The sequence below is a fragment of the Pontibacter sp. MBLB2868 genome (genome assembly GCF_051904785.1).
In the GTDB taxonomy this organism is placed as follows: domain Bacteria; phylum Bacteroidota; class Bacteroidia; order Cytophagales; family Hymenobacteraceae; genus Pontibacter.
The window spans coordinates 1037170-1267855 of record NZ_CP196710.1; the positions used below are offsets into that span (position 1 = coordinate 1037170).

At 44.0% G+C, this 230686-nt stretch carries 174 protein-coding genes and 1 tRNA gene (2 of these 175 running past the window's edge); 96 read left to right on the top strand and 79 right to left on the bottom strand.

Annotated elements, in window-relative coordinates; genetic code table 11:
• Positions 1–3168, bottom strand: partial view of a translocation/assembly module TamB domain-containing protein gene (locus ACSX1A_RS04615; RefSeq protein ID WP_439882446.1) — the 5' portion only. Its footprint begins 1398 nt before the window's first position; 3168 of the gene's 4566 nt are visible here — the first part of the coding sequence; its start codon is at positions 3166–3168; its stop codon lies off the left edge, out of view.
• A 3-nt stretch (positions 3169–3171) separates the two neighbouring features.
• Between ACSX1A_RS04615 and tsaD the strand changes: the two genes are divergently transcribed.
• The 6 genes from tsaD to rpsA all read left to right on the top strand — a co-directional run bounded on the left by tsaD (position 3172) and on the right by rpsA (position 9480).
• Complete coding sequence (tsaD, locus tag ACSX1A_RS04620) at positions 3172–4179, top strand: tRNA (adenosine(37)-N6)-threonylcarbamoyltransferase complex transferase subunit TsaD (protein ID WP_439882447.1); 1008 nt, start codon at positions 3172–3174, stop codon at positions 4177–4179.
• A gap of 117 nt (positions 4180–4296) precedes the next feature.
• On the top strand, positions 4297–4683 hold the full coding sequence (locus ACSX1A_RS04625; RefSeq protein ID WP_439882448.1) for a thioesterase family protein: 387 nt from the start codon (positions 4297–4299) through the stop codon (positions 4681–4683).
• Positions 4684–5151, top strand: a complete 468-nt coding sequence (gene smpB / locus ACSX1A_RS04630) for an SsrA-binding protein SmpB (protein WP_439882449.1) — start codon at positions 4684–4686, stop codon at positions 5149–5151. It abuts the gene before it with no gap.
• A 61-nt stretch (positions 5152–5212) separates the two neighbouring features.
• Positions 5213–5953 (top strand): C40 family peptidase, encoded by a 741-nt coding sequence (locus ACSX1A_RS04635; protein ID WP_439882450.1) that lies wholly within the window; start codon positions 5213–5215, stop codon positions 5951–5953.
• 78 nt (positions 5954–6031) lie between these two features.
• Positions 6032–6544: an HNH endonuclease gene (locus tag ACSX1A_RS04640; RefSeq protein WP_439882451.1), complete on the top strand. Its 513-nt coding sequence runs from the start codon at positions 6032–6034 to the stop codon at positions 6542–6544.
• A gap of 1037 nt (positions 6545–7581) precedes the next feature.
• Complete coding sequence (gene rpsA, locus ACSX1A_RS04645; protein ID WP_439882452.1) at positions 7582–9480, top strand: 30S ribosomal protein S1; 1899 nt, start codon at positions 7582–7584, stop codon at positions 9478–9480.
• Between the two features lie 214 nt (positions 9481–9694).
• On the opposite strand, the gene ACSX1A_RS04650 is transcribed toward rpsA, so the two are convergent.
• Complete coding sequence (locus ACSX1A_RS04650) at positions 9695–9958, bottom strand: hypothetical protein (RefSeq protein ID WP_439882453.1); 264 nt, start codon at positions 9956–9958, stop codon at positions 9695–9697.
• Positions 9959–10305: 347 nt separating this feature from the next.
• Between ACSX1A_RS04650 and ACSX1A_RS04655 the strand changes: the two genes are divergently transcribed.
• The 4 genes from ACSX1A_RS04655 (at position 10306) to ACSX1A_RS04670 (ending at position 15063) form a co-directional block, all read left to right on the top strand.
• Complete coding sequence (locus ACSX1A_RS04655) at positions 10306–10734, top strand: lysozyme inhibitor LprI family protein (protein WP_439882454.1); 429 nt, start codon at positions 10306–10308, stop codon at positions 10732–10734.
• Positions 10735–10903: 169 nt separating this feature from the next.
• Positions 10904–12457 carry a TlpA family protein disulfide reductase gene (locus tag ACSX1A_RS04660; RefSeq protein WP_439882455.1) on the top strand — a complete coding sequence of 518 codons (1554 nt, stop codon included), beginning with the start codon at positions 10904–10906 and terminating at the stop codon, positions 12455–12457.
• A 177-nt stretch (positions 12458–12634) separates the two neighbouring features.
• On the top strand, positions 12635–13651 hold the full coding sequence (locus tag ACSX1A_RS04665) for an alpha/beta hydrolase (RefSeq protein WP_439882456.1): 1017 nt from the start codon (positions 12635–12637) through the stop codon (positions 13649–13651).
• A 644-nt stretch (positions 13652–14295) separates the two neighbouring features.
• Positions 14296–15063 (top strand): DUF4386 domain-containing protein, encoded by a 768-nt coding sequence (locus tag ACSX1A_RS04670; RefSeq protein ID WP_439882457.1) that lies wholly within the window; start codon positions 14296–14298, stop codon positions 15061–15063.
• Here ACSX1A_RS04670 and ACSX1A_RS04675 read toward each other — a convergent pair.
• Complete coding sequence (locus tag ACSX1A_RS04675; RefSeq protein ID WP_439882458.1) at positions 15035–16594, bottom strand: IS1182 family transposase; 1560 nt, start codon at positions 16592–16594, stop codon at positions 15035–15037. The genes ACSX1A_RS04670 and ACSX1A_RS04675 overlap by 29 nt on opposite strands.
• 226 nt (positions 16595–16820) lie before the next feature.
• Here ACSX1A_RS04675 and ACSX1A_RS04680 point away from each other — a divergent pair, with 226 nt between their 5' ends.
• The 4 genes from ACSX1A_RS04680 (at position 16821) to cphA (ending at position 21703) form a co-directional block, all read left to right on the top strand.
• Positions 16821–17360: a dihydrofolate reductase family protein gene (locus ACSX1A_RS04680; protein WP_439882459.1), complete on the top strand. Its 540-nt coding sequence runs from the start codon at positions 16821–16823 to the stop codon at positions 17358–17360.
• A gap of 302 nt (positions 17361–17662) precedes the next feature.
• Positions 17663–18646: an ABC transporter ATP-binding protein gene (locus tag ACSX1A_RS04685; protein ID WP_439882460.1), complete on the top strand. Its 984-nt coding sequence runs from the start codon at positions 17663–17665 to the stop codon at positions 18644–18646.
• 41 nt (positions 18647–18687) lie between these two features.
• Positions 18688–18758 (top strand) — tRNA-Cys (locus ACSX1A_RS04690).
• 317 nt (positions 18759–19075) lie between these two features.
• Entirely contained in the window at positions 19076–21703 is a 2628-nt protein-coding gene (gene cphA / locus ACSX1A_RS04695) for a cyanophycin synthetase (protein WP_439882461.1), read from the top strand.
• 143 nt (positions 21704–21846) lie between these two features.
• On the opposite strand, the gene ACSX1A_RS04700 is transcribed toward cphA, so the two are convergent.
• Entirely contained in the window at positions 21847–22788 is a 942-nt protein-coding gene (locus tag ACSX1A_RS04700) for a hypothetical protein (RefSeq protein WP_439882462.1), read from the bottom strand.
• Positions 22789–22914: 126 nt separating this feature from the next.
• On the opposite strand from ACSX1A_RS04700, the gene ACSX1A_RS04705 reads away from it, so the two are divergent.
• From ACSX1A_RS04705 to ACSX1A_RS04715, 3 genes are all read left to right on the top strand, one after another.
• Complete coding sequence (locus ACSX1A_RS04705; RefSeq protein WP_439882463.1) at positions 22915–23496, top strand: methyltransferase; 582 nt, start codon at positions 22915–22917, stop codon at positions 23494–23496.
• Positions 23497–23546: 50 nt separating this feature from the next.
• Positions 23547–24356 carry a 3-deoxy-8-phosphooctulonate synthase gene (kdsA, locus tag ACSX1A_RS04710; protein ID WP_439882464.1) on the top strand — a complete coding sequence of 270 codons (810 nt, stop codon included), beginning with the start codon at positions 23547–23549 and terminating at the stop codon, positions 24354–24356.
• A 71-nt stretch (positions 24357–24427) separates the two neighbouring features.
• Positions 24428–25198 carry a DUF695 domain-containing protein gene (locus ACSX1A_RS04715; RefSeq protein ID WP_439882465.1) on the top strand — a complete coding sequence of 257 codons (771 nt, stop codon included), beginning with the start codon at positions 24428–24430 and terminating at the stop codon, positions 25196–25198.
• 18 nt (positions 25199–25216) lie between these two features.
• Here the strand turns inward: ACSX1A_RS04715 and ACSX1A_RS04720 are convergent, their stop codons facing one another.
• Both ACSX1A_RS04720 and apaG read right to left on the bottom strand, forming a co-directional pair.
• A complete protein-coding gene (locus ACSX1A_RS04720) occupies positions 25217–26002 on the bottom strand; it encodes an O-methyltransferase (protein ID WP_439882466.1) in 786 nt (261 codons plus the stop codon).
• A 70-nt stretch (positions 26003–26072) separates the two neighbouring features.
• On the bottom strand, positions 26073–26459 hold the full coding sequence (gene apaG, locus ACSX1A_RS04725; RefSeq protein ID WP_439882467.1) for a Co2+/Mg2+ efflux protein ApaG: 387 nt from the start codon (positions 26457–26459) through the stop codon (positions 26073–26075).
• Between the two features lie 105 nt (positions 26460–26564).
• Here apaG and ung point away from each other — a divergent pair, with 105 nt between their 5' ends.
• A complete protein-coding gene (ung, locus tag ACSX1A_RS04730) occupies positions 26565–27227 on the top strand; it encodes a uracil-DNA glycosylase (protein WP_439882468.1) in 663 nt (220 codons plus the stop codon).
• Positions 27228–27301: 74 nt separating this feature from the next.
• On the opposite strand, the gene ACSX1A_RS04735 is transcribed toward ung, so the two are convergent.
• Positions 27302–28072 carry an outer membrane lipoprotein-sorting protein gene (locus ACSX1A_RS04735; protein ID WP_439882469.1) on the bottom strand — a complete coding sequence of 257 codons (771 nt, stop codon included), beginning with the start codon at positions 28070–28072 and terminating at the stop codon, positions 27302–27304.
• 154 nt (positions 28073–28226) lie between these two features.
• On the opposite strand from ACSX1A_RS04735, the gene ACSX1A_RS04740 reads away from it, so the two are divergent.
• Positions 28227–28418, top strand: a complete 192-nt coding sequence (locus ACSX1A_RS04740; protein WP_439882470.1) for an ArsC/Spx/MgsR family protein — start codon at positions 28227–28229, stop codon at positions 28416–28418.
• A gap of 24 nt (positions 28419–28442) precedes the next feature.
• On the opposite strand, the gene ACSX1A_RS04745 is transcribed toward ACSX1A_RS04740, so the two are convergent.
• The 34 genes from ACSX1A_RS04745 to ACSX1A_RS04910 form a co-directional block, all read right to left on the bottom strand.
• Positions 28443–28829 (bottom strand): DUF1622 domain-containing protein, encoded by a 387-nt coding sequence (locus tag ACSX1A_RS04745; RefSeq protein WP_439882471.1) that lies wholly within the window; start codon positions 28827–28829, stop codon positions 28443–28445.
• A gap of 198 nt (positions 28830–29027) precedes the next feature.
• A complete protein-coding gene (lepB, locus tag ACSX1A_RS04750) occupies positions 29028–30128 on the bottom strand; it encodes a signal peptidase I (protein WP_439882472.1) in 1101 nt (366 codons plus the stop codon).
• Between the two features lie 15 nt (positions 30129–30143).
• Positions 30144–30860, bottom strand: coding sequence for a 4-hydroxy-tetrahydrodipicolinate reductase (dapB, locus tag ACSX1A_RS04755; protein ID WP_439882473.1), 717 nt, complete (start codon positions 30858–30860; stop codon positions 30144–30146).
• A gap of 2 nt (positions 30861–30862) precedes the next feature.
• Entirely contained in the window at positions 30863–31519 is a 657-nt protein-coding gene (locus ACSX1A_RS04760; RefSeq protein WP_439882474.1) for a DUF5683 domain-containing protein, read from the bottom strand.
• A 6-nt stretch (positions 31520–31525) separates the two neighbouring features.
• A complete protein-coding gene (locus ACSX1A_RS04765; RefSeq protein WP_439882475.1) occupies positions 31526–32443 on the bottom strand; it encodes a ParB/RepB/Spo0J family partition protein in 918 nt (305 codons plus the stop codon).
• A 12-nt stretch (positions 32444–32455) separates the two neighbouring features.
• Positions 32456–33238 carry a ParA family protein gene (locus tag ACSX1A_RS04770; RefSeq protein ID WP_439882476.1) on the bottom strand — a complete coding sequence of 261 codons (783 nt, stop codon included), beginning with the start codon at positions 33236–33238 and terminating at the stop codon, positions 32456–32458.
• A 7-nt stretch (positions 33239–33245) separates the two neighbouring features.
• A complete protein-coding gene (locus ACSX1A_RS04775) occupies positions 33246–33926 on the bottom strand; it encodes a metal-dependent hydrolase (RefSeq protein ID WP_439882477.1) in 681 nt (226 codons plus the stop codon).
• Between the two features lie 360 nt (positions 33927–34286).
• Positions 34287–35138 (bottom strand): YsnF/AvaK domain-containing protein, encoded by an 852-nt coding sequence (locus ACSX1A_RS04780; RefSeq protein WP_439882478.1) that lies wholly within the window; start codon positions 35136–35138, stop codon positions 34287–34289.
• A 78-nt stretch (positions 35139–35216) separates the two neighbouring features.
• The gene (locus tag ACSX1A_RS04785) at positions 35217–35654 is read right to left on the bottom strand and encodes a YsnF/AvaK domain-containing protein (protein ID WP_439882479.1); all 438 of its coding nucleotides are present in this window, start codon (positions 35652–35654) and stop codon (positions 35217–35219) included.
• A 250-nt stretch (positions 35655–35904) separates the two neighbouring features.
• On the bottom strand, positions 35905–36630 hold the full coding sequence (locus tag ACSX1A_RS04790) for a VIT1/CCC1 transporter family protein (RefSeq protein WP_439882480.1): 726 nt from the start codon (positions 36628–36630) through the stop codon (positions 35905–35907).
• Between the two features lie 102 nt (positions 36631–36732).
• Positions 36733–39192 (bottom strand): LEA type 2 family protein, encoded by a 2460-nt coding sequence (locus ACSX1A_RS04795; RefSeq protein WP_439882481.1) that lies wholly within the window; start codon positions 39190–39192, stop codon positions 36733–36735.
• Positions 39193–39246: 54 nt separating this feature from the next.
• Positions 39247–39747, bottom strand: coding sequence for a DUF6438 domain-containing protein (locus ACSX1A_RS04800; protein ID WP_439882482.1), 501 nt, complete (start codon positions 39745–39747; stop codon positions 39247–39249).
• Between the two features lie 14 nt (positions 39748–39761).
• Positions 39762–40355, bottom strand: a complete 594-nt coding sequence (locus ACSX1A_RS04805; RefSeq protein WP_439882483.1) for a hypothetical protein — start codon at positions 40353–40355, stop codon at positions 39762–39764.
• A 102-nt stretch (positions 40356–40457) separates the two neighbouring features.
• Positions 40458–42284, bottom strand: coding sequence for a membrane protein insertase YidC (yidC, locus tag ACSX1A_RS04810; protein WP_439882484.1), 1827 nt, complete (start codon positions 42282–42284; stop codon positions 40458–40460).
• A gap of 31 nt (positions 42285–42315) precedes the next feature.
• Positions 42316–43929 (bottom strand): CTP synthase, encoded by a 1614-nt coding sequence (locus tag ACSX1A_RS04815; protein ID WP_439882485.1) that lies wholly within the window; start codon positions 43927–43929, stop codon positions 42316–42318.
• A gap of 277 nt (positions 43930–44206) precedes the next feature.
• Entirely contained in the window at positions 44207–46699 is a 2493-nt protein-coding gene (locus tag ACSX1A_RS04820; RefSeq protein ID WP_439882486.1) for a zinc-dependent metalloprotease, read from the bottom strand.
• Between the two features lie 202 nt (positions 46700–46901).
• Positions 46902–47984, bottom strand: coding sequence for a DNA polymerase IV (gene dinB / locus ACSX1A_RS04825; protein WP_439882487.1), 1083 nt, complete (start codon positions 47982–47984; stop codon positions 46902–46904).
• A 214-nt stretch (positions 47985–48198) separates the two neighbouring features.
• The gene (locus ACSX1A_RS04830) at positions 48199–48471 is read right to left on the bottom strand and encodes a hypothetical protein (protein ID WP_439882488.1); all 273 of its coding nucleotides are present in this window, start codon (positions 48469–48471) and stop codon (positions 48199–48201) included.
• Between the two features lie 46 nt (positions 48472–48517).
• Positions 48518–49906: an FAD-binding oxidoreductase gene (locus ACSX1A_RS04835; protein WP_439882489.1), complete on the bottom strand. Its 1389-nt coding sequence runs from the start codon at positions 49904–49906 to the stop codon at positions 48518–48520.
• Positions 49907–50145: 239 nt separating this feature from the next.
• Positions 50146–51606: an NADH-quinone oxidoreductase subunit N gene (locus tag ACSX1A_RS04840; protein ID WP_439882490.1), complete on the bottom strand. Its 1461-nt coding sequence runs from the start codon at positions 51604–51606 to the stop codon at positions 50146–50148.
• A complete protein-coding gene (gene nuoM, locus ACSX1A_RS04845; RefSeq protein ID WP_439882491.1) occupies positions 51593–53173 on the bottom strand; it encodes an NADH-quinone oxidoreductase subunit M in 1581 nt (526 codons plus the stop codon). Before nuoM ends, ACSX1A_RS04840 begins: the two co-directional genes overlap by 14 nt.
• Entirely contained in the window at positions 53170–55056 is a 1887-nt protein-coding gene (nuoL, locus tag ACSX1A_RS04850) for an NADH-quinone oxidoreductase subunit L (protein WP_439882492.1), read from the bottom strand. Before nuoL ends, nuoM begins: the two co-directional genes overlap by 4 nt.
• Before the next feature lie 4 nt (positions 55057–55060).
• Complete coding sequence (gene nuoK / locus ACSX1A_RS04855; protein WP_439882493.1) at positions 55061–55372, bottom strand: NADH-quinone oxidoreductase subunit NuoK; 312 nt, start codon at positions 55370–55372, stop codon at positions 55061–55063.
• Positions 55369–55899 carry an NADH-quinone oxidoreductase subunit J gene (gene nuoJ / locus ACSX1A_RS04860; RefSeq protein WP_439882494.1) on the bottom strand — a complete coding sequence of 177 codons (531 nt, stop codon included), beginning with the start codon at positions 55897–55899 and terminating at the stop codon, positions 55369–55371. The genes nuoK and nuoJ overlap by 4 nt, the downstream gene beginning before the upstream one ends.
• A 4-nt stretch (positions 55900–55903) precedes the next feature.
• Positions 55904–56419: an NADH-quinone oxidoreductase subunit NuoI gene (nuoI, locus tag ACSX1A_RS04865; protein ID WP_439882495.1), complete on the bottom strand. Its 516-nt coding sequence runs from the start codon at positions 56417–56419 to the stop codon at positions 55904–55906.
• A 186-nt stretch (positions 56420–56605) separates the two neighbouring features.
• Entirely contained in the window at positions 56606–57568 is a 963-nt protein-coding gene (gene nuoH / locus ACSX1A_RS04870) for an NADH-quinone oxidoreductase subunit NuoH (protein WP_439882496.1), read from the bottom strand.
• Positions 57538–60270 carry an NADH-quinone oxidoreductase subunit NuoG gene (nuoG, locus tag ACSX1A_RS04875; protein ID WP_439882497.1) on the bottom strand — a complete coding sequence of 911 codons (2733 nt, stop codon included), beginning with the start codon at positions 60268–60270 and terminating at the stop codon, positions 57538–57540. Before nuoG ends, nuoH begins: the two co-directional genes overlap by 31 nt.
• 3 nt (positions 60271–60273) lie before the next feature.
• On the bottom strand, positions 60274–61542 hold the full coding sequence (gene nuoF, locus ACSX1A_RS04880) for an NADH-quinone oxidoreductase subunit NuoF (protein WP_439882498.1): 1269 nt from the start codon (positions 61540–61542) through the stop codon (positions 60274–60276).
• A gap of 15 nt (positions 61543–61557) precedes the next feature.
• A complete protein-coding gene (gene nuoE / locus ACSX1A_RS04885) occupies positions 61558–62022 on the bottom strand; it encodes an NADH-quinone oxidoreductase subunit NuoE (RefSeq protein WP_439882499.1) in 465 nt (154 codons plus the stop codon).
• Positions 62023–62185: 163 nt separating this feature from the next.
• On the bottom strand, positions 62186–63937 hold the full coding sequence (gene nuoC / locus ACSX1A_RS04890) for an NADH-quinone oxidoreductase subunit C/D (protein ID WP_439882500.1): 1752 nt from the start codon (positions 63935–63937) through the stop codon (positions 62186–62188).
• Positions 63938–64110: 173 nt separating this feature from the next.
• On the bottom strand, positions 64111–64749 hold the full coding sequence (locus ACSX1A_RS04895; RefSeq protein ID WP_439882501.1) for an NADH-quinone oxidoreductase subunit B: 639 nt from the start codon (positions 64747–64749) through the stop codon (positions 64111–64113).
• Between the two features lie 75 nt (positions 64750–64824).
• Entirely contained in the window at positions 64825–65259 is a 435-nt protein-coding gene (locus ACSX1A_RS04900) for an NADH-quinone oxidoreductase subunit A (protein WP_439882502.1), read from the bottom strand.
• A gap of 87 nt (positions 65260–65346) precedes the next feature.
• A complete protein-coding gene (locus ACSX1A_RS04905) occupies positions 65347–65778 on the bottom strand; it encodes a CBS domain-containing protein (protein ID WP_439882503.1) in 432 nt (143 codons plus the stop codon).
• Between the two features lie 453 nt (positions 65779–66231).
• A complete protein-coding gene (locus ACSX1A_RS04910; RefSeq protein WP_439882504.1) occupies positions 66232–71859 on the bottom strand; it encodes a PA14 domain-containing protein in 5628 nt (1875 codons plus the stop codon).
• A 566-nt stretch (positions 71860–72425) separates the two neighbouring features.
• On the opposite strand from ACSX1A_RS04910, the gene ACSX1A_RS04915 reads away from it, so the two are divergent.
• Positions 72426–73346: a mechanosensitive ion channel family protein gene (locus tag ACSX1A_RS04915; RefSeq protein ID WP_439882505.1), complete on the top strand. Its 921-nt coding sequence runs from the start codon at positions 72426–72428 to the stop codon at positions 73344–73346.
• A 6-nt stretch (positions 73347–73352) separates the two neighbouring features.
• On the opposite strand, the gene ACSX1A_RS04920 is transcribed toward ACSX1A_RS04915, so the two are convergent.
• The 3 genes from ACSX1A_RS04920 to ACSX1A_RS04930 all read right to left on the bottom strand — a co-directional run bounded on the left by ACSX1A_RS04920 (position 73353) and on the right by ACSX1A_RS04930 (position 76486).
• A complete protein-coding gene (locus ACSX1A_RS04920) occupies positions 73353–74627 on the bottom strand; it encodes an amidohydrolase family protein (RefSeq protein WP_439883535.1) in 1275 nt (424 codons plus the stop codon).
• A gap of 72 nt (positions 74628–74699) precedes the next feature.
• Entirely contained in the window at positions 74700–75449 is a 750-nt protein-coding gene (locus ACSX1A_RS04925) for a LytR/AlgR family response regulator transcription factor (protein ID WP_439882506.1), read from the bottom strand.
• Positions 75446–76486, bottom strand: coding sequence for a sensor histidine kinase (locus tag ACSX1A_RS04930; RefSeq protein WP_439882507.1), 1041 nt, complete (start codon positions 76484–76486; stop codon positions 75446–75448). The genes ACSX1A_RS04925 and ACSX1A_RS04930 overlap by 4 nt, the downstream gene beginning before the upstream one ends.
• 329 nt (positions 76487–76815) lie before the next feature.
• Between ACSX1A_RS04930 and ACSX1A_RS04935 the strand changes: the two genes are divergently transcribed.
• On the top strand, positions 76816–79251 hold the full coding sequence (locus ACSX1A_RS04935) for an outer membrane beta-barrel protein (RefSeq protein ID WP_439882508.1): 2436 nt from the start codon (positions 76816–76818) through the stop codon (positions 79249–79251).
• A 183-nt stretch (positions 79252–79434) separates the two neighbouring features.
• A complete protein-coding gene (locus ACSX1A_RS04940) occupies positions 79435–79872 on the top strand; it encodes a nucleoside deaminase (RefSeq protein WP_439882509.1) in 438 nt (145 codons plus the stop codon).
• 132 nt (positions 79873–80004) lie between these two features.
• Here the strand turns inward: ACSX1A_RS04940 and ACSX1A_RS04945 are convergent, their stop codons facing one another.
• The 3 genes from ACSX1A_RS04945 to ACSX1A_RS04955 all read right to left on the bottom strand — a co-directional run bounded on the left by ACSX1A_RS04945 (position 80005) and on the right by ACSX1A_RS04955 (position 84298).
• Positions 80005–81468 carry a M48 family metalloprotease gene (locus ACSX1A_RS04945; protein WP_439882510.1) on the bottom strand — a complete coding sequence of 488 codons (1464 nt, stop codon included), beginning with the start codon at positions 81466–81468 and terminating at the stop codon, positions 80005–80007.
• Positions 81469–81720: 252 nt separating this feature from the next.
• Positions 81721–82119 carry a response regulator gene (locus ACSX1A_RS04950; protein ID WP_439882511.1) on the bottom strand — a complete coding sequence of 133 codons (399 nt, stop codon included), beginning with the start codon at positions 82117–82119 and terminating at the stop codon, positions 81721–81723.
• Entirely contained in the window at positions 82112–84298 is a 2187-nt protein-coding gene (locus tag ACSX1A_RS04955; protein WP_439882512.1) for a PAS domain S-box protein, read from the bottom strand. Before ACSX1A_RS04955 ends, ACSX1A_RS04950 begins: the two co-directional genes overlap by 8 nt.
• 398 nt (positions 84299–84696) lie before the next feature.
• On the opposite strand from ACSX1A_RS04955, the gene ACSX1A_RS04960 reads away from it, so the two are divergent.
• Both ACSX1A_RS04960 and ACSX1A_RS04965 read left to right on the top strand, forming a co-directional pair.
• On the top strand, positions 84697–85257 hold the full coding sequence (locus ACSX1A_RS04960) for a helix-turn-helix domain-containing protein (RefSeq protein WP_439882513.1): 561 nt from the start codon (positions 84697–84699) through the stop codon (positions 85255–85257).
• Positions 85258–85259: 2 nt separating this feature from the next.
• Positions 85260–85721, top strand: coding sequence for a DUF4268 domain-containing protein (locus ACSX1A_RS04965; protein WP_439882514.1), 462 nt, complete (start codon positions 85260–85262; stop codon positions 85719–85721).
• Positions 85722–85749: 28 nt separating this feature from the next.
• Here the strand turns inward: ACSX1A_RS04965 and ACSX1A_RS04970 are convergent, their stop codons facing one another.
• The 6 genes from ACSX1A_RS04970 to ACSX1A_RS04995 are packed head-to-tail and all read right to left on the bottom strand — an operon-like array spanning position 85750 to position 91432.
• On the bottom strand, positions 85750–86940 hold the full coding sequence (locus tag ACSX1A_RS04970) for an NRAMP family divalent metal transporter (protein ID WP_439882515.1): 1191 nt from the start codon (positions 86938–86940) through the stop codon (positions 85750–85752).
• A gap of 1 nt (position 86941) precedes the next feature.
• A complete protein-coding gene (locus ACSX1A_RS04975) occupies positions 86942–87694 on the bottom strand; it encodes a LamB/YcsF family protein (RefSeq protein ID WP_439882516.1) in 753 nt (250 codons plus the stop codon).
• Between the two features lie 5 nt (positions 87695–87699).
• On the bottom strand, positions 87700–88710 hold the full coding sequence (locus ACSX1A_RS04980; protein WP_439882517.1) for a biotin-dependent carboxyltransferase family protein: 1011 nt from the start codon (positions 88708–88710) through the stop codon (positions 87700–87702).
• The gene (pxpB, locus tag ACSX1A_RS04985; RefSeq protein WP_439882518.1) at positions 88700–89425 is read right to left on the bottom strand and encodes a 5-oxoprolinase subunit PxpB; all 726 of its coding nucleotides are present in this window, start codon (positions 89423–89425) and stop codon (positions 88700–88702) included. The genes ACSX1A_RS04980 and pxpB overlap by 11 nt, the downstream gene beginning before the upstream one ends.
• A 53-nt stretch (positions 89426–89478) precedes the next feature.
• Complete coding sequence (locus ACSX1A_RS04990; protein WP_439882519.1) at positions 89479–90846, bottom strand: TonB family protein; 1368 nt, start codon at positions 90844–90846, stop codon at positions 89479–89481.
• Positions 90833–91432: an RNA polymerase sigma factor gene (locus ACSX1A_RS04995; RefSeq protein WP_439882520.1), complete on the bottom strand. Its 600-nt coding sequence runs from the start codon at positions 91430–91432 to the stop codon at positions 90833–90835. Before ACSX1A_RS04995 ends, ACSX1A_RS04990 begins: the two co-directional genes overlap by 14 nt.
• A gap of 101 nt (positions 91433–91533) precedes the next feature.
• On the opposite strand from ACSX1A_RS04995, the gene ACSX1A_RS05000 reads away from it, so the two are divergent.
• Positions 91534–93387 carry a YfbK domain-containing protein gene (locus tag ACSX1A_RS05000; RefSeq protein WP_439882521.1) on the top strand — a complete coding sequence of 618 codons (1854 nt, stop codon included), beginning with the start codon at positions 91534–91536 and terminating at the stop codon, positions 93385–93387.
• Between the two features lie 986 nt (positions 93388–94373).
• Here the strand turns inward: ACSX1A_RS05000 and ACSX1A_RS05005 are convergent.
• Both ACSX1A_RS05005 and ACSX1A_RS05010 read right to left on the bottom strand, forming a co-directional pair.
• Positions 94374–97598, bottom strand: a complete 3225-nt coding sequence (locus tag ACSX1A_RS05005; RefSeq protein ID WP_439882522.1) for a DUF7619 domain-containing protein — start codon at positions 97596–97598, stop codon at positions 94374–94376.
• A gap of 177 nt (positions 97599–97775) precedes the next feature.
• Positions 97776–98873, bottom strand: a complete 1098-nt coding sequence (locus ACSX1A_RS05010; protein WP_439882523.1) for a hypothetical protein — start codon at positions 98871–98873, stop codon at positions 97776–97778.
• Between the two features lie 205 nt (positions 98874–99078).
• Between ACSX1A_RS05010 and ACSX1A_RS05015 the strand changes: the two genes are divergently transcribed.
• Entirely contained in the window at positions 99079–99516 is a 438-nt protein-coding gene (locus ACSX1A_RS05015) for an acyl-CoA thioesterase (protein ID WP_439882524.1), read from the top strand.
• 130 nt (positions 99517–99646) lie between these two features.
• On the opposite strand, the gene ACSX1A_RS05020 is transcribed toward ACSX1A_RS05015, so the two are convergent.
• Together ACSX1A_RS05020 and ACSX1A_RS05025 are read right to left on the bottom strand one after the other, a co-directional pair.
• Entirely contained in the window at positions 99647–100555 is a 909-nt protein-coding gene (locus ACSX1A_RS05020; RefSeq protein ID WP_439882525.1) for an alpha/beta hydrolase family protein, read from the bottom strand.
• Between the two features lie 10 nt (positions 100556–100565).
• Positions 100566–101921, bottom strand: a complete 1356-nt coding sequence (locus ACSX1A_RS05025; RefSeq protein WP_439882526.1) for a M24 family metallopeptidase — start codon at positions 101919–101921, stop codon at positions 100566–100568.
• Positions 101922–102165: 244 nt separating this feature from the next.
• On the opposite strand from ACSX1A_RS05025, the gene ACSX1A_RS05030 reads away from it, so the two are divergent.
• Complete coding sequence (locus tag ACSX1A_RS05030; protein ID WP_439882527.1) at positions 102166–102450, top strand: hypothetical protein; 285 nt, start codon at positions 102166–102168, stop codon at positions 102448–102450.
• Positions 102451–102521: 71 nt separating this feature from the next.
• Here ACSX1A_RS05030 and ACSX1A_RS05035 read toward each other — a convergent pair whose 3' ends face one another.
• From ACSX1A_RS05035 to ACSX1A_RS05045, 3 genes are all read right to left on the bottom strand, one after another.
• On the bottom strand, positions 102522–103535 hold the full coding sequence (locus tag ACSX1A_RS05035) for an endonuclease/exonuclease/phosphatase family protein (RefSeq protein ID WP_439882528.1): 1014 nt from the start codon (positions 103533–103535) through the stop codon (positions 102522–102524).
• Positions 103536–103723: 188 nt separating this feature from the next.
• Entirely contained in the window at positions 103724–104056 is a 333-nt protein-coding gene (locus ACSX1A_RS05040) for a thioredoxin family protein (RefSeq protein WP_439882529.1), read from the bottom strand.
• A 225-nt stretch (positions 104057–104281) separates the two neighbouring features.
• The gene (locus ACSX1A_RS05045) at positions 104282–104506 is read right to left on the bottom strand and encodes a hypothetical protein (RefSeq protein ID WP_439882530.1); all 225 of its coding nucleotides are present in this window, start codon (positions 104504–104506) and stop codon (positions 104282–104284) included.
• 216 nt (positions 104507–104722) lie between these two features.
• Between ACSX1A_RS05045 and ACSX1A_RS05050 the strand changes: the two genes are divergently transcribed.
• The gene (locus tag ACSX1A_RS05050) at positions 104723–105154 is read left to right on the top strand and encodes a hypothetical protein (protein ID WP_439882531.1); all 432 of its coding nucleotides are present in this window, start codon (positions 104723–104725) and stop codon (positions 105152–105154) included.
• Here the strand turns inward: ACSX1A_RS05050 and ACSX1A_RS05055 are convergent.
• Together ACSX1A_RS05055 and ACSX1A_RS05060 are read right to left on the bottom strand one after the other, a co-directional pair.
• A complete protein-coding gene (locus tag ACSX1A_RS05055; protein ID WP_439882532.1) occupies positions 105146–105913 on the bottom strand; it encodes a DoxX family membrane protein in 768 nt (255 codons plus the stop codon). The genes ACSX1A_RS05050 and ACSX1A_RS05055 overlap by 9 nt on opposite strands.
• A gap of 774 nt (positions 105914–106687) precedes the next feature.
• A complete protein-coding gene (locus tag ACSX1A_RS05060; RefSeq protein WP_439882533.1) occupies positions 106688–106879 on the bottom strand; it encodes a cold-shock protein in 192 nt (63 codons plus the stop codon).
• 359 nt (positions 106880–107238) lie between these two features.
• Between ACSX1A_RS05060 and ACSX1A_RS05065 the strand changes: the two genes are divergently transcribed.
• A complete protein-coding gene (locus tag ACSX1A_RS05065; RefSeq protein WP_439882534.1) occupies positions 107239–107688 on the top strand; it encodes a hypothetical protein in 450 nt (149 codons plus the stop codon).
• 98 nt (positions 107689–107786) lie between these two features.
• Here the strand turns inward: ACSX1A_RS05065 and ACSX1A_RS05070 are convergent, their stop codons facing one another.
• Complete coding sequence (locus tag ACSX1A_RS05070; RefSeq protein ID WP_439882535.1) at positions 107787–107978, bottom strand: cold-shock protein; 192 nt, start codon at positions 107976–107978, stop codon at positions 107787–107789.
• 312 nt (positions 107979–108290) lie between these two features.
• Here ACSX1A_RS05070 and ACSX1A_RS05075 point away from each other — a divergent pair, with 312 nt between their 5' ends.
• Entirely contained in the window at positions 108291–108743 is a 453-nt protein-coding gene (locus ACSX1A_RS05075; RefSeq protein ID WP_439882536.1) for a hypothetical protein, read from the top strand.
• A gap of 269 nt (positions 108744–109012) precedes the next feature.
• On the opposite strand, the gene ACSX1A_RS05080 is transcribed toward ACSX1A_RS05075, so the two are convergent.
• Complete coding sequence (locus tag ACSX1A_RS05080) at positions 109013–109222, bottom strand: response regulator transcription factor (protein ID WP_439882537.1); 210 nt, start codon at positions 109220–109222, stop codon at positions 109013–109015.
• Between the two features lie 322 nt (positions 109223–109544).
• On the opposite strand from ACSX1A_RS05080, the gene ACSX1A_RS05085 reads away from it, so the two are divergent.
• Positions 109545–110309: a Mut7-C RNAse domain-containing protein gene (locus ACSX1A_RS05085; RefSeq protein WP_439882538.1), complete on the top strand. Its 765-nt coding sequence runs from the start codon at positions 109545–109547 to the stop codon at positions 110307–110309.
• Here ACSX1A_RS05085 and hrpB read toward each other — a convergent pair.
• The 4 genes from hrpB to ACSX1A_RS05105 all read right to left on the bottom strand — a co-directional run bounded on the left by hrpB (position 110306) and on the right by ACSX1A_RS05105 (position 115430).
• Positions 110306–112855, bottom strand: coding sequence for an ATP-dependent helicase HrpB (gene hrpB, locus ACSX1A_RS05090; protein ID WP_439882539.1), 2550 nt, complete (start codon positions 112853–112855; stop codon positions 110306–110308). The genes ACSX1A_RS05085 and hrpB overlap by 4 nt on opposite strands.
• Positions 112856–112968: 113 nt before the next feature.
• Positions 112969–113988, bottom strand: a complete 1020-nt coding sequence (locus tag ACSX1A_RS05095) for an LLM class flavin-dependent oxidoreductase (RefSeq protein ID WP_439882540.1) — start codon at positions 113986–113988, stop codon at positions 112969–112971.
• 84 nt (positions 113989–114072) lie between these two features.
• Positions 114073–114774 carry a DsbA family oxidoreductase gene (locus ACSX1A_RS05100; protein ID WP_439882541.1) on the bottom strand — a complete coding sequence of 234 codons (702 nt, stop codon included), beginning with the start codon at positions 114772–114774 and terminating at the stop codon, positions 114073–114075.
• Positions 114775–114800: 26 nt separating this feature from the next.
• The gene (locus ACSX1A_RS05105) at positions 114801–115430 is read right to left on the bottom strand and encodes a nitroreductase family protein (RefSeq protein WP_439882542.1); all 630 of its coding nucleotides are present in this window, start codon (positions 115428–115430) and stop codon (positions 114801–114803) included.
• Between the two features lie 116 nt (positions 115431–115546).
• On the opposite strand from ACSX1A_RS05105, the gene ACSX1A_RS05110 reads away from it, so the two are divergent.
• Positions 115547–115978 carry a winged helix-turn-helix transcriptional regulator gene (locus ACSX1A_RS05110; RefSeq protein WP_439882543.1) on the top strand — a complete coding sequence of 144 codons (432 nt, stop codon included), beginning with the start codon at positions 115547–115549 and terminating at the stop codon, positions 115976–115978.
• A 38-nt stretch (positions 115979–116016) separates the two neighbouring features.
• Positions 116017–116910 carry an MBL fold metallo-hydrolase gene (locus ACSX1A_RS05115; protein ID WP_439882544.1) on the top strand — a complete coding sequence of 298 codons (894 nt, stop codon included), beginning with the start codon at positions 116017–116019 and terminating at the stop codon, positions 116908–116910.
• Between the two features lie 275 nt (positions 116911–117185).
• Here the strand turns inward: ACSX1A_RS05115 and ACSX1A_RS05120 are convergent, their stop codons facing one another.
• A complete protein-coding gene (locus tag ACSX1A_RS05120; RefSeq protein ID WP_439882545.1) occupies positions 117186–117584 on the bottom strand; it encodes a hypothetical protein in 399 nt (132 codons plus the stop codon).
• Positions 117585–117888: 304 nt separating this feature from the next.
• On the opposite strand from ACSX1A_RS05120, the gene glgX reads away from it, so the two are divergent.
• The 6 genes from glgX (at position 117889) to ACSX1A_RS05150 (ending at position 130589) form a co-directional block, all read left to right on the top strand.
• On the top strand, positions 117889–120018 hold the full coding sequence (gene glgX / locus ACSX1A_RS05125) for a glycogen debranching protein GlgX (protein WP_439883536.1): 2130 nt from the start codon (positions 117889–117891) through the stop codon (positions 120016–120018).
• A gap of 185 nt (positions 120019–120203) precedes the next feature.
• Positions 120204–120743: a glycine zipper domain-containing protein gene (locus ACSX1A_RS05130; protein WP_439882546.1), complete on the top strand. Its 540-nt coding sequence runs from the start codon at positions 120204–120206 to the stop codon at positions 120741–120743.
• Between the two features lie 125 nt (positions 120744–120868).
• Entirely contained in the window at positions 120869–121327 is a 459-nt protein-coding gene (locus ACSX1A_RS05135; protein ID WP_439882547.1) for a YybH family protein, read from the top strand.
• 495 nt (positions 121328–121822) lie between these two features.
• Entirely contained in the window at positions 121823–127858 is a 6036-nt protein-coding gene (locus ACSX1A_RS05140) for an invasin domain 3-containing protein (protein ID WP_439882548.1), read from the top strand.
• 70 nt (positions 127859–127928) lie between these two features.
• On the top strand, positions 127929–128864 hold the full coding sequence (locus ACSX1A_RS05145) for a PorP/SprF family type IX secretion system membrane protein (protein WP_439882549.1): 936 nt from the start codon (positions 127929–127931) through the stop codon (positions 128862–128864).
• 3 nt (positions 128865–128867) lie between these two features.
• Positions 128868–130589, top strand: coding sequence for an SPOR domain-containing protein (locus ACSX1A_RS05150; protein WP_439882550.1), 1722 nt, complete (start codon positions 128868–128870; stop codon positions 130587–130589).
• A gap of 104 nt (positions 130590–130693) precedes the next feature.
• On the opposite strand, the gene ACSX1A_RS05155 is transcribed toward ACSX1A_RS05150, so the two are convergent.
• The 3 genes from ACSX1A_RS05155 to ACSX1A_RS05165 form a co-directional block, all read right to left on the bottom strand.
• On the bottom strand, positions 130694–131842 hold the full coding sequence (locus ACSX1A_RS05155; RefSeq protein ID WP_439882551.1) for a putative sensor domain DACNV-containing protein: 1149 nt from the start codon (positions 131840–131842) through the stop codon (positions 130694–130696).
• Between the two features lie 153 nt (positions 131843–131995).
• Positions 131996–132925 carry an alpha/beta fold hydrolase gene (locus tag ACSX1A_RS05160; protein ID WP_439882552.1) on the bottom strand — a complete coding sequence of 310 codons (930 nt, stop codon included), beginning with the start codon at positions 132923–132925 and terminating at the stop codon, positions 131996–131998.
• 133 nt (positions 132926–133058) lie between these two features.
• Positions 133059–134501, bottom strand: coding sequence for a sugar MFS transporter (locus tag ACSX1A_RS05165; protein ID WP_439882553.1), 1443 nt, complete (start codon positions 134499–134501; stop codon positions 133059–133061).
• Between the two features lie 439 nt (positions 134502–134940).
• Between ACSX1A_RS05165 and ACSX1A_RS05170 the strand changes: the two genes are divergently transcribed.
• The 12 genes from ACSX1A_RS05170 to ACSX1A_RS05225 all read left to right on the top strand — a co-directional run bounded on the left by ACSX1A_RS05170 (position 134941) and on the right by ACSX1A_RS05225 (position 159135).
• Positions 134941–137751, top strand: a complete 2811-nt coding sequence (locus ACSX1A_RS05170; RefSeq protein WP_439882554.1) for an alpha-amylase family glycosyl hydrolase — start codon at positions 134941–134943, stop codon at positions 137749–137751.
• A gap of 159 nt (positions 137752–137910) precedes the next feature.
• Positions 137911–140514, top strand: a complete 2604-nt coding sequence (locus ACSX1A_RS05175; RefSeq protein ID WP_439882555.1) for a cellulase family glycosylhydrolase — start codon at positions 137911–137913, stop codon at positions 140512–140514.
• A gap of 38 nt (positions 140515–140552) precedes the next feature.
• Positions 140553–143018 (top strand): glycoside hydrolase family 2 protein, encoded by a 2466-nt coding sequence (locus ACSX1A_RS05180; protein WP_439882556.1) that lies wholly within the window; start codon positions 140553–140555, stop codon positions 143016–143018.
• A gap of 116 nt (positions 143019–143134) precedes the next feature.
• Positions 143135–144283 (top strand): galactokinase, encoded by a 1149-nt coding sequence (locus tag ACSX1A_RS05185; protein ID WP_439882557.1) that lies wholly within the window; start codon positions 143135–143137, stop codon positions 144281–144283.
• Between the two features lie 64 nt (positions 144284–144347).
• Positions 144348–145376 (top strand): UDP-glucose--hexose-1-phosphate uridylyltransferase, encoded by a 1029-nt coding sequence (locus tag ACSX1A_RS05190; protein WP_439882558.1) that lies wholly within the window; start codon positions 144348–144350, stop codon positions 145374–145376.
• Positions 145377–145487: 111 nt separating this feature from the next.
• On the top strand, positions 145488–147065 hold the full coding sequence (locus ACSX1A_RS05195) for a sodium/sugar symporter (protein ID WP_439882559.1): 1578 nt from the start codon (positions 145488–145490) through the stop codon (positions 147063–147065).
• Between the two features lie 594 nt (positions 147066–147659).
• The gene (locus ACSX1A_RS05200) at positions 147660–150695 is read left to right on the top strand and encodes a SusC/RagA family TonB-linked outer membrane protein (RefSeq protein WP_439882560.1); all 3036 of its coding nucleotides are present in this window, start codon (positions 147660–147662) and stop codon (positions 150693–150695) included.
• Between the two features lie 16 nt (positions 150696–150711).
• Complete coding sequence (locus tag ACSX1A_RS05205) at positions 150712–152307, top strand: RagB/SusD family nutrient uptake outer membrane protein (RefSeq protein WP_439882561.1); 1596 nt, start codon at positions 150712–150714, stop codon at positions 152305–152307.
• Positions 152308–152382: 75 nt separating this feature from the next.
• Positions 152383–153483 carry a SusE domain-containing protein gene (locus ACSX1A_RS05210; RefSeq protein ID WP_439882562.1) on the top strand — a complete coding sequence of 367 codons (1101 nt, stop codon included), beginning with the start codon at positions 152383–152385 and terminating at the stop codon, positions 153481–153483.
• 145 nt (positions 153484–153628) lie between these two features.
• On the top strand, positions 153629–156100 hold the full coding sequence (locus ACSX1A_RS05215; RefSeq protein ID WP_439882563.1) for a glycoside hydrolase family 31 protein: 2472 nt from the start codon (positions 153629–153631) through the stop codon (positions 156098–156100).
• A gap of 171 nt (positions 156101–156271) precedes the next feature.
• On the top strand, positions 156272–157864 hold the full coding sequence (locus ACSX1A_RS05220; protein WP_439882564.1) for an alpha-amylase family glycosyl hydrolase: 1593 nt from the start codon (positions 156272–156274) through the stop codon (positions 157862–157864).
• A gap of 89 nt (positions 157865–157953) precedes the next feature.
• The gene (locus ACSX1A_RS05225; RefSeq protein ID WP_439882565.1) at positions 157954–159135 is read left to right on the top strand and encodes an aldose epimerase family protein; all 1182 of its coding nucleotides are present in this window, start codon (positions 157954–157956) and stop codon (positions 159133–159135) included.
• A gap of 151 nt (positions 159136–159286) precedes the next feature.
• Here ACSX1A_RS05225 and ACSX1A_RS05230 read toward each other — a convergent pair whose 3' ends face one another.
• The 4 genes from ACSX1A_RS05230 to ACSX1A_RS05245 all read right to left on the bottom strand — a co-directional run bounded on the left by ACSX1A_RS05230 (position 159287) and on the right by ACSX1A_RS05245 (position 162276).
• Positions 159287–160678 carry an undecaprenyl-phosphate glucose phosphotransferase gene (locus tag ACSX1A_RS05230; protein ID WP_439882566.1) on the bottom strand — a complete coding sequence of 464 codons (1392 nt, stop codon included), beginning with the start codon at positions 160676–160678 and terminating at the stop codon, positions 159287–159289.
• A gap of 335 nt (positions 160679–161013) precedes the next feature.
• Positions 161014–161454, bottom strand: a complete 441-nt coding sequence (locus ACSX1A_RS05235) for an XrtX-associated membrane protein (protein ID WP_439882567.1) — start codon at positions 161452–161454, stop codon at positions 161014–161016.
• A gap of 7 nt (positions 161455–161461) precedes the next feature.
• A complete protein-coding gene (gene xrtX, locus ACSX1A_RS05240) occupies positions 161462–161977 on the bottom strand; it encodes an exosortase X (RefSeq protein WP_439882568.1) in 516 nt (171 codons plus the stop codon).
• Between the two features lie 35 nt (positions 161978–162012).
• On the bottom strand, positions 162013–162276 hold the full coding sequence (locus tag ACSX1A_RS05245) for a PID-CTERM protein-sorting domain-containing protein (RefSeq protein ID WP_439882569.1): 264 nt from the start codon (positions 162274–162276) through the stop codon (positions 162013–162015).
• A 605-nt stretch (positions 162277–162881) separates the two neighbouring features.
• Here ACSX1A_RS05245 and ACSX1A_RS05250 point away from each other — a divergent pair.
• The 27 genes from ACSX1A_RS05250 to ACSX1A_RS05380 all read left to right on the top strand — a co-directional run bounded on the left by ACSX1A_RS05250 (position 162882) and on the right by ACSX1A_RS05380 (position 201761).
• Positions 162882–163934, top strand: a complete 1053-nt coding sequence (locus ACSX1A_RS05250) for a Gfo/Idh/MocA family protein (RefSeq protein ID WP_439882570.1) — start codon at positions 162882–162884, stop codon at positions 163932–163934.
• Positions 163935–163937: 3 nt separating this feature from the next.
• The gene (locus ACSX1A_RS05255) at positions 163938–164441 is read left to right on the top strand and encodes an acyltransferase (protein ID WP_439882571.1); all 504 of its coding nucleotides are present in this window, start codon (positions 163938–163940) and stop codon (positions 164439–164441) included.
• 1 nt (position 164442) lies between these two features.
• Positions 164443–165567, top strand: coding sequence for a DegT/DnrJ/EryC1/StrS family aminotransferase (locus ACSX1A_RS05260; protein WP_439882572.1), 1125 nt, complete (start codon positions 164443–164445; stop codon positions 165565–165567).
• Complete coding sequence (locus tag ACSX1A_RS05265) at positions 165560–166204, top strand: acetyltransferase (RefSeq protein ID WP_439882573.1); 645 nt, start codon at positions 165560–165562, stop codon at positions 166202–166204. The genes ACSX1A_RS05260 and ACSX1A_RS05265 overlap by 8 nt, the downstream gene beginning before the upstream one ends.
• A gap of 87 nt (positions 166205–166291) precedes the next feature.
• Positions 166292–167275, top strand: coding sequence for an NAD-dependent epimerase/dehydratase family protein (locus tag ACSX1A_RS05270; protein WP_439882574.1), 984 nt, complete (start codon positions 166292–166294; stop codon positions 167273–167275).
• Positions 167272–168420, top strand: a complete 1149-nt coding sequence (locus ACSX1A_RS05275; RefSeq protein ID WP_439882575.1) for a DegT/DnrJ/EryC1/StrS family aminotransferase — start codon at positions 167272–167274, stop codon at positions 168418–168420. The genes ACSX1A_RS05270 and ACSX1A_RS05275 overlap by 4 nt, the downstream gene beginning before the upstream one ends.
• Positions 168421–168824: 404 nt before the next feature.
• The gene (locus ACSX1A_RS05280) at positions 168825–169610 is read left to right on the top strand and encodes a polysaccharide biosynthesis/export family protein (RefSeq protein WP_439882576.1); all 786 of its coding nucleotides are present in this window, start codon (positions 168825–168827) and stop codon (positions 169608–169610) included.
• 9 nt (positions 169611–169619) lie between these two features.
• Positions 169620–171968, top strand: a complete 2349-nt coding sequence (locus tag ACSX1A_RS05285) for a GumC family protein (protein WP_439882577.1) — start codon at positions 169620–169622, stop codon at positions 171966–171968.
• Positions 171969–172009: 41 nt separating this feature from the next.
• Positions 172010–173503, top strand: coding sequence for an O-antigen translocase (locus ACSX1A_RS05290; RefSeq protein ID WP_439882578.1), 1494 nt, complete (start codon positions 172010–172012; stop codon positions 173501–173503).
• A 70-nt stretch (positions 173504–173573) separates the two neighbouring features.
• Positions 173574–175391, top strand: coding sequence for a glycosyltransferase (locus ACSX1A_RS05295; protein WP_439882579.1), 1818 nt, complete (start codon positions 173574–173576; stop codon positions 175389–175391).
• Positions 175392–175597: 206 nt separating this feature from the next.
• Positions 175598–176464: a glycosyltransferase family 2 protein gene (locus ACSX1A_RS05300; protein ID WP_439882580.1), complete on the top strand. Its 867-nt coding sequence runs from the start codon at positions 175598–175600 to the stop codon at positions 176462–176464.
• Between the two features lie 151 nt (positions 176465–176615).
• Positions 176616–177650: an exostosin domain-containing protein gene (locus tag ACSX1A_RS05305; RefSeq protein ID WP_439882581.1), complete on the top strand. Its 1035-nt coding sequence runs from the start codon at positions 176616–176618 to the stop codon at positions 177648–177650.
• Between the two features lie 428 nt (positions 177651–178078).
• Positions 178079–179203 (top strand): hypothetical protein, encoded by a 1125-nt coding sequence (locus tag ACSX1A_RS05310; protein ID WP_439882582.1) that lies wholly within the window; start codon positions 178079–178081, stop codon positions 179201–179203.
• Between the two features lie 268 nt (positions 179204–179471).
• The gene (locus tag ACSX1A_RS05315; protein ID WP_439883537.1) at positions 179472–179798 is read left to right on the top strand and encodes an acyltransferase; all 327 of its coding nucleotides are present in this window, start codon (positions 179472–179474) and stop codon (positions 179796–179798) included.
• 24 nt (positions 179799–179822) lie between these two features.
• Complete coding sequence (locus ACSX1A_RS05320; RefSeq protein WP_439882583.1) at positions 179823–181055, top strand: glycosyltransferase family 4 protein; 1233 nt, start codon at positions 179823–179825, stop codon at positions 181053–181055.
• A gap of 71 nt (positions 181056–181126) precedes the next feature.
• Positions 181127–182419 carry a hypothetical protein gene (locus tag ACSX1A_RS05325; RefSeq protein ID WP_439882584.1) on the top strand — a complete coding sequence of 431 codons (1293 nt, stop codon included), beginning with the start codon at positions 181127–181129 and terminating at the stop codon, positions 182417–182419.
• A gap of 34 nt (positions 182420–182453) precedes the next feature.
• Positions 182454–183599, top strand: coding sequence for a glycosyltransferase family 4 protein (locus tag ACSX1A_RS05330; protein ID WP_439882585.1), 1146 nt, complete (start codon positions 182454–182456; stop codon positions 183597–183599).
• A gap of 21 nt (positions 183600–183620) precedes the next feature.
• Positions 183621–184283: an acyltransferase gene (locus ACSX1A_RS05335; protein WP_439882586.1), complete on the top strand. Its 663-nt coding sequence runs from the start codon at positions 183621–183623 to the stop codon at positions 184281–184283.
• 381 nt (positions 184284–184664) lie between these two features.
• Complete coding sequence (locus ACSX1A_RS05340; RefSeq protein WP_439882587.1) at positions 184665–185555, top strand: class I SAM-dependent methyltransferase; 891 nt, start codon at positions 184665–184667, stop codon at positions 185553–185555.
• A 159-nt stretch (positions 185556–185714) separates the two neighbouring features.
• Positions 185715–186959, top strand: a complete 1245-nt coding sequence (locus ACSX1A_RS05345; RefSeq protein ID WP_439882588.1) for a glycosyltransferase — start codon at positions 185715–185717, stop codon at positions 186957–186959.
• A 198-nt stretch (positions 186960–187157) separates the two neighbouring features.
• Positions 187158–188162 (top strand): glycosyltransferase family 2 protein, encoded by a 1005-nt coding sequence (locus tag ACSX1A_RS05350; protein WP_439882589.1) that lies wholly within the window; start codon positions 187158–187160, stop codon positions 188160–188162.
• Positions 188163–188167: 5 nt separating this feature from the next.
• A complete protein-coding gene (locus tag ACSX1A_RS05355) occupies positions 188168–188743 on the top strand; it encodes a WcaF family extracellular polysaccharide biosynthesis acetyltransferase (RefSeq protein ID WP_439882590.1) in 576 nt (191 codons plus the stop codon).
• Positions 188744–188756: 13 nt separating this feature from the next.
• Positions 188757–189611 carry a glycosyltransferase family 2 protein gene (locus tag ACSX1A_RS05360; RefSeq protein ID WP_439882591.1) on the top strand — a complete coding sequence of 285 codons (855 nt, stop codon included), beginning with the start codon at positions 188757–188759 and terminating at the stop codon, positions 189609–189611.
• 1218 nt (positions 189612–190829) lie between these two features.
• Positions 190830–192140, top strand: coding sequence for a WcaI family glycosyltransferase (locus ACSX1A_RS05365; protein WP_439882592.1), 1311 nt, complete (start codon positions 190830–190832; stop codon positions 192138–192140).
• A 53-nt stretch (positions 192141–192193) separates the two neighbouring features.
• Positions 192194–192901, top strand: a complete 708-nt coding sequence (locus ACSX1A_RS05370) for an outer membrane beta-barrel protein (RefSeq protein ID WP_439882593.1) — start codon at positions 192194–192196, stop codon at positions 192899–192901.
• 570 nt (positions 192902–193471) lie between these two features.
• Positions 193472–201370 carry a DUF4082 domain-containing protein gene (locus ACSX1A_RS05375; RefSeq protein ID WP_439882594.1) on the top strand — a complete coding sequence of 2633 codons (7899 nt, stop codon included), beginning with the start codon at positions 193472–193474 and terminating at the stop codon, positions 201368–201370.
• Positions 201371–201419: 49 nt separating this feature from the next.
• Positions 201420–201761 (top strand): hypothetical protein, encoded by a 342-nt coding sequence (locus tag ACSX1A_RS05380; RefSeq protein WP_439882595.1) that lies wholly within the window; start codon positions 201420–201422, stop codon positions 201759–201761.
• 194 nt (positions 201762–201955) lie between these two features.
• Here the strand turns inward: ACSX1A_RS05380 and ACSX1A_RS05385 are convergent, their stop codons facing one another.
• Positions 201956–202849, bottom strand: a complete 894-nt coding sequence (locus ACSX1A_RS05385; RefSeq protein ID WP_439882596.1) for a class I SAM-dependent methyltransferase — start codon at positions 202847–202849, stop codon at positions 201956–201958.
• A 427-nt stretch (positions 202850–203276) separates the two neighbouring features.
• Between ACSX1A_RS05385 and ACSX1A_RS05390 the strand changes: the two genes are divergently transcribed.
• Positions 203277–203555 (top strand): hypothetical protein, encoded by a 279-nt coding sequence (locus tag ACSX1A_RS05390; protein WP_439882597.1) that lies wholly within the window; start codon positions 203277–203279, stop codon positions 203553–203555.
• Here ACSX1A_RS05390 and ACSX1A_RS05395 read toward each other — a convergent pair.
• Positions 203544–204134, bottom strand: coding sequence for an RNA polymerase sigma factor (locus tag ACSX1A_RS05395; RefSeq protein WP_439882598.1), 591 nt, complete (start codon positions 204132–204134; stop codon positions 203544–203546). The genes ACSX1A_RS05390 and ACSX1A_RS05395 overlap by 12 nt on opposite strands.
• A 266-nt stretch (positions 204135–204400) precedes the next feature.
• On the opposite strand from ACSX1A_RS05395, the gene ACSX1A_RS05400 reads away from it, so the two are divergent.
• From ACSX1A_RS05400 to ACSX1A_RS05455, 12 genes are all read left to right on the top strand, one after another.
• Positions 204401–205423: a FecR domain-containing protein gene (locus tag ACSX1A_RS05400; RefSeq protein WP_439882599.1), complete on the top strand. Its 1023-nt coding sequence runs from the start codon at positions 204401–204403 to the stop codon at positions 205421–205423.
• A gap of 78 nt (positions 205424–205501) precedes the next feature.
• The gene (locus ACSX1A_RS05405; RefSeq protein ID WP_439882600.1) at positions 205502–208846 is read left to right on the top strand and encodes a TonB-dependent receptor; all 3345 of its coding nucleotides are present in this window, start codon (positions 205502–205504) and stop codon (positions 208844–208846) included.
• Positions 208847–208861: 15 nt separating this feature from the next.
• Complete coding sequence (locus ACSX1A_RS05410; protein WP_439882601.1) at positions 208862–210337, top strand: RagB/SusD family nutrient uptake outer membrane protein; 1476 nt, start codon at positions 208862–208864, stop codon at positions 210335–210337.
• 68 nt (positions 210338–210405) lie between these two features.
• Positions 210406–212166, top strand: a complete 1761-nt coding sequence (locus tag ACSX1A_RS05415) for a glycoside hydrolase family 66 protein (protein ID WP_439882602.1) — start codon at positions 210406–210408, stop codon at positions 212164–212166.
• A 51-nt stretch (positions 212167–212217) separates the two neighbouring features.
• Positions 212218–213699 (top strand): SusF/SusE family outer membrane protein, encoded by a 1482-nt coding sequence (locus ACSX1A_RS05420; RefSeq protein WP_439882603.1) that lies wholly within the window; start codon positions 212218–212220, stop codon positions 213697–213699.
• A gap of 92 nt (positions 213700–213791) precedes the next feature.
• Positions 213792–216500, top strand: coding sequence for an alpha-L-rhamnosidase-related protein (locus ACSX1A_RS05425; RefSeq protein ID WP_439882604.1), 2709 nt, complete (start codon positions 213792–213794; stop codon positions 216498–216500).
• A gap of 555 nt (positions 216501–217055) precedes the next feature.
• Positions 217056–218255, top strand: a complete 1200-nt coding sequence (locus ACSX1A_RS05430; protein WP_439882605.1) for an anhydro-N-acetylmuramic acid kinase — start codon at positions 217056–217058, stop codon at positions 218253–218255.
• 50 nt (positions 218256–218305) lie between these two features.
• Entirely contained in the window at positions 218306–221314 is a 3009-nt protein-coding gene (locus tag ACSX1A_RS05435; RefSeq protein ID WP_439882606.1) for a SusC/RagA family TonB-linked outer membrane protein, read from the top strand.
• 27 nt (positions 221315–221341) lie between these two features.
• Complete coding sequence (locus tag ACSX1A_RS05440) at positions 221342–222658, top strand: RagB/SusD family nutrient uptake outer membrane protein (protein WP_439882607.1); 1317 nt, start codon at positions 221342–221344, stop codon at positions 222656–222658.
• Between the two features lie 251 nt (positions 222659–222909).
• Positions 222910–223065 (top strand): hypothetical protein, encoded by a 156-nt coding sequence (locus ACSX1A_RS05445; RefSeq protein WP_439882608.1) that lies wholly within the window; start codon positions 222910–222912, stop codon positions 223063–223065.
• Between the two features lie 142 nt (positions 223066–223207).
• Positions 223208–224443, top strand: a complete 1236-nt coding sequence (locus ACSX1A_RS05450; RefSeq protein ID WP_439882609.1) for an alpha/beta hydrolase — start codon at positions 223208–223210, stop codon at positions 224441–224443.
• Positions 224444–224653: 210 nt separating this feature from the next.
• A complete protein-coding gene (locus ACSX1A_RS05455) occupies positions 224654–225868 on the top strand; it encodes a CapA family protein (protein ID WP_439882610.1) in 1215 nt (404 codons plus the stop codon).
• Between the two features lie 82 nt (positions 225869–225950).
• On the opposite strand, the gene ACSX1A_RS05460 is transcribed toward ACSX1A_RS05455, so the two are convergent.
• Positions 225951–226529: a pseudouridine synthase gene (locus ACSX1A_RS05460; protein WP_439882611.1), complete on the bottom strand. Its 579-nt coding sequence runs from the start codon at positions 226527–226529 to the stop codon at positions 225951–225953.
• Between the two features lie 143 nt (positions 226530–226672).
• On the opposite strand from ACSX1A_RS05460, the gene ACSX1A_RS05465 reads away from it, so the two are divergent.
• The 5 genes from ACSX1A_RS05465 to ACSX1A_RS05485 form a co-directional block, all read left to right on the top strand.
• Positions 226673–227467 (top strand): alpha/beta fold hydrolase, encoded by a 795-nt coding sequence (locus tag ACSX1A_RS05465; protein ID WP_439882612.1) that lies wholly within the window; start codon positions 226673–226675, stop codon positions 227465–227467.
• Positions 227468–227536: 69 nt separating this feature from the next.
• Positions 227537–227974 carry a hypothetical protein gene (locus ACSX1A_RS05470; RefSeq protein ID WP_439882613.1) on the top strand — a complete coding sequence of 146 codons (438 nt, stop codon included), beginning with the start codon at positions 227537–227539 and terminating at the stop codon, positions 227972–227974.
• A 58-nt stretch (positions 227975–228032) separates the two neighbouring features.
• Positions 228033–228566 (top strand): peptide-methionine (S)-S-oxide reductase MsrA, encoded by a 534-nt coding sequence (gene msrA, locus ACSX1A_RS05475; RefSeq protein ID WP_439882614.1) that lies wholly within the window; start codon positions 228033–228035, stop codon positions 228564–228566.
• Between the two features lie 126 nt (positions 228567–228692).
• The gene (locus ACSX1A_RS05480; RefSeq protein ID WP_439882615.1) at positions 228693–230336 is read left to right on the top strand and encodes an ABC-F family ATP-binding cassette domain-containing protein; all 1644 of its coding nucleotides are present in this window, start codon (positions 228693–228695) and stop codon (positions 230334–230336) included.
• 22 nt (positions 230337–230358) lie between these two features.
• Positions 230359–230686: the beginning of a 2-hydroxyacid dehydrogenase gene (locus ACSX1A_RS05485; protein WP_439882616.1), read on the top strand. It continues 602 nt past the right edge of the window; the window shows 328 of its 930 coding nt (coding positions 1–328); its start codon is at positions 230359–230361; the stop codon falls past the right edge of the window.

A 230686-nucleotide genomic window follows, 5' to 3' on the forward strand; every position in this document is an offset into this window, starting at 1 on the left:
TCCACCTGTAACCGTGGCCTTGTTCCCGAAAATATCGCGCAGCTGTGCATTGCGGAAGCTGATGCTGTTTGGTCCGAGGTAGATCCTGTCGGAGAAATAGTAGGTGGTGTTCAGGTAATCGAACTTAAATTGGCCGTTGGTCACCATCACTGACCCTTTCAGTACAGGAGAACTTAAGTTACCCAACACCCGCACCCTGCCTTCCATGTCGCCGTCCAGGTTAGAGAGAATGCCTTTTAACACCGGCTCCACCAGTTTCAGGTTAGCCTGATCCATCACTGCCAGCAGGTCCAGCTGGTCTTCTTTTGCTTGCGGGTTGTAGTTACCCGTAACTGTCAGCACTTTTTTATTGTTCCGCTCAATGCCCAGGTCTACTATTGCCTGCTTCAGAGCGTTGTTCCAGTTTGTTTTGCCTATTACATTTCCGATGTACACATCGTCCAGGTAAAAAGAGTCAACCCGCATGGCTGCATTAAACTTTGTATCCTGGTACACATCCTGTGCTGTTACCTCGCCTGTAAGTCTGCCGGCAATTTGCATACTGATAAGCGGGTTCAGGTTATCCAGCGCAAAGTTCTCCACGTTCATTACCAGCTTGCTGTCCGGGTCTTCCGATAGTTCTCCATCGGCGCGAATTATTTGTTCGTTATTAGAAAGGGAGAAATTTTCGAATACCAGTTTCTTACCACCCTCACTTATATATAAGGTGTTGCCAGGATTAAAAGCCCATGCGTTCTGTTGCAGGGTGATGTTGGATTGATCAAAAACGATCTGTATCTGGTCCTGCAGAAAGTTCAGATCACCGGTGATAAGGGCGCGGTTCTCTTTTTCGGGCTGCCGTATGCTGGTGGCAAAATTGATGGTGCGCTCACTCCAGATGCCTTCCGCGTAAAAATTCTCGGTTTCGCCTGCACTCGGAAGCTCCTGCTTTTGGGAGGTGAACAAAACAGAGGCTAAGACATCCGGGCTTTGCTGCAGCTTTGAAGAGTTTATCTCCAGGTTGTTGCCATAGAGTTTATAATCGCTGTAAAGTACAGTGTCAATGTCGGCGTACAGTTGCAGGATAACGGTATTGCCATGCCTGAAGGAGCCCTCTACCGTAGCTGATTCTGATAAGGACATTTCAGGAAAGAACAAGTTGAGCAGCGGATCCGGCTTTTTGATCGTGATGTTATAGGTTAAAGCATATTCATCATCCGGTGACGTTGGTTTGCGTCGGTAATAGGCATCTGTCGCAGCTTCGTTGCTCTCAAAATTCAGTTTATACTCTTCTACCAGCGTCGTCAGGTCTGCTATTAAGGTGGAATAGTCAAAGTTGCCGTTCACGTTCAGGGCAAGCAGATCAGAGTTTAACTGTAGGCTGCGTTGCCCGGAGGCGATCTCAGAATTAACGGAAATGGTATCCAGCGTTATTTCTTTGCCTCGGTAACTGATATAGGCACTGTCAAGCAGGGCTGTCCCTTCAAAGGCGTCAAGCTGTAACCCTTTAAAATTCAGGTTAGCGTTTGCCCGGATAAGGAATGGCTCTGTAGTAAGCTTCAGCGCCTGCAGATCTACCTTTTGCAGGTTGGCTACCATATTGAAAGCCTGTTGCTCTTTTGCAAGGTCTACCTCACCGTTTGCAGAAAATACCAGGTTAGGATCGTTAACAGATACCTTCCCGACAAAAGTCTGCCCTTTTAATGTGCCGTTTGCTGTAATGTTCTGGTAATTGTAGTCCAATAGCTGTACCTGGTTAATGGTAGCGTCCAGCTTTACATTGGCATCCTGTAGCGTAAAGCCGGAGCCTTCAAGACGGCCACTCATTGATATCGTTTTCACTTTATCCTCTATATTGAGTAGACGGCCCAGGTTAAAGCTGTTGGTGTTCACGTAGCCGCTATAGGAGGAGCTGCGCGTATTATCATCGATCTTCAGGTTAATGTCTGACTGCAGATTGCCAAGCGCTGTGGCAAAATTACCGTTCGCTACAAAGTCATTATAAAAGCCAAGAAAGCGGCCGTCCAGTTTTACTGTTCCTAACCTTTCCGCTATTTGATAAACATCCTGTGGCAGAAACTGTTTGATATCGTCTGCATCAATTGTTGAAGGCTTCAGGCGCAGGTTGGCAAATGTCTCTTCAAAGTTTGGCAGGCCGTCGGCGCTGATGTTCCCAACAATATGTGTGTGCTGCCCATACTCCAGGTCCACATCCGTGGCTTTGAAGTCACTTACTGTACCCTTAAAATCTATAGAGTTGGCGATAAGGGTTTCATCATATTCCTTGAGGGGAGAGGCAAAAGTGGCGATGTCCTTGGAGAGCACCTTGGAGTTTTCCAGGTGCACGGTCATGGTAACGCTGTCAATAAAAGAGGTGAAGTTGCCGAAGCGTTTGTAATCAAAGCGCACATAGTCCTGCAGGTTGCTCTTGTTTACCTGCAGATCAAGGTCATCCCACTCCCAGAACGTTGGAGCGTAGGTCATGCGGGTGTCCAGGTTATGTAGCTTTGTATTGGAGCGGCTTTCTACAGCACTCAGGTCCGTGACCCTTACCCGAAGCGTATCCTCCAGGTAGATCTCATCGAACTTTCCATTTATCCTGTCGAAGGTCATATGGGAGTAGTCAATTCCGTAATCCGCACGTGGCTTCCGGAAATCATCGTAGCTAAAGCGCCCGTTCTGCAACACCAATTGTTCGAGGCTGAAGTTAAAAGGTTCCGAAGGCTTGGTAGTGTCTTTTACAAAAAGATCTCCGAGGGCATTGATGAAGTTACTGGCGTTTAAGGTATCCGTGCCCTCGTATACAACCAGGTTGGCGCGTGGCTGCTGCAGGGTAAGTGTATTTATACTTAGGGTATTTGGGTGGAAGATAGAGAAGGCGCTGATGTCTGCCTCCGCTCTGCCAATGTAAAACATCTCCTTGTTGCGGTAGTCTTTCACCAGCACATCTTCCAGAACCAGGTTGCTGAAAAAATTTATGTCCACGCGGCCAATGGTTACTTCGTGCTTCAGTTGCTTAGAGAAGTAAGCAGCCACCCGCTGCACCACCTTTGTTTGCACACCCGGAAAACGAATTGCAACAAAAACCCCTGCAAATAGCAGTAAAAGGAACAGGATAAGCCCTAAAACTATTTTTAGAATAGCTTTTCCTATAACTTTGGGGTAATTTGTTGATTGTTCTTTTTCCAAAAGATGTTTGAACCTACTATTTTAGCGATCGAATCTTCATGCGACGATACTTCTGCGGCCGTGATAAGAGGTGGCAAAGTACTGTCTAATATAGTTACTACCCAGGCTGTGCATGAGCAGTATGGGGGCGTAGTTCCGGAATTGGCTTCCAGAGCTCACCAGCAAAACATTATACCAGTAGTACATCAGGCTTTGCTTACGGCAAATGTAAGTAAAAGTGATCTAAATGCAGTCGCTTTTACACGTGGTCCCGGCCTTTTAGGAGCCCTGCTGGTCGGGAGCTCTTTTGCCAAGTCATTTGCACTTGGGCTGGGCATCCCGCTCATCGATGTAAACCACATGCAGGCGCACATCCTGGCACATTTCATTGAAGATCCTAAACCACAATTTCCGTTCCTATGTTTAACAGTTAGTGGTGGTCACACACAAATAGTGCTGGTAAAAGATCACCTGGACATGGAGATCATCGGCCAGACTACAGATGATGCAGTGGGTGAGGCCTTCGATAAAACGGCTAAAATGCTGGGGCTGCCGTATCCCGGTGGACCCATGCTGGACAAAACTGCTGCAAAAGGCAACCCGGATGCATTTAAATTTCCGGTAGGTAATATGCCGGAGTATAATTTCTCGTTTAGCGGGATCAAAACTTCGGTGCTGTATTTTTTGCGGGACCAGGTAAAAGAGAACCCGAACTTTGTTGCCGAGAACCTGGAGGATATCTGTGCCAGTGTGCAGAAGACCCTGATCAAGACCTTGCTAAAGAAGCTTGTGCTGGCAGCAAAGGACCTGGGCATTAGCGAAATTGCCATAGCAGGAGGGGTGTCGGCCAATTCAGGACTAAGGCAAACCCTGCAGGACTACGCTAAAAAGTATAACTGGAACGTATACATACCTGCCTTCCAGTACTGCACCGACAATGCCGGTATGATTGCAATGGCGGCGCACTACCAGTACCTGAAAGGCGACTTTGCCACACAGTACGTGAGCCCGGAACCCCGGCTTAAGTTTTGATCAGAACTTTCCGGATTAACGTTTACAGGTCAGGCGCTCACAAGGCAGATGCATCTTGCGGATCTTCTCGTTTTGTAGTACCTCTTCCTGAAGAGCAAAAATGTAACTTACAAGCATATGGTAAAACCCGGTGATACCCGCACGTATATCAAACATGTAACCTCAGCTGATTTTGCACGGTTTGAAGATGGCCTGGTACATGCGGTCTGCTCTACCTTCTCATTGGCGCAGGCAGCAGAATGGGCGGGTAGGTTGTTGGTGCTAGATATTAAAGCGGAAGATGAAGAAGGTGTAGGCACCAGTCTGATGATCAACCATAAAGCACCTGCTTTTGAGGGCGAGGATATTGAGATTGTGGCTGTACTGAAGAAGCACGAAAGGAATGAGGTGATATGTAGTTTTACAGCCAGAGTAGGAGATAGACTGGTAGCAGAAGGGGAGACAGGTCAGAAGATATTAAAGAAAGAAAAATTAGCCAAAGTTTTGGCGCCGAAGCAAGTATAAATGGCAAAAGATAAAGACAGGATACAGAAGCACGTAAACATTGTAAACCGTAAGGCTTCCTTCGAATACCAGTTTCTGGATAAGTATACCGCGGGCATCATGCTGAAAGGTACCGAGATCAAATCGATACGGGAAGGCAAAGTGAACATGCAGGATGGGTATTGTGTGTTTCAGCGGGAAGAACTGTGGGTGCACAACCTACATATCGCTACCTATACCGAGGGTACCCACTACAACCATGAACCAACCAGGGCCCGAAAGCTGCTCCTTAACAAGAAGGAGCTTCGCAGGCTGGAGGCAGGGACACAGGAGCAGGGCGTCACTATTATCCCTACGCGCATCTTTGTGAACGACAGGGGCTATGCTAAAGTAGAGATTGCGCTGGCAAGAGGTAAAAAGCTGTACGACAAGCGTCAGGACATCAAAGAAAAGGATGTAAAACGCGAAATGGACAGAGCAGGATTTTAAGTTCAGTTATTCAAAATTATAAAACGTGGAATACGGAATTTGTTTACTTAGCGTGGTACCCATGCGCGCTGAAACTTCTGATAAGGCAGAGATCGTGACCCAGATGCTTTTTGGGGAGTGTTATGAGGTGGTGGCCCGGGATGAGAATTGGATGCAGGTGCAATTGGTAACAGACGGTTACCGCGGCTGGATCGATTTTAAACAGCACAACCCTGTAACTGTTGAATACTACAAAGAATGGCGTAATACAACGCATCCACGAACGATGGACCTGGTGCAGGTAGTGAGTAATGCTGAAGTACGTATTCCGGTGGGCATTGGCTGCTATTTACCGTTCTTCGATGGCATGAATATACGGGTGAACGATGATAAATTTGTGTACAATGGCAGAGCTTCAAACCCTTCTGTTCCAGTTACTACAGTACAGGTAGTTAAAGTTGCTTCTAACTTTATCAAGGCACCTTACCTTTGGGGAGGTAAGTCTATATTCGGCATAGACTGTTCCGGTTTTACGCAACAGGTTTTCGGGATTTGCGGCTACCAGTTACCCCGCGATGCGTACCAGCAGGTAAACCATGGGGAGGAGGTGCACTTTGCCACACAGACCCAGCCCGGCGACCTGGCTTATTTCTCTAATGAGGAAGGGCGCATCATACATGTGGGTATTATGCTGGAAGGCAACCAGATCATGCACGCCCATGGAGAGGTGCGGATCGATACCCTGGATCATAATGGCATTTATAATGCTGCCCGCAAGAGATATTCCCACAAGCTCCGTATTATCAAGCGCATTTTTATGTAAGTAGCTGTTTTTGCTAAACTTATGCTATACGAGTGCGGTTAATTTCGTACAAGTGTAGCATAAGCACCAGAAACAGCAATGAAAGAGAAAGTACTCATCCTAAACCAAGACTTTAGTGCTATAGCTGTCTGCACTATTCCAAAGGCTTTTTTATTGGTATACCTGGATAAAGCCGAGATGATCAATAAGGCTGAAAATGCCTTCCTGCACACAATTGATACAGCCTATCCCGTTCCCTCTGTTATACGTTTGCAGCGCTATGTGCGCGTGCCCTACCATGGTATTTCGCTGAGCAGGCACAATGTACTGCGGCGGGATAACTATAGCTGCCAGTACTGCGGCGCTGTAAAGAACCTGACTCTGGACCACCTGCTGCCCCGCTCGAGGGGAGGGGAGACCAATTGGCTGAACCTGGTAACGGCATGCATGCGTTGTAACACGCGCAAAGGAGACCGGACCCCGGAAGAAGCCGGACTGAAACTGCTCCGGAAACCAGTTCGCCCAACGCTGCAATCTTTCCTTCAACTACACCTGAATACCCATAACCAGGACTGGAGTGTTTACCTCGGAAAGGCCAAACAGCTGGATTAAAGCAATACTAAAATATTTAGTTAATAGTATATATAGTGCTGTCAATCAGAATTAAGAAGTGGGTAAGATAGTGTTAGGCTTTATGTACTAAATATAACTGTTGTTTTTGCGGCTCTTTAGCGGTTGACGGGGCTGTTGAGATTGGTATCGTGTCATTTTGGCCAATCTATAGTTTTTGTGAAAGCTTATGTTTGCGTATTCTGCTATACTTTCTAGTTGCTGTTGACCCGCAGTCTTACGTTTGTCCTTTTTCATTTTTAGCTTTGGTGCCCTCCTGGCCTGGAGGCCTCGTCTTGCCGCATCGCGCTGCTTTCCTTTCCTGCCCTCGTGCCTCGGGCTGCCTCGCTCCCGCTCGTCATCGGAAACTCTCGAGGCGCTCAACACCAAGACTGGAATCAGTTTGATCGCTGCAGCCTTTGCTATGAAACAAATTTAATTCCCCTCCTCGGAGGGGCCAGGGGTGGGTTTACTCCAACCGCTAAGGACACAGCGCACTAACCTGAGCCACAGCAGTACCAGAACTCCCCAACCTAGCAAAAGCTTTGGCCTTGTGCATTGACGACGATTTTTTGTCTGAGCGTTCAGCGAGTTCAAAATCGTCTTGATTCTTTTGCTTACTTTTCTCATCAAGGAGAAAAGTAAGGCCCAGCCGGCGAGGCGAAAGCCAGCTAAGAGAAAGGAAGCTTCTTTTGCAGCAGAAAGCATGGGCTAAAGGAAAATAAAAAACCGTTTTCCTTCGGAAGGAATGGTTGGAACCGGTACTGTAAAAATCCTGTCCATCATCTTCTCCTGTAAATCCTGATTCTGATAAAAATTACCTGTTCCTTAACTTTTTAATGCCTTACACTCAATGTTTTAGTGGGTTGATTTAATTACTAAATACATTATCCGGATACTTTAGTTTTTTATTATAGATTTTCTTACTTTTGCACCTCATTCAAGTGAATGGTCCTGAAGTAGTTCAGGGAAATGTATAACCCAAACCAAATCAGCGGATTGCTCTACGCTGGTGGCTATTTTAGAGCAGAAGAAACAATATGAGTAATTCTCCAGAAAATTTCGATTGGGACAAGTTTGAGTCCCAGGGTTTCGGTTCTGGCTACAGCAAGTCTGAGAAAGCCGAAATGGAAAAAATGTATGACGACACCCTGACTACCGTACAGGAGCAGGAGGTTGTTAAAGGAACAGTTGTTGGTATCACTGATCGTGACGTGATCCTGAACATCGGTTTCAAATCTGACGGCTTAGTTGCAGTTTCAGAATTCAGAGATCTACCTGACCTGAAAGTTGGTGACGAAGTTGAAGTATTTATCGAAGACCAGGAAGACCCGAACGGTCAGCTTATCTTGTCCCGCAAGAAAGCGAAAATCGTTAGCGCCTGGGCTAAGATCTACGACGCACTTGAGAATGATAACGTTCTGGAGGGTGTTGTTAAGAGAAGAACTAAAGGTGGTCTTATCATGGATATCCATGGTGTTGAGGCTTTCTTACCAGGTTCTCAAATTGACGTGAAGCCAATCCGTGACTTCGACGTGTTTGTAGGTAAGAAGATGGAGGTGAAGGTTGTTAAGATCAACGCCGCTTTCGACAACGTGGTAGTATCGCACAAGGTACTTATCGAGAAAGACCTGGAGCAGCAGCGTGCCGCTATCCTGAACAACCTGGAAAAAGGTCAGGTTCTAGAAGGCGTTATCAAGAACATGACAAACTTCGGTGTGTTCATCGACCTTGGTGGCGTAGACGGTCTGCTTCACATTACAGATATTTCATGGGGCCGTATCAACCACCCGGAAGAAGTATTGCAGCTTGACCAGAAGTTGAACGTAGTAGTTCTTGACTTCGATGAGGACAAGAAGCGTATTTCTCTTGGTATGAAGCAGCTTACTCCGCACCCTTGGGATGCGTTGCCAGCTGAGATCGAGGTTGGTTCAAGAGTAAAAGGTAAGATCGTTAACGTGGCTGACTATGGTGCATTCCTTGAGTTAATGCCAGGTGTTGAAGGTCTTATCCACGTTTCTGAAATGTCATGGTCACAGCACCTGCGTAACCCACAAGACTTCATTAAGCAAGGCGACGAGGTTGAGGCAGTTGTATTGACGCTTGACAGAGAAGAGCGTAAAATGTCTCTTGGCATCAAGCAGCTTACTGAAGATCCTTGGACAAAAGAAGATGTATTAACGAAATATGCAGTAGGCACTAAGCACACTGGCGTTGTTCGTAACCTTACAAACTTCGGTCTGTTCTTAGAGCTTGAAGAAGGTGTTGATGGTCTGGTACACGTATCTGACCTGTCTTGGACTAAGAAGATCAAGCACCCATCTGAGTTCGTTAAAGTTGGTGAAAACCTTGATGTAGTTGTTTTAGAACTTGATGTTCCGAACAGAAGACTTGCATTAGGCCACAAGCAGCTTGAAGAGAACCCTTGGGATACTTTCGAATCTGTATTCAATGTAGGTTCAGTTCACAAAGCGTCTGTACTTGAGAAGTCTGACAGAGGTGCTGTACTTGAGTTACCATATGGTATCGAAGGTTTCGCATTCCCTAAAGGCTTAACTAAAGAAGACGGTTCTCAGGTTGAAGCTGGTGACAGCCTTGACTTCAGAGTAACTGAATTCTCTAAAGAAGATCGTAAGATCATCCTTTCTCACACTGCTACTCACTCAGAAGTAGAGTCTCCGAGAGTAGCTAAAGCTACCAAGAAGGCACAACCTGCTGGTGAGGCGAAAGCTCCAAAAGCTCCTAAAGTACAGAAAGAAGCTGATAAGTCTACTTTAGGTGACTTAGATGCACTTTCTGCCCTGAAAGAGCAAATGCTTTCTAATGAGAAAGAAGCTGGTGTTAAGAAGTTAGAGGCTGCTGCTGCTAAAAAAGCAAAAGACACTAACGAAGACGAAGCTTCGAACGAAGAATCTTCTGAAGAAGAAAACAACGCTTAAGTTTTAAGCTTGTTACATATTGAAAGGCCCCGGAGCAATCCGGGGCCTTTTTTTATTTATTTTTCTCCATGTAAGGCTGCCAGCTGACTATGATCATCTTCTCCTCGGACAACAATAGGTAGCCATAGTCATAGCAGAAGTAGTAGGTGTTGCCCTGCTTGGTTCGGTTGAGGTGGGTGAAGTGGCGGAAGTCTAAGAGCCTGCTGTTTATCTTTTAATTCAGGAACATACCTGTGTTCTGTGGTTTCCGGTGATTAGTGGCAGTTGCCTGGCAATGCGCTGAACAATAGCCTTTGTCAATCCTGCCGCAGGGGATTTGCCGCACTGCGGGCACTGTTGTTCCAGCCTGATGGGGAATCCGTGTTTTGAAACGCATAGATACGTTTGTAAACGTTGCTATGCGCTTCATGAAACGGCAACCTCTTTTTCTTTTGGGAAGCGGAACGCCCTCTGTACCAGCAAGCCAGTCCCGCCCCATTTATCTACCTCAACGCTTTAGAACATGGGAGCAAAACCTTCCTCCGCATCTGGTACAAACCTAACCCCTTCATCCGTAAACGATTATAGGAAGCTGATTGGGCAAAGGGCAGCAAAACCGCAGAGATCTACACATGTGAAGACGCATGCGCTGGATAAAATTGTGAGCCAGCTTGACAATGTATAGAAAAGCACTATATTAGCTAAAGAATATGCAATGGGAGCAAGCTTTAGAGTATACCTTATGGAATGCACCTGATAGTACAGGTGAATCTTCCTCCGCACATAGTGCAGATAAGCCGAATAGACTTCCGTTTTTACACTAGTTAGCAGCAATCAAAGTATAAGATGAATTTGAAATCAATTTTTTTACTAGGAGCATTACTATTCTTCTGTAGTTTAGCTAATGCTCAACAAAAGGAGAAGATAAACCCTATCGATAAACAGCTTAAAGCTTGTCTCGACACAAAGGAAAACCAGACAACAGCAGGAATGTGTGACTGCACGTATGAAGCGCTGGATAAATGGGATAAACAATTAAATGTGGTTTATAAAGCGCTATCATCAAAATTAAACACAACAGCTAAGACGAAATTAGTAGAGGCACAACGCCAATGGGTTAAGTTTAAGGAAAAAGAAGTAGAACTGATTGACGCAACCTATGGTAGTGCTGACGGAACAATGTGGCGTATTGTTAGAGCAAGCAAGGTTCTACAATTAACCAAAGAACGAGCAGTAGAGTTAGAGTCCTTGCTGGAAACACTAGAAAGCTTCTAGGTCTTGAAGTTGACAGTACAAGTTTAAAAATGATCTTCTGCTAACACGATACAGACTTTATACTCGGCGGTGCCTCGTCCACAGCCTGTACCAGCACCGTTGGCAAGAATAAGGAAACAACAGTAAATAAATTATAAAACTGAGAGTCAAGGATCAAATCAAGATAAATATGCCTAAAATAATAAAATCAAACCTTTTTGGTCTACTCAGCATCCTCAGCCTTTTTTTCTTGTTATCATGTAAACAGTCTGTTAGTAAGGTAACAGATACGACTGCTATAGAAGCAGGTACAACAAATATAGTGGCAGGTACAGCTACATTAACAGGCAGCATAACAAGCCCAAACGATACGAGTAAGGATAGTATTTATGTAAACGTTTATGTTCCCCATCCAATTTCGGGAGAGACTGTTTCATATAAAACGCTCGTTGATGAGTCAGGGAAGTTCTCTCTTGATGTTGAAGTTGAAACAGCTGTTTCTCTGATTGCCTTAAACACATGCTTAAATCCATACAAGACCCTGTATGTTAAATTGACAAGTGGTGGTGTTACTAATCTCGACATTGCTTATAATTCGGATTTTGAAACCGAAAATGTTGACGTTACGCCTGCTAATATGACTCAATATGATATGATAGGAGGCGTAGATGCCTATTTAAAAATGGCTGCACATAGATCGGAGAAAGCTCGGGAACACTTGTATGACAAAAGCACGGACTATTTTCTGAATTATGCCAAGACGGTTATATCAGAAAGACTTGAGATTTTAAATAAGGATACATTACTGTCAAAGGAATTGAAAGAAGTGCTGTCTAAAGATTTTCGTCTAAATATGTATATAAATCATGTCTTTGAATACGAGAAAGAGATGATTAGGAATTATGGAAACACAACTGGCGATAGAAGCAATAAGCCTGAAATACAAAAGATTGACAGATCTTATTATAGTTTCTTGAAAAATCTACATCTAAATGACCCACAATATCTGCATACTTCTGAGTTTTTAAATTTTCAAAAAGAGATTCTCCAGAATGAAGTAATAGGTCTCCCTGAGATAGCAGAAAGCGATATTCCCTCCTGGTTAGTAAGTGTGAAAGCTATTTTATCGGATTTAGTCGGATTCGACAATGGCCCATACTACGATATTTTAGCAGCCAATGCTTATGCAAGGCAGTTAAATGAAGCAGTAAGACCGCTGACCGAAAAGCAAAAAGAGTATATAGCAGCTTATTGGAAAGACGGAGAAATTGCAAAGATACTACTTCGGAAAAACCAGCAGGTTGTAGAACTAGACAAATTCAAATCAACAGCTGTTGCCATTGACATTTCATCCGTTGCGGGCGATAAGGTAATCGAAACAATTGTCGCAAGACACAAGAACAAGGTTGTTTTCATAGACCTTTGGGCAACATGGTGTGGTCCCTGCCTTAAAGCCATGAATGAATTCAGAAGTACAAAGGGTGAATTTCATGATAAGGATGTTGCATTTGTGTATTTAACAGATACGTCCTCACCTCGGGAGCGATGGGAAGAAAAAATTAAGGGAATAGGTAGTGAGCATTATTACCTGACAGACGCTCAGTGGAAATACATTATGGACCATTATGAGTTCGAAGGTGTTCCGTCATATGTACTATTTGATAAACAAGGTGTACTCATCAGTAAATTTACGGCCTTCCCTGGAAATGTCGAAGTTAAAAAGATGATAAACGGCCTGCTGTAAATCGACCAATTTGCACAATATATTCGCCACCTTACTTATACAAATAAAATTACTCTTGCCAATACAATGTTTACTAAATCCTTTCTTCGCTTCGGGTTAAGCATACACACGATCCGTTGGCTGTAACCTTGTAAAACTCACCTTTTGACAATCTAAATACTGTTTGATAGAAAAAGCATGAAAACGCTAAAAATCACTGTCATTTTAATACTGACAACAGTTCTAATTTCTGTTGGATATGTTTACGCATTGACATTCCAACCTGAAGGACGTTTGGATTGGGGGCAGGCTTTGTTTTTAAAATTGATAGGTGACAATAATGAACAGGTAAAGTCACTTAAAAAAATGACAGTTCAGGAACGTAGCCATTTCATAGATGCACTGCCTTTCGATATCACAGGTTTAACTATTGATACCCTTAGAATTACACAGGATAGCCTTACTGTATATGTTTTCAAACCACAACATTTACCTAAAAACAGCCCAGTGGTTGTTTATTTTCATGGTGGAGCATTTATTTTGCCTTGGACAAATCAGTCGGTAACTTATGCCGCACGCTTGGCTCATACCTTCAATGCCATTGTGGTTGGTGTTGATTACAGGGTATCCCCGGAACACCCCTTTCCCACACCGAATAATGATTGCTACGCATCACTGCTTTGGACAATCCAAAACATAGAAAAGTGGGAAGGCAATCCCAATCAAATCATTGTGGCTGGAGAAAGTGCAGGGGCGACGTTCGCAACAACAGTAGCAATCAAGGCCATGGAAGAAAATTTGACAAACATCAAATATCAACTTTTAGATTGCCCAGTTACCTATATGCCTTTCAAAACGGACTCTTATAAAAAGTTTAAGAGAGGGTATTTTTTAGAAGAGACTGAAATGCTTTACGGTGTAGAAAGTTATTTGCCTAATGAGGCTGACCGCACTAATTCGTTAGCGATGCCATACTATGCAGACAATTTGTCGAACCTGCCGCCCGCCTTTGTGATAACCAGCGAATTTGACCCTTTGAGGGACACTGGACGGGACTACGCTAAGAGATTAACAGCGGCAAAAGTTGCAACTATATATAAAGAGGTGAAAGGGATGCTGCATTGCATACCAGGTCCGCTTAATGAAAAAGATAGAATTGCCTTATATAAGCAAGCTGCAAAAGAATTCTCTGGTGCTATGCAAATTGAAATATAAATAACAGTCGAATAGGAAAGGCAGCAGCCAACAAAACCCTATTGTGCATAAACGCAACATAGCCAAGCTGTTAAAGTAGTATTTATCTATCCTAAATTAGAATTTACAGATACTAAAGTATGAACAGGAAGCATCTAATCCTTCAGCTATGTAAGGAGGCGTATGCTCTATCAGAGCAATGTTATTTAGAGCACTTAGCAGCTAAAGGCAGCGATGGTTGGCTGGATAAACGCAAGTATCTTTTAACTGATATTTCTCTCCACATAGTTCAAGCAGCGCTTCAAAATGAGAGGCTGATGTTGAATTGATTCGCAGATATTTATTCTCTCTACTAACTATCTGTGATGAATTTATTCCGGAAGCCAACTTAGCATCAACAGCAAATAAATTAGTAGAGTCCGCAGATTCTGTAACTTCAAAAGAAATCATCTTGAAAACTGAATCAGAAGAAGAAAAAATAACAAAGAAATACAAACGCTAACCACACCCATAAGCCAGCTATGCCGCCTGATGGCCAAGCCCGTTGGTAGTCATATAACTACCAGGGTTCAGAATAGGATGCAATGATATAAACCAGCTCATCAGAATTTTGAAGGAATAAGAGCCGTAAATAATTATGTACTTCAGTTAATTTTTGTTTAAAAATGATTTCAGATAAAAATTTAGCTAGAATAGCTGGGTTGTTTTACTTAATAGTAATTGCGACGGGTTTGTTTTCAGAGGTATTTGTCAGACAAGCTTTGAGGGTATCTGGCAATGCATTAGCTACTGCCCAAAATATACAAGCACACGAAATGTTATTTCGCTGGGGATTTGTAGCCGACCTGATAAATTTTGTTGTAGGCTTACCAAGTGTATTGATCCTATACTATTTATTTAAACGAGTAAACAAATTTTTACTACAACTTGCGCTGTTGTTTGTTGTCATTCAGACAGCAGTTATTGCTGTAAATTTATTAAATCAAATTACGCCCTTATTGCTATTGGGTAATGAAGCTTATTTAAATACGTTACCACCCAACCAACTGGCCACCCTCTCTTTATTATCTCTGAATGTACAAGCTCAAGGATATGCTATAGGCTTAGTATTCTTCGGATTTTACTGTGTAATAGTTGGTTATGTAATTTTCAAATCTCAGATGCTTCCAAAGTTACTCGGAGTGCTTTACATTATTTCAGGGTTAGGGTATCTGATCAATAGCTTCACTATGTTTCTGTCAACAGGATTTGCTAATCCTGTTTTTAATTATGTCGCTATCCCCATTTTCATTGGAGAATTATCCTTATGCTTGTGGTTATTGATCATGGGAGTTAGCAATTCAAAGAGTATTAACCAGAAGGAAAGCTCTAACCAACAAAGTATTGCCGAAAACGGCAGTTTGTCTAAAAACCTCTGCCCGTTTCTTGGTTAAAGATAGTGATTTGTAGATATATTGCACTAGAGGAAGGGATTTTTATACGTTGGCTGTAGCCCCGCCAGCAGGCCCCAAACATGGCTTTTAGGGTCCACAACACGCTTAAAGAGGCGGCATAGTAAGCCAGCAGCCGCTCCAAGCCGACGATATTAAAGATGCGGCGCAGGTTGTAGGCCATCAGCATCAGGCCCACGTCAGCCGAGGCGCGTTCCATTCCCTGCTTGGTGAGCACGTAGCTGTAGCCCCACTGCCGCTTGAGCGTGCCGAAGGGGTGCTCCACGATAGCCTGCCGGCGCTTGTAAAGATCAGGCTGTGCGGCGATGTTCCGCCGGTTTTGCTCAAAGACCGGCGTGTAGGTGTTGCGCTCGATGAGCTTGCCGTTCCTGGCTGTCGTGCAGTGGTGACGCACCGCGCACGTCTTGCAGGCCTTGGTGCGGTACTGGTGGAAGCTGGTCGGGTGAGCGCGGCTCAGGTGCTTGGTGTAGACGTGGCCGTTGGTGGTGAGCGCGTGGCCCTCGGGGCAGGTGTAGGTATCGCTTGTGTGGTCATAGGCGAAGTGCTCTACGTTATAGGCTGGGTCCGGCGCGTTGGATGCGGGCGCAGGCACGGCCACCAGTGCCGTGATGCCCAGCCCCTGGGCGGTCTCCAGCTCCGAGCCAGCATAGTAGCCCTTGTCAAAGAGGGCCGTGAAAGAGTGGTTGCGCACGATGCTCTTGGCCCGCCGAAGCATGTTGCCCATCGCCAGGCGATCGTTGTGGTTGGTCACCCGGTAGTCGAGCAAAAGGCAATGCCGGGCGTCTACCGTGGCCTGCACGTTGTAGGCCACTTCGGTGATGGTGTTTCTAATAATCAGCTGCCGGCTCTCGGCATCGGAAGTGGAGACCTGGTCCTCACCCGAGTCCTCCAGGTAGCGCAAAAGTCTCAGGTAGTGCTCGCGCCGCAGCGCGTGGCGGGCCATGGCGTCCAAAAGCGGCTCCACCTGGTTTGTCTGCGCCAGCGCCTGCTGTAAGTCCGAAAGCCTCTCTTCGATGTAAGTGAGGTGGCGGGCAATCTTGCCCCGGTTGTAGTTGTTCTTCTTGGAGTTCTGTGCCCGCAGCTTGGTGCTATCGCCGGCCAACAGCTCGCCGCCGATCAGGTCAAAGTGCTGCGCCATTTTCACGGTGGCCCGGAAGACACGGGTGATGGCCTTTGAGTTGTTCTTGCGGAAATTGGCGATGGTGTTGTGGTCAGGAGCCAGCTGGCCCAAGAGCCACATCACCTCCAGGTTGCGGCCGCACTCCCGCTCCAGGCAGCGTGAGGAGCGGATGCGGTTCAGGTATCCGTAGACCAGCAGCTTGAGGAGTATGGACGGGTGGTAAGCAGGTCGCCCGTTCTCGGGGAAGTCGGTGCGGAAGCCCAGCTTCTCCAAAGGCAGGGAATCGACGAAGGCGTCGATGAAGCGGACCTCGTTGTCCGGGGAGATCAGCTCCTGCAGGCTGGCCCCGCCACCGGGAGGCTCGTCCCGGCTATAGGCTTGCTTGAATTTCATAGCGCAAGTGGATAAGTGTCTTATCACTTAGCCACTTAGCTTGATAAAAGTTGCAGAAAGTAAGATGTTATTAGACAGTCTGACGCAGTGGGTAATAAACTCTAGGACTAGCGGCGGTAGTTCGCTATCTGGAATTGTATTGAGCGGTTGTGGCTTTAACTTCCCGCACCCGGGAATACCCATCACGTTGTGGCAATTAGAACACCACACAAAATACTGATGATATATGATTAAAAAGAACAGTGTATTTATCGCAACGAGTATAGACGGATACATTGCTGATAAAGATGGAGGACTTGATTGGTTACATTCTATCCCAAATCCTGAAAATAATGATATGGGATATGTAGAATTTAACGATCAGATCGATGCTCTTATCATGGGGCGTATTACTTTCGAAACAGTGCTTGGGTTTGATGTAGATTGGCCATATAACAAACCCGTATTCGTATTGAGCAATAAGTTAAAAGAAATACCGAAAAGTCATAAGGAGAAAGTCTTTTTAGTTAATGGAAAGATAACCGACATTTTAGCCCAAATTCACGAAAAAGGGTTTTATAGGCTTTATATTGATGGAGGAGCTACGATTCGGAGTTTTTTGAAAGAGGATTTGATAGATGAAATGATTCTGTCTGTAATTCCGGTTTTGTTAGGTGGTGGTTCACCTTTGTTTACAGAACTTCCAAAGGAACTGAAATTTGAACTGATCGGAACAAAAACATATTTGAACCAAATTGTACAGAACCATTATAAGCGGAAAAAATAATATACAAATTTCAGCAGTGGCTAAATGTCTTTCGGATTTACTGAAAAAGAAAGGTTTATTTATCTCATGAAGTCAGTAAGTTAAAACAAAATCTCCACCTCCTTTGCCCGTTACGTTGCGATTTACGCTTTGTACATTGTACATTGTACATTGTACATTGTACAAGAATCTTGAGGATTACCTGATAGCGCCGGAGTATAAACGCACTGAAGCCTAGTAAACCGTGACGACTTAGATTAATACCTCGGTCAAAAGATACTAGGCTTGTAAAACTGAAATTATTATAAAAGCACCCGTAGCTTATGCATTTTTTAGAGGTATCCGGTATCGGAATAAATGGAAAGAATAATCCGGTATTACATGATATCACCTTTACCCAACAAGCGTTTCAGAACATTGCCATTGCAGGTGAGACAGGCTCTGGTAAAAGCACTTTACTGAAAGTAATTGCCGGACTAGCGCAGCCAGATGCCGGCCATGTTTTTTTTGAGGGAGAGCAGGTAATAGGTCCGGAAGAGAAACTAGTAGCTGGCCAGGAGGGAATTGCCTACCTGTCGCAGCATTTTGAATTGCCACACTCACTGCGGGTAGAGCAAGTACTGCGCTACGCAAACACCCTGACTACAGAAGAGGCTGTGATGTTGTATGAGGTGTGCCAGATCACACATTTACTAAACCGCAAAACCAGCGAGCTGTCAGGTGGGGAAAGGCAACGAATTGCGCTGGCCAGGCTGCTGTCTACGTCGCCCAGGCTGCTGCTGCTCGATGAACCTTATTCTAACTTGGATATGGTGCATAAAGGCACCCTTAAATCGGTCATAAAGGACATTGGGGATGAACTTGACATATCCTGCATCCTGATCTCTCATGATCCGCACGATACCCTCTCGTGGGCAGATTATATCCTTGTTTTGAAAGAGGGCAGGGTAGTGCAGCAGGGGCTGCCGGAAGATATTTACAGGCTACCAGAGAATGAATATGTAGCTGGTCTGTTTGGTAAGTATAACCTGATAACGACCACTGCTTTGGCTGGTGCTGAAGGGGGAGAGGGGAACGAAGGCGACCTGATCGTTCGTCCGGAGGACCTGAAACTTGTTGCTCATGCCGGTGGTGCAATGCCTGGCATTATTCAGGATATCGTTTATTTCGGTAGTTTTTACGAGTTGGTAATAAGAGTTGCGGATAGTTCTGTAACTGTGCGTATTGAGAAAAATAACTATAAAGCAGGAGATGAAGTTTTCATTTCATTATCCGAAAACCTAAAAAAAACTGCCTTCAGAGTTTGACAAATATACTTTTCTATGTATGTTTGCACTCCCAATCACACGGTAACGTGGCCGAGTGGCTAGGCTCAGCTCTGCAAAAGCTGCTACAGCGGTTCGAATCCGCTCGTTACCTCTTATTTCTAAACCCCAACAGCTTTGCCTGTTGGGGTTTTTTGTTTTCCTCAGGTGCTTTATTTCGCTTTTACACCAATCTTTTAGTGCAAATTACCGTAATCAACTTAACTAAAAGTATAACTATTTACCTTCTAATAACCTGATTCTACTAACAACCATCATCCGTAGCAAAGAAACGTTCTTCTCTTGTGCTGGCATATTTAAACACGATGCAAAGAATCATATTCTTTCTGTAACATGCCAGGGTAGGGCTTAGAAAGCTTAAGCAACAAAAAGTAGAGAAATTTAGAATTGCACCAGCAGAATTACTTACAAATGAAAATTACAGATTTGCGTGTCATGCGCGGACCTAATTACTGGTCGATAAAGCACCCCAAAATTATTGTAATCAAACTTACGCTGGATGATTTCAGCCAGAAACTAACAAACGAAATACCCCATTTCCTGCAACGCCTGAAAAAGACCTTTCCGGGCATGAAAAGCCACCGCTCCACAGAGGGAGTAGAAGGCGGTTTCTTTAAAACCGTGGAGGAAGGCACTACGCTAGGGCATGTGGTGCAGCACGTAGCCCTGGAACTACAAACAATGGCAGGGATGGAGTGTGGCTACGGCCGTTGCTATCCGGCCCGGGAAGAGGGGCAATTGTATGTGGTGTTCTCGTACCAGGAGGAGCGAGCCGGCGAGCATGCCGCATACACTGCCGTACGAATGACGGAGGCGCTGGCCAGGGGCGAAAAAGTACGATTGTTTGATGATATCAGCCGCCTGCACCAGATCCGGGAAGACGAATACTTTGGCCCAAGCACCTATTCCATCATATCTGAAGCTGTCAGCCGTGGCATACCTTATATACGCCTCAACCGGCACTCCCTGATCCAACTGGGTTATGGCGTGTATCAAAGGCGCATCCAGGCCACTATGACCTGTAAAACGGCCTGTTTTGCCGTTGAAATAGCCGGTGATAAAAAGGCAACGAAAGACATGCTTGACGAGGCTGGTATTCCGGTTCCGAGAGGAACAACTGTATCATCGCAGGAGGATTTGAAAAAGGCTATCAACTGGCTGGGTTTTCCGCTGGTGATCAAACCACTGGATGGCAACCACGGGAAAGGGGCTACCATCAACATCATGAACCTGAAAGATGCTCAAAAGGGCTTTACAGAAGCTAAAAGGTTTTCGGAAGGCGTAATTGTGGAGCAATACATTCAGGGATTCGATTTCAGATTGCTGGTTATTAACGGAAAGTTTGTGGCAGCAGCAAAACGTACCCCGGCCATGGTGAAAGGCGATGGTAGTGCTACCGTTAAGCAGCTGATAGACAAAGAGAACAGAGATCCAAGGCGGGGTATAGGGCACGAGAAAGTGCTTACGAAAATTAAGATCGATAAACACACCCGAAACATTCTGAAAGCCCAGAACCTAACGTCTAAGTCGGTGCTGCCGGCTGGCGAAGTGCTGTACCTGAAGAGCACGGCCAATATTAGTACGGGTGGTACGGCAACTGACGTGACTGACCTCGTGGACCCTTACAATATTCTGATGGCAGAGCGTATTGCCGGCCTGATCGGGTTGGATATCTGTGGGATTGATGTGATGACCACCGACATCGCCATCCCATTGAATGAGGCCCGCGGTGCCGTGCTGGAAGTGAATGCAGCACCTGGTTTCAGAATGCACATTTCACCTACCTTTGGCCTTGCCCGCAACGTGGCCGAACCTGTTATAGACATGCTCTTTCCGCACGGTAAGTCATCACGTATCCCGATCATCGCTGTTACTGGTACCAATGGCAAAACGACCACCACACGACTCATCGCACACATGGTGAAGGCAAAAGGCTACCAGGTAGGGTATACGACCACCGACGGCATTTACATTCAGGACAAACTGTTGGAGAAAGGTGATACCACAGGCTCCTACAGTGCAGAATTTGTTTTAAAAGACCCGACAGTGAATTTTGCTGTGCTGGAATGTGCCCGGGGAGGGCTTTTGCGCTCCGGACTAGGGTTTCAGCAGTGTGACATTGGTATCGTTACTAACGTGAGCTCAGATCACCTGGGGCTGCGCGACATCCATACCCTGGATGAACTGGCGCAGGTAAAAGCTGTAATTCCGAAAAGTGTGAGTAAGGATGGTTATGCTATTCTGAACGCTGACGATGACCTGGTGTTTGCCATGGCAGATGAGGTTGATTGTAAGGTGGCTTTTTTCAGCATGGATGAGTCCAATCCGCGCATCCTGAAGCATATTGCGAAGGGCGGACTGGCAGCTGTTTTTGAGAATGGCTATATTTCGATCTTCAAAAACAGCTATAAGATCCGGATTGACCGTGTTGCGGATGTGCCACTTACATTTGGGGGCAAAGCCAAGTTTAATATACAGAATATTCTGGCCGCTGTACTGGCAGGTTATATTTCTCATTTTGAGATAGAAGATATTAAAACTGCCCTGCGCACCTTTATACCATCACCGGCTAAAACACCAGGGCGTATGAACCTGTTCAAGTTCCCTCATTTTGATGTACTGATCGATTATGCGCATAATGTTGGAGGACTAATGGCTATCGGTGAGTTTATGAATGAGCTGGATGCAACCAAGAAGATCGGCATTATTGCCGGTGTGGGAGACCGGCGCTCTGAAGACTTCTATGAAATAGGCCGTGTGGCAGGGGAGATATTTGATGAGGTGATTGTGCGCCTGGATGCGGACCTGCGCGGCAAGACAGCCGAGGAGATTGTCGGGCCGATTATGCAGGGCATTGAAGATGTGGCGCCAGATAAACCGGTAAAATTAATACCAGAGGAGATGCGCGCCATTGCCTATGCCCTGGAGCATGGCGAGCATGGTTCGTTTATTGCCATCTTTACCGAGGATGTACAGGAATCTGTTAAAATGGTGGAAAGTTTTAAAGTTATACAGGACCGAAAGATACTGGTAGAATAAAAATAACGTTACCAGATTATAATACATGTGAACGATGGACTAAAGCCCCTTCCTTAGGACTGGGGCTTTTTTTATGCCCCATGCACACCCATAAAAAAAGCCCCTGCAAGTGCAGGGGCTTCTGTAGTTAGGTTTAATCAAGGCTATTTAAGCACAAAATTGGTTTTACCGATCAAAAAGCCATCTGTGTATAGCTCAATAGTATGCTGGCCTTTTTTATATCCGGCATTTTTATCGTACAGGAAGCTTAGTTGCTGCTGTGTGTTATCAAAAACGAAATCGCGTTTGGCAGTGTAGTACATGTCCTCGCCATCGATCTGGAAAGTGCCTGAACCCATAGAAAGGTTGTAAAGGGCAGCTCCGTCTGGCTCGATCAGGCGCATGTAAACTGTTTTAGGTTCTTTGGCAGCTACATCATTCTTGGCGAGCTTAAAAACAACCCGGATCTTATCTACGCGCTTGGCACGGTACTCATTGTCGTCATCGTCTTTTTCCTTACCACGCTGGTTGATGATATGCACGTTGATATTCTGCGCTTCCAGCTTAGATGCTACCTTTACTTTCTCGCTTAAGCCCATGTTAGTTGTTTTCATGGTGCTCAGGCTATCAGCCAGACGTGTTCTGGTCGTCTTCAGGTCTGTGTTTTCGGTTACGAGCACTTCATTGTCCTCTTTTAGCCTGGCGATTTCGGTATCTTTTTCCTTCAGCTGCTTCTCAAAAGCGGAAGCTCTGTCACGGAAGCGGCGCTGGTCAGCCAGGCTATAGCTGCTCTTTCTGAAGCCACGAAGCTGTTGCAGGTCTGAACTAATCGCAGATATCTTTGCTTCCAGCGAATCATTCTCCAGGCCCATAGCCTGTAACTCCTGGCTCTGGCGTTCAAAATCCGCTTTCAGGTCCTCGTATACTTTGATCTGGTTTTCAAGCTCGCTGTTTTTAACACGGATAACTTCAGCCTGCTCTTCGGTCTTTTCTTTTTTCTGGTAGTTCATGTAGATCAGGATGCCGTTTATACTTAGCAGGACTACAAGAAGGCCCCCGATCAACAGTTTGCGGTTGCTTCTATTTTCAGGAGTGTTCACTGACATAAGGATTGAGTTTAGTTATCGTTGTTTTTATGTTTACTTGCCTTTGCGTAGTATTTGGTATTTTAGGAACTGCTATAGCGAAGACAAGTATCAAATATAAAAAAATAACACTATATACGTACTAGTATGACACAGGATTCAGCTGCCTATTGGCAGAATCGTTATGAAAAGAACCAAACAGGTTGGGATACAGGTACTATAACGCCGCCTTTGGAAGAATATTTTAAGCAGCTTTCAGATAAGGACATTCGCATCCTGATCCCTGGAAGTGGCAATGCCTATGAAGCAGAATATCTTCATGCGCATGGTTTTACTAATGTTTTTGTAGTAGATGTGGCAAAGGCCCCCCTTGAAAATTTTGCCCGGCGCGTACCTGATTTCCCCAAAGAGCATCTCCTGTTAGCCGATTTCTTTATATTGAGCGGCAAGTATGATCTGATTGTGGAGCAGACCTTTTTCTGCGCCATAGATCCTGCTCTACGCCAGGCGTATGCCCGTAAATGTGCGGAACTGTTAAAGCCCGGAGGAAAGCTGATGGGTTTGTTATTTAATACTGTTTTTGAAAACCCGGGTCCTCCTTTTGGCGGTAGTCGGGAAGAATACAGCGTATACTTTGAACCTTACTTCAACTTCCTGCACTTTGAAACAGCCTATAACTCTCTTCCGGCCAGGCAGGGGAGAGAGCTTTTTATTGAGTTAACTCTTTAAATTCTAATTATCTTTGCCATGCATAAAGATCATTAATAAAGCATTTGACCATGTTTGATATACCTAAATTAAAACACACAGATAGCGGAAATTTTTTCCTGATGGCTGGCCCATGTGCCATAGAAGGAGAAGAGATGGCCCTGCAAATAGCTGAACGCCTGACCACCATTTCGGATAAACTGCGCATTCCGCTAATTTTTAAAGGCTCTTACCGAAAAGCGAACCGCTCCCGGCTCGATAGTTTTACAGGAATTGGAGATGAAAAAGCGCTCCGTATCCTGCAGAAGGTAAGCCAGGAGTTCGGTATTCCTACTGTTACGGATATACATGAGTCGGCAGAGGCTGCGATGGCCGCCGAATATGTGGATGTATTGCAGATACCTGCTTTCCTATGCCGCCAGACAGACCTGTTGGTGGCAGCGGCAAATACTGGCAAAGTGGTAAATATCAAAAAAGGGCAGTTTTTATCCGGAGAAGCCATGCGTTTTGCCGTAAATAAAGTACGTGAGTCCGGTAACGAAAAGGTTATACTTACTGACAGAGGCAACAGCTTCGGCTATTCCGATCTGATCGTGGATTTCCGGAACATACCGGAGATGCAGGTGACAGGCGCACCCGTGGTGATGGACGTTACGCATTCATTGCAGCGCCCTAACCAGAGTTCCGGCGTAACAGGAGGGCAGCCAGCCCTGATCGAAACCATTGCCAAAGCAGCTATCGCAGTAGGGGCAGACGGCTTATTTATCGAGACGCATCCGCAGCCAAGCGTGGCAAAATCTGATGGTGCCAACATGCTGCCCCTCGATCAACTGGAGGTACTGCTCAGCAAACTTGTCCGGATCAGGGAAGCGATTCGATAATAAGATGCTTTTGCACTTCTGGCAAATGGCCTGAAGTGGTTATTAGACGCTACAAAATACAGTTCTATACTATGAACAGCGATTATCAGCAGGATTGGGATGTTTATTTCTGCTACCTGGAAGAAGCTCCTGCATTTATTAGCGTGGACCTGGGCCTCTTTGACCTGGCCCCCCTGGCAGACAAGCCATACCTGATCGAAGTGGCAGCCGGCCTGCTCACATCAAATGCCGATGGTTTTCCGGAAAATGAAGAATGGGAGAAACTGGAGGAGATAGAGGACGTGCTGGTAAACAGTTTTGAGGAGAAACTGGAAGCCACTTTTGTGGGCAAAACACTGAATAATGCACGCCGCGGATTTTACTTTTATAGCGGTGACACACTGCTTGTGGAGCAAATGATAGATGAACTGCGGCAGCAGTTCCCGGAGTATACTTTTGAGCACCAGATTCAGGAGGACCCGGACTGGGATGTATACTTTGATTACCTGTATCCTGACGAGGAAAGCTTGTTGCGCATTCAGAACAATAAGATGCTCCGTTTGCTTGAAGAGCAGGGAGATCAGGCCTATATCCCCCGGCAGATAACGTATACCCTCTATTTCAGAACTGAGCCCGACAGAGCCGCAGTAGTAGAGGAGGTTAAAGGCAACGGGTTTTCAGTGGAGGAGGAGTCAGTGTACGAAGCTGACCCGGAAGTGCCGTATAAACTGGTGCTGATGCGGGAGAGCCGAGCCGATGAAGAAACGATCTACCTGGTGACCGAAATGCTGCAGCAGCTTGCAGTGGAGCATGACGGGGAGTTTGACGGCTGGGAAACGCAGGTTGTACAGGAAAACGGGTAAAGCCTGGTTCGTAGTGACCTAGTAGTATAGTGAAAAGTGTTCTTTAGGCTGTGTGGTTCTGAAAAACACCAGGCCGATATAAAATAAGTCTACAGTTTGAAGCACCTTCGGGTGCTTCTTTATTTCCTCCCAGGCCTGCGTCATTTCCGCTGACCAGTACAGGTCATCGATCACGAAAACACTGCCTTCGTGGTGTTTTTCTAAGCAGGCATTAAAGTAACGCATGGTAGGTTCGTAGCGGTGATTCCCGTCAAAAAACACATAATCAAGCGTATCTACCTGCTGCACCAGTTGCGGGAGCGTTTCATCCAGGTTTCCGATTACTGTCTGAACCTGGTTTAGCCCCAGTTTGCAGAAGTTTTCCTGTGCTACACGGGCAATATTGGGGCATCCTTCAAAAGTATACACCGTGGCTTCTTTACAGGCCTCTGCCTGGTAACTGGTAGTGACACCCAGTGATGTGCCAAGGTCAAAAATAGTTTGCGGTTGGAAATGGTTTACCAAACGAAACAGCAGCTGACCATATTTTGCTGGTTTAGCCGAAGTTTTAGCAATCTCCTTTACCTGTCGTGTCTTTCTTTTACCTGCCAGCGGTCCTGCGCCAAAGTCAGTTACCTGTAGTTCGGTTTCGTCGTTTAACAAATCCTGGCGCAATGCCTCCACCTTATCGTAGGCAGCAAAATGGCCGTCGTGGCGGATCACGTGCTTGTTCAGGTCAAAGACAAAAGGGGAGTGTACCCCATGAAGTTTAAACGATCTTAAACAGTAAAGCAGGTAATGGGTAGCCAGGTGGAAGGGTAGCACTCGTAAATTATTTAGGGATCGATTGTTAAGAGGTAATGTAAGGCGCAGCCTCAAAAATGGTTTTTACCGATTAGTTTAAAGTATAAGGCACAATCAGGGTAAACTCCGGAATAGTGACGTCAAATTTCTTCCCGTCCACCATACGCTCCATCAGATAAGTGCCCCGCATTTTACCCAGATTTGTTTTCAGGTTACATCCGGAAACATATTCATGCGATTCACCAGGCTCCAGCACAGGCTGCTGCCCGACAACACCTTCACCTTCCACTTCCCGAACAAGCCCGGTAGCATCGTGTATATACCAGTGGCGCCGGAGGAGTTTGACAGTAAATTCAGAATTGTTCTCTATACTTATCTTATATGCAAATACATAATGCTGCTGCACAGGACTTGAGTAGTCTGGAAGGTAATTTGTGGTAACCGAAACTTTAACACCTTCTGTAGTTTTTGTATCCATGTTACAGAGTTTTTTGTATAATTAGAAACTATTTACGTTAGAGGCATTGCTATCGTAGGTACAGTTTCCCATTTTTTCACCAAACCCATTAGCCCCAACCGCTCAATGAATGTAAAGATAGAAGAAAGCTGGCAAAATGTGCTGCAAGATGAATTTGAAAAACCATATTTCAAAGATCTTGTCTCATATGTTAAAGACGAATACAATTCTCAAAAAGTTTACCCTCCCGGTAATCTGATCTTTAATGCGTTTAAAATGTGCCCGTTTGACGAGGTAAAGGTCGTAATTCTGGGCCAGGACCCTTACCACGGCCCCAACCAGGCTAATGGGCTAGCTTTTTCGGTGAGCGATGAAGTAAGGACACCCCCGTCGTTGCTAAACATATTTAAAGAGATAAAAGGGGACCTGGGCAAGGACCTGCCAGCCACAGGAAACCTTGAAAGGTGGGCGCAGCAAGGGGTATTGTTATTAAATGCCACGCTCACAGTTAGAGCTGGTAATGCTGGTTCTCATCAGAAAAAGGGATGGGAAGAGTTTACGGATGCTGTGGTAAAGAAGGTGAACGACCTGAAGGAGCATGTCGTGTTTATGCTGTGGGGAGCCTATGCACAAAAAAAAGGAGCATTTATAGATGAACAAAAGCACCTGGTGCTAAAAGCTGCACACCCTTCTCCGTTTGCAGCAGACAGAGGTTTTTTTGGAAGCAAACACTTTAGTAAAGCGAATAAGTACCTGCAGGAACATGGCAAAGAGCCCATTGACTGGTAGGACATGTCATCTGTTTAAAATCAAAGGCCGGTAAAATTGTTTTACCGGCCTTTGATTTTATAGTAGTTCAAAAGTTACCACCTGGCAGACTCAAACTGCTCAGGATCAAACCAGGAAGGTGAGCTTTTCTTTGGAAAGCGTATATTAAAGTATTCTTCCTTTAAAGTGAGTTTCCCGTCTGTTTTAAAAACGATGTCTGTAGCAACCCAATTGTTATCTATCAGCTGGTAGTTATTCATTTCCACATCCCTTGGAGTGCCTTTCGGGTTGGTTAACACACGTACAACGTAGAGCCTTTCTTTATCCACCCAGAATTGGGGAGTAGTATTATCCTGAGCGTCCGTTGTGCCAACAACGTAAGCGTCCCTGCCTTGCCATGTAGCCTGAGTCATTTTATCCAGGTTAAAGCCGAGGCTGTTCAGCTTGTTTATTGTTGTTTCAGGTTGCAGGTAATACACATCAAACAGGAGTAGTATCAAAGGGTGTATCTGTGGTACTTTGCTTTGCAACTGGTTATCATGAAACGTATACAGGGAGTCATTATTGAAAATGATACCGTTGCCGCTTTCAAAGCCATTGAATCGGATGCTCAGGTTCCCCGGCTGGCTATAAACCTCCTGCCATACTTCTTCTTTGGTTACCTGATCTTTTTCATAGAAGATAGCTTTTTGGTCAAAGGCAAAATTTGGATACCACTTTTTATGCCATCGGTTGTGCATGGCTTTAACGAGCTCATGGGCATTGGAGACTGATTTGTCTTTTTTAGGGGAGTTAAAGCCCATCAGGCTAAAGCTGGCTAAGCAAATGCATGCTAAGCAGGCACAGGTAAACAGGATCTTTTTCATAGAGTATTTGTAGATTTAGGGCGAAATTTACAAAAATGCCTCCTGATCACCATATGTGCTTGAAATTTGTGCGGCATATCTGTAATTTAAATGATAAATAGACTACTAGCATGATAAGAATTTACCATAACCCCAGGTGCAGCAAAAGCTGAACATGAAACCAGAGCAGCTGCTGCGGAAAGGGGAGCAGTTGTATAAAGACAGCTTTAAAGGCAAGCAGCTAACTGATCAAGAATGGATACAGGTAATGGTGGAACACCCGGTACTTATCGAACGGCCAATTGTGGTCAGGGATAATAAGGCAGTACTTGGCAGGCCGCCTGAAAACGTACTGAACATCATTTAATGTAGAACCAGTGCCTTTGTTAGATTAGATAGTTGATTTAGCGCCTTCCAGGTGATCTGATTTACCTTTACTAGTGTCTTGGTCCCAGGGAAACTTCCCTTCCAGTTCCACCTGCAGCGATAAGCTAAGGAAGGTACGGATCAGAACGACAAGCCCTAATGTTAGCACCCTTTCCATGGTCGGTTCTGTAACAACGGTAGCAATAATGTCGGCTGCAACCAATATTTCCAGTCCCAATAAAATTGCCTTACCTAAATCCTGTCTTAACTGTTTGTAAGTGCCCCTTTTAGCTTGTAAAACCGGAAATATAAAACGGATCAAAGCAATAGCGGCCCCAAAGGAGATGATCACAACTCCAATCCCTTCTATTATGCGGGCAATGTACTCAATATAGATTCTAATAATATCCATAGGTTGTTTCTGTGCATCAGGAGTATATGATTTGGCTCTACGCACCTGACGTGATAAGAAAACTATTGCTTAGTAACGACCTCTTCCCGAATCAGGTTTTAAGAGTTTCAGGAATAAGCTCTCTGATATTACGTATCTGCCATAAAACAAAAAGAGCCAGGCTGTTAGGCCTGGCTCTTTTATTTCATGAATTTTGACTTAGTCAATAATATTGAAGATGCGGTTCCACCTGATCTTGTTCAGGAAAGTGCCGTTAGGGTCAGTAGACATCCAGATCATAACTGCTTTCCCTACTATATGATCGGCTGGCACAAAGCCCCAGTATCTTGAGTCCAGGGAGTTGTGGCGGTTGTCACCCATCATAAAATAGTAGTTCTGCTTAAACGTGTAGCTGTTTACTTCTTTGCCGTCCAGGTATAATTTGCCATCCCGAACCTCTGCGTTGTCATTGTGCTCATACTTTAGAATCACACGTTCATAAAGAGGTAGTGTTTTTTCATTGATAGCAATCGTGGCTCCTTCCTGTGGTATGTAAAGAGGTCCGAAATTATCTTTGTTCCAGTCATACATGCTTGGTACATTCGGGAACACCTCCGGATCAGCTTTACCAGGTATCTCTTTTAGCAACATGGTTTCCTTGATGAAGTCAAGAGATGCAAGAGCTTTGGCTTTTTCAGGAGAAGTGTCTACTATATAACCTCCCTGCCAGCGGATAACGTCTGTAATATCACGGTCCAGGAAGAAATCCTGGTTAAGTATATTGTCCGTAGAAACGAAGTACTTGAACTGCATTCCTGCAGGGTTTTCCATTGCCTTTCCGTTGATGTATACCTGCATGTCGCGGATGCTCAGCGAATCGCCTGGTAAGCCAATTGCTCTTTTAATATAATTGGTACGCAGGTCAGCGGGGTGCTGCTCTTCCGGAGGGAAGTTGAATACTACTACATCACCTCTTTTTACTTCTGAGAAACCCGGTAACCTGAAAGACGGCAACTGAATAGCATCAGAGTAGGAGGGGATATTGGTACCCCAGATCGTCTGGTGCGTCAGCGGAATCTGCAGGGGTGTCATAGGTGTGCGGGGGCCATAATGCAGCTTGCTCACAAACAGGAAGTCTCCTACCAGTAGCGACTTCTCCATGGAGGGCGTCGGGATGGTATAGGCCTCGAAGGTGGCCCAGCGGATAAGGCTGGCTGCAATAACGGCGAATAAAATAGCATCACCCCATTCGCGGGCAAAGCTTTTTTTCTTCTTTGGTTCTTTGGTTACTGGTTTATTTTCCCAGAATTTAACTTTCATCTGCAATTTCTATGGTTACAGGTTAAGCATGTCTTTCATGCCGTAAACGCCCTGGCGGCCAGCAAGCCAGACTGCTGCCATCACAGCACCATCGGCAAAACCGGTTCGGCTGTGGGCAATATGGCCAAGTTCAATTTGGTCTACATCAGAGCTATAGGTTACAATATGTGTGCCTACTACATCTGGTTCGCGCTCAGAAGCAATGTTTAATTTAGTCTTTTCTTCCGGATTATCAGCAACCCAGCCTTCCAGATTTTTATAGCTGGATAATATGCCCTCTGCTGTTGTGATACCTGTGCCGCTAGGCTTATCTACTTTCTGAAGATGGTGCACCTCGCGGATAGCTACTTCATAAGCAGGGTATGCCTGCATTTTGCTGGCTATATACTCATTGAAGTGGAAGAACAGGTTGACGCCCACACTATAATTTGACGCATAAAAGAAAGCTCCTTTGTTCTCCTGGCAAAGCTTTACGGCCTCCTCATATTTATCCAGCCAGCCTGTAGAGCCAGACACAACTGGTATACCATGGGTTAAGCAGTAGGAAACGTTGGCAAAGGCAGCCTCCGGATGGGTAAATTCTATGGCTACATCTGTGTTATCAGAAGTATAGTGCTGCAGGGTATCTGCATTGGTGTGATCAATGGTCCCGATAATTTCATGACCTTTAGCCAAGGCTATCTGTTCAATGGTTTTACCCATTTTACCATAGCCGATCAAAAGAATTCTCATTTCTATTTTGTGTATAAAACAAAGGTGATACCCGGTGTATAAGCCCCTCTTTGGACTTGTGCCGGTAAAAGATCTGGCTGTATGCGTATGGAAAGGTCCTCACTTACATCAAATTCCTTTAGATGTGCATGAACATAAGCTTCCGCAATATTTAGCCCATAAGCAAGTATGGAGATCAGGATAGTGAGGTCGCGGTTACGGCGGTAAAAGTCACGGCTATAACGCAAGTTTTCTGTGCCACGCTGCGTCTGAACATTGTTGCCTTTGTATTGATAGAGACCGTAAATAAAGTTATTGATATAGACATCGCTGGAATCACGATTACGTTTATTAAGCGCCTCCCTGAAATCCTGATACTTACTATTATTATCGATCAGGAAATAGCCTAACACGCCTCCTGTTGCATAGATAATAGGTACTTTCCAGTATGCTTTATTGTATATCTGACCGGCACCGGGGATAATGGCAGAGAAAAGGGCTGCTTTTGCAGGTTTGTCCCACTTGCTCAGGAAGAATCCCTTTCCAACGTTCAGCGTATCTGAAACTGGTACGCGTAAGGAGTCCGGCCCCTCCGTTACGGTCTGCGCCAAAGTAGCCGAGGACATAACGAGTTGGAAAAGCCCCAGCAATAACAAAACAGCACCAATTCTCAGTTTCATGTAGTGTTAGTAATTTAAGATCTCTAAAATTCGGTTTAGCTCGTCAACAGATACAAACGGGATCTTGATCTCACCTTTTCCATCGTTATTAGCTTTCACCTGAATTTTGGTTCCAAACTGTGAGGTAAGTTTAGATTCAACGGTTTTAAGTTCCTGATCATACTTTCCGAACAGAAGCTTTTGTTGTGCATCCGGCTTTTTCTTGGCGTTTTGCAGGTTACGCACCAGTTCTTCTACCTTGCGTACCGAAAGCTCTTTTGCCACTACTTCCTTAAACACATCCAGCTGCTGCTCGATGGTATCAATATTGATCAGCGCGCGGGCATGCCCCATGCTGATAAGATTATCGCGAAGGGCGATCTGAATATCCGGCGGAAGCTTTAGAAGGCGTAGGTAATTGGTAACAGTCGTACGCTTTTTACCAACGCGATCGCCCAGTTCCTCCTGTTTCAGGCTACACTCGGTTAACAACCGCTGATAGGAGAGGGCTATCTCAATTGCATTCAGGTTTTCACGCTGAATGTTCTCAATTAAGGCCATCTCCAGCATTTGCTGGTCGTCTGCTTTACGGATATAAGCCGGTATAACTGTTAGGCCTGCAATCTTAGAGGCCTGGTAACGGCGTTCACCGGATATCAGCTGGTACGTATTCTGGTCTAGCTGACGAACGGTGATTGGCTGTATAATGCCTTGAATCCTTATAGACTCTGCCAACTCTTCCAGCGCATCCTGATCAAAATGGGTGCGGGGCTGGTAGGGGTTGGTCTGTATCTGATCAATAGCTATATCTGCGATGGTATTGGCTTCGTTAAGGTTGTTGGAAGATTCAGTTTTTCCGGTGTATTTGTTGCCCTCCAGGAGAGAGCCAAGGCCTCTACCGAGACCGCCTTTACGTTTAGCTGCTGTATTCTTGTTATCGGACATGTAATCGTACTGTTATTTAGCCAGCGCAACGCTGTTCTTCTCTGCAATTTCACGCGCCAGGTTCAGGTAACTTAGTGCACCCTTACTTTCTGCATCGTGTAAGAGGGCAGGTATACCAAAGCTTGGCGATTCACTCAACTTCACATTTCTAGGGATGATCGTATCGAACACCATTTGCTGGAAGTGCGTTTTCACCTCTTCCACTACCTGGTTTGAAAGGCGCAGACGAACATCATACATAGTAAGCAGGATGCCTTCAATGGCCAGTTCCGTATTCAGGCGTGACTGAATGATCTTGATCGTGTTCAGGAGCTTTCCCAAACCTTCCAGGGCGAAATACTCGCATTGTACCGGTATCACAACCGAATCAGCTGCGGTTAAGGAATTCACCGTGATCAGACCCAGCGACGGAGAGCAGTCTATGATGATATAATCATACTTGTCTTTCAGTGGCTTCAATGCTTCTCGCATTTTCTCCTCCCTGTTCGGGATGTTGATCATTTCCACTTCCGCACCCACCAGGTCGATGTGCGAAGGGATCAGGTCCAGGAACTCAATGTTTGGTGACTGAAGTATGATCTCATCCACGTTCACATCTTCCACCATACATTCGTAAATGCTGGTGGTGATGGTAGCCGGATCAAAACCAAGGCCCGATGTGGCATTTGCCTGCGGGTCTGCATCCACTAAAAGTGTTTTATATTCTAAAGCTGCTAAGCTGGCAGCCAGGTTGATAGCTGTCGTTGTCTTGCCAACACCACCTTTCTGATTCGCAACTGCGATTATTTTTCCCATTCTAAAATTATAGGTTAATTGTTTGACCTATCTCCATCAAAATAAGTTCTTTGTCAGCTATATTCGCCACTTCCTGCACCTCTTCATGATCGATCTTGATGTAAGGGAAAGTGTCGAAATGCATGCCGATCACTTTATCTACCTGCACAAAATCAGCAGCGATCATCGCCTCATGAATATCCATCGTGAAATTGTCCCCAATTGGCAGCAGGGCAAAATCAAGGTCAAACTGTTCCGGAATGAGTTTCATGTCGTAGGTAAGGGCCGTGTCGCCGGCAAAATAGAACGTGAACTCTTCGGTTTCTACCACAAAACCGGCAGCACTACCGGCATAGGTACCGTCAGGCAACGAACTGGAGTGGATGGCATTCACCATTTTTACGGTGCCAAACGGTAAGGTGACCTTACCCCCGGTATTCATCGGGTGCACGTTCTCTATTCCTTTGGCACCGTACCAGTTTGTTATCTCAAAAGTAGCTACAATTGTGCTGTTATTGTTTCGGGCTATCTGCTCAGCATCATGCACATGGTCTCCATGGCCATGCGACAACAGGATGTAGTCCGCTTTAATAGCGTCTACATTGATGTGTGATGCTAACTCGTTAGGGGAGATAAAAGGGTCGAATAAGATGCGGTTATCTCCGATCTCAAATAAAAAGCAAGACTGTCCGTAGTAAGTTATTTTCATAATCTCTTTAAGTTTAGACTTTAGATTACCTTCGCAAGATACCTGAACTTGCACAAAGATACATTTTTTTAACCACAAAGACTGAGGTGTTCCACGTCTCCATACCTTTTTTTATCCACGATTTTACTGACTTATCCACGTATGTTCCACAGTTCTTTTATATGTAACGGGTAGGGGCCGATTTCCTTGTAGTTGCCGGTCTAGATAGGACTTTGCGCAGGTAAAATAAACAGGCGTATCAGATTTAATAAAAAGTAGCTGCTAAAGCCTGGAAACAGGCAATTTTGGTATTATTAGCACAAAAAGAACGGGAGCAGCTATTAAGCTGCTCCCGTTCTTTTTGTGCTAATAGACTAACCCTTATTTTCTATCAGGACCTCTTCTGTTCAGGTCGTCGTTCTTATCTTTTGAGTTAAGTCTGTCAATGTCTACATCAGTTTTACGCTCCGTACCACGTATGGTCTCCTGGTGCTGTTCCACGTCTTTTCCGAGTCTTACCTCTTCAACCACGCGGGCTTCTTTATTTACCAGGGGCACTTCGGCGTGCTCCGTCATAGTTGTTTCGCTTTTTTTGAAAGCTGCAAGGTCTTTTTCATTTGCAGGTCGGTTAACCGGCTTTCTCTCAACGTGCACATGCTCTTCTCGCAAGCGCAGTTTTTCTTCCACCGGACGCTCAATTATGCGGCTTCTCATTCGTACGCCACCTGTTTCAACTTCTCTTTTGCCAATGTTCATTTTTTCCTCTACAACCGGAATAGAAGCACTGGAGTTTGTCCACTTACCTTTATCTGAACTGGAAATGTTTCTGTGCTGTGCAGTTCGTTCGTTTACGTCAATGGCACCACATTTATCCAGTAATTCAGCTGCTTTTTTTGCCTGTTCCTTCGAATCAGTGTGTACTGTTACAATGGAACCGTGCTTTGCGGCCTCATAATATTTGCTGGACTCTTCCCGGTTATCGAAAAGCGAATTAAAAAAATCGCTGTCTCTCTTATTGTCCGGAGTGGTATTGGCTGTTGTGTTTGTTGGCCCACCCATATTTGGGTTTGATGGGCTTGGCTGATTGCCTGCTGGCGCTCCGCCGGTTTTATCTTTAGCGCCTCTAACGGCTATATCTATATTGTTATTAGGAATGCCGCTGCGCTCTAGTTCCTGTGCTGCCATTTGTGCGTCTACGCCATAATCGAATATTCCTATTACTGTCTGTTTCATAGTTAATGTGTTTAATTTAGTCTCAAAATAAAAGCATGACTCTCATGCTTCCCTATTATAATTCGTATATAATTTCTTTTATTTTCTATCAATCTTCACTTCTTCTTTTCGAAGTGTAACTTCTTGTGGGTGATGTTCTTCTATTCTTTTTTTAGTGATGTGTAGTTCTTCGACAAGCACTAGGCGTTTCTGTATGATCACCTCTTCTTTAATAACCGGGATGATCATTGTGTCACCCTCATGCCTAACTTCGGGTGCCTTATCTATTGATATGTTCTTGGCTACGCGCTGAATATCGACCTCTTCTGATACAAAGGGCTCATCTACAGTAACCACTTCTTCGTGAATTTCCTTAGATACAGTTACTTTCCCTTTTTCGATTTCTCGTACACCAATATTCAGTTTCTCTTCAATAACAGGTATTACCCTGCTATTTTCTTCTTGCTTTAACTGCTTGCTTTGCTGCAATTTCTGTTCAAATTCTGAACTTTGTACTTTTTCTGGGTCTTTGCTCATTTATTATCTATTTTAGATATATAAATATATCTTTTACAAGAAAGAGAATACTGAATTCTTATTAAATATTACGGGAATCGAGTACTTATAGTTAAAAAAACCTGTTAAATTGAAAATATGTATAGTTCAATTAACGCTGGCTTATTTGGCAGGTCCCCCTTAAACTATAGTGAGCAGGGTTAATTCTTTAGAGAAGAAGTGGTAAAGTGAGGCAGGTTAATTTTTGCTTTTTTCCTTTACAGGGTAGCAGCTACTTTATTAGTCCTTCTAATATATCACCAACAAAGTAGGATACTCCGGCTGCAATCGTACCCAAAGCAAATGTTTCGAGCATACCCCGAATCTTATTCATGCGGTTCACATAACTTTTCAGAAAGCCGATCACCAAAAAACCAACAGATGTAAAAACAGACGTCCAAAGGAAAGGCTCCGAGATTGAGGAAGTAAAAAAGTCCCATATATAAACAGACAAAGGGATCATGCCAATCAGCAGAAATGAAATGTAGGTGACTGTACCAATGGCGAGTGGAGATTTGTGATTTTTGATCAACCCAAGCTCGTTTTTCATCATGTCATCCACCCATCTGTCCTTATCTTTTACAATAACGGCTACTACCTGTTCCAAAAGTTCACCCTCAAATCCTTTGGACCTGTAGATCTCCCTTATTTCCTGCACCTCTTCTTTGGGTTTATTCTTGATCTCCAGGTTTTCCGTCCGCTTGAATTTCTCATAACTGTCATACTCTGACCTAGTGGAAAGGTATGCACCAACTGACATGGAGAAGCCATCGGCAAGAAGGTTGGCAAAGCCCAGAATAATAATGACAGAGCTGCTTAACTCGGCACCAACTGAGCCGGCCACCACTGCAAATGTAGTGACGCAGCCATCCATGCCGCCATAAACAAACTCCCCGAGGTACTCTTGGAACCTGCTATAAAGGGAGGTATGCTGCAATTGTTCCGGGTTACGGGGCATTGGTTTTATCTCCTTCTAATTAGTTAATTACATACTTATTAGCTTGCAGTTGGTGTAACATGATCAGTTATACAGGTGGTTTAATTTTGGAGCCAAGTGCAATTACTGGGCGCTTTTCTCCTTTTTCTGAAACAGTTTCGACTTCTCCCATTTTTCAAACCTAATATAGGTATTCTGAAGTTTTGGGTTACTTGTGTTGATTATAGCATTGGAATTCAGATACAGCTTCCTTTCTTTGTTTTTACCAGCTAAGCGGGCAAACATTGCCCGAAACACTTCCCCGATACCCAGGTTCATTGGGACCTTCACCACACTTATGCCTAATGGTATATCATATGTACGGTTAATGCTGCCGCATACATCCAACAGGTCTTGTACGCATGCATTATATTCGATCGCGTTTATTTCCAACTTCTCTGTATTTGCATTTTGGACCTTTACTAAGGCGTTTACAAGGATCCCTTTGGTAAAGCTGAATCCACGTAATTTAACCTTTTGTAGCTCTGTGACCGGTAATTTAGGAGTTGGTATCTGAAAAGTGTTGGTGAAAGATACCTGTTGTTGTTCCAGCTTTGCGATCCTGTATTGTAGCGTGATCTTTTCTTTTAGAAACATGCTGTCATTTTCCTGGTGATGGATCAAATGCTCGCGCCACAGTTTATAGTTTACGGCAAGCGTTATCCAACCTGTCTGTTCCCCCTCTGCCGGAAGTTTTTTTCCTACATCTCCATTTGTAATTGCAATGGTATCGTTTTGATGCGTTAAAAGCAGCGTGAGATTATCGATGTGTATAGGTACCGGAAGCGGATTTTGCACCCGCACATTTAATTTAACCCAGGCTGTATCGTAGGCAATTGTTATATCCAGCGTATCAATTTTTGTGATCTTTGGCATCAGCTGCTGTCCACCTGTTCCTTTCTTCAGCTCCAATTCACCTTCAAATTCCAGGTTTACTTTTGTAGGGCCAATCATCTTGTTACTGCTCTGCAGGGTGGCGGATGCCTTCAAATGGTATTTCCAGTCTGTGCTCCCTTTGATGGCTCTTTTTAACAGCTGATTTACATCGTCCGCAGATAAATGGACCGGAACCTCCACAAGTGCATTCTGCTGGTTTATCCTGATTGGCTCCTGCGTGTTACCAGTCAACAAGATGCCTTCACTTAGATTTAATTTATACTCCAGGTTTTTAATCTGAAGATCGGGCAGGTTAGAGCTTTCAACCTGCAGCTTTAAGGTAAGCTGAGCTCCTTTTTCAGGATCCAGTTCTTTAACCTCAAGTCCAGCCACTTTTATACCCGCCTGCCCTGGGACAGGAGCCTGTATTTCACGTTGCAGCGTGATCTGCTGCCTTTTAGCCCCAGGCAGGTTATAAATAAGTTTCAATTCAATTTGTAAAGGGATTTTATCCTGCCCCTGTACTTTTTTCATCAGGTTCTTATAGGCGCTTTCGTCTACCAGCAGTTGCAGGCCCAGGGACTGGTCCCCGGATTTAGGAAGTGTTTTTTCTATGTTTTGCTTTCCGGTAGCAATTACTTTACCCTGATACCGGACATAATAGGCAGCACTGTCAATGTAAAATGGGATAGGGGCCGGATTATGAACAACCAGATCTGCCTGTAACCTGGTCTGTTCCTCATCCGAATCTATCGTTAGTCGTTTGATCCGTTTTATGGTTGGTAGGTAGTTCTTACCTGTACCCATTTTACTTACATCCAGTTCCCCTGCTTTTTCCACTACAAGTTTAAAGGAGTCGAAAAGAGGGTGATCACTCTGTATATTTGCCTCTAGTCGGGCGTCGTACTTCCATGATTCATCTCCGGAAAGCTTCTTTTTGATCAGGGAGATAGCATCCGAAGTATTCAGTTGCAGGGGCACTTCCAATAGTTTATTTCCCTTTTGGAGGCTGAATGTAGAATCAACTTCGCCGGCGATAGTTAGCGTATCACCAATCTGCACGTTATACTGAAGGTTATTTATTTTCAGGCCCGGCAGGTTCTTATTACTGGAGTTAATCTTTAGTAATAATGAGTAACCAGAGTCAGGGCTAAAGCTCCTGACTACAATGTCTTGTAGTTCCAGGGCAGGCGATTTTGCTACCGGAGCATTAAAATGGCGGTTTATCGTAATACTTTTAGGGCTGATGAGGGGCAAGTCAAAATATACGTTCATGGCTATATCAAGCCGTATACTATCTTTGCCCTGCTGTTCCTGAAGGTGCTTTCTATACCTTTCAAAATCCAGTTTAAGCTGGAAATCCAGGGTCTCGTCGTCTAAAGCCGGGAGGGTTTGTGTGGTTGTCATCTTGCCCCAACCCAATGTATCGCCTTCGTCAGTTATGTTATACCGTACGCTGTCTATGGTTATTGGCAGCGGTATCCTGTTTATGACCTTAACACCTGCTTTAACCTGGGCTGTATCTTTTCCTAATTCAAGTTTCAGATATTCAACCCCTGCTACTTTAGGGAAATATTTTTTAGTTAAGATATAGTAAGCAACAGCACCAAGTAGTGCCAGGAGGATAATCGAGACAATAAGTATCCAGCTGGTTTTTTTATTAGACATGTAGTAGTTTCCCTTTTTTTGCTGTAAACGCAAATCAGAGGGACAAGGGTTATACTATGGCTGTTGTGCCTCTTTCCCTACTAACTCTAATAGTTTATCATTCAGGTTCTTTTGAAAGGTGACCAATGCTTCCGGGCCTCCTTTCTGGTGCTTTATCCGCTTCACCTGCTTTCCGTTCTGGTAAAAGGTAAGATAGGTAGTCGGGATGTCTGTCCACTGTGAACCATAGGAAGTCTGTAGGCTAGTATAGTCAAGCTTTTCTATCGCTTTTTTTAGCTCATTCATTTCCTTTTCAGTAAAGCACATCTGTACCGTATCTGAGACTGGCACATTGTCCCAGCCTACGAAGGTGACCATACCGTTTTCCATCACAGTTGCTTCGTAGGCTGGGCAAGGGCCATAGCATGGTGTTTTTTGAATTTGAAGGAGAGGAGGGGCTGCCGCATTCTTACCACTGGTCTGGCAATTGCTGTTAACTTTGCACCCTAGTATGCACAGCAACAACAAAAACAGCGGTGTTATTATCTTTAGTTGATTTAATATGTTTAGTAGCATGTTGCTTATAAGTACTAAAGGCTCGGATGCTTTAACTTTTTAAATTTACCTTCTTCAAAAACGTAGGCTTCCGGAGTGCAGTAATTACATTCTTTGTAATTGATGGTAGAATCGGGTGGGTTGATTATGAAAAGGCGGCTGTTGGCACTGTATTTTGCGCCTATGCTGCTTTGCAGCTTATCGAGTACTTTCCCGTTTTCCCTGCTTACCACATAGTGTACCTGGCAAGCAGTGCCGCATCCGACTGTTACTACGGTATATTTCCCTGCAAAATTGATCCCATTCTTCATCCCTTCCTGAAGTGCAGTACGGAAAGTGCGGGCATCGGTGTGGCTATTTTCGTCCAGGGGGGCTAGCCGCCCGCGGTAGATGTTTGTTACGTTATAATCCCCGCTCTTGTGATAGTCTTCCATCGTGATCCTGTAGCGATCATACAATTCAGGGTTTTCGTTTCCGGATACAGGCATTTTAACCGGCCTTTTCTCCAGCTGTTTTTCCAGTTTAGGGTGGGTGTCTGCTATCTTGCCCTGATCTTCGGTATCTTGCCGGCAGCTGAAGAACGCCATCGGCAATAAGAGCAGGCATGGTTTTATAATAGTGCGCATCATAGTGTTAAGTTTATACCCCTACATACGATTGCAGCTAAAGTATAGCCAAAAAAAAGCCTTTCCGGTAAGGGAAAGGCTTTTTTTTGGCTATTAAGGAACAGCTTATTTTTTAGCTTTACGCTGTTGCTGCTGCTTATCCTGTGCCTGGCGCATGGCTTCCTGCATACGTTCTGTAAAGGAAGGTCCGCCTGTTTTTTTCTTTTCTTTTATCTTGTGCTTGTTAGCCTCCAGTTTCGCTCTTACTTTTCCTTCATCCACAAACCTGCGAATAGCGGTCTGCTGGCCAAATGTTACGATGTTTGATACGAAGTAGTAAAAAGAAAGACCGGCAGGGAAGGAGTTCAGTACGAACATGAAGATTACAGGCATTAAGTAGCTATAATACTTCATTGGGCCCTGCATGGTATTTACCTGGTTGTTAGACCAAGTGTAAAGTATGGTAGAGGCTGTCATCAGCAAAGTAAACATACTTACGTGGTCGCCATAGAACGGAATTGTGAATGGCAGTTTGGCAAATACATCATACGTCGAAAGGTCAGTAGCCCATAGGAATGCCTCCTGGCGCAGCTCAATGGAGTTCGGGAAAAAGTTGAACATCGCAAAGAGTATCGGTATCTGCAGCACCATCGGAATACAACCACTCAAAGGGTTAACACCCATTTCCTGGTATAGCTTCATGGTTTCCATCTGCGTCTTCTGCATGTCGCCATCGTTACGCTCCTTAATAGCGTCGATCTCAGGCTTTAGAACCTTCATCTTCGCCATCGATACATAAGACTTGTATGTAAGCGGGAAAAGGATGGTTTTGATGTAGAGCACCAGCAGGATAATGATGATACCATAGCTGGAAATATAGTTCTCTAGGAAGTCAAATGCCGGAATGATCAGCCATTTGTTCACATAAGAGAAAATTCCCCAACCAAGATCCAGGTTTCTGTCGAAATCGTTGCCGATATGCTTCAGGATCTTGTAATCATTTGGTCCGAAATAGAACATGAACTCACCTTTACCTGAGGTCACATCCTGCGTAGGGATCAGAATCTGGGAAGAGAAAGTCTTTACTACAGATGAATCGGCAAGGTCTACGGAAGATTCCAGCTTGGCACCGGCAAACTGATTGCCGGCAATAATGCCGGCCGTAAAGAAGTTCTGCTTATTTGCCACCCATTTCATGGGCTCCTCAACTGTCACGGTCTCTGCTTTATCAGAGATAGACATCTTTTCGTAACCATCCTCAACAGTAGCATAATTGATCGTTGACTTAGCTCTGTTCTGCTTCAGGTCACGCTCCAGCTGCTTTAATTTATCATTCCAGGTGAAGGTAATGGTATTGCCGCTGATCTCTTTATCAAGCCCTTCAAAGTCAAGCTTGTACCCCATCATGAAGTTCTCATCATACAGGGTATACACTTGCTCTATGTACTGGCCGTTACCTAAGTTGGCTCTGAAAGAAACGGTTTTACCTGATTTTTCATCAGTGCTAACGTTCTTAACCTCAGATGGCGTAAAGTATAAATCAGAAAGTTGTACCTTCTTTCCGTCCTGAGTTGTGAATGTCACATCCGTTTTGCTACTCTCACTATCAAACAAGATCAGAGGCTCGCCCTGGTATGTTTTATAGTTCTTCAGCAATACTTCCTTAACCTGGCCACCTTTAGAAGAAAAAGTAACACGGATGTTCTGGTTTTCTACGGTTGTAGTGCTGGCCTCACCGGTTGCAGCAGCGCCAAAAGCACCCAGAGCCGTTGCTCTGCGAGCCTGCGTCAGTGAGTCATCTTCAGCAACTACAGCAGTTTGTACTTGCTCTACCTTGGCTTTTTCCTGAACTGCCACTTGTGCTTTATTCTTATCCTCTCCTGTAAAAAAGAAAGAGTAAGCCAACAATAGCACGGCAATCAATCCAAAACCAATTGCTTGATTTCTATCCATTTACTAAAATTTGAATTGTTTTTTATTGAGCTTATTTAGATTTTCTGTAATTGTTAGCCGCTTTCACAAATTTTACGAAAAGCGGGTGGGGGTTCAGCACGGTACTCTTCAGTTCCGGGTGATACTGGGCTGCCACAAACCACGGGTGGTTCTGCAACTCAATGATCTCTACCAGTCCAGTGTCCGGATTTATGCCCGTTGCCATCATTCCTGCCTGTTCAAAATCAGCTAAATACTTGTTATTGAACTCGTAACGGTGACGATGGCGCTCCGAAATCTTAGACTTTCCATAAATAGAATAAGCCTTAGAACCCTTTTTTAGTTCACAAGTATAGGCACCTAATCGCATAGTTCCACCCATCTGCTTAATTTGTTTTTGATCTTCCATCATATCTATGATCGGATGTGGGGTGTCAGCGTCCATTTCTGTGGAGGCAGCACCCTCTAAACCAAGCACATTGCGTGCAAATTCTACGGCAGCACACTGCATGCCCAGGCAGATGCCCATAAAAGGAATATTATTTTCGCGCACAAACCGGATAGCCTCCAGCTTACCTTTGAAGCCACGCTCCCCAAAACCAGGGGCAACCAGTACGCCATCCATTTCCTGCAGCAATCCAGCTACGTTCTCATCCGTGATGTTTTCCGACTGGAACCACTTGATGTTTACTTTGCACTCATTCGCAGAGCCAGCATGAACAAACGACTCTATAATAGACTTATAAGCGTCCGGAAGCTCCACATACTTACCTACCAGGGCAATGTTTACCTCTGAGGTTGGGTTTTTCAACTTGCCCAGGAAGTCTTTCCAGCTTGTAAGGTTTGGCTCTTCCTTGTGCGGAAGCTTTAATTTACTGATCACACGCTCATCCAGCTTCTCCTTGCGCATCAGCAAAGGCACATCGTAGATCGTATCCGCATCCAAAGACTCGATAACGGAGTTTATTTTCACGTTGCAGAACAAAGCGATCTTCTTGCGCAGGTCCGAAGGAATTGGGTATTCCGAGCGGCAAACCAGAATATCCGGCTGCACGCCAGCTTCCGATAGGTCACGCACAGAATGCTGTGTCGGCTTTGTCTTTAATTCACCGGCAGCTTTCAGGTAAGGCACCAGTGTTAAATGGATCACACATGATTCATTCACTCCAAGCTCCCAACGTAGCTGACGCACTGCCTCGATAAAAGGCAATGACTCAATGTCACCTACACAGCCACCAATCTCCGTTATCACTATATCATATTCACCAGACTCACCCAGCAGCAACATCCGCCGCTTTATTTCATCTGTAATGTGAGGTATCACCTGCACTGTTTTGCCCAGGTAAGCTCCTTCACGCTCCTGCATGATCACATTATAATAAATGCGACCAGTAGTTACGTTGTTGGCCTGTGAAGTTGGTACATTCAGGAAACGCTCGTAATGACCCAGATCAAGATCTGTTTCAGCGCCATCTTCCGTTACATAGCACTCGCCGTGCTCGTAAGGGTTCAATGTACCTGGGTCGATGTTGATGTAAGGGTCAAATTTCTGAATAGTTACAGAGAAGCCTCTTGCCTGCAGCAACTTAGCAAGAGATGCGGAAATAATACCTTTTCCTAGGGAAGACGTTACGCCACCTGTAACGAAGATGTATTTAGTAGCCATAAGTTTGGGTTAAGCTTATGGGCTACAAAGGTACTGTAATTATTTGATTTTCCTGACACGAGCTTAAGAGATGTGCTCCCGCCATAGGATATCTTTCTAAAAATTCAAGGTGAATCTTTTGCAATTAAGCTCCATTAGGCCATTGTGCAGCAAGTATAAGCGGCTTACCTGTTACGGCTGCACATACTTTCAGAGGAAAAATAAAATTAGCGGTACATAAAAAAAGCGCCCCAGCCTTTTTGGCTGGGGCGCTTTTTAAAAATGGTAAAGCAAAAGCTTAGCTTTTAGGATTCAGAATAGTGTCGATGCGTACCAGTGCATCCTGCAGGTGGTACTTTGTCATGGTATCCTTTGCTTTAGGCAACGATGCCCTTATCTGGCTTTGCAGCGCGATAAGCTCCCCACGAACTACCGGACGTATATCAGACTGCGATACATCTACCTGCGTGCTGCCTCGGCCCGAGCGGCCAGAAGTATTTGCATTTTTCTCCTGGTCTGTCATCAGGTAAGCCATGCGCTCCAGGTAACCCCGCTGTAAGTTTCTGCGGTACGTATCGATTGCTTTGCCTGTGTTCACTTCAGACCAGATACCGCCACGCAGGTCAGCCATCATCTCCAGCAAGGTATACGTGTTGCTGCCTTCAGATGCCTGCGCCTCAATCAGTCGTGCCATACGGCCCGCATCCAGCACATTGTTCAGGATGTTCACCTGAGCAGAACGTACCCGCTCCACAGTACCGGCAGACTCTATCTTGCGCAGGATGTTATCGTCCAGCATCCAGGTAGGTGTAGAAAAACCTTGCTCATTCAGGAATTTAAGCGCACGCTTCTGCTTTTCCTTCGGAACATAAGAGTATACATCGCCTTTTTGGTCGTAGGTCTTGTAGTTCTCATATACACCACCAATGTTAGCTGTTACGTGGCCCATGTAGCGGTTCCACTGCCCAAGCACCTGGCCATAAAGTTCCTGAAGGTCATCGTAATCCTTATTCTCTTTCTTTGTCCACTCGATCAGGTTCGGCATCACACGCTTTAAGTTCGCGATGCCGTAGCTGCTCGCTAACATGGCATCATCCCCTAAATCCTCTGTCTGTGACGATGGATCAATCGGGTTGCCCTGCTGACGGCCGAAGCGGTACATCGGGTCATTTTCATGTGCACGTATCCAGGCTGCCAGTTTCTCGTCGTTGTCGCGGCCGTTTTTCTCCGGGAAGTAAGTATAGCCCCATTTCACAGCATGCTTATCATACACACCGATCCCTGGCATCAATGCCACACCTTTGTCCTCGGGCTGCGCTACATAATTAAAGCGGGCATAGTCCATGATAGAAGGGGCGGTACCCATTTTCTTTGTAAACTCCGGATCACGCAGTTTCGCAACAGGATAAGCAGCGCTTGAACCCATGTTGTGAGGTAAGCCCAACGTATGGCCTACTTCGTGCGAAGACACGAATCGGATCAGTTCTCCCATAACTTCATCCTTAAGCTGTACACCACGGGCATCCGGGTTAATGGCAGCTGTCTGGATAAAATACCAGTTGCGCAGCAGGTTCATTACGTTGTGGTACCAGCCGATGTGGCTCTCCAGGATCTCTCCTGAACGTGGATCATGTACGTTTGGTCCGTAGGCATTCTGCGTTTCAGAGGAGAAGTAGCGGATAACTGAATAACGGGCGTCTTCGGTGCTGAATTCCGGATCCTCTTCAAATGAAGGCGGATCTTTGGCGACAATAGCATTTTTGAAACCGGCAGCTTCGAAGGCCTTGTTCCAGTCTGCTACTCCCTGTTTCAGGTAAGGGCGCCACTTCATAGGGGTAGCCGGGTCGATGTAATATACGATCTGCTTTTTAGGCTCTACCAGTTCGCCGCGAGCGTAGGCCGCCTCATCTTTGGGCTCCAGTCTCCAGCGCACAATGTAACTGCGTTTTGCCGCACGCTGCTCCTCAGTACCGTAATCAGTCTGGCTTACCGTGAAAAAGCCAACGCGCTGATCGAAGGTACGGGCAGGCATTGGTTGTTTAGGCAGGAGCAGCATGGAGTGGTTAAGCTCCAGCGTAATAGTTCCTGTACTGGCGTTAGCCGGTGCGTCAGTAGCTTCGTATGTCATCAGCGAGCGTGCTTCCACGTTTAACGGAAAGCTCTTGATTCCTTCGATAAAGGTGCGCTTGTCATCCAGTTTACGAACCTTATACTGCTCACGTCTTCTCTTATCCAAGCCAAGTGAAGTAACATCTTTAGAGAACAGATCTGTAACGTCCACGACCTGTGTACCCGGTCCGAAAGCTTTAATATCGAAAGCCTGAATGATAGGAGCCAGGTTAGAGTTTTGCACTGAATTGTAGATCTCCAGCGAGTCTGAGGCTACGTTTTCATAAGAAATAACGCGGAGCAGAATATTATTACCTACCCGCTCCCAGCGCAACATCTGCGTGTTCAGCTCTTCGCCACCGTAGCCAATATTCGTGGCTGTTTTCGCGATCCGGCTAACCATCAGCATGTCACGGTTCAGGAGTGTGTCCGGAATCTCATAAAAGTACTTTTCATCTATCTTATGTACTTTAAAGAGACCTTCGTCCGTCACAGCTTTTGAGGTGATCACTTCGCTGTAAGGCTTTGGCTTACCATCATCCTTTTTAGGTGCGGGAGTAGCTGCTACTTCCTGTTTGGCTTTTTTCTTTTTCTTACTCTTCTGGGCATAAGCCGGTGGTGCCATGGTTGCACCAGCTAGCAGTAATGCCACCAAAGGAGCAAAACGTAAATTTTTACTCATAATTTAGAGATTGGGTGATTAGATAGGTTTAGTTAATAGAATAGAATGTTTCTTAAATATAAGCATGATTGTTTAAGCATCAACTTATGATGCAGCTTTTGTTAAGACAGTATTAGAGGGGGATGGTTTAGTGTGAAAAAAGAAAAACTTGAAAACTGCTAACAAGAGAGCAATCGGCTCATAAAGACCAGGCAGTGTAAAACTAGAAATCTAAAGTCAGCTGGTAACCTTCCTGCAGGCGGTCATGTTGGTAAAGCAAACTGCTAACAGCAACACCTAACAGGCGTACAGGGTGCTGGGGGAGGTGTGGTGTGCGCAGCAGTTCCCGGACAATGGTATAAATCGCATCTGCACTGCTGAACTCACCTAAAAAAGTTTTGCTGCGGGTATTTTGCGTGAAATCGAAGTACTTGATCTTTAGGGTAACAGTTTTGGCAGTAGCTTTTAGTCGCTCCATATCATGCGAAACTTCCTGGCAAAGTTTGTCTATCTGGAGCAGCATATCATGCTCTTCGATGAGGTCTACATCAAATGTGCGTTCTGAGCCAATGGATTTTCGGATACGGTGTGGCTGTACATCACGATCATCCTGGGCGCGGGCAATGCGGTAATAGTAATGCCCTACTTTCCCAAAATTCCGAACCAGTTCATCTTCCGGCCTTTCCCGTAGATCGGCCCCGGTCAAGATGCCCATACTTTGCATTTTGGCAGCCGTTACTTTTCCGATTCCATGAAATTTTTCGATGGCCAGCCCAGCCACAAGTTGTTCTGCTTTGTCTGGTGTGATGAGCGTAAAGCCGTTCGGTTTGTTGTAGTCAGAGGCTATTTTTGCCAGAAACTTATTGTAAGATACACCAGCAGAAGCCGTTAGGCCTGTCTCTTCGAATATTCGCTTCCTGATCTCCTGGGCGATGATAGTGGCAGAGGGCATACCAATTTTGTTTTCTGTCACATCCAGATATGCCTCATCCAGCGACAGCGGCTCCACCAGGTCTGTGTAGGAGTGGAAAATCTCCCGGATCTGTCTTGATACAGCACTGTATACTTCGAATCGTGCTTTAACAAAGATCAGGTGCGGGCATCGTTGCGCCGCAATTTTAGAAGCCAGGGCAGAGTGTACGCCATACTTACGGGCCTCATAACTTGCGGCAGCCACCACACCTCTTGCCCTGGAGCCACCCACGGCCACTGGTTTACCACGCAGTTCCGGGTTATCACGCTGTTCCACCGACGCAAAAAAGGCGTCCATGTCAACATGTATGATCTTTCGGATGGGGGGTGTCAATTAAATAATACTTTTCTTCCTGCTTCTCAACCTGAACTATGACTGGCTTATTTGTATAAAACAGGCTACTGAGAAATAACAAAATAATTGGCTCAACATCTTTGGGAGAAGCTTTATTAAGAATAACAAAGATACACAGGCAGAGACAATTTCTATAAATAAATGGAAGTAGGAAGTTCCCACACAAACTTAAAGAGAAAAAGTGTAATGATTATCAGGACACTTCTTCCAGTATCCTGATCTCTGGGGTGCCCACTATTCCTGCACCTTTCATGGCTTCTTTCAGGTCTTCGGATTCTATAAACTCCTGCGCCTTATGGTCGTTTTTAGCTTCAAATAAAATGACTACTTCGTTGTGGTTATACTTGTTCTGTAGCAAGTATACTTCCTGAAGGTCAGCTTTATCACGTGCACTTTTGTGGTTATCATAAGCCGTTTTCCATTTGTCAAAGTTATCTACTTCGTGTCTGATTAATAAGTAAGGCATATCATTTAGATTATTTTTATTCAATTTGATTTAAAATGGGTGAGGGTCAGGCTGTAGCCAAGGGTTTTATATTCTGGTTCATCCTGAACAGGTTGTCCGGGTCGTACTTATACTTGATCCGGGCCAGCTTATCATAGTTTCCCCGATAAGTGTCTTTGATGCGTTCTTCACCCTCATCCATCAGGAAGTTGACATAAGCACCACCTGCTGCGTATGGATGGATCGCATCGTGATAGGCCCGGGCCCATTCTATGATCTTATCCTTATTCTTCGGATCCGGATCAACACCTATTATCACCTGAGACCAGTTTGCTTCCCGGAAAGCCCAGGCAGTGGCATCTTCTTTTACCTTGTGGGCAGCGCCATTTATTGGGTACAGGTGAATACCGGAGAGCAGTGTCGGTATTTTTCTGGCAAAGGCTATGTGCTGGTCAATTGCCTCGTCGGGTATCTCTGTTATAAAATCCCCTTTCATATACCACTGGTGACCCGGCGGAAACAACGGGTCGAACATGCCCTGCAATGCTGGGTGCGGAATTGGCCCTACCAGATCAATAGCAGGTTTAGGGACAAGATTCCTGATCGGCTCAAACACCTTTTCTGCCTTATCCATGTCTCCGCTATAGCACCAAATAATACCTCCCATCTTTTTATTATGGTAAGCTTCCGGAAATGGTTCGCCAGGTGGCACCTGTAGGAATGCAAAAAAACCATAAAGGTCTTCCGGTGCATCCAGCATGAAATCGCGGTACCACTGCATGACAGGTTTAACCTGGTCCAGTTCCCAAAGCATAGGACCTGCATAATCCATACTTACCGGATGTGCTTGAAATAAAAAGGACGTGACCACTCCAAAATTTCCACCACCACCCCTGATCGCCCAGAAAAGATCCTCGTGCTTATCCTCGCTGGCGGTAACAAAGCTGCCATCTGCCAATACCATGTCAGCCTCCAGCAGGTTATCAATGGAGAGGCCATACTTACGGGTAAGGTAGCCGCTGCCTCCACCAAGTGTCAGCCCACCAATGCCAGTGGTGGAGATCACCCCGCAGGGCACAGCCAAACCGAAGGCATGAGTCGCATGATCGAGAGCACCTAGCGTGCAGCCGCCCTCAACACGTACTGTTTTATCATCCTTGTTTACTCTGATGCCGTTCATGTGGGTAAGGTCAATTACCAGCCCATCGTCGCAGACACTTAATCCGGGGGCACTATGGCCACCTGCTTTTACGGCTAGCACCAGGTTGTTATCACGGGCATAATTAACAGCAAGTATTACGTCGGCCACATCTTCGCACCGGGCAATAAGCCGTGGGTGTTTATCGATCATGCTGTTATAAATCTTTCGTGCTTCATCATAGCCAGCATTTCCTGGCTGTAACAGTTCACCCAGTAAGGCAGCTTTAAAATCCTGTATTGATGTTTCTGTTGTCATGGCTTTTTCCTTAAAGTTTAAGGGTGCACCATGGTGTGAAAGCGACAAGTTGGGTGATGGGCGTTGTGTTTTATTGCAATGGTGCAACCAACTCCTGATAGAATGATATTAGTATTATATATACGGGTATTCAAAATCAAAGAAGCCGCGGTTCCTGATTAGTTGGTGGCTATACAGGAACCGCGGCTTAATACCGCTCTTAAGTAAGTAAAATTAAATATCAGGTATTTATAGTTGTTTTATGGAATTGGAGCATCCAGCGAAATGATCAGGCCCTGGATCATATTCATTAGCCCGGTAGGATATACCCCCACGTATACCAGCAGTAGCGCCAGAATGGCAATGGTAGCGCCGCTAACCATATATGCGGAGGGGTGCAGTGCCTGCCGTTCCCTGCCGGCATTGGTCTGCTGAAACATAACCGCTATGATCTTGATATAGTAGTAAAGACCGATCACGCTGTTAAGTGCGAGCATGATAACCAAAAGCCATAGCTCGGTGCGCACACCAGCAGCAAGTAAGTAAAACTTGCCCACAAAACCGGCTGTTAACGGGATTCCTGCCAGTGATAGCAGCATGGCAGTAAATGCGGCAGCTGTCCAGGGGCGGCGCCAGAGCAGGCCACGGTAATCCTCCAGTAGTTCCGCATCACGCTCTTCATCCGAGAGTAGTGTAATAACACCAAATGCCCCAAGGCTGGTAATAAAATAAGCGACCAGGTAGAAGGTCACGGCCTCCACGCCGAGTTCGTTTCCGGCTATAAAGGCTACCAACAGATACCCCAGGTGCGCAATTGATGAGTAGGCCAGAATGCGTTTGACGTTTTTTTGCATCAGTGCCAGAATGTTGCCTGCAAACATGCTGGCAATAGCTATGACCGTGAAAATTAAGACTAAGGAAGGGTAGTTGAAACCATCTGTTTGTAAAAAAAACCGGATAAGTATAGCCATCATTCCTCCTTTAGAGATCGTGGCTATAAAGGCAGTGACGGGAGCTGGTGCTCCTTCGTACACATCCGGGGTCCACATATGAAACGGTACGATGCCCAGTTTAAAACCTGCCCCAACGATCATCATGCCAAATCCGGTGAGCAGGATGAGCGGCATCTCATCAAGGCGTAAGACCGATAAATAAAGCCCTATTTCATAAAAACCCATAGAGCCTGCCATTGCATAAACCAGCGCCATCCCGAACAGGAGAAACGCCGAAGACATGGCCGCCATGATCAGGTATTTTATACCAGCCTCGTCTGAACGCTCTCTTGTGCGCAGGTAAGCGATAAGCCCGTAAAGTGCCACGCTAAGTACTTCCAAACCTAAAAATAAGCCGGTGAAGTGCTTGCTTATAACCAGAACGCACGCACCCAGGGTTGCCAGTAGGTGCAGAATGTAATACTCTTCCTTGCGTTCCTCACGCTGCTCAAAGTATGCATAAGAGAGCATGCACACCACTAAAGATGCCAAAAGTATAAGGCCGATATAAAGCAGTGCGAAACCATCGATCACGAACATCGGGCTGATATGGTAGACCGCATTATCCCATAGTTCAAAAAGGGAAGCGAAGGCAGCTACAAGTGAAACCAACGTGATGATGTAGATCAGTTTGTGGTTCCGCTGCACAGCGATCACAAGCATCGTTACAAGCGATGCCACGACCAGGATCAGCAGGGGCATCAGGTGAAGAAAGTCATCGAATATCATAAGTACCTCCTATGGTTTGTTGTGGGCCTGTAGTGTCTGTAAGAAGCACCTGCAGGGCGTGTTGCTTTGGTATAGCAGGATTGTCAGCTCCGGGTACTTTATAGGCCTGCAGTTGTTGGTCAATCGTAGGTTTGGCTGTATCCAGGATCGGTTGCGGATAGAGGCCGAGCCAGAGAAGCAGAAGCACCATCGGTACTGTTATGAGCATTTCCTTCCAGGTAAGGTCTGGCACTAATACACCGGATCTGTTAAGCCCGAAGAATACTTTTTTCATGATGCGCAGTGAATACGCTGTGGCCATGACAAGCCCAATGGTGGCAAATACAGTAAGCCAGTTATTTGCCTGCCAACTACCCAATAGCGTCAGAAATTCTGCTATAAAGTTTCCGAGGCCGGGCAGGCCCAGTGAGCCCATGACAAATACCATCGCGATAACTCCCATTTTAGGAGCTGCGGCCCAGAAACCACCCATTTTTTCGATATCACGGGTATGGATGCGGTGGTAAAGGAAGCCGGCAAGTACGAAGAGGGCACCCGTGCTTAAACCATGGGTGATCATCTGCATGACCACGCCCTGCAGTGCCAGTTCGTTGAAGGCGAAAACCCCAAGTATGACAAAGCCCATATGGCTTACACTGGTATAAGCTACCAGCCGTTTCAGATCGGTTTGGGAATAGGCCACTACGGCACCGTAGAGGATACCAATTACGCCGAGCAACATGGCCCACGGAGCGAAGACCTGAGCTGCTTCCGGAAACAGCGGTAATACAAAACGCAGCAATCCATACGCGCCTGTTTTAAGCAGCAGGCCAGCCAGCACCACGCTGCCTGCCGTTGGAGCTTGTGAGTGGGCATCGGGTAACCAGGAGTGGAAAGGCACTACCGGTAGTTTTACCAGGAACGCAGCGAGGAATCCCAGCATCAGCCACATACCGATAACAGGGGAGAAAGTGGTGCCAAGCAGATCAAAATAGCTGAAAGTATAAACTCCTGTTTGGTTGCCATGTATAAAGTATAGGCTAAGTATAGCTAACAGCATCAGCAGACCACTGGCCTGTGTAAAAATGAAGAACTTATAAGCTGCGTAGGTGCGGTTCTCATGCCCCCAGATGCCGATCAGGAAATACATCGGTATCAGCATTACCTCCCAGAAAAAGTAAAACAGAAAGAGGTCCATGGTCAGGAATACACCTGTGATACCAGCCAATACCCATAGCAGGTTAAAATGGAAAAAGCCGACTTTGTTGTAGATCTCGTTCCAGGATACAAGTATGGCCACTGCCCCAAGCAGGAAGGTGAGCAGCAACATGAGCAGACTTAATCCGTCCAGTGCCAGATCAAAGCCGATACCCCATTGCGGCACCCAGTCAATGTTCAGCTGCGTGATCCAGGGCGAGCCCAGGGCAGCGCCTGCAGCGCTCATCCGCCAAAGGTTAAGTGTAATAAACAGGTCAGCCAGGGTGGCTGTTAGGGCTATCCAACGGGAAAGAGCCTCGCTCCATTTTCCCACAATCCAGGCCAGTACACCGCCGGCCATCAGTATCACGATCAACCAGAGTAAGATCATAGCAGCAGACTTAAAGTTAGTATCAGGAAAGCACCTACCAGTATTCCCATCATGTAGGTGCGCAGCATGCCTGTCTGGGTTCGGGCAAACAGGTGGTGCAGCTTTTGTGTGACGGCAGTAATTCCAGTGTAAAACAGGTCTATAGCGTCGCCCTTGTTCACCTTAGAAAAGAACACATAAGGCTGCACGAATAAAGTATGATACAGTGCATCGAAGCCCCAACCGGAATACCAGAAGTCGCGCAAAGCCATTGCTGTTTTGTTTCGGGTAAGGTTATGCGCCAGGTGTGGTTTTTTGAGGAAGTAGAGGTAAGCGATGTAGATGCCGCTCAGCGCCACAGCTGCTGCAATTAACTGGAACATCCACTCCATGGCAGCGAGCTTTTCATTGATCAACACAACCGGCAGTACAGGCGCGAGGTAATCTGAGAACAACGTCATGTGTATGAAATTGTGCGGCAGTTCTATAAAACCACCTGCCAGCGAAAGTATAGCCAACACTACAAGTGGTAGTTTCATCCAGAAGCCCGGCATGTGGCTGATGGGAGTCTTACTCTCGCCAAAGAAGGTGATAAAGACCATCCTGAAAGTATAAATTGATGTTACAAAGGCACCCAGTAAAGCAGCTAAGTAGAACCAGATGCTGCCTCTTTCCCCTGCTAAACCAAGCCACAGGATCTGGTCTTTGCTGTAAAAACCTGCTGTGATAAGCGGTACGGCAGCCAGCGAGGCAGAGCCGATCAGGAAGGTCCAGAACACTACCGGCATTTTCTTGCGTAGTCCGCCCATGAGTGTCATGTCGTGTTCGTGGTGCAGGGCCATGATCACAGCTCCCGCCCCCAGGAAAAGGAGGGCTTTAAAGAAAGCGTGGATCATGAAATGAAACACTGCCGCAGACCATGCCCCAACGCCCAATGCCAGGAACATGTACCCGATCTGGCTGATGGTAGAGTAGGCAAGTACCCGTTTGAGGTCGTTTTGTGTTAGTGCTGTAAATCCGGCAATGAGCAGGGTAGCGCCCCCAATTATGGCTACCACTAATTGTGCAGTTGGAGCCAGTTCAAAGAGCACATACGTTCTGGAGATAAGGTAAACACCTGCCGTTACCATGGTAGCCGCATGTATCAGCGCACTAACCGGCGACGGACCCGCCATGGCATCCGGCAACCAGGTTTGCAGCGGTAACTGGGCTGATTTTCCCACGGCGCCACCTACTAAAAGTAAGGCTACCAACACGGCAATCTGTGACCCGACCGGCCAGGCCTGCGGTGCTGCTATAAGTATTTCCTGTATGTTTAGCGTACCGAAGTGCTGGAACAGAAGAAACAGACCGATCGCCATGGCCGTATCGCCTACGCGCGTAATGATAAATGCTTTTCGGGCGGCATATCCGTTGGCGGGCTCTTTATACCAGAAACCGATGAGAAGATAGGAGCAGAGCCCTACACCTTCCCAGCCCAGGTATAAAAGCAGCAGGTTATCGGCCAGCACCAGCACCAGCATAGATCCCACAAACAGGTTCATGCTGGCAAAAAAGCGGGAGTAGTCAGCATCATCGTGCATGAACTCGGCAGAATACAGGTGGATCAGGAATCCTACGAAGGTGATGACAAAGATAAAAACCAGCGAGAGAGCATCTAAATGAAAGGCAATGCCAGGATTAAAGGCATCTACCTGAAACCACTGCCATACCTGCTGGTGAAAAAACACTACCCCGGAACCTAGAAACCGGATACCCAGCAGTATTGTAAGTAGCGCGGCGATACCCACACTACCGGCCCCGATCACAGGAACCAGCTGCTTCGGCATCTTCAGGCCAAAGAGGATCAGCAGGAGTGCACCTGTAAAAGGCAGGGCGGGAATTAACCAGATCAGATTTTCCATAGTTTTAACCTTTCATAATGCTTGCTGCATCGCTGTCAAGAGTTTTCAGGTTGTGGTACAACTGCAGTATCAGCGCCAGACCAACCGATACTTCGGCAGCTGCCATGGTGAGTATAAAAATGAACATTACCTGTCCGTCAGGCTGCGCCCAGCGCATACCTGCCACAATAAAGGCAAGTCCGGCGGCATTGAGCATGATCTCAACAGATACCAGCATGAAGATGATGTTGCGGCGGATAAGTACACCGACCATACCCAGTGTGAAGAGGATGGCTGCTAGCAGCAATCCGGCTTCGAGTGAGACACTTTCTATCATGAGGCGCTCCTCCTTTCCAGGAAACGGTGCGTAACTTTCTTTTTCTGACGACCCAGGTGGTAGGCTCCAACGATTCCTGCCATCAGCAGCATACCACATAGCTGTACGCCAAGTATGTAAGGCCCGAAAAGCGCCAGCCCTACTAACCTGGCATCTACCGGTAAAGTGGCAGTAGCGGGTACTTCAAGTCCAACAAAAATAATGATCAGTTCTGCCAGCAGCACCGCCGAAAGTAGGGCAGGTCCTATCCAGATAGAGGGTTTGAGCCATTCTTTTTCCTGGCGGGTGGCATCTTCGCTCAGGTTGAGCATCATGATCACAAAAATGATCAGCACTACTATGGCTCCGGCGTAGATAATGATCTCCAGGGCAGCCATAAATGGAGCGCCGAGTGTAAAAAAGACCACAGCAATAGCCAGAAAAGAAACCACCAGGTAAAGCAAGGCATGGATCATGTTATAACTGGTGATAACCATAAGCGTAGCAAGTATGGCTACAGCGCCGGCGATGTAAAATATCAGTTCCATATTTTTAAGGCATTATGCTTTTGATGTCTACTGGAGGAGTTTCGTTTTCAGCTTCTCCTTTGTCTTTCCCGCCGATGGCCATACCCGCTACCTTGTAGTAGTTGTAGCCATGGTACTTACCCTGCCCGTTTATAAGCAGGTCCTTTTTTTCGTACACGAGGTTCTGGCGGATGTACTCACCCATTTCAAAGTCGGGGATGAGTTGAATGGCGTAGGTCGGGCAGGCTTCTTCGCAGTAGCCACAGAAGATGCAGCGCGAGAAATTGATGCGGAAAAAATCAGGATAGCGCCTGCCGGTCTCGTCTTCAGTTGCTTGCAGTGAGATGCAGTCTACGGGACATGCGGCAGCACACAAATTACAGGCTACGCAGCGTTCGCCTCCGTCCGGGTCGCGGGTAAGTACAATTCTGCCGCGCCACCTGGTAGGCAAAATAGCTTTCTCTTCCGGGTAAAGTATGGTGTCACGCTTATGGAAAGCATGCAAAAACGTGAGCCACATGGTACGCAGTAAACTAAACATATTCCTGCTCCTTTCTTTTTATAGCAATCATTATAGTGCGTTATCATTTGTCCCCTGAGGGATAATCTCTAGCCTATCACTCCTTCTGTCATCTCGACGATCAGAGAGATCTTTTTAGAACTCTATCCAGATTTCTCGCGGTGCTCGAAACGACAACTTTAAGTCACTCGCCCACTTATTAAAAGCCTACTCCGCCAGCCACAGCAGCACACCACCGGTAACCAGCAAATTGAGTAGTGTAAGGGGTAGTAATATCTTCCAGCCATACTCCATCAGCTGATCATACCTGGGGCGTGGCAATGAAGCCCGCAGCAGAATGAAGATGCAGATGAAGACAAAGGTTTTAAGAATGAACCATACCAGTGGCGGCAGAAAATCAGGACCTAACCAGCCACCAAAGTATAAGGTCACCAACATGCTTGAAATAAGAGTGATGCCCAAGTATTCGCCAATAAAGAACATCCCGAATTTCATCCCGGAATACTCTGAGTGGAAACCCGCGCTAAGTTCACTTTCAGCCTCCGGAATGTCGAGTGGCAGGCGGTGCGTTTCTGCGATGCCCGCTATAAAAAAGATCACAAAACCGAGTATCTGGGGCACAACGAACCAAAGGCCTTGCTGCGCCAGCACAATTTCTGACAGGTTGAAGGAGCCGCTCATCAAGACGACCCCCATCAACGCAAGTCCCATAAATACCTCATAAGAGATCATTTGTGCAGCTCCGCGCATGGCTCCTAACAGCGAGTATTTGTTGTTAGAGGCCCAGCCTCCCAATATAATACTGTAGGCACCCATCGACGACATTGCCAGGAAAAACAGAATACCTACATTCAGGTCGGCCACTACCACTCCGGGGGCAAACGGCACTACTGCAAATCCCATGAGTACAGATACAAGCACTACAGTTGGCGCGATAACAAACACAGGTTTATCTGCGAATGGAGGGATCCAGTCCTGCTTAAAGAATAATTTCAGGGAGTCGGCCAGGATAATGAGCAGGCCAAAAGGACCTGCCCTGTTCGGGCCATACCGGTCCTGCCAGAGTGCCAGCATGCGGCGCTCCAGCCAGATGAGAAACGCGGCAACGTTCAGAAGCACAAATAATGTGACCCCAATGATCAGGAGATGGTTTGTGGTTGCTTCTTCCATATCAGATCTTTATTTAAAATAGCCCAGCCTGGCAATTCAGCATAAGATATTCCCGGTAGCCCCACAGGTAAACCGGCGGCACCTCTCGAAATGGTCATGCTCGTTTTTATTGGCAAGCGATAAACTTCCTCTCCAATCTTAAATGCCAGATGCTGCCCTTCCTGCAGTTGCAGTTCATGGGCATCGGCCAGGTTAATGAGTACATAGGGTTCAGGGGCTAACTGCGCAACAGCAGGTGCATGTGCACTTAGCTCTTCTGTACCGAAAGTATGGTACAGGGGCACCATGAACAGGTGGCCATCCAGCGGCTGAAAATGTTCCGGGGCTTCTGTGAATGCGTTTCCAATACTAGTTCCGGATAGTTCTATCAGCCTGACGCCCGGATCTCCTCCGGTGAGCGGCCCTCCGATTTCAATCTGGTATTTATTGATCGCCTGCTGCGAGTTCCAGCCGGGTGACCAGAAAAAAGGAATGATCGAAGAAGGGGCCTGACCCCGATAGCCTTCCATGGTAAAAGAAAGCGGTGAATCAGGGTCTTCCTGCGGTTTTGGCTCACTTACATTAAGTCCGGCATTCATGCTGGTGCGTCCGCTGAAACGGTGTGATTCCCGAGGTATCTTTTGTCCTGCAATTCTGAAGTCAGCTGAAGGGGTAACCCGCTCAATTCCTTTTAAAGAGGAGTTTGCCACAACTATCGCAGGCAGGAGGTCATCAAATGTGGACCAGCCGCGCATGTGCTCATGTTTCACGGCATCACCTAATTGCATGAGCCAGCGCCAGCTTTCCTGTATATCTTCAGAAGTGGGATATACCTGGTAAAAACGCTGCGCTCTGCCTTCATTATTAACTAACGTGCCATCTGATTCAGCAAAGGTTCCGGACGATAGCAGTACGTTGGCTCTTTCGGTAGTAGGGGTGTGCAGGTGGTCCAGCACGATCAGGTGCCTGCACTTGTCAAAGAACCTGGAAACCATGTCAGAACAACTTCTCCGGTAAAGATCATTTTCCAGTATAATGGCGGTATCGGCCTCGCCTTGCTCCATCACTGCGAATGCAGACTCCAGCCGGTGACCTCCCAGCATATCCAAACCAAGGCTGTTACACTCCGGTGCCGTCAGCATTATACCTGCCTCTTTGCCGCTTTTCTGCAAAGCGCCGGCTATGTTGGCGGCTGCCTTAATAATGCTTTCGCGTCCGCCGTGCGTACCTGAGATGATGGCCGGACGCTTTGCAGACATCAGCGCCTCCGCTATTTGCCTTGCCAGCATTTCTTCCCTGTCGCCCAGATTATTCACTACAGCGGGTTCTCCGGAAATTATATTTGCTACCGCAAATCCAAGGCGGGCAATTTCTGCCGGGGTAGCGTTAAACGTTTCTGTAGCCACCTCATCCAGTTTGGTCGGGTTGAAAGTGGCGATGAAAAGCGGGCCTTTCTTATCCTGTACCAGCTCACGGGCAGCTGCATCCTGCCATAGCGGTAGTTTTAGCGCAGTTACTGCCTCCAGGGGTTCCTGCCTCACCGCCTGCCTTATGGCCAGCGCCAGCATGGGGGCAGTATTGGTCAGATCTTCCCCAAGTATAAATACTGCATCACACTTCTCTACTTCCTTAAGTGAGAGGATATGTGCCTTTGTTTCCCGGAGCACACGCATGTTAAATTCCACCAGGTCGTGATCCGGTTCTGATATGCCGAGGTAAAAGTTATCTGCACCCACCAGGGTTTTCAGTGCGAAGTTAGATTCTATGGAGGCACGTGGAGAACCTATGCCAATCGTTTTGCCACTGGTTAGGATGGCGGCAGCTTCCTGCAGGGCACGCTCTTTTGTGGTAGCTTCTGGCAATTGGCTACGCACCAAAGGTTTCCGTACCCTGGCAGCACTGTTCACAAATTCATAACCGAACCGCCCCCGATCGCAGAGGAAGTAGCCATTCACTTCTCCGTTGTAGCGGGTGGTAATATTCCGTAAGGTGCCGTAGCGCTCGCCGGCAATGGTGTTGCACCCAAGGCTACAGTGATGGCAGATAGATGGTGCAGAAGTCAGGTCCCATTTGCGGGTATAATGCTGTTTCAGAGTTTTATCAGTGAACACACCGGTAGGGCATACTTCTGCCAGGTTGCCACTAAACTCACTTTCCAGCACGCCCTCCTCTTGCCTTCCAAAGTATAAGTGATCATGCGCCCCGAACACGTCCAGGTCTTTTCCGCCGGCATAGTCCTTATAGTAGCGCACGCAGCGGTAGCACTGTATGCAACGGTTCATCTCATGGTTCAAGAAAGGCCCCAGGTACTGGTTGCGGTATGTACGCTTACTGAAGCTGTACTTCCTGTAGTTGTGGCCGGTCATTACTGTCATGTCCTGCAGGTGGCAGGAACCACCCTCGTCACACACGGCACAATCGTGCGGGTGGTTGATCATGAGCCAGCCGATCACATTGTTCCGGAAATCTTTAGCATGCTGGTTCTGGATGGACAAGCGCAGTCCGTCCCGTACCTGCTCCATGCACGACATCATCAGCTTACCGGTTTTATCGTTCTCATCTTTGTAGATGGTCACAGCGCATTGGCGGCAGGCCCCCACAGAACCCATTGCCGGATGCCAGCAGAAGTAGGGGAGGTCCTCTTTCAGGCTGAGGCAGGTTTCGAGCAGGTTCTTGCCCTCTTTTACCTCATAGGGTTTATCGTCTATGTATATCGTTACCATATGTTACCTCCATGGGCATTTATGTTCGGTGATGTGTCGTTCAAAATCAGCTCTGAAATATTTTAAGGCGCTTTGGAGAGGCTCCATTGCACCGGGGGCGAGGGCACAGAAAGTATTTCCGGGGCCAAGGAACTGGGTGTGAAAATCAAGTATGTTCATATCTTCCGGTTTACCTTCGCCCCGTTCCAGGGCCAGCAGGATCTTCTCTACCCACGGCAGCCCTTCGCGGCAAGGGGTACAGAAACCGCAGGATTCCTGCGCAAAAAAGTGCTGCAGGTTAAGGACAAAACCAACAGGACAGGTCTTGTCGTCGAGCACGATCATTGTGCCGGTGCCCATCCTGCTGCCAGCTTTGGTAACTGAAGGGTAATCCATTTTTACATCGAGGTGCTCTTCTACCAGAAAGTCAGTGGAAGCACCTCCGGGAAGGAGTCCTCTGAACTTCACTCCGTCTTTCATGCCCCCGGCATATTCTTCCAGTAACTCCCGCACCGTAACACCCATCGGCAACTCCCAGGTACCTGGCCGCTTCACTTTACCGCTTACACCATAGAGCTTAGTACCCGAATCCTCGCTTTTACTGATCCCTTTAAACCAGTCTGCTCCATTATTTACAATATGGGGGAGGCAGCACAGCGTTTCAACATTGTTGACGATAGTCGGCCTGCCATAAAGCCCGCTTACCTGCGGGAAAGGAGGCTTAGCCCTGGGGTTGGCTCGTTTCCCTTCAAGGGCATTGATCAGGGCAGTTTCCTCACCGCAGATATAGCGCCCGACACCCGTGTGCAGGTGCATTTCAAGGTGAAAGTCTGAGCCCAGGATGTTTTTACCCAGGTAGCCGGCATCATAAGCTTCCTGAATTGCTTTGGTTATTTCATGGGCTGCCAGTTTGTAAGCCCACCGTAGAAATACATAGGAGGTGTCGGCTTGTATAGCATAGGCCGCCACGATCATACCTTCTATCAACTGGTGCGGATTTCCTTCGAGCAGTAGCCTGTCTTTGAACGTACCCGGCTCCATCTCATCTGCGTTGGCAATAAGGTATTTTGGCCCTGATACGTCCATCGGCACAAAACTCCACTTCATACCCGTACTGAATCCGGCACCGCCACGGCCTTTCAGGTTAGAGGCTTTTACCAGCTCGGTTACTTCAGCCGGAGTCATCTGCTTGAGCGCTTTCCGAACGGACTGATAACCGCCTGCCTGCTCATACTCTTTTAAGCTGAGGGGTTTTCTGCCGGCTACGATATGTTGGGTAAGTGGAGTTTCCATGGTGCCAATCCTTTATCAGGCGTATTTTTCCAGTAACTCATCGAGTTTATCCAGTGTGATGTCCTGGTACAGGTCATCGTCTATCATCAGTGCCGGGGCATGATCGCAGCAGCCAAGGCAAACGTTGGGAAGTATGGTGAAGCGCCCGTCAGGTGTTGTTTGCCCATACTGGATGCCTAATTTCAGGGTGAGGCCTTCTTTTATGTTTTCATAGCCCATTACCCAACAACTGATGCTGTCGCACACCAGTATCACATGCCTGCCCACGGGTTGCCTGAAAATCAGGTTGTAGAACGTTGCCACACTATCGAGTTCTGCTGCCGACATATCCATGTATTCTGCTACAGCTTTTAAAACATCATCCGATACCCAGCCACGATGCTTCTGCACCACCTTAAGTGCCTCCACGCAGGCCGCTTTCCGTAACGGAACTAGCGAAATCTCATGTTCGATTTTCTGTATTTCCTCTGTTGTAAGCATAGTTAAGTCACCAGTATCAGAGCCTGACATAAGACTTTTAAACTACTACCGAGTATGTTCCGGCCCTGTAGCGTAAAAGCCTGTTTATATTGGTGGTACACGTGGCGCGTACTCCAGTACTGCGCCAACATGCACCATGTTATTCATTCACTTATTGTATGTACTACCTGTCCACATCTGCCAGCACATAGTCCATTGCCCCAAGTATAGAGAGCATATCAGCTACCGTGTAGCCTTTGCTGATATAGGGTAGCATTTGCATGTGCGGGAAAGAGGGAGTCCGGATCCTGACCCGGTAAGGAGAGGTGTTCCCGTCACTGGTCAGGTAATATCCGTTTGCACCTTTCGTGGCCTCAATGCAACTCATGGCTTCCCCGGGTGGTATCACAGGTCCCCAACTCACCCCCAAAAAGTGGGTGATCAGGGTTTCAATATCATGCATGGTATGTTTTTTGAGCGGAGGAGTAGTGAGCGGATGGTCAGCTTTATAAGGACCCTCCGGCATATTTTTCAGGCATTGTTCTATGATACGCAGGCTTTGCCGCATTTCTGCAACCCGCACCACAGCCCTGTCATAACAGTCGCCGTTGGATGCAGTCGGAATATCAAAGTCGAACATTTCGTATCCGGAATAGGGACGCTTTTTGCGGAAGTCCCACTCCATGCCGCAGGCTCTCAACCCCGGGCCGGTAACGCCCCATTCAATAGCTTCGTCCAAGGTAAAGATGCCAATACCCACCGTACGTGCTTTAAACAGGCTGTTCTTCATGACCATGCTGTCGTATTCCTTCAGCCGTTTCGGGAAGTAGTTAAGGAAATCCTGTACCAGTTTTTCCCAGCCAATAGGCAGATCCTGCGCTACACCACCTATCCGGAACCAGTTCGGGTGCATGCGTCCGCCGCAAACCGCCTCAATGATACTGAACACGCGCTCCCTGTCTGAGAACATGTAAAATACAGGGGAAAGCTGCCCCAGGTCCTGGGCGAAGGTGCCGTACCAAACCAGGTGACTCGCTATCCGGAAGAGTTCACAGAGCATTACCCGGATCACTTTCACCCGTTCAGGCACTTCTATCCCGGCAAGCTTCTCAACTGATAGAAGATAGGCCAGGTTATTCATCACACCGCCCAGGTAATCCACTCTGTCAGTGTAAGGTATGTATGTATGCCATGACTGGCGTTCCCCCATTTTTTCAGCTCCCCGGTGATGAAAGCCAATGTCAGGAATGGCATCTACGATGTCTTCTCCATCCAGCTGCAGAATGATGCGGAGCACGCCGTGCGTACCAGGGTGCTGCGGCCCAATATTGAGAAACATGAAATCACTGTCCTCGCTTTGCCGTTCCAGTCCCCATTCTTCAGGCTTAAACTGAAGAGCCGATTGTTCGAGGTCCACTTTATCATCATAAAGCTGGAAAGGCCCCATTTCAGTGGCGCGTGCGGGGTGTTCTTTCCGAAGAGGGTGTCCTACCCAGGTTCTGGGCATCAGAATGCGGGACAAATGTGGGTGGCCTTCGAATTTGATACCGAACATATCGTATACCTCACGCTCATACCAGTTGGCATTCATCCAGATACTGGTAATACTCGGAGCAGTAGGAAATTCATCTGTCATGGCTACTTTCAGGCGTATAAACTCATTCCGCTCAAAAGAGAAAAGGTGGTATACTAATGTGAAGGTAGAGGTAGGGTGGTGGTTGCTTTTTTTACTTCGTGTCCTTTCATCTATGGCAGCCAGGTCGTAAAGCATCCGGAAAGGTTTGGTAGTTGCCGACTTCAGGAAAGTCAGAACCTCTTTCAGTTTGTCGCAGGATAGCCACAGGGTGAGAATCTCGTCCGTTGTAGTTTGCTGTGTAAACGTGTCTTCGCCGAACCTTGTCTGCAGTTCAAGCAATGTGCCGCTGTTATTTTCCATAAGGAGGAATGAAAAATTTAAACTTAAAACTATCCTTAACTCATCTGTACTACCTTAATTTAACTTTGTGCCAAATACAATCTTTTATTCCATCATGCTGCTTTGCAGCATGAACCGCCTCTGTCGCCAGTAATTCGGGCTTATCACCCTTTATATTTTATAATTTGATATCCCTAAACTTCATCCGGGGAACGGAATTCCGTCATTGAGTCCCATCTTTCTCTTTTTCGGGCTTTCACCTCAGTTTTATCGGCCCTAATCACGCCTTGTTCACCTATCGTCCAGCTCAGGGGTCTTTTTTCTTTTCCTACTCCCTCAGCCAGAAGCATCAGGCCTTCCATAAAAGCGTCTGGACGGGGAGGGCAGCCGGGTACGTAGACATCCACCGGTAAAAACTTATCTACTCCCTGCACCACGCTGTAGATATCATACATGCCACCTGAGTTAGCACATGATCCCATGGAAATCACCCATTTAGGTTCCATCATCTGCTCGTGTAAGCGCTTTATGATCGGGGCCATTTTAATGAATACAGTACCGGCGATGATCATAACATCTGCCTCCCGCGGAGTACCACGAATAACCTCCGCACCAAAGCGGGCCACATCATACTTTGGCGTCATACTGGTGGCCATCTCTACAAAGCAGCAGGACAAACCAAAGTGAAAGGGCCACATTGAGTTCCGGCGTCCCCAGGCAACCAGGTCCTGTACAGTGCTCAGCATGATACTCTGCTGTACAGCCTCCTCGTATGAGCCGGTCCCTTTTATTGTGTTTGCTGGTGCATCGGGTTTACTTAGCCACCATTTCATAGGCTTTAAATAAAGAGTTGTGTGTTTGAATTGAGTTGGCGTTTTGCCTCTATAAAATCTTTTTTTTGGTATTATTTAGTCATCTGAGGGGTTTTGTAACATTCGTTTGTATGCTTTAAGGATCTTTTTCCCGTCTGGCCCGAAGTCCAGTGCACCATTTCGCCATTCATAGACCAGCACCACCACCAACAGCATGATAAACACAAGTACACCTATGTAGCCGTACCAGCCCAATTCACGAAAAGCAATGGCCCAGGAAAGTATAAAAACGGTTTCAACATCGAAGATCACGAACAGCATTGCCACCAGGTAGAACTGTGAGGAGAAGCGTAAACGGGCAGAACCGGCCCCTAAAATACCCCCTTCATAAGGCTGACCTGTGGCCCGTTCGTTTGTTCGCTGCCCCAGCACGTAAGACAAGCCAAGGATCAATACAACCAGGCTTAATACAATGGCGCCATACACAAGCAGGGGCCACAGAAGCACACCATTTTCATTTGAAGCATACATAGACACTCCGCCTCCGGGCGAATAGAATTCGTTGATACAACAAAAAATTAGGTATTCACTTTCGGTGCTGCGTAACCCACTTGGTTATCAGGTACCGGAAATGTAATGCTCGAGATTCTCGATAATGAATTTTTGTTCGTCGATTATGTATTTTACAATGTCGCCTATGGAGATAAGGCCGACAAGTTCTCCGTTTTCAAAAACAGGTAAGTGTCTGATGTATTTGGTCGTCATAAGGGCCATACATTCTTCCATGGTGTTGTCGGGGTTCACAGATGGCGGACGCTCACTCATGATCTCTTTGATCTGTGTCTCCTTAGAGGCTTTCCCTTTCAGGATGACCTTTCTGGCGTAATCCCGCTCAGTAAAAATTCCAACAAATTTGCCTTCGTCAACAACTAGTAAAGCGCCTATGTTATTCTCGACCATCTTTTCAAGGGCACTGAAAACTGTGTCGTTTGGGTTAACAGAGAAAATCTTGTTTTCTTTTTGTTGAAGTATGTTTCTAACTGTTCCCATTTCAACCTCCTGTAAATGAATTGATAATGAATTTTTGAATATTTTTTATATACGGAGCTTTTGAAAAAAGGTCAAAAAAATAGTAGAAATATCCTTTTATTAAGTAAAATACTCATTGTTGCCTGTTTAACAACGCTTTAGGCTGATTCACAATAGTTTAAATCCTAGCCAGCCCAGGTGAAAAGAACACCTACTTGATAATTTTAGTGAGGAATGGGTTTTAAAATTCGTAGTGTCAACAGCTTGTTTTTAAACTGTTATGAGTTACCAATTTATAGTTACGATTACTGTTACAGCAGGCGCACCACCCCGGACTGCACTTTTATAGCAAGATCATTTTAACCGATAGCATACCTGAAATAACAAGAGTCACAGAACCTAGCTACACATAGCTGCTGCCGGAGCACTTTGCTATGTGTAGCCTAATTTTGTGACTCCTGAATCAGGTAAATATCAATCCCTGATAACCTTAATACTTTTCAGATTATCGTGGCTGTCTTGTATCCGCAGGAAGTATATTCCTTTGGTAAGTGCCTGATTTACCACTAAGCGTAGGGTACCGTTTTCAGAATTAAGACCGGTAACTTTTTCGAATAATTTCCTGCCTGTCAGGTCATAGAGTACAATACTTTTTAGCTCGGTCTCCGGTGGCACCAATAGCGTAATTTCCTGTTTAAAAGGGTTAGGATATACTGTTATTTCATCCGGCTGGCTTGTACTTTCATACTGAGCCAGGGCTTGTATTGTTGAGGCTTGTAAAAAAGGAGAAAGCCTGTTGCCCGGAACCGGTCTTTCCAGCGTTCCATCTGGTAATTGCCACCTAACAGCCAGGTTGTCGCCCCCATTCTCTTCTTTATGCAATGCTTCGATGTAGTATTTCTGGCCTGCCTGCAGCGTAATTTTAATGGATTGCTGCGTGCCGTACTTGGTCCACTCACGCGGGTTGGTCCAGCCGTTGTACATGTAAGCGATGCGCTGCCTGGAGCTAACAGCATCAGAAGTACCCAGCCATAGCTCAACATCATTGTCACCGGCAATCCAGAAGGTGTACTGTCCGGTAGCCGGTGCGGTAATATAGCCTCTCACACGCGTGCCATAATTATCAGCGATGTTCGTTGGGGCCTCAAACGTACTAAGTTCATTTCTACTTGTAGGAGTGGAGGTAAGAGGTATCGAAGAAATGCCATACCCTGTTAAACCGGCCCAGTACTCCCTCGTAATTTTACCAGTTGTGGTTGGGGGAGATGTTGAAGGGGTAAAGGTTGCTTTAATTGATTTGTTGCTATCCATTACTAAAGACAATGGATTAGCAGTGCTTGAAATACTGCCGCTCCATCCTGCAAAAACATAGCCTGAAGCAGGAGTGGCAGTACACTGTACTACCATGCCACTGGCGTAACTTCCCCCGGATGAAGACACAGTGCCTGAACCTTCCACAGATACCGATAGCACATAAGTAGTTGGGAGCGGGGCCGTACCTCCCTTGTATGGAGAGAGCCTGTTACCGGGTATCGGTCTTTCCATGGTTGCATCGGGCAACTGCCAGCCCACGGCCAGGTTATCCCCGCCAGCTTCTTCCTTGTGCAGGGCCTCGATATAGTAGCGCTTGCCGGCCTGCAGGCTCACCTTTACCGACTGCTGCGTGCTGTACTTGGTCCACTCGCGCGGATTGGTCCAGCCATTGACGAAGGCCAGCTTCACTTTGGCTGCCGGGTCTTCGGAGGTGCTCAGGTAGAGGTCGGCGTTGTTGTCGGCGGCAATCCAGAAGGTGTACTGGCCGCTTACCGGCGCTGTCACATAGCCGCGCATGCGGGTGCCATAGTTGTCAGCAATGTTGGAAGGTGCCTCAAAAAGGGTTGGCTCGCTCACGCTGCTCGGGGTGGTGTTTACCGGGATGGAGGTTACTCCATAACCAGAGACATTGGACCAGAACTCCCGCGAAATTTTACCGGTTACTGTAGGAGGTGGTGGAGTACCAGATTCCGTAAAAGTAGCTGTTACGTTCTTGTTTGCATCCATCACCAGCGTAACCGGATTGGCAGTGCCTGTTACTGAACCGCTCCAGCCACTGAAAACAAACCCGGTAGCAGCGGTGGCGGTTAATGTCACAGATGTTCCCTCCTGATACGTTCCGCCTGCCGGAGAAACTGAACCTGAGCCAACAGTAGTGACAGTTAGTGTGTGTGAAATAACAGGTGGCGGTGTCGTGCCGGTTATGATCTTTTGAATAGCACCCATCCATTTCTGGGCCATTTTCTCCTCACCACTGGCATTCGGGTGTACACCATCATAGGTATCCGCTCCTTTACTAGGGTCAAAGCCGGTTGTCTGATCAACGAGTATCACAGGCGAGGTGGTGGTATTTAGCTCTGAAACCAGTTTCGGAATCTCAATATTTAACAGGTTTATATTTTCAGCTGCCTGTGGCCCCACAATCTGGAGGTCCGCCGGGATTATCTTTGCCAGAAGTAGGGCGACTTTAGGATTATCCTGTCGTAACAATCTTATAACTTCCCTTATTTCGCCGATCGTCTCGCTAACTGACTGGTTATAGAACATATCATTGGTGCCAAGGTGAAGCAGGGCAATATCTGGGGTATAGCTGCTGAGCCAGGTAGCTAATTTGTCAGTTGACCCTGTAGTATAACCGTTAAGCAGTTGATCTACCTTCCAGCCCCAGTGACCTTCATGGTCCTGATCAAAAATCTTGTTGTTATAGTTTGGCCACGATGGGTTTCCGTTGTAGTTGCTGTTCTGGGAGCCGACCATGTTAAAATTGTAATTGGCATCAATAAGTTTCTTCCAGAGCGGGTATCTGTAACTCTGTGAAGTGTTGGAGCCCTGCGTTATAGAGTTTCCTAAGGTAAGGATCTGGTAGGTTTTTGTGGTTGATGCAGTTACGAGAATAGTAACAGGTGCCGAAGTAGTTGTAGCACCGGAATTGTCAGTAGCTTTTGCTGTTAAAGTATAGCTAGCGGCAGTGTTTGGTGTCCAGCTTAGGCTGTATGGGTTACTGGTATCCTGGCCCACTTTTACACCATTAGCAAAGAACTCAACATTTGTCACCTGCCCATCCGTATCTGAAGCAGTTGCTGTAACAGTTAGCCCTTGTCCTAACAAAAAGCTGGCATTGTTGGCCGGGCTACTGATACTTACTACCGGGGCTTTGTTGTCTGCTGGTGGCTGAGAAATAACGAACGGAGAGAGCCTGTTACCTGGAATCGGTCTTTCCATGGTTGCATCGGGCAACTGCCAGCCCACGGCCAGGTTATCCCCGCCAGCTTCTTCCTTGTGCAGGGCCTCGATATAGTAGCGCTTGCCGGCCTGCAGGCTCACCTTTACCGACTGCTGCGTGCCGTACTTGGTCCACTCGCGCGGGTTGGTCCAGCCATTGACGAAGGCCAGCTTCACTTTGGCTGCCGGGTCTTCGGAGGTGCTCAGGTAGAGGTCAGCATTGTTGTCGGCGGCAATCCAGAAGGTGTACTGCCCGCTTACCGGCGCTGTCACATAGCCGCGCATGCGGGTGCCATAGTTGTCAGCAATGTTGGAAGGTGCCTCAAAAAGAGTTGGCTCGCTCACGCTGCTCGGGGTGGTGTTTATCGGGATGGAGGTTACTCCATAACCAGAGACATTGGACCAGAACTCCCGCGAAATTTTGCCGGTTACTGTGCCACCGCCTGCTCCCGTTACAGTTATAGATACGGGGTCAGAAGCAACAACGTGGTTGTCTTTGTCGGTGCCAATGGCTTTTAGTGAGTAGGTCCCTCCCGGGGCGTTATACCAGGTAGCTGCATATGGCGCTGCTGTAGATTCTGCAATTTTAGTTGTTCCCTGATAATACTCGACTTTCGCCCATTCTCTGGCAACTTCAAGAAAGCTCACACTTAGATTTATCGCACTACCAGCTGTAAATGTCTGCCCTTCAGTAGGGGATGTAAGGGCGATTGGTTTTGTAATTATACCGGAGCAGTCCGGGTAAAGATCCACAAAGTCAGTAGCAGACAAACCACCGGGATCTGTAACTTTAAGTGAAATCCTGTAAAAATAGGTTTCTCCGTCGCAACCGATCGGGGTGATGGTAGTTGTGGTGGTAGGGTTTGTGTCTATTGGTTCAGGGTGGGTATGTGTGTTGTGGTGCAATGTTGTCTGCCATTCATATGAAAGGGCAGTAGTTGCACTCTCCTGGTCCTTAACATCAGCAGCTAACGTATACACCTTATTTTCTGACATAGGGTATTTGGTGCCATCCGGAGGACTTGTTATGTTTACAAGAGGTGGTGTGTTGTTAACTGATATGTTTAACGTTGCAGTGGCAGATGCCCCACCTGCATCCGTAACTTTTAGTGTTACTTTAAACACCACGTTGCCTGTCACCGAGAAGGTATGGCTCGGATTAGCTTGCACAGCATGTGTGGAGCCATCTCCGAAGTCCCAGTCATAGGTCAATGGTTTGCCTTCAGGATCAGTTGAGTTACTCCCTGTGAACTGTACTGTCAGTGGGCTTTTACCATATAGTTTGTCTGCGGTTGCTACTGCTTTTGGTGGACTGTTGGTGGCATTATAGCTTACCTTGCGCAACTGGTAGGCATAGTTGATATAGTATAGACCACCTGATACAGGATTTGAAGCCATCGCAACGACATGAGCATCCTTATTAATAAAATCAGCTACAGACTGCGGAGCATCAGCGGCATCAAATTTTGAACTCCTGATCCATCCATCAACATAATCGCCAAAGAAATAGGTGTTTTTGTATGATGCCGGAAAATCATCACCAGTGTACCAGATGCCTCCTGTAACAGAGCTTCCTGTAAACTGTGGGCCACTTACCGGTGAGGATGCGGATCCCAATAAGGCTACATCGGCATCTTCGCCGGTAAAAATCCCTGTACGAGAGGCAGTGCCTTTTTCTTTGTGCCACCAATCAAATGCGGGCCTCTGGTGCACAAACTTCTTGTAGGTATCAGGTATGGAGGTATTAAAATAATCGCAGGGGTTGCCAAAATAGGGTGGGAGTGTTTTCTTGGGTTGCTGAATCAGATTTCCGTAATAAAAATATTGTTGCGTACAGCCATTCTGGCCATACAGGGGGTTTTGTGGATCATAATTGTCCGGGACCTGCACATGGTAATACCATTCCTGTTGCGTTAAACCTTCATAAATAGGCCAGCCAAAGTTGGTCCCCGCCTTTTTTACCACATCTATTTCCTCCCAATTATACCAGCCCACATCACCGGCATAAATAATTCCCGGAAATCCAGCGCCTCCAGTTCCTGGCTTTATAGTAAACCGGAACACATTTCTGAACCCGAGAGCCCATACTCTGGAGGCTGGAGAACGAGGTGCTGAAGAATTATAGAATGGGTTAGATGGCAGCCCGTTACCTGTTGCCGGGTCAACCCGCAGTATTTTGCCATTTATGCAGTTAACTTGCTGTGCACGAAAAGCACCTATATTTTCTTTACTGGTTATGATGCCATCCTGTATCGCTTGTGGAATATAAGTGTCATTTGGGTTGGCAGGGTCGTACCCTTTATCCACGTAGCCAGCTGAGGCACCGTCACCGATGGAAAGGAGCAACGAACCGTCCTCCCCAAACTTCAAATCTCCAACCCCGTGCCCGGTATAAAGTATAGGCAGGCCTGTGCTCTTTGTTTCACCTATCAATATTTTTCTGCTTGCCGGGTCAACAGTATGTTTATTGTCTGATGTCCGGGCAGTGTAGCGTGTCAGGCGGCCAATAGTGGCATTAAAATATTCATTGGCATTAGGGTTGTAACTTCCCGTGCCGTAGTATAAAAGGTGATGGCGGTCTACTACATACAGCACATATACATAGCCATTCTTGTCAAAGTCTGGGTCCAGTGCAAAGCCTAGCATGCCGTGATCTTTCCAGTCTCCAACTTCTTCGCTTATATTGAGGAAAGGTGTTGCGAGTTTCTGGCCATTTTCTACAAGCCATACTTTACCTCCCTTTTCCCAAACAAACATACTGTTTCCGTCTTTTGAAAACGTAAGACCAACAGCTGCATTCCAGTTTTCACCTATCTGTGTGTCTGAAAATCCAGTTGGCTGCCCCAAAGACGGTTGGCTGCTGAGCAAGAAAATGATCAATAAACTAACAGGAACTTGTAAGCTATATTTGAATCGGCTGCTGCAGGTTTTAATGTAAAAACGGAGCAACGTACAAACAGCTCTCAGGGTAAAGTTATGAGGCATGTGTCAGGTATTAAGTATTAAAAAAATAAGAAAAAGTGCTACGGCAACTACTACTAATGCTTAGTTCAGGAGAAGGGCGAAATGGACTCCAGGTCAATACTTAAATAAGTGTACTGATCAGGGTATGGTAGGGTAGCAAGAGTAACTGTATGAAAATTTAACAGTTAATTATAAAAAAATAATTTTTTAATACACATTTTTACGACTTAGAATTGAGCTAGTTGCTATAAAAGCCCATAATATTACTCTTCAGAAGTATACTTCTACTTTAAGTTTGAACTGTTTCTCACTACCTGTTAATATGTATATATTAAAGCTGCTGATGGCAACCGGTATGGCTTGATCAGAAACGAATGTTTCCTGTTAGAATTAATACAAAAACATCCTGCAGATGCCAAACCTCGTAAGGCACAAGCAAAGCAGGATTTATGCGTAAAATAACTAATTGGTTAGAGTCATTCACGGGAGTTAGCTCAGAGTTTTACCAACATCTGCTTGTAACACTGGCTGTTGTGCTGGGGTTGTGGCTTATGAGCACGCTGGTGTTAAGCATTGCTTTTAAACGCGAGAAAGATATCCGTAAGCGGTATCAGTGGCGAAAGTTTACGAACTATATCATAACAGGCATCGGCATTATACTGCTTGTCAATGTCTGGTTTGGAGGTCTCAGGTCCATTGCGACTTTTTTAGGCTTGCTTTCCGCTGGTCTGGTGCTGGCCCTCCGCGAACCTGTGCTTAACATGGCCGGGTGGTTGTTTATTATTTGGAAACGGCCTTTCCGTATAGGTGACAGAGTGCAGGTGGGTGATATTATTGGCGATGTGATCGATATCAGGTTGTTTCAGTTCTCCGTGAACGAGATCAGGGGGTGGGTAAATGCCGACCAGGCTACCGGACGTGTGGTCAATATCCCGAACGGACGCTTGTTTACAGACCCGCAGGCGAACTATAACTATGGCTTTCCTTTTATATGGAACGAGGTAACAGTGGTTGTTACCTTCGAAAGTAACTGGCACAGGGCAAAGGCCATTCTTACGGAAATAGTCGACAAGCATGACGAAAAGTTATCAGAACAGGCCATGCAACAGGTAAAGCGGCAGTCGCAAAGGCATCTTATATTTTATGACGACTTCAGTCCCAGCCTTTTTACTGATGTTCAGGAAAATGGCATCCGGCTAACCATGCGCTACATGTGCAGTGTATTAAGGCGCAGGAAAAGCACGAATGACATTTGGGAAGATGTACTCACCGCTTTTGCCAGCACCGATGATGTGCGATTTGCATACCCAACCACACGTTTTTACCAGGCTAATGAAGGCCAGAAAATGCAGGGATATGATGTGCCTTGACAGCTTTTACTGCTTGTACACTTTTCCGTCCTTCATTACCATCTGTACCTTTCTCACCTGTGCGATATCTTCTGTAGGATTTCCGGCTACGGCAACCAGGTCAGCGAGCAAACCCGGTTTAATCCTGCCTATTTTATCGGCTACTTTAAACACATCGGCATTAACCGAAGTGGCGGCACGCAATACGTTCAGTGGTTTCATTCCATAATCAACCATCATTTCCATTTCACGGGCATTGTCACCGTGCGGAAAGACACCTACGTCACCACCCATGCAAATGGTAACACCTGCATCCATGGCAGCGGCAAAGCTTTTACGCTTTTCACGGATACGTTCTGGCTCTGGCCCGCTTCCTTTTTCCCAGCCATTGTATTGCGATATGGCATCTCCGGCGGCGAGGGTAGGGCAGAGGGCTACGTTATTCTTTTTCATGAGGCGGTATATTTCCGGTGTCGCGTTGTCGCCGTGCTCTATCGTGGATACACCTGCCATAATGGCCCTGCGCATTCCCTCTTCCGTTGCGGCATGGGCCACTACAGGTCTGCCACCGCTGTTGGCAATTTCAACAATTTTCTTCAGTTCATCTGTCGTAAAAGTAGGTTTTGCGGCTCCATTTAACCCCCACCGGTAGTCAGCATACACCTTGATCACATCTGCCCCTTTCCCAATCTGTGTCCTGACTTCTTTTGTTAATTCTTCCATGCCATCTGCCTCAGCTGCTCCAACCGGTGACTCAATATCATAACTCAGCACCTTGGGGCCATAACTACCCGACGCTACAATTGCCCTGGTCGCGATGATCATGCGTGGCCCCGGAATTACTCCTTTTTCAATGGCCTGTTTTAATCCTACATCATCATACCCGGCACCTTCCGTACCCAGATCTCGCACTGTGGTAAAGCCTGCCATCAGTGTCTGGCGTGCATGGTTTGTTGCACGGGCTACGCGCTCAGCTCTTGACTCTTTTAATACCTGGTCGTTCCAGGGTGTTTCGTTGTAAGGGTGAAGCAGCAGGTGGCTGTGTCCTTCTATCATACCGGGCATGAGCGTAGTACCTTTCAGATCCATCACTTTTGCTGAGGCAGGTACGTTTTTCAGGTCGCCAACACTTTCTATCTTGTTGTTATGCACCAGTACCTGCCATCCTTCATGCATGGATTCGCCATCAAACACCCTATCCGGTTTTAAAACAAAGTATGTATCCGGGGTAAGGGTCTGGGCAAAACTTAACTGGGTTAAAAGGGTGCAAATTAGTATGAGGATGCTCGGAGTATAGCGCATGCTGGGGTTAACTAATGTGTTTAAGTCCTTAATTTTAATTCCTGTGGCCATTTTGTAAAGCGTGAAGCTTTACTACATATCCAGCCATTCTTTGAAGTGTGGAGCCCTGCTGCTGCTCACAATCTGTTCGGATTCGATATGTGGGTTGAGGAGCAGCTCCAAACGCCCTTTAAAGTATGGCCTTACTTCTTTTACGGCATCAATATGTACCATCAGATGGCGGTTAGCCCTGAAGAAATTAGCGCCGTCGAGTTGCTCCTCTAACTGATCCAGGGTGTTGTTAATAATGAAACGTTTGCCATCGAATGTGTAAAGAAAAACGACGCCCTCTTCAGCCAGGAAATAAGCTACTTCCTGTGTAGGTATAGCCTTAATTGATTGGCCATTCTTTACCAGGAACCGCGATTTGCGCTGCGGTGCCTGAACCATTTTTTGTATACCCTTCAGGCCTTCCGCAATGTGCTGCTTTTTAAGGTCCTCATGCTTTTTGATGGCATGGGCAACTTCAGTAGGTTTCAGGGGTTTTAGGAGGTAATCAACGCTGTTTACTTTAAATGCTTCAATGGCATACTGGTTGTAAGCCGTGGTAAACACAACAGGTGCATGTACCTCAACTTGTCTGAATATCTCGAAGCTGTTGCCATCTGAGAGGTGAATGTCGCAGAAGATGAGGTCCGGGGCCTGGTGCAAGGTCAGCCACTTCACCGCTTCCTCTACAGAGCCAAGTGTGGCAACAATTTCCGCTTCCGGACGAATGCCGCCGATCATAGCCTTTAGCGCATCCGCAGCTAATTGTTCATCTTCAATGATCACTATCTTCATACTGCGTCTACTTGTAGTAAGGGTAATTTTACTATAAACTCCTCAGCCGTTTGCTCCACCTGCACCTGCTTATCCGATAGGTATTTATACCTGTTGATGATGTTCTGCAAACCTACTTTGGTAGAATTCACCTCATCAAGGCGCGGCTGCAGATTATTGCGCACGATCAATGCGTCACCGTCTGATACTATGCTGATAAACAAGGGTTTTTGTGCGGTGTGCCCGTTGTGCTTTACGGCGTTCTCGATCAGCATTTGCAGGGAAGTAGGAGGGAGCTCCAGGTGCTCTTTGTCAGGAGCAACATTGATTTCAAAACGTACATTGTCGCCAAAGCGGGTTTTGAGCAAATAAATATATGCCTCTATCAGTTTCAGTTCCTCACGCAGCGGTACCAACTGGTGCGAACTGCTGTCGAGTATGGCCCGGTATACTTCTGAGAGCTGACCAATAAACTGTGCTGCTATGTTAGGATCTTTGTAAACAAGCGAACTGAGTACATTCAGGCTGTTAAACAGGAAATGAGGATTTACCTGGGCTTTTAAGGCCTCTAATTGTGCCCTGAAATTTTCTTTTTGTAACTGCTCCGCCCTTAAGAACTGCTCCTGCAGTTGCTTATTGCTTCGTTGGCGCTCCACAAAGTAGTAAAAGAACAGCGAGACGATGGTACCAATCACAAAGCCTAACCGCACACGCTCGGCCTGCAGTCTAAAACCTTTTACGAAGGTTAAATAGGGCAGGAGCATAAGAATAAAAGTTAGTACAATCGTTACCAGAATAACCGTTGCCCCCTCTACAAATGGTTTAAACCAGCTGTTTATACTTGCTCCATAGCCCTTGCTATAAAATTTGGAGATGTAATTGTGTGTCCAGAAAAGGGCAAGCAGGAATATGATCAGGAGAGAAAGCTCCGTGAGAAAGCTAGTTTGAAAGTACCAGATCGTGCCTTGATGAATGAACACCATCACGTAAAAGAACAGCACCGAAGTAAGGATTGCAATCCCGATCTTTTTTAAGATTAGTGCTGATTTCTGGAACATGTTTAACTGATAAAATAACCGGAACAGCCACCTTTAAGGCCAATGGGTAAAATACTTGTCTAATTAAAGCCATTTGCCATCAAAAAGCAAACACAGTGGCTTATCTCAGAACTATTACTAAGTATAAAGCGCTGCTACTTCGGTTTGCTTATTGCTGTTTCACCACCTTTTTTACCCATTTCATATTCCTGCTGTTTGTGTTCATTTGGTTCATATCCCATTTCATTCAGTCTATGTCCCGGTTCATCGGGAACAGGTTTCAACGGAGCTATCTATCCTACATCTTTGATTCAACAAAATGATTTCAGGACAAATAAAACTTAAAGAAAATGAAAAATCTACAACACATCCTCTTCCTGCTGCTGATTACAACTGTAACACATGCAGGCTTTGCACAAGTAAATGGTTTCCTTAGTGGTACTGTTAAAGATGAGCAGGGGCAGCCTGTTGGTTTTGCCAACGTGGCGCTTTTAGAAGCCTCCAGTTCCAACATTATCAACGGCACCATCGCTGATGCCGAAGGTAAGTTCCAGATCAAATCTCCAGCAAAGGGAACGTACATACTTAGAGTAAATTTCCTGGGTTATGCACAGCAGGATTCCCAGCCGTTTGAAGTGAACGGCGAAAATTCCTCAAAGGATTTTTCTGGCATCACTTTAAAAGCAGATGCCAAGCTGCTGCAGGAGGTGGAGATACAGGCCATGCGCCCAACGGTGGTGACGTATGCTGATAAGATGGTGGTAAACGTGGAAAACACAGCCATGGCAGGGGGTAGCTCTGCTTACGAAGTACTGGCAAAATCACCTGGTGTCTGGATAGATCAGAACGGTGACCTGAAGCTGAATGGTAAAGCCGGTGTGAAGGTCATGATCAATAACAAGCTTGTTTACCTGAGCGGCAAAGAACTGCAGAACCTGCTTCAGAACGTATCCGGTGAAAACATCAAAGACCTGGAGATCATTACAAATCCATCTGCCAAATATGATGCAGAAGGTTCATCAGGAATCATCAACATCAACCTGAAGAAGAACAAAGACACTGGCTTGAACGGAAGTTTGCATGCAGGCTACCAGCACAATGTATTAAATGGTTATACTGCAGGTGCTGAAGTAAATTATAAAAAAGGCCCCTGGAATTCTTTTGCCAGCCTGGATTTTGCTGAGCGTACCAACTTCAGGATCAATAAAATGCAGCGCAACTTCCGAGGTCAGGAAAACAGCCAGCTGAACCAAAACATGAGAGAGGAAGGAACCCGTACCGTGCCTGCGCTGCGCCTGGGAACAGACTATGATCTGAACGAACGCCACAGCATTGGTTTTTTGGCTGACGTGTCCATTTACAATACCGAAGACAACATCCGAACGCTGGCCAAATTAGTTGACGTCAATCCGGAGAACAACATCGCCATCGATGCTCTGAACAACGGAACTTCTGATAACCAGAACGCTACCCTGAACCTGCACTACCTGGGCAAACTGGACACGCTCGGAACAACCTTCTCTGCTGACCTGGATTATGTGCGCCTGTACAGCCAGAATGATGCTACTTTCCTGAACCAGGTGGATAGCCTTGGCAGACCTTCTGGCATTTCAATAGAACGATTGATGTATGATAACCCCACCAACTACGACATCTACTCTGCAAAAGCTGATTTTACAAAGTCTGTTGGTAAAGCAGGTAAACTGGACTTAGGTACAAAGGCAAGCCGGGTTGTTTCTGATAATGAACTGAAGTTTTATGAAGAGACAGATGGTGCGATGCAGCTGGATGGTAAAAGAAGCAACCACTTTATTTACGAGGAGAAGATCGTGGCAGCATACGCTTCTTACTCCACAACGATCGGTGAAAAACTGAGTTTGAAAGCCGGCCTGCGTGCCGAGCAGACATTTGCAAAAGGTAACTCTGTAACCATGGATCAGACAACGGAACGAGATTACCTGAACCTTTTCCCGAGCCTGTTTGTGCAGCAAACTGTAAGTGATAATTACCAGGTGAGCTACTCTTACAGCCGCCGCATAAACAGACCGCAATACAGCGCCCTGAATCCCTTTATTTTCTACCTTGATCCTTATTCATGGGTGGTTGGTAATCCAAACTTAAAGCCACAGTACACCAACTCATTTAGCGTTACCCAAACTATTAAGCAGCGCTACAACGTGGTGCTGGACTATGCGGTAACAAAAGATTTTATCGGAGAGATTCCAGAGCAGAATGCTGAAGATAAGACTACTTACTTCCAGCAGCAGAACGTGGATAATATGAAGAGCCTGACTGCAACATTTATAGCCCCGGTTCAAGTGTCTTCTAAGTGGCAGATGAACAACAATGCTACCGTACTTTACCAGAAGTTTTCTGAAGAGATGGATCAGCAGCTGCTGTCCAATGACCAGGTATCTTTTATCATACAGTCGAACCACAATGTGCAGTTGCCAAAAGAGATACGCCTGGAGCTAAACGCAGGCTACCAGGGACCAATTGCTTATGGCTTATACCATATCAATGCCAACTGGGGAGTAGATGCAGGTTTGAAGCGCTCTTTCATGAATGATAAACTGGACCTGAGCCTGAGCGTGACTGATATCTTCAAGACAAAGAAAATAAATGGTAGCACCAACATTAACGGCAATGTGATTGCATCTGACCAGTACAGAGGCACACAAGGATTCAAGATCAACCTTCGTTACCGTTTCAGCAAAGGCAGCGAGTTTAAGTCTGGCAAGAAAAGTATAAACCTGGACGAGGTGAACAGAACCGGCCGTAACTAATCTCCATTGACAGGATAAAGAAATTAAGTTCTGATTTTGTCCTGAATCAGAAGAGGCGCTTGCCCTGGTGGTAAGTGCCTCATTTTTTATGTACCTTATGGTAATTGAAACAGTTTTTAACGTACTTCATCAGAAGTATGACTAACAGACTAAGATCAAACAGTTAAAATTTGAAGGTTAAGTATGGATGAGTTTTTACAGGCAGCCCTGGAGGAGGCCAAAAAAGGATACGCTGAAGGAGGTATACCCATTGGTTCTGTGCTGGTGCACAATGGCAAAATTATAGGCCGCGGACATAATAAGCGGATTCAGGAGGGAAGCGTGGTACTGCATGGCGAAATGGATGCGCTGGAAAATGCTGGACGCCAACCTGCATCAGTGTACCGCGAATGCACCATCTACACCACGCTGTCGCCTTGTGCCATGTGCTCGGGTACTATTTTGCTCTATGGCATCCCTAAAGTTGTTATCGGCGAAAACAAGACATTTATGGGAGAAGAGGATCTGCTTCGATCGAAAGGAGTGGAGGTAGAAGTGGCAGACAACGAGGAATGCTACCAGCTGATGCAGCAGTTTATAAAAGAGAAGCCGGAGTTATGGAATGAAGATATCGGGGTGTAGGTACAGCCGGTTATCATTCAGTTATTGGAATAGAGTGTTCAGCTATTAGCATTTACCCATACCTGCCACGGCATAAAAAGAAACGGCTGCTATTTATCATAGCAGCCGTTTCTTTTTGATGATATGGTATACTTATTTCCTCTCGACAATTTTAATCAGCGTTCCCTGCGTAACCCGATCCTGTAGGTTCATGCCGTTCAGAATAGCATGTTCTTCCAGTTTGTCGTTTTTAACATTATAGGCCTGTAGGGCGTTGGCAAGCGTATTGGTTTGTTTTACAGGTCTGACCTGGATGCGTTCAGGCTGTCGATTCAGTTTTTCAGGATCCGTTAATGTACTGAAGCTCTTCATGGAGTTTAAAAACAGTTGCGCATAGTTGTTAAAATTGGTTGTAGTGCTTATGCCCATCATGCTGTAAATATTGCCTCCATACTGGATCAGGTAGGTGAGAGTACGGATAGCTGCCTGTTGTTGCTGCTGCTGTTGCTGGTCTGGTTGCTGATCTGCTACAATAGCCAGGGCCGGCAAGCCATTTACGGTTACACTATTCGACTCTATTGGCTGGAGTTTATACTTCTCCATCAACTGTTGTGCTGCTTCCTGCAAACTAGCCCCGGGTGCGATCGTGAAGGTCATCATAGCTTTACCTTCTTTATCCGCCATACTTACCTGCTGCGGTGTGTTTTGGAATGCCCAGTTAGTGGGAGTCTGAAACTTGAATTTGAGTACCGGATGGTAAAAAACATTGTTCTCCAGAAAGCCTTGTTTTGGATCTTCGCCAAAGATCATCCCATCCACCATTTTCAGATAGCTGTTTCTGGCAACTTCAGGATTGGTAAGGCTTAGTTTCTGTTTCCATTCTTTGGCAAGCTTTGATACAACTACCTGCCGATCTGCAGGGGAAGGGTGTGTAGACAGAAAAGTAGGTACAGGCTCTGCACCTGCTTCTTCACTTGTTCGTTGCAGGGTCTGAAAAAACTCAGCCATTTCCTCCGCATCGTAACCAATTTTTGAGGAGTATTCGACACCTAACCTGTCAGCCTCACGCTCTGCATCACGACCAAATTTCAAGAAAAGAAGTCCTACCCCTTGTTGAGCGATATCTGCAAATTGTGCAAACTCTGGTGAAACCACCATCCCCACGATAAGGCCCAGCTGAGCCAGCATAGCCTTACTTTGTTGTTGTGCAGAATGACGTGCCGCCACGTGGCCGATTTCGTGCCCCAACACACCGGCAAATTCTGCTTCGTTGTTAAAGTAGGCCATTATTCCGCGAGTAAAATATACGTAACCTCCAGGTACAGCAAAAGCATTGATCACAGGTGAGTCAACAATCCTGAAAGAGTATTTTAAATTGTTACGGTGAGAGATCGCTGCCATCTTCTGGCCTTTTTCATCAATGAAGCGCTGTAGGGCAGGATCTTCGTAAAGGCCAAAATGGGCTACAATTTCGGGGTCTGCCTGGGCGCCCATGGCTATCTCCTGATCTTCAGACATGAGGATAACTTCCTTTTTACCTGTAACAGGGTTCGTAGAGCAACTGTTAAATACAGTTAGTACTCCTGCCATCAGGCAGGCAATCATATATTTTCTCATAGTAAAGTTCGGTTTAGTGCGTATGCTTCAGATAATTTTGTTCAAATCTTAGAAAAGCTATATTACACCTAGCAACGGTAGCTAAAGGTATAAGTTGCGGTAAAGCAGGCGCAGAGGACAATTTGAGCAGGGTTTGCACAAAATCAGTGCAATAAGAAAGGCCTGTTAATCAGAGACTGTAGCCAGTAAAAAAACAGGGATGCAGGAGGTTATAACGATAAGAACAAACAGGAGACAAACATACACTGCCTGTTAAAGAAGCCCACGTATTTTATCCAGAGAGTCGTCTTCAAGAGGCTTTTGTAAAAAGCCGGCTACCAATTTATAATTCTCTGCCCTCTTCAGCTCCTGGGCGTCTACAGATGAAGTAAGAATGAAGATCCTGCACTTGCCCGCAAGTTGGGTTTCGTAAGTTGAAAGCGCATCAAGCAATTCCCAGCCACTCATGAAAGGCATGTTAAGGTCCAGGAAAATGATGTCAGGGAGGTTGTGCAGCTCTTTATTTTCTATGCTATGAATAAGAAAGTCGAGTGCCTCCTGTGCAGCTATAAATCCTCTGTACTCTTTGGCGAAGTGTTCCACATCAAGCATCGTTTCCGTCAGGAAAACGCTGATCTCATCATCATCAATGATATATACTTTGTTAAACATGTTTTGCACCTAACAGTAATTTGAATTTTGTACCAACATTCGGTTTGCTTTCAACCTCAATTTTACCACCAATAGCTTCTACCTGTGTTTTTACCAGGAACAAACCAACACCCTTTCCATGTGTGTTCGGGTGGAAGCGCTTGTAAAGTTTAAAGAGCTGGTTCTCCACTATATGCATATCCATGCCCAATCCATTATCGCACACTGTAAACACATAGCCGCGGCGGTCTTTAGCAACTGAGATGGATAATATCAGTGGTCTTTCGGTGTGTTTATACTTAATGGCGTTTGAAACCAGATTTAGGAGAATACTATAGAGATAGGCTCTGTTAGAGAGCATTTCAAAAGTATTGTCTATATCTAAATGAACAGTTGCTTGCTGCTCAATTAGCTCACCACTGAAGCCATCCAATACTTCCTGGGTAATATTTTGCAGGTTTACTAATTCGCGCGGCAATGATTTATCGGCATCCCTCACACTCAGAATGGTATTGATATCCTTGATGACTCCATCAAGTTGAGTAATAGAAGTATAAAGTTTATCGAGTGCAGTATCGAATTGTGGGGTGTCTTTATTAAGCCTTTTCACCAGGCCAGACAGGCCTAGCGCGTTAGCCACAGGCGCGCGCAGGTTATGCGACACCATATATGTAAATAATTGCAGGTTCAGGTTGTGCTTATAAAGATCATCGGTCAGCTTTATCTGCTCAGTTTCAGACTTTTTCTTTTCTGTGATATCTGTTTGAATCGCAACGAAGTTAAGCAGTTCGCCAGCTGAATCAAGAATCGGAGAAACATCTATTTTGACCCAATACTTTTCACGGTTCTTACGGTAGTTAATAACCTCGGCAGTAAAGTATTTCTTGCTTTTATATCCTTCCGTTATAAGTCTGGATGTTGCCGAATCAGTTTCTTCTCCCTGCAAAAAAGAAGATGGAATTTTGCCGGTTACTTCCTCTTTACTATAGCCAGTAAGCCGGGTAAAACCATCATTTACCCATTCCACACGCCCTTCAGCGTCCAAAATTACTACTCCGTTTATTGTTTTACTTGCTACCAGTGAGAGCTTTTCCAGTTCTCGCTGTATGGCCACCTGCGCAGTAGAATCAACGAAATGTACTGCAATGCCTCCGTCGGAGGGGAAAATACTGAAGCTAAGTGTTAGGTTGTTATTGAGTACATAGTTATCCTTAATGTACTGTGTAACCTTTGTCTCTGCTACCTCGTGGCACTTTTTGTAAAACCTGGAAGTAACAATATCAGGAAATATTTCCCAGATTACGTGCCCTTTGAAATACGCTTCGGGTTTGCCTATGAACGTACAAAAAGCCGCATTTACGAAAGTGAAGCGCCAGTTTTCGTCTAATGCAAAGAATGGCTCGGTTATACTTTCAACAATGTTGCTGAGCTGTTTTGTTTGCTCTTTTATAAGCCGATGTGCTATTTTTAATTCTGTTATATCTTTAGCAATACCCTGTACAGCTTCTACAGCGCCTTTAATGTACACCGGCATTAAGGAAATACTCAAGATACGTTTCTTGCCATCAGCATCCAGAATTCGGATTTCGTTGGAAAAGGACTCACCAGATAACGTTAGTTTAAAGGCTGCCTTGGCTATGTCTACTTCATCTTCCCGTATGATATTCAGAAAGTGAGTGTTCAGCACTTTTTCCCTCGTATATCCGGTAATGGCTGTAAAGTTTTTATTGATCGTTTTGAAATAGCCTTGTTTATCAATGGAGAATACGGCATCCGGGTGTTCCTGAAATAGTGATTTGTAGTACGCCTGGTGCAGGTCTTTCTCCTCCTCTGCCTCAACTGTTTCAGTAATATCCCTTGAATTAGTTATTATACCGGCTATGTTTGGATCGGAGAGGAGGTTAGTAGCTGTGCAGTCAAGCCAGCGCCAAGTTCCATCTTTCTTTTTAAACCTGATCTTGGGTACAGTGAGCCTCTCCAGGGTGTGTATCTGTTGCAAAGCAGTAAGAGCATGGCAATGGTCTTCGGCATGAATGAATTCAAAAACACTTTTGCCAACTATCTCATCAGGCATAAACCCTAAAATAGGGGTAACAGAGTCACCTACAAATTTGAAAACACCATTTTGGTCAAGCACCGAAAGCAGGTCAGTGCTATTGCTGAGTAGATGCCTATAGAATGTTGGTGAAAGAAGACTCATAAATAAAATGATAAATTGAGTGCGGTATAAGCTTGTTCCTTTTCTGAAACAGATACGCTGTTACCCAAGAAAAGCAAACCGGAGATACTGTAATTGGTTATTTCTGCACTCATACTCAAAAAAAATTATCCGAATTTACACAATGTTCTGTATAGTATAGCATCTGCCTCAAAAAAACATGTGCAATTTTGTGCATAACCATTTAGTACAGAGATAATTATTGAAAAAGTACAAATAGTTTGTGGGAACGTAGGTTTTTCACTTAGTTGGAGTAGTTTGTACTAATTGTTAATTTCCCGTTGAATTTAAATGGAGTATTTAATAAGCAGATATTGTTTAGTAAGTAATCAAGCAAACGGGATTCTATGGAAAGCACTACTAAATTATTTATAAAAAATATGGTATGCGACCGCTGTAAAAAAGTGGTCGCTGAAGAGTTGGAAGCGCTGGGATACAAAGTGTTGCATATTAGTTTAGGAGAGGCAGAAATAGCATCTTCAGGCAATGAGGTTGACATGGATACTGTGCGGCAGGTTATGACGGATAATGGTTTTGAGCTGCTCGATAACAGGAAATCAAAGCTTATAGAGCAGATCAAAGTGGCCATAATTGAACTGGTGCACCGGCAAGGGGAGGCTGACCTTCATATTAACACTTCCGATTACTTATCTGAAAAGATCGGTGCGGATTACCATCATCTGAGCGCTCTCTTTTCTTCCTTTGAAGGAATCACGATTGAGAAGTACCTGATCCTGCAGCGCATTGAGCGGGTTAAAGAACTGCTGGTCTATAATGAGCTAAGCCTGAAGGAGATTGCGCACCTGTTAGGTTATAGTAGTGTGGCGCACCTCTCGAACCAGTTTAAAAAGGTTACGGGCCTTACACCAACTCACTTTAAAGAGATAAAAGAAGATAAGCGTAAAACAATTGACAAGGTGCACGACGGAGCTAAGTTATAAGCATGTATACCAGAGAACAAGCATCACAATTAAGGCAAGCCTTCTGGACAGCTTTCGGGCAGTACCTGGCCCCACATCCCTCATCAGATGGCCTTAAAATTAATTGGGTGAACCATAAGACCGGTTTAAAAGATGTGTATTTCAGAATGCAGGCAGATAAGAAAACTGCATCCATTGCCATTGAATTAACACATCCTGATCCTGAGATTCAGGAGTTATACTTTGAGCAATTTTTAGAATTGAAACCTTTGCTGCACGAATACCTTGGCGAAGAGTGGGAATGGGAGCTACATACAACCGATGCCTTTGGGAAAAGCATCAGCAGAATTTACAAAGATCTTATTGGTGTCAGCGTTTTTAAAAAGGATGACTGGCCCGCACTTATTTCATTCTTTAAACCGCGTATTATTGCTCTTGATGATTTCTGGAGCGGTGCCCAGTACAGTTTTGATGCCTTGAGATAGTTTGCATCAGGAAATACAGAAACCCAGCTTATTCAAATAGTGCGGGCAATTGGTGTATTAATGTGTAACCGCCAAGCCAGGCCATGATCGCAACTACAATGACACCAAAAATAGTGAGCACCAGCGGATGCCTGTAATCACCTACTACTTTTTTATTATAAGCTGCGATCAGCATGGTTCCCAACGTAACAGGCAGGATCAAACCGTTTAGTGCTCCCGCCAGGATAAGCAGGTGCACGGGCTTTCCGATGGTAACAAATATTGCTGTTGATATAAGTATGAACAGGATAATGGCCCAATTCTCATACTTTTCTACGTTACTATGAAAAGATTTTAAGAAGGATACAGAAGTATATGCAGAGCCTACCACAGAGGTAACAGCTGCTGACAGCATAACTATTCCAAAAAGTTTATAACCTACATCACCGGCTGCCAACTGAAAAACGCTGGCGGGCGGGTTGCTTTCGTCCAATAAGAGCCCCTTGCTAACTACACCAAAAGCTGCCAGAAAAAGGAATATCCGGATCACTGAGGCAATGGTTATGCCTGATACGGCGCTACTGGTAACTTGTGGCAAAGCTTCTTTCCCTTTGATGCCGGCATCCAGCAAGCGGTGCCCACCTGCAAAGGTGATATAGCCTCCAACTGTGCCTCCTACAAGGGTAATGATCGCAGTGATATCAATAGCGTCTGGCAGGAACGTTTTTACAGCCGCTTCGGCAAGGGGAGGGGCAGAGGTAACCGCAACATAGACCATCAACACGATCATCAGAAAACCCATGAGTTGTGCAAACCGGTCCATAACCTTTTTTGCCTCCCGCACCAGGAAAATAGCTATAGCGATGGCTGCGCCTATGATCGCACCGGTTTCCGGTGTGATACCAAATAGCACGTTAAAGCCAAGCCCGGCACCGCCAACATTCCCGATGTTAAAAGCAAAGCCACCCAACACGATCAGAATTGAAATAAAGAAACCCAGCCCCGGCAATACTTTATTAGCAATATCCTGTGCCCTGTTCTCTGATACGGCAATAACGCGCCAAACATTAAGCTGCGCACCAATATCCAGGATGATGGAACAAAGTATAACAAAGCCGAAGCTTGCCCCTAGTGCCTGGGTATATACGGTGGTCTGTGTCAGAAACCCGGGACCAACTGCCGAGGTAGCCATTAAAAAAGCTGCGCCCAGCAGTACACCCCAATTCTTATGTTTCAGCATACTAAAAAGCCTGAACGGTTATATTTTCCTGAGTAAGTGTTTGGGAGATAAAACGGGCAAAGTCAAGGGCATGCGCACCATCCCCGTGTATACAAATCGTATCTGCCTGAATAGTAATTTCTGTGCCCTGCATGGTAACTACTTTTCCCTCTTTTACCATTTTAATGACTTGTTGGGCAGCCTTGTGTTTATCTGTAATAAGCGCACCGGGTTGTGACCTGGGAGTCAGTGTGCCGTCCGCTTGATACGTTCTGTCTGCAAATACCTCCTGTGCTGTTTTTAAATTTAGTTGCTGCGCTGCTTCGATCATTTTGCTGCCAGCCAGGCCATATAAAACAGTATCCGGACAAACTTTAAGGATTGCCTCAGCAATGGCTTCGGCGATGTCTGCGTTTACAGCTGCCATGTTGTAGAGTGCACCGTGCGGCTTAACATGGTGTAGTGAGCTACCCGCTGCTTGTATAAATGCTTGTAAGGCACCGATCTGGTATACCGTCATGGCGTAAACCTCCTGTGGCGTTACAGCCATCTCCCTGCGTCCGAACCCAACCAAGTCAGGTAAACCGGGGTGCGCGCCAATGGCAACAGCTTTATGAGCAGCCAACGCTACGGTGCGCTGCATTACAAGCGGATCGCCGGCATGGAAACCGCAGGCAATGTTGGCTGAAGTAACATGATCCAGAATGGCCTCGTCGTTACCGATTCGATACGCTCCGAAACTCTCGCCCAGATCGCAGTTCAGGTCTACGTGCATTATACTCAGGTATGGTTCATTTTTAAACTCAGGGCACTTTTAAGCTGCCTCATGTTCAGCTCCTGTTGCAGGTAAAGTTCGTGTGCTTCTTTCAGGTCTACCTCCTTAAAGCGAATTGTTTTACCTGCCTGTACCTGTGCTAATTTAGGAATATCTGCTGAGATAACCTGCGCTATGCGTGGATAGCCTCCGGTAGTCTGGTGGTCAGCCATTAAAATGATTGGATTGCCTTGTGGAGGTACCTGAACGGTACCTATGGTTACAGCACTGGAAAGTAATTCTGCCGCTTCTGTTAACTTTAGCGGTGAACCAACCAGGGCGTAACCCATACGATCTGAATTAGCGCTAACCTGGTACTTGTCGTTCCAGAAATAATCTTTGCTGCTCTCGGAAAACAATTCATACTCCAGGCCTTGTAATACACGTATAGTTACATCGCTCTGGTAGAGGGAATGTTGTTGTGGATCTATGGACCAATTAGCCTGCGTAAACCAGTGCCCTACTGCGGAAGCTTGCAATTCGGCGGCCATAGGATACGCTTCTCTCTTAAAACCAACACAAGTGAGATGATCATTGGCCTGTAACGCCCTTCCTTTATAGCCGCCGATCCCGGCCTTTAAATAAGTAGACTTGCTGCCCATAACACACGGGATTTTTAAGCCGCCGGCAACGGATATATACGTGCGACACCCTACTGTAGCAGGACCTAATTGCAGCGTGCTACCCGCCCTCACAAGTACCGGGCGCCACATTTTTACACGTTCTCCATGGATGGATGGAGCCATATCAGCACCTGTTATCGCAATAATCTGTTCCTGCTCAAAGTGCAGGGTAGGGCCAATGAGGGTGGCTTCTAAGGCAGCTTCACTTTCAGGGTTTCCTACCAATAAATTAGCTGCACGCAAAGCGAAAGAGTCCATGGCGCCGCTCACGATCACACCTTCCTTTTGATGGCCGCACCTGCCCAAGTCCTGAACCGTGGTCAGTAGCCCTGGCTTTATTACTTTAATGCTCATGTTTTACCTGCCTTTCATATTCTTCCGGGGTAACAGGCACAAACCGGATGAGATCGCCGGTTTTCAAGAGGGCCGGCGGTTCCCGTTCCGGATCAAACAGGGATACAGCAGTACGGCCAATCAATTGCCAGCCTCCGGGTGTATCCAGGGGATATATACCTGTTTGATTTCCAGCTATGCCTACGGAGCCCTTGGGTATGGATGCCCTTGGATGATCTTTTCGCGGTGTTGCCAGTTTTTTGGAGAGCCCACCCAGGTATGGGAAGCCCGGAGCAAAACCAATCATATGAACCAGGTAAGTACCTTTTGTATGCAGGGCAACCACTTCTTTTGGTTTCATCTTATGGTACTTCGCCACATACTCCAGGTCAGGGCCATACTGTCCACCATAACAAACCGGAATCTGAATCACATCTGTTTTGGAAGCTTTTTTAACTTTAACCTTCCTAAGCACATGCTGTAATAGCTCAACAATCTTATCATAAGGGTCCAGGTTGCCTTGTTCGCTCAACAACCAGGGGTCATAGTAGAATGTAATGGTGGTGTAGGCAGGAACATATTCTGTAATCCCGGTTACGCTATGGGTGTCAAAATAATTGCTGATAGACCTGATCAGGGCATGCGTTTCTGTAGAAATATGATCATCGAACTGCAGCACCATAGCGCTGTCTCCGAGCGGACACAGTTGAAAAGGGAGCAGTTCTTTCTGTTTCATAATTTATTTATCTGAAGCAGCACAGTGCTAACAAGTGTATACTATTCCTGGCCCTAAGGGTTAAAGTGCACGGTAATGCTCACCTCCTGTGCTACGGGTTTTCCTTGTTGCATAGCTGCCTTCCACCCAGGCCCTTCTCTAACCAACCTGATTGCTTCCTTGTCGCAGGAGGCACAAAGGCTTTGTCCTATTCTGATGTTCTGCAAATCACCCGAAGGAGCTACTGTTGCCAAAACCACCACACGTCCTTTTATAGCATCAGCAGAATAACGAATATTTTGCCTGAGGTATTTTCTGTAGGCGCTTTTACGCACTCCTGGTTTTGCAGAAACCATTTCTCCCCCCCTGTATTCGGAAGTTTTAGTATCAGTCACCACCACCACTTCACTTAGCGAGTTGTGTTTTTCTGAAAGGTTTACAGTAAGGTTGTTTGCATTGGCACTAATAGCTTTTTCTTCGCGGTTAAAACCAATGTAATTAAATACCAGTGTCGTTTCTTTTTTAGGGAGTTTTAAGGTGAAATTCCCCTTCGCATCCGTGGCTACTCCGGTTGCAGTGCCTTTTACCTGAACAGCAACGCCTGGTAAGGGTTGTCCCGCTGCCGAGAGTACTGTGCCGTGCAACTCCCTCATAGCAACATAATTTGCTTCTCTGAGTTTTACACCTGCCAGTTTACCTTCCAGTGCTTTGGAAACAGAATTTGAATCTTGCGCAAAGGCCATCTTTTGCCTGAGCGCTATTACTTTTGGCTTTGCGGCACTGGTATCAGCAGCATCTTTAGCAAAAAAAGGGGAGACCTTAACTTCTGTAGCCGCTTCGTGCAGGGTTTCATTTTCTTGCAGCGCAACCTGATCTGCAATGGCTTTTTTCTGCACTTGTGGCAATTCGGGAACGGCGGCAGGTAATACTTTCTGCTGTGGTAACGTTATGCTGTGAGTTGGTTTTACAGTGTCAGGCACAGCCTCAGCCATTGTCTCTAGAGGTGTTACGGCAGGGGCTTCAGTTAAATCCATGGATTTTCGGATTTCCTGATCTGTTTCGGCGGCTACTAAACCTCCTTTTTGATGTGTTACCTCCCGATAGTTATAGTATAGCACGAGTACCATAGAACACATCACCAGTATGATAGCTGCTGCCACCCGCCAGTCGATCATGAAAAGAGGTAATGCTTTATGCTTGCTTTTGTTCCGGGTCTTTGAAGTTACAAACTGGTTAATATGCCGAACAGCGGCCTTCGTTTTAGGTATGTCAGATAATATCATCCCCTCCACTACATCCGCACATAGTTCACAGTCCAGCAAATGCTCCTCAAGCTGGTGCTGCAACGCTTTAGGCAGAGCTTCCTGCTGGTACTGTCGTAGCAGGTCCGTGGAAGGATGATCTTCCTTTTCCCAAAGAATTTGAGTCTTATCTCTGCTCATGGTGTTTCTCCATGTATAGTTTCAGGTTTCGTTTGCCGTTCTGGATATAACTTTTCACTTTGTTCAATTCACAGGCTGTAAGTTCTGCTATCTCTTTATAGCTTTTTTGCTCCAGGTAAAATAACGTAATACACTTTTGTTGTTCAGGAGGCAGCTCCTGCAAAGCCAGTCGCAAAACCTGTTCCGTTTTCTCCGTCAGTTCTCCTTCAGTAAGATGCATGGGCTCGTGGTATTCCATAAGCTCAGGAGCGAATTCGGGCAGTGGCACATGCGGCTTTCTGCTGTTTGCCCGTAGCTGCATGAGGCAATGGTTTTTAGCTGTTACGTATATCCAGCTTTTAAAATTTGAAATCTTATGCTTCCGCGCTGCTTCGGTGAGGTATTCAAATAACTGCATGGTGGCATCTTTGCTGTCATCCTCATCTTTCAGATACTTGAGGCACACCAGGTACACCATCTCCGAATGACGTTGAAACAATTCGCCTAAGTGGCCTATTTCTCCTGTTTCCCTGTACAGGCGCAGCAGCTCCTGGTCGTCCGGGGGCGGCTTATCGTTTGTAAACAGTTTCAGGAAAAATGGCAGCATGAGTTTCTACTTGTCTGCTTAAAGAACGAGAAAATTTTTCAGAATTCTTTATGGAATCTTTTGGGTCCTGGCATCCTGTAGGAAACAAAATTTAGGGAACTATGAAAAAACAACTCTACCTGCTGCTTGTCCTATTAGTAATCGGACTGCAGGCAAATGCCCAAGGGCGCATGATCACCGGAACTGTTACTGATAAAGCAGATGGAAGTGCACTGCCGGGCGTTTCCGTTCTTCTTAAAGGATCCACAACGGGCACCAGTACCGATCAGTACGGCAAGTATAGCATCAGCGTACCCAATGATAAGTCCATACTTGTGTTCAACTTCATCGGGTATAATACACAGGAAGTGAAGGTTGGCAGTAAGCAGCAGATTAACGTTGCGATGGAGGTGAATACACAGACATTGGAGGAAGTAGTGGTAACAGGGTATGGTGTTAGAGGTCTGGCAGGTAAGGTTGCAGGGGTGAGGATACGAGGCAATAGCTCACTGAGCTATGCAAATATGGAGGTAATGGCTCCGCCGCATAACACTGAGAACTACAGCTACATAAAAGAAAGTACCTTTCTGAATGCTAAGAAAACACCGCTCTCTACATTCTCTATTGACGTGGACAATGCCTCTTACAGTAATGTTCGCCGGTTCCTGAACCAGGGACAGAAGCCGCCGGTAGATGCAGTACGCATTGAAGAGATGATCAATTACTTCACTTACGATTACCCGCAACCAACAGGAAATGCCCCCTTTTCTGTTACCACAGAACTATCGGAATGCCCCTGGAACAAAGACAATCAGCTGCTACATATTGGGCTGCAGGGTAAGGATATTCCAACAGATAATCTTCCGCCTGCTAACCTGGTGTTCCTGATCGATGTTTCGGGTTCTATGAGTTCACCAGATAAGCTACCCCTTGTAAAGACAGGGTTTAAATTGCTTGTAGATCAGCTGCGTCCGCAGGACAGAGTTGCAATTGTGGTGTATGCAGGAGCAGCAGGTTTAGTGCTTCCTTCTACCACCGGAAAAGATAAGCCCCTGATAATGCAGGCAATTGAAAACCTGGAAGCTGGAGGCTCCACAGCAGGGGGAGCAGGTATAAATCTGGCTTATAAAGTGGCGGAAGAAAACTTTTCGGAAGATGGAAATAACCGTGTTATACTTGCCTCTGACGGAGACTTTAACGTGGGAGTTAGTAGTGACAGCGAACTACAGCGCCTAATAGAGAAGAAGCGTGAGTCTGGCGTTTACCTGACTGTGTTAGGTTTTGGCACCGGTAACCTGAAAGACTCCCGCATGGAACAACTGGCGGATAAAGGCAATGGCAATTATGCTTATGTAGACAATATTCTGGAAGCAAAGAAAGTGTTTGTGAATGAGTTTGGTGGCACCCTGTTTACCATTGCCAAAGACGTGAAGCTGCAACTGGAGTTCAACCCGGCTAAAGTGAAAGCTTATCGCCTGATCGGCTATGAGAACCGGGCACTTGCCGATGAAGATTTTAACGATGACAAGAAAGATGCCGGAGACATGGGTGCAGGACACACGGTAACTGCACTTTATGAGATTGTACCTGCAAAGTCTAAATCAGGTACTAAAACAGGCAAGGTGGATGACCTGAAATATCAGCGCACGGAACTAGACCCTAAAGCTTCTGCGACTAATGAAATACTTACCCTAAAGCTGCGCTACAAAGAGCCTAAAGGTATGGTGAGTAAACTGATCACCAGTACAGTATCTGACGAGGCTGTTGCTGCCAACAAAACCTCAGATAATTTCCGGTTCTCTGCTGCCGTTGCGGCTTGTGGTATGCTGCTGCGCGATTCAGAATTTAAAGGTACCGCTACATATCCGATGGTGCTGGAATTAGCTGAGGGTGCCAGGGGCAAGGATAAGGAAGGATATAGGATTGAATTTATAAACCTTGTGAAGTCGATGAGTTTGTTGAGTGATAGGAGGTAGTATTTACCTCACCCTGCCTTCTTTTACATAGGTTTTTGGTTGTTCTAACAAGAGGTATAACAGGTTTGTTTCTGCTGAGTTAGCAGTAGGAATGAACCTGTTTTTATTGCTCAATGCAACGGATTCATAATTTTGCTTATGTAGTTTAACTCACCCGCCTTTCATCTCGAACACAGTGAGAGATATCTACAGAACTCTGAAAGAGCTTGCTAATTGTTCTAGCTGAAGCTGATCCTCAGTCTTAGGTTGGTCCTTTTCCATTGCTTATTTTAGTGCGCTCCAGCCCGCGAGGGCACGTCCTCGGGCATCGCGCTGCTTTCGCTTCCTTTGCTACCCTTCGGTCGCAATGCCTCGCTCTCGCTCGTCACCGGAACCTCTCGAGGCGCTCAACCCAAGGACTGGGATCAGTTCGATAGCCACGGCTGACGGCGCTTGAACCAAGTACCCCTTAGAAGCTAATCTTGCAGGGGAAAACAGTCAACTGTTTTTCTTTAGTTGCATAGCGCCAGTTTGAGTGCAGCGGTAAAGGTGATAAGGCATGATAGCCAGTTTGTAATTAGCTGACTGTCATTTTTATAGTTCCGGGAGTTACAAACTGGCCTCATGTACAGCCACAAGTTACGCTAACGCTAAACTTGCGGCATGTGTGGAGTCAGTTCGATAGCCGTCGTCCCTGCTATTTGTAAGGACAGAGCAGGAGTAAGAAATGAAAAGTCCCCCTTCGAAGTCGAAGATCCCGAACTTGTTTCGGGAGTGGGTAGGGGGATGATGGCACCTGCGAATAATTCCCCTCCTCGGAGGGGCTAGGGGTGGGTTCACACCAATGTTAGAGCACCAGAGCATCTACCTGGCCCACAGCAGTAGCAGTATTCCCAGCCCTAGACGAGAGAACGTGAGTTCGAAGCTCTGAGTGCCTGGGGTGGTTAGTCCTGGCACTACAGAGAATCCTGCTTATCCCCTAATCCGGCAAATCCCGATTCTGACAATTACAGCACATTAAGCTTCTTCAGAATCAAGCCCCGGTCTGTTTGAATGCGTAGGATGTACATACCAGCTTTCGCTTTGGTGATGTCCACCTCCAGGTTCTCAGGACGAGGGCTTGAAACAGGTTGTGTATGAATCAGTCTACCCACCGAAGTATAGACCTGTACCGATTGTATATCAAAATCTGCGTGCACGAATCGGATCGTAAAATGGCCGGTGCTGGGATTAGGGTATACTTCAATGGCTTCTTCGGCTGATAGCTCCTCCACTACAAAGTCGGTTGTGCTGACAGAGTACCCACCTATGCCTGCTACTTTCACTTTACCTGTGCTTGCTCCTCGTGGAATACGAATAGTGAACTTGTCCGAAGCGGAGCTTAGCAATTGCACCTTATCGCCGTTAAGCGTTAGGGTGTCCTGAATACCAATGGCTAAAAAATTCTCACCCACCAGCGTTACCTCTGTGCCCACTGGTCCGCTGGCCGGACTGAAAGAGAAAAGTACAGGTGCCGGGATCACTTCAAAAGGCTTCGGAGTAGTTGCCTTACCTCCTGGAGTTTCCACAGCTACGTTTGCAATGGAAACTCCTGCAGGAACACGTACTTTCAGTTGTGTAGCAGATGATTCCAGCACCTGGGCCTGGACCTTCTCGAATAGCACAATGTTACGTAACGCCTCGGATGCGAAGTTTTCACCGCTTATTGTGATGGTAGCACCCACTTTATCCAGGTAACTGCTCAGTCCGGAAATAACTGGTTGGTGCCATACTACAAATTGCTTGGTGCTGTTTACCTCACCACCTTTTGTAATGATCTCAAATTTACCTGAAACAGCACCTTGCGGGACCTTTACCACTGCAGTAGTGCCTGTAGCGCTGATGATCTCGCAGGTTTCAGATCCAAGGCTTATACTTTGCAGCCAATCTGTAGTAAGGCTATTGCCTTCTATAGTTACAGTGCTACCTACAATACCTTCTATCGGGCTAAACTCGCGTACTACCGGTGGTTGGTATACTTCAAAAGATTCAGGTGCCTGTGCGCCTCCGTCAGGGGTAATTACTTTCAGGTTGCCCGTTGTTGCGCTTGCTGGTACCAGCACCTTCAACTCGGTGGCCGAGGCTGAAACGACAGTAGCCAGTGTACCATTAAAGTATACTTTGTTCTGCTCGGGAGTGCTGCTAAAGTTCTTACCAGCAAGTATGATCTCTTCACCAAACTTACCTGCCGCAGGTGTGAAGTCTGTAATGGAAGGGGAGGCGATAATTTGATCTGCGTCCAAACGTACTTCCTCGTTTACCACAGGAGGCATGTCGAAAATGCGGTTCAGGGTTGTATTGGTGCGAACAGGAGAGTTGAAGTCGAAGAAGATGTCGGCAAAGTTTTCCACGGTTGTTTTCTCAGGCAGGTCTGCCTTTGGCTTTATGCTGAACTGGATAAAGCCATGGCTGCCCGGTTCGTTGCTGGTGCTGTCGGGCAACATGATGTTATCGAAAGTCCAGGTAAGCACAGGTTTGCCTTTGCCACTTACATCAAAGCGATAAGGATGGGAGGCTGAGCCCATCTGCAGCGTGCTTAGATCCAGGTTCTCGGAGAGTGTATCCACCAACACTACGCGGTAAGCCACATCAGTACCGGTGTTCTGAAAGCGGATCTTATACTTCAGCGCTGCATTCATAGGGGTATAGTTCTCTTCAGTCAGGCCGATGGGAGATACAAGTTTGTCATTGGGGTCATAGGAGTCAGTAATCGGAAGGCATTCTACAGATACTTTGGCCTCCTCGTCATCAGTTGGCATAGCGTTTACAAAACCAGTACTGAAGGGTACTGGTGCGGGCGTGTTCGTGTTTTGGCATGCTTCTACAGTAACGCTAGCTTGTTTGTTCTCGCCGTTGCCATCAGGTTGATCAGCTTCCAAACGAACAGTTTTGCCGCCAGTTGGTATCCATAGCACGAGGCTGTCGCCGGTTGCGAGGCGGTAAGTTTCTATAGTAGCCAATTGTCCGTCCAGGTAAATCCGGAAGAGCTCACCGGTATCCATACTTAACTGTCCTATGTTCTTGAGAGCGAAGCGTACATACCCGGTTTCAGGATTACACTTACCGGTTATTATTGTAGTGGCTGCAGGAGGTAGGGGTTTGCTATCTGTGATCCACACTTTGGTGCAGACGGTGAGGCCGCGAATACCTTCATCACCGCATTTTACCTTGTCCTGAATGGTGATCACACTGTTCTGGCCGGCTGCCACAGTTCCTACATCAAATACATAGGTGCCATCAGCCAAACGGGTGTAAGGTTTATCCGCTGAAAGAAACTCTATTTGCTCCGGCAGCTGCACATGTACTTTGGCGTTTTCTGCAGGGGCAAAGCCAGAGTTACTATACGTTACTTTGGTCGTGCTCTCGAAGCAACGGCGACGCCGGGTGGAGGAGATGCTGGTGGAGAGGTAGGGGGAGAGGGTGACTTTTGCCCCAAAGTTGTTAGATAATAATAAATTCCCTGTGTTGCTAAATTGTACTGGGAGAGGATCATTTCCAATGGCACAGCTCTGATCAATAAGTACTCCTGTTCTATTCGTCTCATTAATAATAGGAGCTACATTATAACTTCCTGCTTCCACCAAAAGCTGATAATTCCCCGCTTTATCTGTGATGGCGTAAAAAGGACCCGGCTCAGCTTTTATGAGTATTTTCGATATTCCAATTTCACTCGCATCTGCTATACAATTTGCATTGAAATCGGCATAAACCTTTCCATGTACATAGTTGTATTCAGATACAATGTTCGTCTCATAAATATCTATTTTATCTAAGAAAGGATCAGCTGTAATTAGATACTTTCCATCCTGACTAAAAGCTAAACTATTTGTTTTAACTGGTAACTGATACTGTGGTGTTCCTTTGATGCTATAGTAAACAGGCTTTATGGTGTAATTACTAGAGAGTAAAACATTACCAAAGGCATCCGCGGCAATACTAGATCGTACATATTTATTCTCCTCATTTAATGCATATGTACCATATTCTTCTAAAAATAAACCATCGGGTGAAAGCTTTTGAATTCTTTTACCATTGATGTCAGTAACATATACAAAGCCACTTGCATCCAAAGCTACATCATTGGGTTTCCAAAGTTTCCCTTTCTCTTTTCCTGCTTCTTTTATTTGGTATAAAATCTTTCCGTCGGAATTATACTTAGTTAGGGCATTGGTATTATGGCTAGTCACATACATGTTCTCCTCATCATCAATAGCTATTCCTGCAGAAACATAGCTGCTGCTAGACCAGTTATCAGACCATGCATTATAGCTTTCTATATTTGAATAAGATTTTAAGAAAACACCTTCTGAATTATATTTAAGAATACTAGCAAAAGTAATCCCAGCACTTATTATATAAATATTCCCCCTTTAGTCGCTAGCCAAACCTTTTGGTACATACAAATTATTAATGGAAGAAATGAGTTTACCGTCCAATCCTAATTTAAGAACGCGTTTTTTCACCTCGTCCAGAATCAGAATATTATTCTCATGATCAAAAGCTACCTCATAAGGGTGCCGTATGTCACCTAACTTGTACAGGAGAATTGAATTTTGATTATAGGCATAAAATAAACTCCCGTGGTCATTGGACCCTCCAAGCAAAACGTTGTTTTGTTGGTCAAACTCTATGTTGAAGTGAATTGCTTTAGTCCAATTATTTGTTCCTTCCTCCACATTTATTCTATGCTTATATTCACCGTCAGGTGTATATACATCAACATTATGAAAAGACCTGTTTGTAAAATAGATATCTCCATTTTTGTCAACCGCCATGTTTGCAATACTAACTTTATTTTTAATGGGGTCAGTACTCAGATCTTTAAGATGGTTGCCATTATTGTCATATTTATTTAGCAACATGTACCATCCATTAGTATTTTTGACTTCCTCTAAAATGTAAAAGTTACCATGAGTGTCAAGTGTGATATGGCTTATTCCTGTATCGTCATTTGGAGCTTCGAGTTTAGGGATGTCAATGGTTCTGATAAGGTTGCCTTCTGTATTGTATACTTGAATCAATCGATTAAACCCATACACATACAAATTATCCTCCGCATCAAAAGAAATTTCCCAAGGTAAAAACACTTTATCAGGCTCCGGGAAACTATCTACTATGTCGAATGTGATAATCAATTTACCCGCTGAATCATGCTTCTCAATTCGTCTTTTATTCAAGTTCAGGAGGTAAAAATTCTTTTCATTGTCCACCGCAATATCAGTTGGAGCATCTATATAAGAGTTTATATACTCACTTTGGTCGATGTGGAAATTATTTATGAGTTTTCCGTCTTTAAATTTTGATATTTTAGAAGCTTGCAAAATATATAAATACCCGTCATTATCCACAGTAATCTTTCTGATGCCTAGCTCTGGTACTATACTAGATTTAAATTGAAATAAGGGCTCTTGAGCATAAAGAAAGTTGGCAGATAATAAAAAAAGAAGAATGAGTAAAGCTGTTCTCATAAGCAGATCATGTAATTTCAGGTAAGGCTTGTCTGGTAAGTATATAACAACCCATAAATGTATAAATTAAACTATAAATATGTAAGTATATCTATATAAATGTGAACAGGCAGCACTCTATTGCTGTTATGTTGCAACATCAAGTGTTATCTTTGGGTACAAGGCAGCGGCAGATGCCAATGCTTAACCGAAACAAAAAACACGAATGGATTATACTTACACAGGCAAAGTGATGTGGTCGCACCTGGATGCGAACATGCACATGCGCCACTCTGCTTATGCCGATTTTGCCGCACAGGCGCGTATTGAAGTACTGGATAAACTGGGGCTCGACCTTAGGGTGTTTCAAAAGCTGCATATAGGGCCGATCCTGTTCAGAGAAGAAACCATTTACCTGCGCGAGGTGGGCATCAACGAAAACCTGTCGGTAACAACACTACTGGTAAAGAGCAGGCCTGATGGCTCCAGGTGGTCTATAAGGCACGAGCTGTTTAAAGGGGATGGCGTGAAAGCGGCTGTAGTGAACGTAGATGGTGCCTGGATAGACACGCAAAAGAGAAAGCTAGCCACGCTTCCAGATGAACTGGCAGAACAGTTTAACCATATCCCAAAGAGCTACGACTTTGAGGAGGTGGCAGGATAACTGTTTTATTACTGTATTGCCGCTTTTACAGTTTGTAGTTTAAAAGCAAACCACCTTTCAGAAGTAGCTTATTCAAGGCATGATCATTTAGCTGCACTGGCTCGGAGCTGTAGCCAGTGCAGCTAAATGATCAATTCTTTTTAACTGGTAAAAGCTCTCTAACTGTTTTCATTATTGTAATCCATGCTTCAGTTTGAGGAGCAACCAGATCAAAATGTCCGGCATTTTCAACCAGTATCATTCGGGCATCGTCATCTTTATTTTGAGCGGCTTTTGTGTATTGCTGACTTTGTGACACGGGCACGATCGGGTCTAGATCACCCTGAATCAACCTTTGCGGTACCTGCAACGGAAGCAGCTTTATAGGGGATGCTGCTGCATATTTGGCCGGTAAATCTTCAGGCATTCCGCCCATTAGTTGGGGTACGGCTGCATTACAGCTCCCTTTATCCAGACTGTACGATTCCAGGTCTGGAATGCCTGCAAGTGAAACCACTCCTTTCAGCTTTAGGGGCCTCCTGGTATATAGCTCGCTGCCGGGCGATAAATTTTTGCGGGCTGCTAACCAGAGCGCTAAATGACCACCAGCTGAGTGGCCCATAACAATTACTTTTCTGGCATTTACGGGGTACATTTTTGCAAGCTCCCGTACATAGTCTGTTCCTTTGGCCACATCCAGGAATGTTCCCGGAAATCCTCCTCCAACATCGCCCACACGCCTGAATTCGATGTTCCAGGTGGCATATCCGGCTTTGGTCAGGGCCTCGCTGACATGCGACATGTATTCTGAATTATAAGCAGAAAGCCAGCACCCGCCGTGAATCACTACTATTACCGGAAAAGGGCCCTTGCCTTCGGGGAGTCGCAATGCACCGTACTGGAGTGAATCCGGTCCATATTTTATGAGATGTCCCGTGCCGGGCTGTGGCATGGCAGCAATTTCCTGCCAGCTTACCAGCTTTGGCTTCGGATCATTCTGGGCAGATAATGTACCCAAGAAGGTAAGGGAAAGTAGGAGCGTAGTATAAATTGACTTCATGAATTCTCGTTTAGAGCTTTTTTCTTTTTGAGGTGGATGGTATCAGAAGTAACTCTTTCTGCCTTCCATCTATATAATAGATCCCATTTGGGGTGAATACAGCTTGTTCTTCCAGCATTACCCTTATTTCTTTATTATTCCACTCAGGTAGTATAACTTTTGCATTCAGTTCTATGGCATAAGCAGTGTTATAGCGCAACGGGTAGTCGCCGGAGCCCGAAACTCCCTGCTGCTGGTCCCACATACCAATAGCCGGGCCAGCACCATGCCCGTGATAGCCGATAGGGTGGGTGTAAATAGTGGCGTTAATTTTGTCTTTTGTTGCATTCGCCAGGGCTTCTTTTAAAACCTGGTTGCCGGTTTTATTTTCAGAGAAAGTATTCGTAAGTATATCCTGAAGCTTGTTACCAGTGGCCAATGCTTTCCTCAGGTATACAGGAGCCTGGGTTTCATTGGGTTTTAACACATAGGCCAACTGCTGTACATCTGTGTTCAGCCCCAGATAAGTTATTCCGAGATCTACATGCAGCAGGTCACCGGCTTGGATCACCTCTTCGTTCGGACGCGTAGAAAATTCCCTTTGGGAGTCTCCTGCACCCGGATTTGCCCGCTGTATGTCTACCGTCGGGTGAAACCAGGCTTTTAGCTTGAGTTCGGCAATGCGTTCGCGGTACCACCACACAATGTCTTCGGTAGTGGTAACGCCGGGTACTATTACGTTATCTGAAAAGCCTTCCGCAATAATATCATGGCCCAGCTTACTTATCTGCTCGTATAATTGTAGTTCACGGTTCGTTCTGATCTGCAGCCAATCAACTGCCAGTTGTTCAGCAGGTACAATTGCTTTTTTCTGATCAGCGGATAGGTAAAACATCAGGCTGTCGTATTCAGCTTTTGTAATGCCGTCAGCGTGTGCAAAAACAGGAGAGTAGTTTAAGCCAATACGTTTCGGTTCTCGCTCTGCGATCAAAGTAGCCAGTCGTTTCCATTGGTTCGGTTCTTTCTCAGGCTCCCAGGCGCCTTTCATCAATTTACCTATATCATAGCGTGCAACAGCTAATTTTTCAACCTCTTTCTCAGGTCCTTTGTCTGTAAATAGCAGAATAGTTCTGCGGCGTGCACCGAGCCAGGTTGCAGGCAGCATGGTTTTGGCTACAGGGTCTTCGTTATACTCCCGGGCAATGATCAGCCAAATATCTATGTTATGGCGTCGCATAATTGCAGGTAACACATTCTCTAGCCGTTCTTCGAGCAGGGCGTCTTCCAATATAGCCCTTTCACGCAGCGGCAGAATACTAGTGGTTGCTTGTTGGGCAACAGCAAGTGCAGGGACAGAAAAAAGCAGGAACAGGAACAGTTTTTTCATCAGTTTAAATGGTATGAGCTATAGCTAATGGAATTCTGTTTTTATCAAAGATAGGAATATTGCGGGCGGATGAAAGTAAAATACGGTCGGTTAAACTCCGGCAAACACTGTAGATGCAAAATTAATCGCTGTAAACTTTAATGTTTTAGTTATAGAAATAGAAGTAGTGCTATGAGAATTGCACTTAAAGAACTACTAACTGTTTATCACCGTAAGTAAAAATATATAAAATAGAAATATGTTAATGACAACTACTACCAAATCAATATTATCCGCAACATTAGTTATACTTTTCCCTTTGATAACCGGATGTTCAGTTTTCGACGGAGGCAACAACTTTTCAGATAACCCTGAAATAGCAGCGCAACAAAGACGTGTAAATGAACTGGAACGTGAGTACCAGGAGTCAAAGCGCTTTGCAGAGGAAGCTGATCAACGTGAAAAAGCTGCTAAGAATATGCTCAAAGCCGCTGAACATGAACTGAAGGCGTTAGAAGAACAAGCAAAAAGAAGGAGCGAGAATCAATAAGCTTACAGTTACTCGAACCTGGCATGCTGTATCAGTTTAGATTGTTAGTGCTCCAGGGTTTTCATGATTTATCATTGTGCTCCTGCATCAATCAGTACCAGTTCGGCTAAGATCGGGAAGTGGTCGGAACCGTACTTTGAAAGCCTTTTAAGATCTACAACACGAAAATTATTCGAGGCAAACACATGATCCAGTGGCCATCTGAGTATAAGGGACTTCGCGTCGAATGAGTTATACAGTCCTCTGCCAATGCGTATGTCACCAAGCTTACTTTCTCTGCCAAACATGCGGGAGGTTCTGGACCAGGCCACGTCATTGAAGTCGCCTGCTACAATAGTAGGCATATCGCTCTTTGCCACCATTTTACCTACTTTTACAAGTGCTACCTCATCTCCGCCAACATTGTCAGGATATTTGCTTGGCTTGGGGGGTACGGGGTGCATCGCGTGCAGGATAAATCTCTTGCCATTGGGTAACTCAACTGTAGTATGTATAGAGGGCACTGTTTTGTGTTGCAGGAATTCAATTCTCGTATTCTTAAGTGGAAACTTGGAATAGAGCAACATGCCATAAGTATTTTCGAGCGGATAGAAGCTGGTATAAGGATACTGCTGCTGCAGCGGTGTGAGTTGCTCTTGCCACCAATTGTTAGTTTCCATGGCCACGATAATATCCGGATCCGATCGTTTCACAATATCCAGAAACTCCTCTGCTTGTCTGTTCTTCATCCAAACGTTAGCTAGCAGCAGCTTAAAACGTGCATCAGCATTTTGATCTGACTGTTCAACGGATTTAACAACTTTACCTGCCAGCTGCGTGTAAGGTAGAACAAAAGTGCATTGGATTATGATGGCAGAAACAAGACCTGTTAAAAATAAGATAGATGGATACTTCCAGCTACGGTTTATGAATACAAAAAGTGTAAGGCAACCAAAGAGCCCGACCAGCACTTGTACCCTCGGGAAATCCAGTATTTTCAGGAACCAGAAATGTATATTATAAATAAGAGAGAGCAGTGTAACAAGTATCAGTAGCGTGCCTAAAATTACTGCGGCGTAGAATAATGTCTTTTTCGTTTTTCCCATGTAGCATCTTGTACGGGACATAGAAAAAGTGAGTTATTAAAGTATGGCTTATGGTAAACACCTGCTTGTTGTGCTATAGGTAAACTCGCAACTTGAATTTGCCCGCAGCCCCGGAAGTCTATTAGAAAGTGGCAGTAGCAATTAGCTGTAAGGAGTTAAAGAGAGAAGCTGGCAAACAAAGATCATAATTAAAGATTGTAGCCGATCAACTGATCCAGTATAAAGCGTAGCTCATCTTCATCTTTAATGAGGCGGCAGTTTCGTAAGGTGCTTTTTTTGTACGTTGCTACAAAAGGAGTTCCAGTTAGTTTTACCTGGTTACTTGAAACAGGATTCTCATCTGCATCAATTATAAGAAAAAGGACGTCTTTATAAGATGGAGCATTTGCCATTTTCTCAAAAACAGGGGTCATTTCATGGCAAACCGGGCACTCGTCTGAAACAAATTCCGCAATCACATAATCGTATTTGTAAGTTAGGAAGCGTAAATCTTTATCAGTAGCTATCTGTGGAGATCTCATAGTTATGTTTAGAATTCTCTAATGATAACATACCAGAAGTATTTCAGTTCATTACACTACAAATACCTGTTTTTTTAAGTTGAAGCAGCGTATCAATACTTCTTTATGAAAGGTTTAATTGTTGATTTGAGCATTAGCTATAACAAACATCGCCTGCCCTCAAAGTAGGGGACAGGCAATGTTTGTTATCAGAAACGCTATCGGAGTAGACGTTTGTTCATTATTTTAATCTATATCTTCGTCAATGTCCGCGTCAACTGTTTTGGTACGGGTGGTAGTATCGTACTCTACTACTGTTTCAGTAACTTCATATTCAGTTGGTACAGAGTCACGGTCCACAACTACTTTATCATCATTTACTTCTTCTTCTGTAACTTCACTGTTGTTGTCGCATGCGCCAAGGCTGAATGTTCCAAGTAGGATCGCACTTGCAAAAATTATCTTTTTCATAGTATTATTCTTTTTTTTTGATCAATCTACACAATCAGCGTAATTGCCAATTGTACTTTACTCTTATTACTACGAGTGTTGTTCCTGAAAAGGTATTAAGCTGTAATGATTAAGGCTGGTTTATTGGGTCATCGACTCGTTTCTAAACTTAATAATATAAAGCTTTAACATTTGGTATGTTCAGCGTATACAATACTATAACCTAGCTTATAGAACATGCCAGCCGGTTTACTTCAAAAATTGGAATTAGCAACGGTATTGGATAAACCTTATGTTACTATCCGGTATTGTTCACACACTAAATTCATTTGGAATGAATGGCGGGGAGTTATACCAAGTTCTCAGCTTCGGGATGCAATGATATTTGCCAGCAAGTTTGCCCTGGATAATAAGGTGGAGTATATTTTAGCGGATTTTACAAAACTGTGCGCTCCCTCTTTAGAAGATCAGTTATGGATAGCAAAGCAGGCGGGGAATTTACTAAAGGATAGTAAATTAAAGAAAGTGGCTAACGTTATGCCAACAGATTTCTTTCAGCAGATTGCTATAGAAAACATCTATGAGAAAGCATCAGAAATTCCTCAACCCTGTGAGACGAGAGCTTTTCTGTTTGAAAGTGATGCAGTAGCTTGGTTATTCTCAACTTAAGGCAGCTGAAGCAGGAGGGTTGATGACCTTTTTTTGACTACCTGTATACAATCTGATAGCCAAAAGAAGTGCTTCGGCTAGTAACGTGATACCTAAAATCCATTCAGCATTCGGAATAATTTTACCCAATGTAATAACTACCATGGCCACAAAAGGTAGTACTAAAAGAAGGACATCCAACTTTTTGTGCACACAACTCCTTAAAATGGTGAGGGCAAAAAGCAGGAATGCAATGAGTGCAAATATATTTGTAAGCAAAACATTATACGAAGCTGCTAGCAAGGTAAGCAGGCCGAAGCCAACACCGAGTAAGCTAAACACATTTTGCCCGATCCGGTCTGTAAAAACAGGAACTATAGCATAAGGTTGGTTCGGTTTTATCAGGAAGAGAAACTTACGATACTCCAGGCCTATTAGCAGTAGGTTAAGTAATAGGAATGCGCTGTTAACAAAAGGTGTTCCTACCCATTTCTGAGAGACTGTAACTGCCAGTATTGCCAGGTTCATTGGCACAAGCATAATGGCACCAAGCAAGCTGAACCGCTGAGAAAACAACAATATGCCACATACTATTTGGCTCACCGCTACTACCTGCGCAAACAGCCCTAGTCCATACTGAGCCAGTCGTTCCTCAAGCCACGGCGGACCAATTATCTGCCCGAAGTTGCCGTGTGTCAATTTACAGACGCCCGCTGAAAAAAAGATGTATCCCAAAAATAACCGGATAAGGATTGTGAGTAAATCTTTATTCTTCAGCATAGTTTTAATGTTTAGTTATGGAGCGAATGTTTTGTATAACCAAATAAATTTAAAGGTCTGATATTTAAAAATATTTTAGACTAACTCCACTGAAAAACCGCTTAACAAGGGATATACGCGTTAAAATCATATTCTTTTGAAATTAATTCTAGTTACTAACATATGTAAAAACAGGTTTGATAGAATTTACTCAGCAGATAGATTATAAGCTAAAAGTTTATGAATAAGTCTCATGAAGTATGAGTTGAATAAGTCTCATGAAGTATGAGTTCGGGTAGGGGCAAAAAAAAACAGAAGGACATCCGCCAAGAAGCCCTTCTGTTATATTGAAAAGTTAGTGAGATACTTTAAAGTAGAAACTTTTCAACTTTTAGCCATTTGTATATACGGTAGCTGTTGTTGAAGTGTTGTGAAATATTGAAAAAAATGTCCAATTATTTTTTTTTGCGTTCTTCATAGGAAAATATCTACATATGTTTATTAACTAAGTTGTTACACAGATATAAAGGGAAAAACTATGCGAGGAGAGGAGCAAAAGCTGACTGAAAGAGTGCAATACAATTAACGTAATATGTTAATAAATAAGCAGCTGGAATCAGGAGTTATAATAATTGCTGCAAGCTAGTGCTACTTCAGATTGCTCTAAGAGCAGTAAGTTTAATAAAATGAGAGGGAAATTTAATACGTTATAGCCAGTTAATTACCAGGAGGGGCTATAAAAACAGAAAGCCTTGCACATGTGCAAGGCTTTCTGTTAATGACTTTATGTTAAAACTAAGCGCGCTTAACGTTAACCGCATTTAGTCCTCTTCTGCCTTCTTGTAAGTCAAAAGTAACTTCGTCATTTTCTCTGATCTCGTGTACTAGTCCAGATACGTGTACGAAATACTCTTGATCTGAATCTGCTTCTTTAATGAATCCGAATCCTTTAGAATCATTGAAGAATTTTACTGTTCCTTTGTTCATTTTGATATAATTGTTATGCACTTATGACGTTTGTCGATGCAAAAGTGTTCATTTTATTTTAAATCTGACTCATATATTTTTGCCTTTTGGAGTAGATTAACTCTAAAAATGCCTTGAGGCTGTGTGAGAGCACTAAATTATTTCATTTATTTTTTAGCACAACCCCTTTTTTTACTCCAAATACGATCAATGTGCAGCCTGATAGCTGCAATTTTTTTTAATATCCACTTTTATCTTCATTCCATTGCGAGAGATTAAAGGTGGATTGGCATCAAAAAACGAATCGTTTACAAAAACATTTTATAATTATAAGCTGTTATAATTGCAATATGCGTAAATGAGATATATACCTATACGTGATGGGTATAAATACGGAGATATACTATATGTTCAGGGAAAAACTTAATATCACAATAGATCTGGAGCACAGGATACTCTGCACAGAGTGGCTACGAGGGATGAACAGGCAGCAGTACAGGAGGGGGTTAAGAAGTGTGCGGAAACTGATTTCAGAGAATAACCTGAAGTTCTGGCTTGTGTGTACCAACGAAGCTTTATCTCCCAATGTAGCAGACCAGAAATGGGTAGCTACCCGTTTCTTTTCCTTGCTTTTGAAGACTCCTTTAAAGAAAATCGCTTTTGTTTTACCATCAGATCATTTTATCTACATGCTTGCAGAGAGTTTAATTAAAAAACTGTACAGGCTTTATGGAGATAAAATAGAGTTAGAAGCTTTTAGTAGGACAGAGCATGCCAGGCATTGGTTATTTACTAGTGATGAGGCTGAACACGCATTTGCAGCCTCCTAAATAATGTTTGTCAGAAGTAAGAAACAATGTGAAAGGTGTAAAAACAAAGAAGCCTGACGATTTCGTCAGGCTTCTTTGTTTGATGGATTTATCTATAATTAAGCGCGCTTAACGTTAACCGCGTTTAATCCTTTTCTTCCCTCTTGTAACTCAAATGTTACTCTGTCGTTCTCTCTGATCTCATCAATCAAGCCTGATACGTGTACAAAGTACTCCTGATTTGAATTTTCATCTTTAATAAATCCGAATCCTTTAGACTCATTGAAGAATTTTACTGTTCCGTTATTCATAATATTTAATTGTTATGTTCTGATGACGCTTAAAAGGGTAAAATTGTTCCTTTTATTTTACAAAAATAAGAATTTAAATGAGAAAAGCAGGTTTCCAGTTAAATAAGCTTAAAAATAATTCTTTTATTTTTCTGAAGTGCCCCTAAGGTGCCCAAAGCCAACAATTTACATTTTCTTTTATAAATGTAAGTGGCTTAACAGGTAAATTTACTCTCCCTTGTATTACCTCGACTTTTATTTTACGTTTATTTATAGGTCTATTTTATAGCAAGGTGCTAAATATTACCACCGGCATATGAATTAATTTCAGAAATGATGACTCCCGAAAGTAGCTTTTTAGTTCTTAGTATACTTAAACCACAGAAACTGATCTTTACCAAAATTCTAAGGCCAGTAAATCATGAGGAATATAAAAGTGCAATGTTGGAAGTTTACGGCAAACTTCAACAGTTTGGCCTGGAATATTGGGTAATGGACTCTACCAGTAGCAACTTTACCATGCTGGACCAGAAGTGGTCTGTCGAGCATCTCGGATTACTGTTGCAGGATACTAAGATTAGAAAAGTAGCCATGGTACGAGACCGTGACGCGATCCTGCAGGTTATTGCCGAGTCAATGCGCGCGAAGGTATACCGGATATTTGGCAAGGATAAAGAACTGGAGCATTTTGAGACCCTTGAAGAAGCGCTGCATTACCTTGTACCAGGCACTGATGCAGGCTTACTGGTTGCCGAGATTGAGCACAATAAAAGTGACCAGCCCTGATAAAAAATAGATTTGGTTGGCGGTATATAAAAAAAATCCTGCTTCAGGATTTTCGCTGTATTAATATAGTATATTAAGTCCCACTTCACATATACTTTCAACCTGTAAAGATAAGGAGGTGTACGACAGCTGACATTTCTGCTCCCTTATTATTTGCTGATCATTTTTATCAGGCTCGATAGCAGCATGGATGAATGTGCAACCGGTGACAGTGATTCAAGAAACCTTTTGAACATGAGAGTAGGTCTTTAATTGTTGCTCTATATATACTAGATTAGAATTCCGTGCCTGTAAGCCCATGAAATTAACTCATAGGAGTGTTCCAACTCTAGTTTTTGCTTCATTTGATGCAAAGTTACCTCCACTGTTTGCTCACTCCATTTGAACTTCTTACCTATTTGTTGATAGTTGTAGCCTTCTGCAAGTAATGCGATCACTTTGCATTCTGTGTTACTTAAGGGGCGTAGTTTTCGAATCATATATTTTTGGAATAAACGGGTGACACATTTAGTTTTATTCTAATATACGTTTACAATATCAGGAGAATAAGTGTGTAAGCCAATACCCACTTTTGGTGATTTTTTGTATAAATAGTGTTTTTTATACGAATTTGATTACATCCTTAGCCAGTATTTATCCATAAAAAATCGTTTATTCAGTTAACAGGAGTATATAATACTGTTGAGTTGGTTCTGTAACACAGGTTACAAATATGAGTAGCAGCTGGTGTACTCTTTCTTATGCAGCTCCCTTGGCAGCTTAAGTAGACTCGTAAACAGTAATATTGAAAAACTTTTGTCTATGCGACATACTGCATTTTTTCAGTTCCACGAAAGCTTACTTGATTTTTTTAAGTCTTCTGAGAGACAAGGAGAGATAATTTATATTTTTAATGATCAACCAGCGGTGAAAGATGCCATTGAGGCAATTGGAGTTCCGCATCCAGAAGTTCAACTGATTTTACTCAACGGTAAACCTGTTGATTTTCTGCACCCATTACGTGAGGCTGACAGGGTGGAGGTGTATCCTTTTTTTTCTCCTGAACGGGCGAGTCCTCCTGATAATCCCCTCAAAAATGACATTCCATTACCTGCACGTTTTGTACTCGATGTTCACTTAGGCTCTCTAACCAGGTCATTACGTATGCTTGGTTTCGACTGCTACTACGAACGTGATCTGTCGGATAAGGAAATTGCCCGTATTTCTTTACAAGAACATCGTATTGTGCTGACACGTGATATAGGTTTACTAAAGCAAAAATCAGTTATCCATGGCTATTGGCTAAGATCACAGGTAACTGAGGAGCAGCTCAATGAAGTAATGGTTCGCTTTTCCCTTGCCGAAATGATCAATCCGCTTACGCGATGCCTGGTTTGTAATGGAGTAGTCAGGCAGGTCAGAAAAGAGGATGTGCTTTTAAGTTTACCCCCTAAAACGAGGTTATACTTTAATGAATTTTACGAGTGCCCTTCCTGCGCAAAGGTCTACTGGAAAGGGTCTCATTATGATAAAATGCAGCAGTTTATAGCAGACTTGAAGCAGAAACATACTTCTTCAGACCACTAGCTTTTTGGCTTTCGTTTTATACCTCTTACAGCCGTAGCGGTTAACGGATCTTCGGGCCAGTGATGTTTAGGATAGCGCCCACGCAAGTCTTTCCGGACCTCAAAGTATCCGTTAGACCAAAAGCTGCGGAGGTCACGGGTAACTTGAACGGGACGGGAGGCAGGGGAAAGTAAGTGTAGCAATAATGGCGTTTTACCTCCTCCAATGCAAGGTGTATCCAACAATCCGAAGACCTCCTGAAGTCGTACAGGCATCACAGGGGCTTCTGGGTTCAAATAATCCAGGGCGATCCGTGAGCCACTTGGTACTTCCAGGTGTGTAGGGGCTAACCTGTCCATTTGCTGGCGTTGTTCCCAGGAAAGCTCCGAGAGCAGGATCTCCTGCAGGTCAAGTTTTGCGACCTGGTCCAGGCTCTTTAAACCATACATATGGGGCTTGAGCCATACTTCCAGATCATGTGTTAATACTTCATCTGATAAATTAGGCCAAGCTGTATTATCCAGAAGGTGCAGGTATGCCAGGCGCTGACGGGTACGTAGAGCGTCAGCCGACCAGGACAGCCGTTCAATGCCTTTCTCCTGTAATGCCTGGAGCAATGCTTCTGCTATTTGTCCCGGATCAGGGGTATGAATAGGCTTCTCATCTAAAAGTAGTGCCCCCAAACGAGTATATTGACGCGCTAAAACCCGGCCAGTTGTGTCATCAAAACGAATTTCCTCCACCTCTTCCGCTTGCTGGTAAAAGTGCTCGATCACATCTTCTTTCGTAAGCGGAGCTGTAAGCAATACCCGTTGCTGCTTTCCAAGTTCAAGATGTGCGATGCCGTAAAATTGTGCTTCGCTAAATAGTTCGGTTGGCAGAGCTGCCCTATGTCCTGTTATAAGCCGAACCCGTCCAGAGTTCTCACGTTGAGCCAGGCGGTCCGGGTATGCGAATGCGGTAAGTAAACCGGCTAACTCCGGAACGATCTGTTTGTCTGATTCCCTGACGCGCTGCCTTAGATTCTGAGCCTGTTCCCGCACCCTGCGCAGAGTGTTCTCATCAATGGAGTAACCTGGTATTCCTGGCCTTTTACCTGCCACTATCTCCAGGCGTAGCCGGAGGTCCGGCTGCTCATTTCCCCACGTCATCTGAATGGGTTTTAATATATCTTTCTCGGATAATAGTGCTGCCAGGGCACAGGCTGTAGACCCGCAACCGATGGCCTGCCCGCGCACAACCAGGTGTCCTAAGCGGGGTGGCAAGCCAAGTGGAGCAAGTGCCTTACCATGTGCTGTTGGCTTTCCGGTTTTATCGATGGCCTCCAGGCGAGTCAGAAGATCTTTAGCCAGACTTAGCGCAGCAGTGGGAGGGGTATCTAACCATGAAAGAGAGGTAACATCTGTTACACCCCAGATAGCAAGTTCCAGGGCCAGGCCTGTCAGGTCTGCTTCACAAATTTCCGGTTGCTGGCGCTCAGGTAACTGTAGCTGGTCTGCTGCGGACCATAAACGGTAGCAAGTTCCGGGGGCCAATCGCCCTGCACGGCCCCGGCGCTGGTCAGCAGCAGCTTTTGAGACCGGAACAGTTGCCAGGGTAGTAAGCCCGTTTCGGGGTACAAACTCTGGTACACGGGCAAATCCTCCATCCACTACAATACGCACACCTTCTATTGTAAGGCTTGTATCGGCAATACTAGTAGCTAGCACAACTTTCCGGCGACCTGCCGGAGCAGGCTCAATAGCAGCCACTTGTTTTGAAAGTGGCAGGTCTCCGTGCAGTAGGTGAAGCTCCGTGTTTGCAGAAATCCTGCCAGTCAGCTTATCGGCAACATCTCTTATTTCTCTCATGCCTGGCAAGAAAACCAGAACGTCTCCCTCAGGGTGCTGTTCCAGGGCACGTAAAATAGCCTTTGGCACTAAGTTTAAGAGACGTTGGGCGGGTCTGCTACCTGCTGAAGCTACTTCTGTATGCGTTAAATAATGGGTTTCAACAGGATATAACCTGCCTGCGCTGCGAATTACAGGTGCTTTTAGCCATTCTCCAACTACGGTGGCATCAAGTGTGGCGCTCATAACCAACAGGCGGAGATCGGGGCGAAGAACAGACTGAGCATCCAGCGCCAGTGCCAAACCCAGGTCTGCCTGCAGGCTTCGTTCATGAAACTCATCAAATATTACTGCTGCAATCCCCTCCAGAGCAGGGTCTTCCTGCAGCAGTCGGGTCAGGATCCCTTCCGTTACAACCTCAATCTTTGTTTGTGCTGACACCTCATGCTCCATCCGTATCCAGTAACCAACTGTCTGCCCAAGAGGCTCACCCAGTAAATCTGCTATACGTTGAGCAGCTGCCCTTGTAGCCAGGCGACGGGGTTCCAATACCAGTATCTTCCCATTCTTTCGCCAGCCAGCCTGCAGAAGAGCAAGAGGGACCAGGGTGGTTTTACCTGCACCAGGTGGTGCTTCCAACACAGCGCGTGAATTGGTTTCCAAAGCAGACAGCAGTTCGGGTAGCGCTTCCGTTACCGGCAACTTAGGTAGATCAGGTATAATAGCAGTTGGTGACATTAGCCCAAAGTTCTGCAATCCGGATGAGAAATTAGAATGGAAGCAGGAGGTTTCTCTATTTTGAGCATTAGCGGACAAAATTTAAAAATATTTCACCCCCTTTTTACCATAGATTATGACTGACGCCTGCACATTTCTCCCAGAATCTCATAAGAATGTACTCTTGCCTTATGATCATAAATATGTGATGTCACCATCAGTTCATCTGCCTGAGTTATACTTATAAACTCTTCCAGGCCTGTCTTTACCGTTTCTGGGCTACCAATAAAAGCATAGCGCAACATCTGCTGTACGGCATATTTTTCTGAAGCATCCCAAAGACTTTCCAGATCGTCAGTAGGTGGTTGCATTTGCCTGGCAGTGCCCCTGATCACATTTAAAAATGAAGTATAGAGTGTCGTCGCCAGGCGCCTGGCCTCATCATCCGTGTCAGCAGCCACTACATTTACGCCTACCATGGCATAAGGCTCTTGAAGGTATTCGGATGGTTTGAAATTCTCGCGATACAGTTTTAAGGCAAAGTGGAGGCTTTGTGGTGCAAAATGGCTGGCAAAGGCAAAGGGCAAACCAAGTATGGCAGCCAGTTGTGCACTGTAGGTACTGGAGCCCAACAACCAGACTGGTATGTTTAGTCCCTCACCGGGCACTGCTTTAACCTTAGTTTGTTCTTTGGGATTCAGATAATGCATCAGTTCTGCCAGGTTCTCCGGGAAATCGGTATCTGCCGCCCTCTGGTCACGGCGCAGGGCCATGGCTGTCATTTGATCAGTACCTGGTGCACGTCCCAGTCCGAGGTCAATTCTGCCCGGATACAGCGATTCCAGAGTGCCAAATTGTTCGGCAACAATTAAAGGCGCGTGGTTAGGAAGCATAACCCCACCAGATCCAACTCTGATCCGTGATGTGCCTCCTGCTATGTAGCCAATAAGTACTGCAGTAGCTGAACTGGCAATGCCCGGCATGTTATGGTGTTCGGCCAGCCAATACCTGTTAAAACCAAAGCGCTCTACTTGCTGCGCGAGGTCAAGGCTATTTTTAAAAGAATCGGCAGCTGTTTTGCCTTGCAGTATTGGCACAAGATCTAAAACAGACACAGCAGTATCGGCTAATTTCTTTATAGATGCATTATCCATTATTCTTAAATTTTATAAAGTCCACTAAATGCAAACCGGGAACAACTATCTAAGCTGTTCCCGGTTTGTGATTTTCCTGAAGAATTAGCAGCCTGCGTCAATATCGCAACTGCCTCCTTCGGATTTTATTTCCTGCAGGGCAGGGGCTATTTGCTTAAAAGCGTTCAGAAATGCTTCAGAAGGTTGAGCGCCATTAACCAGGTACTGATCATTGATGATGAACGCCGGAACTCCTGTGATGCCGGCAGCCTGTGCGAAGCTTTCCATTTCACGAACTTCCTTTCGACCTTCATCACCTTCAAAGAATCCTTCGAGGCGTTCAGCGGGAATTCCGTTCTCCACCCCAATCGCTTTTAGTATGTCGGTATCGTTCATGTTCTTATTATCTGTGAAATAACTTTTGAACAAGGCATTTGCCACAGCTTCCTGCACACCACACTCTCCGGCAAGCCATATCAGGCGATGTCCGTTAAAAGTATTGTTAACCCTCATGTCAGGAGTAAAATTGAACTCAATTCCCTCTTCAGCACCGTTTGAAGTCATCTGTTTATCCATTTCTCCAAGCTTTGGAAGAATAGACTCGCCATAGTTTTTCAGAAAATATTCTTTCCTGGTCCAGCCATTCTCGGGTACGCTGGCATTTAATTCAAATGCTTTAAAACTGATATCGAAGTCGTAGGTATTCTCAACAGCATCCATCGCTTTTTTTAAGCGTTGTTCACCAATATAGCACCAGGGGCAGTTGATGTCGGAAACAATATCTATCTTGATTTTTTGCTTATTCATACGTTGTTAAATTTAAGTGTTGCCTGCTACTTTACCAGAAACAGTTTATCCTTTTCTCTTCGGACTTTAGGCAGAGAAGCTAGCCAGTCTTTTTCTGCATCCCGATATCCGAGTGGCATCATCGTAACACTTCTAAGTCCTTTCTCCTTCAGGTGCAGGAGCTCATCAAGTGCCTGGCTATCGAATCCTTCCATAGGAGTTGCATCTACTTCTTCTGCAGCGGCAGCTATCAGGCCGGTACCAAAGGCAATATACGCTTGCCTGGCAGCCCAGTTAAAATTTTGCTCTTTTGAATTCTTTTCAGTGGTGTTCAGAAGAGTAGCTTTAAAATCTGCTAATTTTTCTTCTGGCATGTTTCTCACAGATGCAGTATGGCTGATGTAGGTATCGATGTGTTCGGGTGTAATATCATCCCATGCAGCGAATACAAGCAGGTGAGAACATTCTGCTATCTGTGGCTGGTTGTAAGCAATAGGCTGTATCTTCTTTTTAAGTTCTTCATCCTCGATAACCAAAATTGTATAAGGTTGCAGTCCCATAGACGATGGCGCAAGACGGATAGCCTCTAATATTGTATTTATTTTTTCTGAAGGCACTTTCTGGCCGTTCATTCTCTTGGACGCATAGCGCCACTTCAGTGATTGTATTAGATTCATATGTGGTAAACATTGTAAAGTTTAGTAACGTTTCATTACTAGGTTACTAAAAGTAACTCAAAAATATTTATTAACTTTGACAGAACCAAGAAGGCACCAGGAAGGAACTCAGGAACATGGAAGTAACTAAAGTTGAGGATCAGCACCTTAAGATTCAGGAAAAAATAGAAAAAGTACTTACTGCAAAGCAGGAACAGGAGCAATGTTGCCCTGTAAAAGATATTCTGGCTCGGTTCGGTGATAAGTGGTCTATTTACACCATCCTGATGCTGGGAAGGCATGAAAAATTAAGATTTAATGAACTGAAAGGTCTTATTTCTGGTATTTCTCAACGCATGCTTACTGTAACCCTTCGCGCATTAGAAGAGGATGGTTTGGTCAATCGAACACTTTACCCTGAAATTCCGCCACGTGTGGAGTACGTGCTTACACCTTTAGGGCAAAGCCTGTTGCTGCAGTTGCTGGAGCTGGCTGACTGGGCAAAGCTGAACATTGATCAGATTCTGGCGGCAAGAGTGCGCTATGGTAAAAAAGAGGGTGCTAAGTAAAGGTATACCAACGGCATCATTAAGTCTAATTAAATCAAATGCACCTATATTTTACATCATTAAATTCAGGGAGTAACGGGAACTGCTATTATATCGGGAACGACAGGGAAGCGGTGCTTGTGGATGTGGGCCTTTCCTGTCGGGAAACAGAAAAGCGCATGAAGCGCCTCGGCCTTTCCATGCGCAAAGTGAAAGCTGTTTTTATCTCTCATGAGCACTCCGATCATATTAAGGGAGTGCCTGTATTAGCCAGAAAATACCAGCTCCCTGTTTACATAACAGCAGGTACCCTGCACAATGCACGCATGGATTTTAGCGGTGTCCGTACGTTGCCCTTTCAGGCGGAACAGCCTGTTCAGGTTGGAGACCTAACAGTTATGCCTTTCGAAAAACTGCACGATGCTTATGACCCCCATAGTTTTGTTATTGCATTTAAAGATGTGAAAGTAGGTGTATTTACTGACCTGGGTGCTCCCTGCAAGAACCTGATCAGGCACTTTGGGCAATGCCATGCAGCATTCCTGGAAGCAAATTATGACGAGGACCTCCTGGAGCGTGGAAGTTACCCATACTATTTAAAGAAGAGGATCAGTGGAGGAAGGGGCCATCTTTCCAACCGGCAGGCGCTGGCGCTTTTCTCGGCTTATAAACCTGCTTTTATGAGTCACTTGTTGCTTGCACACCTTTCTAAAGATAACAATTGCCCGAACCTTGTTAAGCAACTTTTCACTGCACAAGCAGAAAAAACAGAAGTGGAAGTGGCCTCACGTTACATAGAAACAAGAGTGTATAGCATCAATTGTAGTGGCGTGCTGCATGAGATGGCAGCGTTAGGCGGGGAAGTAGACATGGCCAAATACGACACAGCACTGAAAGCGCACCAGGAGCCACCAATAAGTATACTTGGAAAACAGCTGCAGCTTTTTGAATAAAATAAGAAAATCCACCCCTATCAGGGATGGATTTTGCTCGGAGTGAATTAACTAACCAATATATATCTGAAGTAGCTTTATTTTTTATCTGGGGACGGACATAAGAAAATATAGGTGCGTCTGAAATCGTCGGGAATAATAACCATGATAGTAGCTTGCGCAGCATAAAGCATGGCATGCTAATAAATGTATAGCAGCAGGTGGAGCAGCAAAAAATACCAGGTAGACTTATATGCTAATTAAGCGTGCAGCTGATTGGCTGCAAAAAAGGTTGTTCAGGGGCCTTTAGTAAGGCAGGAGTGTCTACCACAGTCTCCTTTAGAAAAGGGAGCTTCGCCAGGCATAACATTTTTTACCTGCTGTGGCGGATATAGGTATCCGAGCACTGTCTGGAAGAACGGTACTAATGAATTTTTCTTTAACTGCAGAATAGCGTCCACGTCAACAGCGGCATCCTCATCCGGAGCAACAGCAAATGGAGCCATCTCATCATTATCAGAGCTTTGGATAATATTCTGGGAAGGAGGCGTTGCCGCCTGGGTAGCAATAGGAAAACAAAAACCTAGCGCACAGCAAAGCAACACAGCCAGCAGTGTGTAAAGTTTGTTGTTCAGAAGAATACCCGGTATTATCACGCAGCAAAGGAATGCAGTTATGCCCTTTAAAACAATCAATTCCGGAATAATATTTTATTCGTCTGATTCAATATATATTGTTGAGTTAAAGAGGCGCTTAATAGCTGTAGATAACGCAGTTTTAGTTAATGCAAGAACTACGAATTAAGCCGGGCACATGCTGTAAGTTTTCCTCCTGCACACAGTGCAATTTTTCTTATTGAGTATCATGTGCCCGATCCTTCAGGGCTATCCCTTTTGTCTTTATCAAAACTCCAGTAAACCTTAAACCGTTCTTGGGATAATAAGTATAATACTGGTGCTCAGTTCGGATGCACTCCTATAATTATACAATTTAATTATGATGAACTTGAAAGTAGAACCCGGCAGTCCTTTTCCGTTAGGGGCCACCTGGGACGGTAAAGGAACAAATTTCGCCTTAACAGCTATAAATGCTACAGGGGTGGAGCTGTGCCTTTTTTCTGATGTTGATGCTAAAAAAGAGTCAGTTAAAATAAAACTAACAGAACGTTCTCACCAGGTATGGCATGTGTACCTGCGTGATATAAAACCTGGACAGCTCTATGGATATAGGGTTGATGGTCCGTACAGACCGTTGGAGGGACATCGGTTTAACAAGTATAAACTTTTAATTGATCCTTATGCCAAAGCAATAGCAGGAACAATTAACTGGCACGACTCCCTTTTCGGCTATAAGTTAGGGCACCCTGACAAAGACCTGAGTTTTAGTAAGCAGGATAGTGCGCCATTTTTGCCTAAGTCTGTCGTGATTGACCCTGCATTTGATTGGGAAGACGATAAGAGACCTAAAACACCCTATTTTAAATCAATTATATATGAGGCCCATGTAAAAGGATTTACGCAGCTTCACCCTGAAATTCCAAAGAACATAAGAGGGACGTATGCTGCCCTTGCGCATCCTGTAACTCTGGATTACCTTAAAAAGCTAGGCATAACAGCTATAGAGCTTATGCCTGTACATCACTTCGTTACAGACCGCCACCTGGATGAGCAGGACCTAACCAATTACTGGGGCTATAACAGTATTGGTTTCTTTGCACCCGATGTGAGGTATTCCAGCTCCGGTGTTTTAGGTGAACAAGTGATTGAGTTCAAAAAGATGGTAAAGGCGCTCCACCAAGTTGGAATTGAGGTGATTCTGGATGTGGTATATAACCATACAGCTGAAGGTAACCAAATGGGGCCAACGCTTTCCTTCAGAGGAATCGATAACGCTTCTTATTACAGGTTAACGGACAACTGCCGGTATTACATGGACTATACAGGTACAGGTAATACCTTAAATACGATGCAACCAAATGTCCTCAGGCTTATTATGGATAGCCTGCGTTACTGGATAGAGGAAATGCATATTGATGGCTTCCGCTTTGATCTTGCATCGGCTTTGGCAAGGGAACTACACGAAGTTGATCGGCTTAGTGCATTTTTTGATATCATTTACCAGGACCCAATCATTTCACAAGTAAAGTTGATTGCTGAACCCTGGGATGTGGGTGAAGGAGGATACCAGGTAGGCGGATTTCCATCGGGCTGGACAGAGTGGAATGGCAAGTACCGGGATTGTATCCGGGATTACTGGCGCGGATCAGAGAGCATGCTGGCTGAATTTGCTGAACGCTTCACTGGTAGTTCAGACCTGTACCAGGACAACCTGCGAAGGCCAACAGCCTCTATTAACTTTGTAACAGCTCACGACGGTTTTACCCTTAACGACCTGGTTTCTTATAACGAAAAGCATAACAGGGCCAATGGTGAAGATAACAACGATGGAGAAAACCATAACCGCTCCTGGAACTGTGGGGTGGAGGGGCCCACAGATGATCTGGAAATTCTGGAACTTCGCAAACGTCAGAAGCGCAATTTCCTGACCACCTTGTTCCTGTCGCAGGGGGTGCCGATGCTTTTAGCCGGTGATGAGTTGGGGCGTACCCAGTTAGGTAACAACAACGCATATTGCCAGGACAATGAAATATCCTGGGTAGACTGGCAGCAGATTGATGAAGATTTGCTGGAATTTACCAGGAGACTGATACATCTGGCTAAATCTCACCCGGTGTTTGGGCGAAAGAGGTGGTTTCAGGGCCTCCCCATTAAAGGAGTAGGTGTAGAGGATATAGCCTGGTTTTTACCGGAAGGCACTGAAATGCCGGATGAAAACTGGGATCATGACTATGCGAAGTCTCTTGGCGTTTTCCTGAACGGGCGAGATATTCACTCGATGGGCACACGTGAGGTAGTGGGAGATGATAGTTTCTATATCATATTCAATGCCCACTATGAGGCCCTTAATTATAAACTCCCACCTAAAAAGTATGGAACTGAGTGGTCAAAAATACTTGATACCGCTGAAAGTCATATTTATAAGAGAGGGGCAAAATACGGAGCTGGCGAGTCAATAAAAATTGAAAATCGCTCGGTGGTTGTTCTCATTCATCCAAACACAAGCGCATGAAATAACTGATCTGATTTAAATTTTTTAAAATTTATAAAATATTGATATACAGTTTGGTGTAGTGATTTTGTGTTGTTTTTTGAGGTGCAAAGAATGCCTTTCTGTTATTAAAAATAATTTTCTGGCATAGTAGTTGAAACTCAATTCTCAAAACAAACAAAGTCTTTCATTTAAAGAAATGGGTTATGAAAAAGATAAGTTTTATCCTTAGTTTGATCTTAGTTGTATCTTTTGCTTTTAACAATTCAGCAAATGCACAGAAAAAGTGGAGCCCACAGGCAAAAGGTGCCGTAATTGGTACTGCTACAGGTGCTGCCGCAGGTGCTGTGATACATAAGCGCAACCGTGTAATTGGTGGTGTTGTAGGTGGTGTAGTAGGTGGCGCAGCCGGTTATGGTATAGGTAAACATATAGATAATAAGCAGAAAGAAAAAGAAGCAGAGAGAATAGCAGCTATCAACAGGGCAGAAGCTAACAGAGCAGCCTCTGAAAGAGCTGCAGCTCAGAGAGCGGCAACTTCTAACAGAACTGTTGCAAGTAGAAGCTCAGCTGTAACGGAGCAGCCAAAGCAGGTTGAAGCAAACGACTATCCTGTTGGCATGGCTTATACAAATTATTCCGGATCACAGGATCCTATTATGAGCATTACCCTTTTACCTAATCAGGATTATGGAGATCCTACAAAACCATACTATACTTCAGAATATAGAAGAAAGAGTTGGTAATTAATTCCCGAACGTTGAAACGAGAAAGGCCCGGGTTTTATCCCGGGCTTTTCTTGTTAATCAATGAGGAATGTTTTACCGTACTCGGAAATTTAAAATCGGATATTTATTTAACTTATAAAGTCATGAGAAATGTAATTTTAATACTTGCATTTGCTGCCATCTTTACCTCTTGTGTTGATAAAAAAGAATCAGTAAACATCCAGGAGCTAAACCAGCAGTTTATTAACGCCTGGAATGCCAGGGATGCAGATAAAGTTGTTTCTTTACTTGGTGAGGACGTACATTTTCTACAGGGTGAGATTCACTTTCAGGGAAAATCGGAAGTTGCCGACAAGTGGGTACGTTCTACAATGGGTACCATAACTGATCTGAAAACAAACGTTGTTAGTTCAGGTACAGGGGAAGACATTGCTTATGAAGCAGGTACTTTTTCTGTAGATGTATTGCCTGCTGGCCCTGATCAGCCAGGTGGGGTAGGAGAAGGTAATTTTATGTTGCTTTGGAAAAAAGGAGCAGAAGGCGAATGGAAACTTCATTATGCTCAACTTGAAGATCTACCAGTGCAGGCAAAAAATATGTAATAGATACCTAGTATAAAAGCAGTGAAGCCAGCTTAAATTTTTAAGCTGGCTTCACTGCTTTTATACTTATCTGATTCTTCTCTTTATAAAATAAGTCATACTAGTGAAAACAGATATGCAGTGTTTTTTTAAGTGATTGTTCGCCTCTATAATACCTTGTAAACAACCAGTTTTAGTATAACAACAGGAGTTAGACAAAAAAAAGTCTTTGCTATAACCCACCTCATCTCTCCATTATTGACTAAATATATAAAAATATATATTTTTTAATTAATTTATTCATCTTTCACTTATATATAAACGTATATATATACCAATATAAGTACCTGTATGATATAACATCTTAATTATGTACAAATAATGCAGCTTGTTTTAGGTCAATTAAATATAAACAAAGGCAAAATTGCGTGTCGATTTATAATAAAGTAGACCTTACCTGTATACTGTAGTGCTTGAAATGAAACACAACCAACTTTTAATATAAATTTTTGCTAAATGGTGAAATTTTACTTCCTCTCGTTTTTCCTGCTTTGCTATGTTGCGGTGTTTGGCCAGACGAAGGGCCTGATATACAAGCCTGCCACTACACTTGAAGGTAGAGCTGTTTTAGACCCGAATAGTGATGGGTATACTTCCAAGACTACAACGGGATTTGTTTCCAATGACCGAGGTAATGGAGAAAGTGAAATACCATATACTCCATTACCTGTATTAGAAAAAGAACCCGTACAGGATCTGCTTAAGGGGCCGGGTTGTGGTTTTACTGATATTGTTGATTCAGGCGCAGATGACCCGGTTATGTTTTACTTTGACGGTACTAATTTTTTGGTCCGTTTCCGCCTGAACAAAACATCTCCTAATACAAAAGGCTATAGCGTACTGATAGACACGGATCAGAAGTTCGGTTTCTCCGGGCCAGAGGCAGATCCAAATGCCGTACCAGGCAATCCTGGTTTCGAGATGGAATTGGTGATGCTAACAAACAGGAGTGTGAGCCTGTTTAATGTTGATGGAACGACATCGCCTGTCTTGCTGATAAGTAAGGATTACGATGCCCATTCTCAGAAGTCTATTGCCTACACAGAAGAGTGCGGAGACCCTGACTATTTTTATGATTTCTATATGCCCTGGTCAGATTTTGGCCTTGATGTAAATACAAAACTCAGAATGGCCGCTGTGACTGTTCTAAGCCCTGCTCCAGCCATTGGTAATAATGCAAAGTCAGATGTGGGTGGAGTAGACGACAGAACGTATAGCGGCAACTATGACCAGTTATTTTGGGACCTGATCTCATACTACAGGCCAACTGCACCAGGTGATATGAGCACCTCACCACTCGCGCTTTCCAGATGCCCAACAATAACAGTATCAGTATTTGCAAACAGTTCTTCGGTGCGTGGTTCGTCTACTGAAGCAGATGGAACAAGAATTGAGCTGTACCGGAACGGTAGCACCTTGCTTGGAACCGGAATGGTAACTTTAGGCAACTGGGCAGTAACAGGAATTTCGGGGTTAGCAGCCGGAGATCAGGTTAAGGCCATTGCCATTGCCCCTGGAAAAGCAGCATCCGAAAGCTGCGGCACCACATGGGTAGGTGCAGCTTATACACCCCCATGTACAAACCCTTATACACCTGTGAATGTAACTGCTGTGAATAACAGCAGGAAGGGCATTTCCGGGAATGTGCTGGTTCCATCACCTACAAATGTAAAAATTAAGGTGCTCCTGGATGGTAAACTGTTTTATACCTCTGATATACTTAGCGTTTCCGGTTCCAGTGCAAACGCTTCTACCAACCAGTTCTGCTTTAAAGCAACCAAGTCAGGTAGCTCCCTTATTTACAACATGGCAGTTACCGGTAACTGCCAGAGCGGTGCACCCCAGGATATGCCTGTTGGTATGTACCAGTTTATAGTGGTCTCTGCGGATGCCGCTGGTAATTATACCTGTAATTCTGAGCCGGCTTTTTTATGTTTAGGTACTTCCCAGTCTTCTGCCAGTCCTGTAATTGCTAATTCAACTATTTACGAAAACACATCCAGCATAGCAGGTACAGCTGCAGCGGGGGCTTACCTTATAATTAAGCTAAACGGGGTACAGCAAGGAACCTTAAAGCTTGCTCCATCAGAAACGAACTGGGAATACCCTGTATCCGGACTGAAAATTGGTGATGTTTTGTCCGTTGTCGCGATAGAGGATGGGAAGTGTTTCTCGAATGAAGTGTCAGCTACCGTTACTGGTCCGCAAACGTCTACCCCGGTTGTGTTAGGGGCTTATTGTGCTTCCTCTGGCGGAGCCACTTTAACTATTTCCGGTACAAGTAACGAACAAGATGGTACACTCATTGAGGTTTTCAGAGGAGCCACAATGGTGGGGACTACAACAGTGTTCAATGGTACCTGGTCAAAGCTTGCAACACTTTATGCTGGTGATAATATAACTGCCAAAGCTATTGCGCCTGGTAAAACTCAAAGTACCATTTCTAACACTGTACAAGTAAACGGAACCTTACCAGGATCCAGCTTGAGTATAAACAGTCCTTTGGTAGAGGGGGACAATACTGTTAGTGGCACAACTACTGTTGCTGGAACGATAAAGCTATATATTGACGGCTTTTATTTAGCCGAAACAATTACTTCAGGTACATCCTGGACGATAACCGGACTTCATGCCTATGATATTTATGCAGGTGGAAACGTTACGGCAACAGTAACAACAGGAGGGGGGTGTGAAAGTGATCCTTCGGTAGCTGTTTCGGTTAATTGTGTTGCCCCTCGGGCTGATATTGCCATCAACCCGGCTACTTCTACCATTTGCTCCGGCCAGACTACATCTTTTACCATTACTTCATCAGAAAACCTGGTGATCTACGAACTCTATAACGGTACTGCCCGAACTGGTTCTTCTGTTTTGGGTAACGGAGGGGAAATAACGCTTACTTCAGGTCCCATAACTGCAGATACCCAGCTAAGCATCAGGGCACTGAAAATCGCTACTGTAGCCTGTAATTCCACCATGGTCAATACGCACGCTGTTTTTGTTAACCCTGAAATAACTAACAATACGGTAAGTGACCCGGAAACAGGAACAGCGTATTGCGGAGCTTCAGAAGTAGGAGCCATTACAGGGTCGTTACCAACAGGTGGCAACGGAGTTTATACTTACCAATGGCAAAAAAGCCACGATAATACTACCTGGGGCCAAATAGAAGGTGCTACCTCACAGCATTTTTCACCCGGATTGGTCACTGAGACAACTTACTACAGAAGATGGGTAATGAGTGGCGCCTGCGCAGAAGTGAATGCGAGTGCCTCTGTAAAGATCACCATTCACCCGACCATTTCGAACGAACTAAGTTATAACGGACCATCTTCTTTCTGTTTAGCCGGGCAACCTGGCCAGATCTCCGGTAGCTCCGACGCTACTTTTGCTAGCTACCAATGGCAGCAAAGTATAGATAACCTCACGTGGACGGATATTGAAGGTGCTACTGCAGCAGATCTAACACCTGCTACTCTAAACCAGACAACATTATTCAGAAGGAAAGTAAAGACAGGTGTATGCGAAAGTACAAGTGTTCCCATCACTTTCACTGTCTATCCTGCTCTGAGCAAAAATGTGCTGGCTGCGCCCGCAGCAGTAGTGTTTTGTAATAGTGGAGATGTTGCAGAGATAACGGGTTCTGTTCCTGAAGGTGGAGATGGGGCCTATACGTATCGCTGGCAGCTAAGCACTGACAATGGCAACAGTTATTCTGATATTTATCCGGCTGTTGCTACGAAAGATTTTACACCCGGAACAGTTAACCAAACTACTTATTTCCGAAGAATTGTTGAGAGTGCAGGATGTGCGGTTTCCAGCAGTAATGCAGTAAAAGTATCGGTAGCGTCAGCTATAGTGTCAACGCTGACAGCAGATGATGCAGAGTTACCAGCCGATGGAGTAAGCAGTACTATCATTCGGCTTCAACTCAAAGATGCTTTCGGTACTACTGTACCGGAGGAGGTGTGCGCCTTACGCTTATTTACAGACAAAGGAGTCTTATCAGCATTAGAATATGTTAGGGACGGAATGTACACAGCTACCTTAACAGCTGGTACAGTTTCGGGAATAGCTACCATCACCGGCAGCCTTAACAATGAGGCTATTAACGAAATGGTAGAGGTACACTTCACACCTGTTGTTAACTTAGTTGCAACACAACTGACGGCTTCCCCGACATCCTTACCGGCTGATGGAGCAAGTACCTCTGTTGTTCATCTTTCCTTTAAAGATCATAATGGTAGCGCCATTTCTGTGGATGAGGCGAAGGTCAACATACTATTTGATGGCATCGCTGTCACTGTTTCATCACTCGGAAGTGGAGCCTTTGAAGCTGTTGTGCCAGCCCGGACCACGACTGGCATAGTGCAGGTAACTGCAATTTACAATGGCACACCAATAGCTGACAATGCTACAGTAGAATTCACTTCAGCAGTGAAAACCAATGCTACTTCTATAACAGCTTCACCGACAAGTGTACCGGCAAACGGTTCAGATACTTCAGTTGCTACTGTCACCTTCCGCGATCATTCAGGTCAGTTAGTTGCTGTGGATGCCTCAGATGTGGTGATTCTGCTGGATGGAACAGCTGTGCCCGTAACTCCTGTAACTACCGGCACTTTCACAGCAGTGGTGCCTGCACGAACTGTGGCCAGTATAGTACGTGTAACGGCAACATACAAAGGGGCTCTGTTAAGCGGTTCTGCCGCAGTTACTTTTACTCCGGCTGTTAACCTTGACGCCACAACTGTGTCTGCAGCCCCTGAGCGGGTGAATGCAGATGGAAATAGTACTGCAGTAGCCAGGCTTACCATCCTCGACTATGCAGGAAACGCCATTGCTACGGAAGCAGATAAAGTTGAGATCCTGCTGAACGGAGTTCCTGTACCGGTGAGGGCAGTTACGGCAGGAGTGTTTGAAGCAACAGTACCAGCAGGAGTGGATGCCCGGGTAGTGAATGTCACAGCCAGGTATGATGGAAATGAGATCAGCGATCATGCAACTGTAAACTTTGTTACTGCGCTAAACTTGGCAGCCACCAGCGTTACGGCAATACCTGAAAAGTTGGATGCGGATGGAGTGAGTACTTCAGTGGCACAGGCTTCTTTCTATGACTTTGCCGGCAATCCGTTTGCATTAGAACTGGCAGACGTTGCGTTGCTACTGGATGGCACAGGGACAACAGCCACTCTGAAAAGCAAGGGAATTATAGAAGCAATTGTGCCTGCCCGTTCTAATGGTGGGTTTGTAACTGTTACTGCCACCTATAAAGGTTCAGAAGTTACTGATAAGGCCATAGTTGAGTTTGTTGAGGTAGTTGTGCCGGCGCCAGCTATGTCAATGTCTACAGTGGTGGCAAACCCAACCACAGTGATCGCTGATGGCCTGAGCACATCCGTAATTACGGTGCAGTTGAAAGATGCCAACGGAAACCCGACTTCATCAAATGAGCCATTAAAGATTGTATCCGGCCTGGGTACACTGAGCGCAGTGACTAACAACGGTAACGGACATTACGCAGCTACTCTTACTTCATCCGTAACCGGCCAGACAGTTATTACAGCCAGCCTGGGAACCGAAAATTTTTCATCAAGACCTGTAGTAACCTTTATCCCAGGTAGAGCAAGTGCACTTACAGCTACAATCGTAGCTTCAGAAACAGTAATTCCTGCAGATGGTGCCAGTACGTCATTACTAACGATAACACTTTACGACGCCAATGGAAACAGAATTAACTCTGGAGGCGAAACTGTTACCCTGGCATCCTCACTTGGTACTTTACAAGCTGTAACGGATAATCAGAACGGTACCTACACGGCCACTCTTACCGCCAGCACTATTAGCGGGACCGCGACAGTAAGCGGTTGGATAAATAGCGTGGCTATGGTTCACACTGCCACTGTTCATTTTACTGCTATCAATCATGCTCCTGTAGCACAGGATGATAGCTATCTGGTTAATAACCATGAAAAACTTTCCGGTAATGTCCTTTTGAACGACCTGGATCCGGATGGGGACCCCCTGACAGCTAAAACCGCACTGGTGCGCGCACCGATATTTGGATCTGTGGTCTTGCAACCCGACGGTAGCTTTGTGTATACTCCAGCCAAAGGGTATGTAGGTGACGATAGTTTCAAATATCAGGTTTGTGATGATGGTGACCCTAAGCTTTGTGCCGAAGCTACGGTTTCGATACAGGTAAAGCAGGGGCTTGTATTTATTCCGGAAGGTTTCTCGCCGGATGGAGATGGGGAAAATGATGTTTTCACCATCTATGGTGCAGAAGACTACAGGGTATCACTTAAGATATTTAACCGCTGGGGTACGATCGTGTACGAGAACAAAGACTACAAGAACGATTGGGATGGAGCGGCTAATAATGGAGTCGTTTTAGGGAATAAACTGCCGGATGGTACCTATTTCTACATTGTTGACCTTAACAACGGCGAGAAACCAAGGTCGCACTCTGTAATAATAAAAAGAAACTAAATAAAACAGTGCTGGCAAACGGCTCAAAAACGTGTTGCCAGCACTTCAAAATTCCATATCTCTTTATTTTATGAAAAAAGTTTTACTTCAGTTTAGCGTTATGTTCTGCCTTGTTTTACTGTCTACCAGTAAAGGTTTTGGGCAGCAGGACGCTATGTACTCACAATACATGTTTAACGGGCTTATACTCAACCCTGCTTATGCGGGCAGCAGCGACGGGATAAGTGCCTCGGCTTTGTACCGGAACCAGTGGGTGAACATAGAAGGCGCACCGGTTACACAGACTTTATCTGTGCATGCCCCTTTCCGGAATAACAATGTGGGGCTCGGACTAGCTGTGGTTAATGATAAGATAGGAGTGACGAATAACCTAAGTATGAATGGGATCTATGCTTTTCGTATCAAAACGGAGGCAGGCGTAATAGCTATGGGGTTGCAGGCAGGCATTATCAGGCATCACGCCGATTACACAAATGTGCAGACAAACCCACAGGGGAATCCGGATGAGAACTTTAGTGATGTACAGGATTTTCTGATGTTTAATTTCGGAAATGGGTTTTACTACCACACCGATAAGTTTTATGCCGGGTTATCTGTGCCTGGGTTGTTCAGAGCTAAAATATCAGGCAGCGGCAACAAGTCGTCGTATTATCCGGAACATACGCGCCACTATTACCTTAGCACCGGTTATGTGTTTACACTTTCGGATAAGGTGAAGGTGAAGCCTTCTACCTTAGTAAGAGTAGCGGAGGGAGCTCCGGTTCAGTTTGATATTAACACAAATGTCTGGCTGTACAACACCATCGGGTTGGGCGCATCTTACCGCTCCGGCAACACGCTGGTAGGCATTCTGGAGCTGCAGGTTTCCAAACAGTTCAGGCTGGGCTACTCCTATGACCAGCCGGTAGCAGACATAAGTCGCTATACGGCAAGCACACATGAAGTAATGCTACGTTTTGATGTAGCTCCCTCCGGTTCCAAATTCGTTTCACCTCGTTTCTTTTAAAACATGAAAATGAGGACGTACAAAGGAAGTATGGTATCAAGGAAGAATCTGTCGCTTTTAGCCTTTTCGCTGCTGCTGGCCTCAACCACATTTGGGCAATCTTCTCAGGTAACAAAAGGGAATAACTTTTACCATGTACAGGATTTTAAAGCTGCTGCAAAAACATATGAAAAGGTTCTGAGGTCAGACCCAGAAAATGCTCCGGTTGTTATTAACCTGATCGACTGTTACCTGAAAACAGGGCAGGAGGAAATAGGGGGAAACTGGTTGATGTCTTTTTTAAATGACACTGCTGATCCGGGACATCTAAAATCACTGGCACAGGTAATGGCCGCAAATGGAAGGTATAAAGATGCTACCATACTTCTGCAGAAAGCGACTGAACTAGGGGCGGATGAGGAAACTGTCCGTTGGTTGAATGCCTACATGCATCTGTCTCAGTATTTTGCAGACTCAGCGCGCTTTAAGATCAGTAAAGCAGCGTTCAGTTCAGCATCTTCTGATTTCAGTCCGGTATATTATCAGGATGGGCTGGTATTCAGTTCGGCACGTGGCACAGAAAAAACGGACACAAAACAGGCAGCCTTTATTGACCTTTACTATGTACCTGGTAATGTATCAGCTGCTGTTCCTTTTAGCCGGGAAATTAACTCTGACTACCATGAAGGCCCTCTGACATTTAATGCCTCGCAGGACACAGTTTATTTTACACGCAATAATTTTAGAAGAAGGTCTTTGTTCAGCAAAGCAGCTACAAATAAGCTGCGTATTTACATGGCGGTATTGCAGAACGGTAAATGGAAGCAGGCGCAGGAGTTCCCTTTTAACCGGGAAGCCTATTCAGTAGGACATCCGGCATTGTCCGGAAGTAACGTAATGTACTTTGTTTCTGATATGCCGGGAGGTTTTGGAGGAGCAGATCTGTATAAAACAGTAAAAGTAGGAGGAGTTTGGCAGGAGCCGGTCAACCTTGGGGAAGGTATAAACACTTCTGGAAACGACTTATTCCCATTTGTTGCAGATGATGGTACGTTATACTTTGCCTCGAACGGACACCCCGGTTTAGGTGGGCTGGATATTTTCTTTGCTCCTGTTACCGACAAAGGTTTTGGGGCTGTTAAGAACATGGGCTATCCTGTAAATACTTCCGGTGATGATTTCGGACTCATTTTAAAGGGTAATACAGGATATTTTAGCTCAAATAAGCAGCAACTGCAGAACGATGATATTTATACGCTTGCAATTGTCGCTAAACAAGGGAGAACAGCTTCAGAAGTTGAACAGGTTAAACGTAATGTTGCGTTTAAAATTAAATCGCAGGAAACAGGGCTTTTGAAAGAGGACCGCGACTACAGGAAACCTGCTGTAGGTTTAACCATACCTGAAGAAGCGGATCTGGGTGCAAATTTGAAAGGCGAATTTGGCCAGTCAAAAAAAATACACAATGAATCGGGGGCTCAGCGTAAAACTGAAGTGGCTGCTGTTGTTGGGAAAACACATCGATATTATGTTGTTGCAGGCAGTTTTAAATCTGCGGAAGGGGCAAGGCTAGTGCAGCAAAGATTAAAGCAAAAAGGCCTTGAAAGTAAAGTACTTGCTGCAGGTGCCAATGCCGCTATGCACCGGGTAACGGTAGCCGATTTCGCCAGCAGAGAAGAAGCCTTGAAAATGTTGCCAAAGCTAAAAGCAAAGTATGGTACATCTGCCTGGTTACTAAACTATTAAATAAACCCTTACCATATTATCTTCCTGCAAACGCAGCAGCTTTATAGCTGCTGCGTTTGTTTTAATGTTGCTGCTCCAATTATCAAGTCTGGTTTTGATTGTTCTTAAATGAGTAAGGCATCTATCCGATGTGCCTGAACTTTACCTTCGCACGCTGACCAGGAGAAAATAGTGAAGCGTCCATCCTGAGAAGCGATAAGTGCCAGGGCATCCCGTTGGTCATGCACGAACTGTGCAGCAGATAAGTGCCTGGTGCCTCCGTTAATGGCTGGGTGCATGGAAATAGGAATACGACCTAAGATTGGCTCTGTCGCAATTATTTCCTGCACGGCAGCGCAACCATCCCGACGACCTATTTTGGCACCGAAAGCTAACAACTCATACTTGTCGCTAATGATCGTGGCTCCGTCAATGGCTGTAAGGCCGGCAATTCGTTCTATTTCCCGGCTCACTTTGTTTTGCCACACAACACTTTCGGTTTCTTTCTGTTCAGTTTCTAACAAGGCAGCCAATCCCGGAAAAGCAGGTTCTATGGCGTAAGAGATTGGATGTATAATAGAACTACGCCAAACATCCGTTTCTGCAGGAACCACCAAAAGAGAGCCACCATGTTTATGAGCGCTCATAGAAACAGCCATTTGGATCAGAACATTAACCGAATCGTTCCAGGAAGCGGGAACCGCAAAGTGAAGCAGGGATGTCAACAATCCAGGGCAGTCAGGAAGTGTAGAGCTATTCTCATCAATGACCTTGATCTCATCGCCCTTCAGCACTGCAACGTTTGCAAACTTTCCAAAGCCACCAATGCGCCGGTGCTTTACCACGATTAAACCTGGCTCAGACACATCCACGACGAAGCAAAAGCTGGGGATGGAGCGGGTAGCACCCCAAACGAACAGCTCGCCATCATAATGCCACACGCCTAAATGAATTCCGGGACGCTCCACACCCGGGCCAAGTTTAGTAAGAGCTGCGGAACTAAGTGGCAGTCGCTGTTCCAGTTTTAATGGCTGTTCTACCTGCTCCGGAGGCAGCCAGGCCAGTGAGATCCTGGGTGCAATTCCCTCTTCACGTCGCAGGCTGGCCCAAAAAGCAGTGTCTAGGATAGCTTCAATAACAGGTGCAGAAGGAGGCGCTGCCAGGGATTCGTCACCTTGTTGTTGTGCAGCCATGATGTGCTGCTCGAAGTGCTCTTGCAGTTGCTTAGCCACAGTTTTGGCTGCCTGGTAAGTTATTTCACGTTTCAACTCCATCGTTTCCATCCAAACGCCGCCGGTGTCGTTTTGTTTTCCTGCTTCAGTCGCACTGCTTTTACAAAGCTCTCCAGGTGTAGATTACCGGATAAGTCATAACAAAACGAGGGCTGCAGTATACTGCAGCCCTCGCGTTATCAAATTTTTTCCTGTTTACTTTAAAGAAGCCCTAAGCCTGGTTTTTGTCAGAAATTTACGGATACTTTTTTCGAACTCTTCCGGCTGTTCCTGGTAAGGGCAGTGTCCTGTTTCCATCACTTTATAAGTTGCGTTCGGAAACTTGAATGACTTATAATGCTCAGGGCCAACAGAGTAATCGTATTTGCCTGCAAACACAAGCACCGGTACTTTGATGGCTGCAGTTTTAGCAGTAAAGTCTTGTTCATATTCCGGATAGTTCCAGACCTGGCCGCCAAAGTGCCAGTTGAGGGTAGTGTCCATTACAGCAGCCATGTCCTGGAACATTTTTTTGTCGCGGTACATCATTTTGTAGGACAGGTCTTTTTCATTCAGCTTCGACCATACGGCACCAAAAGCCTCTGTCTGAGATACGCCTGGTTTGAGAAACTCTGATTCCGGCACATTCAGTATGCGTGCACCCTGCTTAATAGCGTTCTTCTTTGCATCATCCAGGTTAAGCGTACTGTTTACATAAATTGTTGCCGCCACATGGTCGGGATGCTGATATACATACTCGGTGCCTATCGTCCCTCCAAATGAATGTGGCATAATGATCCATTTATCATAACCCAGGTAAGACCTTAATTCTTCAAAGTCTTTTACCTGACGGGCCAGAGAGTAATCCGTTTTTTCATCTCCTTCTGATCTGCCGCAGCCACGCTGGTCAACATAGATCATCGTCATGTCCTTTTCTGCGATATCACCACCTAAAGCGTAGAAATATTTTGGCCATGAACCCGGCCCACCATGAATGAACAGGCATGGTGTCCCTTCTCCAGCTATCCTGACATATAGTTTCACAGAATCAGATGTGGTGAAGTAAAACGATTTGTTTTGTGCCTGTGAGAACAGGGGGGATATAAAAAGGAATAGAAGCAGGCAATTAAAAAAGATTTTTTTCATGGTTATGGAGCTTATTTACTTTCTAAACTGAAACAAGGACGGAGCAAGATCTAAAAAGATGCAAGTTCCGTCCTTATTAAAGATATTATTTTAAGATGTAACGCGAAATGCGCTTTGTTTATGACATTTAAAATCAGATAATATCTTCTGCAGTTGGGTCAACTTCCTGCACTTTGGAGCCCAGGAAACCATAGTATACGATGTATAAATAGCAGATCAGTGGTACTATGAATGACATTTGTAAATTGCCTGAAACGTCAGCTACATAGCCCTGTAGCGGTGGAATTATGGCTCCTCCTACAATTGCCATTACTAATAACGATGAACCCTGGCTGGTATGTACGCCTAAGCCTTTGATAGCCAGCGTAAAAATTGTAGGGAACATTATGGAGTTGAACAAACCGACAGCTATAACGGCCCACATGGCTACCGCACCAGTGGCCATCATGGTAATGAGCAAGAGAACGATAACAGCTGAAGCAAAGAACCCAAGCGTTCTGCCAGGTAAAAATCTGCCCAACAGCAAAACCAGGAAGTTAATGGCGATCAAACCAACAGCGATCATGGCCTGTTGCGGTCCGTAAATCGAGTACACTACTACCACTACAACAGCAGTTATTCCTGCTATGATCATGTACTTGTAGTTGCTGTTCCTGAAATCAGCCAGAGCCACGGCTCCAAAGAACCTGCCGATCATGGCCCCGCCCCAGAAGAAAGCCAGGTACTGCCCACCTTCAGCGGCAGTTAAACCAGCAATTTGAGGAAGTTTGAAGAAGTTTATAAGCGTACTGCCAATAGCAACCTCTCCGCCAACATACATAAAGATACAGATGATACCCAACACCAGGTGCCGGTATTTCAGGGCACCGGCATCAGGAATTATTCTTCCTTCCCCTTTAACATGAGGCAATTTCGCCAGTTTGATCATAACAGCAATAGCAACAAGTGTTGCTGCGAGCCCCAGGTAAGGCATTTTTACAGAATCAGCACTGGATGCTTCTACAGCCTGTACTCCCTCAAAAATCAGATAACCTCCAATTAGTGGCGCAACAGTAGTACCAAAGGAATTAAGTGCCTGCGTAAGGTTTAGGCGGCTGGCGGCGCTGCTGGCTGGCCCAAGTATAGTAACGTAAGGGTTGGCAGCTATCTGAAGTATGGTGATACCTGAGGCAAGCACGAATAGCGCCAGCAGGAAGAAACCATAGCTTTGGTAATCCGCGGCCGGATAAAAAAGCACACAACCCACCGCAGAAACGATGAGTCCTACTATGATGCCATTCTTATACCCGATCTTCATGATAGGGTCACCCTTTGTCATGGAGGTTATAAAGTAGAGCAACGAAATAATAAAGTATGCACCAAAGAAAGCAGTTTGGATAAGCATTGCCTGCCAGTGCTGCAACGTAAACACCTGCTGTAACTTTGGTATCAGAATATCATTCATGCAGGTGATGAAACCCCACATAAAGAAAAGAAGTGTCACTGTGATCAGTGGGCCTGTAAAACTCTTGTTAGAGAGATCATCTGCTTTAGAAGATTCTATAGGAGTTCTTGTAGTAGGAGCGGTTCCAGCCATAAAATATAATGCTATTTAGATTTGAGATTGCTTAAGTTTTGAGTATTGAAAACTGGCAGAGCAGTTTTTTTGTGTAAATATAGTATATGATATTCTTTGACGTCGTATAACCACTGCAAAACACCACGTAGAAGCAAAGCTGCAGCTCGTTCTGATACACCAGTTAAGTAAAAAAGGATTCTGTTTAACATCTATACTTACTTTTTAGTTATAGCCTCAGGTTATATAAAATGAAAAAACAGGAGCAGGTGAGTGGCTACTAACTTAATTCAATAGTAAGTTAACTTTTTGAAATCATTGCTATATCTTGTAAAAAATTTGCTGCAACACTATGTAATACCTAGATTGTTGTTCCTGCTTTGAAAACATCTGCTATCTAATAATCAAACATGTTATTTACGGGCATTCAGGCTTGTGAATTTGCACTTTGTTATATTTTATGAAAAAAATTTACTTTAACGGTTTTCTGTTATTCTTCCTTTTTGTGTGTGCTCATGCTTTTGGGCAAGTAGTAAGCACAAAACCTGTTCTTCCTACAGCCGATAAGCCTGTTACGCTGGTATTTGATGTTAGCAAAGCAACAGACTCACGGGCAAGTGGTATAAAGAATGCACCTGATGATGTTTACCTGTGGTCCGGTGCAGGGAGTACAGAAAGTGAAAGTGATGCTTTTACCTTTCAGCCTGCTGGTCAGACTGTCTGGACTTCTCCCTTCGCTCCCGGTAAAATGACTTACCTGGGTAACAACCGGTGGGCAATCACCATTACCCCACGCAGCTACTTTGGTGTAGCTGCAGGCACCCCGATCCGGAAACTGGGCCTACTGCTCAAAAATGGCAATGGGTCAGCACAAACAGAAAACTTTTATGTATCTGTTTTTCCTTCAACTGGGGTAGTGGGGGCCTTTAGTTCTCCAGTGGAGGAATCGTTCTTTGTAAATGCCAACACCATTATACCTGTTAAAGCTTATACTTCAGCAAAAGCAGATATAACCCTGAAAGTTGATAATACAGTAGTTGCATCCGTTCAAAATCAGGATTCATTGGTTTATAACCTTAATTCCGGCGCACTTTCCGGTGTAAAAAGGACTGTTGTTTTCGAAGCAACAGTAGGTTCTGAAACAGCTACGGATGTTTTCTACTATACTGTTAAACCTACTCCACAGGTAGCATCCTTGCCAACTGGTATCAAAGACGGCATTAATTATACCGGTGCCACCAGCGTTATACTTTCATTATTCGCACCGCAGAAAGACTTTGTGTATGTTATAGGAGAGTTCAATAACTGGACACCATCGGAAGCCTATCTCATGAAGCGCACTCCGGATGGGGAAAGATACTGGCTGGAATTAAATGGTCTGCCAGCCGGGCAGGAGGTAGCTTTCCAGTACCTGGTTAACGGCACCATTGCCGTTGCGGACCCTTACACACATAAGATACTTGACCCCAACAACGACAAGTACCTGACAGATGCCAATTATCCCAACCTGAAACCTTACCCGAACGGGCCTCAGGGCATAGTATCATTATTACAGACAAACCAGGAGACTTTTAACTGGACGGTACAGGATTTTAAGCGTCCGGATCCAAAAAACTTAGTGGTATATGAAATGTTGGTACGGGATTTTGTTGCTACCCGAAACTATAAAACCTTAACTGACACCTTATCATACTTCAAACGCCTGGGTATTAATGCCATTGAATTAATGCCGGTTATGGAGTTCAGCGGGAACGACTCCTGGGGTTATAACCCGATCTTCTACCTGGCGCCAGATAAAGCATATGGTACTGAGAAGGACCTGAAGATGTTTATCGATGTCTGCCATCAAAATGGAATTGCAGTTATTCTGGATGTAGTATTTAACCAGGCTGATTATGAGTTTCCGTATGTAAAGCTTTACTGGGACGGGAATAAGCCTGCTGCAAACAGTCCGTATTTTAACCCGGAAGCAACACACCCTTTCAGCGTCTTTTTTGACTTTAACCATGAAAGTCCCGCTACTGAAAAATTTGTGCAGCGGGTGACCAAGTTTTGGCTGGAGGAATATAAAGTGGACGGCTTCAGGTTTGACCTCTCCAAAGGGTTTACACAAAAGAAAACAAATGAAGTAGGTGCCTGGAGTGCTTACGATGCCAGCCGGGTTGAGAACCTGAAGCGCATTTACGATGAGGTAAAAGCAGTTGAGCCCACTGCCTATGTTATAATGGAGCACTTCGGAGATAATACAGAAGAGAAGGAACTGGCTGCTTATGGTATGTTATTGTGGGGTAATGCTAACTATGACTATCGTAATGCGGCAAAGGGTGAGGCCACTAACATGGACTGGATCTCCTATAAAAAACGTGGCTGGCAGCAGCCAAACGTACTTGGCTACATAGAAAGCCATGACGAGGAGCGACTGGTGTATGACGTGATGCAATACGGGCTCTCTAATGGCACTTACAATACGCGCAGCTTAGTTACTGCATTAAACAGAGCAAAGCTAGCTGCCACCTTCTCGCTTTTAGTACCCGGACCAAAATTAATCTGGCAGTTTGGGGAGTTAGGCTATGATGTATCGATTGACTACAACGGTAGAACTGGTGCAAAACCACTCCACTGGGAGTACCTGAATGACTCAGAACGCAAGAAACTTTATAAAGTATACGCGGAACTCATCAAGCTTAAAACTACCAATCCTTTATTCCAGACCACTGACTTTGACCTGGCATTTGATGGGATGGTGAAGCGCATGGTATTCTCTAATGCTGGTAACACAGCTTTTGCGGTTGGTAACTTTGATGTGAAAAAGCGTACCGAAGAAGCTAAATTCCCTTTCGGTGGTAAATGGTACGATTATTTTACGGGTGAGGCAGTAACCGTGAAAGACCCTATGGAGAAGATCATACTTGAACCTGGAGAGTTCAGATTATTTACTACACTACAATTACCAACTCCGGAAGCTGGGCTTTTGCCTTGGCAAAATGTAGCCCTCTCTGCAGAAGACGAGATGGCGGCTATTTCCACGAAGGTATACCCGAATCCTTTTAAAGAAAGAACCATCATTGAGATCAATAATAATTACAGAGGTCTGGTTAATTTAAAAGTAATGGATGTAACAGGTAGAGTGATACAGACCGAAGTTGTTGCTAAGAACCAGGAATTACTGATACACCTGATTGACTGTCATACTTTAAAAGCGGGAGTTTACTTGCTTCAGGTTGAGATAGGGCAGGGCAGAACAGTTAAAAGAGTTTTAAAGACAAATTAAAACAAGTCTAAAATATTCTGTTTCGTTTTCTGTGTCTAAGACAAGCCTGGCTTTAATACAACACTATCACTTTTGTGTCGGCTATTGTTCTAAACGCAGTTATTCTATTGGCAATAGTAAGCTTTTTACTACTTTCTATTACGTGTTGCCAGAAAGCATATGATGAACTTTAAAGTACAAGTATATCAGGCTGCTGTGGTGCTGTTGTGTTTAGGTGGGATGCAGCCTCAGCAAGCACAGGCCCAACAAAAAAAGCAAGTGAGCACGGCTCCGGTTTATGTAGATAAGCAGGGTGTGATGCGATGGGAAAAGGACAATAAAGAGGCTAATTTCTTTGGCGTCAACTATACCGTCCCCTTCGCCTATGGCTACCGTTCTCATAAAGCGCTGGGTGTAGAACTTGAAAGCGCAATAGATCAGGATGTTTACCACATGGCCAGGCTTGGGTTTGACGCTTTCCGGGTGCACGTTTGGGACACAGAAATTTCCGATTCAACGGGTAACTTACTGGATAATGAGCACTTACGTTTGTTTGATTACCTGATCTACAAGCTAAAGCAGCGTAATATCAAAGTACTGGTTACGCCTATTGCCTTCTGGGGGAATGGCTATCCGGAGCCGGATGAGAAGACACAGGGTTTTTCAAGTGTTTACAACAAACAGCAAGCCGTTACCGAAGAAAAGGCATTCAAGGCACAGGAGCGTTATTTGAATCAGTTTTTTCAGCACGTTAACCCTTATACAAAGCTTACCTACCAGAACGACCCAAATATAATTGCTGCAGAGATCAATAACGAGCCAAAGCACTCCGGGCCAAAAGCAAGAGCCACAGAGTATGTTAACCGTATGGTAGCAGCAGTACGGGGTGCCGGCTGGACAAAGCCACTTTTTTACAATATCAGTGAATCACCTACATATGCCGATGCCGTGGCCAAGTCAAATATTGACGGGGTCAGCTTTCAATGGTATCCTACGGGGCTCGTTGCCAACCATACGCTAAAAGGCAACTACCTCCCTAACGTAGACACCTATCACATACCGTTCGATACCATACCAGCATATGCTAACAAAGCCAGGATGGTGTATGAGTTTGATGCAGGTGATGTCCTGCAGTCGGTGATGTACCCTGCCATGGCACGGAGTTTCAGAGAAGCCGGCTTTCAGTGGGCCACCCAGTTTGCCTATGACCCTATGGCAACAGCTTATGCCAATACGGAATATCAGACGCACTACCTCAATCTGGCTTATACACCTGGCAAAGCCCTGAGTGCATTGATCGCTTCCAAAGCTTTTCATAAACTTCCAAGGCTAAAGAGTTATGCCACGTATCCGGCTGACAGCGTTTTTGACGCTTTCCGGGTAAGCTATAAGCAGAATTTAAGTGAAATGAATACGGCAGAAGAGTTTTACTACTCCAATTCTACAGGCTCCAGGCCTGTTAATGCTGCCAAACTTCGTCATATTGCTGGCGTAGGAACTTCTCCAGTAGTTACTTACCAGGGGCAAGGTGCATACTTCCTTGATAAACTGGAGAATGGCGTGTGGCGACTGGAAGTAATGCCGGATGCCATACAGATCAGAGACCCCTTTGCCAAGGCCTCTCCCGATAAAGAAGTTACCCGCATTCAGTGGGCGCAGCAACCGATGCAAATCAGTTTGCCAGACATGGGCAACGACTTTACTTTGGTGGGTTTAAATACGGGGAATGACTTAAAAAAGGGAGCGAAGGAAGGAGCTTTTAAGGTAACACCAGGTGCATACTTGCTGGTAAAAAAAGGTAAGAAAGCGGACCGTTGGTCAGGTGACAAGAAAATTGGTGTGCTAAGGCTAAATGAATTTGTAGCTCCAAAACCTGTTAACGCTATACCTTTTGTAACCCACGAACCTTATCCGGAGGTAACACCGGGTAAACCATTTGAAATCAAAGCTAATATTGTGGGTATAGATTCTGCGGCAAAAGTTATACTAGCTATAAACAATCTATCAGGTGTGTATAAAACTGTGCCCCTAAATATGGTTGAGCCTTATACATACACGGCTACAGTGCCAGCAGAGCTTGCCACACCCGGGGTCATAAATTATCGTATTATCGTTGAGCAGCCCGAGAAGAAATTCTATACTTTCCCGGGCAGGTTTTCGGGAAATCCGTGGGCATGGGATTATTACCACACCGATGCCTGGGCCACCAATGTTGCCGGGCAGGAGGGCGCCCTGGAATTGTTCGACGCCGGTAAAGACAGAAATATTTACGTTTATCCAAATCTATGGAGAAGCAATGAGCGCCAGCTGATTGCAGCAAAAGAGCCAAACCAGCTTATACTCCGGTTATCGGCAAATGAGTTGCCCGAAGAGGGTGTTATGGGTTTTCAGACTTATATTGCAGATAAGCTAAAGGGAAGAACTACAGAAATACCTGGCTTTACAAAGATTGTACTCAGGGCGCGAAGTGCTATCCCGAAACCTATAAAAGTGAGAGTTGCCCTGATCTCCGACGATGCCACAGCATACGTTGCGTATGTTACAGTAGGTCAAAACCTAAAGGATATTGAGATACCTTTAAGTAGTTTAAAGCCGGAAAAACATGTGTTGTTGCCACGACCTTACCCAGGCTTTCATCCATTCTGGTTTGCCCCTGATAAGCCCGAACCATTTAAGTTAAATCAAGCCGAAAAACTGGAGGTATTAACTGGTAAAGGTATTAACCAAGGTGAACAAGGCGCATCCTATAGTCTCGACGTTGAGTCTGTACAGCTACAGAGATAATACGCTGTTACGGATTAGTATAAATTATACTTTAAAACATGCGGAATACACACCAAAAACATAAAACGATAAAAGCTCTTAAAACCCGGCTTCGTTCTCATCTGCCTATTTTATTTATAGCGCTTGTAGGAATAGCTTCGGGATGCAACAGGCAAACAACGCCGCCTGAAACATCAAAAGGTATAGCGGTGAGCACGGTAAGGAGCTTTAACGATGGTTGGGAATTTGCACGTGATATTGATACTACAATTGCTGTTGAAAGACTTTCAGCGAAAAATGAGCGTGAGGTAAAATGGGAGCAGGTATCGCTGCCACACACAGCCCGCCTGGAACCTGTCGAAAAAGTAGAGCAACAGTGGCAGGGTGACGCTTTTTACAGAAAGGTCTTCACTGTTCCGGCTTCTGATAAAGGAAAACATATTGCCTTAAAGTTTGAAGCGGCTATGCAAGTGGCGGATGTTTTCTTAAACGGCAAACACATTTTCAAACATAAAGGTGGTTACCTGCCTTTTTATGTTAACCTATCCGAGGATGTACAGTTTGGGGAAGAGAATGTGCTGCTCGTTAAACTGGATAACCGGGATAACCCACAGGTTGTACCCGGCAAACCTCTGGCCGATCTGGATTTTAATTACTACAGTGGTATTTATCGGGATGTATACTTCATTACAAAAGATAAATTGCACATCTCAGACCCAATTGCAGCCGACAGAGTTGCAGGAGGCGGTATTTTATTGCATTACGATACTGTAAGTGCAGCTTCTGCAGTACTTACAGTACAGACAGAAGTCAAAAATGAGCATCAACAAGCCAGAACGGCACAGCTAAAAACAACTTTAAAGGATAAATCGGGGAAAGTTGTTGCTGAAGCACTTTCAGAGCCAATGCAGGTTAGCAATGGTGCTTATACTACATTCAATCAGCGCCTGAATATTCCCTCTCCCGTATTATGGTCCCCTGACAATCCATACTTGTATGAACTATCGGTGGTGCTCGTCCAGAATGGTCAGGAGACAGATGTGCAGACCCTTAGTACCGGTGTTCGTAATTTCCGTTTTACCCCAGGGGCCTTTTACCTGAATGGTGAAAAGTTGTTTTTGCGTGGTACCAACCGCCACCAGGAGTATCCGTTGGTGGGCTACGCGATGTCCGACAATGCCAACTACCGTGATGCCTGGAAAATAAAGCAGGCCGGCTTCAATTTTGTGCGTTTCTCACATTACCCACAGTCGCCGGCCTTTTTGGCTGCCTGCGATGAATTAGGTATTATGGTAATGGACGCGATACCAGGCTGGCAGTTCTTCGGTGACGAAGCCTTTCAGCAACATGCACTGCAAAATGTGCGTGAGATGGTGCGCCGCGACAGGAACCACCCTTCGGTTATCATCTGGGAGGCTTCACTGAATGAGTCCGGTATGTCGAAAGAGTTTATGGAAAAAGCGCATAATGCCGTGCACGAAGAGTTGCCTTTTAAACAGGTTTATACATGTGGCTGGATAGATGAGGTATACGATGTATTTGTTCCGGCACGGCAGCATGGTAAAGCCCCGGATTACTGGAATAAATACACAAAGCAGAAGCCCCTTTTTATTGCGGAATATGGCGACTGGGAATATTATGCCCAGAATGCCGGTTTCAATCAGAAGGAATATGCTGACTTGCAAGAAGAGGAGCGTACCTCGAGGCAATTGCGCGGATTTGGTCAGAAGAGGTTATTACAGCAGGCACTGAATTACCAGGAAGCACACAATAGCAACCTTCAGGGGCCAGCTGTAGGAGATGCCAACTGGCTTATGTTTGATTACAAACGTGGGTATGCCGATGATATTGAAGCATCAGGTATCATGGACATCATGCGATTACCGAAATTTGCTTTCTACTTTTACCAAAGCCAGGCAGGCCCCCAGGTAGGGGAGCAGGTGCAGTTTGGGAAACCGATGATCTTTATAGCCAACTACTGGAATGACCCTGCAGTAAAAACAGTACGGGTGTTCAGCAACACTGAGGAAGTAGAACTACTGCTGAACGGAAAGGTGATAGCCAGGCAGAAACCCGATCAAAACAAGTATTCTACAAAACTAAAGCATCCACCTTTTACTTTCGAAGTACCGGAGTTTGAACCGGGAACGCTCACAGCAGTAGGATACCTGGATGGGAAAAAAATAATTGAAGCTTCCCAGCGTACACCTCAGGAGGCAGCTAAACTGAGCTTAGATGTAGATATAAGCGGGAAAAAGGCAACTGCCGGAGTAAACGATGTAGTGTTTGTTTATGCATATGTCCAGGACCAGCAGGGAACCACGGTGCCGGGAGCTACACATAAGGTTACTTTTGATGTGCAGGGTGATGCCGAAATAATTGCGACCCACACCGTAAGTGCAGAGGCCGGGATTGCAGCAATACTCTTAAAAATAGGGAAATCTGCAGGCAACGTAACAGTAGAAGCACGAGCAGCAGGACTACAGTCTGCAACAACTACCCTGAATACAGTAGCCGCTAAGTAGCATGCGCAAAAAAACAGGAAACTTAAGCAAAGGCTAGCCTGGTATCTGATAATTTTAGATTGAACCATCCAAAGCTGGCAACTTAAAGGCACGGCTGACTTTTTAATACAGATGATATGCGTGACGCAATTCGAGAGAGATTTATAGAATTATTTAGCACTGAACCCTATTTTTTCAGGTCTCCGGGGAGAGTCAATTTAATAGGCGAACACACGGATTATAACAATGGGTTTGTATTGCCAGCGGCCATTAATAAAGAGATACTATTTGCTGTAGGGCCAAACGATACAGACACTATACGTTTGTTTTCTTATGATATGCAGGAACAGGCAACTTTCGACCTGGCACGTATTGCGCCATCAGACATTAGTTGGGCAAATTACCTGCTGGGGGTCGTTGCGCAGTTTCAGCAATCGGATTACCAGGTGAAAGGATTTGATCTGGTTTTTGGTGGCAATGTACCCATAGGAGCAGGCTTATCTTCTTCTGCTGCTGTTGAGTGCGGACTGGCCTTTGCGCTGAATCATATCTTTGGCTTTGGACTGGATAGATTTGCCCTTGCTAAAGTGGCACAAAAGGCGGAGCATGAATTTGCTGGTGTACGCTGTGGTATCATGGATCAGTTTGCAAGCCTTTTTGGTAAAAAAGAACACGTAATTAAACTGGATTGCCGCTCACTGGACTATAGCTATTACCACTTTGAGATGAGCAATAACTGCATTGTACTCTGTGATACACAAGTTAAACACTCGCTTGCATCGTCAGAGTATAATACCCGCCGGCAGGAGTGCGAAACCGGGGTAGCACTGCTTCACAAACATTACCCTGACGTATCGAGTCTGCGGGATGTGACAGTAGACATGCTGGAGAAGCACCGTCAAGAATTTGATCCTGTTGTTTTCAAGCGATGCATTTATATTGTGCAGGAGAATAGCAGGGTAGAAGCAGCTTGCCGGGCACTTGAGCAAGAGGACCTGGTTTTGTTCGGAGAAAAAATGTTCGAGTCGCATGAGGGCCTGCAACATAACTACGAAGTGAGTTGTACTGAACTTGATTTTCTGGTGGATCAGGCAAAGGAGCATACTGCTGTTTTAGGAGCCCGCATGATGGGAGGCGGTTTTGGAGGATGTACCATCAACATTGTACGCATTGCGGCAATCGATGAATTTATTACTGCCATGAGTAAAGCATATGAACAGCAGTTTAAGATTCCTTTGAAAACTTATATTGCTGAGATAGTGGATGGCAGCAGTATGTTGTCCTGATTGATCTTTAAAACCTATTATGGATTTGCCAACCCAATAAAACTGGTTTCAATATTTCTGATTTATGGAAGCATTTAATTTAGCAGATGATCCGCACCGCCGTTATAATCCCTTAACCGGTGAGTGGGTACTTGTTTCGCCACACCGTGCAAAGCGTCCCTGGCAAGGTCAGGAAGAGGAAGTATGTGAAGACAACAGACTGGAATATGACCCTGCCTGCTACTTGTGCCCAACCAACGTTCGGGCCAATGGAGCACAAAATCCTGATTATAAATCCACTTTTGTTTTCCAGAATGACTTTGGGGCATTAAAAGCCGATACTCCGGAAGGCAGTTATGCGCTTGGCGGTCTGCTTCGGGCGGAAAGTGAGCGCGGCATTAGCAAAGTTATCTGCTTTTCGCCCCGCCACGACCTTACCCTGGCTGATATGGATGTTGCAGATATCCGGAAAGTGGTAGACGTATGGCAAGCAGAGTATGAAGAATTGGGGAAGCTGGATTACATCAATTATGTTCAGATCTTCGAGAACAAGGGAGCCATAATGGGCTGTAGCAACCCACACCCACACGGCCAGATATGGGCACAAAGTTCTATCCCCAATGAACCTGCTAAAGAAACAGTGCATCAGGAAAGTTATTTCAGTCAGCACAATAGTAGCCTTTTATCTGATTACCTAACCCTGGAGGCTAAAGAGAATAAGCGGATTGTTTTTGAAAATGATCATTTTGCTGTAATTGTGCCTTTCTGGGCTGTCTGGCCATTTGAGACAATCATTATCAGTAAGCGGCATTACCAGCATATTGGTCAGATGACCTCAGATGAGAAGCATGGTTTCGCAGCCACCATTAAAAAGGTCACAGCTATTTACGACAAGATATTCAACACTTCGTTCCCGTATTCGGCTGGCATACATCAGCAGCCCACAGATGGCAAAGAGTATCCTGGCTGGCATTTTCACATGCATTTTTTCCCTCCATTGTTACGCTCCGCAAGTGTGAAGAAATTTATGGTAGGCTATGAGATGCTTGGGAGCCCACAGCGCGATATAACCCCAGAAACAAGCGCAGATCGTTTAAAAAGCCTTCTTCAATGAATTGTTTGCCGTAATTTTTTAGATAGTAATTATAAAATATTTATATTTAGGAATGTTTCTGTTTACAGAGACTGGAATAGCAATCAATCTAAACCACTATCTTAATATTACATGAATCTCTCAGCACTGGATTTTGTCATTTTTATAGGCTACTGTGTCCTGATCATCGTGATCGGTATCCTGGTTTCAAGAGAAAAGAAGGGGCACACTAAAAACTCAACTGACTACTTCCTGGCCAGTAAGGCATTACCATGGTGGGCAATCGGAGCATCATTAATTGCTTCTAACATCTCTGCTGAACAGTTTATTGGTATGTCCGGTTCTGGTTTTGCTATCGGTCTGGGTATTGCCAGCTATGAGTTTATGGCTGCCATAACATTACTTCTTGTAGCTAAGTATTTCCTGCCGATCTACATCAAGGAAGGTATATTCACGATGCCGCAGTTTCTGAAACTGCGTTACGATGATCGTATCCGTACCAGCCTGGCTATCTTCTGGATCATGCTGTACATTTTTGTTAACCTGACGACGGTGTTATACTTATCAGCACTTGCTTTGAGTGTGGTACTTGATATCAGCACTATTCAGGCCATGATCGGTCTTGCAGCCGTTGCCGTTGCGTACTCTATATATGGTGGTTTAAAAGCAGTAGCCTGGACAGACGTTGTACAAGTAATCTTCCTTGTTTTAGGAGGTATGATCACAACTGTTTTGGCCCTTGACGCAGTAAGTGGCGGTAATGGAGCAATTGCTGGATTTTCACAACTGCTGGAGCAGGTACCACAGAAGTTTGACATGATCCTGGATGAATCAAATCCATTTTATAAAGACTTACCCGGCATGACTGTTTTGTTCGGCGGTATGTGGATTGCCAACATCAGTTACTGGGGCTTTAACCAGTACATCATTCAGCGTGCATTGGCTGCAAAAAGTGTGAAAGAAGTACAGTGGGGCCTTTCATTCGCTGCCTTCCTAAAGCTTCTTATTCCGTTGGTTGTTGTGCTTCCTGGTATAGCTGCCTTCGCTTTAGATGCCAACATTAGTCGCTATGACGAAGCTTATCCCTGGTTGTTGAGTAACATTGTACCAACAGGTATAAAAGGTCTGGCTTTCGCAGCACTGATTGCCGCAGCTCTTTCATCACTAAGTTCAATGATGAACTCTACCGCAACCATATTCACTTTAGATATTTACAAGGCACACCTGAAGCCGGATGCAAATGAAAAGCAGCTGGTAACAGTGGGTCGACTGGTTAGTTTAGTAGCTATCATCATTGCCTGCATCGTAGCAGAGCCTTTGTTGGGTGGCGAGGAGCAGATCTTCCAGTTTATACAGAAATACACCGGTTATGTGAGCCCAGGTATTATGGTGCTGTTTGTATTTGGCCTTTTCTGGAAAAAGACTACTTCAAATGCTGCACTTGCGACTGCCATTGCTTCAGTTCCTTTTAGTATTATCGTTGACCTGGTTTTCCCGGCAATGCCTTTCCTGGATCAGATGGGGGTTGTATTTTTACTATTAACCACCCTTATAATTGTTTATTCTTTATTCGAAAACAAGGTAAAAGGAACAGTACCAGAGAACTATGTCAGAATTGAAAAGCATCTCTTCAAAACTGATACAATCTTTAATGTAGCGGCTATGTTTATAGTTTTGGTAACTGCTGCTATTTATATTATCTTCTGGTAGAGGCACTAATTCAAAGACTATTTTGATATTCTTCAGATAAATGAAGGCAGCAGCTGCCAACTTAGTAACATAGGTTGGCAGCTGCTGCCTTCATTTATTTTGGCGTATAAGCATTACCTTTTTACTATAAACAACGTAAAACAAGTGCTTCGACTGTGAGAAAGCATCATTCTAAAACTTATGATCATCATAAGAAAACACAGGGTGTCAATTTTAGACAAACTACAAGCATAAGAAAACAGATTGATATACTTGTTTTTCCTAATATTTTTTGCGCAATTAGCGTATATGCGTGCCTAATAAGGGGGTTAAGTAAGTAGCCACTGTTTTTATAAATGCACTAAATATTGAGTTCATGAGGCAGAGGAGCCCATTTGATATATAAGTGTCAATGCTTTACAATATTCAGTGCAAAATTGATCGATTTTTTAAAACAAACAGACTATAAATTGGTATTTATTGAACGGGTATATAACATATCCTTTATAGAGTTTCACAGCGATTAGACACCTGGCGCTCCTGCTTTAAGCAGTGCAAATCAAATGCTTTCTCAGTATACAAACATGTATTATCACACACACTCACTCAAATAATATGCAAAAAAAGTCTATCAAACGGATTAGCTTCGGCTTAACCATGGCCTTATGCTGCCTGTATGTATCAGGCAATGCACATGCCAGTAATGGTGACGAAAATCTGGTTGTTTTGAAAACAACATCAGAGTTTTCGGCACCATTAGCAAGACGACAAGCTGTAACATTAACAGGAAAGGTTGTTAATGAAAACGGAGAAGGTTTACCCGGTGTAACAGTTGTTTTGAAGGGAACTAGTACTGGTACTTCAACTGATGTAAATGGTAACTTCTCTTTAAGTGTGCCAAGAGCAGGAGGTTCACTTGTTTTTTCTTTTATAGGGTATACTACACAGGAAGTGGCTATTGGTAGCCGCACCAGCTTTAACGTTTCTTTACTACCTGATGCAAAAGCACTACAGGAAGTAGTTGTGGTAGGTTACGGTACACAGAAGAAGAGCGACGTAACAGGATCTGTTGCTACTGTTTCTTCAGATGATTTCGTGAAAGGACAGGTTACAACACCAGAGCAACTTATTCAAGGCAAAGTGGCGGGTGTGCAGATTACCTCTAATGGTGGTGCGCCTGGTTCCGGAAGTACAATACGAATAAGAGGTGGAGCTTCGCTTAACGCCAGCAACGATCCTTTGATCGTAATTGATGGTGTTCCGGTTGCCAACACAGGGGTGGCAGGAATGGCAAATCCATTGAGCTTCATTAACCCGGATGATATAGCATCTTTCAGTATTTTGAAAGATGCTTCCGCTACCGCCATTTATGGTTCAAGAGCATCAAACGGTGTAATAATCATTACAACTAAAAAAGGAAAAGCCGGCGCAAAATTTGGTTTAAATTTTACAACAAAGCACTCTGTTTCTACAGTGCCTAATAAAATTGATGTTTTATCAGGGGATGAGTTCAGAACGTTAGTTACTGAAAAAGGTACACCTACTCAGCAGGGTCTTTTAGGAGACCAGAGCACTGACTGGCAAGACCTTATTTATAAAAACGCTTACACAGCTGACTATAACCTGAGCTTGAGCGGAGCTTATAAGTTTTTACCATACCGTGTTTCTTTAGGTTACCTCAACCAGGATGGTGTACTTAAGACATCAAACTTTGAAAGAAAATCTTTAGGTATAAGCCTGAGTCCAACCTTCCTGGACGATCACCTTTCGGTAAATGCAAACTTTAAGGGTGCAAAGACCAATAGTGTTTTCGCAAACGAAGGAGCAATTGGTTCTGCAATTATTTTTGATCCAACGCAGCCTGTTTACACAAATACTGACAAGTATGGTGGGTATTTCCAGTGGGAGAATAATGGGGCTTTCAACACAGTAGCGCCTGTTAACCCGATCAGCATGCTCAACCAGATCGATAACCAGGGAGAGGCTAACCGGTACATCGCTAACGTGCAGTTGGATTACAAATTACATTTCCTTCCGGAGTTACGCGCTAACCTAAACGTTGCAACTGACAGATCGGATAGCGAAGGAAGAACTATCACCAGCGCTGATTATGCTGCCAATACCTATGGGGTTGAAACGGTATCACGCTATGCACAGAACAAAGAAAATAACCTGTTAGACTTTTATCTGAACTATCAGAAAGAATTTGGTGGTGCACATCGCGTTGATGCAACAGCTGGTTATTCTTATCAGCAATTTATTGATAAGGCGCCTGATTTTGCTTTCCAAGATAGTGAAGGCAATACGATTGGCACAGCTCCTGATTTCATTCCTGTTTATAACGAGCTTAGGTTAAAGTCTTACTTCGGTAGACTGAACTATACGTTAATGGATCGTTACATTTTAACTGGTACTGTTCGTTACGACGGTTCTTCCAGATGGGCTTCAGATAACAAGTGGGGTACTTTCCCGGCTCTTGCTTTTGCCTGGAGAATCAGCGAAGAAAGCTTCCTGAAGGATGTAAGCGTACTAACAGATCTTAAACTACGCTTAGGTTATGGTGTAACAGGTCAGCAGGATATCGGACAGGATAACTTATTCCCATACCTGCCACGCTATACTATAGGTGATAACACTGCCCAATACCAATTTGGAAATCAGTTTATTCCTACATTCCGTGCTGAAGGTTATGATACAGGTATCAAATGGGAAGAAACTGCCACCTACAATGCTGGTTTAGATTTCGGATTTGTAAACAACAGAATTACAGGTAGCTTAGATTATTTCTTTAAAGATTCTAAAGACCTGCTTGCTGTAATTAACGTTCCTGCGGGCTCTAACTTAACAAACAGGTTATATACAAACGTAGGTAACCTGGAAACGAAAGGTCTGGAAGCTGCTATTAATGTTGTGGCTGTAAGTACTGAAAAACTGTATTGGAACATTGGCCTGAACGGTACGCTGCTTGACCAGGAAATTACAAGTTTGAGTAAAGTTGACAATACTGATTTTGAAGGATATGATGTTGGCGGATTCAATGGTGGTGTTGGTAATACTATTCAGAAATTTAAAGTTGGATATGCCCCTTATGCTTTCTTTGTTTACAAGCAAGTATATGGCGCTGATGGTAAGCCAGTGGAAGGCCTTTATGCTGACTTGAATGGTGACGGGGTGATTACAACAGCTGATAAGTACTTATACAAAAAGCCAGCACCTACCTTTAACATGGGCTTTAACACACAGCTTACTTATGGTAAGTGGGACCTGAACATGGTAGCTCGTGCCAACTTTAATAACTACGTGTATAATAACGTGTACTCCAACCTGGGTGCCAGACAGTCTTACTCTTTTTCAGGATATCTGAACAACGTATCAAGCAATGTTCTGGAGACTGATTTTGATAAGTACCAGTACTGGTCAGATTATTATATTGAGAACGCTTCGTTCTTCCGCATGGATAACATTACAGTAGGTTACACTTTTGGTAAGATACTGAATGATAAAGTTGGGCTTAGAGCCACAGCCAATGTGCAGAATGTGTTCACAATAACTGATTATAACGGTATTGACCCTGAGCATTCTTCAGGTATAGATTACTCTCTGTACCCACGCCCAAGAATCTACACTGTAGGGTTAAACGTCAACTTATAATTTTAAATTTAAACACATGAATACTAGATTCATAAGAAATATAGCCATTGCAGGTGTACTTACAGTTACTTCGGTAGCCTGTGATCAGAGCCTGGACATCACACCAAAGTATGATGTGGTTTCGGCTAAAGTTTACCAGGACTTCGCAAACTATAAGCCTATTCTGGCAAAACTATATGCCGGTTATGCAGTAACTGGTCAGCAGGGACCTGCCGGCCGTCCGGATATTGGAGGTATTGACGAAGGTTTCTCTAACTACCTGCGTCAGTATTGGCAAGCACAGGAGCTTACAACCGATGAAGCTGTTATAGGCTGGAACGATGGTAACCTCCGGGACCTGCATGATATGGACTGGAATCCTTCGAATGAGTTCTTACGAGCTCTTTACGATCGTATTTTCTACCAGGTATCGCTTACTAATGAATTCATCCGCGAAACCACTGACGAAAAGCTAAGCGAACGTGGCATAACAGGAGCTAATCTGGAAGAGGCGAAAAACTTTCGTGCAGAAGCCCGTTTCCTGAGAGCCCTTAGCTACTGGCATGCACTTGACCTTTATGGCAATGTACCATTTGTAACTGAAAACGATAAAGTTGGCTTCTTCCTGCCAGAGCAGATTGAGCGTACTGATCTGTTTAGCTACATTGAGTCTGAGTTGAAGGCAATTGAAAGTGAGTTAGTTGATGCACGCCAAAATGAGTTTGGCCGTGCTGATAAAGCAGCTGCCTGGTCACTTCTTACTAAGCTGTATCTGAACGCAGAGGTGTACACAGGTCAGCCAAAGTATACGGAAGCAATAACATATGCTAAAAAAGTTATTGATGCTGGCTACTCACTGACTCCTGATTATGATAACCTGTTCCTGGCTGACAATGATAAGTCGAACGAAATCATTTTTGCGATCAGATTCGATGGTTTAAGAACTACGACCTGGGGTGGTATGACCTACCTGGTGCATGCTCCTGTTGGCGGAAGTATGAACAAAGATGATTTTGGGATCAATGGCGGATGGGGTGGTCTTAGAACCACAAAAGCTTTTGTGAACAAGTTCAGCGATATTAGCGGTAATACCGACGATCGCGCAAACTTCTATACTGCAGGTCAGGAGTTGGAAATCAACGACCTGTTTACCTTTACAGATGGATACGCGATTGCAAAATGGAAAAATGTGACATCTACCGGCCAAAAAGGTTCTGACCCTTCAGGCAATCATCCGGATACAGACTTCCCGATGTTCCGACTTGCAGATATTTACCTGATGTATGCCGAAGCGGTACTACGTGGTGGTACTGGCGGTGACATGGCGACGGCTCTGCAATACGTAAATAACGTGCGCAACAGAGCGTTTCTTGCCCCAGCAAGCGGTACAATAACTCAGAGCCAGCTTAACTTAGACTTTATACTTGCAGAACGTGCAAGGGAGCTTTATTGGGAAGCACACCGTAGAACGGACCTTATCCGATTTAAAAGATTCACAACAGATAACTATATCTGGCCTTGGAAAGGCGGCGTGAAAGAAGGAAAAGCTGTAGAGCCATTCCGCACGCTGTTCCCTTTGCCGTCTACCGATCTGACAGCGAATCCTAATCTGGTTCAAAATCCTGGTTATTAATTAAATGAAGATACTTACGGAAAGGAGGTAATTCTTTTCCGTAAGTACCTCTTTATATCTCAAAACAATATGTTTATGAAAAACTGGCTAAATAAATCTTTTATATTCATCGTTGCTTCTCTGGCTCTAATGAGTTGTGAGAAAGACGAGGAAATGGTGTTTGTATCGGATGGTACGGCACCTGCACTCACTGTGTCATCAACTAGTGTTGAGCTAACAGAAGCAAAAGCAGCACAGGAAGCGGTTAAGCTTACGTGGACGCCATCTGATTTTGGATATCAGGCTGCTGTTAACTATCTGTTGGAAGCAGACCTTAAGGGTAATAATTTTGCAACTCCGGTTACAATGGAGCTGGGAAGTGACACAGAAGAAACCTTCACAGTACAGCAGTTGAATACTTTGGTAAACAAGCTTGACATTAGAGCTTTTAATCCGAACGATATTGACATGCGTATCCGTGCATCGGTATCACCTAATATAACACCGGTTTATTCTAATGTTGTTACGATGTCTGTAGTGCCTTATCTTACAGAACCTCCATATGCAACATTATACATGGTTGGTGATGCAACGGACGCAGGCTGGGATAATACCAAAGCTATAGCTATGTTGCGCGATCCTGCTGACCTGTTTAAGTTTACTTATACTGGTAAGTTCAAAGCAGACTATTTTAAGTTTTTGGGTAAGCGTGGAAGTTGGGCTCCTATGTATGGTGCAGGTGCTAATAACACCTTAGTTTTCCGTGAGACAGAAGCTGATACGGATCCAGCCTCGATTCAGATAACTTCCGAAGGATATAAGACTGTAACTGTTGACTTAAGAAGCAACACTTATACTATCTCAGATTACAATGCAAGTGCGAAGCCTACTTATGCCTCAATTGGTATCATCGGTTCTTTCAAGCCTGATGCAACAACAGATGTTTGGAGTAAAATTGTACCGATGAACAAAACCAGCTTCAATCCGCATTACTGGACAATAGAATATACATTTGCGAACGATGTGGAGATGAAGTTCAGAATTGAACCTAATTGGGACTCAAACTGGGGTGCTCCTGCAGGTGAGCAGGAGAAACTGTTCAACAAAGCAGGTGGTGAGAACATTAAATTGTCAGCTGGTACGTACATGATTGTTTTTAATGATCTGACAGGTAATTACTTGTTTATTAAGAAGTAATTTTAGGCTATTACGCTGTAGATGAATGCTTATGAAAGCTTTTAGAATTTACAGTTGGAATTAAAATAATAAAAAAATAACCCGGCGGTGGACTTCTGCCGGGTTATTTTTTTAACGAATTTTTCAAAATAAATAAATGGATATAATGAAGCATCCTTACAAACCCTTAGTGGCGTTGCTTTTGTTATCAGTGTTAAGTTTTCCTTCCTCGGCTCAACAGGCCAACCCTATAAAAAGTGTTGGGAAAGTAAACACTGTAAACATCAGCGGCCAAAAAGTAAACCTCACCACAGATCAAAATGCCTTTATAGAGGTTAGCGTTTACAGCCCTTCGGTGGTGCGTGTGCGCATGGATAAGCAAAAACTGGGAGATGACTTCTCCTATGCGGTGGTGGGTAAACCAAAGCAGACAAAAGCTAACATCACCCAAAACAATAATGAGGTTGTTATCACCACGGACTCCCTTGTTACCCGAATTAACAAGAACCCCTTTGCCGTTGCCTTCCTGACAAAAGACGGAAAAGTGATCAATAAAGATGAGGAAGGTTTAACCACATCCTGGATAGGTGAAGAGGTAACTACCTACAAGCACATGCAGGAGGGAGAGCGCTTTATCGGTTTGGGTGAGAAAACCGGTGGCCTCGATCGCAGAGGTAGCGGTTATACCAACTGGAATACCGATGCTTACGGCTACAGCACAGGCCAAGACCCACTTTACACAACCATTCCATTTTACGTTGGGGTGCACAGCGGTCTGAACTACGGTATCTTCTTCGACAACACCTACCAGAGTGACTTTAATTTTGGTGCCAGCAATAACAGGTTTTCGTCATTTGGAGCACAAGGTGGTGAAATGGATTATTACTTCATTTACCACACCAAGCTTTCAGATATCATCACCTCTTATACAGACATAACGGGCCGTATGGATCTGCCTCCTTTGTGGAGCCTGGGATACCAGCAGAACCGCTACTCTTATTATCCTGAAACAGAAGTATTCCGTATAGCGCAGACCTTGCGTGAAAAGAAAATCCCTGCAGATGGTATTACGCTTGACATTCATTACATGGATGCCTATAAGCTTTTTACCTGGGACAAAACCCGATTCCCGAACCCATTGCAGATGAACAAGAAGCTGGAAGAAATGGGCTTTAAAACTACGGTGATCGTGGATCCGGGGATTAAAGTAGAGCCTGGATATGGTGCTTATGAGCGTGGTAAGAAAGATGATATTTTCTTAAAGTACCCTGATGGTGAATACTACACGGGGCAGGTGTGGCCTGGCTGGACGCATTTTCCTGACTTTACAAGTGATGCAGGCCGTGATTGGTGGAAGAAAGAGATCAAATTCTTCGCTGAAACAGGAGTTGATGGTTTCTGGAACGACATGAACGAGATAGCAACCTGGGGACAGAAAATGCCAAACAACGTGTTGTTTCAATATGATGGTCACCTGACGACGCACAAAGAAGGTCGTAACGTATATGGACTGGAGATGGCGCGAGCCAGCTATGAAGGCTCCCGCGAACACCTGCCAAACCAACGACCATTCCTGTTATCACGGGCTGGTTATTCAGGTTCGCAACGTTATACAGCTATCTGGACAGGAGATAACCGTTCTGAAGACAGCCACATGTTGCTGGGCATCCGCTTATTGAACAGTATGGGCGTTAGTGGTATTGCCTTCACAGGTATGGATATTGGTGGTTTTACGGGTAATCCGTCTATCGGATTATATGCCCGCTGGATTCAGCTTGGGGCATTTACACCGTATTTCCGAAACCACACTGGTGTAAATTCTAAATCTTCTGAGCCTTGGGCATATGGAGAAGAAGTAACAGAGATAGCACGTAATTTCATTAGCTTACGCTATAAGTTGCTGCCTTATATTTACTCTAACTTCTACGAGGCAGCACAAACAGGGCACCCATTAATGCGTACGCTAGCCATTGATTACACCCATGATCCTAAAATCTACAGTGGTGAGTTTGATACAGAATACCAGTTTGGTGAAGCATTCCTGATCATGCCTTTCGAAAGCGGAAAGAATTATGGTAAGGTATACTTTCCGAAGGGCAAGTGGTATAACTTTTATACCGGAGAGGTGAAGCAGGGTAACCAGGAGGAGATCATCGGTATTCAGTATAATAAGCTGCCAGTTTATGTAAAAGAAAGCAGTATCATACCAATGCAGTCACTTATACAAAGTACATCAGAAAAACCAACCGATACCCTGACGGTACATGTGTACAATGGTGACGTTGCTAATTCGTTTGTGTATTATGAAGACGATGGTAAATCCTACGACTACAAGAAAGGAGAGTATTTTAAGCGTACCATCAATTTCGATCCGCGTAAAAAGACCATCACCTTTGATAAAGTAGAGGGTAATTATAACTCTAACTTCAAAAACATTAAGGTGATGCTGCACGGCTTTGAAGGTACAACTAAAGTAAAAGTGAACAACAAGAGCCAGAACCTGACCAAAGATTTTGCTTCATTCCTGGATCCGATTTCACGTTTCGATCCACAGGGTTCTGCTAACCCGAAAGAGGGATATGAAGTACAGCGTATTGTCTTGAAAAACGATAAAGACAAGTTTACCATTAGCTATTAAATAAAGAAAAGCATCCATAGAACCAGATTTTATGGGTGCTTTTTTTATACTTTACAGTTCATTCAATAGAGTATTATTCCTTTTATTATAAGCGCATGCAGCAGTTAAATTGAAATGTAGCGCAAGTAAAAGCATACAGAATACCAAAACGAACTCCATTATCCTAAACATATGAAAAAGCTGAAACTTCCGCACCTGCTGGTCTTGTCTGCCTTACTAATGACGGCGGCCTGTACTTCCCCCGCTAAAATTCAGAGCGACTCTGGAACCCAGGCCTTACAAGAAGCCAAGGTAAGCGAGTGGCCAAGAGGGGTATCTTATGAAATATTTGTGCAGTCTTTTTGTGATTCTGATAACAACGGCATCGGAGACATAAAAGGGATGACCTCCAAGTTAGATTACCTGAATGAGCTTGGCGTTGAAGCTGTCTGGCTAATGCCGATGAGCCCTTCCCCTTCCTATCATAAGTATGATGTGACGGACTATTATGGCGTGCACCCGGATTACGGGACTATGGAAGATTTTAAGGAGTTTGTGAAAGAGGCCCATAAACGCGGTATCAATGTGGTGATAGACCTGGTGCTGAACCACTCAGGTGTTGATCATCCGTGGTTTAAGGATGCTGCGAAAAACCCGAACAGCCCTTACCGGGATTACTATGTTTGGGCTCATAAAGATGATCCAATAACAAAAGGAGAAGGTAAATTTACGGGTGATGACTCGCATAATACCAAGCATTGGCATTCTGTGGAAGGCAGCGATTATAAATACTATGGTTACTTCTGGGGAGGCATGCCTGACCTTAATTACGATAATCCGAAGATGCGCCAGGAAGCAGTTAATATTGGCAAATTCTGGTTAGAGGAAGTTGGGGTAGATGGATTTAGGTTAGATGCAGCCCGCCATATTTTTACTGACGACAGGCAGGAAGATAATCATAAGTTCTGGGAAGAATTTAGAAGTGAAATGCAGAAGGTAAAGCCAGATGTGTACCTGGTTGGTGAAGTATGGGCTGATGCAAAAACAGTCGCACCTTATACCAAAGGCCTTCCTGCGTTGTTTAACTTTGAAATGAGCTGGGCAATTTTGAAAGCTTTAAAAGAAGGAGAGGGCGACTCTCTGGCTATCAAGCATGACAAGATCATTGATTTTTATTCTGATGTTAATCCTGACTTTGTAGATGCCACCATTCTGAGCAACCATGACCAGAACAGGATCATGAGCGAAGTGAACGGAGACATGAACAAAGCGAAAATGGCTGCTGCGCTGCTACTTACATTACCAGGTTCGCCCTATATTTATTATGGCGAGGAGATTGGCATGCAGGGTAAGAAACCGGATGAACTTATTAGAGAACCGTTTATCTGGGATGTGAAAAGTAAAGATGATTGCCGCACTACCTGGGTGAAACCAGAGTATAGTACGGAGCAAACTGTTGCTCCAGTAGCTGTTCAGGAGGAGAACAAAAATTCCCTTTTAAACCATTACAAAACATTAATTAATTTAAGAAATCACAGCAAAGCCCTTACCTACGGAGATCTGGAGCCTGTTAATGCTGCCAACAAAGCTGTTAGTGCATTTGTACGTTCAAAGGATGGAGAATCACTCTTCGTGCTTCATAACGTTTCCGGTATGCCGGCAAGTGTAAAAGTGCCCCGTAATTTAGAAGGTTATAAGGGTGTGGTATTTCAGACAAATGGTGCCGAACTTAAAAAAGGGCAGGTGATGCTACCAGCTTATAGTACTTTGATTTTAAAAAAATAAAAACACTATAATTCTTTGGTCAGGTAACAACATGTATCTGCCACTTAACCGAGTTATAAACGATAAATTTATCTGTTGAATTAGATTATATGAAAAAACGGAATATAAAAAGCAGTGTCATGATGCTGGCACTTTTTGGTAGTTTAAGCGCTGCCGGCTTGGTAAGCTGTGCCAGCCAGGACACTACCGCTGAACAGACTACAACTGTTACATCTGAACAAGCTGATATGAAGATCACAAAAGAGCCCTTCGGCAAAGCTCCTAACGGGGAAGAAGTAAGCCTTTATACTTTAACCAATAAGAATGGGGTAGAGGTGAAGATCACCAACTATGGCGCAATAGTTACCTCTATCGTTACCCCTGACAAGAATGGCAAAATGGGTGATATTACGCTTGGCTTTGATAAAGTTGATGGCTACATACCCAATGATCCGCACTTCGGTGGGATTGTGGGCCGATATGCCAACCGCATTGCTAAAGGAAAATTTAGTGTTGATGGCCAGGAGTACACTTTGGCAACTAACAATGCACCCAATCACCTGCACGGCGGTATAACAGGTTTTGATAGAGTTGTGTGGCAGGCAGAGGAATTACCAGAGCAGAACGCTATTCAGCTTACTTACCTCAGCAAGGATATGGAAGAAGGTTATCCCGGCAATTTAAAAGCGGTAGTGACCTACACGTTAACAGATGATAATGGTCTTAAAATAGATTACGAAGCCACTACAGACAAGGCAACTCCGGTAAATTTGACTAATCATAGTTATTTCAACTTAAGTGCAGGTCAGGATAAGGATATTCTGAATGACGTAGTGCAGATTAATGCAGATAAGTTTACCGTAACAGACGAGACACTGATCCCGACAGGTGAATTGAAATCTGTAAAAGGAACCCCCTATGACTTTACTACGCCACAACCAGTAGGCCCGAGGGTAAACACCTTGCCTGGAGGATATGGTTACGACCTGAATTATGTGATCGATAAAGGTGGAGATGACCTGACAAAAGCTGCTACTGTTTATGATCCTACATCTGGGCGTATGATGGAAGTATTCACGACACAGCCCGGCATACAGTTTTACACAGCATACCACCTGGACGGCAGCCTGACGGGCAAAAACAATACAGTTTATGCCAGGTATGCAGGGCTTTGCCTGGAGGCACAACACTACCCGGATTCTCCGAACCAACCAAGCTTTCCAAGTACAATCTTAAAGCCAGGAGAGAAGTATAAAGAGACAACGATTTATAAATTTGGAGTAAAGGAATAACTGGTTTGTTATTCAGATATCCTTCTGGTTGAGCTATGCAGCGATAGTTAGCTCTAGAAATTACCTAATATCTAGCCAAACCCCTCCAGGGAGGGGTTTGGCTTTTATCAGCAAGAAAAGGTAGTGCGTTGATATTAATTAAAGCAATATTTTAGTAAGCGTTCTCTTTGTTTGCGACCAAAACCAAAACCGTCTGGCAAACAATTTTGAGATCAAGCAAAATAGACCAGTTCTCAAGGTACCAGAGATCGGCTTTAACCCTGTTCAGCATAGCGATTGTTTCCCTGGTTTCGCCTCTGAATCCGTTTACTTGCGCCCAACCGGTTATACCTGGCGTAAGAAAGTGACGAACCATGTAATTGTCAATTAGCTGTGAGTAGTCATTGGTATGTTTCAGCATATGAGGTCGAGGACCAACTACTGACATATCTCCCATTAAGACGTTGATGAACTGAGGTAACTCGTCTATACTGGTCTTCCTGATGAATCTTCCAATCCTTGTCACACGACAATCGTCTTTACTAGCCTGTTTAGTGTCTGAATCAGTATTAACTGTCATACTTCTGAACTTAAGGCAGTAAAAGGATTTATTGTTTTTGCCTGAACGCAGTTGTTTAAAAAAAACAGGACCATTTGAGTCTACCTTAATGAGTACTGCTAATATCGGAATCAACCAGCTTAAAATAAAGACGAGTACAAGACTAGAAAACACAACATCAAATGCTCTCTTAGTAACCTCATTCGCTTTGTTTTCTAGTGGTTCTTGTCGGGTTTTGAGAACTGGTACAGATCCAAAAAGCTCTACCAAAAAGTTGTGATGCATTGCTCCTTTAATATCAGGTACCAGCCTGAAACGGACCATGTATTTATCGGCTTCATGCATCAGCCACTCAATTCTATCATATTCATGGTGCTTTAGAGCGCAATAAATCTCACAGACACCATTTACACACGCATAAGTTATACACTCTGTAACCTTACCAAGGTAATTTATGTGCGGTGGTACATTTAAGCGATTATCATCGAATACTCCCAATACATTATAATCTAACTGTGGGTTAGCCACCATGTAATTGTATAAATCAATTCCTGCTGGCCCTGCGCCTACGATAACAATATTGTTAAATCCTGGCCAGTACTTTCTTATCTGTTTCCTTAATAGTAAAAAGGTAAACCTCCAGATAAGTATCAAAGCAGGAAAAAGAGAAAAATAGTAAATAAAAGGTGTAGGAGGGATGTATAGATCTGGAACCACTAGCTTGATGATAGCAGCCATAAGTATAAAAAGGCACAAGGATGCGATGTTCGCACTCATCAATGGTCCGGCACCACGTTTTAGGATCTGTTTGTAAACGTTAAGGACACTTGAACTATAGAACCAGCAGAAGTTTAAAAGAATAATTGTTAATCTATAATCGTAAACTTCCCTCCACATCAAATTTCGATCCGCTAAGGCAAAACAGGCATAAAGAGCCAGGTTCAAAATAGCATAGTCAATAATGACGTTTATCCACTTAAATAAGGTAGAGTACTTGTGTGCCATAGTTCTATTTGGCTAACTTCATCAACATTTAATGATACTTGATTTTTTAGGGTGAGCTATAATATTCTGATTTTCAGCTATAAAAAACTTCCGTTTAGTTGCTTAATGTTCAATATTATCTTTTGTAGTTTATACTCTTTAGAAATGTTTGCGATTACATTCTATAATTTTTTTTAGCCAATGGTTGTAAGTAGGGGGTAGATGCTTGTTTTAGATAAATTAATGATTTAATTGTTATTAATTTATAGTTTGAGTGGCAAGTTGAATCGGAATTTGTGATAAAGTGGAGAATTTTTTTTCCGTAAGCATTATATGTTTTAGGGCAACTTTGAATCTTATTTTTGTGTCCTAGTCGATAAGGTTAAGGCAGGAATGAAAATGATAATGGCCATCGGAGAAATAAGTAAGGTATCAATTCTGAAAGCTATGGTGTGCAGCGGTTGTATATTCATACTTACTGAAATACCATATAAAAGGAAAACTAGTACTAGAACTGCTAAATAAAACCCTATAGCTAATTTCGTGATTTTATAATTATAAAAAAGCGAGTGAACAGTAAATACGCAAAGGCAACAGTAAAGTACCCGGAATACCAAATTTGTTATTCTACCACTGTTGTTGAATAGACTAAGTGATAGCTCATGGCTAATTACTGGTAAACTAAAAGGAGAAGTTATAAGAGTAAGTATCTCTGTCTTAAGCAAATCTTCAAACTGACCCACCATAACTACTAATATAACAAGCGTACCAGTTAAAACCCACTTAAGTTTTTGCATATCCAGTCTAATTATTTATCTTTTTAAGAGGAGCTTTTACGCCTGAATACTTCCTGATCCACAGCATCCATAGATAGAAGATCGCTGCATAAACGACTAATGTAAAAGTATATTTATGATTAAATTCTAAAGTCTGATGGAAATAATGAGCATTTAGAGCAAGAGTTGCAACACGTAAGATATTAAGCAAGTCAATTATTAAAATTCCAATAGGAATAAAAATAAGCTTTAATAGAAGCGGACCTGGAAAAGCTATGATAAAACCTGCAAAAAGGGCCATTAATATCATGCCGTTACAGGCATGATATACAAATACCACATCTTCTCCATTAATTCGTATCATTATGTCTTTAGCCTCTGCATTATAGCCAATCAGGTTTAGAAAGATTACAGTAGCATTAACTACATGTATGGTTATACTTCTATCAAAGCTACTCAGCCAAAAATCATATATAAAAAACCATGCAATGCACAGACACATAGCGTAAAGGATGAACCTTATCGTTTTTCTATTCTCGCTCACTGAAGTATATTACTATACAGCTTAATTAGATTTTGTTAAACTTCATTACTTTTTGTCCCTTTTCTATAATCTCGAAGCTTCTTGAGTCCATAAGCTGCTCCTGCGGCAAGTAGTAGTCCAGTGCCTCCGTCTATTGGTACACCTGTGGGATTGTTAGGGTTTTTGGGATTAGACATACCAGGAGCGGCAGAGTTTTTGACTTTCTTTGTTTCACTTCTTCCTTGACCAAACAAAGGGTTTGAGCTGATCATAACAACAAGTATTAATATTACAAATGTCTCTTTTATTATTGATACCATAATCATTTTAGTTTACATTATTAACACTACTCTATTTAAACGAAGAAACTATTCTAATTTATTATATAAAATTAAGCATAGAAGATTAACCTAAGTATACGATCTATTTCCCATTTGATACTGATATTCAATCATTTTGTAATGGAACTATATTAGTATAATTAGAGACGATCAAGATAAAGTTCAAAGGATTTAATTAAAAACAATTTACTATTTGTTAATAAACATTAGAAACTCTTCAATGACAAGCCTATCAAATAACACACATACTAATAAATTGTATAGCACTTACTAATAAACAATCTACAAGTAGGGGCTTAATAATTAGATAGTAAAAATTGGTAGTATACTAATTTAAAATTGTCATTTGCCATTTATGCGTTACCTGTATAAAACCTTATTAAGTAATTATTGTATTTTAATGCAATCTTAATCTTGCAATATTTTAATACATAATGGTTAAGCATATTATAGGTCTCAATAGCAGAAAATATCTTTTGGCATAGTTAAAGAATTAAACATTCTCTCCATTTTATTAACTGATGGCTTAAAGGTTTCCTGTAAAAAAGACAAAATAACATATTAGTATCCTTTTTTTGAAAGCTATGATCAATATAGGAATAATCGGATATGGGTACTGGGGGCCGAATCTTGTTAGGAATTTTTTTGCTGCAAAAGATTGCTGTGTGAAATTGGTAGCAGATGCAAGAACTGAGAGGCTACAGCAACTGGGAATAGCATTCCCATGTATTTCCGGTGTCAGGGATGCAGATAACATAATTTATAACTCTGACATTGATGCAGTAGTCATTGCCACTCCTGTTTCAACTCATTTTGCCCTAGCTAGAAAAGCAATTGCAGAGGGGAAGCATGTCCTACTGGAAAAGCCTATGGCTTCTTCAGTAGAAGAAGCGGAGATGCTGATAAATCTTGCAGAACAAAAGGGTGTCTTGCTCATGGTGGACCATACCTTCCTCTACACCGGTGCAGTGCAGAAAATGAAGCAGCTGGTTGAGGAACATGAGTTAGGCAACATCAAGTACTTAGACTCAACCCGTATCAATTTGGGCTTATTTCAGTCAGATATTAATGTGCTTTGGGATTTAGCGCCTCACGACATTTCTATATTAAATTATATTGTAGACGAGAGACCATATAGTGTGAATGCAACCGGTATTACACATACAAACAACAGTATAGAGAATATTGCATACCTGACTATTAATTACCCATCTGGCTTTATAGCCCACTTCAACTGCTCCTGGACGAGCCCAGTGAAAGTGAGGATGATGCTGATTGGAGGGGACCAGAAAATGATCCTTTACAACGATCTGGAGCCGACGGAGAAGGTAAAGGTGTATGATACAGGTTACAGTTACTCCAACGATGAAGAGAAAAAGCAAGTGTTGGTCGACTACAGGACAGGAGATATTCATGTTCCCAAACTTACCACAACCGAAGCTCTTCTAGGTATGGCAAACGATTTCATAGCCTGTGTCCAGAAGAAGAAACAACCTGTGTCATCTTGCCAGTTGGGCTTGGATGTTGTCAGGATATTAGAAGCCTCAAGCAAGTCTATTAAGCATAACGGGCGTGAAGTCATTTTAGAGGCAACTACAGTACCAGCTAATCATAATGGCCACGAAGTTTTAATCTAGAGTATGGAAACAACTACAATCGAAAACGATAAACAAAGCCTGCACAATGTAAAGCTGGGTAAGGATGTGAAGATCTACAACTTCGTAAATGCCTATGGGTGTAGTATAGGGGACGGTTCCAAAGTGGGCACTTTTGTAGAAATACAGAAAGGGGTTTCTATTGGCAAGAACTGTAAGATATCCAGCCATACTTTTATTTGCGAAGGAGTTCATATTGCCGACAACGTGTTTGTGGGCCACAACGTCACCTTCATCAACGATAAGTTTCCCCGTGCCACGAACAAGGACGGATCTTTGCAGACAGAGGCCGACTGGAGCTGTGTAGAAACCTACGTGGAGGAAGGTGCCTCCATCGGCTCCAGCGCCACCATACTTTGTGGTGTTCGCATCGGGAAAAAGGCAATAATCGGAGCTGGTTCTGTTGTTACCAAAGATGTGTCTGAGCATACCGTAGTGGCAGGTAATCCTGCCAAGATAATTAAATCAGCCGACAAAATACTTGTTTAATATGGAGTCGACAGCTATCCAGGAGAAAATCCCATGCCTTGACCTTAGAGTGCAGCATCAGAAGATAAAACAGGAGGTGTTTGAAGCTTTTGAAAGAGTGTATGAAAGTACTGCTTTTTCGGGAGGGCTGTTTGTAGAGGATTTTGAAAAAGACTTCTCTGCGTTCTGTCAGACACAGTATGCAGTTGGCGTAAATAATGGTACCTCTGCTTTGCACTTAGCTATGCTTGCCTTAGGAATCGGAGTAGGGGATGAAGTGATTGTGCCTGCTAACACATTTATAGCTACTGCCTGGGGAGTAACTTACACTGGAGCCACTCCGGTTTTCGTAGACTGCACCTCAGACACTTGGCAAATAGATGCCTCTAAAATTGAGCAGATGATTACTCCTCGGACGAAAGCCATTATAGGAGTGCATTTGTATGGGCAGCCTTTTAATGTGGAGGCATTACTCACGATCTGCCAGAAGTATAGTCTCTTCTTATTGGAGGACGCTGCACAAGCGCAGGGAGCAAAATATAAAGGCACGCTGGCAGGAGGCTTTGGTGAAATGGCATGCTTTAGCTTTTATCCCGGTAAAAATCTTGGTGCCTGTGGAGAGGCCGGTGGTATCACAACGAACAATGAAGCCTATTACAAGCACCTATTAAGCCTCAGAAATCATGGCTCTACAGTAAGGTACTATCACGATGAAGTTGGGTTCAACATGCGGATGGGAGGGCTTGAGGGTGCTTCACTAAAAGTTAAACTTAAGTATTTGCCTGACTGGAACAGCCGCAGGAGAGAAATAGCGAAACGATACCAAGAAGAACTATCAAACCCACACTTACAGTTACAAACTCAGCCAGCATGGGCAGAGTCCGTTTATCACTTGTTTGTGATTACAACAAAGGACAGAGATGGGCTGATGAAGTATCTGAACGAGAATAATATATATCCAGGTCTGCACTATCCAGTGCCTTGTCACCTTCAAAAGGCCTATGAGCACTTAGACTACAAAGTAGGGGATTGTCCTAACGCAGAGTACCTGGCGAGTCATTGTCTTTCTTTGCCTATGTATGCTGAACTGACAGATGATAAAGTAAGCTATGTGATAGATGTGCTAAACGGTTACAATAATGCTTAGAAAGAAACTGGTTATATTCCCTTTCAATGGTAATGGAATCGAGGCGCTGGACTGCATCAGTTTTGCAGAGTATGAGTTTGTAGGTTTTGTGGATGACGATTCGTCCAAGAAATCGGATATGTATGACCTATATACCCGTAGTTTTCTAAAGAGATATCATGACTTATATGTATTGGCTGTGCCCGGCAGCTCTACTTCCTTCCGGCAAAGGAAAGATATCATCAGTTCTTTAGGAATAGAAAAGAACAGATTTGTTACAGCAGTACATCCTAAAGCCTTCATCGGCAGGAACGTAAAAGTTGGTGTGAACAGCCTGATTATGGCTGGGGTAGTGCTTACCAGTAATGCCTGTATCAACGACCATGTAGTTGTTTTGCCAAACACGGTTATACATCACGATTCTATGGTGGGCGAATACACACTAATAGGTAGTAACGTGGTAGTGGCAGGAGGAACAACGATAGGAAAATGCTGCTATATAGGAAGTGGCACCAACATCATAAATGGTATAAGCATAGGTGATGCTTCACTTATAGGCTTAGGTAGTAACATTGTTAGAAGCGTTCCGAAGAACGCCAAAATGGTGGGCAATCCTGCACGCAACCTGAACGCCTATGTGGGACAAGAGGTAGTTTAACCTTTTATCATCAGCAACAAAGAGACTAGAATTAAGCATAGCATTACCATAGAGGCTCCTTTTAAGCACATAGTACAAAGAAAGAACATGCATAAGAAGATACATAACAGCAGCATATTAGTAACCGGGGGTGCCGGTTTCATAGGATCTTACGTGGTGGAGGAGTTGCTTAAGAGTAACCCAGCCAAGGTTATTGTTCTAGATAACCTTATTCGTGGCAGCTACGAAAACATGAAATCCTTTATAGGTAACCCTGTCGTGCATTTTGTTGAAGGAGACATTAGAGATACATCTTTACTTGAAGAATGCGTGGCAGGCGCAGATTATGTTTTTCATATGGCTGCCTTACGCATCAACGCCTGTGCTGCAAACCCAAAAGAAGGCTTTGAGGTGATGCTGAAATCTACATTTGATTTGACGGAGTTATGCGTGAAGCATAAAGTGAGAAAAGTAATCTACAGCTCCAGCGCTTCAGTATATGGTTTGGCGCAGCATTTCCCTACTCCCGAAACAGATAACCCTTATAACAACCAGACATTTTATGGCGGAGCAAAGCTCTGGGGAGAGCAGCTGTTCAGAAGCTTTAAATTTATGTATGATTTGGACTATGTTGCGCTACGCTATTTCAATGTGTATGGTCCCCGTATGGATACTGACGGAAAATATACTGAGGTGATGATCCGGTGGCTGGACTGTATACGTGACGGCAAGGCACCATTGATTTACGGTGACGGCAGCTCCTCCATGGACTTTGTGTATGTGCGGGATGTGGCAAAGGCTAATGTAGCAGCTTTAGTATCAGATGTTACTGACGAGGCATTTAACGTGGGTAATTGTGAAGAAACTAGCCTGAAGCAGTTGTTAGAGGCTTTGTTAAGAGTTAATGATTCAAAGCTTATTCCTGAGTTTAAAGAAGAAAATACTGTAAATCCGGTAAGCAGACGCCTGGCAGATAATAGCAAAGCAAAAAAGCTACTTGGTTTTGAGCCTACAGTTACTTTGGAGAAAGGCTTACAGGAACTTAGCCAATGGTATTTTGAAAAGAAAAAAGCTTCAGCACTAAGCATATGATACCAATCGCGAAACCATACTTAACAGAAGAAGAGGCACAGGCAGCTTATGACACCATCTTAACCGGTTGGATAACACAAGGCCCCAAAGTGCAGGAGTTTGAGGAGAAATTTGCCGCGTATACCGGGGCAAAGTATGCCGTGGCTGTTTCAAACTGTACGACAGCGCTGCATCTGGCTATGATTGTAACCGGTGTGGGGCCGGGTGATGAGGTGATCTGCCCCTCAATGAGTTATATCGCAACGGCAAACGCTATAAAGTATGTCGGAGCAACTCCTATTTTTGCAGAGGTACAGCCTGAGACGTATAACATAGATCCCCTTGATGTAGAGAAGAGAATAACGGATAAAACCAAGGCTATACTGATTGTGCATCAGGTCGGCATGCCGGCTGATATCGATGTTTTTCAGGAGTTGTGTGACAAGTATGGCTTAAAGTTAATTGAAGACGCAGCCTGTGCAGCCGGTTCCGCTTATAAGGGAAAAAAGATAGGGTCTCATTCAGAGTTGGTATGTTTTTCTTTTCACCCGAGAAAAGTAATCTCTACAGGTGATGGTGGTATGATTACCACTAACAGGGAAGATTATTACAACAGGCTAAAGTTGTTACGCCAGCATGGCATGTCTGTAAACGATCGGGTGCGGCACGAGGCAAACAAGGTGATTTTCGAGGACCATGTAGAAGTTGGCTACAACTACCGAATGACAGATATCCAGGCAGCTGTCGGAATCAAGCAACTAGAGAAGCTTGACTGGATTGTTATAGAGCGTAGAAAAATTGCTGCTGCTTACCAAGAGGCTTTCAAAAGCTTGGATTTTGTTCGGCTACCTCTTGAAAAGGAAGGCTACTATAGTAACTATCAGTCCTACAGTATTTACCTTAAAAGGTCTTGCCAGGTAGGAAGAAATGAGCTGATGCAAGAACTGTTGGACAAAGGTATAGCCAGCAGGAGGGGAATTATGACAGCACATCGGGAAACAGCATACAAAGATAAATGTGGAGTTTTAAGTTTACCTGTTTCTGAAGACTTGCAAGATAAGTCTGTTATAATTCCATTATATGTGCCAATGGATGAGGAGAAGATAAAGTATGTGATTGAATCTTTTAGATCCATAGTTACGCCAGAGACTATTACTGCTCATTAAATTGTTGTCTTTAAAATATTAAATTATAAATGATGTTATTTATAATGTTGAGACATTAAAATGTGTTTCGTAACACAAGGCGTACCAGAGAGGCTAAAGTCCGACTCTTGGTGGCTCATAACCTATTCTTTACAACTTTTATTTTCCCACAGGATTTATTAGATGATGCTTCTATAGGTGTAGTATTGATAATAAAAGATGTACTCATTGGTTAATGGTTTATTTTAGCTGTTAAAGCTATTTTTATGCCCTTCACTCAAAATATCAGTGTGTTTAAAAAGTTATAATAATTATATTAAAAATTATTTGCACCTATACTTATTACTGTCGTATAGGACTATAGTATTATGTTTTTTGATTCTATTTATCTGTTCCAAGTGTGATTGGGAACAACAATTTAATATATGATATTAAAATACTACTATATATTTTTCTTGCTACTATGGGTATTGGGTTCCTGTTCACCAAGAAACCTTACATACTTAAGTAATTTGGAGGAGGATGGGGCAACATCTGAGACCATAACGAATGATGTTGATCCAAAAATACAGCCTAACGACCTTCTCAATATAACAATCACTAGCTTAAGTGCTGAGTCAAATGTTTTATTTAATAAAGGAGTGATTCAAACAAGCAGTAGCAGTGGGGGGGCAGAGGCATCTTTAAAATCTACAGGTTACTTAGTTGATAAAAATGGGGATATTGTTTTGCCTGTGCTTGGTAAAGTAAATTTAGCAGGTCTGACAAAAGAACAAGCAGCTAATAAGTTGACATTGGAGCTTGGAAGATATGCCCGAGACCCAATCATCAATATCAGTTATCTTAATTTTAAAGTAACAGTAATTGGGGAGGTAAACAACCCCTCAACTTTTACTGTACCTAGTGAGAGAATTAACGTCTTTGAGGCTTTAGGACTTGCTGGTGATATGACGCCTTATGGAAAAAGGGATAATGTACTGCTTATAAGGGAGCAGGGTGGAGAGCGTATGACAATGCGCATTAACCTGAACGATAAAAACGTACTGCATTCTCCATACTTCTACTTACAGCAGAACGACATTGTTTATGTGGAGCCTGATAAGGTGAAGGCTGTGCAGGTGAGTCCTGGCCGAAGTAATGTGCAGTATGGCCTTTCAATAGGACTTGCACTTTTATCTGTGGTGACATTACTAATAACTCAGGTTTTTTAAGGTATGCCTATGGAGAATAGAGAGTTATTTCCACTGAAGTCGGAGCAACCTGAGCCCAAGGATATCAAAGAGATACTCAGCAGGTACCTTAAATACTGGTATTTGTTTTTAATAGGGGGAGCTGTGGGGTTGGCTGCGGCTTACTGTTACTGCTTGTTTTACACCGTTCCGCAATATAGTATCAGTAGTACTATGCTTCTTAAAGATGGAGAAAGTGACACTGAGGCAGGTGGATTGGGTGAGTTAGGTATGTTAAAATCCTCAAAAAACATTAACAATGAAATAGAGGTGCTTACCTCTGCAACTTTAATGCAGCGAGTAGTAAGTGAGTTGGGTCTGTCTATAAGCTACTTTGTTGAGGGCCCTGTAAAGGACGTTGAAATATATGGGAAAGATGTTCCTATAAAGGTTATAGTCAGTAGCTTTGATACTGCTGCCTATGGGAAAGTAATTGCCGTTTATTTGAAAACTGCTAATGTTTATGAAATTGAAGAGGAAGCCGGCAGACGAATGATTTACAGATTTGGACAACAGGTTACCAGACCTTATGGAAGATTTACAGTAGTAACAGCCCCTGGAACCTCTTCTGCTGAAATGCCTGCTACGCATAAAATTAAGGTTGTTTTTCATGACATAAGAAATATAGCCAAGCACTACAATTATGGACTTATGGTATATCCAAAGAGAGAGGAGGCCAGTGTGCTGCAAATAAGTCTGGTTGATCCAATTCCAGAAAAGGGAAGGAATATTATAAACAAGTTGGTAGAAGTTTACAGTAGAGAAGCAATAGAGGATAAGAACTTAAAGGCAGCCAGCACTATTGAGTTTTTGGATGAGCGGATAAAGTATCTGACAAATGAATTGACAGACGTGGAAAAGGACGTGGAGCAATACAAACGGAACAATGAGCTTACAGATGTAGGAACGCAGGCTTCTCAATATCTTGAACAGGCAAGTGAGTACAACAGCAGATTATCAGAATGGTCTATTCAAATTAGCATATTGGAGTCTATAGAAGAATACATGCGGAGCAGTAGTAACCAATACAAGATGGTGCCGAGTACACTATCAATTCAAGACCCAACTTTGACTGGTTTGATTGGGAAATTCAATGAATTGCAATTAGAACGCGAGCGGCTTCTTCGTAATGCTTTTCCAGACAATCCCCTGGTAAAGAATATTGATGAACAATTAAAGGATCTCCGGGGAAACATAATTGAGAACCTACGTAACATTAAAAAAGGCTTGATAATTACTAGCAACAACTTAAGAGCAAATTCAGGCCAATATCAAACGAAGATTAGCAAAGTTCCTTCGATGGAGCGGGAGTTGCTGGAAATCAATCGCCAGCAGGCCATAAAACAGAACCTGTATCAATATCTTCTGCAAAAGCGTGAAGAGGCGGCTTTGTCTTTAGCCGCGAATATATCTAACTCCAGAATCATTGACCCTGCCATAGCAACAGACTATCCCATAAGCCCTAACAAACAAACTATCTATTTGATGTCCGTTCTGCTCGGGCTATCTGTTCCATTTGCTGGAATATTTCTGAAAGATATTTTGAATGATAAAGTTCAAACTCAACGGGATGTAGAACAACTCACAGACACTCCCATTCTTGGGGATATCACGCACAATGATTTTGAAACACTCGTGGTAACAGCAGGTAAACGTACGCCTATTGTTGAGATGTTTCGTCTCATCCGAGCCAAACTTCAGTTTGCAGCGGTTGACAGAGAAAATAAAACGATGCTGGTCACATCCAGTATGAGTGGAGAGGGTAAAACTTTCTTCAGCATCAATCTCGCCGCTACATTGGCACTAACAGGAAAGAAGGTTGTAGTGCTGGAACTAGATCTCCGCAATCCTAATGTATCAAAAGAGCTAGGACTCACTAAAGGTCCTGGAATTTCTGATTACCTGATTTCTAATGAACTTTCTATAGCTGATATAATTAAGCCTTTGGAAGAACCTGCAGGTATGTTTGTAGTGAGCTCAGGCCCTATTCCACCTGATCCAGCTGAATTGATGATGTCTCAAAAACTGGCTGACTTTATAAGAGAATTGAAGCATAGTTTTGATCACATAGTCATTGATACCGCGCCAGTAGGGCAGGTGGCAGATGCTTTTAGTCTTAGTTCAATTGTGGATTCAACAATCTATGTCGTGAGGTATAACTATACGAGTAAGAAGCAGCTAAAAATAGTGGATGACATTAATAAAAACAGAGAGTTGAAGCATCTCATGATTGTAATGAATGATGCAAAAATGATGAATGGTAGCTACTACGGATATGGGTACGGCTATGAAAAAAAGCGCGATATGAACAAGTTTTCTTGGACGACAAAAAGTATGTAAAGTAAAAATTTCGTCAACCAAGTTGTTTAAACTATAGAAAAATGACAGTTAAACAAGCATCCTACAGACAAATAATGAAGGCTACTTCCATATTTGGTGGAGTGCAGGTATTTAACATAATTATTTCAATTGTAAGAACTAAGTTTGTTGCCATTCTTCTTGGGCCAGCTGGTATGGGGATAGCCGGCTTGTTAGTTTCAACAACTGCATTAATAGGAAGCTTTACAAATTTTGGTTTAGCAACTAGTGCTGTGAGAAATATTTCCGCCGCTGCCGGTAATGAAGAAAAAGTTGGCTTATCAGTCTCTGTCCTGCGACGTTTAGTCTGGATAACCGGGGCATTAGGTACATTGGTTACTTTTACTCTGTCTCCTTTTTTAAGTGAATTGACCTTTGGTAACAGAGATTATACTTTAGCCTTTATGATGATATCTGTTACACTACTTCTGTCTCAGTTAGCAGCGGGACAACATGTAGTGTTACAAGGTTTACGCAAAATAAAATATTTAGCAAAGGCAGATATAGCTGGTATGCTCGTAGGTCTTTGTGTTTCAGTGCCAATTTATTATTTGTACAGAGAACAAGGAATTGTTCCTGCAATATTAATTAGTTCTGTCACATCGCTTTGCTTCTCATGGTTTTTCGCATCTAAAGTTCGAATCCCTGAAATTAAACCACATATCTCTGTTTTTAAGTCAGAGGGGAGGGGGATGTTAAAGATGGGGTTTATGTTAACCTTGAGTGGCCTAATACCAGTAATTACATCTTATTTCTTAAGGATTTATATAAGTCGAACAGGCGGTGTTGAGCAAGTGGGACTATATAATGCGGGATTTGCAATAATAAATACCTATGTAGGAATGATTTTCACAGCAATGACGACAGATTATTATCCTCGTCTTGCCGAAGTATCCGTGGATAATCTGGCTACTAGAAATACCATTAATGAGCAGGCAGAAATCGCCATACTTATTATCGCTCCAATTCTAGTCGGATTTATAGCTTTCATAGATTGGGCAGTCGTTCTTCTTTATTCAGAAGATTTTCTAAAGATAAATGGGATGTTGCACTGGGCCGCTTTGGGGATGTTCTTCAAAACAGCCAGCTGGGCGATTGGATTTATATTCTTAGCCAAAGGAGCTACTGGTATTTTCTTTTGGAGTGAATTGGCTGCAAATATATATATAGTCCTACTGAATGTTTTAGGATATGAGCTATTTGGTCTAGATGGACTTGGAATGGCATTCCTGCTTGGATACTTTGTATTATTGCTGCAAAACTTTATGGTGGCAAGAGCAAATTATTTATTTGCTTTTAGTAGAGACTTCTACATAATTTTTACTATTCAAATTATACTAGGTGTACTGTGCTTCAGTATAGTAAGATGGATTTCTTCTCCATATTTCTATTATTTGGGTTCTTTTTTGATTGTGTTGTCATTAGGATATTCATTTTTAGAGTTGAATAAGAGGCTGGATCTAAATCAAATATTAGATGAGAGAATAAGTCAGATCAAAGCCAGAATCAACAAATAAAAGAGCCTTCAAGACACCAGTAATATAAAGTGTGGTACGAACCGTTTGTGTGGTGTTCACTATTAAAGCTATGGAAAAAAATTATACAAAGCCGAGACTTGTATTTTTTCAGTGGGATCATAAAGCAGCACCCCTCTTCATACAGTTGCATATGCAACTTCAAGCTAAATGTCTTGCAGAGTCTTTTGATTTAGTTATAATCAATAAAGACTGCGATTACCAGCAGGTTTGTGACACTTACCAGCCAGACTTAACACTATTCGAAAGTGGATATAGAACTTCTGTCTCTATAAAACCAGTTATAAAAAATACTTCTACATTTCCTGAAATCCCAAAGATTGGATTCCATAATGGAGACCCATGGTGTGATTGCCGCCCAAGCTTTATATCTGATATGGAGCATTGGGGTATAGGAACTTTCTTTTCTATAAGTACTACTATGGCTGAACATACCCCTGAAATCGCAGAAAATTTATTTATATGGCCCAATTTTATAGATGATAATATTTATCGAGACTATGGACAACTTAAGCTTGTACCAATACTTTTCAACGGAAGTAGGAGCTCTTTATATCCTTGGCGTCAGAAAATTTATAATAAAGTTTCAAATTTTTATCCGTCACTCATCTTCCCTCACTTAGGATATGAAAACAATTCACCCACTATGATTTATGGGGAGCAATATGCTCGTACTATCAATGCGTCTTGGTTTGTGCCGGCTTGTGGTACCGTTGGAAAAGAGGTAGTTCGCAAACATTTTGAGGTTCCTGGTTCTAAGGCTTGCCTGATATCAGAAAAATCCCCCTCCCTTGAAGCCGCCGGCTTTGCAGATATGCAAAATTGTGTTTTTGCTGATGATAAAGATATATTGGATAAGTTGGATTATCTTTTCGAAAATAGGTGTGAACTTGGAAAGATTATCAATGCCGGGCACAAACTTGTGCACTCTCGGCATACTCTAAAACAGAGAGGGCAAATTTTTCAATGGTTCAGTCTCCAAAAGAGTATCAAGTCTAACGAGAGAATTATTCAATTAAATCCTTTTGAACCTTTAAAAGTTGTAAAAAAGGAATCCGGTTTCAAAACTACTCCGATAATTTGTGAGGGATTACATTTGGAGCTTTTGCGAAAAGGAGATGAAAAATTGTGGGCGGGTAAATATGAAGAAGCCGAAGTGTTATTTCTCAAATGTCAGAACATTATATCTTACATGCATGAACCCAAACTGAAATTAACGATTTGTAACTTGTATAAAGGTAACGCAAAGGAAGCTTTTCATTGGATAACGGAAGTTAATACTAGTAATTTTATTAATAAAGCAAGAGATTCTGATCCGGTAGAGTGGGCTTACTTGATTATCACTCTCCTTTGTCAAGGAAAACTTAATGAGGCCCTAATTCGTGCACATCAATTTCCTTATCTTAATCATATTATATTATTCCGTATTCGCTGGGCTGTTGAGTGTTTAAATAATGATGGTGAAGTTGATTTGGTATTAGATGATGCTTTATGCGATTCCCGTTACAGTATTCATAAAATTCCTCCAAGCTCATTTGTTGAATGGATAAGTAACCTTTGTACTATGTTAAGAGCCTGTAAACAGTTTAGTTATGCCGAGACTCTGATTGATCGAATCAAATTAAAAGAGGTACTTATAAAAGCACAGAGTAGAAATATAAGAGTATTGATGGTATGTAGGAGAAATTCACTTGCAATCCGTATTAATTGCATTGAAAAGCTAAATCAAATTTTTGGGGCGTTAAATGTACCAGCTGGAAAAAGAGGCTTACCCTCTATTTATATCTACGACTTCATTTACCGAATCTTGAAATTGTTTAAGATGTCAGTTAAGAAGGTTATAGTAAAGTTCTTGCTAAATATATTATAATTACTCATATGAGCCTCAATATCGAGAGGATATAAAAGTAAGAAGAAACATTTGATATATAGTAAAATGTAAGTGTGTGGCTATGGAGTAATGCTAATTATTTAAATTAGAATTAATACTGAAATTGGATGGTTATTCAAGGTGTTTATTAACAATACTACAATTTAGTTGCTTAGAGTTAATAAACCAAAATTTGAAAAGTAATAATGAGAGTTATGATTTCTTATTTGAAAAATAATGTTAAACTTTCTGTGGCCTTAGTTACGAGAAATAGGGCCAATAGCCTAGCGAGAACATTAGAAAGTTTATGCCAGCAGAATTTGAAGCCTTATGAAGTAATACTTTCAGACGACTCTGATGTTCCTGCTATAATTGAGTTAAACAAGAAATTGGCTAAGAAGTATGCATGTAAGTATGTAGAAGGCCCAGGTAGAGGGTTGTACGCAAACAGGAATTTTGCAGCCAAACAATGTAGCGGTACCCATATTAGAACAATGGATGATGACCATGAATTTCCAGAAAATCATATTATGGAATGTTTAAAAGCAATTGAGAAGGAACCAAATACTATCTGGACCATTGGGGAATACTATCCTACTGATAAGAATAGGTCTTTACCTGCACCAATTGTTGGTCAACTTCATCCAAGAGGATTTTCTTATCCTCCAAGTAACATTGAAAACTACTATGGCATTTCCTGTGGCGCATCCATCTATCCAAGATATGTTGTTGACAGAAACATTTTAAATCTGGAATGTTATAAGTTTGGTATACTCTATCTTGAATATGGAGCTCGGTTGTATAAAGGAGGCTTTAAAATAAAACCACTTAGAACCACATATATCATTCACTATTATGATGAAAATAATCGCTCAATAAGCTCAAGAGAGATCAATCAAAGTGCAGAGGTATTTTCTATGTTGATGTTTTCGTTTAAACACATGAAGACAATAAAAAATCGTGCTTTAACAATCGCTGAAATATTGAAAAGAATCGCATTACGAAAATATTCGCTTAAGTTAGTGAGGAATGCGTTTGTAATGTTTAGAGAAGAGTCAAAAAAGCTTCATTAAATATTACAATTCTCAAGGTCTATAGTGCTGAAATCAATCTACTTAAAAGATAAAATAGAATAAGGAATATTATATATTTGTGCTATTATGTATAAGTATTGGTTTGAAATTCTCCCATTCAAGTATGGATTAATCTTAAAAATAATAATTTATGGCCAACATCAATGAGAGGAGTCAGAAAATTTTCCTTGTGGGAAATGAAAAATGCAGTAGAAGCTTCTATAATTATATAAAACAAATATACACTTTAGCTACTCCCCAAAAGCACCTCATTGTTAGCGAACCAGAAGAAGCTGATATTATTCTTTTTGTAGATTTTGAAGCAAGCAACTATTTTAAAAGCTTGCGTGAGCACCACTTAGTTAAAAAAATGCTTGAAAAGTGCTACGTATATACAGAAACAGATATTGTCATTCCTTTCCTTCCCGGCGTCTATACGTCTGCAGAGACGTCTTTTATCAACTTAAAGAGGTTAAAAAATTATTGTTATTTATCTCGCCACTCTTATTCTAAAAACTCATACATCGCACCCAGAGGAGAAGAAAAAGAATATTTGTTTACTTTCTTGGGAGGTTCTACTTCTTTAATACGTAAGCGTCTATATAATATAAACTTTAAGCAGCCAAAAATTTTAGTTGAAGATACAACTCATTATCAGCATTGGAACTATACTCAGGCAAATAGGGATCAAATGCAGCAGCGGTATGTTGAAATATGCGCTAAGTCTCGCTTTGTACTCTGTCCTAGAGGAGCTGGATGTGGGAGCATCAGACTCTTCGAAATGATGGAAATGGGAGTCGCACCAGTTATCATTGCAGATAATTATCTTCTACCAGAAGGGCCAAGGTGGGAAGATTTTGTAGTATTCGTTCAGGAAAAGGATATAAGAGAGTTGCCAATAATATTAGAGAAAAGGGCCCCTGATGCAGAAAGAATGGGAAAGTTAGCACGTAAATCATGGGAAGAATGGTTCGCACCTGATAAACAGTTTAATTATATTATTGAGGCTTGCCATATTATTAGGGAGAATAGAATCGTAAGTGAAAAAGTCTACAGGGTTTGCTGGAAACTATTGATAGTGAAGGTTTTTGTTTGGTCTTATATTAGAGCATGTTTAAAAGAAATAATATTAAGAGCAATAAAGTTACTGAACATCAAACTTCCTTATAGTATAAAAGGAGTATGATGTTGTATAATTAATATTCTTATGACTGGGTGTGTTAAATAAAATAATAAATTTTTGTACATATATTATGGTATAACGTAATATAAAAAGTATTTGTTTGTGAAGCTAAAAGCAAGTTTGTTGTTTGTAATAAATAAACAGGGTGCTTAACTTGAACACACTGTTTCATAGTGCCTTCGTCAAAGTAACTTACTCTTTTAATACCGGCCATAGTACTAGTTATGGCCTTTTATATCACCCTTCTAAGTTAATAGTGAACTACAGTCAGCCTGACAGTGAATTAATAATGCATATTGTTGCGCCAACGAAAGGCTGCTTTTTGTAAACTTCTACCGTAGCTTCAATATTTTAACTGTACTTACAATAGCTTGTTTACTTACTACTATGCAATAAAATGAATCAACGTCATTTATATAAGCTAAAGCCTAATGAATATTGTTTTTCTCTGCGGTTCACTTGAACTCGGCCGTGATGGAGTAGGTGACTACACCCGTAGATTAGGCGTTGAGTTGATCAGACATGGTCATCGTATTGCTGCAGTAGCCTTAAAAGACCCTGGCGTTACAGTAGTTGTGTCGAACACGCAGCGCATAGATAATAGAGAATTACCAGTACTCCGCTTACCCTATACAATGGCTGCTAACAAGCGCATCGAATTAGCAAAAAACTGGATAGGTAATTTTAATCCGCAATGGATTAGTCTTCAGTACGTGCCTTTTTCATTTCAGTCCAAAGGCTTACCTGTTGGGCTTACCAGAATCGTTAGAAGTGTTGGGCAAGGTGCATGTCTGCATGTTATGTTTCATGAGTTATGGGTAGGGATGAGTGTGAACTCTTCTTACAAACAAACGCTGTGGGGTTGGGCACAAAAACAACTAATCAAGACCATGCTCTCAACCTTACAAGTAAAAGTTATTCATACCCAAACTAGATTATACCAAATGCAACTTCAAAAGCTTGGCTTCGAAACTAACTACTTGCCTTTGTTTTCAAATATACCTGCGATTCATAACATAGGCTTCATGAAGCATAATAGTGAAGTCACATATGATAGCATAAAATTAGTTGTTTTTGGGGCTATACATCCTGGTGCACCAGTAAGTGATTTTGCTGAGGATGTATTATGCTATAGCAAGAAAAATGGGAAAAAGGTTTCACTTATTTTGATAGGTAGAAGTGGTAGTGAATACAAACGTTGGATTACAGAGTTCGAATCAGTTGGTGCATCTGTTGAAAATCTGGGTGAAAAATCTCCTGTAGCTATATCAAAAGTGCTAAGTAGTGCTACATTAGGTATCTCGACAACACCAATTGCATTGGTTGAAAAGAGTGGTGCCGTAATGGCAATGCGAGAGCATGGTTTACCTGTTTTGTGCGTTACAAAGCCTTGGCGATTTAAAGACGATGTTTGCTTAGAGCATATTTCTGGAGTTGTAGAGTACTCAAGAGGTAATTTTGATAAAGTTATTTCAGGTCCAAGTTATCACCCTCTCAAAAATAGCATCTCCGAAGTGTCAACTATTTTTATAAATAAGCTTCAATCTAAAGTTTGATATGGCAAGTTTACTTTTTCTTTGGTCCAATAGAATAAAGCCTAAGATAGGAACGCAAGAATTTTATCGATCTTGGGGGAAACGTTTTTTTTCTATGCCAGAACTTCTTATTCGTAATTATAGAAGATGGCAACTTGTGCGAAATGGTGCACATGTTCATGAAAGTGCTGAGATAGGTAATATGACAGCAGTAGGAAATAAAAGTTTGTTGTCAGTAGGTCCTTTTTCATTTATTGGCCGTGTTTATATGGCACTTCATGATCAGATAATGATAGGTGAAAAGGTTTGCATCAACGACGGGGTTGAGATTTTAACAGCTTCCCATGATGTTACAGATCCGCAATGGAGGCCAATAAGCGGAGGTGTTATAATAGAAGATTATGCTTGGATAGGAACAGGAGCTATGATACTTCCTGGAGTACATATTGGTTATGGTGCTGTTGTTGGAGCTAAGGCTGTAGTTACTAAATCTGTAGCGCCACGAACGATTGTTGTGGGTAATCCAGCCAAGCCTACATATAAGATGCGTTGTGATAACTTAAATTATAATCCTTGTGAATTCCTGGCATCTAACAGAGCATGGCTGGTAAACTAAACGCAAATCTACTCATTCTAAAGTATGAAGGTTATCTTTTCGCATCCTACAGGTAATGCAAATGTTCGAGCAACAGCCAATGCACTCTTTGAGGCCAATCTATTGGCTGAATTCCACACAGCAGTTGCCTCATTTCCTGGGAGCATACTGGATATGCTTGGATCTATTGGCCCTTTCTCTGAAATTCGTCGCCGGCGCTTTGACATAGCATTAAGGTCGGTAACAAAAATGCACCCCTGGAGGGAAATTGGCAGACTTGCAGCGTCTAAGAAAAGCTTCTATAAACTTATAGAGCATGAAACGGGGCTTTTTAGTGTTGATGCTGTCTATCATAGTATTGATAAGAAAGTAGCATCAGGTCTTAAATCTGCATCAAGACGTGGCGTAGATGCAGTATACACATATGAGGATTGTGCAGAATCCTCTTTCCTTGAGGCAAAGAGATTAGGGTTGAAGTGCTTTTATGATTTACCTACAGGATATTGGAGATCAGCACGACGGCTTTTGGGAGTAGAGAAAGAAAAATGGCCTGAGTGGGAACACACCTTTATTAATTTTAAAGATTCAGATGCAAAACTATCTCGTAAAGATAGTGAGTTGCGAATGGCAGATCATGTTATAGTTGCAAGTAAGTTTGTAGCGAAGACACTTTTGGAATTTTCTGGACCTTTAGCACCAGTAACAGTTATACCCTATGGGTTCCCGCCAGTTGTTCATAATCGTTCGTACCCATTAAAAAGAAACCGTTTGCTAAAGCTATTGTTTGTTGGAAATTTATCTCACCAAAAAGGAATTGCTTACCTTCTTGCTGCAGTAGAGGCCTATAAGAATTATATAGAATTGACAATTATTGGGAGTAAAGTTAGCAATAACTGCCCGGCTTTGGATAGAGCGTTAGCAAGGCATAAATGGATACCAAATTTACCTCATGGTGCAATTCTTCAACTAATGCGTGAGCACGATGTCCTTGTTTTTCCATCCCTCTTCGATGGCTTTGGACTTGTTATAACGGAGGCAATGTCTCAAGGCACACCTGTAATAGCTACTGAAAGGTCTGCGGGGCCTGATCTTATACAGGATGGTCAAAACGGCTGGTTAGTTGAGGCTGCATCAACCCAGGCGCTGCAAGTTGTCCTTGAGTATATCCTCGATCATCCCGAGTCGGTAGCAAAAGTTGGTAGCGAGGCTGTAGAGACAGCACGAAAGAGACCTTGGCAAGTATATAAGAGAGAATTAGTTGAAGCTATTACAAATTAATTAAGTAACGTTAGTCAGTAAGCTTGATCGTTATATTATTCTTATGAAAGGTAAAAGTTAAAATAATTTGAATGATATCTAAATTAGCAGAAGAGGATGTCACCCGTTGGATCAAACGAGGAGTTTGGGTATACTTTCTGTTGCTCATCTTTGAAGGTGCTTTACGTAAGTGGTTCCTGCCAAGCTTGGCAACACCATTGTTACTTGTTAGAGATCCTTTAGCACTGTGGCTGTTATTCCAGACATGGAGGCAAGGGCTGCTACCTTCTAATTTTTACCTTACTAGTATTATATTAACAGGTATTATAGGAGTATTTACTGCTGTATTGTTTGCCCACGGTAATTTACTTATTGCTTTCTATGGAGCAAGGGTTTTTCTGTTGCACCTTCCTTTAATATTCGTAATAGGCCGTATCTTTGATCAGACGGATGTGCTTATGGTCGGAAAAGTATTACTTTGGATGGCCTTGCCGATGGCAGTACTTATAGCTATTCAGTTTTATAGTCCTCAATCTGCGTGGGTAAACCGTGGAGTCGGGGGCGACATGGAGGGCGCTGGTTTTGGTGGAGCATTAGGATACTTTCGACCACCTGGTACGTTTTCTTTCACCAATGGGAATACATTATTTTTTAGCTTAGTAGCATGTTTTATTATTTATTTCTGGTTTGAGCCAAAGTATGTAAATCGACTTGTACTTATCGGTGCTACAATCGGTCTTATTGCTGCCATTCCCCTTTCGATTAGCCGTGGTTTATTCTTTCAAGTTGGGGTTTCACTATTATTCTCATTGGTCGCTTGTTTTCAGAAAACGAGACATCTGAGTCGCTTGCTGTGGTTAATGGCAGGCGGTTTAGTAGTTGTGCTTATTTTAGCTAATACAGAATTCTTTCAGGTTGCGACTAAAGTATTTTCCGTTCGATTTGAATCGGCCAATGAAGTTGAAGGTGGAATGAAAGGGGTTTTGGGTGAACGTTATTTAGGGGGGATGATCAGTGCAGTTGCAGGAGCCTCTGATTTTCCAATCTTTGGTTATGGGCTTGGTATCAGTACAAATGTAGGAATCAACCTTATGCCTAATAATGCAGGAGCCTTTCTTTCAGATCAAGAATGGGAACGGGTGATTATTGAATTAGGTACATTAATGGGCCTTGCTGTGTTAGTACTTCGCTTTAGCTTAAGTACAAGAATAACTTTTGCTTCTTATCGCAGTCTTTCAAAGGGAAATATGCTGCCTTGGGTACTGATGAGTTTTGGCTCGCTTAGCCTTTTACAAGGGCAATGGGCACAGCCTACATCCTTAGGCTTCTGTTCGTTCGTCGGTGGCTTAGCTGTCGCTTCACTTCGAAACCCAAGGTATAAATAAAGTCTGTTGGTTAGATGTGCGAGAATAGTCCACTATGATGCGTAAAAGAAAAATAATTATTATAGGAAATTACCCGCAGGATAAGCAAGAAAGCATGGAGCGCTTTGCAAAGATGCTCGAATGTGGCCTTCGAGATATTGGCTTGGTTGTCGAGATATGGAAGCCTATAGTAGTTTTTGGTAAACTTGCGAATACCACAGTAACAGGAGTTGGGAAATGGCTTGGGTACTTAGATAAATGGGTGCTTTACCCGTTGGTGCTACGTTGGAACATACTAACCAAAAAACAGTTTGATCAAGATGTTCGATTTCATATTTGTGATCATTCAAATGCTCCTTACCTAAAACATTTACCAATAAGCCAGACCGTTATCACATGTCACGACGTGCTTGCAATTAGAGGGGCTTTGGGAGACACAGATACTTATTGTCCAGCATCTGCTTTAGGCAAAATTCTACAAAAATGGATATTATCTAACTTAGTAAAAGCTACACGACTCGCATCAGTTTCACAGCAGACCATCATCCAACTAAACAAAATAAACCGTTTTAAGAATGATGGTCCAAAAAAATGGCAGGTAATCTATAATGGATTCAATGCAGATTTTAGGCCAATGAACAAGGAAAGAGCATTTTCTTTAATTGAAAGTGTTGGTGTAAAGCCAGAGAAATCTTTTATCCTACATGTGGGGTCAAGTTTGCCGAGGAAAAATCGAAAGCTTCTGCTTAACATGGTTAGTATTTTGGATACTACCTGGGATGGGTATATCTGTTATGCTGGTGAGGCTGCCGATAAAGACTTGTTGGAGCACATGCATTACTTAGGACTATATGAACGTGTTGTTTTTGTAGTAAGGCCTGATCACGCCACTTTAGTTGCATTATATAGTTGCTGTGAGGCTTTTATATTCCCCTCATTTTCGGAGGGTTTTGGATGGCCCGTTATTGAGGCACAAGCCTGTGGCGCCCCTGTAATAATTAGCAATGTTGAGCCAATGCCTGAAGTAAGTGGCGGGTCTGCTTTACAAGCAGACCCGCATAAACCAGAAGAATTTGCGGCAGCATTTATTTCTCTTCAAAGTATGGACACTAGGTTTAAAGTTATTCAAAATGGATTTTTAAACGTGCGCCGTTTTGAGACGAGCCAAATGATCCAATCTTACCTTGCATTGTACGGTTAAACAAAATAAAATTTGGAATAGATGGTCTTAAAAGTCTTAACATTCTTCTTGCCGTGGTTTTTGAGGCGTCGCATGCTGGAGCGCTTGTTTAAGTATGAACTTCATCCAAGGGCACGTATCGGCTTTGCTTGGGTATTCCCTAATAAGCTAAAGATGGCTGCCGGGTCAAGGATTGATCATTTTACTGTTGCGATTCATTTAGACTTGTTAGAAATGCGTAAAGATGCTACAATTGGCCGTGGAAACTGGATAACCGGTTTTCCAACAAATAGTAATTCAAAACATTTTCAACACCAAAGTGATCGTCAAGCGGCACTCATACTAGGCGAATCAGCCTCTGTTACAAAGAATCACCATCTTGATTGTACCAACATTATTAAAGTTGGTCGCTTTTCTACAATAGCTGGCTATAATTCCCAGTTTTTAACACATTCTATAGATGTAAATGAGAATCTACAGCATAGTGAACCAATCGTGATTGGTGATTATACATTTGTAGGAACAAACGTGGTTGTATTAGGTGGAGCTATTTTGCCGTCCAACTCTATACTGGGAGCAAAATCATTGCTTAATAAGGCATTCTATGACGAATGGACGCTCTATGGGGGAGTGCCTGCAAAAGCTGTAAAGGAAATTCCTATGGATTCAAAATACTTTACTCGAAAAGAAGGCTTTGTTTATTGAAAACGATAATCAGCTTTAAGTACTAAGATGATAAAGAATACAGTTTGAACAGTCTCAATCCTACATTAGTTAGATGTTGTATTAAGCTAAGGAAATGATGTTCGTCAAGGCAATCATCTTCTATGTAAACACTCTTTTGCTATATGCTTAGTAAAACTGATTTAAGGCAGGCATTACTCCTCTAGTCTCTACTGAAAAATAATTTCTTCCTAAAAATAAGAATAAGCCACTCACCCTTTAATTATGTTTATTCACGATTAAGTTTGAATATTTTTATTATAAGGTGCTGTTTTTTCGTAATAATTGCCATCTATTCTTGGTTAAATTATTAATGATTTAACCAAGTCTCTATACTATTATTTTACTTTAAGCCATTAACAAATGAAAATTAAAGTTGTACCTTATCTACTTCCAAATGTGTCATTAAAAGACTCAGGAAGTTATTTAGAATGTCCTATTGAAAATCTGGCTGAGGGTTTAAAAGCCAATGCCTATTATTTCAGCCATCCGGAGTGGGCTGAAGAGTACCTGACCTACTGCCACAGGAGTGAGGCATTTAGGAGCAGGTGGGCTGCAGCTGTTGGGGACTGGACAGATAAAATAGTGGTGGACATCGGGTGTGGTCCTGGAAATATTTTTGCAACGCTCCAAGGCAAACCAAAGTTTTTAATTGGCGTTGATGTTGCACCCGGATCACTTGAGTTAGCCAAAAATTTGGCATATGTTCCTCTCCTAGCAGATGCAACTCACCTTCCCTTCGTATCTGGCTTTGCAGATATCGTGGTTCTTAATGCAACGCTTCACCACTGCGACGACATGGCTGCTATACTTAAGGAGGCCGCGCGTCTTGTAAAGCCCGGGGGCTTAATTGTGACAGACCATGACCCCCAGCTTTATGCCTGGGACTACAAAGGTATCGCAAAACTGCTTTGGCAGGCGCGGCTATATATTTATAAAATTACAGGGCATGGTTTCCATAAGACAGATAGCCAGCAGGAGTGGGGATTAGCATGTGAGACTCATCATAAACCAGGGCATGGAGTAACGAAAGAGTTCTTCCTGACAACTCTTTCTCCTTTAGGGTTTGAAGTGAAAGTTTATCCTCATAATCATGCGTTGGGAGCAGAAGTGCTGCAGGGTAACAAAGGCAGAGCAGAGCTTAAGTACAGAATTGGCAACCTGCTCTCCGGCAGAAACCCTAGTGCAGACACTAGTGCCTTATCTCTGATGTGTGTGGCGAAGAGGAAGAATGTAGAAACAAGTGCAGCTTAAAATTAAACTAAAAAAGTAAGGCTGAGTATTGAAAGGAGTTCAAACAAGGCTGCTGTAAATAATCTAAAGACCTGATTGAGCTTTTTAATGTGTTGTTGTATTTCTAAACATTTATTAAAAGAAAAATTTCAGATGAAACTGCTCCATGTAATAGGAAGTATGGATCCTTCATCTGGAGGTCCTTGTCAGGTAATAAGAAATACAGTGCCAGAGTTGGAGAAGCTAGGTGTTGTAAGCGAAGTTGCTTGCCTTGATGATCCTGTAGTATCTTTTTGGGATAAAGATCGTTTCAAAGTAATTGCTCTAGGTCCGAGTAATAATCCTTGGCGCTACAACAGAAAACTTGCGTCATGGTTAATTAGTAGTCTTGAACAATACAATGCTGTAATCGTACATGGGTTGTGGCTCTATCATAACTTTGCACTTCTTAAAGCCATTCAAAGGTTAAAGAAACGTGCGACTACTGGATCGGATAAAATCAAGATACCCAAGGTATATATCATGCCGCACGGAATGTTGGACCCTTATTTTCAGCGGGCCCCGGAGAGAAAATTAAAAGCAATACGTAACGTAATTTATTGGGCTTTAATCGAAAGTAAAGTTGTTCGTGAGGCTGATGGCTTGTTATTTACTTGTGAAGAAGAGTTGCGCCTTGCTCGCACATCTTTTAGCCCATATCAACCCAAACAAGAACAAAATGTAGGTTTAGGAATTATTGAGCCCCCACTGTATAATTTCCAGATGCAGGAAGCTTTTAGATCAAAATGCAATAATCTTGATGACTGCCCTTACTTTCTATTTTTGGGGCGTATTCACGAAAAGAAAGGAGTTGATCTGCTTTTGAAAGCATTTGCAAAGTTGGTAAAAGAGTTATCTGCTGTACAGCTTGGACAGTTAGAGGTGCAGTGTTCTAAATGGAATTTAAGTACTATGCCGCCTGAACTCGCCCCACTACCAAAGTTAGTCATAGCAGGCCCTGGAATTGAAACGCCTTTTGGGCAGGAACTGCAAAAGTTTGTGCAAGATAATAAAGAACTATGTGATACAGTCTTATTCCCTGGTATGCTTGCTGGCGATGCCAAATGGGGTGCTCTCTATGGATGTGAAGCTTTTATTCTGCCTAGTCACCAAGAGAATTTTGGAATTGCTGTAGTTGAGGCATTAGCGTGTGCTAAACCAGTCTTAATATCAAATCAAGTAAACATATGGCATGAGATTCATTTAAATGGTTGCGGGTTAGTTGCAAGTGACACTTTAGAGGGAACACAAAGCCTAATTACTTCTTGGTTAAATCTTTCGGCTAAGAATAAAAAAGCTATGGGGACTAAAGCTTTCTTTACCTACAATACTTATTTTGCTATAAAATCACAAGTAATGCTTCTTCATAAAGTCATTTCTAAATAGTAAATTTATATTTTAAATTTAAATAGTGCAACTAAAGTTGAGTCTTTTCGTTCTAAATTGAAGAACATGTGTTATAGCTATAGGTTTTTTCGAAGTGTTTAAGCTATAAAATGTGAAGTGTCATTGTAATTCTATGCAATTTCTTTATTAAAAAAGAATGCAGCATTTCTACAAGTTTTTTTAAGTTTCACTGGGAGCATGAAAGCAGGTATTGTAATTATTACATATAACAACGGGCAGCATGTGACTGAAACAATAAAGTCTGTTGTTAGTCAGGTTTTAAAGGAATGGACATGCGTAGTTGTTGATAATAGTAGCACGGATAACACATATGAAGTGATAATTGACTTGATTGGGTCTAATGATAAGTTTTTAGTTCTTAAAAAAGAAAATGAAGGGCCGTCTGCGGCTAGAAACTTAGGGTTTAGTAAGCTTCCATCGGAAACAGAATATATTCATTTTTTAGATGGAGATGATGTTCTTGATCCAAACTTTATGGAGGTTTTGGTAAAGTATCTTGATGAGCACCAAGAAGTGGGACTAGTGGGCTGTCAATATAATGTAATCGACTCAGGAGGCAATTTAGTTGGGCCTGGTTTTAGGAGTAGGGTTGCACCAAGTTTGTTTGGCATTCCTTGGAATCTCTCCCAAACCACCAAAAGAACTCCTTTCGAAACATTCTTTTCGTCAACAGGACAAGGACACTTTTCCGTTTTTAGGACTGAAATATTCAAAAAAACTACTGGGTATGAGAAGGATTTTTGGTCCCACGAAGATTCTGATATATTTTGCCAAATGGCTCTGAGAGCAGAGGTTCATTATATCGATAACAGACTCTACAACAGGAGAATTCATGGGAATAGCCTAACTTCCTCGCGTATTGAAACTTACGGAGCGTTTAGGAATAAGTGGGATAACTATAAGACTTCTGATGCTGCAGTGAATGCTTTGGTTGAAAAGAGTCTTATTTACTACTATACAAGACATAAGCCTCTTCGAGATTTGAAGGTATCATTAAAAGCTTTTAGTGAATTTGTGAAGACTCAAAAAATAGGTAGTTTAAGGTGGTGCTTGGTTTGCTTAAAATCTGGATTATCAGAACTGATTTTAAAGAGGAGTTTAAGGAAAGTATTGTATAATAGGGCAGTAGTGGGGAAGGTGACTGAAGATACTGTATCGGGCTTTGTTAATTATATTCTTTAGTTTAAATGTATAACCAAGATACATATCTAGGAGCCTCATTCTCACTTCGCAACCGGTTGGGGAGAGTACTGTGGGGGGTGATAGTGCTTCTGTTCTTCCGCTATTCACCAAAACCAGCTCATGCATGGAGAACTTTTTTGCTTCGTGCTTTTGGTGCTAAAGTAGGCAGAGGTGTTCACATATATCCAAGGGCAAAGATCTGGGCACCTTGGAATCTGATATTAAGAGATGAGTGTGGTGTGGCTAACAGCGCAATTCTTTACTCTCAAGATATAATAGAGATAGGCCGTCGGGCTGTAATCTCACAGGGGGCTCACCTTTGTGCCGGAACGCATGACTATACAAAATCAGGGTTCCCGCTAATTACCATGCCAATCCGTATAGGCGATAATGCATGGATTGCAGCGGAGTCATTCATACATCCAGGAGTTACTATTGGGGAAGGTTGTGTTATCGGAGCGCGATCTGTAGTAACTAAAGATATGCCGGAATGGATGGTCTGTGCGGGTCATCCATGCAAACCGATCAAAAAGAGGTTTGAAGAAAAGATTAAGGAGTTGTTCTTACAGAATCAGTTATAAATCTTGATTCAATATGATATCGGTGATAATACTTACTAAAAATGAGGAAAAGGATTTACCTGTCTGTCTTTCATCCTTAAGATGGTGTGATGACGTGCATATTTTAGACTCTGGTAGTACTGACAAAACAATTGCAATTGCAGAACATTTTGGATCTAAGATCTGGACTAACAAGTTTGAAAGCTTTGGAAAGCAGCGAAATTTTGCATTAGACCATTTGGATATAAAGTATAAATGGATATTATTTCTAGACGCGGACGAAGTTATAACAGAAAGTTTTCGCCAAGCATTGCTTGATTCAATAAGAAATTCGGGAGACCAGGTTGCAGGGTATTATTGTTGTTGGAAAATGATGTATGAGGGGAAATGGTTGAAGTACTGTGATACTTTCCCAAAGTGGCAGTTTCGCATTTTGCGGGTTGGTATGGCTAGATTTAAAGACGCTGGTCATGGGCAAAAAGAGGATGATGTTAAAGGGGAAATTGGTTATATAAAAGAGCCTTATCTTCATTTTAGTATGTCAAAGGGGTGGTCAGAATGGTATAAACGGCATAATGGATATTCAACACTAGAAGCTAAAGCTCGCCTTCACTTACCTCCTTTTAAACAAGTATTCGCTCGCCATGGAAGTATTCGTAATCCAGCACTTAAGGCGTGGTTGAGCAGAGTACCTGGTTGGCCTTTAATGAGATTCTGCCATGCTTATTTCTTTAATTTTGGCTTCTTAGAAGGTATACCAGGTTTTATTTATTGCACGAATATTGCAATTGTTGAATTTATGACTCAGGTAAAAATGAGGGAATTAAGGTGCTCCAACAAGTATAAGAATAAATCCGCAAGTACATATTTATCCAATGCTTTGCGATGAAAGATTAATGGAGTGAAAAAATAATTAGACTTTTTCTATTCAAGTAAATAGTTCTGTTGAGGGCTAAGCATATGTTTTTAGTCTGCTTTTATTCAATTTGGCTTGTTTATTTCCTTCTGAAAATTGTGCCACAAGACTTAGTGCGGGGCTACAGCTAACTGAAATTAATTATAAGGTAAACTAACCAGAGAAAATTTCGCATTACTCAAGCAAGCCCTCTTCCAACCTAACAGGATCAATCAGGTCTGATTGGTGGATCATGTTAGTGATAGCCTCTAGGACAGCCGCAGTTTCAGGTTCCTAAACATCGTCGATGACAGTAATCGCGAGATACTTACAGCGGAGGCGGGCTTGTCGACTGCTGCCCTGCGGTTGCCAGATGTTATACGAGTTGACAACGAGCTGGGATTCATCCAGCTTAAAAATCGATGCTCAAGAGCTGGAGCGGCAGCATAATAATGGAGCTACTAAACGCTTATTGTGTTCAGAGCACTTGATAAGGTGCGCCAGAAGGACAAGTATTTGATCCAGGACTACAAATACCAACCTCCGCATGAGATGCCCATCTTTAGAACACCGGTGGAATTATTGTAAGATTCTTTAATTTGAAAAATTAATTTAAAAATAGCCTAAAATCCTGAAAAGCTTATATCACAAGCTCAATGCTTTGGTCACTTTAACCTATCAGTAACTTAAACGTGCTTTAAGTTACTGATAGTGTGCTAAATAAGCGCTTTAGCTTCATTAATTATTATAGGATTGATATTACTATTGCCAACTTCATTCCCTTTTTACTCTAGCTTCGCTTGTGATAGTTAATTTTTTAACTATTTACTAAAATGATACTAATTCAATTTTATAACAATTTGTTTAGCCTATGCTCCAACGGTTTTTACTACGTCCAAATATACTGTAAAATACGTGAAGTTAATCTAAAAGAATCAAAAACTACTAGGCAGGTGACCTCTGATACTCCACAATCTGACTAATCAACAATAGAATCACAAAATGTATATGGTTTGCTTCAATGGCTTACAGTATACTCGACCCTATCATCGGTAGCATACACTAATAAACTAAAGCTATTAACATATAATAGCATTGTTTCCAACAGTATAAAATTTTAAATTTCGTAGATAAATAATAAAAATAAAAAGAATAGTTCTGTTTTAGCAGGGCTGTTCTGGTGTGTTGCCGATTTATTTTTCCTTTTTATCTATGAGCAAGCGTATACTTTTAATTGGGTACAATTATTACCCTGAACCAACTGGTATTGGGAAGTATAGTGGAGAAATGATCACGTGGTTGGCACAAAATGGCTACGAATGCGAAGTTCTTACATCTTATCCATACTATCCCCAGTGGAAGGTTCAAGAAAACTACTCAAGCAAAACGTTCTGGTACAGTACAGAATACCAAAAGCTTAATGGGAACAGCGTTCGGATTATTAGGTGCCCCATGTATGTGCCCGCTATACCAACAGGACTCAAAAGGATATTCGTTGACATATCATTTTTTATCTCGGCCTTTTTCAAGCTAACTCAACTGCTATTCAGAAAGAGACACGATTATGTTATCTCTGTTGTGCCTTGTTTCCAATTTGGTCTGTTAGGAGTATTCTACAAAAAACTTCGCAAATCAATTTTACTGTATCATGTTCAAGATTTGCAGATTGAAGCTGCCAGGGATCTTAAAATGATTAAGTCGCCGATAGTTTTAAATTTTCTCTTCATGTTGGAAGGCTACATCTTCAAGAATGCTGATATAATAAGCAGTATATCTGAGGGAATGGTGCGTAGAATCAGGCTGAAAGCTAAAAAAGAAGTTTACTTATTTAAGAACTGGACTGATTGTAAGCTGTTCTATCCTGTCGAGGAACGTTCATGCCTAAAGCAAAACTTTGGCTTTAACACTACTGATAAGATAGTGCTTTACTCTGGAGCAATCGGAGAGAAACAAGGTCTGGACACAATAATACATGCTGCCAGAGCTTTACAAAAACAGGAAAATTTGAAGTTTATTATATGCGGTTCAGGTCCTTATCAAAAAGCTTTGCGAATGCTAGCGAATAACTTTGAGTTGAGAAATGTATTCTTCCTTCCTACGCAACCTCTCGAGAAGTTTAATCAGTTTTTGAATATGGCTGATGTTCATTTGGTGATTCAAAAGTCTACTGCAGGTGACTTAGTAATGCCATCTAAGCTTACTACAATCCTCGGGATCGGAGGCTTAGCTGTGATCACAGCCAATAAAGGCACAAGCTTGTATGCAATAATTGATCAACACAAAGCAGGAATCTTAGTTGAGCCTGAAAACCAAGAAGCACTTAATAGGGCAATACAAATGGCTGTAATAGAAGATAATAGATATTTACGGTTAAATGCCAGAACCTATGCAGAAGAGTTTTTAAGTATGGGAAAGATTATGGAGGCTTTTAATGAACAGGTATTAAAGAGCTTCATAAAGCAGGATAAGCAAAAGACAGAGCAAGAGGAACCTAACCTACCTATAGAACTTGGAATAGGGTAGATTTATACTGCTCAGAAACAAATTTTTTAATATACCATGTAAAAAGATGCATAATGCGCCATGCTTTAACTTTACTCCTAGTATGGTTTTTTTGCCATACATCTACAAGTTCCAGTCTTGCTCTGGCTATTCCAGAAGAGCTGTTTCATACCTCTTGTTTATGCAAGGTAAAAGATAATCACCCCAACGCAGATACAATTATTCAAAGAATTGAAGTAAGTCCGAGCAAGATAAGGTTTGGCATTAAGCTTGGTGTCGGAAGCTCAAGGACAAATTTTAATTTTGGGTATCCTAAGCCCGCTACTCGAATTGATTTAGTTTGGAAGCCCAGTTTATCAGCTGGCATGCTCCTGGAAATTCATATTTACAAAAAGATTTCTCTTCAGCAAGAATACCTATACACATTTGTTGGAGGAGAAGTAAAAGAAGATGGAATTAGTTATAGTTTAGGATATTTATCCTTACCTGTAGTTCTTCAATACGAAGTAACACCTAAGACTGCTGTAATTATAGGCTCTCATTTAGATTTGTTGGTACATGCAAGCGAACGATTTAATGAGATTTCTACTGATATTAGTCACCACATAGAAGAAAGAAATATAAGTGCAGCAGTTGGTGTCCGCTATAAACTATCACACAACTTCAGTTTAGAAAGCAAATACTTGCAGAGTCTGAATCATATTGGAATCAAAAAAGATTTGATTGAAAAGGAATTTAAACTGGAACTACTGCAATTGTCACTAATCATTTTTCCATTTTAGCTTTTATAGTTTATCATATCCCAAACAATACAGCTAGTCAATCTTATTGTAGTAAGGATAGTTTAAGTTGTTCCCCTCTCAACAATACCTGCACTTTATTAGCCGCTAGGGTTGAGTTTTGTTAGGGTATGTTTAAAAGTATGAGATGTTTTGTAAAATACAATAACACAAATTTCCTGCACTTGTACTTTTACTATCATAGACCCTACGTTTGCTCTTCAATTTGCTCCGTTTATCAAAATTGGCAATTATATACAAATAATAAAAAATTGTATTCGTAAAATAGTTGAAAGTTTTATTTGTTAAAATATCAATAAAAAATTGACGCATTATAATAGTTGTCTGATCTGTCTCTTGAAGAGACAGGTGATTAATTGCTTTTGCTTTATCGGTATAAGTTAAAGGCTGTTTATTGATTTAATATAAAAAATTATTTTGATTCTGTAACCCAACATAGTAATAACACCAGTCAATTAATCTGATAACAGAGTTCTATTGACTTCATTCCTAGCTTTGAGTTTAACAATTACACAAGTATGTTTTGCTGATTAAAACAAACATTATATGAGTATGAAGTCTACTTTTTTAGTTTCATGGAAACAACCATTATTGGTGCTGTTTATTCTTTCCAGCTTTTATGTAGCTTCTGCACAATTGGTTGTGCACCAGTTCAAGGGCCTTTATTTTTTGGCAAGCCTTACCAGGGTGGAACCTATAAAATCAATGGGTTCAGTTAGCAAAATGGGAAGTACACAAATCCTTAACGAAAACAGAAACAAGGATGTATCGCAGGCACCAGCAAGTAAAGTTTTATCAGAAAAACTTCGAAAAGCAATCCCTTTAAATGCCCACACCATAATACCTACACCTGCTGTTAGCGCAGGCAGCTCAATACTTGTAGTGAGCGGAACCGCTAATAAATTTAGTCAATACCCTTCTGAAATATTAACAGCTGAAGGATTAAATGGGTTTAATACAGCAGACATATCTGAAATAACTGCAGATATACTCAGTTCTTATGATGTAGTAATTTTAGGAAACATACCTCTTACTGATGCTCAGGTTACGGTATTTAGTAACTGGACTATCGCAGGAGGTACATTGATAGCTTTAAAACCTGATTCTAAGCTGTCATCATTAATGGGCTTAATTTCAGTAGGTGGTACGTTAGCGGATAAATACCTGTTAGTGTCGCAAACAGGACCAGGTAAAGGGATTGTTAATCAGACAATACAATACCAAGGAACTGCCGACTTGTATCAGCTAAGCGGAGCAACAAAGATTGCTACCCTCTATTCAGGTCCGACTACTTCAACCTCTTATCCTGCTGTAACAATCAACACCGTTGGAGATCAAGGTGGCTCAGCAGTAGCTTTTACTTATGATTTGGCCCGTTCTATAGTTTATACCCGTCAGGGGAATCCAGCGTGGTCCGGCCAAAAGAGAGATGGTCAGATTGACCCTATACGCTCTGATGATCAGTTCTATCCAGATTGGATTGATCTCAATAAAGTAGCTATTCCACAGGCTGATGAACAACAAAGATTGTTAGCAAATATTATTACCCTTAATTCCCGTAAACCCATGCCTCGTTTCTGGTATATGCCCAGAGGCCTGAAGGCGGCTGTGGTGATGACAGGTGACGACCATGGAAACGGTGGTACAAAGGCACGATTCAATCAGTATTTGCAACTAAGCGATGATAACAGTGCGGAGGCAGTTGCTGATTGGAGAGCTATACGTGGTACCTCATACATTTACCCAAACACACCTATTACAGATTCTGAAGCAAAAGCATTTGAACAACAAGGGTTTGAAGTTGCCCTTCACTTAAATACAAATTGTGAAAATTTCACTCTTACCTCCTTAGAGCAAAATCTTACAACACAGCTGTCTGAATTTAAGTCACGATTTCCAAGTGTTGCCTCACCAACGACTAATAGAACTCACTGTATAGCCTGGAGCGACTGGAGTACACAACCCAAGTTAGAAGTAACTAAAGGGATAAGACTTGATGCTAACTACTATTACTGGCCGAGTCCATGGATACAGGACAGGCCAGGTATGTTTACTGGTTCAGGAATTCCTATGCGATTTACTGATATGGATGGAGGTTTGATTGATACTTACCAACTCACAACCCAAATGACAGATGAATCAGATCAAACCTTTCCATACACAATTGATCAGCTTTTGAATAAAGCTTTAGGGCAAGAGGGGTACTACGGTATTTTCTGTGCAAATATGCATACAGATGCCGGTACTTCAAGCGGTTCTGATGCAATCATAGCTTCTGCCAAGGCGCGAAATGTACCAGTCATATCATCCAGGCAATTACTGATTTGGCTAGATGGTCGTAATGGTTCAACTTTTAATGCAATGTCCTGGAACGGAAGTGAACTCAACTTTCAGGTTAGTGTAGCAAGTGGTGCACGTAATCTGCAAGGGATGCTTCCGATGACAGAGAAAACAGGACAATTAACAAACTTAACAGTAAACGGATCACCTGTAGTAGTTAGAAGAGAAATTATCAAAGGCATTGAGTATGCTTTTTTCCCATGTACAACAGGTAACTATGTGGCAACATATGATATAAGTGCATTACCTAATCAGGCTCCTACAGTAGCAATAACTTCTCCAACTAACAATAGTACATTTGAAGCACCAGGCACTATAACTCTTGTAGCCTCAGTAACTGATACTGATGGAGCCGTGGCAAGTGTAGAATTTTATCAAGGGGCAGTAAAATTAGGTCAGGATACAGATGGTAGTAATGGCTGGAGCTTTACTTGGAACAATGTTGATGCAGGCTTATATGAAATTACAGCACGAGCTACAGACAATTATGGTTCTGTAACAATTTCAGAATCTGTAAGTATCTCAGTTGCCGCAGTATGTCCCTGCACTGTATTTAAAACTACTGATGCACCAGCTAGTGATTTAGTAAATGATGGACAGCCAGTTCAGTTGGGAATGAAGTTTAGTTCTACAGTGGATGGATATGTAAGTGGCGTGCGATTCTACAAACAAAGTGGTAACACCGGCTCGCATATAGGGCAATTATATAGTATAACAGGTACATTATTAGCTGAAGCGACTTTTATTAACGAAACGGCATCAGGCTGGCAGGAGGTTGCATTTAATAATCCTGTGGCTATAGCTTCGGGGCAAATATATATAATTTCATATCATAGCAGTGATGGTAATTATTCTGAAACAGATTCATATTTTAATCAGGCTATCAATCGTTTACCACTCCGCGGCTTAGCAAATGGAGAAAATGGAGCTAATGGTGTTTATAGCTATACTACTTCACCTGCTTTTCCAACAAATACTTTCCAAGCATCTAATTATTGGGTTGATGTTGTATTTAGTACAGACTTACCTCCTAACCAACTACCTTCGGTAGCTATTACTTCACCAATAACTAATGCCGCGTTTAATGCACCGGCTTCTATAACAATAGCTGCTACAGCTACAGACACCGATGGTTCAGTAGCGAAGGTTGAGTTTTTTCAGAACTCACAAAAGCTAGGAGAGGATCTAACTAGTCCATTCTCTTTTACCTGGAATGATGTACCCTCTGGAAACTATGATTTAACGGCAAGAGTAACCGATAATAGAGGGGATGTGGTTACGTCAGAAGCTGTGAGTATTACTGTTTCTGCACTTTCAGGACAGAACGATATCGTAGCTGAGAACTCACTGCCGGGTAACCCTGAATCCGAGTGGCAGATAACTGGCGCAGGTGATTTAAGCATTCAGGGTTTTGCTACAGATATCAGTTATAACAAAGGTGAAACTGCTCGTTTTAAAATTAAAACAAGTGCAAGCGCATATACTGTTAAAATCTATCGACTGGGTTATTACCAGGGAAATGGTGCGAGATACCAGGGGAATGCTACTGTTACGGCTAACCTGCCTCAAACACAACCAAACTGCCTTACCAACTCATCTACTGGATTAATAGATTGTGGTAACTGGGCTGAATCTGCTAGTTGGGCGATACCAAGTAACGCTGTATCCGGTGTCTATATTGCAAAACTTACACGTAGTGGAGGAGGCTCCAGCCATATTGTGTTTATCGTCCGAGACGATGCCGGCACTTCAGATTTACTTTTTCAAACTTCTGATGCTACTTGGCAAGCTTACAATGTGTATGGCGATAATAACAATGGGAAAAGCCTTTATACAGGTAGTGGCGGCAAGGCAGAGAAAGTAAGCTATAACAGACCGTTCGTTACCCGAAATGGCGGTGGCGGTGGCGGAGCTGAAGAAGATTGGCTGTTCAATGCTGAGTATCCGATGATCCGTTGGTTGGAAGCAAATGGTTTTGATGTAAGCTATACTACTGGTGTTGACAGCGATCGCCGCGGTAATCTAATTACTAAACACAAAGTGTTTATGTCTGTAGGGCATGATGAGTATTGGTCAGGTACACAACGAGCTTATGTAACTGCAGCTCGTAATTCAGGAACTAACTTAGCTTTCTTCAGTGGCAACGAAGTATATTGGAAAACACGTTGGGAAAATAGCATAGATGGTAGCGGTACTTCTCACCGTACTTTAGTATGTTACAAAGAGGGATCAGAAGGGGAGAATACCTGTAACGGGAAGTGTGACCCCACAAGTGAATGGACTGGCTTATGGCGAAGTGGTTGTGAGTTTACAAGCCAAGATCCTTTAGCTTGTAAACCAGAAAACGAGTTGACCGGTCAAATAAGTTGGGCAGAAAATACAGCTCCACTTGAGGTACCCAGTACTTTAAAAAACTTACGTTTTTGGCGTAATACGAGTGTCGCTTCTCTTGGCAATGGTCAAACAGCTTCCCTGACTAATGGCATAATAGGATACGAATGGAATCCTGAACAGGAACAGTATCGATCATCCTATCCATATGGAAGAATAATACTTTCTAGAACTAATGTGGGTGGAAATATTCATAACTTTTCACTTTACAGGCATAAAAGTGGTGCATTTGTTTTTGGGGCCGGTACAGTTCAGTATTCTTGGGGTTTAGATAGTAATCATGATAGAGGAAATGCTGCACCAAGTACGGCATTACAGCAAGCTACTATAAATCTGTTAGCTGATATGGGTGCGCAACCCCGTAGCCTGCAAGCAGGCTTAGTTGCTGCTTCTGCCACAACAGATACGCAGGCTCCTGGCATAGTGATAGCTTCTCCTGCGGGAGGCGCTAACTTGCCAGCTGCCACTTTAGTGACGATAAGTGGTACGGCATCAGATGCTGGTGTTGTTGCTGGAGTAGAAGTGTCTACTGACGGTGGTACAAGCTGGAAGGTAGCAAATGGTACTTCTAACTGGACATATGCGTGGACTCCTACATCTCAGGGAGCGACTACTATACAAGCAAGAGCCTACGATGATTCGGGCAATATTGGAACACCAGTTACTATAAATGTTACAGTAGGTGAACAAGGACCTAGTAATTGTCCATGTACAGTTTTTCAAGCAAATGAAGCTCCCTCAGGAATTGTTTACAATGATAATCAAGGAGGAATTCAATTAGGGATGAAGTTCCGCACTCTGGTAGATGGTAAAATTAGTGGTGTTCGTTTTTACAAGCAAAGTGGTAATACAGGTACGCACATTGGTCAACTGTACAGCAACTCGGGTAATTTGTTGGCAGAGGCTACTTTTGTCAATGAAACAGCCTCTGGCTGGCAAGAAGTGGCTTTCTCTAGTCCAGTGAATGTAACTGCTAGTGTAACATATGTAGTTACTTATCACAGTAGCTCTGGCTACTACTCTGCAACAAATCCATTTTTTAATCTGGCAGTAGATAAGAATCCTTTGCGGGCTTTGGCTGATGGAGAGGACGGGCCTAATGGAGTGTATTTGTATACTAACACACCGGCTTTTCCTATAAATAACTTTCAGTCATCAAATTATTGGGTTGATGCTGTATTTAACACCAGTGCTCCGGCAAATCAGTCGCCGGTGGTGAATGGACCAATCGCAGACCAGGTGGCCACGGTCGGTTCGGCCTACAGCTTCACGTTTGCGGCTACCACCTTCACTGACGTTGATGCCGATGTGCTCACCTACACAGCGAGCCAATCAGACGGCAGCCCGCTTCCTTCCTGGCTAAGCTTTGATGGAGCGAACCGCACCTTCACGGGCATCCCAGCCACGGCAGGGACCCTGACCCTGCAGGTGACAGCCGACGACGGTCGTGGCGGCAGGGTCAGCGACGAGTTTGCGCTGGCAGTAAGTGCTCCGGCAAATCAGTCGCCGGTGGTGAATGGACCAATCGCAGACCAGGTGGCCACGGTCGGTTCGGCCTACAGCTTCACGTTTGCGGCTACCACCTTCACTGACGTTGATGCCGATGTGCTCACCTACACAGCGAGCCAATCAGACGGCAGCCCGCTTCCTTCCTGGCTAAGCTTTGATGGAGCGAACCGCACCTTCACGGGCATCCCAGCCACGGCAGGGACCCTGACCCTGCAGGTGACAGCCGACGACGGTCGTGGCGGCAGGGTCAGCGACGAGTTTGCGCTGGCAGTAAGTGCTCCGGCAAATCAGTCGCCGGTATTAGCCACTATAGGCAATAAATCTGTTAATGAACTAACGCTTTTAACATTTCAAGTAGTTGCCACAGATGATGGATTACCTAATAACACTTTAACTTATTCATTAATCGGCGCTATGGCTAGTGCCAAAATAGATCCTGTTACAGGAGTTTTCAGCTGGACTCCAGGAGAATTACATGGTCCTGGAACTTATGCTTTCACGATTGAAGTTTCAGACGGAGCACTTACAGATCAGGAAACTATATCTATTCAAGTAAGTGAGGTTAACCAAGCACCACTTTTAGCAACTATTGGTGATAAAGAGGTCGGGATAGGGGGAACTCTTAGATTTACTTTGGTAGGATCGGATGCAGACATACCTGCACAAATATTAACCTATTCAGCAAATAAGTTGCCTACAGGTGCTTCTCTCAATTCAACTACCGGGGAATTTTTCTGGACCCCAACTAACAGGCAAACTGGTAACTATAAAATAAACTTTAGGGTAACAGACGGTATAACTCAAGTCAGTGAAAATGTTAACATAAGAGTTACGTCTTCGCCTACTACTCCGGCACCTGCCATATTTAGTTTCAGCCCAACAAGTGGTAGTGTAGGAGATCAGGTATTGATTAATGGAAGTAATTTCACAGGTGTAAGTACTGTGTTATTTAATGGTTCATCAGCAAGTTATACCGTTAACAGTGCTTCGACAATTACAGCAACAGTACCAGGTGGTGCTACTACAGGAAAACTAACTGTAAACACCACCAATGGCAGTTCTACAAGTACTGATGTGTTTACAGTCATTAGTGCCACAAATTTAATACCTAAAGTCGCTATTACGGCGCCGGCTAGTAATGCTAGTTTTGATGCACCGGCCGTTATTACAATAACTGCAACTGTCTCAGATGAAGATGGAACTATATCAAAAGTAGAATTCTTCAACGGCAGTACTAAAATTGGAGAGGATTTAAGTAGTCCATATAGTTATACATGGAATAATGTTGCAGCTGGAAATTATCAAATTAGTGCCATAGCTTATGATAATCTTAACGCCAACAGTGATCCAGCATCAGTCAACATAAACGTCATTAACCCTAGCCAAACAGTACCTGTTGTTGCTGGTTTCAGTCCAGCAAGTGGAAATATTGGAGATGTAATTACAATCAGCGGTAGCAATTTAAGTGGTGCTACTTCTGTAGCCTTCAATACTACAAGTGCAACAAGTTTCTCAGTAGTAAGTGCTTCCAGTATTACAGCAACTGTTCCTGCAGGGGCAACTACCGGTAAAATAAGTGTTACAACAGGGGGCGGTACTGCTTTTAGTATGAATGACTTTATTGTTACAGCTCTCACTACACAACCTCCTGTTATAGCTAGTTTTTATCCAACAAAAGGGGCAGTAGGAGAACCTGTGCTGATCACTGGTGCAAATTTAGCGGGAGCCACAAATGTTTCTTTCGGGCCGAGTAATGCTTTTTATAAATATGATAACGATGGTAATATTATAGCTACTGTGCCGATGGTTAATGGAAAGCTGCCTTCTAACGTAAAAATATCAGTTACAACTTCAGCAGGTACTAATACAACAAGAGATAAGTTTACCATAACTTCAGCCACTTTCGCTGCAACATCTGTGAGTACACTACAAAAAGATGGCGAGCAAGATGCAGAAGCACTTCAGGTATACCCAAATCCATTCTCCGATAAAGCTATAATAAATGTATTTGTACAGCATGGATCTAGTTATACATTAAGTCTTTATGATGAAAAAGGGGAGCTGGTTAAGGTCCTGAAGGAAGGTGATGCAGTAGAAGGAGAGCATTTTACTGTTGAAGTAGATGGCAGCAAACTTTCTAAAGGACTCTATTTAGTACGGTTACAAACAAGCTATGGAGTTAGCACTTCTAAACTTGTGTTGGATAAATAAAAAGGAGACTCTGATTAAACTATAGCATCATCACTTAAAAAAGACAACAATGAGGCATATCTTGATATTAATCCTAATCGTTATACCGTACTTTTCATTTGCACAAGACATCAAAGTAAAAGTGGGTGCTACGGAGTTTTTAAACGACAAAGTTCCAGATCAGGTGGTTTTCCCTGAGAAAGTAAAAAAAATATCTATTAAAAAAGTTAAAGCCGATAGAGTTCCTGCTACTTATGTTGTGCAGATAGGAGAAGAGGAGCATAAATTTAAAACCGATGGGGAATATCATGAAATTGAGTTCTCCCATGATATAAGAGGCCTGGTTGTATATATCTTAAATGATAAGCGAAACGTTCAAGGAAAGCCATTTATACTTAAAAAGGCTAAATGACGTCTTTTATAAGTTTAGAACGTTGCATATCATTTTGATAAATACTGCATAAACCTATTGATTATTCTTGTTTGTATAAAGAGCAAAACCTGATTCTAAGAATCAGGTTTTGCTCTTTATACAAACAAGAATTTGAAAGTAATATAGATACAGTATGCTGCAAAGTTCGCCTAGAATGAAGAAATAAATTTAACCTACACAATTGCAGCAGATTCTACTACTTTCTTCCTGGCTACACACATTAGAGATAAGGCACTGGTATCTGCATCAGGGTTTCTTCCGGATAGGAAATTTCCTACTCTATACTTTAATTCAGCTTTACCTTTTTTACCTGATAAAACCTCAGCGCCAAGTTCATGATTATGGGGGAATACTTTTACTTCAAATCCTTCTGGTACTAAAGTGTTTGTAAAAAACTCTTTGGTCACTCCGTGGCCAGGTTTATGGTGGATTTCACAAGCCAGTCCCCATTGCTGCTGACTATTTGTTTTATGAAACCCATGCCCAGTGATCTTGTAAATTAACAATCGCCCGTTCCAGAGTAGCTTTGCCAGTCCTTTATAATTCCAGGCGCTAAGTTGTGGATCATGATCAGTAATAAGAAGACCACCAGGCTTAACCATACGTGCTGCCTCTACCAGTATAGCTGTCATGTCATCGCAGTGATGTAGTGCTGCATTTAATACTACTATATCTGCAAAGGCTGATTTGAAAGGGAGTTTGGTAGCATCAGCAAGAATGGGTACATAACCTAGCTTTTTTGCTAGATCCAGAGATCCGGGTGCAACATCAACTCCGATTAAAAGCTTTGGCTTACCCTGAAGAGATGCATAGATATTACCAGGACCACATCCAATATCAAGAACTACCTTGTCGGTCCAATCCCCAATGGCAGCCATCCATCTGCTTCTGAAGGCTTCACTTCTATGGCAGTAGGTTAAATACTCTTCAGCCCATTCAGGATGATTAAAATAATAAGCATTTGCTTTAAGGCCCTCAGATGGATTTTCGATAGGACATTTCAGATGCTTTCCGTCGTCCTGTATATCTGCTTTTGCTGACAGATACGGCTTTACTTTTGTAATCATACTTCAGGAATTTAGTAGTGGCACATTCATACCTTAAATGGTATACCTATTTTGATCATTATTGAGAGGGCGAGTATTTATAACCTTAAATAAAGATTAAACACATTGATGTAAGGCGTGTTAAAAAGAGGATATGAATTTATAATTAAGTTTAAACGAGGTGGTTATGAATGAGTTGTAGCTTTTTTAATTAATATAGTTAAATATTATGTAGGATAAATTAAACTTAAAGGGAGTGTAGTTATTTTGCTAGTATTAGAATCTAAAATTTGATTTTTTAGTTTTTGCTCTAGCCAGTTACACTATACATTCGGTAAGAATGCACTGAAAGCGAATTACACATATCGTAAATTTCTGGGAGCGGCTTTGATGGTACAGGTTCAAGTAACCGTGCCGGAGGATGGTGTAAACGCTGTTGCCTTCCGATATGCCAACGGCAAAAGTACGATCATTACCAAAAAACCAGGCCGCCATCCGGACGCTGAAAAAAGGAGGGGAGTTTGTAGGTGTCATAGTGTTGCCGCAGTGCGGTGTAGGCGAGAGGATCCACGGGGCTTCACCAACTTGTTGGAGATACCGCTACAGAGGGGTAGCCACACGTATAAGCTTACTTTTAAAAGCTTACGGTTTTGCCGGTATTGATAATTACATGCAATACTTTACAGCCAGGCTAGAAGAGTCGGAATTAAATGAACTAGAGTTTTAAAAAGCTCAGTAATATCACATACACCACTTCGTGGCCTCTCAATTTTTGGCGGATAAAGTTTAGCGCCTTGTTAAGGTGGTTTTCGATGTTACTGGTGGAGGTATTTAGCTCTGTGGCTATTTCTGTGTTGCTAAGCCCCTGCAATCGGCTCATTATAAATACTTTTCTGCGCACAGGCGGCAGTGAAGTATAAATCTGCTCTAGCAGCGCCTTCAGTTCCTCAAACTCCAGCTTATTTTCTGTGTGATGGCAAATGTTGCTTTCGTAGGCGGCAACGTATTTTTGGAATGCAAAATGATAGGCTCTTTGCTTGGCTTTATTGTATACAAGGTTTTTGGCTATAGTAAACAGGAAACCATCGAAATTCTGGCTTGAATCAAGAGACGCACGTTTCTCCCATACTTTCAGAAATACCTCCTGCACCACCTCTTCTGCTTCTGTTGCGTCATGTGTTAGTTTATAGGCGAAAGTATAAAGCTTAGCCTCGTATCTTCTGTATAAAAATGCAAAAGCGGCTTCATCTCCATTCTTTAATGCAGTAACCTTATTCGCAATCCCCTCTTTATCTGCTGCTTGCATGGTGCCACCTTTGATAAATGCTAGAATCTAGCTGTATTTTGACCTGCGTGATTTTTATACTATATCACCGAAAACTCTGGCGTTGCAACTGCCTTGTGACTATTAAATATAAATGAAGACCATCTACAAAGACAAATTTAATTCTTTTTTAAGCACAAAGGGTGTTAAAAAAAATAATAAGTGAATACTTACTTTTTTTTAAAGTGGAGGTGGTGCAGTTGCTGCTTTGGTTGTAATACTATCAAAAGCAACAAAAATAGACATTGATGAACAGTCAGCTGCTGGAAAAATTTTATAGAAACGAGTGCACTCCCGAAGAAGTGAAGGAGGTTTTAAAGTGGTTTAATAAGGAAAATCCTGAGCAAACACAGGTGCAGGACATGCAGAGTATATGGGAAGAGGCGACCGAGGAAAAGCACGATCCTGAGTATGCGCACGATGCAGACAAGCTTTATGCAAGTATAAAGGGTCAGATAACTGCAACTGAAAGCCATAATGAAACTACGGTGCGTGAACTCTATCCTAATGCCTGGAGAAAGTATATGCGTATTGCGGCGGCTTTGCTCCTTCCTGTTATAGGCATTAGCTTACTTTTTAATATCTACCAGCAGCACCAGGCCTCAGAAATAGTTACAGTAGTTTCTCAGCCTGGGGTTAAAAAGATAATTACCCTTGCCGATGGCTCGGTAGTAAAGCTGCATTCCGGTAGTAGCATTTCATATCCAAAAAGATTTGGCGAAACACGCGAAATAATCCTGAAGGGTGAGGCATTTTTTGAAGTGGCTAAAGACAAGCATCATCCATTTATAGTACACACAGGCAAAATAAGCACCCAAGCCCTTGGTACATCCTTTAACATCAGTTACGAAGGGAAAGACTCTACCATAAGTATAGCGCTGGCAACGGGTGTCGTGAAGATTGATAAGCAGCAGAATGCTTCTGCGCAGCAATTGGCAATTCTTGAGCCGGGGCAGCAGCTTGTGTACAAAAAGCAGGAGCAAACTTTTAACGTGGCAGCATTTGACCAGGAGAAGGTGCTGGGCTGGAAAGAAGGACTTTTATACTTCAAGAATGCTTCCCTGGAAGAGGTGGTCGAAGAACTGGAGCGTTGGTACGGCGTGCAGATAGAAGTGCAGGGGCTGCAGGCAAAGGGCAAACAGTCAGACTGGCAATATACCGGTAAGTATGACAGCCAGTCGCTGGACGCTGTACTGCAGGGGATAAGCTTTGTGAAAAAGGTCTCTTATCAGAAGGCTGCAGACGGCAGTATCATTCTTTCCCTGAACTAACAGCTACATCTAAAATAGGAATAATCGATCATCCATTTTATTCATAAAATCATAATTATAACAATAGCCAAACAATCTATGATACACACCTTTATGTACTTCAGAACAAAGGTGGCCAGGGGAGCTCTGTCTCTAATGCTTGCATGCCTGGCTGTGGTGTTCCCCTCAGTTGCAGAGGAGGTTAAGCTTCAGGTGCCGGATGTACAGTCCGTAAAGCTGACGCTGGAAATGAAAGATGCCTCTGTAGTTGAGTTCATGCGGAAGGTCGAGAGCGCCACGCCTTATATTTTTACTTATGACGAAGGAGACCTGAAAAATGCTCCTTCCGTTTCTGTTCATGTTAAACAGCAGCCGCTTTCAGATGTACTGGATAATGTTGCGAGCCAGACAAACCTGGTGTTCAAGCAGGTGCAGCATAATATCCATGTCACGACCGCTGAGCAAAAACGTGCTGCTGCTGCAAATACAGTTAAGCAGGCAATGGTTGTTGGCGGACTGGTAACAGATAAAAATGATATGCCGCTTCCTGGTGTCTCGGTTTCCTTAAAAGGAACTGCATTGGGTACTGTTACAAATGCTGATGGTCGCTTCACGCTTACTGTTCCGAAAGGCCAGGAAAATGGAACGCTTGTATTTTCTTTCATTGGTTATACAACAAAAGAGGAGCAGATCAGCAACCGCTCTGATATCAGGATCATGCTTTTCGAGGATGTTAAAGCCCTGCAGGAAGTAGTGGTAATCGGTTATGGTACACAGGCTAAAAGGGACTTAACGGGTTCTGTAGCTACTATAGATACCGAAAAACTTACTTCGCTTCCGGTGCCAAGTGTGAGTGATGCGATTCAGGGAAGGGCCGCTGGTGTGCAGGTTATTACTTCTGGTGTACCGGGTAGCGATGCAACATTTCGCGTGCGTGGTATAAGCACGATCAACAACAGTAACCCGCTGTTCGTGATTGATGGTGTGCCTACCCAAAGTGGACTGAACCAGCTTAACCCTAATGATATCGAGTCTATCCAGGTGCTGAAAGATGCTTCAGCTGCAGCTATTTATGGATCGAGAGGTGCCAATGGCGTTGTGATCGTTACAACCAAGCGTGGAAAAGGCGATAAAGGTAAGCTCAGCGTGGATATATTCACTGCGGTGCAATCGCCGGTGAATACATTCGACCTGCTTAATGCAAGCCAGTTTGCAGCACTAAGCAATGAGATGCTCGTGAATAACGGACAGCAGCCTAATCCTGATTTTGCTGATCCTGCCTCTTTTGGCGCTGGCACCGACTGGCAGGAAGAGCTTTTCAGAACCGCGCCAATGAACAGTTACTCTGTTTCTTACTCTGGTAGCAGCGAGCGTTCTAACTTCTATGTGTCTGGTAATTTCTTCGATCAGGATGGTGTCGTGACCAACACGGGTTACAAGCGCTATACCTTGCAGTTCAACTCCGACACAGATGTTTTCGGTCGCCTGCGCTTTGGTAATAACATTACGTTGAACCACGACCTGAAAACAAGCGGCAACTACAGCATCAGAAACACTATGGCAGCCTTGCCAACTCAACCTGTTTTTGATGCGGATGGTACTTATGCCGGTCCTACTGGTTTGCCACAGTGGGAGGGAGATATCACTAACCCGATTGGGCAGGCAAGATTGATTGACAACTCCACGAAGGGCTATAACCTGATCGGTTCGGTTTATGGCGAAATAGACATCCTGGAGGATCTGAAGTTTAAATCTACTTTTGGTCTGCAGGCTAATTTCTGGGATTCCCGTACCTGGGCTCCTGCCTATAACTGGAAGCCCACGCCTGAGCAGAATGCCTTCCTTTTCGAGCAGTACAATAAGAGCACAACCTGGTTATGGGACAACGTGCTTACGTACGACAAATACTTTGGAGATCAGCATCACCTGACAGCAATACTGGGTAGCAGTGCACAGGAGAACCGCTTCGATTTCATGAACGGGTCTATAAAACAATTCGCCAGCGAGCTAACGCAACAGCTGTACAACGGTGTGGCACAGCCAACGCTGGATGGCAATGCTTCTGACTGGGCGCTGTTATCATACTTTGGTCGTGTGAACTATAGCTTCGATGATCGCTTCCTGGTAACAGGTACGGTAAGACGTGATGGTTCGTCTCGTTTCGGTGAGAATAACAAGTGGGGTACTTTCCCTTCCGGGTCTGTTGCCTGGAGAATCTCTAGTGAGGAGTTCTTCCAGAACATAGCTCCAGCCTTCATCAACGATCTGAAACTTCGTGCAGGTTATGGCGCAACAGGTAACCAGGAAATTGGTAATTACTCCTTTGCCGCCGTCCTGACCACTGGCCAGTATAATTTTAACGGTAACCTGGTGCCAACGGTAGCTCCTTGGATAATGCCTAACCCGAATGTGCAATGGGAGGCCGTTGAGCAGTCGAACATTGGTATAGATGCCTCATTATTTAACGAGCGTGTAAATGTAACGCTGGATGGCTACGTGAAGAATACCACCAAGATGCTGGTAGGTATGAATGTGCCCATCGGTACTGGTTACTCCGATGAGATCAAGCCGCCATTTAATGCAGGTAGAATGGAAAACAAAGGTGTCGAGTTGACCATTGCTTCTCAGAACCTTACAGGTGCCTTTACCTGGAACACGGATTTTAACGTTTCCTATAACTTCAACAGGATCATCAGCATGAACGACACGATCCCGACACCTACCGGTGGTATCGGCCTGAACTATACGCTGGCCCGTTTGCATGCCGGACAGCCAATGAACGTGTTCTATGGTTTCGTAACAGACGGTATCTTCCAGAACCAGGAGGAGGTAGACAGACACGCCACACAGGTGCCGGGTGCCGATCCGTTTAACCGTACAGCACCGGGAGATATACGCTTCAAAGACCTGAACGATGATGGCGTGATCGATGACAAGGACAGAACCTACATCGGAAATCCAAACCCTAAGTTCATCATGGCGCTTAACAACAGCTTTGCCTATAAGAACTTCGACCTGAGCATTTTCCTGCAGGGCAGCTATGGCAACGACATCTTCAACGCTAACCGCATCTGGGCAGAAGGTATGGCAGTAGCACAGAACCAGACCACTGCTACACTGGATCGCTGGACAGGAGAGGGGACAAGCAATACCATGCCTCGTGCCATCTTCAACGACCCGAACAAGAACACCAGGGTGTCTGACCGCTACATCGAAGATGGTTCTTACCTGCGCATCAAGAACGTAACGTTAGGTTATACGCTTCCTAGCACAGTAGCTGAAAAAATAAAGATGAGTTCAGCAAGGATTTATGCCTCGGCACAGAACCTCTATACTTTCACTAACTACAGTGGTCTTGACCCGGAGGTATCAATAAATGGTATTGACCTGAACATGTACCCGGTGACAAGAGTGGTGAGCTTAGGTGTTAATATTGGATTTTAAGGAACAGGACAAATTATGAAACTGAATAAATATTTCGTTGCCTTACTGTTAGCCGGTGCGCTGACAAGTTGTGATAAAGACTTTCTGGATAAGGCTCCAAAAGATTCTATAAATACAAGTAACTTTTACAAGACAGAGGCTGATGCCATAGCTGCCATAAACGGTGCTTACCAGCCGCTGCAGTGGCCTAAGCTATATAACATGCGCATGTGGACCACCGATATCATGGCGGGCAACAGTATTGTTGGAGCCGGTGGTGGCGATGATGGCCGTGAGACGCAGGACCAGGCAAACTTTGTAACATCTACCGACAATCCGGGTGTGATGGATCTTTATCGCGGTCCGAATCCAGGCATTTTAAGGGCAAATACGGTACTGCAGAAAGTACCGGGGATGGATATTGATGAGAACCTGAAAAAACGCATAATCGGTGAGGCCAAGTTCCTGCGTGGGCATTACTACTTCATCCTGGTACGCTTCTTCGGTGATGTGCCGCTTATTCTGGAGCCTCAGAGCCCGGGCGACGACCTGAGACCGGCACGTAATGCGAAAGAGCAGGTTTACCAGCAGATAATTAAAGACTTTACAGAAGCTGCCGAGGCATTGCCTCCTAAAAGTGCCTACTCTGCCGCCGATCTTGGTAGAGCCAGTAAGGGTGCAGCTAAGGGCATGCTTGCCAAAGTATACCTTACTCGGGGTGAGTGGCAGAAAGTGGTGGAACTTGCTAATGAGATAGAGGCCCTGGGTTACAAGCTTAATCCAAAGTATGAGCAGAACTTCAGCGCTACGAATGATAATTCGCAGGAGTCGCTTTTTGAGGTGCAGTACATTGGCAAAACCAAGAACGACTTCTGGTCCAACGAAAATCAGGCTTCCTGGCTGAGTCCGTTTACCGGACCTAGAAACACAAATATGGTAGCCGGTGGTTTTGGATGGAATCAGCCAACGCAGGAGTTTGTGGATGCTTATGAAGAAGGTGATTTGCGCAAAGACGTAACCATACTTTATGAAGGCGGACCTGCTTTTGATGGCAAGGAGTATAAGAGCTCTTATTCTACCACAGGTTATAACCTGCGCAAGTTCCTGGTGCCTAAGTCTGTTTCTCCGGATTATAATACCAGCCCCATGAACTTTCCGGTTCTACGCTATGCAGATGTGCTGCTGATGAAAGCCGAAGCACTGAATGAGCTGGGCAGAACAGGTGAGGCTGAAACTCCATTAAACGCTGTTAGGGCAAGGGCTGGGCTTGATCCTGTACATGGCCTGAGCCAGTCTGAGTTCAAGGAAAAAGTGCTGCATGAGCGACGGATGGAGCTGGCATTTGAGGGGCAGAGGTGGTTCGACCTGATCCGGGTAGACAACGGGCAGTATGGTTTGAGCTTTCTGCATTCTATTGGTAAAATCAATGCTGCAGCCAAGCATCTGCTCCTGCCGATACCGCAGAAGGAACGTGACAGTAACCCGAACCTGACGCAGAACACTGGTTATTAATTTTCATTGATGCTGTAAAGCCGGGGCTTCATGTCCCGGCTGTTTATCAGCTCTCAAGTACAAGACTTATGATCAATAAGTATATCTATTTACTTGTGGCCGTACTTTTCCTAAGTGCCGCAAGCTGTAAGAAATCTGAATCTGATGACCCGACGCCAACTACTCCGTCTACCCCTGTCACTAGTAATATAAAGCTTACTACTGACAAGGCTATTTATAGCCCGGGTAACACGGTAACCATAAGCTTAGAAGGTTCACTTCCTGGTTCAGCCAAAGTTCGCTACCGCCATTTAGGTGAAGTAGTAAGTGAAAGTGCTGTTTCCGGATCATCCTGGACCTGGCAGCCCCCAGGCTCTGACTACAAGGGATACCTGGTAGAGGTATATAATGTAGAGAATGGAGAGGAGAAGATATTGGCTAGTATTGGCGTGGATGTGTCGAGTAACTGGGCAAAGTTTCCCCGTTATGGTTTCCTGTCACTTTTCCCAAACATGACGGAAGCACAGACCAAAGCCGTAATCGACAATCTGAACCGCTACCACATCAATGGCCTTCAGTTCTACGACTGGCATTATAAACACCACCAGCCGCTGGCCGGAACGCCGGAGAACCCGGAGCCAAAGTGGCGTGATATCATGAACAGGGAGGTATATTTCTCTACTGTTGAGAATTACATCGATCAGGCGCATGACCGCAACATGAAGGCCATGTTCTATAACCTGATCTTTGGTGCGTGGAAAGACGCAGAGACGGATGGGGTCTCAAATGAGTGGTACCTGTACACAGACAGGAACCACCAGAACAAGGACAAGCACCCACTGCCGCAGCCACCTTTCCTGAGCGATATTTACCTGCTGAACCCAGCCAATACCAGCTGGCAGAATTACCTTGTACAGGAGAACCGCAAAGTTTATCAGGCGCTGCCTTTCGATGGATTTCACATGGACCAGTTGGGTAACCGAAATACCAGTCTTTATACCTATCAAGGCAGTGAGGTAGACTTGGCTAAGACTTACAAGCCGCTAATTGAAGCTGTAAAAGCTGATAAGCCTGGGTACGACCTGGTGATGAACGCTGTAAACCAGTACGGGCAGCAGGGTATAGCTGAGGCATCTACGAGCTTCCTGTATACCGAAGTCTGGGGGCCAAACGATACGTACGCTGACCTTGCCAGGCTCATTCGGGAAAATAATGCTTTCAGTAATAATACCAAGAACACTGTGCTGGCTGCCTACATGAATTATGATCTGGCAAATAACAAGGGCAGCTTTAATACACCTGCTGTATTGTTAACAGATGCTGTGATCTTTGCTTTTGGTGGTTCTCACCTGGAGCTGGGTGAGCACATGCTGGGCAAAGAGTATTTCCCGAATAACAATCTGAGCATGAAAGGAGACCTGCAGAAGGCGCTTCCGGGGTACTATGATTTTATGGTGGCTTACCAGAATCTGCTGCGCGATGGCGGCACCTTTAATGAGCCGGCGCTCTCCAGCATTGGTCAGGTAAGACTAAGCAACTGGCCTGCTAACCGTGGCGATGTGGCAGTAGTAGGCAAGGAAGTAGGCAATAAGCAGATCATACACCTGATCAACTTCACCAATGCCAACTCATTGAACTGGCGCGACAACAGCGGTACGCAACCTTACCCGCAGGCTATCCAAAATGTGAAACTAAGCCTGGCAACGAGCAAAGCAGTGAAGCGCGTTTGGGTTGCTTCACCGGATTTTCAGCAAGGCGTTCCGCAGGAGCTTACATTCACTCAGAATAACGGGCAAGTGTCGTTTACGCTGCCTTACCTGCAATACTGGGATATGCTTGTAATTGAGTAAGGGTAATACATTTATAATTGGTCTTAACATCCATACCAAAATCCAATAATCATGAACATCATCAAACAATACAATAAGCAGCATAGCGGGCGTGGTAGTCTGTTACAATTGCTTTGTACTACCTTGTTCTTTATGATGGGGGCTGGCCTTCTTTCCTCCTGCGATCTGGAGTATGAGGAATATGCGCCGGCAAAGGCAACCGTACAGGGGCTTACGGCTTCGGCAACAGAGCTTAACCTGAAACAGTCCAGAGCAAGCAGTAATGCCGTTACTTTTAACTGGAGTTCAGGTACCAACCACGGTACTGATGCGGCCATCGATTACACGATCCAGTTCGATAAAAAAGGCAATAACTTTGCAGATCCAGTGGATGTAGCACTAGGCAGGGTAGTATATACAAACTCCTACCGGGTTGTGGACTTCAACAATCTGCTGGTAAATGAAATGGGGCTTGAGCCAGGTGTTGCACACGATGTGGAAGTACGCGTGAAATCTGTAGAGGCATCCGGTAATTTTGAGGCTGACTATTCTAATGTGGTAACTGTTACGGCTACACCATACAGAACGCTGACCTCTACACTTTTCATGCTAGGTGATGCCACACCAAATGGCTGGAGTGCTGATAATGCCACACCATTACGTCGTGACAACAGCAATCCGGCAAAGTTTACTTATGAAGGGCCGCTGGCACCGGGTGAGTTCAAGTTTATTACAACACTTGGCCAGTTCCTTCCTTCCTATCAAAAAGGAGCGGATGCATCAACACTTGTGTATCGCACAGAGGACAGCCAGCCCGATGATAAGTTCAGAATTGAAAAAGCTGCTACCTATAAAGTAACGGTTAACCTGGAGGAGCTTACCATCTCTGTAGAGGAACAGGCTGGACCTGCTTACAACAGATTATGGATGGTTGGAAGTGCAACGCCAAATGGCTGGGACCTGGACAACGCCACGCAGATGGCACAAAGTGATTCGGATCCGTTTATCTTTACATACACCGGCACTCTAGCAGAAGGGGAGTTGAAAATTGCTACGGCTAAAGACTGGGGTGCGCCATTCTACAGGCCAACCATAGCGGACGCACCTTTAACCAGCACGGAAGTTCAGCTTTCTGCAGGCGATCCTGACAATAAATGGAAAGTAGCTGACGGAGGCATGTATAAAGTCACGCTTAACCTGCGCACTATGTCCATTACGTTCACCCCGGTCAATTTATACCTGGTTGGTGATGCAGGTCCGAATGGATGGAACGTGGGAAGTCCGGAGCCAATGACCAGAAACGGAAGCGTTTATACTTATACCGGACCATTAACTGCCGGAGAACTGAAGATCTCCATGTTTAAAGGAGACTGGTGCGATGGGCAATGGATCAATGCAGCAAGCCCGGATCAGGCCATCACCAACGGAAGTTACATAACAACAAACGGTTGCGAGGGTCCGGACAATAAGTGGAGAGTAACCGATGCTACTGCAGGCAACTACACGATCACCATAGATCTGGTGGCAAAGACCATGACGGTAGTAAAGCAATAGCATTATCAAATAATAGATTAATTTTATGTGCCCTATACTTATAGCTTCGGCAATCGTATAGGGCACATCTGCATAGTAATAGCTTATAGCAAATGAAAAGAATCTCCCTTAAATCAAACCTCCTTTTCTCACTCCTTCTATTGGGTGCCTGCCAGACACCAAAGCCAACTGACGGCGGAACAGAAGCAACCGCACTCTACCAATCCGATGCCTATGCTGTTTATCCCGATAGCGTGGTGCAGGGCGAGTACGTGGCACGGGTGCTTTCGCCAACGCAGCTTACCTCCAACTACAAGAGCCCGGCCAATGAATTTGTGAGCCCAAGTATAACCTTTAAGTTTGCTATCAACGGCCGCGACAACGAGATGAAGTCCGGCACCGACCATCACTTCAACTGCCTGGCTAGCGATGGCTCATGCACAACACCTGTGATCACCTTCGGAGAGCAGTACGTGGACCAAACAGAAGTGCCGGGTGGCAAATACCTGGGGCCAAACACCAAAATGACTGTTCGCCTGGACATGCGCCCGGTGCTGGAGGCTTTTAAGAAGCAGGGCTTCTATACAACCAAAACCGGCGACAAGATCTATAAAGAAGACTTCAGAGGGGTGTACATAGCCGGTAACGCTGCACCGCTGAACTGGGACTTTGATAACCTCCACCGCAACGAACAGGCAAAGCTACAGGACCCGGATGGTGATGGAATATTCGAGATTACGCTGACAATGAATGCGCCGGAAGATGCCAAGGCAACGGCTACCAGTTGGCAAATGAGCAAAGATGTGTCGGCTTTCCCGCAGTATACTTCTGATTACCCTTTAGGCGATGCGCTCTACAACCTGGCGCTGGAGGAGATGATCAATGCGGTGGAGCCGGACAGCACTTTTAGAACGGGTAAAGAGTGGGCCGGCGTCTGGACTCGTGATATCAGCTACAGCATCATACTTTCGATGGCGCAGCTACAGCCACAGGTATCCAAGTATAGCCTCATGCGCAAAGTGAAAAACGGCCACATCATTCAGGACACAGGCACAGGAGGGGCCTACCCGGTATCTACCGACAGAATGGTTTGGGCTGTGGCTGCCTGGGAGGTATACAAAGCAACTGGTGACAAAAAATGGCTGCAGGATACCTACCAGATCATCAGGAACTCGCTGGAGGCAGACTATAAAAACGCATACGACCCGGAATCAAATCTGGCTCAAGGCGAGTCATCTTTCCTGGATTGGCGCGAACAGACTTACCCGCGCTGGATGCAGCCGGCCGATATTTACGAATCGGAGAACCTGGGCACAAATGCGGTGCATTACCAGGCCAACATGGCTGCCGCACAAATGGCCGACCTGCTAAATGACAAAGAAGCAGCTTCTGTGTTCCGGGAAAAGGCGGATAGAATAAAAGAGGCCATGAACAAGCTATTATGGCAGCAGGACAAAGGTTATTACGGGCAATATTTATATGGCAGCAACTATAAAATTCTTTCTCCTAGAGCCGAGGCGCTAGGAGAGGCCTTGTCAGTGATTTTTGGTGTGGCAGATGCAGAACGTAGCAAAACCATCGTGGCCAATACACCAGTAACCGATTACGGCATTCCAAGCATCTTCCCGCAGATCCCGGGCATCCCGCCTTACCACAATAACGGCATCTGGCCCTTTGTGCAGTCGTACTGGAGTTTGGCTGCTGCCAAAGCCGGCAACGGAAAAGCCCTGACTGAAAGCATTAGCGCCATTTACCGCCCTGCCGCCCTGTTCCTGACCAATAAGGAAAACTTCGTGGCCACAAGCGGCGACTATGCCGGCACTCAGATCAACTCGAGCAACATGCTGTGGAGCTTATCAGGTAGCCTGGGCATGGTATACAAGGTGTTCTTTGGGATGAATTTTGAGGCGGATAAACTGGTGCTGAAGCCTTTTGTACCTGAGGCGTTCAAGGGTACTCGTAAGCTCACCAACTTTAAATATAGAAATGCGGTGCTCAACTTCGAAATGAGCGGGTTTGGCAACGAGATCAAATCGATTACTTTAGACGGTAAGCCGATGGATAAACAGGAGATTCCGGGCAACCTGACTGGCACCCACACTATCAATATAGAGTTGGCTAACAATCAAACTGGTGGAGAGGTAAACCATGTAGAAGTTTATACTTCGCCTGAGACACCAAAAGCAAGCTTTAGCCAAGGTAAAATTACCTGGCCAAAGGTTGATGGAGCAACTGCCTACAAAGTATGGAAGAACGGAGAAGAACTGCAGCGAACGGAAAGCACCAGTTTAGCAATAGACGCAAATAGCTATGGCGAATACATGGTAGCTGCTCTGGACAAAAACAACGTGCAGTCTTTTGCCAGCGAACCGGTTGTGGTGGTGCCTGATAAGTATAAACTAGTTTATGAAATGGAGAAAGCGGCACCAAAAGCTAACCAGCCTTACCGTGAGTTTTCTGGGAGTGGCTTCGTTGAGATCAGCAAACAGAAGAACAGATCAGTACAGGTTAAAGTAACGGTACCGGAGGACGGTGTTTACGCCGTTGACTTCCGCTATGCCAACGGCAATGGCCCGATCAACACCGAAAACAAGGCCGCCATCCGGACGCTGAAAAAAGGAGGAGAGTTTGTTGGAACCATTGTGTTGCCGCAGCGCGGGGTGGATGAGTGGAGTAACTGGGGCTTCACTAACTCGGTAGAGGTGCCACTACAGAAGGGTAGCCACACGTTCACACTTACTTTTGAGCCGCAAAATGAGAATATGCACGGCGAGATAAACCAGGCTATGGTAGATTTCATGCGAGTGATAAAGATCAGGTAACTTTTTAAAGTCTTAACCTTTCAGGGTCTAAAGCTAAACGCAGCAATTTTCGACAAGGCAAACAAAGGAGGCGGCTTTTACCATATGGTAAAAGCCGCCTCCTTTGTTTTAGCTACCCTATAGCTCAAGTTGCGAGGTAAAAAAATAGCTTGCTGACTGATATGGGCAACCCACCACCAAACCCCTCCCAAGAGCGGAATTTTTCCTACACTTCTGTGAGAATCCCCTACAGGGAGGGGCGTGGGTAAATTCATGTGCATGAAAGAATCACGCAACTGGAGTCCGCTATAAAAAAGCCGGATATATATTGGTTTTTGGAGTGGCTTAAGAATTACAGATTGCGTATGCCATAGAGATGCGGGTATTTGCGCGTTATACGTTTCAAATCAACACTACTTTTTATATAGTCTTATTCGTTTAACCCCCTTTGCGGGAATAGTAATCTATCAAGAGAAGTTAATCCTTCTCTTGAAACATAGTTTATATATAGCCCATTTCTATTTGATTTGAATTTATTATAAGGTAAGTTTAATCGTAAATTATGAGCTTTTTTACATGAATACTTACCTTGAGCGCCTTTTTAAGATAACCCGGAAAGAAAAGCGAACCATAATCGGCCTTATGTCCGGCACCTCACTCGATGGGTTGGATATCGCACTCTGCGATTTTTCGGGTAGCGGTATGCAAACCAGCATGAACCTGCGATCCTTTACCACCATGCCTTACGACACCGGATTTAAGCAAAAGGTAAAGGAAATCTTCTCCAAAAGGCAGGTAGACCTTGAACAGGTATGCCTCATGAATGCCTACATAGGCAACTTCCACGCCGAACTAATTAATGATTGTCTACAAATTTGGGGGTTAAAACCTGAAGATGTGGATGTAATTGCCAGTCACGGTCAAACAATTTACCATGCGCCCGCCTCGCTGCACCGGATTGAAGGTATGCCCAATGCTACCCTGCAGATCGGGGACGGTGACCATATTGCCGTAAAGACAGGCATTATTACCCTAAGCGATTTCAGGCAAAAGCACATATCGGCAGGTGGCGAGGGCGCCCCATTAGCTGTGTATGGTGACTTCCTGCTTTTCTCTGAAAAGGGCCAGAACCGCATTATGCTAAACATCGGCGGTATTGCCAACTTCACATTCCTGCCAGGCGACCTGGATACCTCGCGCATTTTCTCAACAGATGTTGGACCGGGCAATACCCTAATGGATGCCTATATCCAGACGCAGTTTCCGGGCAGGTATTTTGATGCTAACTCAGAGGTTGCCTTAAAAGGAACTGTGAATAATAACTTGCTGGCAGCCCTACTGGAGAATTCATTTTTTAGTCACGATTTTCCTAAAACCACCGGTCCGGAGTTGTTTAACCTGACTTATCTAAAGCAGGCACAACAAAGAACCGGAACTGATTCGCTTTCGCCGGAAGATGTAATGGCGACATTAAACCGTTTTTCTGCAGCAGGAATTTGTAATGCTTTGAACAGAACTTTACAAGGGCAGCGCTTTGAGATTTTTGTGAGCGGAGGAGGCATGCATAATCCATTGCTACTGCATAATATTAAAGAATTATTGCCCGATGCTGCCATTCGGGATACAGCTGAACTTGGCGTGCTAGCAGACGCAAAAGAGGCGGTACTGTTTGCCACGCTGGCTAACGAAAGCCTGGTTGGCAACCTGATAGATTTTGGGCCGGGGCAGAGTCGTGTCCCTTCGGTGCATATGGGAAAAATTAGCTTACCACGATAAGTATAAATAGTCCACTTAATCATTTATGAACAGTACTAATTAAATTCACCATGAGGAAAATTTATCTCAAAAGGCTGTCTGATCTGAAGGCATCCTTCTTCTGTCTGCTCATGCTGGCATTTATAAGCCAGGTAGCATTAGCGCAGAACACACGTTATACCGTGTCGGGTACAGTTACCGATGCCCGAACCAAAAGTACGCTGCCGGGGGTAGTTGTAAAGTTCCAGAACAGCAATACTGCCACGGCAACTGATGCAAACGGCAAGTATAATCTGTCAGTAAACTTACCTGCGGGTGCACATAAACTCACGTTCTCTTATATTGGCTTTAAACCAGAAACCAGAACAGTCTTGCTGGGTTCATCTGCCAACGTAACGCAGGATGTACAGCTGAGCGAGGACGTAGTTGGTTTGGAGGAAGTAGTAGTTACGGGTACTTCTGTAGCCACAAGTAAAAAACAATTGGGCAATGCCATCTCAACGGTGTCTGCGGCCTCTTTGGAAAACAGCGTGGCCACCTCAATAGACCAGGCCCTGGCCGGTAAAGTTGCCGGTGCCCAGATCTCTCAAAACTCTGGTAACCCTGCCGGTGGTATAAGCGTGCGATTACGTGGTACCAGTACAGTAGTTGGTTCTGGAGATCCGCTATATATCGTGGACGGAGTGATCATTAATAACAGTTCTCCGGAGCTGATTGACTTAGGTGGTTATGCACAGAACCGTTTAGTAGATATCAACCCGAATGATATTGAGCGCATTGAGATTATTAAAGGTGCTGCCGCGGCTGCAATTTATGGTTCAAGGGCGAGCAATGGTGTGGTGCAAATTTTTACAAAACGTGGTAAGGCAGGGGCTCCAAAAGTTACAGCTTCAACTCAATTTAGAGTAAATGAGGTGCGTAAAACCTTAGATTATAACGATTATCCTTTCCGTTTTGTAAATACTTCTGCTTCGGACCTTACACAGGAGCCTGTACAGCGCTATGATTTCCAGGACAAAATCTTCCGTACAGCTTACGGTACTGAAAACAACCTTTCAGTATCTGGAGGTAGCGATAAGACACAGTATTACCTGAGCAGCAACTTCCTGAATAATCAGGGTATCATAGACAACACTAAATTTACCAGGGGAGGCGCACGTGTTCGTATAGACCAGACTCTGAATAACTGGTTATCTGTGTCGTTAGGAGCAAACTATACTATAAGCACAAGCCAGGAAATTCCGAATGGTGGTCTGAGCGAGGCTTACGGAGCTCTCACAGGCTTTATCTTCAGTAACAACTTTATCAATCCTGCGCCGGTAAATGGCGTGTACCCTTCTACGGCACCAACAGCCATACTTAGAAGGACCAACCCGCTGGAGGCAATTGATCGTTTCGATTTCCGTCAGCGTACCAACCGTTTTATAGGCGATTTCCAGGTAATGCTTACGCCAATCAATAACCTGAATATTAACTATACTTTAGGTTATGACAATGCTACGCAAATTGCGACAGGTTATATTCCTGTTGGAAATACAACGCCATCATACGACACAGGTTACTCGCGTCGTGCCGACAGGACTTCATACCTGCTCAACAATGACCTGAATATCTCTTATAAAGCAACTCTTGCAGACTGGTTAGAGTCTACCACAGGTGCAGGTGCAACGGCTCAGATTGAGAAGAACTACTCAACCGGGATTACAGCTACCCAACTTGTTCCGCTTGTTCGCACAATTGATGCAGGCGCTACTATTAAAACCGGTGAGTACAGAAGCGATATCAATATTCTTGGTTTCTTCGCGCAGCAGACTTTCGGAATCGGTGATCGCTTGTTCCTGACTGGTGCAGGCCGTTACGACGTTTCATCTGTGTTCGGTCAGGACAACAGATGGCAGTTCTATCCTAAAGTGAGCGGGAGCTACCTAATCTCTAACGAAAACTTCTGGAGCAGCCTGAGCAACACCATTCCAATCCTGAAACTGAGAGCATCTTACGGACAGGCTGGTAACCTGACAGCTATTGGCGCCTATGACCGCTATACAAATTATAACCCGGTTTCCTCTCCTGGTTTGCCAGGCTTTGTGCCATCATCGCTTTTGGGTAACTCAGGTATCAAGCCTGAGAGACAAACAGAAACAGAAGTTGGTGCTGACATGAGTTTCCTGGGCGGCAGACTGGGACTTGAGTTCTCCTACTATCACAAAAATGTGAAAGACCTGTTACTGTTTGTTACTTTAACGCCATCTTCAGGCTATCTTAATCAGTACACCAACGTTGGTACTATGACTAACAAAGGCTTTGAGTTGATGTTAACAGGTGCACCGATCCAGACAGAAAACTTAAGCTGGAAGACCACTTTAATATACTCCCGCAATAAGAATGAGGTTAATGATGTACCAGGTGGCGTGTTGTTATTCCCTGGAGGTTTCAGCCAGGTTGCCGCAGTTAATGGATACCCACTTGGAGCATTCTACAGTACTTACTTTGCCCGAAACGATGATGGTTCGCTTTTACTTAATGCAGCTGGCCTACCACAACCAGAAAGAATAAACCGTACCGCTGATGGACAGCCAACGGGAGCCACAAAAAAGAAGGTTATTGGCGATCCGAATCCGGATTGGACAGGGTCATTAATAAACGAGTTGACGATTGGCAAAGGCCTGTCTTTCCGTACGCAGTTTGATGCCGCCTATGGTTTCGAAGTGTTCAACTTTACACGCCGTGTAGGTGAGCGCGATCTGTACGGCGGCCTTGCCGGTTATGAGCCTGAGCTACGAGGTGAAGTTCCAAAAGGCACTTCTGCTGCTTTGTTCGGTATCTTCGAGAACTATATCGAAGACGGATCATATATTAAACTGAGAGAGGTCTCTGTGGCATATGACTTTAAGCCTGCTTTCCTGGGTGGTAACAACTTGCGTTTAACGTTAGCTGGCCGTAACTTACTATCAATTGATGACTATAGCGGATACGACCCTGAGGTTAATGCTGCAGGTCAGACAACTGCTGTTCGCGGCTTCGACTTTGTGGAGGTGCCGATACCAAGAACCTATGCGCTAGGTATTAATGTATCGTTCTAATCTTCTTACTTTCAAACTAGAAATTACATGAAAAATATAGCTTCATTTTTAAAGATAGGTATATTATCGGGCTGCGTGTTGCTTACCAGCGGCTGCGAACTGGATATACCAAACCCCAATGCGGCAAGTAACGTGGAAGTGTTAAACTCACGTGAAGGTATCATTGGACTCAGCGTTGGTGAAAGGCAATACTATTCTACCTCAGGGGTAGAGGCAGCCTACTTGTACCCAGGAGTTACAGGCCGAGAGCTTAAGGGGGTTGCCACTTTTACAAACGTACTTGAATTGGAAGCAGGGGGTGCTGCACTTCCTACCTTTAATGGTAACATACTGGGGTTATGGTCCAGAATGCAGCGCACCATGAATATGAGTGAGCAGATACTGGAAAATGCACCCAAAATTTCTACTTTAACCGGAGGTACATTAAGTGGTATACTTGCTCAGGCACACCTGTTTAAGGCGATGGCGCTTAGTAATTTGGCTTTGGCATTCGAACAGGCTAATATCGAGACCAGCACAACTGAAAAAGTTACCTTCAAACCAAGAGCAGAGGTTTTAGCGGAGGCTATTTCGCACATTAATCAAGGTATATCCTTACTTAACGCCACTCCTGTTTCTCAGGAGTATACCTCGTTGGTGTCAGGCCCGTATTTTAACCTGAAAAACACGCTTTACGCGATGAACGCAAGGTACAACCTGTATGCCGGAAACTACCAGGAGGCGATCACGAATGCGAATCTCGTTGACCTTTCTGTGAAGTCTGAGTTCGATTATAGTGACCAGAGCGTGAACCCAATCTATAACACCATCTTCGTGTTGAAATACTACAGGCCACGCGATAACTTCGGTTTGCCTGCAGGTTTGTTTGAGGAGGGAGACGCCCGCGAGGACTTCTACATGACAGATCCGAGCGCTGTTGTTGACGGCGACGTTGTAAGAACGCTTAAAGGCTTCTTTGATACGCAGGCTGGTAGAATACCAGTATACCTGACTGACGAGATCAAACTGATTAAGGCGGAGGCTATACTTAGAAGCAACGGCTCTCTGGATGAGGCTTTGGCTTTAATAAACGAGGTGCGTACCCAAACATCTGGCGACCCATTTGGTGTGAATGCAAGCCTGCCTGCTTATAGCGGGCCTGTTACAAAGGATGCCTTACTACTGGAAGTATACAAGCAGCGTTCTGCGGAGTTATACTTAACAGGTCAGAAGTGGGAAGACAGCCGTCGTTTCGGCCGTCCTGGCCCGCCGCAAAGTTTTGCTGAGCGTAATAGAAACTTCTATCCTTACCCAGACCAGGAAAGATTGACTAACCCTAACACACCGGCAGATCCGGAAATATAAAACTAAAAGGCGGCCCCAAAGGCCGCCTTTTTTAATTCTAATTTACTATAGGTTACCTACGGTTGCCTGTATCACATACTCCACGTTATCATTCAAGTTAAGTGTTCTGTCGTCAGAAGGGCACATGTTACCACGGTCAGACCTGCTTTAAGAATATTCGGTGGCACCAACCTGGTACTAACTGGCAGGTAATGTGTATCTGCACGGAAGTCATCCTGACACGGTGTGCTTCCCAGCCTAGACTCATCCAAATGCCAGCTTACCCAGTTGATAGTATCCTTGTAGAGGTGCCACTACAGAAGGGTACCTATACGTTCACGCTTACGTTTGAGCCGCAAAGCGAGAACATGCATGGAGAGATCAACCAGGCAATGCTTGGCTACATGAGTTTAATAAAAATAAATTAAAACTTGTGTAAAAGGCAGCCACTCGTATGTAAATCCGGATGGCTGTTTTTTATCATTAAAGCATCATTTATGGTACGCATCCACCTAAGGTTCTAAACCTTCCGTATGAGTAGTTAATAATTTAAAGCTTAACCATAAAACGATGAAACAAACTAAACAAAGTAAACGCTTTACTACTTTTCACCAGCAGTTTAAATTCAAGGAAGGGCGGACCAGGTGTAATTCAGGTCTATTCCTGTTTTCCCTGGCTTTCCTGATGGTGTTTAATGTAAGCTGCTCGCAAACCAACGAAGAGCAGGCAACAGAAACTGAAACGACCGAGGAGGTAGACAATGCCAGCAGGGATGGCATGCAGAATGATGCGATGAGTAATGTGGCGAACCTGGAGCCGAAAGGTCCTGCACCTGAATGGGGACCTACCATCACAGATCATATGCAGGTGGTGATCGAGGAACTTGACAGCTTGATCACTGGTCCTCCTTTATTCGAAAGAACGGCACCGCAGGCACGCCAGGCGGCAACACCGGCTGATGCGGTGAAGAATGTGATGAAGGATAATAACATACAGGTGGAACCCGCTAAAGTTGATACCACTGGGCGTACTGTACCAGTAGAAGGCGGTAATATACATGTGCGCGTTTATACTCCACAAGGTGGAAACGCCCCTTATCCGGGTATTGTTTATTACCATGGAGGTGGCTGGGTAATTGCCAGTATAGAGGCTTATGATGCGTCAGCTCGTGCACTTGCCGAGAAAACCGGTGCTGTGGTTGTGTCTGTAGGATACCGTCAGGCCCCGGAATATAAGTTTCCTACCGCCCATAACGACTCTTTTGCAGCCTATAAATGGGTGCTGAATAATGCGCAGTCTCTTCAGATCAACCCTGATAAAATAGCTGTGGCAGGAGAGAGTGCCGGTGGAAACCTGGCAGCCGCAGTAAGCATGATGGCACGAGATAATAATGTGAAGATACCGATACACCAGTTATTAGTGTACCCGATTGCTGGATATGATTTTAATACAGAGTCTTATAACAAATATGCAAATGCCCATCCACTTAACAAGCCGTTCATGAAGTGGTTTTTCGAGAAATACCTAAATAGTCCGAAGGATGCTGATAGTCCGCTTATCTCTTTGGTGAAGGCCAAAAACCTGAAAAACCTACCACCTGCCACCGTAATTAATGCACAGATTGACCCGCTACAGACAGAGGGACAGATGTACGCGGATATGCTACAAAAAGCAGGGATTCCGGTAAGAACCAAAGTGTATGATGGTGTTACGCATGAGTTTTTCGGTATGGCTGCTGTGCTTCCGCAAGCCAAGGAGGCCCAAAGTATGGCAGTAGAGGAACTTAAGAAAGCCTTCAATAAGTAATTTTTAAAACCGATCTTTATTTCAAAACTGTAACATAGAAGTTGCGAACAAACAACCGGGGTCCTCATCTTTAAGATGAGGACCCCGGTTGTTTTATGTCTGTGCAGTTTTAATAGAATTAAAATGAAAGTGTTAAACTGGAAGAGATTAAGCTACAACTTCCTGCACATTATTAAGACCGATAGCTACAGAATGTAGTATAACTAACTGATGGACTATAGGTTTATACTAGTGGTTTTTCTGTCAGTTATCCTGCTCTTCAACAAGGAAATATCAGGCCTTATTTCAAAACCTGTTACTCGGCCTGTATCACACGCTAAAGCATCGGGGATTACTATATTTTTGTGTGGCGATGTGATGATCGGCAGGGGAATTGATCAGGTGCTTCCCAGTTCAGTAGATCCGAAAATATATGAGACATACGTAAAAGATGCACGTGATTACGTTAAAATAGCCGAAAGGAAAAGTGGTGCTATACCTCAGCAGGTGAGGTATGACTATATCTGGGGAGATGCACTGAAGGTATGGGAGAGTATAGCGCCAGTCCTCAAAATTATTAACCTGGAAACAAGTATCACCACTAACAAAGAGCATTGGCCTGATAAGTTGATTCAGTACCGGATGCATCCGGACAATGTTCGGGTATTAACCACTGCAGGTATAGACTGTGCCTCATTAGCCAATAACCATGTACTCGACTGGCAGCGTTCCGGACTGCTGGAGACACTTCAGGTGCTACGTGAAGCCGGCATAGCTTATGCCGGTGCCGGGCAGGATCTGGAAGAAGCGCAAAAGCCTGCTATCTTAAAAACAGGAAAGAATAGAGTTATTGTGTTTGCTTATGGATCCGCGTCCAGCGGAATTCCAGAAAGTTGGTCTGCCTCTCCGAAACGATCAGGTGTTAACTTTCTCCCTGACCTGAGTATAAAAACTGTGCAAATGATAAGTGAGCAGGTAAAACAGGTGAAAAAGCCAGGAGATGTGGTGGTATTTTCTGTTCATTGGGGTAGCAACTGGGGCTACGACATACCACCACGGCAGCGCGAATTTGCCCGGAATCTGGTAGAGAAGGCAGGTGTCGATATAGTTTACGGGCATTCCTCACACCATCCCCAGGGCATTGAGGTGCATCATAATAAACTGATAATTTATGGGGCCGGCGACTTCATAAACGATTATGAAGGAATTAGTGGTCATGAATGGTTTCGGGGTGATCTCAGTCTGATGTATTTCCCTGAAGTGGATCCTGCTTCCGGCAAACTTCTATCACTTAAAATGGTGCCTATGAAGATAAACAGGTTTCAGTTACAGCATGCTTCACCTGCTGATGCAGCATGGCTGCTAAAAGTGCTTGACCGTGAAAGTAATAAGTTAGGTGCCGGAATTGTTATGAATGAAGATACTACCTTATCGCTTACCTGGTAAAGTTCTGCACGGAAGCATCCAGTCATTAGCATGTACCTTTTTGTAGAGTAAATGCTTCATCTTAAAAATTTACATATTTCTACTACTTCTCCAGGCACTCTACCAGGTTCGTTATTTCTTCTACAGCTCCTGTTGGCATGTCAGATAAGTTCAGTGCGCCAATGCGTACCCTGATAAGCCTTAACGTTGGAAACCCTGCTGCAGCGGTCATCTTTCTTACCTGCCTGTTCTTACCTTCGGTTAGGGTAATAGACACCCAACTGGTAGGGCCGTGCCTGTCATCTCTGATCCTGCGGCTGCGCTCCGGAAAAACAGGTGCCGGATCCAGTTTAAAGGCTTTACAAGGTTTTGTCTGATACTTTAGGCCCTCTATGCTTATCTCTACGCCATTTTGCAGTTTCTCCATAGCTATTTCATCAATAAGGCCGTCTACCTGGGCGTAGTATTCTTTCTCTATTTTACTGCTGCGAACATACTCACTCATTTTCCCGTCTGTGGTCAGCAGTAGCAAACCTTCACTGTCTTCATCCAAACGGCCAATAGCCATGGTACCTTCCGGAAAATCATACAGCTCGCCAAGCAGCTTTTTCTTTTTCTTGTCGCACACAAACTGGCTGATAAAGCCGTAAGGTTTGTGGATTAAAAAGTGTCTGTGTTGCATTTGTACAGTGGTAGCAATAAAGTGCAAAATTACACTAATTTGACCTAATATTTGTCTTTTTAGGGGGGTATCGCGTACTTTAAGTACAATCCAGCAGTTCGATACCTTAATTAGTTGTAGTGAATTGCTTAGAATTTGATTAAATGAAAGCGACACAACGAAATAACATAGAGGTAAAAGGAATAGGGGAGAAGGCTATGATAATGGCTCATGGCTATGGTTGTGACCAGAATATGTGGCGCTACATAACTCCAGCCTTCGAGAATGATTATAAAATTGTGTTGTTTGATCATGTTGGGTTTGGAGGTTCTGATGTAAGCGGGTATTCAGAAGACCGTTATACATCCCTGAAGTCTTATGCAAAGGATGTTCTGGAGATTTGTGAAGAAATGGATCTGCAGGATGTAGTTTTTGTGGGACACTCAGTCAGTGCCATGATCGGTGTACTCGCTGCTTTGCAGGAGCCCGAGCGTTTCGCTAAGCTTATTCTGATCGCTCCCTCCCCGAAGTATATTAATGACGATAATTATAGAGGTGGGTTTACCGAGGAGTCGATAAATGAAATGCTGGAGGTGCTAGACAGCGATTACCTGGGTTGGTCTGCTAACATGGCACCTGTAATCATGGGTAACCCGGATAAGCCTGAACTGAGTGCTGAACTGACTAAAAGTTTTTGCCAAAGCAATGAGGTAGTCGCAAAGAACTTTGCAAAATTGACCTTTCTCTCTGATAATCGTGAGGATGTGAAAAGGCTGCAAACCGAAGCTTTGATCTTACAATGCTCGGATGATGTGATTGCGCCCTTACCAGTCGGGGAGTTTCTTCATCAGCAGATTCCAAACAACACGTTCGTTGTGATGAAGGCTACAGGGCATTGCCCTAATTTAAGCGCCCCCGATGAAACAGTGGCGGCAATGAAGGCATTCCTTAAAGAATGAGAGTTGAAAATGAGTGGTGAAATAAACCTTACCGACATCTTTGTGTTATAAGTAATTTACAAATAGTTAGTGCTGATTGAAAATCAAAAATGCCTGTATAAGGCAAACGGGGATGTGTTTTTTGAAGCAGGGAAAGATCCTGGCAACAATATCATATATGTGAACTGGATTGGTATTCAGTCCCTGGAGACTGCTGTGATGGGAGGGAACTATATACTGTCCATGCTGCGTGACCACCCTGCCAGAGGAATTCTGAATAGTAACCGTGAATTGATTGGACCCTGGGAATCTGCGGTGAATTGGCTGGTAAATAAATGGGCACCTCAGGCTAAAATGTTAGGGCTTAAATATTATGCGCACGTGCTGTCGCCAGGTATCTACGGACAGCGTTCTTTTAACCTTCTGCGTCCTCACCTGGAAAAGCAGTTAGAAGTATCTGACCATCCCGACGAAGATTCAGCAACAGAATGGCTTGAAAACAAACTCAAGGTTACTGGAGAAGTATAAGTACTGAATTTGTTCTGTTTAACAGACATTAGAAAAGATCTGAAAAATATTTATAAGTATGGAAAAAGCGACATTTGGGAATGGGTGCTTCTGGTGTACAGAAGCTGTGTTTCAGGATCTGAACGGAGTAGAAAAAGTGGTTTCGGGTTATGCGGGAGGCCATGTAGAAAACCCAACGTACAAGCAGGTGTGTGCCGGAACAACAGGTCATGCCGAAGTGCTGCAGATCACATATGATCCGGAAATTATAAGTTACCAGGAGCTGTTAGAGGTCTTCTGGAACACGCACGACCCAACCACGCTCAACCGCCAGGGTAATGATGTCGGGACACAGTACCGCTCCGTTGTTTTCTACCACAACGAGGAGCAACGGCAGCTAGCCGAAAAATATAAGCAGCAACTGGAGGAGTCCGGTACTTTTAAAGATCCTATCGTCACTCTCATAGAACCGCTACCTGAATTCTATCCTGCAGAAGATTACCATCAGAACTACTTCAAAACTCACGGACATGAGCCTTATTGCAGTTTCGTGATACGGCCAAAAGTTGATAAGTTCAGGAAATCATTCAGCGATAAGATTAAATCTTCCTGATCCTTTATTGTCAATACTAAAATTTAGGGATTGTATTAATTCTGACTGCTCCTGACGCCATTATCCTGAAAATCATAAGGAAAACGGGTAGATTATGTAGTATATTTGCCCCTTTATTTACATATCATGATTTCAGTAGACGGCGTAACAGTCGAGTTTAATGGCTCGGCGCTTTTTAGCAACATTGCTTTTAACATAAACGAGAATGACCGCATTGCCCTGATGGGTAAAAACGGTGCAGGAAAATCAACCCTGCTTAAGATCATAGCCGGGGTAAGCAAACCTACCAGGGGCAAGATTTCGGCGCCCAAAGATGCCGTGATCGCATACCTGCCGCAGCACTTACTCACTGAGGACAATTGTACCGTTTTTGAGGAAGCATCCAAGGCTTTTGCAAAAGTGCTGGGTATGAAAGCACAGATGGATGAGCTGAACTCGCAGTTGGAGACCCGTACTGACTATGACTCAGATGATTATTATAAATTGATTGAGCAGGTTTCGGAACTGGGGGAAAAGTATTATTCCATCGAGGAAATCAATTTTGATGCAGAGGTAGAGAAGACGCTGAAAGGACTTGGCTTTTTAAGGTCTGACTTTAGCAGGCCTACAAAAGAGTTTAGCGGGGGCTGGCGTATGCGGATCGAGTTAGCCAAAATACTCTTACAGAAGCCCGACCTTATACTTCTTGATGAGCCAACCAACCACCTGGACATAGAATCTATTCAGTGGCTCGAAGACTTCCTGGTAAACAATGCCAAGTCAGTGATCGTGATATCACACGATAAGACTTTTGTAGATAACATAACTAACCGTACGATCGAGGTAACAATGGGTCGTATTTACGACTATAAGGTAAACTACTCCCATTACCTGCAACTTCGCCAGGAAAGACGTGAGCAGCAACAGCGTCAGTTTGAGGACCAGCAAAAGGAGATCGCCGAAATACAAGGCTTTATTGACCGTTTCAAGGGTACTTACTCTAAAACACTACAAGTGCAGTCGCGCGTGAAAATGTTGGAGAAGATAGAGATCATAGAAGTAGATGAAGTTGATACTTCAGCCCTTAATCTGAAGTTCCCGCCTGCGCCACGCTCCGGTAATTACCCGGTGATCGTAGAAGGGCTTTCAAAGAAATATGGTGATCATACTGTTTTCCAGGATGCCTCCCTTACTATAGAACGCGGCGAGAAGGTAGCATTTGTCGGTAAAAACGGCGAGGGTAAGTCCACTTTGGTGAAAGCCATTATGGGCGAGCTGGAGTATGAAGGGAAACTGCAACTGGGGCACAATTCCATGATCGGTTATTTTGCGCAGAACCAGGCATCTTTGCTGGATGAAGAACTAACTGTGTTCCAGACGATAGACCTGATCGCTGTTGGTGATGTACGCACTAAGATCAAGGATATACTGGGGGCATTCATGTTCAGCGGTGAAACGGTTGAGAAAAAAGTGAAGGTGCTTTCTGGTGGTGAGAAAACACGTCTGGCCATGATAAAGCTACTGCTTCAACCTGTTAACCTCCTGATCCTGGATGAGCCAACAAACCACCTGGATATCAAAACGAAAGATATTCTGAAGGATGCACTCAAGAGCTTTGATGGCACTATTATCCTGGTATCGCACGACAGGGACTTCCTGGATGGTCTGGCAAGCAAAGTATTTGAGTTTGGCAACAAACGGATCAGGGAGCACTTCGAAGACATCAATGGTTTCCTTAGAAATAAAAAGCTCGAGAATCTGCGCGAAATAGAAAGAACGACAGCTAAGTAAGCATCAGAAACAAACTTAATACATGGCAATGATATTGATTAGCCAGGGGAGAGACATGACCCCCTGGGCGGAAGCACTGAAAGAGAAGAGGCCGGAGCTGGACCTAAGGGTTTATCCGGATGACTCGAATAAGGAGGAGGTAGCATTTGCCCTGGTATGGAACCACCCCCTCGGTGTTTTCAAAGAGTTTCCGAACCTGAAGTGTATCTCCTCCATGGGCGCCGGCGTGGATCATATTATGAAGGATCCGGAGTTGCCGGCAAATGCAGCGATCACCCGGGTTACTGATGAGAACCTCACACGCGACATGGCTGACTTTTGTGTTGCCCTTGTCATGAACCACCTGCGTG

Coding starts and splice junctions, on each gene's coding strand:
- ACSX1A_RS04970 (WP_439882515.1), bottom strand. CDS start 86,940: ATGCTGAAACATAAGAATTGGGGTGTACTGCTGGGCGCAGCTTTTTTA.
- ACSX1A_RS05075 (WP_439882536.1), top strand. CDS start 108,291: ATGATGACTCCCGAAAGTAGCTTTTTAGTTCTTAGTATACTTAAACCA.
- ACSX1A_RS05210 (WP_439882562.1), top strand. CDS start 152,383: ATGAAAAACTGGCTAAATAAATCTTTTATATTCATCGTTGCTTCTCTG.
- ACSX1A_RS05065 (WP_439882534.1), top strand. CDS start 107,239: ATGGGTATAAATACGGAGATATACTATATGTTCAGGGAAAAACTTAAT.
- ACSX1A_RS04805 (WP_439882483.1), bottom strand. CDS start 40,355: ATGATGCGCACTATTATAAAACCATGCCTGCTCTTATTGCCGATGGCG.
- ACSX1A_RS05080 (WP_439882537.1), bottom strand. CDS start 109,222: ATGATTCGAAAACTACGCCCCTTAAGTAACACAGAATGCAAAGTGATC.
- nuoH (WP_439882496.1), bottom strand. CDS start 57,568: ATGGAAGAAGCAACCACAAACCATCTCCTGATCATTGGGGTCACATTA.
- ACSX1A_RS05415 (WP_439882602.1), top strand. CDS start 210,406: ATGATCAATAAGTATATCTATTTACTTGTGGCCGTACTTTTCCTAAGT.
- ACSX1A_RS05225 (WP_439882565.1), top strand. CDS start 157,954: ATGAAAAAACGGAATATAAAAAGCAGTGTCATGATGCTGGCACTTTTT.
- nuoF (WP_439882498.1), bottom strand. CDS start 61,542: ATGGAAACTCCACTTACCCAACATATCGTAGCCGGCAGAAAACCCCTC.
- ACSX1A_RS05305 (WP_439882581.1), top strand. CDS start 176,616: ATGGCCAACATCAATGAGAGGAGTCAGAAAATTTTCCTTGTGGGAAAT.
- ACSX1A_RS04790 (WP_439882480.1), bottom strand. CDS start 36,630: ATGCCCCGTAACCCGGAACAATTGCAGCATACCTCCCTTTATAGCAGG.
- ACSX1A_RS05055 (WP_439882532.1), bottom strand. CDS start 105,913: ATGCTGAAGAATAAAGATTTACTCACAATCCTTATCCGGTTATTTTTG.
- ACSX1A_RS04745 (WP_439882471.1), bottom strand. CDS start 28,829: ATGGATATTATTAGAATCTATATTGAGTACATTGCCCGCATAATAGAA.
- ACSX1A_RS04775 (WP_439882477.1), bottom strand. CDS start 33,926: ATGAAAATAACTTACTACGGACAGTCTTGCTTTTTATTTGAGATCGGA.
- ACSX1A_RS05410 (WP_439882601.1), top strand. CDS start 208,862: ATGAAACTGAATAAATATTTCGTTGCCTTACTGTTAGCCGGTGCGCTG.
- nuoE (WP_439882499.1), bottom strand. CDS start 62,022: ATGCTTACAACAGAGGAAATACAGAAAATCGAACATGAGATTTCGCTA.
- ACSX1A_RS05395 (WP_439882598.1), bottom strand. CDS start 204,134: ATGCAAGCAGCAGATAAAGAGGGGATTGCGAATAAGGTTACTGCATTA.
- ACSX1A_RS04715 (WP_439882465.1), top strand. CDS start 24,428: ATGAACAGCGATTATCAGCAGGATTGGGATGTTTATTTCTGCTACCTG.
- ACSX1A_RS04760 (WP_439882474.1), bottom strand. CDS start 31,519: ATGAAACTGAGAATTGGTGCTGTTTTGTTATTGCTGGGGCTTTTCCAA.
- ACSX1A_RS04980 (WP_439882517.1), bottom strand. CDS start 88,710: ATGAGCATTAAAGTAATAAAGCCAGGGCTACTGACCACGGTTCAGGAC.
- ACSX1A_RS04940 (WP_439882509.1), top strand. CDS start 79,435: ATGGATGAGTTTTTACAGGCAGCCCTGGAGGAGGCCAAAAAAGGATAC.
- ACSX1A_RS05045 (WP_439882530.1), bottom strand. CDS start 104,506: ATGAAAAAGATAATTTTTGCAAGTGCGATCCTACTTGGAACATTCAGC.
- ACSX1A_RS05350 (WP_439882589.1), top strand. CDS start 187,158: ATGAAAGCAGGTATTGTAATTATTACATATAACAACGGGCAGCATGTG.
- ACSX1A_RS05400 (WP_439882599.1), top strand. CDS start 204,401: ATGAACAGTCAGCTGCTGGAAAAATTTTATAGAAACGAGTGCACTCCC.
- ACSX1A_RS05205 (WP_439882561.1), top strand. CDS start 150,712: ATGAATACTAGATTCATAAGAAATATAGCCATTGCAGGTGTACTTACA.
- ACSX1A_RS05405 (WP_439882600.1), top strand. CDS start 205,502: ATGATACACACCTTTATGTACTTCAGAACAAAGGTGGCCAGGGGAGCT.
- ACSX1A_RS04955 (WP_439882512.1), bottom strand. CDS start 84,298: ATGAGTCTTCTTTCACCAACATTCTATAGGCATCTACTCAGCAATAGC.
- ACSX1A_RS05100 (WP_439882541.1), bottom strand. CDS start 114,774: ATGAATAAGCAAAAAATCAAGATAGATATTGTTTCCGACATCAACTGC.
- nuoM (WP_439882491.1), bottom strand. CDS start 53,173: ATGATCTTACTCTGGTTGATCGTGATACTGATGGCCGGCGGTGTACTG.
- ACSX1A_RS05095 (WP_439882540.1), bottom strand. CDS start 113,988: ATGGATAATGCATCTATAAAGAAATTAGCCGATACTGCTGTGTCTGTT.
- ACSX1A_RS05450 (WP_439882609.1), top strand. CDS start 223,208: ATGAAACAAACTAAACAAAGTAAACGCTTTACTACTTTTCACCAGCAG.
- ACSX1A_RS04815 (WP_439882485.1), bottom strand. CDS start 43,929: ATGGCTACTAAATACATCTTCGTTACAGGTGGCGTAACGTCTTCCCTA.
- ACSX1A_RS05235 (WP_439882567.1), bottom strand. CDS start 161,454: ATGCAAAAACTTAAGTGGGTTTTAACTGGTACGCTTGTTATATTAGTA.
- ACSX1A_RS05430 (WP_439882605.1), top strand. CDS start 217,056: ATGAATACTTACCTTGAGCGCCTTTTTAAGATAACCCGGAAAGAAAAG.
- ACSX1A_RS05005 (WP_439882522.1), bottom strand. CDS start 97,598: ATGTATGTGACTAGCCATAATACCAATGCCCTAACTAAGTATAATTCC.
- nuoK (WP_439882493.1), bottom strand. CDS start 55,372: ATGATAGAAAGTGTCTCACTCGAAGCCGGATTGCTGCTAGCAGCCATC.
- ACSX1A_RS05115 (WP_439882544.1), top strand. CDS start 116,017: ATGCACCTATATTTTACATCATTAAATTCAGGGAGTAACGGGAACTGC.
- ACSX1A_RS05275 (WP_439882575.1), top strand. CDS start 167,272: ATGATACCAATCGCGAAACCATACTTAACAGAAGAAGAGGCACAGGCA.
- ACSX1A_RS05255 (WP_439882571.1), top strand. CDS start 163,938: ATGGAAACAACTACAATCGAAAACGATAAACAAAGCCTGCACAATGTA.
- ACSX1A_RS05380 (WP_439882595.1), top strand. CDS start 201,420: ATGAGGCATATCTTGATATTAATCCTAATCGTTATACCGTACTTTTCA.
- ACSX1A_RS05140 (WP_439882548.1), top strand. CDS start 121,823: ATGGTGAAATTTTACTTCCTCTCGTTTTTCCTGCTTTGCTATGTTGCG.
- ACSX1A_RS05050 (WP_439882531.1), top strand. CDS start 104,723: ATGCCAGCCGGTTTACTTCAAAAATTGGAATTAGCAACGGTATTGGAT.
- msrA (WP_439882614.1), top strand. CDS start 228,033: ATGGAAAAAGCGACATTTGGGAATGGGTGCTTCTGGTGTACAGAAGCT.
- ACSX1A_RS04995 (WP_439882520.1), bottom strand. CDS start 91,432: ATGCTGCCATTTTTCCTGAAACTGTTTACAAACGATAAGCCGCCCCCG.
- ACSX1A_RS04820 (WP_439882486.1), bottom strand. CDS start 46,699: ATGAGTAAAAATTTACGTTTTGCTCCTTTGGTGGCATTACTGCTAGCT.
- ACSX1A_RS05425 (WP_439882604.1), top strand. CDS start 213,792: ATGAAAAGAATCTCCCTTAAATCAAACCTCCTTTTCTCACTCCTTCTA.
- ACSX1A_RS04990 (WP_439882519.1), bottom strand. CDS start 90,846: ATGAGCAGAGATAAGACTCAAATTCTTTGGGAAAAGGAAGATCATCCT.
- ACSX1A_RS04635 (WP_439882450.1), top strand. CDS start 5,213: ATGCGCGCTGAAACTTCTGATAAGGCAGAGATCGTGACCCAGATGCTT.
- ACSX1A_RS05015 (WP_439882524.1), top strand. CDS start 99,079: ATGGATTATACTTACACAGGCAAAGTGATGTGGTCGCACCTGGATGCG.
- ACSX1A_RS05375 (WP_439882594.1), top strand. CDS start 193,472: ATGAAGTCTACTTTTTTAGTTTCATGGAAACAACCATTATTGGTGCTG.
- ACSX1A_RS05480 (WP_439882615.1), top strand. CDS start 228,693: ATGATTTCAGTAGACGGCGTAACAGTCGAGTTTAATGGCTCGGCGCTT.
- ACSX1A_RS05310 (WP_439882582.1), top strand. CDS start 178,079: ATGAATATTGTTTTTCTCTGCGGTTCACTTGAACTCGGCCGTGATGGA.
- ACSX1A_RS05370 (WP_439882593.1), top strand. CDS start 192,194: ATGCGCCATGCTTTAACTTTACTCCTAGTATGGTTTTTTTGCCATACA.
- ACSX1A_RS05020 (WP_439882525.1), bottom strand. CDS start 100,555: ATGAAGTCAATTTATACTACGCTCCTACTTTCCCTTACCTTCTTGGGT.
- ACSX1A_RS05060 (WP_439882533.1), bottom strand. CDS start 106,879: ATGAACAAAGGAACAGTAAAATTCTTCAATGATTCTAAAGGATTCGGA.
- ung (WP_439882468.1), top strand. CDS start 26,565: ATGAATGTAAAGATAGAAGAAAGCTGGCAAAATGTGCTGCAAGATGAA.
- ACSX1A_RS05010 (WP_439882523.1), bottom strand. CDS start 98,873: ATGAGAACAGCTTTACTCATTCTTCTTTTTTTATTATCTGCCAACTTT.
- smpB (WP_439882449.1), top strand. CDS start 4,684: ATGGCAAAAGATAAAGACAGGATACAGAAGCACGTAAACATTGTAAAC.
- ACSX1A_RS04840 (WP_439882490.1), bottom strand. CDS start 51,606: ATGATATTCGATGACTTTCTTCACCTGATGCCCCTGCTGATCCTGGTC.
- ACSX1A_RS04915 (WP_439882505.1), top strand. CDS start 72,426: ATGCGTAAAATAACTAATTGGTTAGAGTCATTCACGGGAGTTAGCTCA.
- ACSX1A_RS05280 (WP_439882576.1), top strand. CDS start 168,825: ATGATATTAAAATACTACTATATATTTTTCTTGCTACTATGGGTATTG.
- ACSX1A_RS05435 (WP_439882606.1), top strand. CDS start 218,306: ATGAGGAAAATTTATCTCAAAAGGCTGTCTGATCTGAAGGCATCCTTC.
- ACSX1A_RS04780 (WP_439882478.1), bottom strand. CDS start 35,138: ATGAAACAGACAGTAATAGGAATATTCGATTATGGCGTAGACGCACAA.
- rpsA (WP_439882452.1), top strand. CDS start 7,582: ATGAGTAATTCTCCAGAAAATTTCGATTGGGACAAGTTTGAGTCCCAG.
- ACSX1A_RS05245 (WP_439882569.1), bottom strand. CDS start 162,276: ATGGTATCAATAATAAAAGAGACATTTGTAATATTAATACTTGTTGTT.
- ACSX1A_RS04660 (WP_439882455.1), top strand. CDS start 10,904: ATGCCTAAAATAATAAAATCAAACCTTTTTGGTCTACTCAGCATCCTC.
- ACSX1A_RS04640 (WP_439882451.1), top strand. CDS start 6,032: ATGAAAGAGAAAGTACTCATCCTAAACCAAGACTTTAGTGCTATAGCT.
- ACSX1A_RS05155 (WP_439882551.1), bottom strand. CDS start 131,842: ATGGAGTTGAAACGTGAAATAACTTACCAGGCAGCCAAAACTGTGGCT.
- ACSX1A_RS05195 (WP_439882559.1), top strand. CDS start 145,488: ATGAATCTCTCAGCACTGGATTTTGTCATTTTTATAGGCTACTGTGTC.
- ACSX1A_RS04700 (WP_439882462.1), bottom strand. CDS start 22,788: ATGTCAGTGAACACTCCTGAAAATAGAAGCAACCGCAAACTGTTGATC.
- ACSX1A_RS05335 (WP_439882586.1), top strand. CDS start 183,621: ATGGTCTTAAAAGTCTTAACATTCTTCTTGCCGTGGTTTTTGAGGCGT.
- ACSX1A_RS05135 (WP_439882547.1), top strand. CDS start 120,869: ATGAGAAATGTAATTTTAATACTTGCATTTGCTGCCATCTTTACCTCT.
- ACSX1A_RS05300 (WP_439882580.1), top strand. CDS start 175,598: ATGAGAGTTATGATTTCTTATTTGAAAAATAATGTTAAACTTTCTGTG.
- ACSX1A_RS05315 (WP_439883537.1), top strand. CDS start 179,472: ATGATAGGTGAAAAGGTTTGCATCAACGACGGGGTTGAGATTTTAACA.
- nuoC (WP_439882500.1), bottom strand. CDS start 63,937: ATGGAAAATAACAGCGGCACATTGCTTGAACTGCAGACAAGGTTCGGC.
- tsaD (WP_439882447.1), top strand. CDS start 3,172: ATGTTTGAACCTACTATTTTAGCGATCGAATCTTCATGCGACGATACT.
- ACSX1A_RS05340 (WP_439882587.1), top strand. CDS start 184,665: ATGAAAATTAAAGTTGTACCTTATCTACTTCCAAATGTGTCATTAAAA.
- ACSX1A_RS04735 (WP_439882469.1), bottom strand. CDS start 28,072: ATGAAAAAGATCCTGTTTACCTGTGCCTGCTTAGCATGCATTTGCTTA.
- ACSX1A_RS05385 (WP_439882596.1), bottom strand. CDS start 202,849: ATGATTACAAAAGTAAAGCCGTATCTGTCAGCAAAAGCAGATATACAG.
- ACSX1A_RS05190 (WP_439882558.1), top strand. CDS start 144,348: ATGGAAGCATTTAATTTAGCAGATGATCCGCACCGCCGTTATAATCCC.
- ACSX1A_RS05460 (WP_439882611.1), bottom strand. CDS start 226,529: ATGCAACACAGACACTTTTTAATCCACAAACCTTACGGCTTTATCAGC.
- ACSX1A_RS05215 (WP_439882563.1), top strand. CDS start 153,629: ATGAAGCATCCTTACAAACCCTTAGTGGCGTTGCTTTTGTTATCAGTG.
- ACSX1A_RS05465 (WP_439882612.1), top strand. CDS start 226,673: ATGAAAGCGACACAACGAAATAACATAGAGGTAAAAGGAATAGGGGAG.
- ACSX1A_RS05270 (WP_439882574.1), top strand. CDS start 166,292: ATGCATAAGAAGATACATAACAGCAGCATATTAGTAACCGGGGGTGCC.
- ACSX1A_RS05220 (WP_439882564.1), top strand. CDS start 156,272: ATGAAAAAGCTGAAACTTCCGCACCTGCTGGTCTTGTCTGCCTTACTA.
- ACSX1A_RS05070 (WP_439882535.1), bottom strand. CDS start 107,978: ATGAATAACGGAACAGTAAAATTCTTCAATGAGTCTAAAGGATTCGGA.
- ACSX1A_RS05000 (WP_439882521.1), top strand. CDS start 91,534: ATGAAAAAACAACTCTACCTGCTGCTTGTCCTATTAGTAATCGGACTG.
- ACSX1A_RS05355 (WP_439882590.1), top strand. CDS start 188,168: ATGTATAACCAAGATACATATCTAGGAGCCTCATTCTCACTTCGCAAC.
- ACSX1A_RS04770 (WP_439882476.1), bottom strand. CDS start 33,238: ATGGGAAAAATAATCGCAGTTGCGAATCAGAAAGGTGGTGTTGGCAAG.
- ACSX1A_RS04800 (WP_439882482.1), bottom strand. CDS start 39,747: ATGCTACTAAACATATTAAATCAACTAAAGATAATAACACCGCTGTTT.
- ACSX1A_RS04935 (WP_439882508.1), top strand. CDS start 76,816: ATGAAAAATCTACAACACATCCTCTTCCTGCTGCTGATTACAACTGTA.
- ACSX1A_RS05455 (WP_439882610.1), top strand. CDS start 224,654: ATGGACTATAGGTTTATACTAGTGGTTTTTCTGTCAGTTATCCTGCTC.
- ACSX1A_RS04795 (WP_439882481.1), bottom strand. CDS start 39,192: ATGTCTAATAAAAAAACCAGCTGGATACTTATTGTCTCGATTATCCTC.
- ACSX1A_RS05365 (WP_439882592.1), top strand. CDS start 190,830: ATGAGCAAGCGTATACTTTTAATTGGGTACAATTATTACCCTGAACCA.
- ACSX1A_RS04950 (WP_439882511.1), bottom strand. CDS start 82,119: ATGTTTAACAAAGTATATATCATTGATGATGATGAGATCAGCGTTTTC.
- nuoI (WP_439882495.1), bottom strand. CDS start 56,419: ATGTTTAGTTTACTGCGTACCATGTGGCTCACGTTTTTGCATGCTTTC.
- ACSX1A_RS05320 (WP_439882583.1), top strand. CDS start 179,823: ATGAAGGTTATCTTTTCGCATCCTACAGGTAATGCAAATGTTCGAGCA.
- ACSX1A_RS04675 (WP_439882458.1), bottom strand. CDS start 16,594: ATGAAATTCAAGCAAGCCTATAGCCGGGACGAGCCTCCCGGTGGCGGG.
- ACSX1A_RS04930 (WP_439882507.1), bottom strand. CDS start 76,486: ATGTTCCAGAAATCAGCACTAATCTTAAAAAAGATCGGGATTGCAATC.
- ACSX1A_RS05145 (WP_439882549.1), top strand. CDS start 127,929: ATGAAAAAAGTTTTACTTCAGTTTAGCGTTATGTTCTGCCTTGTTTTA.
- ACSX1A_RS05200 (WP_439882560.1), top strand. CDS start 147,660: ATGCAAAAAAAGTCTATCAAACGGATTAGCTTCGGCTTAACCATGGCC.
- cphA (WP_439882461.1), top strand. CDS start 19,076: ATGAAAATTACAGATTTGCGTGTCATGCGCGGACCTAATTACTGGTCG.
- ACSX1A_RS05250 (WP_439882570.1), top strand. CDS start 162,882: ATGATCAATATAGGAATAATCGGATATGGGTACTGGGGGCCGAATCTT.
- ACSX1A_RS05085 (WP_439882538.1), top strand. CDS start 109,545: ATGCGACATACTGCATTTTTTCAGTTCCACGAAAGCTTACTTGATTTT.
- ACSX1A_RS04920 (WP_439883535.1), bottom strand. CDS start 74,627: ATGCGCTATACTCCGAGCATCCTCATACTAATTTGCACCCTTTTAACC.
- ACSX1A_RS04925 (WP_439882506.1), bottom strand. CDS start 75,449: ATGAAGATAGTGATCATTGAAGATGAACAATTAGCTGCGGATGCGCTA.
- ACSX1A_RS04705 (WP_439882463.1), top strand. CDS start 22,915: ATGACACAGGATTCAGCTGCCTATTGGCAGAATCGTTATGAAAAGAAC.
- ACSX1A_RS04765 (WP_439882475.1), bottom strand. CDS start 32,443: ATGTCCGATAACAAGAATACAGCAGCTAAACGTAAAGGCGGTCTCGGT.
- ACSX1A_RS05295 (WP_439882579.1), top strand. CDS start 173,574: ATGGAAAAAAATTATACAAAGCCGAGACTTGTATTTTTTCAGTGGGAT.
- ACSX1A_RS04685 (WP_439882460.1), top strand. CDS start 17,663: ATGCATTTTTTAGAGGTATCCGGTATCGGAATAAATGGAAAGAATAAT.
- ACSX1A_RS04945 (WP_439882510.1), bottom strand. CDS start 81,468: ATGAGAAAATATATGATTGCCTGCCTGATGGCAGGAGTACTAACTGTA.
- ACSX1A_RS05035 (WP_439882528.1), bottom strand. CDS start 103,535: ATGGGAAAAACGAAAAAGACATTATTCTACGCCGCAGTAATTTTAGGC.
- dapB (WP_439882473.1), bottom strand. CDS start 30,860: ATGAGAATTCTTTTGATCGGCTATGGTAAAATGGGTAAAACCATTGAA.
- lepB (WP_439882472.1), bottom strand. CDS start 30,128: ATGAAAGTTAAATTCTGGGAAAATAAACCAGTAACCAAAGAACCAAAG.
- ACSX1A_RS04960 (WP_439882513.1), top strand. CDS start 84,697: ATGGTATGCGACCGCTGTAAAAAAGTGGTCGCTGAAGAGTTGGAAGCG.
- ACSX1A_RS05030 (WP_439882527.1), top strand. CDS start 102,166: ATGACAACTACTACCAAATCAATATTATCCGCAACATTAGTTATACTT.
- ACSX1A_RS05260 (WP_439882572.1), top strand. CDS start 164,443: ATGGAGTCGACAGCTATCCAGGAGAAAATCCCATGCCTTGACCTTAGA.
- ACSX1A_RS05110 (WP_439882543.1), top strand. CDS start 115,547: ATGGAAGTAACTAAAGTTGAGGATCAGCACCTTAAGATTCAGGAAAAA.
- hrpB (WP_439882539.1), bottom strand. CDS start 112,855: ATGTCACCAACTGCTATTATACCTGATCTACCTAAGTTGCCGGTAACG.
- ACSX1A_RS04975 (WP_439882516.1), bottom strand. CDS start 87,694: ATGCACGTAGACCTGAACTGCGATCTGGGCGAGAGTTTCGGAGCGTAT.
- apaG (WP_439882467.1), bottom strand. CDS start 26,459: ATGGATACAAAAACTACAGAAGGTGTTAAAGTTTCGGTTACCACAAAT.
- ACSX1A_RS05360 (WP_439882591.1), top strand. CDS start 188,757: ATGATATCGGTGATAATACTTACTAAAAATGAGGAAAAGGATTTACCT.
- ACSX1A_RS05230 (WP_439882566.1), bottom strand. CDS start 160,678: ATGGCACACAAGTACTCTACCTTATTTAAGTGGATAAACGTCATTATT.
- ACSX1A_RS05445 (WP_439882608.1), top strand. CDS start 222,910: ATGCCAGCTTACCCAGTTGATAGTATCCTTGTAGAGGTGCCACTACAG.
- pxpB (WP_439882518.1), bottom strand. CDS start 89,425: ATGAAACAGAAAGAACTGCTCCCTTTTCAACTGTGTCCGCTCGGAGAC.
- ACSX1A_RS05165 (WP_439882553.1), bottom strand. CDS start 134,501: ATGGCTGGAACCGCTCCTACTACAAGAACTCCTATAGAATCTTCTAAA.
- ACSX1A_RS05160 (WP_439882552.1), bottom strand. CDS start 132,925: ATGAAAAAAATCTTTTTTAATTGCCTGCTTCTATTCCTTTTTATATCC.
- ACSX1A_RS05185 (WP_439882557.1), top strand. CDS start 143,135: ATGCGTGACGCAATTCGAGAGAGATTTATAGAATTATTTAGCACTGAA.
- glgX (WP_439883536.1), top strand. CDS start 117,889: ATGAACTTGAAAGTAGAACCCGGCAGTCCTTTTCCGTTAGGGGCCACC.
- ACSX1A_RS04900 (WP_439882502.1), bottom strand. CDS start 65,259: ATGTATGCTTCAAATGAAAATGGTGTGCTTCTGTGGCCCCTGCTTGTG.
- nuoL (WP_439882492.1), bottom strand. CDS start 55,056: ATGGAAAATCTGATCTGGTTAATTCCCGCCCTGCCTTTTACAGGTGCA.
- ACSX1A_RS05330 (WP_439882585.1), top strand. CDS start 182,454: ATGATGCGTAAAAGAAAAATAATTATTATAGGAAATTACCCGCAGGAT.
- ACSX1A_RS05150 (WP_439882550.1), top strand. CDS start 128,868: ATGAAAATGAGGACGTACAAAGGAAGTATGGTATCAAGGAAGAATCTG.
- ACSX1A_RS04740 (WP_439882470.1), top strand. CDS start 28,227: ATGAAACCAGAGCAGCTGCTGCGGAAAGGGGAGCAGTTGTATAAAGAC.
- ACSX1A_RS04785 (WP_439882479.1), bottom strand. CDS start 35,654: ATGAGCAAAGACCCAGAAAAAGTACAAAGTTCAGAATTTGAACAGAAA.
- ACSX1A_RS05180 (WP_439882556.1), top strand. CDS start 140,553: ATGCGGAATACACACCAAAAACATAAAACGATAAAAGCTCTTAAAACC.
- ACSX1A_RS04680 (WP_439882459.1), top strand. CDS start 16,821: ATGATTAAAAAGAACAGTGTATTTATCGCAACGAGTATAGACGGATAC.
- ACSX1A_RS04665 (WP_439882456.1), top strand. CDS start 12,635: ATGAAAACGCTAAAAATCACTGTCATTTTAATACTGACAACAGTTCTA.
- ACSX1A_RS05105 (WP_439882542.1), bottom strand. CDS start 115,430: ATGAATCTAATACAATCACTGAAGTGGCGCTATGCGTCCAAGAGAATG.
- ACSX1A_RS05175 (WP_439882555.1), top strand. CDS start 137,911: ATGATGAACTTTAAAGTACAAGTATATCAGGCTGCTGTGGTGCTGTTG.
- ACSX1A_RS05265 (WP_439882573.1), top strand. CDS start 165,560: ATGCTTAGAAAGAAACTGGTTATATTCCCTTTCAATGGTAATGGAATC.
- ACSX1A_RS05285 (WP_439882577.1), top strand. CDS start 169,620: ATGGAGAATAGAGAGTTATTTCCACTGAAGTCGGAGCAACCTGAGCCC.
- ACSX1A_RS05390 (WP_439882597.1), top strand. CDS start 203,277: ATGCCAACGGCAAAAGTACGATCATTACCAAAAAACCAGGCCGCCATC.
- ACSX1A_RS05130 (WP_439882546.1), top strand. CDS start 120,204: ATGAAAAAGATAAGTTTTATCCTTAGTTTGATCTTAGTTGTATCTTTT.
- ACSX1A_RS04830 (WP_439882488.1), bottom strand. CDS start 48,471: ATGCCTTACTTATTAATCAGACACGAAGTAGATAACTTTGACAAATGG.
- nuoJ (WP_439882494.1), bottom strand. CDS start 55,899: ATGGAACTGATATTTTACATCGCCGGCGCTGTAGCCATACTTGCTACG.
- ACSX1A_RS04835 (WP_439882489.1), bottom strand. CDS start 49,906: ATGACAACAGAAACATCAATACAGGATTTTAAAGCTGCCTTACTGGGT.
- ACSX1A_RS05290 (WP_439882578.1), top strand. CDS start 172,010: ATGACAGTTAAACAAGCATCCTACAGACAAATAATGAAGGCTACTTCC.
- ACSX1A_RS04905 (WP_439882503.1), bottom strand. CDS start 65,778: ATGGGAACAGTTAGAAACATACTTCAACAAAAAGAAAACAAGATTTTC.
- ACSX1A_RS05420 (WP_439882603.1), top strand. CDS start 212,218: ATGAACATCATCAAACAATACAATAAGCAGCATAGCGGGCGTGGTAGT.
- ACSX1A_RS05025 (WP_439882526.1), bottom strand. CDS start 101,921: ATGAAAAAACTGTTCCTGTTCCTGCTTTTTTCTGTCCCTGCACTTGCT.
- ACSX1A_RS04655 (WP_439882454.1), top strand. CDS start 10,306: ATGAATTTGAAATCAATTTTTTTACTAGGAGCATTACTATTCTTCTGT.
- yidC (WP_439882484.1), bottom strand. CDS start 42,284: ATGGATAGAAATCAAGCAATTGGTTTTGGATTGATTGCCGTGCTATTG.
- ACSX1A_RS05440 (WP_439882607.1), top strand. CDS start 221,342: ATGAAAAATATAGCTTCATTTTTAAAGATAGGTATATTATCGGGCTGC.
- ACSX1A_RS04895 (WP_439882501.1), bottom strand. CDS start 64,749: ATGAAATGGTGGCTAAGTAAACCCGATGCACCAGCAAACACAATAAAA.
- nuoG (WP_439882497.1), bottom strand. CDS start 60,270: ATGGTAACGATATACATAGACGATAAACCCTATGAGGTAAAAGAGGGC.
- ACSX1A_RS04670 (WP_439882457.1), top strand. CDS start 14,296: ATGATTTCAGATAAAAATTTAGCTAGAATAGCTGGGTTGTTTTACTTA.
- ACSX1A_RS05170 (WP_439882554.1), top strand. CDS start 134,941: ATGAAAAAAATTTACTTTAACGGTTTTCTGTTATTCTTCCTTTTTGTG.
- ACSX1A_RS05040 (WP_439882529.1), bottom strand. CDS start 104,056: ATGAGATCTCCACAGATAGCTACTGATAAAGATTTACGCTTCCTAACT.
- ACSX1A_RS05325 (WP_439882584.1), top strand. CDS start 181,127: ATGATATCTAAATTAGCAGAAGAGGATGTCACCCGTTGGATCAAACGA.
- ACSX1A_RS04965 (WP_439882514.1), top strand. CDS start 85,260: ATGTATACCAGAGAACAAGCATCACAATTAAGGCAAGCCTTCTGGACA.
- ACSX1A_RS04625 (WP_439882448.1), top strand. CDS start 4,297: ATGGTAAAACCCGGTGATACCCGCACGTATATCAAACATGTAACCTCA.
- ACSX1A_RS05345 (WP_439882588.1), top strand. CDS start 185,715: ATGGATCCTTCATCTGGAGGTCCTTGTCAGGTAATAAGAAATACAGTG.
- kdsA (WP_439882464.1), top strand. CDS start 23,547: ATGTTTGATATACCTAAATTAAAACACACAGATAGCGGAAATTTTTTC.
- ACSX1A_RS04650 (WP_439882453.1), bottom strand. CDS start 9,958: ATGGGGCGGGACTGGCTTGCTGGTACAGAGGGCGTTCCGCTTCCCAAA.